Annotated in this window: 152 protein-coding genes, 4 tRNA genes and 1 pseudogene (1 of these 157 only partly in view); 91 read left to right on the top strand and 66 right to left on the bottom strand. The window is 31.0% G+C overall.

All coding sequences use genetic code 11. From position 1 onward, the window contains the following. From AC27L2_RS01325 to AC27L2_RS01300, 6 genes are all read left to right on the top strand, one after another. On the top strand, positions 1-116 hold a 116-nt coding region (locus tag AC27L2_RS01325; RefSeq protein ID WP_487209853.1), incomplete at its 5' end, for a tyrosine-type recombinase/integrase. Positions 117-120: 4 nt separating this feature from the next. Then, complete coding sequence (locus tag AC27L2_RS01320) at positions 121-1,323, top strand: hypothetical protein (protein ID WP_487209848.1); 1,203 nt, start codon at positions 121-123, stop codon at positions 1,321-1,323. 3 nt (positions 1,324-1,326) lie between these two features. Then, positions 1,327-3,189: an ABC transporter ATP-binding protein gene (locus tag AC27L2_RS01315; protein WP_487209847.1), complete on the top strand. Its 1,863-nt coding sequence runs from the start codon at positions 1,327-1,329 to the stop codon at positions 3,187-3,189. Positions 3,190-3,206: 17 nt separating this feature from the next. Beyond that, positions 3,207-3,965 carry a glycosyltransferase family 2 protein gene (locus AC27L2_RS01310; RefSeq protein WP_487209846.1) on the top strand — a complete coding sequence of 253 codons (759 nt, stop codon included), beginning with the start codon at positions 3,207-3,209 and terminating at the stop codon, positions 3,963-3,965. A gap of 4 nt (positions 3,966-3,969) precedes the next feature. Then, complete coding sequence (locus AC27L2_RS01305) at positions 3,970-4,851, top strand: NAD(+)/NADH kinase (protein ID WP_487209845.1); 882 nt, start codon at positions 3,970-3,972, stop codon at positions 4,849-4,851. Continuing rightward, a complete protein-coding gene (locus tag AC27L2_RS01300) occupies positions 4,826-5,377 on the top strand; it encodes a thioredoxin family protein (RefSeq protein ID WP_487209844.1) in 552 nt (183 codons plus the stop codon). The genes AC27L2_RS01305 and AC27L2_RS01300 overlap by 26 nt, the downstream gene beginning before the upstream one ends. A gap of 58 nt (positions 5,378-5,435) precedes the next feature. Here AC27L2_RS01300 and AC27L2_RS01295 read toward each other — a convergent pair whose 3' ends face one another. The 20 genes from AC27L2_RS01295 to apbC form a co-directional block, all read right to left on the bottom strand. Then, on the bottom strand, positions 5,436-6,614 hold the full coding sequence (locus AC27L2_RS01295; RefSeq protein ID WP_487209843.1) for a KamA family radical SAM protein: 1,179 nt from the start codon (positions 6,612-6,614) through the stop codon (positions 5,436-5,438). 17 nt (positions 6,615-6,631) lie between these two features. Then, positions 6,632-7,102: a GNAT family N-acetyltransferase gene (locus AC27L2_RS01290; protein WP_487209842.1), complete on the bottom strand. Its 471-nt coding sequence runs from the start codon at positions 7,100-7,102 to the stop codon at positions 6,632-6,634. Next, complete coding sequence (locus tag AC27L2_RS01285; protein ID WP_487209841.1) at positions 7,080-8,138, bottom strand: D-alanine--D-alanine ligase family protein; 1,059 nt, start codon at positions 8,136-8,138, stop codon at positions 7,080-7,082. The genes AC27L2_RS01290 and AC27L2_RS01285 overlap by 23 nt, the downstream gene beginning before the upstream one ends. Beyond that, positions 8,135-9,226 (bottom strand): D-alanine--D-alanine ligase family protein, encoded by a 1,092-nt coding sequence (locus tag AC27L2_RS01280; protein WP_487209840.1) that lies wholly within the window; start codon positions 9,224-9,226, stop codon positions 8,135-8,137. The genes AC27L2_RS01285 and AC27L2_RS01280 overlap by 4 nt, the downstream gene beginning before the upstream one ends. Positions 9,227-9,319: 93 nt before the next feature. Next, positions 9,320-11,497 carry an ATP-dependent DNA helicase RecG gene (gene recG, locus AC27L2_RS01275; protein WP_487209839.1) on the bottom strand — a complete coding sequence of 726 codons (2,178 nt, stop codon included), beginning with the start codon at positions 11,495-11,497 and terminating at the stop codon, positions 9,320-9,322. Between the two features lie 77 nt (positions 11,498-11,574). Next, a complete protein-coding gene (locus tag AC27L2_RS01270; RefSeq protein WP_487209838.1) occupies positions 11,575-12,576 on the bottom strand; it encodes an NAD(P)H-dependent glycerol-3-phosphate dehydrogenase in 1,002 nt (333 codons plus the stop codon). Continuing rightward, positions 12,576-13,256, bottom strand: coding sequence for a glycerol-3-phosphate 1-O-acyltransferase PlsY (plsY, locus tag AC27L2_RS01265; RefSeq protein ID WP_487209837.1), 681 nt, complete (start codon positions 13,254-13,256; stop codon positions 12,576-12,578). The genes AC27L2_RS01270 and plsY overlap by 1 nt, the downstream gene beginning before the upstream one ends. A gap of 54 nt (positions 13,257-13,310) precedes the next feature. Further along, entirely contained in the window at positions 13,311-14,006 is a 696-nt protein-coding gene (gene ispD / locus AC27L2_RS01260; protein ID WP_487209836.1) for a 2-C-methyl-D-erythritol 4-phosphate cytidylyltransferase, read from the bottom strand. A 73-nt stretch (positions 14,007-14,079) separates the two neighbouring features. Further along, on the bottom strand, positions 14,080-15,117 hold the full coding sequence (gene queA, locus AC27L2_RS01255; RefSeq protein ID WP_487209835.1) for a tRNA preQ1(34) S-adenosylmethionine ribosyltransferase-isomerase QueA: 1,038 nt from the start codon (positions 15,115-15,117) through the stop codon (positions 14,080-14,082). A 77-nt stretch (positions 15,118-15,194) separates the two neighbouring features. Beyond that, complete coding sequence (ppdK, locus tag AC27L2_RS01250; RefSeq protein WP_487209834.1) at positions 15,195-17,981, bottom strand: pyruvate, phosphate dikinase; 2,787 nt, start codon at positions 17,979-17,981, stop codon at positions 15,195-15,197. An 18-nt stretch (positions 17,982-17,999) separates the two neighbouring features. After that, positions 18,000-19,079, bottom strand: a complete 1,080-nt coding sequence (gene lpxK / locus AC27L2_RS01245; protein ID WP_487209833.1) for a tetraacyldisaccharide 4'-kinase — start codon at positions 19,077-19,079, stop codon at positions 18,000-18,002. After that, on the bottom strand, positions 19,067-19,732 hold the full coding sequence (locus AC27L2_RS01240) for a lysophospholipid acyltransferase family protein (RefSeq protein ID WP_487209832.1): 666 nt from the start codon (positions 19,730-19,732) through the stop codon (positions 19,067-19,069). The genes lpxK and AC27L2_RS01240 overlap by 13 nt, the downstream gene beginning before the upstream one ends. Further along, the gene (lpxB, locus tag AC27L2_RS01235) at positions 19,719-20,843 is read right to left on the bottom strand and encodes a lipid-A-disaccharide synthase (RefSeq protein ID WP_487209831.1); all 1,125 of its coding nucleotides are present in this window, start codon (positions 20,841-20,843) and stop codon (positions 19,719-19,721) included. The genes AC27L2_RS01240 and lpxB overlap by 14 nt, the downstream gene beginning before the upstream one ends. 11 nt (positions 20,844-20,854) lie before the next feature. Continuing rightward, entirely contained in the window at positions 20,855-21,439 is a 585-nt protein-coding gene (locus AC27L2_RS01230; RefSeq protein WP_487209830.1) for a methyltransferase family protein, read from the bottom strand. A gap of 6 nt (positions 21,440-21,445) precedes the next feature. Continuing rightward, on the bottom strand, positions 21,446-22,168 hold the full coding sequence (locus AC27L2_RS01225; RefSeq protein ID WP_487209829.1) for an MtnX-like HAD-IB family phosphatase: 723 nt from the start codon (positions 22,166-22,168) through the stop codon (positions 21,446-21,448). A 5-nt stretch (positions 22,169-22,173) separates the two neighbouring features. Then, a complete protein-coding gene (gene smc / locus AC27L2_RS01220) occupies positions 22,174-25,767 on the bottom strand; it encodes a chromosome segregation protein SMC (RefSeq protein ID WP_487209828.1) in 3,594 nt (1,197 codons plus the stop codon). Between the two features lie 11 nt (positions 25,768-25,778). Continuing rightward, a complete protein-coding gene (locus AC27L2_RS01215; protein WP_487209827.1) occupies positions 25,779-28,334 on the bottom strand; it encodes a glycoside hydrolase family 2 protein in 2,556 nt (851 codons plus the stop codon). 86 nt (positions 28,335-28,420) lie between these two features. Further along, the gene (gene tpiA, locus AC27L2_RS01210) at positions 28,421-29,179 is read right to left on the bottom strand and encodes a triose-phosphate isomerase (protein ID WP_487209826.1); all 759 of its coding nucleotides are present in this window, start codon (positions 29,177-29,179) and stop codon (positions 28,421-28,423) included. Positions 29,180-29,214: 35 nt separating this feature from the next. Then, the gene (locus tag AC27L2_RS01205; protein ID WP_487209825.1) at positions 29,215-29,466 is read right to left on the bottom strand and encodes a NifU family protein; all 252 of its coding nucleotides are present in this window, start codon (positions 29,464-29,466) and stop codon (positions 29,215-29,217) included. Between the two features lie 15 nt (positions 29,467-29,481). Further along, positions 29,482-30,576: an iron-sulfur cluster carrier protein ApbC gene (apbC, locus tag AC27L2_RS01200; RefSeq protein WP_487209824.1), complete on the bottom strand. Its 1,095-nt coding sequence runs from the start codon at positions 30,574-30,576 to the stop codon at positions 29,482-29,484. A 209-nt stretch (positions 30,577-30,785) separates the two neighbouring features. Here apbC and AC27L2_RS01195 point away from each other — a divergent pair, with 209 nt between their 5' ends. The 3 genes and pseudogenes from AC27L2_RS01195 (at position 30,786) to feoB (ending at position 34,688) form a co-directional block, all read left to right on the top strand. Continuing rightward, positions 30,786-31,454, top strand: coding sequence for a metal-dependent transcriptional regulator (locus AC27L2_RS01195; RefSeq protein ID WP_487209823.1), 669 nt, complete (start codon positions 30,786-30,788; stop codon positions 31,452-31,454). Positions 31,455-31,458: 4 nt separating this feature from the next. Then, positions 31,459-32,460 carry a metal-dependent transcriptional regulator gene (locus AC27L2_RS01190; RefSeq protein ID WP_487209822.1) on the top strand — a complete coding sequence of 334 codons (1,002 nt, stop codon included), beginning with the start codon at positions 31,459-31,461 and terminating at the stop codon, positions 32,458-32,460. 2 nt (positions 32,461-32,462) lie between these two features. After that, a pseudogene (gene feoB / locus AC27L2_RS01185) lies at positions 32,463-34,688 on the top strand (ferrous iron transport protein B). 71 nt (positions 34,689-34,759) lie between these two features. Here the strand turns inward: feoB and ppk1 are convergent. The 5 genes from ppk1 to AC27L2_RS01160 form a co-directional block, all read right to left on the bottom strand. Continuing rightward, positions 34,760-36,913: a polyphosphate kinase 1 gene (gene ppk1, locus AC27L2_RS01180; protein WP_487209821.1), complete on the bottom strand. Its 2,154-nt coding sequence runs from the start codon at positions 36,911-36,913 to the stop codon at positions 34,760-34,762. 89 nt (positions 36,914-37,002) lie between these two features. Continuing rightward, positions 37,003-37,500 (bottom strand): deoxycytidylate deaminase, encoded by a 498-nt coding sequence (locus AC27L2_RS01175; RefSeq protein WP_487209820.1) that lies wholly within the window; start codon positions 37,498-37,500, stop codon positions 37,003-37,005. 306 nt (positions 37,501-37,806) lie between these two features. Further along, complete coding sequence (locus tag AC27L2_RS01170; protein WP_487209819.1) at positions 37,807-38,976, bottom strand: sensor histidine kinase; 1,170 nt, start codon at positions 38,974-38,976, stop codon at positions 37,807-37,809. 70 nt (positions 38,977-39,046) lie between these two features. Continuing rightward, complete coding sequence (locus AC27L2_RS01165; protein WP_487209818.1) at positions 39,047-40,315, bottom strand: adenylosuccinate synthase; 1,269 nt, start codon at positions 40,313-40,315, stop codon at positions 39,047-39,049. Positions 40,316-40,376: 61 nt separating this feature from the next. Next, a complete protein-coding gene (locus AC27L2_RS01160) occupies positions 40,377-40,721 on the bottom strand; it encodes an STAS domain-containing protein (RefSeq protein ID WP_487209817.1) in 345 nt (114 codons plus the stop codon). A 187-nt stretch (positions 40,722-40,908) separates the two neighbouring features. Here AC27L2_RS01160 and AC27L2_RS01155 point away from each other — a divergent pair, with 187 nt between their 5' ends. The 6 genes from AC27L2_RS01155 to AC27L2_RS01130 all read left to right on the top strand — a co-directional run bounded on the left by AC27L2_RS01155 (position 40,909) and on the right by AC27L2_RS01130 (position 47,245). After that, complete coding sequence (locus AC27L2_RS01155; RefSeq protein ID WP_487209816.1) at positions 40,909-41,490, top strand: RNA polymerase sigma factor; 582 nt, start codon at positions 40,909-40,911, stop codon at positions 41,488-41,490. 1 nt (position 41,491) lies between these two features. Continuing rightward, the gene (locus tag AC27L2_RS01150; RefSeq protein ID WP_487209815.1) at positions 41,492-42,655 is read left to right on the top strand and encodes a hypothetical protein; all 1,164 of its coding nucleotides are present in this window, start codon (positions 41,492-41,494) and stop codon (positions 42,653-42,655) included. A 9-nt stretch (positions 42,656-42,664) separates the two neighbouring features. Then, positions 42,665-44,704, top strand: coding sequence for a GAF domain-containing SpoIIE family protein phosphatase (locus AC27L2_RS01145; RefSeq protein ID WP_487209814.1), 2,040 nt, complete (start codon positions 42,665-42,667; stop codon positions 44,702-44,704). Between the two features lie 65 nt (positions 44,705-44,769). Next, positions 44,770-45,129 (top strand): STAS domain-containing protein, encoded by a 360-nt coding sequence (locus tag AC27L2_RS01140; protein ID WP_487209813.1) that lies wholly within the window; start codon positions 44,770-44,772, stop codon positions 45,127-45,129. Beyond that, on the top strand, positions 45,126-45,563 hold the full coding sequence (locus tag AC27L2_RS01135) for an ATP-binding protein (protein ID WP_487209812.1): 438 nt from the start codon (positions 45,126-45,128) through the stop codon (positions 45,561-45,563). Before AC27L2_RS01140 ends, AC27L2_RS01135 begins: the two co-directional genes overlap by 4 nt. Positions 45,564-45,565: 2 nt before the next feature. Continuing rightward, positions 45,566-47,245 (top strand): SpoIIE family protein phosphatase, encoded by a 1,680-nt coding sequence (locus AC27L2_RS01130; RefSeq protein WP_487209811.1) that lies wholly within the window; start codon positions 45,566-45,568, stop codon positions 47,243-47,245. A gap of 44 nt (positions 47,246-47,289) precedes the next feature. Here AC27L2_RS01130 and secF read toward each other — a convergent pair whose 3' ends face one another. The 10 genes from secF to AC27L2_RS01080 all read right to left on the bottom strand — a co-directional run bounded on the left by secF (position 47,290) and on the right by AC27L2_RS01080 (position 55,135). Further along, positions 47,290-48,429, bottom strand: coding sequence for a protein translocase subunit SecF (gene secF, locus AC27L2_RS01125; protein ID WP_487209810.1), 1,140 nt, complete (start codon positions 48,427-48,429; stop codon positions 47,290-47,292). Positions 48,430-48,448: 19 nt separating this feature from the next. Then, positions 48,449-50,356, bottom strand: coding sequence for a protein translocase subunit SecD (gene secD, locus AC27L2_RS01120; RefSeq protein WP_487209809.1), 1,908 nt, complete (start codon positions 50,354-50,356; stop codon positions 48,449-48,451). Positions 50,357-50,435: 79 nt separating this feature from the next. Continuing rightward, positions 50,436-50,879 carry a 50S ribosomal protein L9 gene (gene rplI / locus AC27L2_RS01115; protein ID WP_487209808.1) on the bottom strand — a complete coding sequence of 148 codons (444 nt, stop codon included), beginning with the start codon at positions 50,877-50,879 and terminating at the stop codon, positions 50,436-50,438. 13 nt (positions 50,880-50,892) lie between these two features. After that, on the bottom strand, positions 50,893-51,105 hold the full coding sequence (rpsR, locus tag AC27L2_RS01110) for a 30S ribosomal protein S18 (protein WP_353678018.1): 213 nt from the start codon (positions 51,103-51,105) through the stop codon (positions 50,893-50,895). Between the two features lie 13 nt (positions 51,106-51,118). Further along, a complete protein-coding gene (locus AC27L2_RS01105) occupies positions 51,119-51,598 on the bottom strand; it encodes a single-stranded DNA-binding protein (RefSeq protein ID WP_487209807.1) in 480 nt (159 codons plus the stop codon). Positions 51,599-51,625: 27 nt separating this feature from the next. Then, positions 51,626-52,015, bottom strand: a complete 390-nt coding sequence (gene rpsF / locus AC27L2_RS01100; protein WP_487209806.1) for a 30S ribosomal protein S6 — start codon at positions 52,013-52,015, stop codon at positions 51,626-51,628. 169 nt (positions 52,016-52,184) lie between these two features. Then, positions 52,185-52,760, bottom strand: coding sequence for an aminoacyl-tRNA hydrolase (gene pth / locus AC27L2_RS01095; RefSeq protein ID WP_487209805.1), 576 nt, complete (start codon positions 52,758-52,760; stop codon positions 52,185-52,187). Between the two features lie 7 nt (positions 52,761-52,767). Then, positions 52,768-53,406, bottom strand: a complete 639-nt coding sequence (locus AC27L2_RS01090; RefSeq protein WP_487209804.1) for a 50S ribosomal protein L25 — start codon at positions 53,404-53,406, stop codon at positions 52,768-52,770. A gap of 26 nt (positions 53,407-53,432) precedes the next feature. After that, entirely contained in the window at positions 53,433-54,377 is a 945-nt protein-coding gene (locus AC27L2_RS01085; protein ID WP_487209803.1) for a ribose-phosphate diphosphokinase, read from the bottom strand. Between the two features lie 83 nt (positions 54,378-54,460). Continuing rightward, positions 54,461-55,135 carry a hypothetical protein gene (locus tag AC27L2_RS01080; RefSeq protein ID WP_487209802.1) on the bottom strand — a complete coding sequence of 225 codons (675 nt, stop codon included), beginning with the start codon at positions 55,133-55,135 and terminating at the stop codon, positions 54,461-54,463. A gap of 126 nt (positions 55,136-55,261) precedes the next feature. Here AC27L2_RS01080 and AC27L2_RS01075 point away from each other — a divergent pair, with 126 nt between their 5' ends. After that, positions 55,262-55,492, top strand: coding sequence for an FmdB family zinc ribbon protein (locus tag AC27L2_RS01075; protein WP_487209801.1), 231 nt, complete (start codon positions 55,262-55,264; stop codon positions 55,490-55,492). Between the two features lie 35 nt (positions 55,493-55,527). Here the strand turns inward: AC27L2_RS01075 and AC27L2_RS01070 are convergent, their stop codons facing one another. From AC27L2_RS01070 to uppS, 14 genes are all read right to left on the bottom strand, one after another. Continuing rightward, complete coding sequence (locus tag AC27L2_RS01070; RefSeq protein ID WP_487209800.1) at positions 55,528-58,731, bottom strand: peptidase MA family metallohydrolase; 3,204 nt, start codon at positions 58,729-58,731, stop codon at positions 55,528-55,530. 33 nt (positions 58,732-58,764) lie between these two features. After that, the gene (rnr, locus tag AC27L2_RS01065; protein ID WP_487209799.1) at positions 58,765-60,861 is read right to left on the bottom strand and encodes a ribonuclease R; all 2,097 of its coding nucleotides are present in this window, start codon (positions 60,859-60,861) and stop codon (positions 58,765-58,767) included. Next, positions 60,861-65,345, bottom strand: a complete 4,485-nt coding sequence (locus AC27L2_RS01060; protein ID WP_487209798.1) for a hypothetical protein — start codon at positions 65,343-65,345, stop codon at positions 60,861-60,863. Before AC27L2_RS01060 ends, rnr begins: the two co-directional genes overlap by 1 nt. Beyond that, a complete protein-coding gene (rfaE2, locus tag AC27L2_RS01055) occupies positions 65,342-65,821 on the bottom strand; it encodes a D-glycero-beta-D-manno-heptose 1-phosphate adenylyltransferase (protein ID WP_487209797.1) in 480 nt (159 codons plus the stop codon). Before rfaE2 ends, AC27L2_RS01060 begins: the two co-directional genes overlap by 4 nt. Continuing rightward, positions 65,818-66,816, bottom strand: coding sequence for a D-glycero-beta-D-manno-heptose-7-phosphate kinase (gene rfaE1 / locus AC27L2_RS01050; protein ID WP_487209796.1), 999 nt, complete (start codon positions 66,814-66,816; stop codon positions 65,818-65,820). Before rfaE1 ends, rfaE2 begins: the two co-directional genes overlap by 4 nt. A gap of 6 nt (positions 66,817-66,822) precedes the next feature. Beyond that, positions 66,823-67,884, bottom strand: coding sequence for a ligand-binding sensor domain-containing protein (locus AC27L2_RS01045; RefSeq protein ID WP_487209795.1), 1,062 nt, complete (start codon positions 67,882-67,884; stop codon positions 66,823-66,825). Between the two features lie 75 nt (positions 67,885-67,959). Continuing rightward, positions 67,960-68,715 carry a lipoate--protein ligase family protein gene (locus AC27L2_RS01040; RefSeq protein ID WP_487209794.1) on the bottom strand — a complete coding sequence of 252 codons (756 nt, stop codon included), beginning with the start codon at positions 68,713-68,715 and terminating at the stop codon, positions 67,960-67,962. Further along, positions 68,712-69,488, bottom strand: a complete 777-nt coding sequence (gene lpxA, locus AC27L2_RS01035; RefSeq protein WP_487209793.1) for an acyl-ACP--UDP-N-acetylglucosamine O-acyltransferase — start codon at positions 69,486-69,488, stop codon at positions 68,712-68,714. Before lpxA ends, AC27L2_RS01040 begins: the two co-directional genes overlap by 4 nt. Positions 69,489-69,499: 11 nt before the next feature. Further along, a complete protein-coding gene (locus AC27L2_RS01030; RefSeq protein WP_487209792.1) occupies positions 69,500-70,912 on the bottom strand; it encodes a bifunctional UDP-3-O-[3-hydroxymyristoyl] N-acetylglucosamine deacetylase/3-hydroxyacyl-ACP dehydratase in 1,413 nt (470 codons plus the stop codon). After that, positions 70,912-71,973, bottom strand: a complete 1,062-nt coding sequence (lpxD, locus tag AC27L2_RS01025) for a UDP-3-O-(3-hydroxymyristoyl)glucosamine N-acyltransferase (RefSeq protein WP_487209791.1) — start codon at positions 71,971-71,973, stop codon at positions 70,912-70,914. The genes AC27L2_RS01030 and lpxD overlap by 1 nt, the downstream gene beginning before the upstream one ends. A gap of 6 nt (positions 71,974-71,979) precedes the next feature. Beyond that, complete coding sequence (locus AC27L2_RS01020) at positions 71,980-72,480, bottom strand: OmpH/Skp family outer membrane protein (protein ID WP_487209790.1); 501 nt, start codon at positions 72,478-72,480, stop codon at positions 71,980-71,982. Positions 72,481-72,495: 15 nt separating this feature from the next. Then, on the bottom strand, positions 72,496-73,044 hold the full coding sequence (locus AC27L2_RS01015) for an OmpH/Skp family outer membrane protein (protein WP_487209789.1): 549 nt from the start codon (positions 73,042-73,044) through the stop codon (positions 72,496-72,498). Between the two features lie 24 nt (positions 73,045-73,068). After that, positions 73,069-75,561: an outer membrane protein assembly factor BamA gene (gene bamA / locus AC27L2_RS01010; protein ID WP_487209788.1), complete on the bottom strand. Its 2,493-nt coding sequence runs from the start codon at positions 75,559-75,561 to the stop codon at positions 73,069-73,071. Between the two features lies 1 nt (position 75,562). Next, positions 75,563-76,351, bottom strand: a complete 789-nt coding sequence (gene uppS / locus AC27L2_RS01005; protein ID WP_487209787.1) for an undecaprenyl pyrophosphate synthase — start codon at positions 76,349-76,351, stop codon at positions 75,563-75,565. A gap of 277 nt (positions 76,352-76,628) precedes the next feature. Between uppS and uxuA the strand changes: the two genes are divergently transcribed. After that, complete coding sequence (gene uxuA / locus AC27L2_RS01000) at positions 76,629-77,822, top strand: mannonate dehydratase (protein WP_487209786.1); 1,194 nt, start codon at positions 76,629-76,631, stop codon at positions 77,820-77,822. Between the two features lie 100 nt (positions 77,823-77,922). Further along, positions 77,923-79,221, top strand: coding sequence for an alpha-L-fucosidase (locus AC27L2_RS00995; RefSeq protein ID WP_487209785.1), 1,299 nt, complete (start codon positions 77,923-77,925; stop codon positions 79,219-79,221). Between the two features lie 189 nt (positions 79,222-79,410). On the opposite strand, the gene AC27L2_RS00990 is transcribed toward AC27L2_RS00995, so the two are convergent. After that, positions 79,411-80,484: a T9SS type A sorting domain-containing protein gene (locus AC27L2_RS00990; protein WP_487209784.1), complete on the bottom strand. Its 1,074-nt coding sequence runs from the start codon at positions 80,482-80,484 to the stop codon at positions 79,411-79,413. A 749-nt stretch (positions 80,485-81,233) separates the two neighbouring features. Between AC27L2_RS00990 and AC27L2_RS00985 the strand changes: the two genes are divergently transcribed. From AC27L2_RS00985 to AC27L2_RS00915, 15 genes are all read left to right on the top strand, one after another. After that, positions 81,234-82,268: a LacI family DNA-binding transcriptional regulator gene (locus AC27L2_RS00985; protein ID WP_487209783.1), complete on the top strand. Its 1,035-nt coding sequence runs from the start codon at positions 81,234-81,236 to the stop codon at positions 82,266-82,268. A 318-nt stretch (positions 82,269-82,586) separates the two neighbouring features. Beyond that, positions 82,587-83,978 carry an MFS transporter gene (locus AC27L2_RS00980; RefSeq protein WP_487209782.1) on the top strand — a complete coding sequence of 464 codons (1,392 nt, stop codon included), beginning with the start codon at positions 82,587-82,589 and terminating at the stop codon, positions 83,976-83,978. A gap of 29 nt (positions 83,979-84,007) precedes the next feature. After that, a complete protein-coding gene (locus AC27L2_RS00975; protein WP_487209781.1) occupies positions 84,008-84,868 on the top strand; it encodes a T9SS type A sorting domain-containing protein in 861 nt (286 codons plus the stop codon). Between the two features lie 95 nt (positions 84,869-84,963). Continuing rightward, a complete protein-coding gene (locus AC27L2_RS00970; protein WP_487209780.1) occupies positions 84,964-86,241 on the top strand; it encodes a family 8 glycosyl hydrolase in 1,278 nt (425 codons plus the stop codon). A gap of 12 nt (positions 86,242-86,253) precedes the next feature. Next, a complete protein-coding gene (locus AC27L2_RS00965; RefSeq protein ID WP_487209779.1) occupies positions 86,254-89,145 on the top strand; it encodes a glycosyl hydrolase 115 family protein in 2,892 nt (963 codons plus the stop codon). A gap of 357 nt (positions 89,146-89,502) precedes the next feature. Further along, on the top strand, positions 89,503-91,200 hold the full coding sequence (locus tag AC27L2_RS00960) for a glycoside hydrolase family 43 protein (RefSeq protein ID WP_487209778.1): 1,698 nt from the start codon (positions 89,503-89,505) through the stop codon (positions 91,198-91,200). A gap of 11 nt (positions 91,201-91,211) precedes the next feature. Continuing rightward, entirely contained in the window at positions 91,212-94,442 is a 3,231-nt protein-coding gene (locus AC27L2_RS00955; protein WP_487209777.1) for an endo-1,4-beta-xylanase, read from the top strand. A gap of 28 nt (positions 94,443-94,470) precedes the next feature. Continuing rightward, on the top strand, positions 94,471-95,139 hold the full coding sequence (locus tag AC27L2_RS00950; RefSeq protein WP_487209776.1) for a cobalamin B12-binding domain-containing protein: 669 nt from the start codon (positions 94,471-94,473) through the stop codon (positions 95,137-95,139). Positions 95,140-95,358: 219 nt separating this feature from the next. Further along, a complete protein-coding gene (locus AC27L2_RS00945; protein WP_487209775.1) occupies positions 95,359-96,246 on the top strand; it encodes a homocysteine S-methyltransferase family protein in 888 nt (295 codons plus the stop codon). Next, complete coding sequence (locus AC27L2_RS00940; RefSeq protein ID WP_487209774.1) at positions 96,243-96,971, top strand: vitamin B12 dependent-methionine synthase activation domain-containing protein; 729 nt, start codon at positions 96,243-96,245, stop codon at positions 96,969-96,971. The genes AC27L2_RS00945 and AC27L2_RS00940 overlap by 4 nt, the downstream gene beginning before the upstream one ends. A gap of 329 nt (positions 96,972-97,300) precedes the next feature. After that, a complete protein-coding gene (locus AC27L2_RS00935; protein WP_487209773.1) occupies positions 97,301-98,329 on the top strand; it encodes a uroporphyrinogen decarboxylase family protein in 1,029 nt (342 codons plus the stop codon). A gap of 126 nt (positions 98,330-98,455) precedes the next feature. Further along, the gene (locus AC27L2_RS00930; RefSeq protein WP_487209772.1) at positions 98,456-99,628 is read left to right on the top strand and encodes an SMP-30/gluconolactonase/LRE family protein; all 1,173 of its coding nucleotides are present in this window, start codon (positions 98,456-98,458) and stop codon (positions 99,626-99,628) included. Further along, positions 99,625-101,736 carry a glycoside hydrolase family 65 protein gene (locus AC27L2_RS00925; RefSeq protein ID WP_487209771.1) on the top strand — a complete coding sequence of 704 codons (2,112 nt, stop codon included), beginning with the start codon at positions 99,625-99,627 and terminating at the stop codon, positions 101,734-101,736. Before AC27L2_RS00930 ends, AC27L2_RS00925 begins: the two co-directional genes overlap by 4 nt. Positions 101,737-101,826: 90 nt before the next feature. Next, entirely contained in the window at positions 101,827-103,218 is a 1,392-nt protein-coding gene (locus tag AC27L2_RS00920) for a DUF362 domain-containing protein (protein WP_487209770.1), read from the top strand. 21 nt (positions 103,219-103,239) lie between these two features. After that, the gene (locus tag AC27L2_RS00915) at positions 103,240-104,259 is read left to right on the top strand and encodes a uroporphyrinogen decarboxylase family protein (RefSeq protein ID WP_487209769.1); all 1,020 of its coding nucleotides are present in this window, start codon (positions 103,240-103,242) and stop codon (positions 104,257-104,259) included. Positions 104,260-104,434: 175 nt separating this feature from the next. On the opposite strand, the gene AC27L2_RS00910 is transcribed toward AC27L2_RS00915, so the two are convergent. The 4 genes from AC27L2_RS00910 to AC27L2_RS00895 are packed head-to-tail and all read right to left on the bottom strand — an operon-like array spanning position 104,435 to position 108,412. After that, positions 104,435-106,528: a glycoside hydrolase family 31 protein gene (locus tag AC27L2_RS00910; RefSeq protein WP_487209768.1), complete on the bottom strand. Its 2,094-nt coding sequence runs from the start codon at positions 106,526-106,528 to the stop codon at positions 104,435-104,437. A 32-nt stretch (positions 106,529-106,560) separates the two neighbouring features. After that, a complete protein-coding gene (locus tag AC27L2_RS00905) occupies positions 106,561-107,031 on the bottom strand; it encodes a nucleoside-triphosphatase (protein ID WP_487209767.1) in 471 nt (156 codons plus the stop codon). After that, positions 106,994-108,085, bottom strand: a complete 1,092-nt coding sequence (locus AC27L2_RS00900; protein ID WP_487209766.1) for a hypothetical protein — start codon at positions 108,083-108,085, stop codon at positions 106,994-106,996. Before AC27L2_RS00900 ends, AC27L2_RS00905 begins: the two co-directional genes overlap by 38 nt. A 3-nt stretch (positions 108,086-108,088) precedes the next feature. Then, positions 108,089-108,412, bottom strand: coding sequence for a carboxymuconolactone decarboxylase family protein (locus AC27L2_RS00895; protein ID WP_487209765.1), 324 nt, complete (start codon positions 108,410-108,412; stop codon positions 108,089-108,091). Positions 108,413-108,584: 172 nt separating this feature from the next. Here AC27L2_RS00895 and galE point away from each other — a divergent pair, with 172 nt between their 5' ends. The 3 genes from galE to AC27L2_RS00880 are packed head-to-tail and all read left to right on the top strand — an operon-like array spanning position 108,585 to position 111,487. After that, positions 108,585-109,559 carry a UDP-glucose 4-epimerase GalE gene (galE, locus tag AC27L2_RS00890; protein WP_487209764.1) on the top strand — a complete coding sequence of 325 codons (975 nt, stop codon included), beginning with the start codon at positions 108,585-108,587 and terminating at the stop codon, positions 109,557-109,559. Between the two features lie 9 nt (positions 109,560-109,568). Then, on the top strand, positions 109,569-110,141 hold the full coding sequence (gene rfbC / locus AC27L2_RS00885) for a dTDP-4-dehydrorhamnose 3,5-epimerase (RefSeq protein ID WP_487209763.1): 573 nt from the start codon (positions 109,569-109,571) through the stop codon (positions 110,139-110,141). 17 nt (positions 110,142-110,158) lie between these two features. Further along, complete coding sequence (locus tag AC27L2_RS00880; protein ID WP_487209762.1) at positions 110,159-111,487, top strand: UDP-glucose dehydrogenase family protein; 1,329 nt, start codon at positions 110,159-110,161, stop codon at positions 111,485-111,487. A gap of 245 nt (positions 111,488-111,732) precedes the next feature. On the opposite strand, the gene bshA is transcribed toward AC27L2_RS00880, so the two are convergent. Further along, positions 111,733-112,860, bottom strand: a complete 1,128-nt coding sequence (gene bshA, locus AC27L2_RS00875; RefSeq protein ID WP_487209761.1) for an N-acetyl-alpha-D-glucosaminyl L-malate synthase BshA — start codon at positions 112,858-112,860, stop codon at positions 111,733-111,735. Positions 112,861-112,947: 87 nt separating this feature from the next. On the opposite strand from bshA, the gene AC27L2_RS00870 reads away from it, so the two are divergent. The 3 genes from AC27L2_RS00870 (at position 112,948) to mgtE (ending at position 116,287) form a co-directional block, all read left to right on the top strand. Continuing rightward, positions 112,948-113,823: a carbohydrate kinase family protein gene (locus AC27L2_RS00870; protein WP_487209760.1), complete on the top strand. Its 876-nt coding sequence runs from the start codon at positions 112,948-112,950 to the stop codon at positions 113,821-113,823. Next, the gene (rfbD, locus tag AC27L2_RS00865) at positions 113,810-114,724 is read left to right on the top strand and encodes a dTDP-4-dehydrorhamnose reductase (protein WP_487209759.1); all 915 of its coding nucleotides are present in this window, start codon (positions 113,810-113,812) and stop codon (positions 114,722-114,724) included. Before AC27L2_RS00870 ends, rfbD begins: the two co-directional genes overlap by 14 nt. Positions 114,725-114,904: 180 nt before the next feature. Then, positions 114,905-116,287 (top strand): magnesium transporter, encoded by a 1,383-nt coding sequence (gene mgtE, locus AC27L2_RS00860; RefSeq protein WP_487209758.1) that lies wholly within the window; start codon positions 114,905-114,907, stop codon positions 116,285-116,287. 4 nt (positions 116,288-116,291) lie between these two features. Here the strand turns inward: mgtE and AC27L2_RS00855 are convergent, their stop codons facing one another. After that, on the bottom strand, positions 116,292-116,567 hold the full coding sequence (locus AC27L2_RS00855; RefSeq protein WP_487209757.1) for a hypothetical protein: 276 nt from the start codon (positions 116,565-116,567) through the stop codon (positions 116,292-116,294). 190 nt (positions 116,568-116,757) lie between these two features. Between AC27L2_RS00855 and metG the strand changes: the two genes are divergently transcribed. The 21 genes from metG to AC27L2_RS00750 all read left to right on the top strand — a co-directional run bounded on the left by metG (position 116,758) and on the right by AC27L2_RS00750 (position 138,676). Next, a complete protein-coding gene (gene metG / locus AC27L2_RS00850) occupies positions 116,758-118,797 on the top strand; it encodes a methionine--tRNA ligase (RefSeq protein WP_487209756.1) in 2,040 nt (679 codons plus the stop codon). A gap of 111 nt (positions 118,798-118,908) precedes the next feature. Beyond that, a complete protein-coding gene (locus AC27L2_RS00845) occupies positions 118,909-119,859 on the top strand; it encodes a DNA-methyltransferase (protein ID WP_487209755.1) in 951 nt (316 codons plus the stop codon). A 123-nt stretch (positions 119,860-119,982) separates the two neighbouring features. Then, positions 119,983-121,965: a peptidylprolyl isomerase gene (locus AC27L2_RS00840; protein ID WP_487209754.1), complete on the top strand. Its 1,983-nt coding sequence runs from the start codon at positions 119,983-119,985 to the stop codon at positions 121,963-121,965. Further along, complete coding sequence (locus AC27L2_RS00835; protein ID WP_487209753.1) at positions 121,934-122,761, top strand: peptidyl-prolyl cis-trans isomerase; 828 nt, start codon at positions 121,934-121,936, stop codon at positions 122,759-122,761. The genes AC27L2_RS00840 and AC27L2_RS00835 overlap by 32 nt, the downstream gene beginning before the upstream one ends. Positions 122,762-122,766: 5 nt before the next feature. Next, complete coding sequence (locus tag AC27L2_RS00830) at positions 122,767-124,032, top strand: peptidylprolyl isomerase (protein ID WP_487209752.1); 1,266 nt, start codon at positions 122,767-122,769, stop codon at positions 124,030-124,032. A 22-nt stretch (positions 124,033-124,054) separates the two neighbouring features. Then, positions 124,055-125,047 carry an AAA family ATPase gene (locus AC27L2_RS00825; RefSeq protein WP_487209852.1) on the top strand — a complete coding sequence of 331 codons (993 nt, stop codon included), beginning with the start codon at positions 124,055-124,057 and terminating at the stop codon, positions 125,045-125,047. Between the two features lie 122 nt (positions 125,048-125,169). After that, positions 125,170-125,337, top strand: a complete 168-nt coding sequence (gene lysW / locus AC27L2_RS00820; RefSeq protein ID WP_353677941.1) for a lysine biosynthesis protein LysW — start codon at positions 125,170-125,172, stop codon at positions 125,335-125,337. Next, positions 125,338-126,492 (top strand): homocitrate synthase/isopropylmalate synthase family protein, encoded by a 1,155-nt coding sequence (locus AC27L2_RS00815; protein WP_487209751.1) that lies wholly within the window; start codon positions 125,338-125,340, stop codon positions 126,490-126,492. 41 nt (positions 126,493-126,533) lie between these two features. Next, positions 126,534-127,379, top strand: a complete 846-nt coding sequence (lysX, locus tag AC27L2_RS00810; RefSeq protein WP_487209750.1) for a lysine biosynthesis protein LysX — start codon at positions 126,534-126,536, stop codon at positions 127,377-127,379. Next, positions 127,380-128,426 carry an N-acetyl-gamma-glutamyl-phosphate reductase gene (gene argC, locus AC27L2_RS00805; RefSeq protein WP_487209749.1) on the top strand — a complete coding sequence of 349 codons (1,047 nt, stop codon included), beginning with the start codon at positions 127,380-127,382 and terminating at the stop codon, positions 128,424-128,426. It begins immediately after the preceding gene. A gap of 61 nt (positions 128,427-128,487) precedes the next feature. Continuing rightward, the gene (locus tag AC27L2_RS00800) at positions 128,488-129,132 is read left to right on the top strand and encodes a class II glutamine amidotransferase (protein ID WP_487209748.1); all 645 of its coding nucleotides are present in this window, start codon (positions 128,488-128,490) and stop codon (positions 129,130-129,132) included. Then, on the top strand, positions 129,123-129,914 hold the full coding sequence (locus AC27L2_RS00795; protein WP_487209747.1) for a [LysW]-aminoadipate kinase: 792 nt from the start codon (positions 129,123-129,125) through the stop codon (positions 129,912-129,914). The genes AC27L2_RS00800 and AC27L2_RS00795 overlap by 10 nt, the downstream gene beginning before the upstream one ends. Positions 129,915-129,929: 15 nt before the next feature. After that, on the top strand, positions 129,930-131,084 hold the full coding sequence (locus tag AC27L2_RS00790; RefSeq protein ID WP_487209746.1) for an aspartate aminotransferase family protein: 1,155 nt from the start codon (positions 129,930-129,932) through the stop codon (positions 131,082-131,084). Between the two features lie 201 nt (positions 131,085-131,285). Further along, on the top strand, positions 131,286-131,654 hold the full coding sequence (locus AC27L2_RS00785) for an NADH-quinone oxidoreductase subunit A (protein ID WP_487209745.1): 369 nt from the start codon (positions 131,286-131,288) through the stop codon (positions 131,652-131,654). Next, positions 131,645-132,157 carry an NADH-quinone oxidoreductase subunit B gene (locus tag AC27L2_RS00780; protein ID WP_487209744.1) on the top strand — a complete coding sequence of 171 codons (513 nt, stop codon included), beginning with the start codon at positions 131,645-131,647 and terminating at the stop codon, positions 132,155-132,157. The genes AC27L2_RS00785 and AC27L2_RS00780 overlap by 10 nt, the downstream gene beginning before the upstream one ends. A gap of 3 nt (positions 132,158-132,160) precedes the next feature. Further along, positions 132,161-132,655 (top strand): NADH-quinone oxidoreductase subunit C, encoded by a 495-nt coding sequence (locus AC27L2_RS00775; protein WP_487209743.1) that lies wholly within the window; start codon positions 132,161-132,163, stop codon positions 132,653-132,655. 9 nt (positions 132,656-132,664) lie between these two features. After that, complete coding sequence (nuoD, locus tag AC27L2_RS00770) at positions 132,665-133,912, top strand: NADH dehydrogenase (quinone) subunit D (RefSeq protein ID WP_487209742.1); 1,248 nt, start codon at positions 132,665-132,667, stop codon at positions 133,910-133,912. A 46-nt stretch (positions 133,913-133,958) separates the two neighbouring features. Then, positions 133,959-134,438: an NADH-quinone oxidoreductase subunit NuoE gene (gene nuoE / locus AC27L2_RS00765; RefSeq protein ID WP_487209741.1), complete on the top strand. Its 480-nt coding sequence runs from the start codon at positions 133,959-133,961 to the stop codon at positions 134,436-134,438. Between the two features lie 8 nt (positions 134,439-134,446). Next, a complete protein-coding gene (nuoF, locus tag AC27L2_RS00760; protein ID WP_487209740.1) occupies positions 134,447-135,757 on the top strand; it encodes an NADH-quinone oxidoreductase subunit NuoF in 1,311 nt (436 codons plus the stop codon). 2 nt (positions 135,758-135,759) lie between these two features. Further along, entirely contained in the window at positions 135,760-136,314 is a 555-nt protein-coding gene (locus tag AC27L2_RS00755) for a flavodoxin family protein (protein ID WP_487209739.1), read from the top strand. Between the two features lie 106 nt (positions 136,315-136,420). Then, positions 136,421-138,676 carry a methyl-accepting chemotaxis protein gene (locus tag AC27L2_RS00750; protein WP_487209738.1) on the top strand — a complete coding sequence of 752 codons (2,256 nt, stop codon included), beginning with the start codon at positions 136,421-136,423 and terminating at the stop codon, positions 138,674-138,676. A gap of 48 nt (positions 138,677-138,724) precedes the next feature. Here the strand turns inward: AC27L2_RS00750 and AC27L2_RS00745 are convergent, their stop codons facing one another. Genes AC27L2_RS00745 through AC27L2_RS00725 form a run of 5 tightly spaced genes read right to left on the bottom strand, consistent with a single transcriptional unit; the run spans position 138,725 to position 143,978 of the window. Continuing rightward, the gene (locus AC27L2_RS00745; protein WP_487209737.1) at positions 138,725-140,515 is read right to left on the bottom strand and encodes a M28 family peptidase; all 1,791 of its coding nucleotides are present in this window, start codon (positions 140,513-140,515) and stop codon (positions 138,725-138,727) included. A 29-nt stretch (positions 140,516-140,544) separates the two neighbouring features. Further along, positions 140,545-141,264 carry an MBL fold metallo-hydrolase gene (locus tag AC27L2_RS00740; protein ID WP_487209736.1) on the bottom strand — a complete coding sequence of 240 codons (720 nt, stop codon included), beginning with the start codon at positions 141,262-141,264 and terminating at the stop codon, positions 140,545-140,547. A 4-nt stretch (positions 141,265-141,268) separates the two neighbouring features. Continuing rightward, a complete protein-coding gene (locus tag AC27L2_RS00735) occupies positions 141,269-143,296 on the bottom strand; it encodes a FeoB small GTPase domain-containing protein (protein WP_487209735.1) in 2,028 nt (675 codons plus the stop codon). A gap of 3 nt (positions 143,297-143,299) precedes the next feature. Next, complete coding sequence (locus AC27L2_RS00730; protein WP_487209734.1) at positions 143,300-143,527, bottom strand: FeoA family protein; 228 nt, start codon at positions 143,525-143,527, stop codon at positions 143,300-143,302. Then, positions 143,508-143,978 carry a Fur family transcriptional regulator gene (locus AC27L2_RS00725; protein WP_487209733.1) on the bottom strand — a complete coding sequence of 157 codons (471 nt, stop codon included), beginning with the start codon at positions 143,976-143,978 and terminating at the stop codon, positions 143,508-143,510. The genes AC27L2_RS00730 and AC27L2_RS00725 overlap by 20 nt, the downstream gene beginning before the upstream one ends. Before the next feature lie 235 nt (positions 143,979-144,213). On the opposite strand from AC27L2_RS00725, the gene AC27L2_RS00720 reads away from it, so the two are divergent. Genes AC27L2_RS00720 through AC27L2_RS00695 form a run of 6 tightly spaced genes read left to right on the top strand, consistent with a single transcriptional unit; the run spans position 144,214 to position 147,084 of the window. Next, on the top strand, positions 144,214-144,417 hold the full coding sequence (locus AC27L2_RS00720; protein ID WP_487209732.1) for a dodecin family protein: 204 nt from the start codon (positions 144,214-144,216) through the stop codon (positions 144,415-144,417). Between the two features lie 14 nt (positions 144,418-144,431). Then, positions 144,432-144,914 (top strand): peroxiredoxin, encoded by a 483-nt coding sequence (locus AC27L2_RS00715; protein WP_487209731.1) that lies wholly within the window; start codon positions 144,432-144,434, stop codon positions 144,912-144,914. A 14-nt stretch (positions 144,915-144,928) separates the two neighbouring features. Continuing rightward, positions 144,929-145,390 carry a thioredoxin-dependent thiol peroxidase gene (gene bcp, locus AC27L2_RS00710; protein WP_487209730.1) on the top strand — a complete coding sequence of 154 codons (462 nt, stop codon included), beginning with the start codon at positions 144,929-144,931 and terminating at the stop codon, positions 145,388-145,390. A 2-nt stretch (positions 145,391-145,392) separates the two neighbouring features. Further along, entirely contained in the window at positions 145,393-145,800 is a 408-nt protein-coding gene (locus tag AC27L2_RS00705; protein WP_487209729.1) for a 6-carboxytetrahydropterin synthase, read from the top strand. Position 145,801: 1 nt separating this feature from the next. Then, positions 145,802-146,368: a GTP cyclohydrolase I FolE gene (gene folE, locus AC27L2_RS00700; RefSeq protein ID WP_487209728.1), complete on the top strand. Its 567-nt coding sequence runs from the start codon at positions 145,802-145,804 to the stop codon at positions 146,366-146,368. After that, positions 146,368-147,084 (top strand): SDR family oxidoreductase, encoded by a 717-nt coding sequence (locus tag AC27L2_RS00695; protein ID WP_487209727.1) that lies wholly within the window; start codon positions 146,368-146,370, stop codon positions 147,082-147,084. Before folE ends, AC27L2_RS00695 begins: the two co-directional genes overlap by 1 nt. Before the next feature lie 26 nt (positions 147,085-147,110). Here AC27L2_RS00695 and AC27L2_RS00690 read toward each other — a convergent pair whose 3' ends face one another. Beyond that, positions 147,111-147,686 carry a Spy/CpxP family protein refolding chaperone gene (locus AC27L2_RS00690; protein WP_487209726.1) on the bottom strand — a complete coding sequence of 192 codons (576 nt, stop codon included), beginning with the start codon at positions 147,684-147,686 and terminating at the stop codon, positions 147,111-147,113. 163 nt (positions 147,687-147,849) lie between these two features. Between AC27L2_RS00690 and AC27L2_RS00685 the strand changes: the two genes are divergently transcribed. The 11 genes from AC27L2_RS00685 to AC27L2_RS00635 all read left to right on the top strand — a co-directional run bounded on the left by AC27L2_RS00685 (position 147,850) and on the right by AC27L2_RS00635 (position 158,787). Beyond that, on the top strand, positions 147,850-148,398 hold the full coding sequence (locus AC27L2_RS00685; protein ID WP_487209725.1) for an RNA polymerase sigma factor: 549 nt from the start codon (positions 147,850-147,852) through the stop codon (positions 148,396-148,398). Continuing rightward, complete coding sequence (locus AC27L2_RS00680; protein WP_487209724.1) at positions 148,385-148,978, top strand: hypothetical protein; 594 nt, start codon at positions 148,385-148,387, stop codon at positions 148,976-148,978. Before AC27L2_RS00685 ends, AC27L2_RS00680 begins: the two co-directional genes overlap by 14 nt. Before the next feature lie 8 nt (positions 148,979-148,986). Next, positions 148,987-149,466: a hypothetical protein gene (locus tag AC27L2_RS00675; RefSeq protein ID WP_487209723.1), complete on the top strand. Its 480-nt coding sequence runs from the start codon at positions 148,987-148,989 to the stop codon at positions 149,464-149,466. A 74-nt stretch (positions 149,467-149,540) separates the two neighbouring features. Further along, positions 149,541-149,624: transfer RNA gene (locus AC27L2_RS00670), tRNA-Leu, on the top strand. 27 nt (positions 149,625-149,651) lie between these two features. Next, positions 149,652-150,413 carry a tetratricopeptide repeat protein gene (locus tag AC27L2_RS00665; RefSeq protein ID WP_487209722.1) on the top strand — a complete coding sequence of 254 codons (762 nt, stop codon included), beginning with the start codon at positions 149,652-149,654 and terminating at the stop codon, positions 150,411-150,413. Between the two features lie 118 nt (positions 150,414-150,531). Then, the gene (locus AC27L2_RS00660; RefSeq protein WP_487209721.1) at positions 150,532-153,504 is read left to right on the top strand and encodes a tetratricopeptide repeat protein; all 2,973 of its coding nucleotides are present in this window, start codon (positions 150,532-150,534) and stop codon (positions 153,502-153,504) included. After that, the gene (locus AC27L2_RS00655; protein ID WP_487209720.1) at positions 153,501-155,084 is read left to right on the top strand and encodes a TonB-dependent receptor; all 1,584 of its coding nucleotides are present in this window, start codon (positions 153,501-153,503) and stop codon (positions 155,082-155,084) included. The genes AC27L2_RS00660 and AC27L2_RS00655 overlap by 4 nt, the downstream gene beginning before the upstream one ends. Then, a complete protein-coding gene (locus AC27L2_RS00650; protein ID WP_487209719.1) occupies positions 155,065-157,020 on the top strand; it encodes an SPOR domain-containing protein in 1,956 nt (651 codons plus the stop codon). The genes AC27L2_RS00655 and AC27L2_RS00650 overlap by 20 nt, the downstream gene beginning before the upstream one ends. A gap of 18 nt (positions 157,021-157,038) precedes the next feature. Next, positions 157,039-157,692 carry a MotA/TolQ/ExbB proton channel family protein gene (locus AC27L2_RS00645; RefSeq protein ID WP_487209718.1) on the top strand — a complete coding sequence of 218 codons (654 nt, stop codon included), beginning with the start codon at positions 157,039-157,041 and terminating at the stop codon, positions 157,690-157,692. Positions 157,693-157,702: 10 nt separating this feature from the next. After that, positions 157,703-158,107: an ExbD/TolR family protein gene (locus AC27L2_RS00640; protein ID WP_487209717.1), complete on the top strand. Its 405-nt coding sequence runs from the start codon at positions 157,703-157,705 to the stop codon at positions 158,105-158,107. 2 nt (positions 158,108-158,109) lie between these two features. After that, entirely contained in the window at positions 158,110-158,787 is a 678-nt protein-coding gene (locus tag AC27L2_RS00635; RefSeq protein ID WP_487209716.1) for an energy transducer TonB, read from the top strand. Here the strand turns inward: AC27L2_RS00635 and AC27L2_RS00630 are convergent. Genes AC27L2_RS00630 through AC27L2_RS00615 form a run of 4 tightly spaced genes read right to left on the bottom strand, consistent with a single transcriptional unit; the run spans position 158,762 to position 160,928 of the window. Next, positions 158,762-159,061, bottom strand: a complete 300-nt coding sequence (locus AC27L2_RS00630; RefSeq protein WP_487209715.1) for a hypothetical protein — start codon at positions 159,059-159,061, stop codon at positions 158,762-158,764. The genes AC27L2_RS00635 and AC27L2_RS00630 overlap by 26 nt on opposite strands. A gap of 2 nt (positions 159,062-159,063) precedes the next feature. Then, positions 159,064-159,567, bottom strand: a complete 504-nt coding sequence (locus AC27L2_RS00625) for a hypothetical protein (protein WP_487209714.1) — start codon at positions 159,565-159,567, stop codon at positions 159,064-159,066. Further along, a complete protein-coding gene (locus AC27L2_RS00620) occupies positions 159,564-160,022 on the bottom strand; it encodes a DUF2085 domain-containing protein (RefSeq protein WP_487209713.1) in 459 nt (152 codons plus the stop codon). Before AC27L2_RS00620 ends, AC27L2_RS00625 begins: the two co-directional genes overlap by 4 nt. A 3-nt stretch (positions 160,023-160,025) precedes the next feature. After that, complete coding sequence (locus AC27L2_RS00615) at positions 160,026-160,928, bottom strand: NHL repeat-containing protein (protein ID WP_487209712.1); 903 nt, start codon at positions 160,926-160,928, stop codon at positions 160,026-160,028. A gap of 167 nt (positions 160,929-161,095) precedes the next feature. On the opposite strand from AC27L2_RS00615, the gene AC27L2_RS00610 reads away from it, so the two are divergent. The 14 genes from AC27L2_RS00610 to AC27L2_RS00545 all read left to right on the top strand — a co-directional run. Next, complete coding sequence (locus AC27L2_RS00610) at positions 161,096-164,782, top strand: hypothetical protein (protein WP_487209711.1); 3,687 nt, start codon at positions 161,096-161,098, stop codon at positions 164,780-164,782. Positions 164,783-164,860: 78 nt separating this feature from the next. Continuing rightward, positions 164,861-164,933: transfer RNA gene (locus AC27L2_RS00605), tRNA-Gln, on the top strand. Between the two features lie 78 nt (positions 164,934-165,011). Then, positions 165,012-165,959: an aldo/keto reductase gene (locus tag AC27L2_RS00600; protein WP_487209710.1), complete on the top strand. Its 948-nt coding sequence runs from the start codon at positions 165,012-165,014 to the stop codon at positions 165,957-165,959. 46 nt (positions 165,960-166,005) lie between these two features. Then, positions 166,006-166,101, top strand: a tRNA-Glu gene (locus AC27L2_RS00595). 25 nt (positions 166,102-166,126) lie between these two features. Further along, a complete protein-coding gene (locus AC27L2_RS00590; protein WP_487209709.1) occupies positions 166,127-166,369 on the top strand; it encodes a GIY-YIG nuclease family protein in 243 nt (80 codons plus the stop codon). Positions 166,370-166,373: 4 nt separating this feature from the next. After that, positions 166,374-166,447: transfer RNA gene (locus tag AC27L2_RS00585), tRNA-Glu, on the top strand. Positions 166,448-166,827: 380 nt separating this feature from the next. Then, positions 166,828-167,160, top strand: coding sequence for a (2Fe-2S) ferredoxin domain-containing protein (locus AC27L2_RS00580; RefSeq protein ID WP_487209708.1), 333 nt, complete (start codon positions 166,828-166,830; stop codon positions 167,158-167,160). Beyond that, positions 167,150-167,797, top strand: coding sequence for an endonuclease III (gene nth, locus AC27L2_RS00575; protein ID WP_487209707.1), 648 nt, complete (start codon positions 167,150-167,152; stop codon positions 167,795-167,797). Before AC27L2_RS00580 ends, nth begins: the two co-directional genes overlap by 11 nt. Before the next feature lie 18 nt (positions 167,798-167,815). Further along, a complete protein-coding gene (locus tag AC27L2_RS00570; protein WP_487209706.1) occupies positions 167,816-168,385 on the top strand; it encodes an HDIG domain-containing metalloprotein in 570 nt (189 codons plus the stop codon). Between the two features lie 146 nt (positions 168,386-168,531). Beyond that, positions 168,532-172,467 carry a type IX secretion system sortase PorU gene (porU, locus tag AC27L2_RS00565; protein ID WP_487209705.1) on the top strand — a complete coding sequence of 1,312 codons (3,936 nt, stop codon included), beginning with the start codon at positions 168,532-168,534 and terminating at the stop codon, positions 172,465-172,467. 62 nt (positions 172,468-172,529) lie between these two features. After that, complete coding sequence (porV, locus tag AC27L2_RS00560; RefSeq protein WP_487209704.1) at positions 172,530-173,720, top strand: type IX secretion system outer membrane channel protein PorV; 1,191 nt, start codon at positions 172,530-172,532, stop codon at positions 173,718-173,720. Between the two features lie 6 nt (positions 173,721-173,726). After that, a complete protein-coding gene (locus AC27L2_RS00555; RefSeq protein ID WP_487209703.1) occupies positions 173,727-176,729 on the top strand; it encodes a T9SS-dependent M6-like inactivated metalloprotease in 3,003 nt (1,000 codons plus the stop codon). An 18-nt stretch (positions 176,730-176,747) separates the two neighbouring features. Next, entirely contained in the window at positions 176,748-179,813 is a 3,066-nt protein-coding gene (locus AC27L2_RS00550) for a TolB family protein (protein WP_487209702.1), read from the top strand. A 13-nt stretch (positions 179,814-179,826) separates the two neighbouring features. After that, a protein-coding gene (locus AC27L2_RS00545; protein WP_487209701.1) for a hypothetical protein crosses the window boundary here: on the top strand, positions 179,827-180,635 show its 5' portion. 43 nt of this gene lie beyond the right edge of the window; 809 of the gene's 852 nt are visible here — the first part of the coding sequence; the start codon lies at positions 179,827-179,829; the stop codon falls past the right edge of the window.

Here is a 180,635-nt window from a genome sequence, read left to right as displayed (position 1 = left end):
TAAGAGCAGTTCAGGAAATGCTGGGACATGCAGATATTTCAACAACTCAAATCTATACTCACATAGATAGAGAATATATTAAACAGGTTCATCGAGACCATCATCCGCGTGGTTAATAAATTGAAATCACACATAAAAAATATTTTAATTTTATTTTCATTATTAATTTTATTAAGCTGCACTAAAACAAAAATTAATGATGAATTAAATTACTCATACTCTATATGTCTTGCGGAATTCTCATCCCTTAGCGATGCCTACAATTATAGAGATAAATTAAACAAAGATTTATCAGATAGCATTACAATAAAAAATTTATCATCTAAGAGGTATCTGATTCTATATGGCAATTATACTAATTCATTCAATGCGGGAAAGAGAGCATATCAACTTCTCAATGACTATTCGATTAAAAATTATAAAATTTTTCACAATGATGATTTTGTTAATGACCAATTTGCAAATATTTTATTTGTTGCAAATTATTCTGGAAGACCATCACTTTATAATTTTAATTTAATTACAAAACAAATAAAACCATTATGGAGCCGCTGGGGAAGAAAAGTACTAACAATCAATCATTTTCAAAATAGAAGCAAAGCTTTTGTTACTACAGCATTAAGTTACAAAAAACTTGGGGCTTTCCCTGATATTAAAGATGTTCGATTGTACTTATTTGATTTAGAAACAAATAAAATTGACGAGGTCTATTATTTTGGCGATGCAATTCAATTATACACTTATTGGGAAACTCAAGATACTTTCAAAGTTAATCTGACATTTTCTGATTCAATAAAACCAGAAATCATTATTCAAAATATTTTTTCATTTGATAGTAATGGACAACTTACAGAAATAAAGAAAAGAGAATTTCAAATATTAAAAGATGGTTTTCCAAAACCACCGGTATTAAAGCTTGCTGTAATTTCTCCAAAAGGAAAATATCAAATAAGAAATATTAAAGAAAATGGAAAAAGTTATATTTATCTTCGGGATGTAACTAAAAATTCAGAAATTCTTCTTTATGAATATGAAGGAGTAATAAAAAATATAATCTGGAATGATGACGAAAAATTTTGTTTTATGATTATAAGATTAAATAAAACAAATCAAAGTGAATTATTAATAATTGATGCAAATGTTATGCAGGTTAAAAAAAATTATTATGGTCCTGAAGACCAGAATTTATTAGTTCATGGAAACTTCCTATTTTTTGATGAACAAAATAACGGGATTAGACAAATAGGAATTTATAATTTGAATAATGATGCAATTTATCATCGAATTCAATTTTATGACGGTTGCGGAATAAATAATTTGTGAGTTATGAAAACATATTTGAGAATTATAAGTTATATCAAGCCATTCTGGAAATATCTTGCTGCTTCAATAATTTTTACAATTTTTTCAGCATTGCTTGATGGTGCATCAATTTATTTGTCAATACCCTTGCTTGATACACTTTTCCAGCAAAAAGGTGTAGGCTCAGGAAATTCAGTTCAAAATCTTAATGTAATTCAGAACAAAACAGACAACTGGATTTCTCAATTTATTAATGAATTAACATCGAGTTTCAAAGAATTTATTTTTAGTGGTTCTACATCTGAAATATTATTCAAAATTTGTTTCTTAATCGTAATTGCATTTTTAGGCAAAAATCTTTTTGGATATCTGCAGGCATATTTTCTTGCTCATGTTGAACAAGGAATGATTCGCAATTTAAGAAATGAAGCTTATCAGCATCTGCATAAACTTCCAATGAGTTTTTTTAAGAATGAAAGAACAGGTAATTTAATCTCAAGAATAATGAATGATGTAAATGCAGTTAACTCGAGTGTATCTGCAGTCTTTCTAAATTTAATCAGAGAACCTCTTAAAATAATTGTATTTCTTGGTATCGCAATTGCAATCAGCTGGCGGTTGACTTTATTCTCACTTGTAGTTCTTCCATTTTCTTTGGTAATAATTAGTTACATTGGATTAATTTTAAGAAAGCAGAGTGGTTTATTGCAAGCAAAGATGGCAGATTTGACTAATCGGCTTCATGAAACTATTACTGGTGTTAAAATCGTAAAGGCATTTGGAATGGAAGAATATGAGAACAAGAAATTTTTTAATGAAACACAAAACTTTTTTAAGCTTTCTCTTAGAATTACACGCATAAGAAACATTGCAAGTCCAACTACAGAATTTTTGAGTGTAATTGTCGGAGTAGTAATTATTTATTTTGGAGCACAACTTGTTCTGGTAGAAAAGTCAATTACTGCAAGTCAATTTATTGGATTTTTATTTGCAATATTTCAACTAATGCCGCCAATAAAAGAACTCAGCAGCGTTAACAATCGTATTCAGGAATCAAGTGCTGCTGCAGATAGAATTTTTGAAATACTTGATACTGAACCAAATATTAAAAATGTTGAAAACCCAATTTCGATTAATGACTTTAATGACTCAATTGAGTTTGAACATGTTTATTTCAAGTATGATGATTCCGATGATTATGTTTTAAAGGATATAAACTTTAAAGTGGAAAAAGGAAAGATAATTGCACTTGTTGGAAGCAGCGGTTCAGGTAAAACTACACTTGTCGATTTAATCCCAAGATTTTATGACCCAACAGAAGGCAGAATTTTACTTGATGGAATTGATATAAAAAATATTCGTTTAGAAGATTTAAGAAAACTAATGGGAATTGTTACTCAAGAAACGGTTCTATTTAATGAATCTGTTAGAAATAACATTGCCTATGGTTTGACTGATTGTTCAGATGAAAAAATTATTGAAGCAGCAAAAGCTGCAAATGCACATAATTTCATAATGGAACTTCCGCAAAAATATGACACAATTATTGGCGAGAAAGGAACAAAACTTTCAGGTGGACAGCGTCAACGAATTGCAATTGCAAGAGCATTACTGAAAAATCCTCCAATAATGATTCTTGATGAAGCAACATCTGCACTTGATAATGAGTCAGAGGTTCTCGTTCAGGAAGCAATTGAAAGACTTATGCAGGATAGAACTGTTTTTGTCATTGCTCACAGGCTAAGCACAATAAGGAATGCAGATAGAATTCTTGTAATTGAAAGAGGAAAAATTGTGCAGGATGGAAAACATCAAGATTTGATTTATGAAGAAGATGGCATTTATAAAAAATTATATGAGCTTCAATTCAAAGACATTAATTCATAAAAAATTTAGAAGTGAAAGTGAAATTATCATCAATAATAATTGCAAAAGACGAAGAAAAAAACATTAAAAGATGCATTGAAAGCCAGCAAAATATTATTGATGATATTATTGTAATGATAGATTCTCGTACAACAGATAAAACATTTCAAATTGCTTCTTCATTTCCCAATGTAAAATGTGAAATTGTTGAATGGAAAGGTTATGCACAAACAAAAAACTATGCACTTACCAAGACAAATCATGACTGGGTTTTGTGGATTGATGCTGATGAAGAAATAACAAAAGAACTTGCTGAAGAATTACATGCATTTAAGAATTCAAATCCATATTATGATTCATATTATATTCCACGACGTGCTTATTTCCTGGGCAAATGGATTAAACATTGCGGCTGGTATCCTGATTATGTGTTAAGATTGTTCAACAAAAAAAATGCACATTTTAATAACAAAGCAGTTCATGAAAATCTAATTGTTGATGGTAAATCTGGTTATTTCAAAAATCCATTAAATCATTACACAGACCCATCAATAGAACATTATTTGAATAAATTGAATATCTATACATCACTTGCTGCAGAAGAAATTATCTCTAACAATAAAAAAGTTACATTAATTGATATTTTGTTTAGACCAATTTTTCTTTTTTTCAAAATGTATATTTTGAAACTTGGCTTTTTGGATGGATTGCATGGATTAATTTTATCAATATTTTCTTCATTTTATGTTTTTACAAAATATTGTAAAGCATGGGAAATTAAAATAAATAAATGGTAAAGAAATGATACTCGGCATAATACCAAATGTTACTAAATCGGAAATATTGAAAGTGGTTGATACAATTGTTGAAGAACTTCGGGAAAACAATCTCAAGTTTTTTATTTGTGATTCATTATTGAAAAAGAAAAATGAATTCACTCCAAGATTGAATGACTGTAAATATGTTTCATTAAATGAATTGATTAATGTATCGGACATGGTAATTTCGATTGGTGGTGATGGAACAATGTTAAATACAGCTTATGAAATTAGAAATACAGGTAAACCAATTATCGGTGTGAATCTGGGTAAGTTAGGATTTCTTGCAGAATTTGATATAGAAAGTTTCAAAGAATTTATACCAGAATTAATTTCAAATGATTACACTATTGAAGAAAGAATAGCATTAATAGGTACCATTAATAACAAAGAGGAATTTTTTGCAGTGAATGATATAGTTATAGATAAAGGTTCTTGGCCCAAGATGATTGAATTATCTATTGAAATAGATAATGAATATGTATCAACATTTTCTGCTGATGGAATTATTATTGCAACGCCAACAGGTTCGACTGGTTATTCACTCTCAACAGGGGGTCCAATCATTACTCCAAAGTCAAATGTTATTACATTAAGTCCAATTGCACCTCATACTTTAACTATGAGACCCCTTGTAATATCGAGTGAACAAAAGATTGCTATAAAAGCACAATCATTGTACGGAACGGTTCACATTAGTTGTGATGGTCAGCGTTCAAATGTTTATGATTCACCTGCGGAAGTAATAATTGAAAAAAGCAAAACTAAAATACAACTCGTCCATTCCAAAAGAAAAAGTTATTTTGAAATATTAAGAAACAAATTATTCTGGGGGTTAGATGTGCGCAAATTCAATAACAAATAATTTTTTGAGAACAATCATTCTTCTGTTGCTTATCAGCTTAAAAATAATTTATGCACAGGAAAAATGTAATTTGCTGATTGATGAAAAAACTGGCAGTCCAATGTTAACCGGTTTGGTTGATAAGAAAGTATTTTTGGATTCAAGTGAATATAAACCTTTTTCGAACTGGTTTAGAAAAGAGTATGAAAGTTATAATGCAGATAGCACAGTCGTTGATTCATTAAAAAATCTAAATTTAGAAAACATCACTATTGATGTAATAATGGGGACCTGGTGCAGCGACAGTAGAAGAGAAATCCCAAGATTAATCAAAATTTTAGATGCAATAAAATTTAGCTCAAAAAACTTAAAAATAATTTGTGTCGATAGAAATAAAAACGCTGGTGAAATTGATTTGAGTAATTATGATATTAAACTTATTCCTACCGTTGTAATAAAAAGAAATGAAAAAGAAATTGGAAGAATAGTAGAAACACCTGCAGTATCTGTGGAAAAAGATTTATTAAATATTATAAATCAAAATTGAATCATACTTAATTAAAGAAAATCAAGGGGTGTCTGTTTTTTTTAGACAGCCCCTTTTACTAATTCTCGCTTGTCTCTAATTGTGGAATTTCAATTGTAGTTATGTTTTTATAGTTCTTTGGTTTCTTTGTATTTCCATTTTTCTTATTAGAAATTTCAATAGGAATATGTGAATCTTCTTTTAATTCTGTTTTCTCATGCTTTGCTTCACGATAAATATAAATTTCATTTTTATAATTTCTCATCACAATTTTATCTTCATCTCGATGTAAAATGTATTGAGGCAGAACTGGGATTTTACCTCCACCACCAGGAGCGTCAATCACAAAATGTGGAATTGCTAAGCCGCTAATATTTCCACGAAGTTTATACATTATTTCCAATCCTTTATCAAGAGTTGTGCGAAAATGATTGGCTCCTCTTGTTTCATCTGCCATGAATAAATAATAAGGTCTGACTCTAATTTTAAGAAGTTTTAAAAATAATTCTTTGAGAACTTCTGCATCATCATTTACGCCTTTCATTAATACTGCTTGATTATTAACTGGAATTCCTGCATCAACAAGCATTTCACATGCTTTTGTACTTTCTGGAGTAATTTCCCATGGATGATTGAAATGAGTGTTAACATAAATTGGATGATATTTTTTCAGCATCTCTACAAGTTTTGGAGTTATTCTATGAGGCAGAACACATGGCATACGTGTTCCAAGTCTAATAATTTCTATATGAGGTATTTGTCTTAATCGCTTTAATATTTTTTCGAGCATTGTATCGGTAAGCATCAATGGGTCGCCGCCAGACATAATTACATCTCTAATCTCTGTATGTTTTTCAAGATACTTAAATGCAGATTCAAGTTGTTTCATTGATATTTTTTCGGAGTTTCCTACTTTTCTTTTTCTTGTGCAGAATCGGCAATACATACCACATTGACTTGTTGTGAGGAACAATGCTCTATCAGGATAACGATGAGTAATATTTGGTACAGGGCTCATTGCATCTTCTTGCAGCGGGTCTTCATAGCCAGATATATCTTCCAGTTCTTTTACATCCGGAACACATTGAAGCCAGATTGGATCTCCCGGATATCTAATTAAGCTTAGATAATATGGATTAATCCTTGCCTGGAAGAATCCATCAAGTTCTTCGGCTACTTTTCTGTCTAAGTTGAATTTTTCAACAAGCTGGTCGACCGAGTGAATACTGTCCCTTATCATTTGCTGCCAGAGTTCCATAATGATTGCCCTTTAATTTATTTTAAGTATTTACCAAATATTATGAGATTATCGTTTATTGTATAAAAATCTTTTATTTCAGCCAGAACCGAATAGTTATTTCTCAAATAAAAATTTCTTGTTGCAAAGTAACTTTCTTTTGATGAAGTCTCTGCTAAAATCCATCTGCCTTTTCTTTCTTTAACAAATTCTTCTGCATGCATCAACAATTGTTTCCCTATTCCTTTATTCTGCTTTTTTGGATTTACTACAATCCAGTATAAATCATAAACGCCATCAGTCAAAGCTCTTTTTCCAATACAATAATATCCATCAATTTCATTTCCATTTTCGTACACATAAATGTTATAGTATTCATGTTCAGGATTTGAAAGAACTTCATCAATTAATTCAACTGCAACTTTTTTTTCTTCTTCATTAAAATTATCTGTACAATTAATAATTTCAATTAACTTGTTTCTGTCATTATATTGCAGCTTGCGTATCATAATTTTGTCTTTGTAATGCTAATTCAGTTATTTTGTATAAAACTTCTTCGTAACTGATACCAGCTGCAGCAGCAGACCTTATAAATCCAGCATCTGGTGAAATATCCGGATTCGGATTTACTTCTATTACATATGGAATATTTTCTATGCTTAGTCTTATATCAACTCTGGCATAATCTCTGCACTCTAAAGCCTCAAATGCTTTCAATGCAATTTGTTCAATTTCAGATTTTACTTTTTCTTCAAGTTCAGCAGGGCATTTTGGAACAGTATTTTTGTAATAAGTACTTTCAGGGGACCACTTAGCTTCGTATGTAATTATTTTGGGCAAATTTTCTGGAAGACCATCAAAACAAATTTCTGAAATTGGAAGTATCTGATTTCCAAGAATTGCTACATTTAATTCTCTTCCCTCAATGTATTCTTCGATTAATACTTCTTGATTATAATTTTCAAAAAGATATTCAAGTTGTTGTTTTAATTCTTTTGAATTATTTATAACTGAGTATTCAGAAATACCAATGCTTGCATCTTCTCGGACAAGTTTTGTTATAACTGGAAATTTACATTTTAATTCAGATGATTTTGGGAATTGATTTACTTCAGCAATAAAATATCGGGGTGTTCTAATTCCATGCGACTTTAATATTTGTTTGGTTCGAACTTTGTTTAAGCAGTTTCCAAGGCATAGTGAATTATTTCCTGTAAATGGAATGCCCAGCAATTCATATAAACCTGCAATATAACTTTCAAGATTTGAATTGCCCTCAACAGATTCAACAAAATTTACAATTACATCAGGAGAATAATATAAAATTTTTTTGAGGGACGACTTGATATCACTGTTTACGGCAAGTGTGTTGACTTCAAGAAATTTTTTACTAAGTATTTTCTTAATATTTGAAATCTGTTTTAAGAAATCTCTTTCGGATAAATCGATATTATCATTTTCACTATTTGGTTCTTTGCCTAAATAATTTTTATAGTAACGAACTGGTTCATTATAACAGATTAATATTTTCCGTTCAATGTTCATACTAAATTATATCTTTTAGCTGCTGTGAATAAAACTTTATTAATCATTTCTGCATAAGAAAGTCCAGCTGCACGTGCAGCTTTTGGAAAACAAGAATTATCATCAGGGTCAGGAAGAATTCCTGGTAAAGGATTAATTTCAAGTACATTTGGCTCGCCGTTGCTATCGAGTCTAATATCAATTCTGCTCCAATCTCTGCATCTTAATATTCTGTAGGATTTGAGAGCTACATATTTAATTTTTTCTTCAAGATTATTATCAATTTTTGCTGGACAAGAAAAAATTTTCAAAGGATTATCACGAGTATCCACAATCCATTTCGCCTCGTATGAATAAATTGGCATTAAACCTTCAGGCAGTTCATCAAAATTAATTTCAACAATTGGAAGAACTTCTACATCAGAATTATTCCCGATTATTGCAACTGTAAATTCTCTTCCCGGCAAATATTCTTCAATAATAAACGGCTGTTTATAAATTTCAAAATTGTATTCTAATCTTTCTTTTAATTCATCAAGGCTGTTCACAAAAGATGAATTAAATATACCTTTACTTGAACCTTCTCCAACTGGTTTTATAATAACAGGAAAATTAAGATTGAAGTTTCTTAAATCATTTAGAGTTTCTGCATACAAAAATCTTGCGGTTGGAATTTTATGATAAGAAAGAATTTCTTTTGTTCGAGCTTTGTCTAAGCATGTTGCAAGCGTTAATGGGTCAGAACCAGTATAAGGAATTTGAAGCATATCCAACATTGCTGGTATTTGTGCCTCTCTGCTTATGCCATTTGCACCTTCAGCAATATTAAAAACAATGTCTGGTCTATACTTTCTAAATTTTTCATAAGCATCTTCATTTGCTTCAATCATAATAACTTCGTTAAAGAGCTCAAGTGCATCTTTAACAGCATTAATTGTTTCAAGTGTATCCCACTCAGCATATTTATCGAATAAAATTTCTTTTGTGTTCTTTTGAAGAGAGAGAGATTTGCCTTCGAAAGAATTTTCTTCTTCCGGTTTTAAATTATATGTAAGTGCTACTTTGAACTTCCTATTTAGTAAAAAAGAACTAATACAAAATCCTTCCAATTGTTTGTTACCAATATACTCATTTAAAATTTTTTTTCAAGAAGTTTATTGCAAAAAAAATTTTTTGTGATGAAAAAAAATTTTTGTGAAGTGTTAAGCTATTTGAGAAAGAAAAAGATTGTGTTGATAATTTTCTTTTAAAACTTTTTTGATGATAAAATTTTTTTCTAATGATAAATGTGGATCGTTATTAATAATGTTGAATGCAGTTTCTTTAGCATCATAAAGAATTTCTGAATCTTCAATTATGTCAGAATATTTTAATTCAGGTAATCCACTTTGCTTTGTTCCAAAAATATCTCCAGGACCTCTAAGCTTTAAATCAATTTCCGATAACTCAAATCCATTGTTTAATTTTACCATTGAATTTAATCTTATAATTGTTTTGTTCTTTTCTATTTGTGCTGGTGATAAATAATCAAAGTTAAAGTCGAATTGATTTGTTCGAACAGCAAATTCATCTTTTGTTATTAAAATGCAGTAAGCTTGTTTATCACTTCTTCCAACTCTTCCACGAAGTTGATGTAATTGAGATAAACCAAATCTAAAAGCATCATTAATAACAATAATATTAGCATCAGGTATATCAATACCAACTTCAATTACAGTTGTTGATACCAGCACATCATATTTTTTAGCAGCAAAATCGAGCATTACTTTTTCTTTTTCCTGCCACTTCATTCTGCCATGAATAAGCCCAATATTCAAATCTTTCAAATAATTTTCTTTTAAGCTGTTGTAGTAAGATTCTGCAGCTTTAAGCTCAGATTTTTCTGATTCTTCAATTAATGGATAAACAAGATAAGTTTGATATCCTTCTTTTGCTTTATCTCTAATGAATTTATAAACATCTGGTAATTTGCTTTCACCGCGTAATACTGTTTTAACAGGTTTTCTGTTTGCAGGCATTTCATCAATTGTTGAAACATCAAGGTCTCCATATAATGTGAGAGATAATGTTCGCGGGATAGGCGTTGCAGTCATAATTAAAACATCTGGATTCAATCCTTTCTTAATTAATTCTGACCTTTGCATAACACCAAATCGATGTTGTTCATCAATAACAACAAGACCAACTTTATGGAAATCAACATTCTCTTCAATTAATGCATGTGTGCCGATTATAATTTGAGCTGTTCCATTTTTAATTTCGTTGAGAATTTGTTCGCGTTCAGATTTTTTTTGCCCTCCAATCAATAAATTTACTTTTATGTTCATTCCTTCAAGCATCTTTGTAATATTTTTATAATGCTGGTCTGCTAATATTTCTGTTGGTGCCATAAGAATTGCCTGACATCCATTAGTTACAACTATTAACATAGCAATTAAAGCTACTATTGTTTTCCCGCTTCCTACATCTCCCTGAAGCAAACGGTTCATAGGTTTATCACTTTCAAGGTCTTTTCTTATTTCATGTAAAACTTTCAGCTGTGCTTTGGTTAACTGGAAGGGGAGAGAATTTAAAAATTTTTTAATTGGTTCAGGCTTCACTTTAATAAGAAAATTTTTTCTTTTGCTTCCAATTAATTTTTTTCTTAATGCAACAAGACATTCAAAGTAAAATAGTTCCTCAAATTTCAAACGCTTTTTGGCTGCAAGCAGTGATTTGCTATCGATTGGAAAATGCATGTTTTTTACAGCTAAGTTAAGAGGAAGAATTTTTTTTTCTTCAATAAGATATTGCGGAAGAGTTTCTTCAATACTATCAGAATATTTTTCTACTGCTTGATGAATAATTTTTCTTAAACTAAAATCGCCAAGGTTACTGTCTCTTAATTCTTTTGGAACTTTGTAAAATGGAATAATTTTTCCGGTATGCAAAAATTCTGTTGATTCATTTTTCGAAATTCTATCAAAATCAGGATGAACAAATTGAAGATGACCATATTTTGTTAAAACAGGTTTTGATGAAATTGCAAAATAATCACCTTCACTAAAAACATCCTCAAAATATCTTATCCCTTGAAACCAAACACACTCAAATATTCCTGTTGAATCTTTCATTCTAACTTTGAAAATACTTTTTTTCCCATAGCGGATTGTTTCTTTATCAATCACTTCACCTAATATTGTTACTTCTCCTTGATAACCATCTCGAATGTATTGAATAACTTTTATGGAATTTAATATTGTTGAACGGTCAAGATATTTTGAAGGGAAATAAAAAAGTAAATCGCGAATGGTATTAATTCCAATTTTAGAAAATGCTTCAGCTCGTTTTGGTCCAACAGATTTTAAGTATTGAACAGATGTATCAAGATTTTCTGGCATGTGATAAAATTTTTTTGAGAAAATATAATAAATAAAGAAAAGAATTGTTTATTAAAGAAGAAGCAAAATGAAAATAATTACTCGTCTTCTGCTTTCATTTCACGAGTCATTAATTCGTATGTAGCTTTGATTGGGTCCAGGTCTTCGTAAAGAATTTTGTAGACTGCAGTGCAAATTGGTGTTTCAATTTTATGTTTGATTGAAAGTTGATGCACAGAACGGCTTGTTTCCACTCCTTCTGCTACCATCTGCATTGATTTTAGAACATCTTTTAATTTTTTCCCCATTCCAATTTGTTCACCAACATATCTATTTCTGCTGTGTTTACTCATACAAGTTACAATTAAGTCTCCCATACCTGAAAGTCCAGAGAATGTTTCCGGTCTTGCGCCAAGTGCAATTCCAAGTCTGGATATTTCAGCAATGCCTCGGGTCATGATTGCAGCTTTAGTGTTGTCTCCAAATTTCGCACCGTCAACAATTCCGGCACCAATTGCAATCACATTTTTTAATGCACCACCATATTCAACTCCAAGAATATCTGTTGATGAATAAACTCTGAAGTATGAAGTTATAAATGTAGATTGAATTTGTTTTGCTGTATCTCTGTCAGAAGATGCTGCAACCACGGCAGTTGGAATTTTTCTACTCACTTCTTCTGCATGACTTGGTCCGGAAAGAACACCAATTTGTGAAGGAGATATTTTTTTTATTTCATCAAGAATAATTTGAGATACTGTTTTAAGTGAGTCTTTTTCTATTCCTTTAGCAACATTAACGAAAGTTGTATTTCTGAAATTGAAATCTTTCATCTTAACCAAAACACTACGGATGTATTGAGTGGGAATTGCAAGTACAATAAAATGTTTGTTTTCGCAGCTTTCTTCGAGAGAGTGTGTAATTTTAATTTCTTTAGGAATTTTTATTCCGGGTAAATAAATTTTGTTTTCTCTTGTTTTGTCAAGAACTTTAGCGTAGTGACTTTTGTATTCCCACAAAGTAACATCGTGACCATTATAGAATAACAAAATTGCTAAGGTTGTGCCCCAGCCACCTGCACCTAAAACTGAAATTCTCATTACACGTTATTTTTTGATTTGCCCGATTTTGAAAATGAAATTCGATGCTCTCTTCCTTTTAAAAGACGGTCAATGTTTTTTCGATGTGTATAAATTACCAGCAGTGATAATGCAATTATGAAAGGCAGGATTGTATTATAACCAGGTATATGAACGCCAAAAATATTTTCTCTTACTATTAAAATTATTGGTACAGATACTGCTGCTGTAAGAGAACCAAGAGAAACATAACGAGATAGATAAACCACAATCAAAAAGATTCCTAATGCAAAAAGCATGTCAACAGTAATTATTGTAATTAAAAATCCAAGTGCAGTTGCAATTCCTTTACCACCCTTAAATCCGGCAAATACAGTCCATATGTGACCAATTACAGCAGCTACACCACAAAATATTTGAATAAGAGTAAAATCATCAAAAGGAGTGATATTGTTAAATGGAATATTGTCAAGATACATTCTTGCAATTATTACAACTGCTACAGCACCTTTGAGTGCGTCAAGAATTATTGTAAGTAAACCCCATTTCCAGCCAAGTACTCTGAATACATTGGTACCACCAGCATTTTTGCTGCCATAGTTTCTTATATCAATTCCTTTTACAAGTCTGCTTATAATGATACTTGTTGGAATAGAACCAACTAAATATGAAAGAATTATTACAAATACTAAGTTTAACATATTACCTAAAAATTTTTGTGTTGAAAGTTAGATAAAAACTAATAGATAAACAATTCAAAAGTTAATAACGTTCATGTTTTGTGAAATTGAAGAAAAAAGTATTAAGTCATCTTTAGTTGTAATCTTAAAATTAAATGCAGAACCTTCAACAATTTTAATTTTGTAACCTGCATTCTTTACAATCATAGATTCATCGGTTCCAATGAAATTTTCTTTTTCTGCTTTTTTCATTGAGTCATAAAAAATTTTGTACTGGAAAATTTGAGGAGTTTGAACATAGTAAATTTCTTTTCTGTCAATATAATCTTCTACGAGTTCATTACCTTTAATCAAAGTATCTTTTGCTTTAATTGCAGCGATTGCACTTCCATAATTAATTGCTGTTTTAATTGTATTTTCTAAAACAGAAGTGGGAAGCAATGGTCTTACTGCATCATGAACAACAATCAAATCATTATCATCAGCAATAATTGATTTAACAGCATTGAATACAGAATACTGTCTTTCATTTCCACCCTCCACGATTCGAGTAATTTTTGTAAAAGAATATCTTGATTTAATTTGGTTTAATAATTCAAAATAATCTTTCTGAGAAGCTATAATAATTTCATCAATTAATTTGCATTTTTGAAATATTTCAATCGTATAGGCAATTATTTCTTTCCCATTGATTTGGAGATATTGTTTTGGAATTTCTGAATTAATTCTTGCGCCTTTTCCGCCGGCTGGTATAACTGCAAAAATTTTCATTTCTTTTATTGATTAATTAATAAAAAAAATCCCGGGTTTGAACTGTGATGTTTAAATCCCGGGATTCAGAAAATTAAAGAATAAGCATCGCATCGCCGTAGCTTAAAAATCTATATCCTTCTTTAAGAGCTTTTTTGTATGCTTTCATAATAAAGTCGTAACCTGCAAAAGCAGCAACAAGCATAAGTAAAGTAGATTCAGGTGCATGAAAATTCGTAATAAGCTTTTTTGTTATCTTAAAATCATATGGCGGGAAAATAAATTTATCCGTCCAGCCTGCATTAGGTTTCGAGAACCCGTCAGCAGTAACACTGCTTTCCAATGCACGACATGTGCTGGTTCCAACAACAAAAACATTTTTCTTTTCCCGCAATGCAGTGTTAATTACATTAGCAGTTTCTTCAGGAATTTCATAATATTCAGAATCCATCCGATGTTTTGTTAAATCTTCTACTTCTACTGGTCTAAATGTGCCAAGACCAATATGAAGAATTACAGGAACGAATTTAATTCCTTTCTTTTCAATTTTTTTAACAAGCTGAGGTGTAAAATGTAATCCTGCAGTTGGAGCAGCTACTGAACCATCAACCTCAGCAAAAATTGTTTGATAGTTTTCTCTGTCTTCTTCAGTTGGTTCACGTTTAATATATGGAGGAAGGGGAGTGGTTCCAATTTTTTCTATAGCTTTGTAAATATCACCGGCATCTTCATTAAATCGAACTGTTCTGCCGCGCGATGTTGTATTATCAATAACTTCACACCAGAGATTATCATTAAAGTAGATTCGATTACCAATTCTTACTTTTCTTGCTGGGTCTACAATTACATCCCAGATATTTTCTTCTTTGTTAAGTTCTCTTAGAACAAATACTTCAATTTTTGCGTTGGTTCTTTCTTTTTTTCCAATTAATCTTGCCTGCATAACTTTTGTCTTGTTGACAACAACAACATCACCTTTTTCCATATAATCAATTATATCAGAGAAAATTTTATTCTCTATCTCTCCTGTAGCTCTGTTTAAAACCATTAATTTAGCTTTATCGCGCGGAGAAACAGGAAACTTAGCTATTGCAGTTTTAGGCAAATTATATTTGAAATCCGATAGCTTCATTTACTCTCCTCTTTACTCCTTTTGTTTATTAAAATTTGTGCAGCGCAGAAATTAACTCTGCGCCGCACTATAGTTAATTATTTCTTTTTTGATTTTGCTGATTTTTTTACAGTTTTTTTAGAAGCTTTAGCAGCATTCTTTTCTTTAACAACTGCTTGAGCTGCTGCCAAGCGTGCAATTGGTACTCTAAATGGTGAACAGCTTACATAATCTAATCCAATTTGATGGCAGAATTCTACTGATTTTGGTTCACCACCATGTTCACCACAAATTCCAATTTTTAAATCAGGACGAGTTGCTCTTCCACCTTGAACTGCAATTTTCATTAGTGTACCAATTCCTTCTTGATCAATTGATTGGAATGGGTCTTCTGGAAGAATTTTCTTTTCAAGATAATCTGGCAAGAAGCCGCCAATATCATCTCTTGAAAATCCAAATCCCATTTGTGTTAAGTCGTTTGTTCCAAATGAGAAGAATTGAGCATATTCAGCAATTTTGTTTGCAGTCAATGCGGCTCTTGGAATTTCAATCATTGTTCCAGTTAAGTGTGGAATTTTCTTTAATCCAAATTTTTCACAAACTTCAGCATGAACTTTATTAATAATATCGTATTGATGTTTGAGTTCTTTAACATCACATACAACTGGAATCATAATTTCTGGGAATGGCTTTTTGCCTTCTTTAATTAATTCTGCAGCTGCCTCAAAAATTGCTCTAACTTGCATTTCTGTAATTTCAGGATATGTTATTCCAAGACGAACACCGCGATGTCCCATCATAGGATTATTTTCATGTAATGAATCAGCGCGTGCGTTCAATTCATCAAGAGTAATTCCAAGACTTTCAGCTAATTTAGCTCTTTCATCTTGACGGTTTGGAACGAATTCATGTAAAGGTGGATCGAGTGTTCTTATTGTAACTCCAAATCCATCCATTGCCTCGAGTGTTCCTTTGATATCATTTTTGACATATGGGAATAATTCATCGAGAGCTTTTCTTCTTTCTTCTTCAGTTTTAGATACAATCATTTTACGAAGAATGAAAAGCGGTTGTTCGGAATCTTTGCCATAGAACATGTGTTCGGTTCTGAACAAACCTATACCTTCGGCACCAAATGCTCTTGCTTTAGTTGCATCTTCTGGAGTATCTGCATTAGTTCTAACTTTTAATTTTCTAACTTGGTCACATAATTTCATGAATGCCTGGAAATCAGGATTTTCTTCTGCAGCTTTAACCATTGGAAGTTCACCAAGATATACAACACCTTTCGAACCATTGAGTGTAAGCCAATCACCTTCCTTAACGGTATGTTCACCAACTGTAAAATATTTTTCTTGATAATTAATTTTGATTGAACCTGCACCAACTATACAGCATTTGCCCCAGCCGCGTGCAACAAGAGCAGCATGTGAAGTCATTCCACCGCGCGCAGTTAAAATTGCCTGTGCAGCTCGCATTCCTTCGATATCTTCAGGATTTGTTTCTTCTCTTACAAGAATTACTTTCTTGCCTTGTTTTACCCATTCAACTGCATCAGTAGCAGAGAAGACAACTTGACCACTTGCACCACCAGGTCCTGCAGGTAAACCCTTAGCTATTGCGGTTGCATTCAATTCTGCTTTCGGGTCAATAATTGGATGCAGCAATTCATCTAATTGTGATGGATTTACTCTTAAAATTGCTTCTTCTTTTGTAATTAATTTTTCTTTATACATATCAAGTGCTATCTTGACTGCAGCTGGTCCATTTCTCTTACCTACACGGCACTGAAGCATGTAAAGCTTTCCTTCCTGAATTGTAAATTCGATATCAAGCATATCACGATAATGTCTTTCAAGAATTTTCTGAATTCTGTTCAGTTCCTTGTATGTTTCAGGCATTGCTTTTTCAAGTGATGGGAGATGTGCATTATGTTCAGATTTACCAATTTCATTGATTGGATTTGGTGTTCTTATACCAGCAACTACATCTTCTCCTTGTGCATTTGGAAGCCATTCACCATAGAAATATTTTTCACCAGTTGCTGGATTTCTTGTAAATGCAACACCAGTAGCCGAAGTATCGCCCATATTTCCAAATACCATTGATTGAACATTTACTGCAGTTCCCCAATCATCTGGAATACCTTCAAATCTTCTGTAAGCAACAGCTCGTTTTCCCATCCAGCTCTGGAATACAGCTCCAATTGCACCCCATAATTGTTCCATTGGGTCTTCAGGGAAAGGTTTGCCAAGAACTTCAAGAACTTTTGCTTTATAAATTTCTACTAATTCTTTTAAGTCATCAGCAGTCAATTCAGTATCGCTCTTATAACCTTTAGCTTCTTTCATTTTATGAAGCTCGGCTTCTAATTGTTGACGAACACCTTTACCTTCTTCAGGTTCAATTCCGGCTGCTTTTTCCATTACAACATCGGAATACATTTGAATGAGGCGGCGGTGTGAGTCGTAAACAAAACGAGGATTATTTGTTTTCTTGATTAATCCTTCTCTTGTTTCGTTATTTAATCCAACATTCAAGATTGTTTCCATCATTCCTGGCATAGAAGCACGAGCACCAGAACGAACTGAAACAAGAAGCGGATTATTTTTGTCGCCAAATTTAGCACCCATTTCTTTTTCTACTTTTGCGAGTGCTTCTTTTACCTGCTTTTCTAATTCTTTTGGATATTTTTTATTGTTTTTGTAATAAGCAGTACAAACTTCGGTTGTAATAGTGAAACCAGCAGGAACTGGCAAACCGATGTTTACCATTTCTGCGAGGTTTGCACCTTTACCACCTAAAAGTTCTTTCATATCTGCTCTGCCTTCGGCTTTTTTGCCGCCGAAATAATAAACATACTTAGGCGTTTTTGATTTTGCCATTGCATTACCTCCAATTAATTAAGTTAACGATTCTTTTGTTATAGTGTCTTTTTTGTTTATTGTGTTAAGAATTATTTCTTCAAATTGTTCCTGATTTTCAAGCTTCAACTCAATTTTCAAATAATAAATATCAATATCATCTAAATCCTTGGAAAACTTTGTTAGCTTCACTGCATCTTTCTGCGTTGTTAAAACTGAATATGCATTTGTATCATAAAATTTTTTCCGTATGCTTTGAATTTCTTTTAATGTATAATTTTTATGGTCAGGGAAAATCATTTTATTTGTAATATCAATTTGATTATTCTCAAGCACACTCAAAAATGAATATGGTTTTGCTATTCCACAAACAACAAGACTTTTTTGACCTCTGAATTCTTCAAGCGAAAATTCTTTGTGAGTTTTAACATCATAAATTCCACTGGCAATATAATATCCATAAAAGATTTTTTTGTTGTCGAAATATTTTAAAAGTTTTGATGGAATTTCTGTCTTTTCTGCAAATTTCCTATTTATAATTACAACATCTGCTCTTGAAACAGAATCAAATGGTTCACGCATCATCCCAAGAGGCAAAAGTCTTTGCTCGCTTTGGTTAACTTTGTTTAAAAATCTTTGGTCGAATATTAATATATCAAGGTCACGATACAACCATCTATGCTGAAATGCATCATCCAAAATTATAACATTAACAGATGAATCTTTTATCAATCTATTTGCTCCTTCAACTCTTCTTTCAGAAACGGCAGTTGGTAAATTGGTTTCAGATGAAATTAAATACATTTCGTCACCACATTCATCCACAGTTGTTCTTATTTTTTTTCCATCAGAAACAAATAAATATCCATGAGTTCTTCTTCTATAACCTCTGCTTAAAATTCCAGCATTGATTTTATATTTTTTCATTAAATCAGCAAGAAAAATTACTGTTGGTGTTTTTCCAGAACCTCCAACTGTTAAATTTCCAACTGAAATCACAACTGCATTAACCTTTTTTATTTTGAAAATTCTTTTATCAAACAAGTAATTTCTAAGTTTAACAACAAATGCATAAACAAATGTCAACGGCGATAATATTATTCTTATTAGCTTAAGCAAAGTCTTAATGCATCCTTTTGTAAATTATTTAATTTATCTTCACAATCTAAAATAAACTTTGATGTTTCTTCATAAGTTAAATTAGCATCTACATAAATCGGTTCTGAATATATTACGCATATACGACTAAAAGGCAAAGGCACTTCAAATCTATCCCAGCTTTTCAAATTAATTTTTTTATTACATGCAATTCCAATTAAGAATAAAGGAACACCGGTTTTTTTTGCAGCAACAACTGCTCCAGCTTTCATTTTGTAAATTGGTCCAGTTGGACCATCAGGTGTAATTGCAAGTGAGTAATTTTGTTTTAATAATTCAACCATGTCTTCCATTGCTTGATTTCCGCCAATGTGACTTGAACCACGAACAACTTTGTAACCCCACTTTTCAAGAACATGAGCTAATAAATCACCATCTTTGCTTTTGCTTACAAGAGCAGCACAATTAGATTTTTTATGCAAGAACCATCCAGTTATCATAAATCCATGCCAGAAAGCAGCAATGAAATTTTGTTCACCTGAAATTAATTTTTCGGAATTCGCACTTTTATGAATTTTTATTTTACAAGTTTTTAAAAGAACATTTATTGCAATATCGGCTATATAAAATCCAATCTTCCTTAAAATTCTTTTTTGAAAATTACTTAGCTTCATTCATTACAGAGTAAATTAATTTAGCAGCTTTTTCTGATGCACCTGATTCACCTAATTTTGATTTAAGCATCATTAATTTTTTTTTCAGCTCGTAATATTTTGTTTTATCAGATAAAATCCGAAAAGATTTTTCGTAAATATTATCTGCTTTCAAATCAGATTGAATTAATTCTTCTACAAGTTTTTCTTCGAGTAAAATATTTACCATCGCTATGCTGTCTAATTGAACAACCAGACGACCAAGCCAGTATGTTAGAAAATTTGTTGCATAAACAACAATAAAAGGTAATTGAAAAATTCCTGCTTCAAGTGTAGAAGTTCCAGATTTTATTATGCCAAAATAAGAATATTTGAAAAGATCATAAGTATGACCTTTTATGATTTTATAATTTTTATAATTGCTCAAATTATTAAATATATTTTCGTTGATATTATCTGCACAAGCTACAACAATTTGAAGATTAAAAATATCTGCAAGTCGGTTTGCAGCTTTAATTGTTTCCGGGAAAATTTTTTTTATCTCGTGTTTTCTGCTGCCAGGCAGTAATAGAAGTATTTCCTTTCCTTTAACTAAACCAAATTTTTCATAAAGTTCTTCTTTGGTAATAAAATTATAATTTTCAATATGTTCAATTAATGGATGTCCAACATACACAGCATCAATGCCGTAATCTTTATATAATCTTTCTTCGAATGGGAAAACAACAATCATCTTATCTACATATTTTTTAATTTTTTTAATTCTTTTTTTCCCCCAAGCCCAAATTTGCGGGGAGATGTAATAAATAATTTTTCTTCCAAGTTTTTTAAGTTTCTTTGCAAGTTCAAGATTAAATCCTGGATAATCAATTAGAATTACGGTTTCTATATTTTTTTTAATTGTTGTATTGATTAATTTTTTTTGAACCTTCTTAATAAAAGGTAAATGCCTGATTATTTCAACTAGTCCAAGAAAAGCCATTTTTTTAATATGAAAAAGAGCATTCATTCCGGCATCAATCATTCTATCGCCGCCAATCCCAAGAATCTCTATCGATGGCTCAATATTTTTTAATTTTTTTATTAAAGCAGCTCCGTGTAAATCTCCGGAGGATTCTCCTGCTATTATCATCAATTTCTTATTCAATTTGTTACCACATAAAGAATTATTAATAATAAAATTGTAAGAGAAATTGCCTGCAAAGTTCTTCTTTCCGATTTTAAGCCAGCCTTTAAATTAAAAGGCGGTTGTTCAATATCTGGATTTTTATATTTCAAAAAAGTTGGAATCCATCTTGGAACAGAGTTATAATAATCTTCGTAATGTTTGCCAAATTTATTTTTCAAATAAGTTTCTTCTTCTTTAATTATTGTTTGATACTGCCAGATGAAAAATAAAATTGCAATAATTAACAAGTAGGGATAAAGTGCCATTGACATTACACCAATACCAGTATAAATTAAAATGTTCCCGAAATACAATGGATTTCGAACATGAGCAAATGGTCCTGATATAACAAGATAAGTTCCACCGACATTCCCTGTAGTTCTTGTTTCACTTCCAGCATATGAAACTCCCCATAGTCTGAAAAATTCTCCAATTAATACAATTATGAAACCAGTAATCATACTAACAATTGTTGCTTTTTGAAAAATAAGCATCAGAATTAGAAAAGGTATTGGTGTATAGCTTCTGTACTTGAATATTTTTTTAGCAAAGTTGTTCACGGTAATTTATCCTTGTATATATACTTCTTTTCTTTTTAGTTCAGCTTGATATCTTTTCTTTAATCTTTTTTTTTGTTTTAATTCTTCGAGCTTTTTTATTACATCATTAAAATCTGAATAGGGGAAATAAGTAATTCTATTAATCTCACAGTATTTCAATAAAGATTTTTTTGCAAAAATAAAATCACAATATTGAGCAGGGCATACATCAGAATATCCATCGCCAATGTAAATGCTGTATTCATCATCGCCGCTGAAATTAAGAACATGATTTCTTTTGCAGTTAGCGCATCTTTTACATTCTTCATCAGTGTAAGGAAAAATTGGAATTAGATTTCCATCTTTATCAAAATTCAATTTGTTCGAATAAACTTCGAGATGAGATAAATTTTCTTTGGATAAAATTTTGTTGATGTAATAATCAAGCCCGTCGCTTAATATTCTTACTTCATAATTATTTTTATTGCAGTAATCAAGAAAAATTTTGAAGCTGTTGTCAATTTCAGATGATAACAGGAATTCATCAAATTTTTCTAAATCAAGATTATTTACTGTTTTGCAAAGCAATTCCCAAGATTGACGGGCATTAATTTTTTCATTAATCCAATCGTTCACAATTTCCTTTGCTCTTTGAGCATCACCAAATTTCAAAAACATAACTTCGCCAATATCTTCTTTAGTTATTGTCCCGTCGAAGTCAACAAATATTTTAAAGTTTTTGTCGTTCATAATTTTTAGTCTTGATATTCAGGTATTTCTTCGAATCTAACACCAACAAGTTTTGAAATTCCTTCTTCCTGCATTGTTACGCCGTACATGGTTTCGGCAGCTTCCATAGTTCTTTTATTGTGAGTTACAATTATAAATTGAGTATCCTTGCTGAATTCTTTCAACAATTTTGTAAATCTATCGATATTTGCATCATCAAGCGGTGCATCAACTTCATCAAGTATACAAAATGGACTTGGTTTAACAAGATAAATTGCAAAAAGTAATGCAGTAGCAGTTAAAGTCTTTTCACCTCCTGAAAGAAGTTCAATTGAAGTTGGGCGTTTCCCTTTTGGTTTTGCTATTATTTCAATTTTTGCTTCGAGTGGGTCTACATTTTCTTCTAATGTTAAATCTGCTTCGTCTTCAGGATTAAAAAGTGTTTGAAAAATTTTTATAAAGTTTTTTCTTATCTGCTCAAAAGTATCAAGGAAAAGTTTTTGAGCAGTTTCATTTATCTCATGAATAGTTTTGATTAAATCTTTTTCTGATTCAATCAAATCATCGCGCTGCTGATGTAGAAAATCCAATCTCTTCTTTTCTTCTTCATATTCAGAATAAGCAAGCAGATTTACAGGACCAAGATTTTTAAGCTTTTCCTTCAATCGATGAACTTCTTCAGCTGTCTCATCATAGTTAAATGTTTCCAAATCATCAAATTGTTTAAGCTCAATATCTATAGAATAATTTTCTTTAATGTGTTGTGAAATGCTTTCGAGTTTATAGTTAATTTCATTTTCTTTGATTTCAAGTGAATGAATTTTATCAGAAATTTCCTGGCGCTGATTTCTTAATTCTCTTAGCTGATTTTCATATTTGGTGGCTTCTGCTTTTATACTTTGAAGCTCGCTCTCAATTTTATTTTCTTCTGCAGTCAAAATATCTTTCTGTGAAGAAATTTTTTCGAGTTCATTTTTGAGATTATCTATGTAAGTTTTTAGTGATTCTCTTTCAGATTTATTTTTTGATAAATCATTTTCTCTTTTTTCAATTCCTTTATGTGTGTTAACAATTTCGTTTTCATAATGACTTATTGTATTGGAAATATTTCTTATTCTTCCTTTGATTCTTTCCAGCTCAAGCTTTTGTTCATTAAATGAATTAATCATCGAAGAATATTCTTCTTCAAAAGATTGAACTGATTTTTCAAATTCATGAATTCTGCTGTCAAGATTCTCTCGATTTTCATAAAGAAGCTTGAGTAAATTGTTTATTTCTTCAAGCTGATTATCTAAAGAATTTGATTTCTCTGCCAGTTCCTGAATTTCTTTTCTTGATGCTTCAATTTCCTCATCAGATTTTTTCTTTTCATATTCAAGCTGAGAAATTTGTTTTTCGATATTGGCAATATCATTGGCAATCAATTTTTCTTTGTCGCTTAAGTTTTTTAAATCTATTGAGGCAATTTTTTCTTCTATTTTAGAAATATCTGATTTTATTTCTTCAAGTCTTGATTCTTGTAAAGGATATTCATTCTTAAGATTTTCGAGAAGTTGTTTTCTTCCAAAAATTGTTTCATCTTGTCTTGGCAGTGAACCAGCTTCGATTACTCCATTGCTTTGAATTATATCACCTTCAAGTGTCACAAAACTAAACTCTGGATATTTCTTGAATAAAGATAGTGCACTTTCAAAATCATTAATTATTGCAATAGAAGAAAGAATTTGTTCGAAGTATGATTTCCATTGTGTGGTTGTTTCTACAAAATCTTTTGTCCATCCGACAAAAGATTTTTCTTTCTCAATCTTTTTAATTTTTTTCTTCAAAGTGAAATGATTGATTTTATCTAATAAGGAAGTTTTTTTATTGAAATTACTCTTCAGCAAAATGAACGAAGCTTTTCCAAGGTCATTTTTCTTCAAGTAACTGATAGCAGTTTGAAGTTCATCAATATTGTCTATAATTAAATTATTCAGTGCAGATTTTAAAGCAGCTTCGAGAGCAAATCGATATTGTTCTTTTGTGTTGCCGATATCGGCAAAAATAATTTTTTCTTTTTCTGTCCAGCTTTTGTTTTCAAGAAGAACTTTGGAACCGCTTGAAAGTCCTTCAAGGTTTGTGATAAGAGCCTGAAGGAAATTGATTTTTTCTTTTAAGCCGGCTAATAATGTTTTCTGTTCAATCTCTTTTTCTTTCAGTGAATTTAATTTTTTCTCCAGTTCTTCTTTTTCTTTTTGATAAAGAGTTAATTGTAAACCAGCTTCGTTTAATTTTTTTTCTGCTTCTGCTTTTTCATTAGTAAGTTCTTCAATATATCCTACAGTTTTAGCAATTCTGTTAGTGATGTTTAAAATTTTCTGATTAAGTTTTTCAATTTGTTCATTATGATTTTTGATTTCTTTTTTGAGTGTGTTGGAATAATTTTCTTTATCGGATATTTCCTTCAATAATGAATATCTCTCTTCATTAAGCTGTTTTAATGAATGTCTCTTTTCTTCAAGCAATGCTCTTTTTTCAGAAATTATTTTTTCATATTCGCTTGCTTTAAGATTTTTTTCATTTAGAATGTTATTAAGTTCTTCTAATTCTTTTTCGGAATGTTTTTTAGCTTCTGAATATTTTTCAATATTACTTTTTAACTCTTCAATTTCTTTTTCAATTCTAACCTGATTGTTAGAAAGAGAATTTAATTTCTCTTCAGAAACTGAAAAAGATTTTTGTAATTGATAAAGCTGATTTGAATATTCTGAAATTTCTAATCTTTTCTTGTTTAACGCAGATTCAATAGAATTAATTTGATTGCGGTAAAAAATTAATTCGTTCTCGATTTTTCTAATTTCTTTATCTGTTTCATCTTTTTGAGAGATTAACGAAGAAATTTCATTAGAAAGATTTTGTTTTTTCTCGTGATATAAAGCAAATTCTCTTTCAGCTAAATTTAGTTCTTTATCGCGAAGAACGGATTGAATTTGAGTGTATTGGTCAGCTCGTTTAGCCTGTCGTTCTAAAGAACGGACTGTTTTTTCAACTTCAGAAACAATATCATTAACGCGTGTTAAATCTGCTTTTATGTCATCTAATTTTTTTAATGATAGTCTTCTTCTGAGTTTGTATTTATTTACACCAGCAGCTTCTTCAAATAATCTTCTTCGTTCGTCGGCTTTGCTGCTTAAAATTGTTTCAATCATTTTTAATTCAATTACTGAATAAGCATTTGTTCCAATTCCAGTATCCATGAATAAATTAGTTATGTCTTTTAAGCGGCAAATATTTTTATTGAGCAAATATTCACTTTCTCCTGAGCGAAAAATTCTTCTTGTTATTGTAACTTCAGAATATTCTGTTGGCAAGATTCCTTTGTCGTTAACAAGGGTTAAAGAAACTTCTGCCATTCCCATGGGCTTTTTTTCGCGGGTTCCATTGAAAATTACATTTTCCATTTTATCGCTTCGAAGTGTGGTTGTTTTTTGTTCACCCAACACCCATCGAATGGCATCAACAATATTGGTTTTGCCGCATCCATTTGGACCAACTATTCCAGTAATACCGCGATTAAAATTTATTACAGTTCTATTTGCAAACGACTTAAAACCAAATATTTCTAATTTGGATAGAAACAATTCTTACTCCTCTAATGCAATATTAAGTTGTATTGTTCAAGAGAATTTTTAATAAAATAAATTGTTGAGTCTGTTAATTGATAATAAAGAATTGTTATGCCTGCAATAACAATGATAATTGAAATTCCATAGAAATATACTTTACCAGGAGTTACTTCAAACAAAACATAAATACCTTTGAAAATTCTTTGTAATATCCAGAGCATCATGAAAATAGTAAATGCTAGTATATAAATATTGAATTCATTCATTGCTAAGATTCGATAGAGAATTAATTCAACAGGAAGAATTAAAATAAATGGGAAAAAAGACCAAATAACACTAAAGTATATACTTGAGAAGTCAACTTTTGTTTTAATGAAAAAGGAGAAAATTTTTATAATGAAGCTTATAACAAAAATTTTCAAAAAGAATGAAACGAACAAATAAAGAAAACATTCTTCTGGATGCCATGCAAGATAGCTAATAGAATTTAACAGCCATTTATCGCCGAATGAAAGTAAAAGTTTTTCTAAAAGAATATTGGTTCTTAGATAATAAAGAAGAATAGTAAACAGTAAAGACATTGAGCCAATTTCGATGAACATTAGAATTATAGTAAAAACACTTGATAAAATTCTGTGGTCCCTTAAATCGGCAAAGAAATTATAAGGTCTAAATAATGCTCTTGTGCAATCTTCTTTGAATTTTTTTCTTGAATTAATTAAGACAGCAAAAATCAATGATAATCCAAGTGCAATGAAAATGAAAAATAATTTATTCTCACTTTTAGCAACACCAATTGGGATTGTAACTTTTTGTTTGTTGTTTTGTAATGCTTCAACTACTCGATATGGCAGAGTGTTAACTTTGCTGCTGTTATCTAATAAACCAAGCTTGTAATAATTGTTGCTACCGCCGTAAAGTGAATGGTAATTCCCAGAATAATTAAAAATGCTATTTATAAAGTATCCACTGAATTTTGTTTTATTGATAGTTTCAATAAATTTTTCAAAATATTTTGCCTGTGCTTCGGAAGAATTTTTGACAAGATAACCTGAAGAGCTTCCAATATAATTTGGATAATTGACTTCGCATATAAAATATTTACTCGAAATGCTGCTTAATTCTTCTTCAAGCTGCATAATATTTTCGGGAGGATAAGAATATAGTTCGATACCAAGCAAATTTACATCAAACTGATTACTGGAAGGAATTCCAACAAATGAGGCATAAGTAAAAATTTTTTTATCAATGCTTTCTGATAATTTATTTATAAAATTTTTTGCTGCAAGTGAATTTGGTAAATAGGAACTGCCTAAACCAAAAATTATTGAGTTTGAAAATTTTCTGTATTCACTTACTAAATCTTTTAATTTGTTTTGTGCCCTTGTTTGAAATTCTTTTTCAGATAATATTTCATCAGGAACAGAATTTAATGGTAGTTCAACTAAAGCTATAAGACCTAACTGCTGACAGTATTTTAATGCATATGGATTTGGATAAGCTTTTGCAAATCTGACAGCATTAAATCCAGAATTTTTTATTAGCATTAAATCATTTCTAATTTTTTCGAAAGCAGTAATTTTATCCAGTTCAGCTTCGTTTAGATAATATGTTGTTCCTCTAAAAGTAAATGGTAAGTTACTCAAAGTTAGATTATCATCATGCTTCAAATTGAAAATCCCGACTTCTCGATTTACTTCATCAATTAATTGATTGCCTGAATATAAACTGACATTAAATGTATAGAGATTTGGATTTTCTGGAGACCATAAAACAGGATTTTGGATTGAGAATGATAATTGTCTTTTAATTTCTGCTCTCTCATTAATAATAAAACTGAATTTTTCAATAACTCCAGAAAAATTTTTTGGTTTTACATTAATATCAACCCTGAGTTCATTCTTATTATCAATTGATGGATTAATTAATCGAAGATTTTTTATAACAAAATCTGCATTAATATTAACAGCATTTTGTTTTTCCGGGAATGAAAAAGAAAAATTGACTTCTGATAAATATGTGTTTGGTATGAATTCTAAAAAGACATCTCTTAAAATTCCCGAAGAGATTTTTGGGAATAGAAATCCGGGTTTTAACGGGATAGTAGTTTCATTATCGTAATAAGAAATAACTTTTAAGGTAATTAAATTTTCTGCATCAGGTTTTATAACATCCTTAGGAAGCTCTATCTCAAATGGAATTTCAGCACCATATTTTTTTACGATAGTGAATTTATTTACTGAAATTTCAACAGAATTAAAAATGCCACAGAAGCAGATTTTAATAGTATTTTTTTGATATTCATCTTTTGAAATAAAAAATTTTTTTTCAAAAATCAGGGATTCTGTGCCTTCAAACGAGCAGGGGAGTGATGTAGAAATTTTTTTTGATGGGTTATCCTCTGTAAAAACTTTCCAATTATCATTAAAAAGAATGAATTTTCTTGTGCTGGAAATATCATAATAACTTGAATCTTTAACAGTTTCCGAAAGAAGAGATTTAATCTTAATTTCAGAAAAGGAGTTTGTGTTAAAAATTATAAAACTAAAAAGCAGAGGTAAAATTTTTGATTTTATATTCATTTTTTCAGAATGTTGTAAAATAAACCTTCAAATATATAAAAAATGAGAGGGCATATCAATTTGGTAGGGAATCATAAAAAAGTCCGCTATTGAGCGGACTCTATAATTTTTATAAATGAATCTGCTTTCAAACAGGCGCCGCCAACCAGAGCTCCATCGATGTCAGGTTGTGACATTAAATCTTTTGAATTTTCTGGCTTAACACTTCCACCATATTGAATTATTAAATTTTCAGCAAATTCTTTAGAATAAATTTGTGCAATCAATTCTCTTATAAATTTGTGAACCTCTTCAGCTTGTTCAGGAGTTGCATTTCTGCCTGTTCCTATTGCCCAAACTGGTTCGTATGCAATAATTAAATTTTTCAATTCTTGTTCTGTTAAATCAGCTAATCCTTCTCGTATTTGAGTTTCAACTACATTGAATGTTTCTCCTTTTTCTCTTTCTTCAAGTGTTTCTCCAATACAAAAAATTGGTTTCAAACCATTAGCAACTGCAGATTTAATTTTTTTGTTAATTAGCTGATTTGATTCATGGAATATTGTTCTTCTTTCAGAGTGTCCAAGTATAACATATTCACAACCAACACTTTTAAGCATTAATGGAGAAATTTCACCTGTAAAAGCTCCGCTCGTTTCAAAATACATATTTTGTGCACCTAACTTGATAGGAGTATCTTTGATTAGAACATTTGCGGTTTCAAGAGAAGTAAATGGGGGACAAATTATAACTTCAACATTGAGATTTTTTTGATTTAATCCTTTTTTGATTTCATTAATTAAATTAACTGAAGAATTGATGTCATTATTCATTTTCCAGTTACCGGCAACAACTTTTTTTCGCATTTTTACTCTCTAATTTATTTATTAAATAAGAATAATCAACTTACAGCTTCAACTCTGCGAATGCCAGGGACTTCGCGAATAAGTGCTCTTTCTACTCCTGCTCTTAATGTCATTTGAGACATTGGGCAGTCAATACATGCGCCTGTTAATTTAACTTCAACAATGCCATCTGGTGTAACCTTCACTAATTCAACATCACCGCCGTCTGCTTTAAGGTAAGGTCGAATTGTTTCCAGAGCTTTTTCAACCTTTTCTTTTAGAGTATCATTTTTGAGTGTATCACTCATATTTACCTCAATTAATTAATTTCCTAAAACTATTTCAATTTTAGGAGTATTTTCAGAAAAATTATTTATGCTAATCTGTGCAGCAAGATTCTTACTAATTTCAAAGATTTTTTTTGCTTCTTCAGATTCTGGGTCAGAATAGACTATAGGTTGGCCCGAATCGCCGCCAATACGGATATTTGGATTAATTGGAATTTGGCCAAGCAAAGGAACAGAAAGTTCTTTTGATAATTTTTCTCCTCCGCCGTTGCCAAAAATATCATATCTTTTACCAGTATCCGGTGCTATGAAATAACTCATGTTTTCAACAATTCCAAATATAGGAACATTTACACGCTGAAACATTCTCATTGCTTTTTTAACATCAATGAGTGATACATCTTGAGGAGTTGTAACAACTATAGCTCCAGTTAAAGGAATTGTTTGAACTAATGTTAGTTGAATATCACCTGTCCCTGGAGGCAGATCAAAGATTAAATAATCAAGCTCCCCCCAGTTAACATCCGACATAAATTGTTTAATAGCACCGCTTGCCATTGGTCCACGCCAGATTACAGGAGAATCTTCATCTATTAAAAATCCAATCGAGATAACTTTTATTCCATAACTTTCAAGAGGAATCATTTTCCCAGTTAATGTATCCTGATAAATCTGAGGCTTATTTTTAATTCCCAGCATCAAAGGAATGCTTGGACCATAAATATCAGCATCAATTAAACCAACTTTGGCACCCAATTTTGATAAAGCAACAGCAATATTTACTGCAACAGTGCTTTTGCCAACCCCTCCTTTGCCGCTTGCCACTGCAACTGTATTTTTAACTCCTGGCAAAATTGAGTCTTTATTTGTCATTTTTGATTGAACATTTGAACTCATGTTCACAGTTACTTTTTCAACCGAAGGGAAAGCTTTTTTAATTTCATCGATACAGTCTTGTTTAATTTTATCTTTTAATGGGCAGGCAGGAGTTGTAAGCTGTATGTCTATGTAAATTTCAGAATTATTTATTTTGATATCTTTGACCATGTTCAGACTTACAATATCTCGATGCAAATCCGGGTCAATTACATTTCTTAATGCATTTTTGATATTATCAATGTTCAAATTCATATTTACTCCATAATTTAAACACAAAAATAATAATTTCTTTAGTTACTACCTATTGAACATTAAAAATTTCAGTATGGTTCATGTATTAATTATAGATACAAAAATTATTTTGAAATTCTCTAAATAATTTGTTTAAGTGAAAAAAATAGTTTAATAAGCTTGATTATATATTTAAGTATACTTAACTTTAAAATAAAAAATGCTTAGTTATGTCAACAATATCAAAAGAAAATTATTTAAAATTGATTTACACACATAGCATTGAAGGCGAAAGCGCTGCCACTTCCAAAATTGCAGAAAGATTATCAATATCTAATTCTGCAATAAGTGATATGGCAAAAAAACTTGCTGGCGAAGGATTAATCTCTTATACAAAATACAAAGGAATGCGACTTACTAAAGAAGGAAAGAAAGCAGCATTAAAAGTGATAAGAAAACACAGGCTGTGGGAGATGTTTTTGCTTGAAGTGCTTAAAATTCCATGGAGTGAAGTTCATGATGAAGCCGAAAAACTTGAACATTATACCTCGGATTATTTGATTGATAAAATTGATGAATATCTTGGATTTCCAGAATTGGACCCTCATGGACATCCTATCCCTCGAAAAGATGGAACGATGCCTAAAATTCCTAAATTAATTTCTATGAATTCCTGCGAGATTGGAAAAATTTATGAACTTGCTCAAGTGGACGACACAGATGGAAGACTGATAAAATATTTGACTAAAATTGGCTTGATGCTAAATACACCTTTTGAAGTTTCAGATATTGTTTCTTTCGATAAATCTATGATAATCAAGTTTAGTGGAAAAACTGTTACAGTGAGTGAAAAGATTGCAAAAAATTTAATGGTTAGATTTGTTAAAAATGCGAGGTGAGTTCATGAAAATTTTTTTATTTCTCATAATAATATTCGTAGTAATAATTCTTCTTTATCGAAAAAAGATTATTGAAAGATTTGTAAAAATCAAAAAGCAAAAGGAAAAAATCTTAATTGAAGATACATTAAAACAACTTTATGACGGTGAATATAATTCTTATCTCTGCACAATTGATAGTATTGGTAAAAGTTTATCACTTAAAAGAGATGATGCAAAAAAGTTGATTGATAGGCTTGAAGAACTGAATTTAATTGAAAGTAATGAAGGAATAATTTCATTAACAGAAAGTGGAAGAGATAATGCACTTAAAATTATACGAATTCATAGATTGCTTGAAAGATATTTTGCAGAAAAAACAAGTATAGATGGAACGCAGTGGCATAAATTAGCAGAAGAAAAAGAACATGAAATAGAAATTGAAGAAGCAAACAAAATTGCAGTCGAACTTGGGAATCCTTTAATTGATCCTCACGGAGACCCAATTCCAACCGAAAAAGGAATTATTCATAAAGAAAAAAGTAAATTTCTTAATGAAATGAGAGAAGGTGCACTTGCTCAAATTATTCACATTGAAGATGAGCCCAAAGAAATTTATGCGGCATTAAATTCTTATCGAATTTTTCCAGATATGCAGCTGCAGGTAATTAGAAATTCTGGTGATAAAGTATTAATCAAAACCGAGGGACGAGAAATTTTATTATCCTTAACAGAAGCAAAAAATATTAGTGTTAAAGAAATTGAAGAAAAAGTTTTTGTTAAAGAATCAATTAAACCATTATCAACACTTAGAGTAGGAGAGACAGCAATTATTTCTAGTTTATCAAGAGCTTTGAGAGGACAGCAAAGAAGAAGATTGCTGGATTTAGGAATTGTGCCAGGTACAAAAATTAAGGCAGTCCTTGAAAGCATTGGAAGAGACCCTGTAGCATATGAAGTTAGAGGAACATTAATAGCATTACGCAAAAATCAATCTGATTATATTTTTATTAAAGAGGTAAATTAAAAATGGAAAATGAATTAAGTAAAAATTGCGCTAATTGTCCTGCTCATAATTTAAGTCATTTGATAAGACTTGGTATTGATATGACTGACTTTGACTATGTTGTTGCATTAGCTGGAAATCCAAATACTGGGAAAAGTACTGTCTTTAATAATCTAACAGGATTAAAACAGCATACAGGAAATTGGCCTGGCAAAACTGTAAGCAGAGCAGAAGGCGGTTTTATTTATGCCAATAAGCGATTTAAAATTGTTGATTTGCCCGGAACTTATTCTTTGCTTTCTACAAGTACTGATGAAGAAATTGCAAGAGATTTTATTTTATTTGGTCAACCTGATGTAACTGTAATTGTAGTTGATTCTACAAGATTGGAAAGAAATCTTAATCTTGTTCTTCAAGTTTTGGAAATTACAGATAGAGCAATTTTATGTCTTAATCTGATTGATGAAGCAGAACGACACGGTATCAAGATTGATGATAGACAATTATCAAGGAAATTGGGAATTCCTGTTGTTCCCACAGCAGCAAGAGAAAAAATTGGAATTTCTGAGTTATTAAAAATGATTTATGAAGTTGCAACAGGAAGTTATGTTTGCAGACCATTCAGAGTAACTCATGGTTTTAACAAACTTACACATGCTGTAGAAGAACTTGATAAAAAACTTCAAGAATTATTTCCTAATCTTAATAATACAAGATGGATTGCATTGCGTTTACTTGAAGGAGACCAGAGAATTATTGATGCTGTTCGTTCGGGCGAAATAGGAACAATTAAATTAGCAGAAAATGTTTCTGTATAAATATGGAGAATATTCTTTATGGATAGAGAAAATTTAATTGAAACAGCAAACAAGCTAAGATGGCATCTTGGAGATGGCTTGCATGATTTAATAATTGAGTCAATTTATAAAAATGCAGAAGAAATTGCTCAAAGTGTTGTAATTAAAAAAGGGGAAAAACAAAAATTCGATTTAGATAGATTTATAGACAAAATTGTAACAAGCAAATGGACTGGTTTTCCAATTATGTTTTTACTTCTTGCGTTAGTATTTTGGCTTACCATTGTAGGAGCAAATTATCCTTCAAAATTAATTTCATTTTTGCTTGTTGATACAATTCATCCATTCTTAAAAGGGATTGCATTTGATTTACATTTTCCGTGGTGGCTCAGCGGTGTTTTAATTGATGGAGCTTATCTTGCTATGGCATGGGTTGTAAGTGTTATGCTTCCGCCAATGGCTATATTCTTTCCATTATTTACATTTCTTGAAGATTTTGGTTATCTGCCAAGAGTAGCATTTAATATGGATAGTCTTTACAAAAAAGTAGGAGCTCATGGAAAACAGGCTTTAACAATGTCTATGGGATTTGGCTGCAATGCTGCTGGTGTAATTGCAACAAGAATTATCGATAGTCCGCGTGAAAGATTAATAGCAATAATCACAAATAATTTTTCTTTATGCAATGGAAGATGGCCTACACAAATTTTAATTGCATCAATTTTTATTGGGAGCTTAGTGCCGCCATATTTAGCAGGATTAATCTCCGCAGCTGCTGTTGTAGGCATTGCAATAATAGGAATTGCTTTTAGTTTGATTGTTTCATGGTTATTATCAAGAACATTATTAAAAGGAGAAGCCTCAGCTTTTAGTCTAGAATTGCCTCCTTATCGTCCACCAAAAATTTTACAGATTCTTTATACATCCCTAATTGATAGAACAATATTTGTATTATGGAGAGCAGTAGTTTTTGCTTTGCCGGCTGGAGCGCTCATCTGGCTAGTTGCTAATATTAATGTTAATCAAATTAGTCTGGCTGAACATTTTATTAATTGGATTAATCCAGCTGCTGTTTTTATTGGATTAAATGGAGTAATTATTCTTGCATATATAATAGCAATTCCTGCCAACGAAATTGTGATTCCAACAGTTTTGATGCTTACAGTGTTAACAACAAAAATATCAGGGGTAGGTGCTGGTGCTGGTGTTATGTTTGAACTTGAAAATATTTCTGATGTTGCTGCCTTGTTACATGCAGGAGGATGGACAACTTTAACAGGCATTAATTTGATGCTCTTTAGTTTACTTCATAATCCATGTTCCACAACTATTTTTACTATTTATAAAGAAACAAATAGTGTGAAGTGGGCTTTAATTTCAACTTTTCTTCCAATTATTCTGGGAATTTCGGTTTGTTTTATTGTTTCAAGAATCTGGTTTTTATTTGGATAAGATTTTTTAATTGTAACAGATAATTAATTTGTATATGAATGATTTTAATATTTGATATTCTTTCTTGAAATCTATAAACTTTTCCTGATGCTTTTAACATTATTGATTTCATGAGTAATTGTTTTTTTGGAATTAGAAATAGCAAGCTGCATCATGTATTCCTGATGGTCTAAGATCGGTTCATTATAAACTGGATGATTAAAAACATATTTCCCTGTTGGAAGCAAAACTCTTGCTTTCACATTATCTCTCATGCAGGTTTCTAAGATGTGTTCTTTAAGAAATGCTTTGTGGTCGGGGTCTTTAATTGGAAATGTAATTTCAATTCTCCGGTCTAAATTTCTTTGCATTAAATCAGCACTGCTTAAATAAATTTCTTCTTTGCCATTGTTATAGAAGTAATAAATTCTGCTGTGTTCTAAGAATCTTCCTACAATACTGATTACTCTAATATTTTCACTTAAATTAGGAACCTGAGGAATTAAACAACAAATACCTCTTACTATTAAATCAATTTTAACTCCGTTGCGGGATGCTTCGTATAATGCTGCAATCAAAATTGGGTCAACAAGTGAATTGAGTTTGAATATTAAATGTCCTTTCCCTCCAGCTTTTACATTTTTTATTTCTCTTTCAATTAATTCGAGAAATGTTTGTCTTTTGTTGATTGGAGCGACTGATAATTTTCTATATTCCTTTTGTTCTGAATATCCTGTAAGATAATTAAAAATTTCAGATACATCTGCACATATTTCTTCATCAGTTGTAAAGAGTCCAATGTCCGTATAAATTTTTGCTGTTTCGATATTGTAGTTTCCTGTTGATAAATGAACATACCTTTTAACGCCCTCAGCTTCCTTGCGAACAACAAGTGTCATTTTAGCATGGGTTTTCAATCCAACCAAACCATAAACAACATGAACGCCGGCTTTTTCAAGTTCTCGTGCCCAGTAAATATTATTTTCTTCATCAAATCTTGCTTTTAATTCAACTAAAACTGCAACCTGCTTTTTTCTTTCTGCTGCTTCTATTAAATATTTTACAATTGGTGAATTTTGTCCAACTCTGTATAAAGTTTGTTTTATTGCAAGAACATCAGGGTCACGAGAAGCTTCTTTAATAAAATCAACAACTGGAGTAAATGATTCATACGGATGATTGATCAAAATATCTTTTTTGCTAATGAGAGAAAAAATATTTTCTTCTTCATCAAATATTACAGGTGTTACTGGGTAAAAAGGTTTGTCCTTTAAATGAGGCATAGATAAATCATAAAGTTGAATTACATCACTTAATCCTAAAGTGCCATCAATAATATGCAAGTCATCGCGAGTGATTTCTAGATTTTCAATCAATGTATCAATCATATAATCCGGCATTTGTTTTTCAACTTCAAGCCGAACAACAGAACCAAATTTTCTTTGACGAATATTTTCTTCGATTAACTGAAGCAAGTCGTCGGCTTCATCTTCCTGAATTTCAAGGTCGGTGTTTCTTGTAATTCTGAATCTGTAAGCTTCAAGAACTTCGAGTCCAGGAAAGAGCATGTTTAGATTTGATTTTATTAAATCACCAATCCATACAAATTTAATAGCTCCATTTGAATTGCATGACTTAGTTTTAATTATTTTATCTATTCTTAAAAGACGAGGTAAAATATTTGGCACTTTGACTCTTGCAAAATGTTTTTCCCCTTTTTGGTTTTTAATTAAGATTGCAAAACTTAAGCTTAGATTTGAAATGTAGGGGAAAGGTCTTCCAGGGTCAAAAGCTAAAGGAGTTAATACTGGATAAATTTCTTTTATGAAATAATTGTTTAATCCTTCCTTTTCTTCTTTGGTTAACTCATCGATATTGCAAATAAAAATTTTATTTTTTCTTAGTTCAGGAATTATATAATTATTCCAGTAATCATAAATTTGATTTAACATTGGCTTAAGTGTATTTTCAATTTGCCTTAGTTGTTCAATAGGAGTTAAACCGTCAATTGATGCTTCGTAAACATTTGCCCTTATCTGTTCTTTAAGTCCAGAAACACGAATCATATAAAATTCATCAAGGTTTGAAAAGAAAATCGAAATGAATTTAATTTTTTCTAATAAAGGAAGATGTGGGTTCAGAGCTTCTTCAAGAACTCTTCTATTAAATTCCAACCAGCTTAGTTCTCGATTAAAAAAATATTGCGGTTTTAAATATCTCTGCAGATTCTCTTTTGTTATTTTCATAGATAAATAAAATTTTAAATTGAATATACTGCTTTTTGAGTTTATTTACTCTTAAGTTATTCTCTCAATTCATAAGATTCTTTAGAAGTTTATTTACCTATTTTTTTTGCCGAAGTATAATTTTCTAAATCATAATTGATTTCTTTCCCAGGCATGGGTAATCTTTTTATGTTTACTTTAGCTCTGGCAAAAAATTCTTCAGCAAGTGTATCGTGATAATCAGAAAATATTACAATCTCTTTGATACCAGCAGCAATAAGAGCTTTTGCACAGTTTGTGCAGGGCATATTGGTTATGTATGCAGTTGCACCTTGTGTGCTCACCCCATGTAAAGCACATTGAAGAAGTGCATTCATTTCAGCATGAATTGTTCTTACGCAATGATTATCAACAATCATGCAGCCTACATCCTCGCAGTGGTCATCTCCCGGAATTGAACCATTATATCCAGTTGATAAAATTTGTTTGTCTTTTACAATTACACAGCCACAATGCATACGTGGACAGGTTGCTCGTTCCGAGACAAGCATTGCAACTTTAAGAAAATATTCATCCCATGATGGTCTTTTCTTTTGAGAATTTGACATTTTATGTCTCCACTAAAGATAATTGGATTATTAATCTATAAAAATAATATCTCATAAGATAAAAAAAAAACTGGTATGGCTGAGGGCGACACCATACCAGTTCGATATGCTTCTATTAGGAGGGTTATCGACACTCAGGAACGAGGGCAATTCCTTCGTGTCGAGGGATATTTCTATTGCAAATATAAATAATCGTTTTCAAAATGCAAAGGAAAAATTTTTCTCTTTAAAAATAATTTAAAGAGTTTATAATTTTTTATTAAATCAAATTTTAAAAAACTAATTGATTTATCGACATTCTTCATATTATCTTTTTAATAAAATTTTGAAAGTAGTTCCTTTATTGACTACTGATTCCTTAACAAAAATTTTCCCTTTGTGATATTCTTCAATAATTCTTTTTGAAAGGCTTAAGCCCAAACCCCAGCCTCTTCTTTTTGTTGAATAGCCTGGCTTAAATATTTCTTTTCTTTTGTTATGCTCTATACCTTTGCCTGTATCAGATACTTCAATGCTGACATATTTTTTTGAAGATGAAATATTAAATTCTATTTTACCTTCTTTATTTTCAATTGCATCAAGGGCATTCTTAATTAAATTCTCTATGACCCATTCAAATAATTCTGCATTGATTTTGGCTTTTGATTCTTTATTACCTTTGATTGAAATTGTTACATTTTTGCCAAGCTGAGGAATTCGTCTTTCAAAATAATGAATAATTTTCTGGATAATTTCATAGGGAGATTCTTCTTTTAATTCAGGTTGAGAACCTATTTTCGAAAATCGTGTGACAATTTTATTTAATCTGTTCAAGTCATTTTTAATTTCTTCAGCAACATCAAGAACTTTATCGGGATTTTCAAAATTCATTTTTAATATTTCATGCCAGCCTAAGAGACTCGAGATAGGTGTTCCTAATTGATGTGCAGTTTCTTTCGACATTCCAACCCAGATGCTGCTTTGTTCATTTTTCCTGATGTAATTGAAACTTGAGTATGCAATCAGCAGAAAAAATATTGCAAATAATATCTGTAAGTAAGGATAGTACTTTAATTTTTCGATTATGTCAGAATCACCGTAATAAATGTATTGAATTACTTTCCCATCCGGAGTTTTAACACTAATTGGTGTATGGTATCTTGATAATTTTTCTAATTTATCTTTTAGTATTTTTTTAATTTGTTTTTGAGACAAACCTTTTTTAATATCAATATTTTTATAGCCAATTCCTGCTTCTGTGGAAATTATTTCATTATTCTCATCAGTTAAAATTAATGGAAAATCAATTCTTTGAATTACATTTTGAAATATGAATGTTAAATCTGTTTCGGGTGAAGATGGGCTGGTAATGTATTCAAGACTTTTTGCATATAACTCAACAATTTCTTTTTCTCTTTTTTGTAATTTATTGACAAGATTTTGAGTATAGAACCAGGTTCCTAATGCTATGAGAGTACCAATAAGAAGCAGCATCATTTTTAACTTCAAGGCAAAAGAGCCTCTGAAGATTTTCATAGAAAGATAATTTTTAGTGAAAAATAATTAATTAGAGTTCAATAGTTTGCTGGCGACTTGGTCCAACTGAAATTATGCTTATTTCGAAACCACTTTGCTCAGAAATAAAACTCAAGTAATCTTTAGCCTCGCTTGGAAGTTCATCGTAATATTTTATGTTGGATATATTCTTTTTCCAGCCAGGCAAAGTTTCATAAATTGGTTTTACTTTCATCAGTTGATTTACATCCGTTGGAAATGTTTTTAATCTTTTCCCATTTATTTCATAACCTATACAAACTTTTATTTCATCGAGATAACTAAGAACATCAAGTTTAGTAATTGCTGCTCTTTCAATTCCATTTATCATTCTCGAATAATTTAACAAAAAAGCATCGAACCAGCCGCATCTACGAGGTCTTCCAGTTGTGGCGCCATATTCTGCTCCGGCTTTTCTTAATTGTTCTCCTTCTTCATCTGTAAGTTCTGTAGGAAATGGTCCCAATCCGACTCTGGTTGTATATGCTTTTACAATTCCAATTACTGACATTATTTTTGTTGGTGGAATTCCTGTTCCTGTGCATGCACCTCCAGATGTAGGATTTGAAGAAGTAACATAAGGATATGTCCCAAAGTCTACATCAAGCAGAGTACCCTGTGCGCCTTCAAGCAAAATTGATTTGCCTTCTGAAATTGCATTATTTAGATATGTTGGAACATCTGTGATATACTGATCAATTTTTTTATCGAATTCAAGATATTCTTTAATAATTTCATTTACATCCAATTCTTCATGATTGTAAACTTTCTTGAGCAGATTGTTTTTTTCTTCTAAGTTAAATTTTATTTTTTCTTCGAGTACAGTTTTATCTAAAAGGTCAACAATCTTAATTCCTTTTCTTGCATATTTATCTATGTAACAGGGACCAATACCTCTTCCTGTTGTTCCAATTCTTGCATTGCCACTTTCGCTGATTGAATCAAGGAGTTTATGATACGGCATTATAAGGTGAGCATTATGACTAATAAATAATCTTCCTTTAATACTTATGCCGTTACTCTCGAGAAGTTCTATTTCTTCAAGTAAAGCTTTGGGGTCAATTACCACTCCATTGCCAATAACACATATAACATTTTCTCTTAGAATACCTGAAGGAATAAGATGGAGAATGTATTGCTTATCACCTATTTGCACTGTATGTCCAGCATTTGCACCACCTTGATATCTTACAACTATATCATATCGTTCAGAAAGTAAATCGACAATTTTACCTTTACCTTCGTCTCCCCATTGACTTCCCACGACAATGGTAACACTCATCATTTACTCCTGTTAAATTAATAAGAAGGGAAAAACTCCGGAATAATTCCGGAGTTTATAATTAATTACTACTAAAGCTTTTTACTGCTTCGTCAACAGATGAATAATGTTCAAATATTGTGATTAATTTTGTTATTACTAAAAGACTTTCAATTTTTTCTGTAGCATTAGCTAATTTTAATGAACCGCCACCGTTCTTCATTGTTGTATATCCGCTTATTAACATACCCAAGCCTGAACTATTCATAAATTTACATTCAGCTAAATCAATAACAACATTTTTTTTGCCTTCTTCCAAAAGTTTGTGTAAAAGGTCACTGAATTCTTGAGCTTCTGGTCCGCCCATTACGTTTCCTTTGAGCTCAATTACAACGGCTCCGTATTTTTCATAGGTTTTTATTTTCATAATTTCTCCCGAAAATTATTTGTTTCCTTATTTATATTCCTTTGGGTATAATGATTAACAAATATTTATATTGGCAGTTAAGTTATGGAATCTTATTGTAAAAATAAAATAATTTTATATACCATGATAGAGCTTGAAAAAATTTTTTTATCAATAAAACATTATTTCTTAATTACCGTCTAAAACAATGGCTCTGGAAGAAAAATCTAAAATACTTGAAGTTCAGGACGAAGATTTTGCTTTAATTAAAAATTTCATTGATGGAGATGAATCTGTATTTAGAACACTAGTTATTAAGCACAGAGATAAAGTGCGCAATTTGGTCTTTATTACTCTTGGTGATGCTGAAAATGTTGATGATATTTCTCAAGAAGTTTTTATAAGTGTATATCACAAGTTAAAGGAGTTCAGATTTGAATCTAAATTTACAACTTGGTTATATAGAATAACAATTAATAAATGCAGAGATTTTTTAAGGAAGAAAAAAGTTCGCAGCATATTTGTTCCTCTTGGAGATTCTGATAGAGAATATCCAACAGGACCATTTTCTGAAAATGTTGATCTTCCACAACTTGTTAGAAAAGCAATTGATAAATTGCCAGAGAAATTAAAAGTGCCTTTAATTCTTAGAGATATTGAAGGATTAAGTTACAAAGAAATAGCTGAACAACTTGGAACAGAAGTAGGTGTTATTAAATCAAGAATATTTAGAGCTCGTGAAAGTTTGAGAATTATTCTTGAACCATTTCAAAAAGAATGGAATCTTTGATGTGAAAAATTCAATAGGAAATATTGAAAAAAATTTTCTTAGAAAATATTTACCAGTTCTTCCGTTTATTATTCTTACAATTTTTTTGATGTTTGTTTTTTATCATAACAAAGGTACTATGAGTGGATTAATTGAAAAAGGGAAAAAAGATTTAGTTTCGTTTTATATGGAAAACCTAAAACCAATATTCTCCAGCTCTCAAATTACAAATGAAGACATATTTAACTTTGCTTTATATAAAACAATACCAATTGATAAGCAAAATAATAAAGTGCTTATAGTTTCTGATGAAAAAAATAATCAACAAGTTCTTGAAATTAAAAAACTACCATTCAACAAAAACACAGAAAATTATAACAAGTTTATTGAGTATTTGGGATTAAATGAAGATGAAAAAGAAAAAGTTGATTCAATTCTTAATTCTTATAAAAAAGAAATTTCTTTATCAATTTTAATGAACGACAAAACAATAGCAGTTAATCCTAAACTTGCAGAACTTCAGAATATAATTACAGCTGATTTGATAAATTACCTTATAAAAATAAATCACTACGCAGCCGCTAAGATTTATAAATTAAATATTCCTAAGAATATTAATTTTCAAAAAATAATTTCTCTTGCAAAAAAGAATCCTGATAATCAATATATTTTTATTACTCCTGATACAATATTTAAAAAGTCTTTTACAATTGATACAAACAAAATAAGATTAGATTTGAATGGATATATCGAACCACCTGCAATTGATAAGAAGCTGAAGAAAATAAATATTGAATTATCCATTGATAATAGAAATAAAAAAATTCCAAAATACTTTTCTATAGAGGACACAAATAATATTAAGATAAATATCCCGATTGAATTAAATGAAATTATCCCTGCAATAAGTGAAAGCATTAGAGTAAATGTGCTAAGTAGCTTGAAGATGGAACAAAAAAAATATAATGAATTGCAGAAGCATGAATTGAAAGATAGAATTCAGCTGAATTTTGAAAATCCTCTTGAATTTGTAAGTAAAGCTCTTGAAATAGCTGCAAAGCAGAAAGATTGGGAAGAATTTGGCAAAAAAATGGATTCGCTTGGCAGGCAGTTAGAAAAGAAATATTCTGATTCAGTTTATGAAGCAAAAAAGAAATATAAAAAATCTGTCAAGTATAAAAATTGATTTTATGAAATGAATACAAATAATTTTAGAACAACATTAGCCAGAAGATTAGAAAACACAATTATAATTTCGATTTTACTTGTAATCTTTAATCTGATATTTCCAATCCATACTTCATTGATTCTTTTTATAATAAACGAAGTGCTGGTCTTTGGTGTTCTTTACTTTTTATTTCATTACATGAATTCAATCGTTGAAACAAAGAAAGAAGCCCCACTTTCTTTAATTCTAAATTCCGGAATCCTTGCAGCTTTAATTTTCTTCATCATTTCAGTTACAAATTCTTTATTCGGCAAAAATATTCAGGAAAATTATCATACGGATGTTTTTAATTCTTTAATTTCAATTGTAATCGACTTTGTTTTTATTGCTTCTGTAATCTATATATTTTCGACATTCAGAACACTCTTTTTCCTTCGGCAGATTAAAGACCAGTCATTGCATTTCAATACAATGATAATTTTCTTTGCAATAACTTTTTTCTCGGATTTATCCCAGGTTGATTCTTCACTCGATTTTATTCATGATGCATTTTATGTCGTTTCAATTGTTTTAATATGCTTGAATTCATTAAAAGTATCTTGGATTGCATTTCTTTCAAAAAAGCAAAAAACCTATTTATTGATAATCTCGGTTGTATTATCAATTCTGTTTGGACTTAATTATTCTTTATTAAATGAAAACACAACTGCTAAAATTTTTCTTTCAAATTTTTCATCAGGTTTTGTCTCTATTTACAGTTTAATTATGATTTATGGAATGATATACTTTGGAATCATACTCTTTACAACATTATTTCACATGCCGACTGCTGAAGCTTTTGACAGAAAATCTGAAGAAGTTTCTTCTTTAATGGATTTAACAAAATTAATAACGCAAGTTTTTGATTTCAAAGAATTAGCAGATACTGTTACTTCGATAACAACTAAAGTTTGTAATTCATATGCAGCGTGGCTTGTTACCAAAAATGACGGTGATTACGAATTGAACTCTGTGAAAAATATTGCTTATGTTGATGCAGATAGATTAACAAAAAAATTTTTACAGAAAAAAGAACCTTTAACAAATGTTAACATACTTGACAGCAGTTTTCTTAACGAAAGCAATGACAATTTAAATTACAAATCAATTGCAATAGCACCACTTAAGGTTCATGGAGCTATTAATGGTTATCTATTTGCTGCAAGACGGCATGAAGTAAATTTTGATGAAGAAGACAAACGTTCTATTCAAGCATTTGCAGATTATGCAGCTGTAGCTCTTGAAAATGCTAAATTGATTGCAGAATCAATTGAAAAAGAACGACTTGAAAAAGAACTCGATGTTGCAAGAGATATACAAAGAAAAATTTTACCAAATAAAATTCCAGAATCTGAACAATTAAAAATTTCTGCAATGTTTATTCCAGCTTTTGAAGTTGGAGGAGATTATTATGACTTTTTTGAATTGAACGACAACAAATTAGGTTTTGTTGTTGCTGATGTTTCGGGTAAAGGCATTACTGCTGCATTCATAATGGCTGAGATAAAAGGCATTTTTGAATCGCTGGCGAAATTAATTACATCGCCAACAGAATTGCTGATAAAAATTAATGAAGTGCTTAAAAATAGTTTGAACCGCAAAAGTTTTGTTACAGCAGTTTATGGAATTGTGGATATAAAAAATGGAATTCTTAATTTTGTAAGGGCAGGTCATCCTCCTGTAATCTATTGCTCTGAAGGAAAAATTGAAAGACTGCTTCCATCAGGTCTTGGATTGGGCTTGGATTATTCAAATGGTTTTGCAAACTCATTGAAAGAAATGCAAATTAATCTCAAAGATGGTGATATTATTGCATTTTATTCTGATGGAATTCCAGAAGCAAAAAATGCTGAATACAAAGATTATGGTTATGAAAGATTAGAAAAGATAATTCAAAAAAATTGTGACAAAACTTTAGATGAGATTTCGAATGAGATTATCAAAGATTTGACAATATTCTCAAAAGATAATACACAGCACGATGATATTACACTTGTTTTGTTCAGATGGTATTCAAGTAAAAACTAATTATTTTAATCAATGTAAATACAAAAATCTTGATAAAACAAATCAAGAAAAAATTGGAGTGATGAATGGCAGATTTTAATGTAAATCTCCGTCGTTTTGAATCAGTAAGTATTATTGATGTTAAGGGCTATCTTGATGCTCATACAGCACCGGAATTAGAAAATGTTTTCAATAAACTTCTTGAAGAAAAAAATTTCCGTGTGGTTGTTAACTTCAACGAGCTGAATTACATAAGCAGTGCAGGTCTTGGAGTATTCATGGCATACATTGAAACAATGCGTCAAAACAACGGTGATATTAAATTTTCCAATCTAAAAGAAAATGTTTACAACATTTTTGATTTACTTGGATTTCCTTTATTGTATGAATTTTATAAAGATGAAAAAGAAGCTATTAACAAGTTTATCGAACAGGAAAAATCTTGAACCAGTTGAATAAAAAATTTGAAAAAGTACTAATAGTTAATAGTACTACAGAAAATCTTTCCAAAGTAAGAGAATTTACGCGGAAGGCAGCAGAGGAGTGTAAATTTTCTGAAGACACAATTGAAAAAATTGTCCTTGCAGTTGACGAAGCCTGCACCAATATTATCAAACATGCTTATAATTATTCTCCTGATGGTATAATCAATCTTTCAATAAATGTTCATGATGATAAGTTCATTGTAACAATAATTGATAATGGTAATCATTTTAATCCTGAACTTGTGCCAGAACCCAATATTCAGGAATACTACAAACAAAAGAAAATTGGTGGCTTGGGAATGTACTTAATGAAAAAACTTATGGATGAAGTTAAATATTCTACTCTTGATGATAATCGCAACCAGGTAATTTTAGTTAAATATATTGAACATTAGGCATGCAAAAATTTGATAACAATGCAGCCTTAAGAAATCTATCTGCACTTGTTGATTTCAGCAATCTCGTTAATTCAAGTCTTGACCTTGATTTTGCATTGAACAACATACTACTTACATGTCTTGGAAAATTTCATACATCAAAAGGTTTAATTGCTTTATTAAATGATGATAATGTTCTGCAAGTAAAAGCCTTCAAAGGAATAAGCAAAGAAGCTATTGATACATTCCCTTCGATTAAATTGGAAGAAATTTCTTCAAGCAAAGAATTTAATGAGTTTCTTTTGCAAAATAATTTTGAAGTTGTTCAGACAATAAAATCTTCTCAGGGAATAAAAGGATTAATTTTATTAGGAAGAAAATTAACAAACCAGAAATATGAAGAAGATGATATTGAATTCTTAAAAACAATATTAAATGTCGGAGCAACTGCTATAGAAAATTCTTTAATTGTAAACAAACTGAAAAATGTTAATCGAGAACTTGATGCAAAAGTCAATCAATTGAGTTCACTATTTGATTTAAGCAAAGAATTCAGCGGCATTCTCGAACCTGAGGCAATTGGGAGATTACTTGTCTACACATTAATTGGTCATATGCTTGTTTCAGATTATGCAATTATTATTTGTGATAGAAAAAATTTTTCTTTTTTAGAAAATAGTTTTAATGAAAATTTATTGAATGATGCATTAAGACAATGCGATATAAACTTATTTGACAAACCAATTCTTAAACAAAATTTTCAAAAGGAATATAAAACTCTGTTTAATTTGGGAGTTGAATTGATTGTCCCAATGCAAATTAAGAATGAAACCAAAGGCTTGATATTACTTGGAAAAAGGAAAAATAATCTTCCATACTCAAAGTCCGATGTTGAATTTATTTATTCGCTCGGAAGTCTTGCAATTATTTCAATTGAAAATGCAAGATTGTTTAAGGAGATGCTTGAAAAGCAAAGAATGGAAAGAGATTTAGAAACTGCACGAAGTATTCAAAAAAATCTTTTGCCCAAAACAATTCCTTCATTGCCGAATTTAAGTTTGGCAGCTTACAATGTTTCTGCAAGAATTGTTGGAGGAGACTATTATGATATTGTTAAACTTGATGATGAAAAAATTTTAATTGCTATTGCAGATGTATCGGGCAAAGGTGTTCCTGCTTCACTTTTAATGGCTAATTTGCAGGCATTCCTAAAATCAATTTGCAAACAAAAACTTCCTCTTGACGAAGCTACAAATTTGATTAATGATCTTGTAGCAGAGAATACAACAATGGGCAGTTTCATTACATTTTTCTGGTGTCTGTTTGACAATACCAACAAACAATTGACTTATGTTAATGCTGGGCATAATCCTCCTTTGCTTTTGAGAGAAGGGAAGATTCATAAATTAAAAAAGGGAGGGATGGTACTTGGGTTTTTGCCAACCACAATTCCATACATTTCTGAAACTATAAAACTTAACAGTGGAGATGTTATTGTTTTATTTACTGATGGAATTACAGAAGCAATGAATAAAAATTTGGATGAATACTCAGATGAACGATTGGAAAATTTGGTTTTGGAAAATTCCCATTTACAGCCAGAAGAAATTTTAGAAAAAATAAAAGAAAGCGTGAATGAATTTATTGATGGGGCAGAGCAAAGCGATGATATTACCTGCTTGGTAATGAAAGTTAAATAAATTGAAGAGACACCTGATTGGTGTCTCTTCTAAAAAGGAGGGAATTAAAATTCAATTTTGGTTTTTGTTCTATTAGCCACTTCAAGAACAAATGCGCTTGCAATAAAGATTGATGAATATGTTCCAGTTATCATACCGATAAATAGTGCAAATGCAAAACCTCTTAAAACCTCGCCGCCAAAAATTAAGAGAACAACAATTGTTAATAAAGTTGTAAAGACAGTTATCAAAGTTCTGCTCATAGTTTTGTTAATTGCATGATTCATGTTTTCTTCGAGCGGCAAAGATTTATGAAGTTTCATTTGTTCTCTTACTCTGTCAAAGACAATTACAGTATCGTTAATTGAATAACCAACCAATGTAAGAAAAGCAGCAACAACACTAACTGTTATTTCAAGATTGAATCCAGGTATTACTCCATATAAAATTGCAAACAATCCAAGTGTGATTAAAATATCGTGGAACAAAGCAATAACAGCACCTAGAGCAAAAGCAAATTTAAATCTGAAACCAAGATAAATAAGAATTACAACCAGAGAGAGCATAACTGCTATTACTGCATCAGTCTTTAATTCTTTACCAACTTTTGGCCCAACCTTATCTTCTTTTAAAACATTGAAAGGATTATCAACAAATTTTTCAGAGAGATTTTCTTTAATCCAGTCAGCAATTCCAAGTCGTACTACAACAGCAGTGTTTGTTGGTTCTTCTGAAACTTTAGCAGTTTGGAATCCAGCATCAAATAATCGGTTGTTAATAATTTCTGCAGTTTGAGGGTCAGAAAAATTGTATGTAATAGAATTTGAAGTAGAATCAATTACTTTTTTTTCTACGCCTGGTAAAGTGTTTTCAATGATAGATTCAATTTTTGATTTAACTTTTGGAATAACATTCGAAGGAATTTCCTGTAATTCTGTTCTTAATAAAATTCCAGTAGAGCCGCCAAAAGTTTTAACTTCGACATTTCCTAAACCAATTTTATCAACTTCACTTCTAATTTTTGCAATGTCAATCGGTTTTTCAAATTGAATTGCTACTTCAGTGCCGCCTTTAAAATCGATTCCAAATTGAAGACCTCTTATTAAAATATTGAGTAAACCAATTAATAGAACAACTGAAGAAACAACATAAAATGTTGTTCTTTTACTCATGAAGTTAATATTTAGATTATCGAATAAGCGCATCTATTTAATTTCTCCTTTATTAACCTACATTAATTTTATAACCTTTGGAAATCATGTAATCAAAAATCATTCGAACAAGAACAAGTGCAGAGAATAAACTTGTAAGAATTCCAATCATAAGTGTTAAAGCAAAACCTTGAACAGGACCACTTCCAAATTGATAGAGTATGATACCTGTAAAGAATGTTGTAATGTTCGAGTCAAGAATTGCCGATAGAGAATTTTTAAATCCTGCATCAACGGCAGCTCGGTCGGTTTTTCCAGTTGCTAATTCTTCTCTTATTCTTTCATAAATAATAACATTGGCATCAACAGCCATTCCCATTGTTAAAACTATACCAGCGATACCTGGCAATGTTAACGTAGCCTGAAAACCAGCAAGCACACCAAGAATTAATAATACAGTGACAACAAGACCTAAATCTGCAATTGTTCCTGCTTTTTTATAATAGAATGCCATGAATAAAGCTACAAGCAAGTAACCAAATAAAACAGAATTAGAACCTTGTTTAATTGAATCCTGACCGAGTGAAGGTCCAACACTTCTTTGTTCGATAATGTCAACAGGCGCTGGAAGTGCACCAGCTTTTAATACAATTTCAAGAAGTTTTGCTTCGTCGAGATTTGGGATGCCACTTATTTGAGAATTTCCGGAAGGAATTTTATTCTGAATTACAGGAGCAGAATAAACAACTCCGTCGAGAACAATAGCACATCTTTTGCCAATATTTGAACCTGTGATTCTTGCCCATTCACGTGCACCTTCTGAATTCATTTGCATTGTAACAATAGGAGCAGAGGTTGTAGGGTCAATGTTCGATTGAGCATCTACAATAACTCCACCTGTTAGTTCGGGGTTTTTATTTAACATGTATAATCGATAATACTTAGAACCATCAGGACCAACTTCTGGCTTTGCATCATATACAAATTCAATATTATCAGGAATTACTTTTTTAACTTCAGGTCGTTCAAGATATGCATTTAATTTTTGTCTATCTGATTCTTTTACAAATGCATCAGGAATTCTTCCTTGAGGGTCAATTAATCTTGCAATTGCAAAGAATGGATGTTCTTTTGCAAATTGTTCTTCTGTTAAATTCTGTTGTTTTGAAGTATCAGCTTTAGCAGTTTTTGTTGTATCTGCTGTTAGAGAATCACCCTTAAGAGATGCAGCAAGTACTTCATCAATGCGCTTCATAATTGGAATTGCAAATTCAGGGTCTTTAACCAATTTGAATTCAAGCAAAGCTCTTCCCTGAAGAAGTCTTTTAGCTTCTTCTTCTCTTGCAATACCAGGAAGTTCTATAACAATTCTTCTTGAACCCTGTTTTTGAATGTTTGGCTCGGATACACCATACTGGTCAACTCTATTGCGAATAATTTCGATAGCTCGTGTAACTGCATCAGCTTCCTGTTCTAAAAGTCTTGAAATAATTTTATCATCATCTTCTCTGATTGTGCCGAAGTATCTGCTTAAACGAATTCCTTTTTCTTTCATTTTACGAGCAAGAATTGAAACAACATTTTCATTTGAAAGTCTAGATTCTTTTTCTGCTTCATTTAATATTTGATTGAACTGGTCATCAGGTTCTTTAGCTAATTTTTCAAGAAGCTTTGCAGTATTGACTTCCATTACGAGATACATGCCGCCCTGTAAGTCGAGACCAAGTTTAACTCTTTTTTCTCGAGCAGCTCTGTAATCCGGATTATTCGATAAGATACTGTCTCTTTTGTTGTTAATAAACTCTTTAATTTGAATTGCTGGTAAATTAGGATTGCTCTTCTTAAGACTGTCTTCAAGATAAGTTAATTGTTGAGTAACTTTTCTATTATTTTGAAAATCTTTATAGGTAGGTATTAAAAGGTAGACAGAAAGAGCAATGGCTCCTAAAACCAGGAATAGTCTAAATCTTATCTCTTTCATTCCAAATCTTAATTTTAGTTAATGAATTAGTTAGTTGGAACCAAGACAATAAAAAGCCGGCTTTGAACCGGCTTTTTATTTATTCTCTTACAACCCATGTTTTAACAGTTGCTGTAACATTCGGATGAAGTTTAATTGAAACACTGTAAATACCAAGCGATTTAATTGGCTCGGTAATTTCAATTTTGCGTTTATCCAAATCATAGCCTTTTTCTTTCAGAGCGTCGGCAATCATTTGATTAGTAACAGTTCCGAAGATTTTATCTTCCTCGCCAACTTTAACTGGAATTGTAACAGATACTTTTTCAAGTTCAGCTGCAAGAGCTTGAGCAGCTTCAAGTTCTTTTGCTTCTTTTTTAAGTATCTGTTTTTTTTCTTCTTCCAGAGCACGGATGTTTCCTTTGGTTGCCTGGTAAGCAATCTGGCGAGGAATAAGATAATTTCTTGCGTAACCATCTTTAACTGTTACAATATCACCAACTTTTCCAAGCTGTTCAAAGTTTTTTCTTAGTATTACTTTCATTACCGTCTCCTTTTTACTTAACTGCTTCTGCAACATAAGGCAGAATTGCTAAATGACGAGCTCTTTTGATAGCTCTTACTAATTCGCGGTGCTGTTTAGCACTTAGACCGGTAATACGGCGGGGAATTATCTTCCCCTGATCCGTAATAAATTTCTGTAGTTGTTTAGCATCTTTGTAATCAATATAACCTTCGATTACTCGTTTTATTTTTTTTGTTGTTTTCATTTTCTTCTCTTAATTATTGATTGTCTTTCATCAAATCAGATTCTTCATCAGTTAAGAATTTGTCGAATGAATTATCTTCATAATCAGAATCATCACTTTCAGAGACGATATCATTGTTGTTCGCCTCTCCGTTGCCTTGCGATTTATTAAATTTGTTTAAGAATTGAATTCTCTTTGCTTTGATTTCAACAATAGTTCTGTTTTTGCCATCTTCAGTTTTGAAAGTTCTGCTTTGAAGTTCGCCGTCAATTAAAACAGCACTGCCTTTTTTAAGGCGGTCGCGGCAGCTATCTGCCAATTTGTTCCATGCAACTACTCCAACATAGCATACATCCTCCTGCCATTGATTGTTGCTGTCTTTGTATCTTCTGTTTGCAGCAATGTGAAAATTAACAACAGGAGTGTTGTTTGATGTTTGTCTGAAGACAGGATCTTTTGTTAAGTTTCCTGCTACTATTACACTGTTTAGTTCTGGCATCTTTAATTCAGCCATCGTAACCTCCATGCTTAACTTAGTTTGTTATTCGGTACTTTCGTTATTTGTGTTTATATCTTCTTCTGAAGATTGCTCTTCAGTTTGAGAAGATTCTTTTTGTTTTTTAATTGCTTCTAAAGCAAACTTGTCAAGTGCTATTGTTAAATAGCGAATGACATTTTCATCCAGTCTTAAACTTCTTTCTAAAGTGCTGATTAGATTTGTTGGAGCATTAAAGCGGAATATAACATAATAACCGCTTTTTGCTTTCTGGATAGGATAAGCTAAACGCTTACGACCCCATCTGTCAATATCAAATATTTCTCCACCATGTGTGGTAATTACTTCTTGCAACCTTGAAATGGTTGCTTCAATTTGCTCATCTTCAAGTGCTGCATTTATTATCACAACACTCTCGTAACTTTTGACACGCATTATGTTTCACCTCCCTTTGGACTTTATGGCTCCTTCTTTTATTATATCGAAGGAACAGGGTTATAAATTATTGAATTAGGTTCCAAAAATAAAACTATTTTCTAAGTCGTGCAATAACTATTCTTAATTGATTTACAAATTAATTAAAATATAAATTTCTTGAAAACTTCTAATTTTTTCTTTGGGAATTAATTTTACTAAAATAATCCGACATCAATTTATATCCTCCTTGAATGAAATTTTCAATCAGTTCGATTGAAAATTTGAGACTATCCTTTATTGATGATAATTCTTCATCACTAAATTTACTTAGAACATATTCAGCAAGTTCACCTTCAAATTTATTACCAATTCCAAAACGAAGACGGGGGAATTGATTCGATTCTAAGTGATAAATAATTGATTTAAGTCCATTATGGCCCCCATCGCTTCCAGATTTTCTTAATCTAATTTTGCCTAATTCTAAATTCACATCATCAACTACTATTAACATATTTTCTAAAGGAATATTGATTTTAGAAAGAAATTCAGAAACTGCAATGCCGCTCAAGTTCATGTATGTTGTTGGTTTAACCAAAAAAAATGTGGAAGACCCTATTGAACCTTCCACATATTGATAATTTTCTTTTTTCTTGAAATGAAGATTTTTTTTTGAAGCAATTTTATCGAGAATAAGAAAGCCAATATTATGTCTTGTCAATTCGTATTTTTTGCCTGGATTTCCCAAGCCTACAATCAAATACAAGACTTAATTATTCCTCTTCTTCAACTTTTCCTTTTGCAATTACTTCGGGTTCTTTTGGAGCTTCTTCACCTTCAGCTGGAGCTGTTGGTTCAGCAGCAGCTCTTGGCAGAATTACAGAAGCTATAATTACATCATCGTGATGTAAGATTTTAATGTTTTCTAATTTCAAATCTTTGACATGTATAGATTCTCCAATGCCAAGATTTGTAATGTCAACTACGATATGTTCTGGGATATTTGTCGGCAGACATTCAATTTTTAATCTGTGCATTTGATGCTGCAGCAATCCGCCTTCCTTAATTCCTTTTGCAGTTCCTTGAAGAACAACAGGAACTTCGATTTCAATTTTTTCATCAAGTGAAATACCCATAAAATCGCAGTGAATAATTCTATCTGTTACAGGGTCAAATTGAACATCTTTCAAAACAGATTTTCTTGGTTCAGAATCATCAATTGTAAGATTAACAATGTGAGTCTCTGAAGTATAAACAAGTGGTCTTAAAGATAATTCCGGCAAATAAATTGGAATTGGTTCTAAACCCTTTGTGTAAAATATACCGGGAACATTGCCTTCTTTTCTTAATTTATTAACCACACTTTTTGTTGATATGGTTCTTCTTTTTGCTTTGATACTTATTTCTGACATGGTAATTTACTCCTGAATTATACTTACTAAATTTTATCTTTATCTATATCGAACAGCGAACTTATAGATTGATTTCTATTGCATCTAATAATTGCTTCTGCTAAAAGGGCAGAGGCAGATTTAACAATTATCTTTTTTGATTTTTGTTTCAATGGTATACTGTCTGTTACATATAATTTTGTAATTGGAGAATTATCAATTTTTTCTACTGCATCACCAGAAAGTAATGGATGAGTTATAGCTCCATAAACTTCTTTCGCACCACTTTCTAATAATTTTTCTACTGCTTTAACAATTGTGCCGCCAGTATCAATTAAATCATCCACAATTAAAACATTCTTGCCTTTTACATCCCCAATTAAATTCATTTCTGCGACTTCATTATGTCTGGCTCTTTTTTTATCAATTACTACCAATCCTGCATTTAATCTGTTCGCATAAGAACGTGCTAATTTAATGCCGCCGACATCAGGAGAAGCAACAACAAGATTTTTAATTTTACCTTTGAATAAAGGTGTAAAAATTGGTGATGCATATAAATGGTCAAACGGAATATCAAAGAAACCTTGAATTTGCGCCGCATGCAAATCCATTGTTATAACTCTATCTGCACCAGCCACAGTAATTAAGTTAGCCACAAGTTTAGCAGAAATTGAAACACGCGGCTGATCTTTTCTATCCTGCCTTGCATATCCAAAATATGGAAGAACAGCTGTTACACGCTTTGCCGATGCTCTTTTTGCAGCATCAAGCATTATCAATAATTCCATTAAATTTTCTGCTGGTGGTTGTGTCGGCTGAACAATGTAAACATCTTGTCCGCGGACATTATCTATGAATTTCGTCCAGATTTCACCATCACTAAATCTTTTTATAAAAACATTTCCTTCTGGTAAATTCAAATACTTACAGATTTTCTTTGTCAATTCAGGATTTGCACTACCAGAGAAAATTAATGGTTCTGTTTCCAATTTAATTTTTAGCTATGTATTCTTAAAAATTGCTGCCAAATATAAGTAAATCAATAAGGTTAGTCAAACTTCACATTTTGGATTTATCTTACTCGTTTATTAAATAAGAAAGCTATTACAACAACAAGCACAAATAATGCAGCAATATATATCCACAATGGAGTTTCTTTCAGTTTGAATGGACGATAAGTTGCAGTTATGTATTTGCCTGTTCCTATTTCATCAAGTGTGTATTTCCATGTGAGTTTATTTCGTGATACTTCAGTTGCATTGTGGCTTAAGATTTGTCCAGGCAAATAGTAAATAAATGTCATAGAAAAATTTTTGCTTTCAAATCCAAAGCCAGTTGCAATTGGTTTTATGAATTGTGAAAATATTTTTGTGTTCTTTTCACCATCTTTAATTGAAAGTTTTGAATCCTTAAAAACTGGAGTGGCATTCAACGAATCGAGACTATTGAATTCAAGCTCAACTTTTGCATGTATTGTGCTGTCTTCGTAATCTTTGTAGACTTCAACATTTGTAATAGAGCTATATTGTGAACTGAATTCTTTATAAACCGAATCACGATTGAATAAGCCAAGCTGTTCTACAATTATTGAATCTCTGGGGTTAGTCCATTTCATCCAGTAATGAATAAACATATTTCCGCTGCCGTCTTTTTTGATTGTTGTAACCTGCATATAATTCAAGCAGCCGCTTAGTATTAAGCTTAATAGAAAAATCAAAAGTAGGAAGTGTGATTTATTTTTTTTCATATCTTCAGAAAATTTGTTAGTTAAATATGCAAAAAAAGAATTAAATAGCATGCGTGTTTTTATCATAAACTATCTTTATTTTTACAAGTTAAAATTTTGTTTTTTGTGAAAAAATGGAGGTAAATGATGCCAACTTATGATTACAAATGTCTTGACTGTGGTTATATTTTTGAAGAATTTCAAAATATGACAGATGAGCCACTTACTGAATGTCCAAAATGTAAAGGCAAATTAAAAAGGTTGATTGGTTCTGGTGCTGGTCCAATATTCAAAGGTTCGGGTTTTTATCATACTGATTATAAAATGAAATCCAACAATAATTCTTCAAATAAAAATAACAGTTCGGATAAGAAATAATTGTAATGGGTGCATTATAAGAGCACCCATTTTTCTTAAAAATCCATACCAATTGAAATATAATATCGCGGTTTAGAAAATCTATCAAGATTCCATTTCCATGCTACATCGATTTTCCATAAAAATAACATGTAGATTCTGAAGCCAACTCCTGTTCCTATCAATAAATCCTGAGTTACAATGCTGTTATCCTGATTTCTTCCGAAGAGTTTTAACTTCTGTGTGTTATCCCATGCAGAACCTGCATCAAGGAAAGCAACTCCAAGAATATTTTGGAATAAAAGCGGAAGTGGACCAGTGACTAAATATCGAATTAATGGAAGACGAAATTCCATATTAAGAAGTGAATATTTAGTTCCAATTTTTTCTGCATAGTCATAACCTCTAAGAGGCATAGCAGGGGATAGAAATGCAAAGTCTGATGCATTTTGAATTGGAATATCTTCTGTTGCAAAATTTCTATTAATCCAGTTTTCAGTTCCTCCAAGGAAAAATCTTTGAGGATTTCCTCCGCCTGAATATCCGCCTGATAATCTAAATGCAAAAGAGTTATCGAAGAAGAAACGGAAGTAAGCTCTGTAATCAAGATTAAGTGAATAAAAACTTTGTTGCCTTCTTGATAATCCAGGGTCGCCAAATACTGTGAAAGCATATCTTGTTCCTTCAATTGGAGAAGTGTATCCTTCGAGTGTGTTATCATGAACAAAGCTTAATGCAGGAACCAGATAGGTTGATTTATCAATCGGTTCGAAAATGTTATCAAGATTTTCTGCCGTTACACTCATTAAACTTAATGAGCCGTCAAGTCTGTAAAATCTATTAAATGGATAACTTGCCGAAGCAACTACACCAAAATTTCTGAAACGATACAAATCGTAACCAAAGAATGAAGTTCTATATAAAAATCTTGCAGTATGAAATGCTTCGATTCCTAAATCAATTCTTTTTTCAAGATAATAATAAGCCAGGCCATAATCGCTGTTTTTGATGTCAATTTGTAAACTTGTTATTCCAATCAGTCTATGATTTCCAAGAACATCACTGAAAGCAAGAATTGTTGTTCCCTGCAAGCCATAAAGCGTGCTGTAACCGGCATTGGCATAAATTAAATCTGGAGAGAAATTTACTTTGTAACGATTAACAAGAAAATTTCCATGTGAATCTAATTTTTCTGTAAAAAGTTGTTTGCGTCTTTCAATTCTTGCACTGTCGCTTTCTTCATTTGTAGCACCAAAAATATATCTGCTGTAATCCATTTTAGAAGAATCTTTTTTAACTTCAGTTTTTGCTATGTATGAGCCTACAAATATTTTTCTTTCTTTAATTTGTGTAGAATCTGTTTTTTCCTGAGCAAAAGATTTTGTTGTGTCAATTTTTGTTGTATCTTTTTCTTGTGCAAAAAGAACTGCAGTTTCATCTTTCTTTGTTTGCAGTAATGTCATGTATTTTGTTGGCTGCAACGAATCTCCGATTGCGTGCATTTCAAAAGGATTGTTCAGCATAAAAATATTGTAACCAAGTTTATATAAAGCAGTAAATACTAATTTCTTTCCATCATATGAAATTGATGGTTGACTAATTTCGCTTAAAGAATTAGTAATTGGCACTGCTTTTTCATTTAATAATGATGCTGCATCAGAACTATCAGCTTTTGCAATTGATTTTTTATAAATGTTGTTTATTCCATTTTTGTCGGAGATGAATAAAATTTCTTTCCCATCAGGAGAAACTTCTGGATATCGTTCGTTGCTAAATTGCCAGTCAGTTAATCTTTTAATTTCTTTTGTTTCTATGTTTATCATGTAGAGGTCTAATTGCTTGTAATTGTGATTGCTCATCATAAAATCAAGAGGTAACATTGATGGGCTTACATAATTTTCTCTATCTGATGCAAAAATTATTTTTTTAGAATCAGGAGTCCACACAGGGTCTGTATCACTGAAAATATCATTTGTAAGATTAGTTAATTCATTGGTTTTCAAGTTGTAAATGTAAATATCAGATTGGGATGAATTGTGAGCAACGAATGTTAATTTATCTCCATCTCTTGACCAATCAACTGATTCAATTCCATCGAACTTAAAAGGCAAATCATAACTTTTTTCTGTATTTGTATTGATGATTGTGATTACATCATATCCTTCTTTTTTTGTGGAAAGGGCAATTCTAATATTATCTGGCGACCATGCAATAGAAGGATGAAGAACAGTCAATTCTTCAAAATCTGTTGTCTTTCCACTCTCAACAACTTTTTTGATAATCTTTCCTGTTAATGCATCCATGATGTAAACATCAAGATAAATATCTCTGTCTGAAATAAAAGCAATTTTATCTCCTTGCGGTGAAATTGATGGACTTGTGTTATAAAAGCCGTATGATTTTTTGTTGTCCGTTAATCTTTTGGCAAATTCATCAGGGTCCTGATATTTTGCAATATCGGGCCAATATTCTTTTTTCAAACTTTTTTTCCATCGTTCATTTAGTTCATCCAAATCAATTCCAATTGAAGATTTCAATGCAGATTCAAGAGAGCCGAGCCCCTGAATTTTATTTATTAGTTCACCTAATTTTTGTCTTCCGTATGTATCAGCAAGGTATTTAAAAACAGATTGACCTCCACGGTAACCAAGATAACCGCTTAGTTGATTTATATCAGGCAATGACTCGCTAATGATAGCATTTCGAATAAACATATCGGTATAAGTTTCCCAGCCCTGCGAAAAATATTCTGCACTTCCTTCCATAAACCAGTGTGGAAGTTGAAGTGTAATTCCTTTAGAAATTACATTTTGAATTGAACCTCCGAAATACATATCCTGCATTACAGCATGAACAAGTTCATGATGAATTACATGACGAAATTTTTCATAGGAACCTTCGAATGGGAAAACTACTCGGTTCTTAAAAGGTTCTGTAAAACCGCCTACACCTTGACCAAGGTATTCATCAGTAATATTGGTTTCCTGAAAATCATTGTGAGAATTATAAACAACAAGAGTAATTCTGTTATTAATTTCATAATTGAAATCTTGCTGAAGTTTTTTTAGAGCATCTTCAGCTACAGCTGCAGTAAACTCTGCAATTTTTTCTCCGCCATTAGAAAAATAAATATCGAAATGTTTGGTTTGGATGTAAAACCAATCATGATTTTTATATTGAACTCTGTTTTGTCCAAATTGAGCAAAGATATTGCAGGTTGTTATAAATATTGCTGCAAGTAAAAAGATGAACTTTTTCATACTTTACCTCGCCATTAATAACGAACAGAATTATTAATTAATCAGCTTGAAATCGATTTCTCGTTTTTCTTCATCAACTCTAATTAATTTTACATTAACTTTATCACCCAGACGAATTCTTCTTCCTGTTGATTTTCCAGTTATAGAATAATTTTTTTCATCAAAGATGTAATAATCATCATCCATATCACGATAACGAATTAAACCTTCAGCAAGATTTTGACTTAGTTCCACAAAAATTCCAAAATTTGTTATACCAGATACAACACCGTGAAATTCCTGTCCCACTTTACTTTTGAGGTATTCAATTTGTTTCAATTTTACAGATAATCTTTCTGCATTAATTGCAGTTCGTTCTCTTTCAGAAGCATGTTCGCAAATTTTCTCCAAATCTTCAATGTTATATTTTTTCTCCAACTTGTTTTGAAGATAATTATAAATCAGGTTATGAACTATTAAATCTGGAAATCTTCTAATTGGGGATGTAAAGTGTGTGTAGTACTTAAATCCAAGTCCATAATGACCAATATTTTTTGTTGAATAAATTGCTTTTGCCATAGAACGAATTGCAACTTCATTTACAACAGCTTCTTCTTCAGTTCCTTTTACACTATCAAGAAGTTTTTGAAATTCTTTTGATTTATTTGAACTGTTCGGGTCGAATGAGTAACCAAGAGAGCGTACAAACCTTGCAAATTCTATAATTTTTTCTTTATCAGGCTGGTCATGAACGCGATAGACAAATGGATAAACTTCTTCTCCTTTTTTCGACTGAACATGTGTTGCAATTATTTGATTTGCCATAAGCATAAGTTCTTCAATTAAATTATGACTTTCACCAATTTGTTTAATGCTTATATCTACAGGTTTTCCATTTTTATCCAGTTTAAAGACAACTTCAGGAGTAAAAAAGTTTATACTTCCTTTTTTAATTCTTTTTTCTCTCAGCACTTTTGCAATTTTATTTAGCATTGCAATCTGTTCATAAAATTCACCTTCTCCATTATCAATTATTTTTTGAACTTCTTCATAAGTAAATCTTCGTTTGCTGTTAATTATTGATTTATGAATTTCATAATTAACAATTTTTCCTGTTGATGTAACTTCTGCTATTACCGAAAAAGTTAATCTGTCTTTTCCGGGCACAAGCGAACAAATTTGATTTGATAATTTTTCGGGAAGCATTGGAATAACTTTCCCAACAAGATAAACACTTGTTCCTCTCTTAAGAGCTTCTTTGTATGTTGCAGAATTTTCTCGAACATAATGACTTACATCTGCAATATGAACACCAAGTAGAAAATTTCCATTTTGAAGTTTTTCTACTGAAACTGCATCATCAAAATCTTTTGCATCTTCGGGGTCAATTGTAAAAATGATTTTATCTCGTAAGTCAATTCTTTTTTTGATTTCAGATTCTGGAATTTCTTCTGTGATTTTTTCAACTTCTTTTAATACAGAATTTGGGAATTTATAAGGAAGTTCAAATTCACGAGCTATTGATGCAATTTCAACATCGAAAGAACCTGCTTTGCCAAGAACTTCAATAATTTTTCCTTCTGGATTTAAATTTGGAGAAAGCCATTGAATGTTCCCGACAACAACTTTATCACCGGGTTTTGCACCTCCAAGATTTTTTGAAGAAATATAAATATCACGATGAATTTTTTTATCATCAGGTATTACAAAATAAAATGAATTACTTTTTTGAAGTGTCCCTACAATTTCTTTTCTGCTTCGTTCAACAATGCTTACAATTGTTCCTTCAATGTTTTTGCCTCTCTGTCGTTCAAGAAGTTTTACTTCAACTATATCACCATCAAAAGCTGTATTGAGATTTTTGCCTGCAATGAAAACATCACTGATATTTTGATTATTCAAAATGACAAAGCCGTAATCACCATCAGAAATTATTTGAACAGTGCCAATTAATTTTTCGCTTCCGTATTTGCTTAATTGATAACGCTTGCCGGATTTTTCGAGGAATCCTTCTTCGGTAAGTTTGTGGAGATAATATTTTAATTCGGCATATTCATAGCTGTCGAATATTTGGAGTCGCTCGGCAAGTTCTTTTGATTTAATTTTGAGAGAAGGATTGTTTTTGAAAAATGATTTAATTTTTTTCTTCATTAGAATACAAACCTATATTTAAGTGCTAATTCATTTATTTTTTCGTCAAAACTATATTTTTGAACTACAGGGTCTTTTCTTTCAACTCTTATCAGAAAATTCGGATTAAATGGATATTCAATTTTTATGTTCGCTTTGTTAATGTTTTGAAAGACTTCGGTAGTACCTCCAATACTGTATCGAAGATTCTGAATTCTTCCTGAGAAACTGAATTTTGTATGTTCTCCAATTCTGCTAATTTGAATATTGTTAACTAAATCACCAACAGCGGAGTTCACAAAACTTGTAAGCATTGAACCAAGAAATGATGTTGCAGAATTTTGAACATCTGTGATTAAACCAGCAGTTTCTGCTCTATCCTGTGCAGTTAAGTCATCTTTGAATTTTCCAAGAAGTATGAATGAAAAAGCATCAGAATAATCATAACGTGTATCTTTAATGTTGTTTTGAATATTTCTTGTTCCAACATAAACTCCAATACTTTCGGGATTATTAGCAAGATTTTTTCCTATTTCAGAAAGCAAGCCTTTAATTTTAATTTTTACAGCAACTTCTTGAGGTGCTGCATTAATTTCTCTTGGATTAATATAATCACTTGTATAGGTTGCAATGATATCAAGATACGGGTCTGTAATATTGCTTTCGAATCTAATTATACCTTCTGCGTCAAATGTTTTGAAGAATTCTAATTTAGAACCCTGCATTAATTGAAATGAGCCCTGTGCTCTTGTTGTTCCTTCAATGAATTCATATTTTAATTCACCAGTTATCTCAACAAATAATTTTTGATTTGCTGCCTGTGATAAGATAAACGTCATTTGAGCTGTATTATCTACTTTAATTCCAATTTCATAATCAAACTTAAGTTCTTTTTCTTTCAAATTCTCATTTTGCTTTTTGAGATTTTTTTCTGCCTCAAGTATTTCATTGAATCGTAATAATTCTTTATCAATTTTTGTTGAATCAATGACATATGTAATATTAAAGTTGCTTCCAGAATTTTGATAATTATCACTGCTTACCATGTAAATTAAATTAGTCTGCTTGAGCAAAACATTTCCTTTGAAGAATAATCGGTTGTCTTTCCATGTAAGAAGCCAGTCAGGATTTGATTCAACAACAAGGTCGCCGTAGAGATATGGACTTGTCTGTCTCGATAATTCACTTAACAGTGCAAGTTTTCCAGATAAGTTAATTGCCATATCTTTTATAGAAAATCCATCATAAAGAATATTTCCATAACCAGAAATTTTTCCGTTGTAACGAGTTCCTCCTGCATTGGCAAGAACTAAACTGTCAACAGAAATTTTTTCTTTCTCGAATTTAAGTTTGATTCCGCATTCATAATTTAGATTGTTGTTAAGCGATTTGAAATGCCCATTAATCAAATTCATATAACCGGAAAATTTAGGTTTATTGAGACTGCCGGTTACATTGATATCCGCAATTAAATTTCCACGCTGTTCAATTATGTTTGGTAAGAGATTTCCAAGAGAACTTATGTTGAAATTTTCTGATTTAATTTTTATTCCCATTTCTTCATTTGGAATAATTCTATCTTCAACGGATTCAAAACTTAAGTTGACAGGAATGCTCCCAATTATTGTTAGGAGAGGATTGTTATAATTATAAGTTGAATCAAGATATTTAATGGTTGTCAAGATTTTTTTGTTTTCATAATTCAGCGTGCCGGTAAGATTACCCAATTTCTTTTTTGAATATGAAATATCGTTAACATTAATTTTTGTTGATATTCTTGGATTTTTGAATTCACCATTAACAAGTATGTTTATATCGCAGTCAGCTTTAAGAAAAGGATTAATTGAACCTAATAAATAATTGCTCAAAATTTTTCCAGAGATGTTATTGAAATTCAATTGCAAATTTTGTTTGCCAGTTGATTCAATGATTCCTTTTGCAGTTATGGAAGAAGTATCGTGTGTTAGAACAAAGTTATTAATTTTAAAATAGTCCGGATTGAAAAGAACTTTTATTGTATCTTTATTTTTCCATTTGATGTTTTGGAAATCTACTGATAAATCACTTAACAAAATTTGTTGTTCTACAGGAGTTATTAGAATAATTCCTTCTGCATTTGTTTTAATTATATTTTCAATTTCTGCAGTAGCATTTAGAAATAATTTGCTTTGATTGAAAACTACATCTGCTTCAATATTTTCAATGCTTCCGCCTGAATAAAATCTTTTCCCTGTAAGAGATAATGTTCCAAATAATTTTTCGAAAGAAAAGTAATTATTGTTTCGGGTGAAATTTATGTCGGTTTCTAAATCAGAAATATAAATTGTTTCATCTTTCTGCATTAAAACAAAGTAGTCAATATTGATTGATGAATTAATTGAAAAATTAGATGATTGATTGTTTACATTTCCTTTACCGGTTCCAACTATATCGAGTCTTTTATTGCCAAGCAGCGAAGCAATTAAACTAAAATCCTTCAACTTGAAATTGAAATCGAAAGACAAATCTTTTTTGGCAACTTCAGGAAGATTGATTTGAAGTGTGTCAACCTTGCTTTCTTTTGAAATAACAGCAAGGGGATTTAATTGATTTAATTTATCAGAAATAATTTTAGAAATTGTCTTTGATTCATAAGAAAGCAATTCAATTGCTTGACTTAAAGAAAAATCACCTTCAATATTAAAATCAACAAAGTCTGAAACTATGTTAATTGTTCTGTGCACATTTTGTTTTTTTAATGTTACATCAATGCTTGAATATTTTATGTCAGTCTCTCTAAATTTTGATGAATCGATACCAAAAGAAAAAGTGCCAATAATTTTATCAGGGTCGATATGTTGACCTTCTGCACTGAAGTAAAAATTAAGATTACTTTTGTCATTTTCGTTTTTTGTGAATTCGGATAAATCAAGATTTTTTAAGCTTCCTATTATGCTGTAGATTGGAATTGTATCATTTGCAAAGTCGATGCTTCCTAAAAATATTGCTTCTGTGGATTTTGAGTTTCCTTCGATATCGAGATTGATATTTTTATTCTGCGCTTTTGCAGTTGCAATAAATTTATCAATATGAACATCATTTACAAAAGAATTTTCTGCTGAAAATTTGAAATCGCTTAACAACTCAGCGGGCTTTGTTCCTTTTCCAGTTAAATATCCTGAAGAATTAAGTATTGTTTTAAAGCCAAGTAATGGTTCTAAATTTATATCGTTTGTTTTAAATTTTATGTCGTAAACAATTGGGTTTTTCTTCAGATTTAATGAACAGTCAAAAGCAAGATTTCCATCTTCTATGTTTCCAGCAAATTTTGCTTTGAAATTAGTTGGTTCGCCTTTAAATTCAATATTAACAGAAGATACAGAAAGCTTTGCAAATTCAGGAAGTTTCAAATTAGGTAGGAGCGCAATTACATCTTTGTAATTAATATCTGTGTCTACAATTTTAGCATCAATAAATAATTTTTCAGGTCTATTGAGATTAAGCATTCGGCCATTAATTTCGAAATGAGAGTCTTTGTAATCCAGAACAAGTTTTTGAATGTTGAAATCTCCAAATTTCCCTTTTGCATATAATTTTAATGATGGATTTCCTTTTAAAATTTCTGTGCTTTTGATAAAAGATGATAAATCAGCAAAGTTGAATGAATCTATATTTAATTCAATAGTTACAGGACAATTTTTAAAATCATCCAGTTCAACATTCCCGAAGAGATTTAAGCTGTCGAGTCGAACATTCAGTTTGATATTGCTGCTATCTGTTTCTAAAGCAAAATTTGTAACCGCCGCAAAATTTTTTGTAACTGCAAAATTTCCTGAAATATTTTTCAATGTAAATCGATTAAGATTTGGTTTGAAAGAAAATTCTTTCAGCAGTAATAAATAATCTGAGTTTTTAATGTCGATAAAAGCCTGTGCAGACAAATTTAAATTTCTAATTTGGATATCATCATAATTAATTGTGCTGTAAAATTTATTGGATTTAATGTTGTCATAAGTTTGTTTTACGATGTTTATGTTTTTTAATTGTAAATCGTTAACCTGTATGTAAAATGGGAAAGTTGATTTTGTTGTGTCTTCAGGTTTTGGCTTAATTAGTTTTTGATAATTCCATGTTCCATCTTCATTTTGGAGCAAATTTATTTTGGCATCTTCAAGAGAAATTTTTCTCACATAGATTTTTTTCAATATTAATTGAAGCGGACTTACTTTAACCTCGATTTTATTTGCATAAAGAAGTGTATCGTTGTTAATCTTGACTGAAGTGTTTCTTAAGAAAAGGGAAGTCAGAATTGTTCCATCAATTTTTTCGATATTTAATTTTCCATTGATTTCATTATTTACCAGTTCAATTACTTTTTTTCTAAAAAGTTCTCGAAAAGTTCTTGTTTGAGAAAAGCCAATAAAAAGAATTAATAAAAATATTACCCCAAGAAATATTCCTATGAAAGCATTAATAATTTTTCTGGATAGAGAACGTTTAGTTTTTGTCTTTTTAATTTCAGTCATTCTTTGAATTTCTCGAGTATCGTATTAATTATATTTGTTGTTGATTGAAAATTAACGAACTCAATTGTTTCTACTTTTCCGCCTGATGCTTCAACAATATCACTGCCAACAATTTTATCTTTTGACCAATCAGCTCCTTTAACGAGAACATCGGGCACTAATTTTTTAATTAATTCATAAGGAGTTTCTTCATCAAAGATTGTTACAAAATCAACTGCTTTCAAATTAGAAATAATGAATGCTCTTTCATTTTGTGGAACAATTGGTCGTTTGTTCCCTTTGATTTTTTTCATTGATGAATCTGAATTAACAGCAACAATTAAAACATCTCCAAGAGATTTTGCTTTGTTAAGATAATCAACATGACCTGCATGAAGTATATCAAAACAGCCGTTTGTGAAAACAACAATTTTATTTTGTTTTTTTAGTTCATTTCTTATTTCAATAAGTTCGTTAAGTTCTTTTATTCTGTTCATACTTTCAACTCTTCAATTACTTCATTGAATAATTTATCAATTGAAATTGGCACAATTCCAACTTCTTCGCAAACAAGACCTCCTGCAAAATTGGCAAGATAAGCAGCATCATAAATATCTGCACCTGCAGCCAGAGCAATAGTCAATGTTGAAATTACAGTATCTCCTGCGCCGGAAACATCTGCAACTTTTCTTGCTTTTGTTGGAATCTTTCTTTCTGACTTTCCATTTTCAAAAAGCGCTACACCTTCTTCTCCAAGTGTCAAAAGAACATATTTTGCTTTTAGTTTTTCCATCAGAGTGTTTCCAGCATTTGTAACGTCTTCTTGGGTTTTAATTTTTATTCCGAGTACATCTTCCGTTTCTTTTCGGTTTGGCTTAAATACAGTTACATTTTTATAAGAAAAGAAGTTGTTGAACTTTGGGTCAACAGTAATAATTTTTTTTGATTCATTGGCAAGGGAAATAATCTCTTCAATTAATCGAGATGTAAGAACACCTTTATTATAATCTTCAAGTATAATTGCATCAATTTTTTTTATGTTCTTTTTTAGCACATCAATTATTTTGTTTTCAATTTTTGAATTAATGGGAGTTAAATCTTCTTTATCAATTCTAACAACATGCTGATTGTGAGCTATCACTCTTGTCTTTGTTGTAGTTGGTCGATCTTTGTCAACAATTATGAAAGAATCATTAATTTTTAATTCTGCCATTAAAGAGCGCAAAACTTTTCCATTATAATCATTTCCAATTACACCGATTGGCAAGGGAATTCCTCCAAGTGTTAAAATATTATGAGCAACATTCATAGCTCCGCCAAATCTTGAAAATTCATTATCGACTGCAACAACAGGGACGGGAGCTTCTGGTGAGATTCTGCTTACTTCGCCCCAGTAATAACAATCGAGCATCATATCACCAACTACAGCAATTTTTTTGTTGTAAAATTTTTTCTTTAAAGCATTCAGTTTTTTTATGGTTGTGTCGAGCATAATTTTTTATCTCCATTGTGCAAGTTGATTGAAGAAATTTATTTTGATTAAACCATTTTCTGTTCCAAGCCAAAGATATGTTCCATCAAAAAAAATTTTGTTTACAGTTTTAGGAATTCTCTCGTCATTTATAGGAATTACTTTGTTATTAATTCTGTTAATCAATACAATTCCTCTTCCATATGTTTCTTTTGTTTCTTTACCAAATTGATAAAGTGAAGCCCAAATGTAATTACCTGTTCTTTCAAGGTCGTAAACTCCATTGCCTGTTAATCCTCTGTAATTATCAAATCGAATCCATTCATTTTTCCTGTTAAATTTGAATAATCCTCCAACATTAAATTGTGGTCGTTCTGCTGTAATAAATTCATCAAGGCCAATCCACACAAAATTTCTTTCAAGCAAAATTGAAGAAATTGAAACCTGTTCACCTTCTCCATTAAAATAGTTGTATTTGTTATCGTAAAAAGTAATTGCATTTGCATCATTCAAATCTTTCGATTTATCATACTTGTGCAAACCAGCTTCGGTTCCAAACCAAACTATGCTGTCGCCATCAATTTGTATTGTTTTTATTGTGTTAGTTTTTTCGTTATTACCAATAGTTAAGTTGTAATCAATGAATCTTCTGCTTTTCAAATCATATTTTGTAAGGTATTGGAATCTTCCAATCCATACAACATTTTCAAATTTATCGTAAGCAATAGAGCGAATCCAATTAGCAAGTTGACCACCAAGTGCAAATTTTCTTTTTGTCCAGCTGTTCCTTTTTTTATCATAAATAAATAAGCCATCAATCGAGCCAGCCCAAACAAAATCTTGATTTGCAGTTATGCAATAAAAATAATCATGCTGTAAATTTCCTACTGAAGTAGAAAATTGCTGCCACTTATTTTGAGTTGGATTATACTTGAAAATTCCATTTCCATTTGTTGCTATCCAGATATCTTTTCCATCGCTGCAGATATCAGTAACAGCAGAGCCTTTTAAGTAGAATTCAAAATCATCATTTGATTGTGAATATATCAATGAACTAAGCAATAAAAGTAAGACAAGAGTATTTTTCATGGCAAATAGTTTTCGATAATTTTCAACTGGAAAAATAACATTAAGATTCTTTTGATGGAAATATAATTGAAGTAATTATTTAAGAACGGGAAAATTAATTTCACTTTTTTCGAATTCTATATTCCATACTTTTTTGAATCCATCAATTAAACATTCAGAAAGTTTTTGATAGTCGACATGTTTTTGCAGAATAGTTTCAATCTCTATTGTTTTTTGAATAATTTCATTTTCGATAATTGATTTGGTTTTATCATCAACATTAATGTAATCAACAAGTTTTCTGTGATATTTTCCGCAAAGTATAGAACCATGCTGAAGAATTGCATTATTTAATTTTCTTTGTGCACTACCGATTAATTTTCTTCCATTAAATTTCACTTCATTTTTTGCTGTGCTTCCAAAACATAAAATTCCTGATGGTTCATTCAACAATTTTGAAAAATTAGGTTGAAGATTTTCTAATTCAAGATTAGAAAATATGGGATGATATAATTTTAATCCCTCAATCAATGATAAAGAAATTTTTTGATAAACTTCTTTTGCACTTTGGATTTTAGAAAATGGAAGAATAACAGAATAAGTAATTTCTTCTGCATGAAGAATTGCTCTGCCGCCAGTTGGTCTTTTTACAACATCAATTCCATCATTAGATGCTTTTTCAAGATTGATATCTTCAAATTTTTGATGTGCACCGAGAGAGATACAATATGGTTTCCATCTGTAAAGTCTAAAATATGCTTTGTCATCAGAGCAGATTTGTGCAAGTTGGAAATCGAAATCCATATTAAATTTGCCGGTTGATTCGCCGGTATCAATAAAAAACCATTTCATCTTCTAACAACGCCGCGTTCAGAGGATTCAATAAATTCAATTACATTTTTTACAAGTGGATGTTCTGAAAATTTTTCTTTGATAATTTTTAATGCTTCAGTATGATTTAATCCTGAGTTGTAAAAAATTCTATATGTTTCTTTTAATGTATTAATGTCTTCAGTAGAAAAATTTCTTCTTCTCAAACCAACAATGTTTAAACCCATAAATCTTGCTGGATATCCGCTAACAAGAGAGTAGGGAGGAATATCAGTTCCAACCATTCCACCGCCGCCAACCATAGCATGTTGACCAATTTTACAAAATTGATGAACCGCTCCTTGACCACCAATTATTACAACATCTTCAATTGTAACATGTCCTGCAATTTGAGTCGCATTAGAGATTATAACTTTGTTACCGATATGGCAGTCATGTGCAACATGTGTATATGCCATAAGCAAGCAATTATTTCCGATAACAGTTTTTCCTGTTGCTGCAGTTCCTTTGTGAAGTGTAGCGAATTCACGGATTACTGTGTCATCTCCAATAAATAAATAAGTTTGTTCGTTTGCATATTTTAAGTCCTGCGGCAAATTTGAAATTGATGCGCCTTGAAAAATTTTAACACGGTTTCCAATTCTTGCACCATCATAGATTCCAACAAAAGGACCAATTTTGCAGTCATCCCCAATTTCGACATCATCGTGGATGACTGCATAAGGACCGATTTCTATGTTATTACCTAATTTAGCTTTAGGACTTACAATTGCGGTTGGATGAATATTGTTCATAACAGTAAAAATTAATTTTGAGGTTTATTTTCTTTATCCACTATTGCACCCATAAATTCTGCTTCGGCAACAAGATTGCCATCAACATAAGCAGCACCTTTTATGGAGAAATATTTTGTTTTTTTAGAAATAATTTCTGCTTCAAGAATAAGCTGATCACCCGGGACTACAGGCTTTCTGAATTTAGCATTGTTAATACTCATAAAGTAAACAAGATGATTTGCGGGGTCAATAAACGAATTTAAAACTAAAATACCACTTACTTGAGCCATCGCTTCTATAATTAAAACTCCGGGCATAATTGGTTGACCAGGGAAGTGGCCTGGGAAAAATGGTTCGTTAATTGTAACACACTTAACACCGACTACTTTTTTATCTAATTCTAAATCAATTATTTTATCAACAAGAAGGAATGGATATCTGTGAGGAAGAATTCTTTGAATAGCATTTGCATCAAAAACAACGCCTTCTTTTTTTACAAGCTGATATTTTTTAACAAGTTTTTTCTGTTGATATAAACTTCTAATCTTTTTAGCAAATTCTACATTTGCTTTGTGGCCTGGTCGGGCAGCAAGAATTTGTGCTTTAATGGGAACGCCAATTAATGCTAAGTCGCCCATCATATCGAGCAATTTATGTCTAACAGGTTCGTTTTTGAAACGTAATTGATTGTTACTCAAAAATCCTTCGTGAGTAATTGATATATCTTCTGGAAGATTTAATTTTTCTTTTAATCTTTTTAATCTTTCGTCGTCGATATCATGGTCAACAATAACAACTGCATTATCGATGCTGCCGCCTTTGATTAGTCCTTGGTCTGCAAGCATTTCAACTTCGCTTAAAAAGCAAAATGTTCTTGCAGGAGCAAATTCTGTAATAAATTCTTTTTCTAAATTAAATAATCCAGTATGTTGGCTTCCTAAAGCAGGATTTGCATAATCAACCATAATAGTAATTCTATAATCATTTAATGGAAGAGCAACAATGTCAATTTTCTTTTCTTCGTCATGATACATCACAGTTTGGTCGATAACAAGATAATCTTTTGGACTATTTTGTGTAACAAATCCAGCTTCAAGAAGTTTTTCAACAAAAGGCATTGCACTTCCATCACCAACAGGAGGTTCAATGCCATCTATTTCAATTATAATATTGTCTATTTGAAGACCTACAATTGCAGCAAGAACATGCTCAACTGTATGAACTTTGGCATCGCCAATGCCAAGTGTGGTGCCGCGTGATAAATCAACAACATAATCAACATTAGCGGGGATTTCAGGGCTTCCGCCCAAATCTACTCTTATGAATTTTATTCCATAATTTTCGGGTGCAGGTTTAAATGTAATTGTGCACGATGTACCTGTATGTAAACCAGTGCCTGATAAAGAGACTGGTTTTGCAATGGTTCTTTGTAATTCTAACATTAGTTTTCCTTCTTTCCTGTTAGTTCAAAAATTTTACTTTCCAAAAATGCAATTTTTTCTTCTAATTTTTTAATTCTTTCTAAATACTGAGGCAAATTTCTTATGTGTGCTTCTAATCTTAATTGAGTTGACATTTCTTCGGCGGGTGTGCCTCTATATTTCCCGGGTTTTTTTATTGATTTCGAAACTCCTGCTTGGGCACCAATTATAGTTCCATCTGCAATTTCAATATGTCCAACAAATCCTGATTGACCTGCAATCATGCAATGCTTTCCAATTTTTGTGCTGCCAGATATTCCAGCTTGAGCTGCAATTGCAGTGTGTTCTCCTATCACAACATTGTGCGCTACCTGAACAAGATTATCAATCTTTACACCTTTTTTAATTAATGTAGAACCAAGTGCTGCACGGTCAACAGAAACATTTGAACCGATTTCAACATCATCTTCTATAACTACATTGCCAATTTGTGGTACTTTTACATATTCGCCTTTTTCATTTAGAACATATCCAAATCCATCAGAACCAATGCATGTATTTGAATGAATGATTACATTATTTCCCACTACACAATTTTCTCTAATTGTAACATTAGGATAAATTAATGTATTTGAACCTATTTTAACATTTTCCATTAATACAGTGTTATGAAAAATAAATGTGTTATCTCCAATTTCACAATTTTCGGAGATGACAACATTTTTACCAATTGCTACATTTTTACCGAGTTTTGCAGATGGATGAATTGATGCAGTAGAATCAATTCCAGATAAATTTAATTTTGGTTTCAAAAAAGTAGTTATGATTTTTTGAAATGCAACATTTGGATTCTGAACTTCAATGTAACTTATATCATTTCTTGTTTTTTTGAATTCTGGGCTTATGATTACAGCAGAAGCTTTTGTGGTTTCAAGATATTTTTCGTAAGCAGGGAGATAAAGAAAAGTTAAATCGCCTTCTTTTGCTTCTTCAATTTTTGCAATGCCGGAAATTTCAATATTGGGATTTCCGATAACAATACCGCCGACAAAGTCGGCGGCATCTTTTAATTTAATTTTCATAAAAACTCACTTTAATTTTTCAAGAACAAGATTTGTGACATCGTATTCTTCTTTGGCATAGAGAAACATTATATCGCCGCTTCTATCAAATATAAAATCATAATTATTTTCTTTTGCAACTTCTTGAATTGCATTAAAAATTCTATTGAGGATTGGTTTATTTAATTCTTCCTGTTTTTGAAACAATTCGCCTCGAACACCAAATTTTTCCTGTCTGAATTTTGAAATCTGATCTTCCATTTGAACAAGTTCTTTTTCAATTTCAACTCGTCTTTGTTCGCTTAAAATTAATTTTCTTTTTTCATAATCATCATACTTTGCTTTCCAATCCTTTTCCATTTTATTTAATTCTTCCTGCCATTCTTTAATTATAGCATCTAATTTTTTTTGTGCATCTTGATATTCTGGAAGCTGCTTCATTATTGCATCACTATCAACATAACCAATTTTTAATTGTGCATAAGAAACCGAAGCAATAAGAAAACAAATTAATAAGAAATTTTTCATTTTATAATTCCGTTTTTATTTTCCTCTTTTCAGACGGTCGAGAACCTTGAATGTTATGTCGAAAGAAGGGTCAGCGTAAAGAACAACAACTTCACCTGCTTTGTCGAGCACATAATGCATCCCTTCTTCCTTTGCTACACTTTCAATTGCTTTGAAAATTTTTTGTTTGACAGGAGCCATTAATTGGTCCTGCTTTACGAAATATTCGCCATTTGGCTGACTGAATTTTTGTTCTCTAAATTGCTGAAGTCTTTGTTCTTTTTCGATGATTTTTTGCTGAGCTTCGCGTTGTTTTTCTTGTGTCATTGTTTGAGCTTGTTTTTGATAATCAGCATAAGCATTCTGAAGTTCAGTTGCCATACTGTCTGCCTGTTTTCTCCATTGAGATACAAGTGCTTCAAGGTCACTCTTTGCTTTAATAGCTTCTGGAAATTGAGCTAATATAATTTCTGAATCAACATAGCCCACTTTTAATTGAATTGGTTGCTGAGATTGTGTTTGTGTTTGTTGAGTTTGTGCAAATATTGAAACTGCTGCAAAAATGATTAATATTACTTTTTTCACGATAACCTCTTATTTAATTAATTATTAAAAACCTTTTCCAAACTGGAAGTGGAACAACCATTGTGGATTTTTGCCATCCACACTTCTTCTATCAAATCCATAACCATAATCAAAGCCAAGTAATCCAATTGGATTTATTAAAACTCTTGCACCTACACCAACTGAACGCTTTAAGTCAAATAAATTTGCTTGTTTGATATCGAAAAATACATTACCTGCTTCCGCAAATGCAAGTAAATAAATAGGAATTGGTTCTAAAGCCAGTGCAGTTCTAAATTCAAATGTATATTTTACCATTACACGACTTCCAATTACATTGCCTCCTGCATCAACTATTCCTAAACTTCTATCCTCATATCCACGCAAGGGGACTGTTGCTATTATCATTCCATTTCCACCCATATAGTAAAAATCAAATGGATTGATTTTTTTGAAATCTCCAAGATTGTGAATATATCCAAGATTTGTATTTGCATAAAGAACAATTCTATTTGTATTGAATAGAGGTTTATACCATTCTGTTGATAAATCAATTTTGTAGTAATCAACATTTCCTGGAAGAAGTGGACCACCAGATAATTCAGCATTCAATGCAAATTTGGAGCCTCGTGAAGGGAAAATTGGATTATCGATATCTGTTCTTGTAATTGCTGTTCCAATTGTATATTGTCTTGTTAAGCCTTCAATGTAGAAACCACCACCATCAATAATATCATTGTATTGAAATCTGAAAGAACCTTGAACATAGAAAAAGTCATCGGGCCAAGTTAATCTTCTTCCAAGTCTGAAAGAAATTCCTGATTGACGCATGTCGTAAACATATCGTTGTCTTGTATCAAATAAATCAAATCCAATTGAAGTTGGTGTATCCATAAGCCAAGGTTCTGTAAATCCAAGTGAGAAAGTTCTATAATAATTTCCAACTCCAAATTGCCAGTTGAAGTTAAGGATTTGTCCTCCTCCCATTTGGAATGGTTCAGTAATTGAGAAGTTTGTCAAAGTAAAACCAATTGCACCGCTGAAACCAAAAGCTCCACTGTAACCAACAGAAGCATTTAAGTAGTCACTTGATTTTTCTTCGACTTTGTAAATTAAATTGACTGTGCTGTCGTTAACAGGTCGGTAATCAATTCCATTTTTATAAAGACTTTCCGAATTAAAATACTGAAGATTTGCAAGTTGCTGAAGACTTCTTAAAATTAATCCTCGGCTGAAATAAAAGCCTGGGATAGTATAAAGTTCTCTTCTTATAACTTTGTCTTTGGTTTTTGTATTTCCCTGAATATCAACTTTTCCAATCTTAAATCGATTTCCTTCATTAATTCTAATAATTATATCAATTGAATCTGGTGCTACTTTTTGTTCTTTTGCATCAATTGAAAAACCTAAGTAGCCGTTATCCTGATAAAGAGAGGACACATCAGATTGCTTTTCGTTATAATGTAAATTCTGATTGAATCTTTCATAATCGAAAACATCACCTTTTTTGAAACCAAGGCGTTCAGTTAAAACTTCATCTGGATAAACTGTGTTACCTTCCCAGATAATATTTCTAACTTTGTATTGATTTCCTTCATAAACATCAATAATTAAATCAAGATATTTTTTATCTTCAGAAAATATCAATGTATCTTTTAAAATAACAAAATCTCTGTAGCCGTTTTTTTGATAGAACTTTGTTAAAAGCTCTTTATCTTTTTCGAACTTATCTTTTTTGAAATTTGCCGATGACCAAAACTTCCACCATTTTTTTTCTTTTGTATCATCAAACTGGCTTTTTAATTTACCATCATCAAATGCAGTGTTACCATTAAAGACGATGCTTCTGATTTTTACTTCGTTACCTTCGTTGATATCCAGAACAACAAGAACTCTTTCTTTAATTCTATCTATTGAGTTAAATGAAACTGCTTTTTTCAGCTCATATTTAGTTTGATATTCTTCAGAAAAGTTTTTTTCGTTTCTCCATGTTACAGTAATTTCGTCTTTTGAAGTATCTGCTTTAAAAAAGATATAATACTTTGGAGTTATTTTGGCATTGAGGAAGCCTTCGTCAATGTAAAGTTCTTTTATCTTTTGAATTATTCTTGCAACTTCCTGAGGTTTAAGAGTTTGTCCTCTGACAATTGTAATTTTTTTATTGATATTGTCTGTGCTTACTTCGTCGTTGCCTTTAATTACAAATTGTTCGAGCCGTGGATATTCTTTTACTTTTATTTGTAGAAAAATTCCATCATCAATTTTTTTCTCAATGAGAATTTGAACATCCTGAAATATTCCTAAATTCCAGAGCCTTTGAATTGCATTGTTTGTTTGGTCGCTTGGTATAGAAATTTCATCTCCGACCTTCAAACCAGTGTTTGCAATTATTGTATTTGCATCTGCAGTTTTATTTCCAACTACATTGATTCCGAGAATTTTGTAAGTTGATTTTTGGTATTGCGGATAAATGATTGATGATAATAAAAAAAGGCTGATAAAATAAACTGAGAATTTTTTGAAATTAAGTTCTGGCATTTTAATTCTTCTTGATGTTCTTTGATATTTGTTCACTTACTAAACCAAATCTTCTTTCTCTTTTTTGATAGTCTCTTATTGCATCTAGTAGTTGTTTACATCTAAAGTCGGGCCATAAAGTATCAGTTACATAAATTTCCGAATATGCAATTTGCCATAAAAGAAAATTACTGATTCTGAATTCACCACCACTTCTGATTAATAAATCGGGATTAGGTAAACCAGCAGTAGTGAGATTTTTTGAAATTAATTCTTCATTAATTGCATCGATAGAAATTTTTCCTGTAAGAACCTGTGCGCTTATATTCTTAACTGCTTCTACAAGTTCCCATCTGCCGCCGTAACTAAGAGCAAGGTTTAAGATCATCTTGGAGTTGTTTGCTGTTTTTGCAATTGCATTATCAAGTTCTTTTTGAACTATTTCAGGGAGAGAACTTTTATCTCCAATTGTTGTCAATCTAATGTTGTTTTTATTTAATTCATCTGTTTCTTTTTTCAAACTTTTCACAATCAGTTTCATTAATGTAGATACTTCTTCTTTTGGTCTTTTCCAGTTTTCAGTAGAAAAAGTATAAAGTGTAAGAACATCTACTCCAAGTCCTACACATGTTTCAACAATTATACGAACAGTTTCAACACCTCGCTGGTGTCCGGCAACTCGGGGTAAATTTCTTTTTTTAGCCCATCTGCCATTCCCGTCCATTATAATTGCAATATGTTTAGGAATATTTCCTTTAGCTTTTACTTCTTCTATAGCTCTTTTTTCTTTTTCTGTTAATCTTACTTTCAATTTATTTTTCTTTTTACCCCCTAATTTAGGCTCGAAAAAATAGTCTCCCATGCTGTAAATGTCAAGGAAAGTAAAAGAAAGTTGCACTAATAAAATTTCTGCAAATTATATCTGGAATAATTTTTTTGAAAAAAGTTATCTATTAATTACTATTAAAATTTTCGAGAAGTTTGAATTACAAAAAAGAATTTTATTAATTATAAATTCATTTTTATTAAATGAATGAATTATTTATTTCTTTATAATGTTATCAAAATAAAAATAATTAGAGGATTATATGGGATTTGAAAAAACATGGAGATGGTTTGGTCCCAACGACCCTGTATCATTGAAAGAAATTAAACAAACAGGTGCAACAGGAATTGTTACAGCACTTCATCAGATTCCAATTGGAGAAGTGTGGACTGAAGAAGAAATCCTAAAGAGAAAAAATATTATTGAGTCCGAAGGTTTAACATGGTCTGTTGTGGAAAGTGTTCCAGTTCATGAAGATATAAAAAAAAGAAAAGGTAATTATAAGTTATACATTGATAATTATAAAAAAACTATTAGAAATTTGGGCAAATGCGGCATTGATACTGTATGTTATAATTTTATGCCTGTGCTTGATTGGTCACGTACAGATTTAGAAACTGTTTTTGAAGATGGTTCAATCACAACAAAATTTGAGACAAAGGCTTTTGCTGCTTTTGACTTATTTATTTTAAAACGGAATGGCGCAGAAAAAGATTACACAAGCGACCAAATCAAACAAGCAGAAATCTATTTCAAAAATTTGAATGATAAACAAAAAGAAAAATTGATTAACACAATATTATTTGGACTACCTGGTTCATGGGAAGCTTATTCACTCGAAGATTTTAAAAAAGCTTTAAATGAATACTCTGATATTAATGATGAAGTATTAAGAAATAACCTCATTGAATTTATTAAAGAAATAATTCCTGTTGCTGAAGAATCAAATGTATTTATGGTTATTCATCCAGATGACCCGCCGCGCTCTTTGCTTGGATTGCCAAGAATTGTAAGTTCAAAAAGTAGTATTGAAAAAATATTAAATGCTGTTAATTCATATCACAACGGATTAACATTATGCACTGGTTCTCTCGGTGCAGGTATTCATAATGATGTAGTTGATATTGCAAAAAGTTTTGCTCATAGAATTAATTTCCTTCATTTAAGAAATGTTACCAGAAATGCTGACGGAGATTTTATGGAAGCAGACCATTTGAATGGCGATATTAATCTTTATGATATCATGAAAATTCTTCTCTATGAACAAAAAAGAAGAATTAATGAAGGAAGAAAAGATGTTAGAATGCCTATGCGTCCAGACCATGGCAGACTTATGATTCCAGACCAAAACAAAAAAGGAATTTATCCCGGCTATTCTCTTTTTGGAAGAATGAGAGCACTTGCAGAATTAAGAGGATTAGAACTTGGTATTATCTATTCAGAAAAATTATTTTAACATGTAATTTGTTCGACAAAATTTTTCTTGTAATAATGACTTTACACTTAATTGATTATTGCATGGTTAATTCCTTAAATTGCAAAAAAAATTAAAAGCCATGAAACGAATTATATTATTTTTCTTATTAGTGCCATTCAATTTTATTATCTCTCAATATAATTACATTCCTTCTGAAGAAAATTTGAAAAATAGAAACTGGTTTCAAGATGCTAAGTTTGGAATGTTTATTCACTGGGGAATTTATAGTGTGCTTGGTGACGGTGAATGGGTAATGCAGATTAAAAAAATTGATAAAAAAACTTATGAGCGTGTAGCAGAATTTTTTAATCCAATTGATTTCAACCCGCAGGAGTGGGTTTCGATTGCTAAGAAAGCTGGAATGAAATACATAACAATTACTACAAGGCATCATGACGGCTTTTCAATGTTTTATACAAAACAATCTGATTGGAATATTGTTGACAGAACTCCATATAAAAAAGATATAATTAAAATGTTATCCGAAGAATGTGAAAAGCAAGGGATTAAATTATTCTTCTATTATTCTCTTGTTGATTGGTACCACAATGATTACTTTCCTCGAGGTTCAACAGGACAATATTCAAACAGACCAGACAGCGGCAACTGGAATAATTATATTAATTTTATGAAAGGACAACTAAAAGAACTTTTAACAAATTATGGAAAAGTTGGAGGTATTTGGTTCGATGGATTATGGGATAAAAAAGGTGCAGATTGGAAGTTAGATGAAATTTACAAACTGATACATGAACTTCAGCCTGGTTGTTTGATTGGCAACAATCATCATCTTAGTCCAATTGAAGGAGAAGACTTTCAGATGTTTGAAAAAGATTTACCCGGACAAAACACTGCAGGATTCAGTGCTCAATCAAAAATTGGAAATCTTCCTCTTGAAACCTGTGAAACTATGAATAATTCATGGGGCTTTAATCTTCTGGATAAAAATTATAAATCTGTTAAAGAATTAATTCAATATCTTGTTAAAGCAGCAGGGAACAATGCAAACTTTTTACTTAATGTGGGACCAATGCCAAATGGTAAAATTCAACCTGAATTTGTTTCAAGGCTCGAAGAAATAGGGAATTGGTTGAATAAATTTGGTGAATCAATTTATGGAACAAGAGGTGGACCCATTCCTCAAAAATCATGGGGTGTAACAACTCAAAAAGGGAATAAAGTTTTTATTCATTTATTGAAATATGAAAATAATAATCTCCTATTGCCAAACTTTGGTAAAAAAATAAAATCGATTTCTTTATTTGATGGAACAAGTCTTAATTACAAACAAGATTCTTTTGGAATTACAATTGAAATTCCGGAGAATAAAATTGATACGATTGATACAATTATTGTTGCTGAACTTCTTGAAAATTAAGTTAGTCGTATAAAAAAACTTTTAGATTTTAGTTATACTTGAGAATAAAATTTCAATTGAGAATACAACTCACAAAATTGGGGCTGACTTAAAAAGTTTTTCAATTTAAGTTATCTGAAAATTTTAATATCTGAGTTTTATAACTCTCTTTTCAAAAAGATTACTTTTTATGTCAGCCCCTGATTAAAATTATCTTAGCAAAATCATCTTTCTTGTTATTGCTTGGTTATTAGCTTCTAATTTATAAAAGTAGATTCCACTTGGTAAATTATTAGCATGGAAAGAAACAACATATAATCCAGGACTTTTTTCGCTGTCAACAAGAGTTGCAATTTTATTGCCGAGTAAATCATAAATAGATAGTCTCACGCGAGTCTTTTTATCTATTGAATATGAAATTTTTGTACTCGGATTGAATGGGTTAGGATAATTTTGCATAAGAGAAAGATTATATGGCAAGAATAAATTTTCTTCTACTTTGGTTATGGGAGATGAAACATCATGCCATGAGGTACCAAGACGAATTTCATCAACTGCCATTGTCATTCCAACACCTTCGCCCCCAAAATGAACTACAACTCTATTGAAACCATTTGGAAGTTTCCAGTTACCTCTTGCATCGGCAATGCTTGTGTCAGGTTCGCCTCCATTTGGGTCAGGACTTACCCAAAGATGAACTCTTGCAGTTGAATCTCCTGACATTTGGATTCGTGCAACAAGCCACTGAGGTCCATCTTTTGTCATATATGGCGAATGACCTTCATCATTGTAAGTTGCAATACCAACCCAATCATTTCCCCATTCATGACCAATACCAGCTAATTCTTTGGTGCTATCATAAACACTTACTAATGCCCATCCATTATCAGTAAATCTTTCAAGTTGATATGCACAGCTCATCCAATAAACTGTACCTGCTTTCTGTGGCCATCTTTGAGCTAAGTAACGTCCATATCTTTGATAACCCCATGCAACTGCATTTGCTCCTTTAATGTGATAACCTGTGTTATGAATTGGGAAATTAATTAAATCATTATAAGCAAAGCCAGTATCTGTAACAACAAATACATTATAATTGATTGCCCAGGATGAGTCAAAAAGTACCCAAGGACCACCCCATCCATTCTCAGCTTTACCTTGATTATCGAGGTAAGTGCCTTTAGGATATTCGAATGATTCTCGTACAGATGTTTGTGCATTTGCTTGGGTGTAAGTTAATAAAATTAATACAGCAAATAATGGTAAATTCTTAAATAAATTCATAGGTGCCTCCATTTTAAGTTGGAAAAATTATTTTTTATTCGCAAACATTCCCGCAAACCTTTGCATTAATTGTTATAATATTTTCAAATGAATTTTAATGAAATCAATTTACATACCTGTTTTTAAGTATAAGAATTTGTATCCCAAAATAATTCATTAGTTATCATTTATATACTTTTGATAAAAATAAATTCTTGATATCTAATCAAAATGATAAAAAATGTCTTTAGAAACTTCAGAATTAAAATTTGAGTTAGTATTAATTATGGCCATTTGTTAGTTCTATCGATTAAATGGAAATTTAATTAGCTAATCCATATCTATATGAATTTTATATTAAGTGTGCTTAAGTTTTTTTAAATGACATATAAAAAAAGAAATATTAATCATGAAAATATTTATTTATAGAAAAACATCTTTGTCCCTCGTAAGTGCAAAAAACATTAAATATTGTATTAGCATAAGATGAACAATGATATAAAATTATTTATAAAAATAATTCATGCTTAATACAAACTTCCAAATATTTTTTTTATAAAAAAATAATTTTTTTAAGGTCATGATTTAATCAGAAATTTTATTTAATAATAGTTTGTATTGATTTATAAATTCTTTTGAATAAACAATTAAATCACACTTTGAAAATTTATTTATTCAAACGATTGATTTTCCAGGAATAATAAAATATTTTTGCAAATTGAAAATACATTAAACCGTTTTAATTTTTCAATTTTATTCAGGAACAAGAAATGAAAAGAATCACAATAGTTGATGTAGCAAAAAAAGCAGGTGTATCAAAGGGAACAGTTTCGGCAGTAATTAATGGTAAAAACACTGTAAAACCAGAGACACGAGAGCATATTCTTAAAATAATGAAAGAATTGAATTTTAGACCTAAAGGTATTGCAAGAAATCTTAAAAATGGAAATCAGGATAAGAGTATTGGAATTATAATTAAAGATATTAATTACCCATTTTATACTGCTATTGCATCTGGTGTTAAAGAATATGCAAATAGCAAAGGTTATTCTGTAATAATTACAAGCTCAGAAAACAATCATGAAAGTGAAAAGAAGTTTTCTCATTTATTTTCAACTAAAGATATAAAAGGCGCAATTATTGCTCCAATCGTAGAAGGGACAGCTGAAATTGAACATCTATTTAATCTAAGAATGTTAAACTTCCCGTTCGTACTTCTTGAAGATGTAAAGGGAATTCAAGCAAATGTAGTTGCAATAGATAATTTAAAAGCAATTAAGAAAGCTGTGAAATATTTGATGGATAGCGGTCATACAAAAATTGTTCATTTTGCTGGACCACCACATTCATCTCATACACAAGAAAGAATAGAAGGCTTTCGTCATGCTTTTAGTGAAAGCACCCTTGTTTTTCATCCTGATATGATTGTTCCAGTAGGAAGTGATTATGATGAAAGCTATAAAAAAACTATTGAGTATTTCAAGAAACGCAAAAAAGAAGATTATCCTACAGCTATAGTTTGTTTTAATGATTTACAGGCACTTTCTGTTATGCTCGCACTTAAAGATCTGAATATTCGTGTGCCAGATGATATTTCAATTATCGGCAATGATGATATTTTCTATGCAAAAATTTATCCTGTTCCTTTAACAACAATTCGAGCCCCTCAAAGAGAAATAGGGAAAAAAGCAGCTGAAATTTTAATACGCAATATTGAATCTTCTACTTTATTGCCGGTTGAAAAAGTTGTATTAGAAACAGAATTGATAATTAGAGAATCAACAAAAGTATTAAAGCATAATTGATTTCTCTTTAATCTAAATTCTAAAACTATCTTTTGTAATGTTCATTTCTTGAACAGTTATAATTTTTACATCTAAAAATTGTGTCCTATCTACACTTACTTTTCTTAATTCTTGTTGACATTTTCAAAAAATGTTTCTTATATTTAATCGGTTCAATAAATGTTGAACTGATAAAAGAAAAAAATATTTTTTTATTAAAACTTCTTTAGAACATAAATTTAATTAAGCTATAAATTAATGTATAAGAATTGCATTCATAATTAGCATCATTAATTCTTTTTTATTTAAAAGATTTCTTAACAATTACTGAGGTTAAAAGTGCAAACAGCTCAAGAAAAACTCTCTTTAAAAGAAAAAATTGGTTACAGTTTGGGAGATACTGCTTCCAATTTGTATTTCCAAACGTTCATGCTTTTCTTAATGTACTTTTATACTGATGTATTTGGACTTCCTGCTGCAGCTGTTGGAACTATGTTTTTGATTACAAGAATCTGGGATACTGTCAATGACCCGATTATGGGGACAATTGCAGACAGGACAAATACAAGATGGGGTAAATTCAGACCTTATTTGATTTGGGTCTCCATTCCTTTTGGAATTATGGGAGTTCTCACATTTACAACTCCTAACTTTGATGTAACAGGAAAATTAATTTATGCTTATGTCACCTATAATTTATTAATGATGGCATATACTGCCATTAATGTACCATATTCTGCTCTTATGGGAGTAATCACACCTAACTCGCTTGAAAGAACAGAAATTTCTTCTTTCAGATTTGTTGCTGCATTTGTTGGAGGATTAATTGTTCAGGCATCTACAATGTCACTTGTAAAATACTTTGGAAAGGGGAATGAAGCACTTGGATGGCAATGGGCTATGGGATGTCTTTCTATTCTTGCTGTTATTTTATTTTTAATTACTTTCTTAACAACAAAAGAAAGGGTTTATCCTCCTAAAGAACAAAAAAGTAATTTTAAGCAGGATATAAAAGATTTAATTCATAATAAACCATGGCTATTAATTGCTGGGGCAACAGTTTTTCAATTGTTATATGTTGTTATTCGTAATTCATCAATAATGTATTATTTCAAATATTATGTGAAAGACCAGCAATTAAATATTTTATTCTGGAAAGGGGATGTTTCTTTTGATGTTTTGGCTTCTTCATTTATGCTTACAGGAACAATTGTTACAATCTTAGGTGCAATTCTTACAAAATGGTTTGCAAAAAAATTTGATAAGAAAAATACTTACGCAGGGGCACTAATAATAAGCTCACTTTTTTGTGCTGTATTTTATATTCTGAAACCGCAGGATGTTTTAATAACTTTTATTTTGAATCTTTTCATTTCATTTGCACTTGGACCAGTTTCTGTTCTTCAATGGGCAATGTATACTGATACTGCTGATTATTCTGAATGGAAAAATGGAAGAAGAGCTACAGGTTTGTTAATGGCTGCATCACTTTTCTCGTTAAAACTTGGTCTAACTCTTGGCGGTGCTATTGTAGGCTGGCTTTTAGCTTATTATGGATTTGAAGCAAATAAGGATCAAGCTTTGGAAACTATTAATGGAATTAAATTGCTTATGAGTTTTTATCCAGCTATAGCTGGTTTATTAGGTGGTTTATTAATGACTATATATCCTCTTAATAATAAAATGATGGAAAAAATTGAAATTGAACTTGCTGCAAGAAGAGTAAATTAAATTTACTTTATAAATTTTGCGGAGGGAAAATGACGAAAAGTAAAATCTACTTCAATGCATTCATTGTTTTACTTTTTGCTTTTAACAAATTTATTGCACAACCTATAAATCCTAATGGTAGTTTTGAAGAAGCTCCATATGGTCCAGCTGTAGGAACAGATATAACAGGCTGGAGTTTACTTTCTAATGGTGGAGGAAAAGCATATTTCGAAGTTGTCGATAGCCCAGTTTATGATGGAATAAAAGCATTAAAAATTATTATTGATACACTGGGTTCTAATCCATGGGATATTCAGGTTGTTAATGAACCATTTACAGTTAAGCCAAATACCAAATACAGATATTCAGTAATGGCTAAAGCAGAACAAACTGGACCGGTTGTTAATTTTACAGTAGGCGAACCAGTAACTTACAGAGAGTGGGGCAGAGCTCATCAAAAAGTATTAACAACAGAATGGCAGCAAATTACATTTGACTTTACAACTCCAGCTGGAGTAACAGAGGGAAGAGCCCCAATTCATTTAAGCGAGAGTATGAATAAAACATTTCTGCCAGTTACAATTTACATTGATGATTTGCGAATTACTGATTTAACAGTAGATGTTGAAAATGAAAACCTGAAACCTGTAGTTTATGAACTATATCAAAATTACCCGAATCCATTTAATCCAGTTACTACAATTGAGTTTTCATTGCCTGTAAGCGGAAAAATTCGTCTTGCTCTTTATGATGTTCTTGGAAGAGAGGTAAAAGAAATTGCATCTGGTATTTTTGATGCAGGAAAACATAAGGTAAAACTCGATGCCTCAAATTTAAGCTCAGGAGTTTATTATTATAAATTGGAAGCAAATGATTTTGTTAGCGTGAAGAAATTAATTCTTATGAAATAATTTTCTTATCCAGTTATGGGGAACTTGGTTTTAAATAAATGGTGCCTCCATTATCAAGTTCCCCATTTTTGTTTATTAATATCATTGAGGTAATAATGAAATTACGAATATTTATTTTTGTGTTGCTTTGCCTTTCATCAATACAAAGTAAAGTTTTTCCAAGTGAAATTTTTAATTCAGATAAACAGAAATCAGAAGGTGCTTTTTATACAAAAAATTATCCTAACTTATTTGCTGAACTGTTAGGGAAAAAGGAAGAGGAAATTAAGTTAAAAATTGATAATGCATTTCAAAAATTATTTTATGGGGATGATAATACAGAACGAGTCTATTATCCTGTTGGTTCAGATATGGCATATATTAAAGATATATGGAATGATGATGTCAGAACAGAAGGGATGTCATATGGAATGATGATTGCAGTTCAATTAGATAAAAAAGAAGAATTTGACAGACTCTGGAAATGGGCAAAAAAATTTATGCAGCATAAACATGGTCAGCGAGAAAATTATTTTGCATGGCATTGTAAAGATAATGGTGAAATACTTGATTCAAATTCAGCATCTGATGGAGAAGAGTGGTTTGTAACAGCATTACTTTTTGCTTCAGCAAGATGGGGAAATGGAGAAGGAATTTTTAATTATAAAGCTGAAGCACAAAAAATTCTAAATGCAATGCTCTCGAAAACTGATTCTTCTGACAAAAGAAATGTTGTTACAAATATGTTTAATAAAAAAGTAAAACAGGTAGTCTTTGTTCCCGCAGGCGAAGCTGATGATTTTACAGACCCATCTTATCATCTTCCACATTTTTATGAAATCTGGGCTTTGATGAGTGATACAAATAAGCAATTCTGGTGCGAGGCAGCAAAAGTAAGCAGAGAATTTTTCAAAAAAACTGTTCATCCCAAAACTGGCTTAGCCCCTGATTATGCTAATTTTGATGGAACTCCAGTTGATCCATGGCATGGCGGTCACAATAATTTTCAATACGATGCATGGCGAGTTGCAATGAATGTTGCTGTTGATTACATCTGGTTCAAAAAAGATCAATGGGCAGTTGAACAATCAAATCGGTTATTAAATTTTTTCTATTCAGTTGGAATTAAAGATTATCCTAATCTCTACACTTTGGATGGCAGACCACTTTCAAATGAAAGAAGTGCAGGATTAATTGCAATGAATGCTGTTGCTGCACTTGCTGCTTCTGATAAAATTCGAAAAGAATTTGTTGAAGAACTATGGAATCTTCCTGTTCCAAGTGGTCGCGGAAGATATTATGATGGAATGCTCTACATTCTCGCATTACTTCAAGTAAGTGGAAATTTCAAAATTTATTTGCCGGAAATGATTCATAAAAATTATTGTGAATAACAGAGAAGAATTATGAAAACTAAAATTTTTTTTGCGGCTATTTCATTTTTAATACTCAATGAATTTTTATTTTCACAAAGTGATAATTATGTATCAACAACAAAAGGCAAAGATTATTTTACACTTTGTGAAAATGGGAAATCTGCTCCTATAATTTACAGTTCAAATGATTTCCCAGGTGTAATTCGAGTTCTTCATCAAATTCAAAATGATATTCAAAATGTTACTGGTGCCAAACCAGAATTAATATGCGACAATATCATTAACAACAAAGAAATAATCATTGCAGGAACTATTGGTAAAAATCCTTTTCTTGATAAATTAATTGAAGAAAAAATTATTGATGTAAATGAATTAAAAGGGAAATGGGAAAAGTTTATCATTCAAGTAGCAGATGGGAAAATTTTTAATGCAGAAAAAATTTTAATAATTGCAGGAAGCGATAAAAGAGGCACAATTTATGGACTCTATGATTTAGCAGAAAAGCTTGGAGTATCACCATGGTATTGGTGGGCAGATGTTCCAATACAAAAAAAATCAAAAGTTTACATTAAGCCGGGATTATATACATTTGGAGAACCAAAAGTTAAATACAGAGGAATTTTTATTAATGATGAAGCTCCAGCTCTTACAGGTTGGGCTTACGAAAAATTTGGTGGGTTCAACAATAAATTTTATGAAAAAGTTTTTGAGTTAATTCTTCGATTGAAAGGAAATTTCCTCTGGCCTGCAATGTGGGGTAAATCATTTTTTGTTGATGATACTCTTAATCCAAAACTTGCAGATGAATATGGAATTGTAATCAGCACATCACATCATGAACCAATGATGCGTGCTCATGTTGAATGGTCAAAATTTGGAAAAGGTCCATGGAATTATGAAAAGAATGATTCAGTTTTAAGAGAATTTTGGCGCGAAGGTATTAAAAGAATGGGTTCGCATGAAAGTATTGTTACAATTGGAATGCGCGGCGATGGTGATGAACCAATGAGTGAAGAATCAAACATAGCTTTACTTGAAAGAATTGTAAAAGACCAAAGAAAAATTCTTGAAGAAGTAACAGGAAAAAAAGCAGAAGAAATTCCACAGGTTTGGGCTTTGTATAAAGAAGTTCAGGATTATTATGAAAAAGGAATGAAAGTTCCTGATGATGTAACTCTTCTTTTGTGTGATGACAACTGGGGAAATATTCGTAAACTCCCCTCATTAAATGAAAAACCACGCAAAGGAGGTTATGGAATTTATTATCATTATGATTATGTCGGTGGTCCAAGAAATTACAAATGGCTTAATACAAATCAAATCGAAAGAGTTTGGGAACAAATGCATTTAGCTTATGAATATGGTGCAAGACAAATCTGGGTTGTTAATGTAGGCGATATTAAACCAATGGAATTTCCAATTAGCTTTTTTCTAGATTATGCATGGAACCCAGAAAATATTCCACTTGAAAAACTACCTGCATATTCACAAGAATGGGCAGAAAAACAATTTGGCAAAAAGTATTCAAAAGAGATTGCAGAAATTCTTGATAAGTATACAAAATATAATTCGAGAAGAAAACCAGAATTATTATCACCAGAAACTTACAGTCTTGTGAATTATAGAGAATTCGAAAAAGTTGTAAATGATTACAACGAGTTATTGCTAAAAGCAAAAAATATTTATCAAAAACTTCCTGCAATTTATAAAGATGCTTATTATCAACTTGTGCTTCATCCTGTAGAAGCATGTTCAAATCTGAATGAACTTTATTATGTGGTTGCAAAGAATAGATTGTATGCTAAACAGGGAAGAGCTTTAACAAATAGTTTTGCAGATTATGCTGAAAGACTTTTCGAAAAAGATTCTTTGATTACGATTAAATATCATAAACTGAAAAATGGCAAGTGGAATCACATGATGTCCCAAACTCATATTGGATATACTTACTGGCAGCAGCCCGATAAAAATTCAATGCCGGAGGTCAAAAGAATTAACTTGTTAGAAATCGCAGATATGGGAGTTGCAATTGAAGGTTCAGAAAATTGGTATCCTTCAATTAATGAAGAAGCAAACCTGCCCGAGTTTGATGTTTTTAATAAACAATCTTATTATCTGGAAATATTTAACAGAGGCAAACAACCTTTTAAATATTCTATTAAAACAAATGATAAGTATTTGAAAATAGATAAACCAAATGGTCAAATCACAACTGAAAGAAGAATTTGGATTTCTGTTGACTGGAACAAAGCACCAATAGGAAAAAGCAAATCAAAAATTTTTGTTGAGGGGACAGGAAAAAAAGTTACAATAAATGTTCTGATTAATAATCCATCAGAACCTAAAGTTGAAAATGAACATCTTTTTGTAGAAAGCAATGGTTATATTTCAATTGAAGCAGAACATTTTTCTAAAGCAGTCAATTCAAATAATGTGAATTGGGTTGTCATTCCAAATTTAGGAAGAACATCTTCTGCTGTTACAATCTTTCCAGTTACTTCTCCTTCACAAAAATTGAGTAAAAATAGTCCACACTTAGAATATAATGTTTATCTTTTTTCAAGTGGTGAATTGAAAGTGAATTTATATTTTTCTCCAACAATGAATTTTACTCATAATCGTGAAGGCATTCGATATGCAGTATCATTCGATGATGATGAACCTCAAATTTTTAACATGACTTCAAACCCAAATCCCCCTGATTTGAATAGAGACCCTGTCTGGAATAAATGGGTTGCAGATAATATTAACATACAAACTTCAGTTCACAATATTAAAAATCCAGGAAAACATGTATTAAAATTCTGGATGATAGACCCAGGAATTGTTTTGCAAAAAATTGTAATTGATGCTGGTGGAGTTAAGCAGAGTTACTTAGGTCCACCAGAAAGTTTTAATGCAAAATTAATTAATGCAAATTAAGCAGTGAAGATAAATTAGATTTTTTGGTCGTCAACCAATTGGAGGACTCCATTAGAATTACAGAAAAAACTTCATGTCGTTCTGAGCGAAGCGAAGAAACAAAAAAACAATAATAAAAAACTTCGAGTCATTATGAATACGCCAGAGGCAGACGAAGAATTTCAAAAAATAATAGGGTGGTAATTATTTTCTTTACAGTTTCTCAGGCGAACTTCTCGAATCGGTGAAGAAAATCAATGATATTAAAAAGATATTCAATTATCATGAAAATTTTTTGAGTGGTTTTTAGAATAAAATTCAGAGTTTGATGAATAATCTTAAATGTGTTTTAATATAAGATTAATTATGGATTTACCTATGAAAAAATTTTTTTTATCAGTCTATGTTTTCACAATTTTTAACTTTTTACTGTTTGCTCAAGAAAAATTACAATTTGCAAATCCAATACTTGCCGGGTTTTATCCAGACCCGAGCATTTGCAGAGTAGGCGATGATTATTATCTTGTTAACTCAACATTTGCTTATTTCCCAAGTATTCCTGTCTTTCAAAGTAAAGATTTAGTTAATTGGAAATTAATTGGTCATGTTCTTGATAGACCTGAACAGGCAAATTTAAATGGGCTTGGGGTTTCAAGAGGAATTTTTGCACCTGCCATTCGATATCATGATGGAATTTTTTATGTAACATGTACACTTGTAGATGCAGGAGGAAATTTTGTAGTAACTGCAAAAGACCCAAAAGGTCCATGGTCAAATCCAGTGTGGATTCCAGAAATTAATGGAATTGACCCTTCGTTGTTTTTTGATGATGATGGCAAAGCATATATCATTTACAATAGCGTTGCCCCGGATAATAAACCTTTGTATGATGGGCACAGAACAATTAGAATTTATGAGTTCGATATAAAAAATCTTAAAGTTATTGGCGAAGAAAGAATTCTTATAAACGGCGGAACAGATATTTCAAAAAAGCCAATCTGGATTGAAGGTCCTCACATTTTTAAAAAAGATGGTTTTTATTATTTAATTTGTGCTGAAGGTGGTACAGCAGAGCAACATTCGGAAGTTGTGTTTAGAAGCAAAAATGTTTTTGGTCCTTATGAATCTTATAAAAACAATCCAATACTTACTCAAAGGCATTTGAATCCTGAAAGAAATTTTCCAATAACTTCAACTGGACATGCAGATTTTGTTGAAACACAAACTGGTGAGTGGTGGGCTGTATTTTTAGGATGCCGTCCATACAAACCTTATTCAGAAAATTTTTATAATACAGGAAGAGAAACATTTTTAGCTCCAGTAAAATGGATAGACGGCTGGCCCATTATTAATCCTGACTATGAAGAAGTGCAGTATTTTTATCCATATCCTCTAAAGCCAAATCCAAAATTTGCTGTAAGAAAATATGGTGGAAATTTTAAAATTCATGATGATTTTAATTCATCAGAATTATCAAAAGACTGGATTTTTTTAAGAACACCATTAGAAAAATGGTATCAATTGGAAAAAGGGAAATTGAGAATAAAACTTAAACCTGAAACCTGTGTAGGAAAATCAAATCCAGCTTTTATTGGTCACAGGCAGCAGCATCAAAATTGTTCTGCATTAATTAATATGAACTTCATTCCTAAATCGGAATTTGAAAAATCTGGTATTATAATTTTCCAAAATGAAAATCATTTTTACTTTTTATGCAAGTCAATTAAAAATGGTTTGCCTGTAGTTCAGCTCTTTAAATCAACGAATTCAGAAGATATGGAATTGTTAGAAGAAAAATTTTTAAGTCAAAAAGAGATGAATAAAAATCTCATACTAAAAATAAAAGCAGAAGGGAAAGATTATTCTTTTTATTATGGGTTTAATAAAAATAATCTCAAGCTTTTAAGAGAGAATGTTGATGGAACATTTTTAAGTACAAGAGTTGCAGGTGGTTTTGTAGGAGCTGTATTTGGACTTTATGCAACTTCACTTGGAAATACAAGTAATTCAAATGCATACTTTGATTGGTTTGATTACACTGGCAATGATGAAATTTATAACTTAACCAAGAAATAATGGAGTTAAAAATGAAACAGAAAAAATTTTTAAGCTCGCTTTTTCTTTTAATAATTTTTATGAATATAAACTTAATTGCGCAGCCGCTGGCATTTGGTAAAGAAAAATTTTTAGGAAATGTTTTTGGATTTTCAGGAGTTCCACTAAAATTTGATGATTACTGGAATCAAATTACTCCCGAGAACAGTACTAAATGGGGCTCGGTTGAATCTGCTCGTGATTACTATAACTGGGGTCGTGTTGATGAAATTTATAATTATGCTAAACAAAGAGGTTATCCTTTCAAATTTCATACGTTGGTTTGGGGACAGCAGTATCCCAACTGGATTACATCTTTAAGTCTCGAAGAACAACGTGAAGAAGTTGAAGAATGGATTCGTCTTGTAGGAGAAAGATATCCGGATATTGATATGGTTGATGTTGTAAATGAACCATTGCCAAATCACGCACCAGCACCATACAAAGATGCACTGGGCGGTGCAGGTAAAACCGGCTGGGATTGGGTCATTCAAGCTTTTGAATGGGCAAGAAAATATATTCCAAAAGCAAAATTAATTCTTAATGATTACAACATAATAAATGACAGTTACAACACAAATCAATTGCTCAACATTGTTAATCTTCTGAAACAAAGAAATTTAATTGATGGAATTGGCATTCAAGGTCATCGATTCGAATTAGAAAGTGCTTCAATCAATACATTGAAAAGTAATCTCGATAAATTAGCTGCAACTGGATTGCCAATTTATATTTCTGAATTTGACCTTGGAAATCTTGGTGATTCTGGAAATCCTGATGATGCTAAACAACTTGAACTTTATCAAAAAATTTTTCCAATACTTTGGGAACACCCTGGCATAAAAGGAATTACATTTTGGGGATATATTGAAGGACAAATCTGGCAAAAGACATGCTTTCTTATAAAATCAGATGGAACTGAAAGACCAGCAATAAAATGGCTGCGACAATATCTTACTTCTAAAAATAGTTTTAGAAGTGTAGACAATGGAAATTGGGAAGATTTGAACACATGGGAAGAATATGATGGAACAACATGGATAAAGCCTGCAACAAAATCTCCAGATGCTTCTGGAGATTTAATTATCATTCAAAATGGTCATACTGTAACATTAAACAGCAAAGATACTGTTGACCAGATGTCAATTGCTCAAGGTGGAAAACTAATAATTGCAAAAGGATCAGAATTAAAAATTAATGATGGAAATGGAGTTGATTTATCAGTTGGTGGCATAATTGAAAATTATGGAACAATTAAACAGGATTCCACTGCAACAATAAGTTTTCAGGATGGAAGTAAATATTATCATAAACAAGATGGAGGCGAAATTCCAATTTCACTTTGGGCTTCTGGTTCAACAATTGAATTTGATAGTATAAAAACTATATCTCCCAAAAATGCTAATCAAAATTTTTATCATTTTGTGTGGAATTGTCCTGACCAATCATTACCAATCTTTTTAAAATGGGATGGAAATACAATAGGGGGGAATGTTAATATATTAAATACAGGCACAAGCAAGTTACTGCTATGCGACCCTTTATTTTATAGTAAAATTAAAGTAACAATAATGGGAGATATAAATCTAAGCGGTGGAGAATTAGCAGCACAAATTCCAATAATGAATACGTCGAATGTTATAATTGAATTGAATGGTAATCTTAATGTTACAGGTGGAAAATTTTTTATAAATCCGGATGTGATAGAAGTTATAGTTACAAATTCATTTGATAATCAAGGAATGCCTGTTCAATCAACAGATTATTTTGGAACAATCTGGAAAATTAATCAGGGCAATGTTTCAATAAAAAACGCAATTGTAGGAAATTATGATAGAGGGAAAATTGAATTTGCAAGACAAAATGGAATTCAATCATTAACTCTTGAAAATGTTCAATTTGATAAAGGCGGATTGCCTGTAGAAGTAGATAGTAGTGTTACCTTAAATATTGGAACAAGTGAATTAAAAGGAGAAGGCAGCTTCTTATTGAATAAAGGAGCTGTGCTTCAAACAGCTCATAGTTCAGGTTTGGATGGTTCAATTAATATAAGTGGCGAAAAAATTTTGAGCACCGAAGCAGGTTATATTTTTAATGGAACAAATGCTCAGGTAACAGGAACTTCAATTCCAGATTCTGTAAGTTCATTAATTATTGATAATAATCTTGGATTGACATTATCAAAGACAGTCAAAGTAAATAATCTGCTTGAAATAAAAAAAGGGCAATTGCTTCTTGGAGGAAATAAATTAATTTATGGTAAGGAGGCAACTTTAAAATACAGCGGAAGTGTGGCACAAATTACAAGAGATGAAGAATTTCCGGAAATCAATGGTCCAAAAAATATTTTGATTACAAATTTAAATGCTGGAGTTACATTACATGCATCAAGAAAAATTGAAGGCAGATTAGAAATGCAAGGCAAATTAAAGCTGGGAGATAACAATCTCGAAGTAGCAGAAGCAACAAGTGGGGGAACATCGAGGTATGTAATAACTGATGGCATCGGCGAACTTAGAATATCAGTTGGAAATTCAGAAGTTTTGTTCCCAGTTGGAACTCCAACTTCGTATGCTCCTGTATGGATTGAAAATAAAGGGACAAAAGATTTAATTGGGGTTAATGTAAAAGATGATAAAATACCAGCTGCTGCAGGCGGAAGAGTTTTAGCTAAATGGTTTATAAACGAAGCTGTGCCTGGAGGAGGAAATTATGCACTTAAATTCGGTTGGCTTATTACTCTTGAAGATTCTCAATTTAGACAAGATAGAAATGCAAATGCATATATTTTTAATCTTCAAGATACAACCGAAGCTGGCAGCGGATTTTATGAACGAGAACTTTCAAGACAACCTTACACTATTAAAAGAGGCGGCATTGATAAATTAGGAATTTTTGCAGTAGGAAAATTTAAAACCATAACTGATATTTCTGAAGATGATATTGTTCAAAATAATTTATATTTGAGTCAGAATTATCCCAATCCATTTAATCCAGTTACAACAATCAAATTTACAATTCCAAATTCTTTTAATAATCATAAAACAACATTGAAAATTTTTGATATACTTGGAAACGAAATTGAAACATTAATTGATGAAGTTAAATCACCAGGAACTTATGAAGTCAAATTTGATGCATCAAAATATTCAAGCGGAATATATTTCTATAAACTTCAATGCGACAATTTTGTGCAGGTCAAAAAGATGACATTAATAAAATAAATTTCATAAAATAAAATGGTTAATTGATATGGAAGAATTAATTAATCGAATTACACTTTGCATTGAAAGAGGAAAAGTTAATTTAGCTTCTCCATATCCTCCAGATTTAAAAGGACAGGAAGGAGCAGATGAATTAACAATCAAAGCTCTTGAAGCAGGGTTGCAGCCCAATGATATTCTTAATGCATGCAACGAAGGCATGAAGAGAATTGGTGATAAATTTAGTCGTAACGAAGTTTTTGTACCTGAATTATTGATGGCTGCAAAAGCAATGCAGGCTGTTATGAATCATCTCAAACCTTATTTTCAAAAAGGCATTGTTGAAAAGAAAGGAAAATTTATTATTGGAACTGTTGCAGGTGATTTGCATGATATCGGAAAAAATCTTGTCAGCATGGTTGTCGAAGGAAATGGTTATGATGTGATTGATTTAGGTGTTGATGTTAAATCAACAAAATTTCTTGATGCAATAAAACAAAATCCTGGTTCTGCAGTTGGGTTGAGTGCTTTACTTACTACAACAATGCAAAATATGGCTGTTACTGTTAAAGAAATTAAACAACATTTTCCTGATGTTAAAGTAATTGTAGGCGGTGCACCATTGACAGAAGAAGCAGCAGAAAAAATGGGGGCAGATGCTTATGGCCCTAATCCTCAAAGTGCTGTAGACTTTCTGGAAAGATTAAAAATAAATTGATGAAAAAGCAGATTAAATAATAAGTCATATTCTTGTTAATAGCTCTTGCTCTTTACAAAAAATTGTTTCGACTGCATTTGGCAGACTTCATAAGTAAGAAAAATAACATAATTATACTGAACTATGTGAAGAATCTTAATTCGTGTTCTTAGTTTTTGTTTTAAAACTGTAAGAAAGAAAAGATAGAATAACACAAGATGATAAAAAAGGAAATAGTTTATGAAATCATTAATTGATGTTGTATCAAAAGGGAAAATTTTAATTTCTGATGGAGCTTGGGGAACATTTCTTCAGAGCAAGGGACTTCAACCAGGTGAATGTCCAGAGCTCTGGAATGTAACTCATGAGGAAGATGTATTTGCAATTGCTAAAAGTTACATTGATGCTGGTGCAGATATGATTTTAACAAACAGCTTTGGAGGAAGCCCAACTAAATTAAAACATTATGGATTGGAAAACAGAGCAGCAGAATTAAATTTTAAAGCTGCTCAAATTTCAAGAAGAGCAGCAGGCGATAATCATTTTGTTCTTGGGTCAATGGGTCCAACTGGAGTTTTATTGATGATGGGAGAAGTTTCTGAATCAGAACTTTATGAGGGCTTTGCAATTCAATCAAAAGCATTGAAAGAAGGCGGAGTTGATGCAATTCTTATTGAAACTATGTCCGACCTTGATGAAGCAAGAATTGCAGTCAAAGCTGCAAAAGAATCTACCAATCTTGATGTAATCTGCACATTTACTTTTGAAAAAACTTTAACTGGCGATTATAAAACAATGATGGGTGTAACTCCTTCTTTGATGGCATCAGTTATCAAAGAAGCTGGTGCAGATATTATTGGGACAAATTGTGGCAACGGATTCGACCAAATGATAGAAATAGTAAAAGAAATTAGAAACGTTGATTCTTCAATCCCAATACTTGTTCATGCAAATGCAGGCAAACCAATTTATAAAGATGGAATTACAATTTTTCCTGAATCTCCAGAATATATGGCATCTAAAGTACAGCTTTTAATTGAAAGTGGTGCAAATATTATTGGCGGATGCTGTGGAACTACTCCTGCACATATTTCAGCAATTGCTAATGTTATCAGGAATCTTGAATGATTATTGAAAGAGAAATAGACAATAATACTTTCGAACTTTTGATAAATCCAGAATTAATTACTATTAAGAAAAATCAAATTGTTGATATTCTTGGTTACAATAATTTGCCAGAACATTTTGACAAATTTCTCGATGAAATTATTTATGAATCGAAAAAGAAATTACAAATAAGAGCAGGATATAAAATTCTTGATTATGAATCTTCAGAAAGTAAAGATGGAATAATCATCTCAAATATTTTTTTTAAAACTGAAAAAATTGTTAAATCACAATTAAACAAGATTGAAAAAGTTGCAATATTTGTTTCAACTATCGGAAGGGAAATAGAAAATTGGATTAAAGAATTAAATGAAAAGGGGGAAATTCTTTTAAGCTATCTGGCTGATATTACTGCATCAGAAGAAGTTGAAAACGTAACTGATATTTTGCATGACTACCTGAAAGAAAAAATGAAAACACTGGGGCTGAAAGTTACTAATCGATATAGTCCTGGTTATTGTAATTGGTCTGTTTCTGAACAGCATAAACTTTTTTCCCTTTTGCCCAAAAATTTTTGTGAAATAAAATTAACAGATTCTGCTTTGATGATTCCAATGAAATCAATAAGCGGAATAATTGGCATTGGTAAAAATGCACAATGGAAAGAATACTTATGCGATAAATGCGGAGTCAAAGATTGCACTTATAGAATTAAAATGAAATTCAAGAAAAAATTAATGACTTAAAATATATACTTACTTTTATTGTAATAAAGAATCTCTTTGAAATTGTAATTGTGGAATTTAGATTCTTCCTCTCGCTTTGCGGACTCAGAATAACAGGAAGAACAATTGAGTCATTTTGATCAAAGCGAAGAATCTCTTTTTGAAATAAAAAATTTCTTTGAAATAAAGAATTGGTTTTTGGATTCCTTACATTGATTTGATATGAATTTTTAATTATAACAGTTTTCTTTATTGGCTTGGGAATAAAATTCAATTATATGTTTGTTGTATATTAGTTGATGATATAAATGATTAATAAAAAATAGATATAAGAAATTAGGAGAAAAAAAATGACAGACCAACAATGGGAAATATTAAAAAGAGTAATTAATGGAGAAATTATTAGGCCCTTGCCTATGGCATTTATTATTGATAGTCCATGGTTGCCCAATTGGTATGGAATTAAAATTATTGAATACTTTTCGAGTGAAGAACTCTGGTTCAAAGCAAATTTAAAAGCCATTAACAATTTTCCTGATGTAATGTTTTTGCCAGGATTCTGGTCTGAATTCGGAATGTGCACAGAGCCTTCTGCATTTGGTGTTAAATGCACTTTTCCGCCTGATGAGTTTCCTTTCGCACACAAAATAATTCGTTCAGCAGATGATATTGATTTAATCGAAAAGCCTAATCCAGCTACAGATGGTTTATTGCCATTTATGTTAAACAGATTAAAAATTATGCAGCCAAGAATTGAAGATGCAGGACACAAAATTCGTTTTGCTGTTGCTCGTGGTCCTCTAAATATTGCAAGTTATTTAATGGGCTCAACCGAATTTCTTACAACAATGATGATGCAGCCTGATAAAGCTCATCTTCTTTTAAGAAAAATTACTGATTATTTGAAAGACTGGCTTCATCTTCAAATGGAAACTTTTCCAACTATAGATGGAATCTTTTTGCTTGATGATATAATTGGTTTCATGGGTGAAAATGAATTTAGAGAATTTGGACTTCCTTATTTCAAAGAATTATTCAATGAAGATGTGTCTGTTAAATTCTTGCATAATGATGCGCCGTGTAAAGTATCGGCTCCATTTCTTCCTGAAATGGGAATTAATCTTTTTAATATGGGCTTCGATGTTACATTGAATGAATTGAAAGAACTTACTCAAAATAAAATTACACTTGTTGGAAATATTCCTCCAAGAGATGTACTTGCCAATGGAACTCAAGATGATGTTAAGAAAGCTACTGAGGATTTAATTAATTCGCTTAATGATTATTCAAGAGTAATAATATCTTGTGGTGGAGGAATGCCTCCAGGTGTTTCAACAGATAATATTCTTACATTTATAGAGACAGTAAAAAATTATTGAACCGTTTGAAAATCAAAAATTTTTTCAAACGAAAGCAGATAAGTTCTAAAATAATTTTTTATGATTAACAGTAATGGAATCGTTATATGAATTCAATTATAATTTTTAACAAATAATGAAGGCATTATGAAAATGAAATCATTACAATTTTTTTTGAGTTTGTTGTTAATAATTCAATCTCATAAAATTTTTAGTCAAACAATTAATTCCAAAGGAATTATAGTTGAAAAAATTGCAGATGGATTTCAATTTGTAGAAGGACCTGTCTGGAAAGATGATGCATTATTATTCAGTGACATTCCGGCAAATACAGTTTATCGTTGGAAACCTGATTCGGGTGTTTCGATATTCTTAAAACCATCAGGAAATTCAAATGGACTTGCACTGGATAAAAATGGAAATTTGCTGCTGGCTCAGCATGGATTGCGTCAGATTGCAAGATTAGAAAAAAATGGAACACTAACTTCTCTTGCAACGCATTTTGAAGGGAAGAGATTAAATAGTCCTAATGATATTGCTGTAAAATCTGATGGTTCAATTTTCTTTACTGATCCGCCTTATGGAATTAATTCAAATCAGGAAGAACTTCACTTTTATGGAATTTATAGAATTAGTCCTTCCGGCAATTTACAATTACTTGATAAAACTTTGTTCAGACCCAATGGAATTGCATTTTCACCAGATGAAAAAAAATTATATGTGAGCGATTCAGAAGCTCGTGTAATTTACGTATGGGATGTGGTGAATGATTCTGTTATTGCTAACAAAAAAAGATTTGCATTTATACCTCCTCAAGGTTATGCAGATGGAATGAAAGTAGATAAATTTGGATTCATCTTCGAAGCAGGACCAATTGGAATTTGGGTTTTTAATCCAAATGGAAGTGTTGTCGATACAATCCCAATTCCGGGACAAACAACTAATTGCTGTTTTGGTGAAGATGGTAAAACTTTGTTTGTAACTTCAGGAACTGCAGTCTACAGAGTAAAAAATATTTATACAGACATTAAAGAAAAAAACTTTGATGAAAAGAAATCTTTTCAGCTTAATTACAACTATCCAAATCCATTTAATTCCGAAACGATTATTTCTTATTCCATTAATGAACCAGCACATGTGAAATTGATTTTGTATGATGAACTTGGGCGAGAAATAGATACTCTAATTAATGAATATCAAACTGCCAACACTTATCAAATTTCTTTGAATGCAGAAAATTTATCGAGCGGGATTTACTTTTATCAAATATCTGCAGGGAATAAATTCTCTGAAACTAAAAAGATGGTATTGATTAGATGAAATTGAACAAATTCATATTCATAATTTTGATTTTGTTTTCTGAAGTTGTTTCAGGACAAAATAAGATTGATAGATATGCCGTTGTCCATCGGCATATTCCAGTAATTACAAAAGCTGATTCACTTTCTCCATATACTGTAGGCAATGGTAAATTCGCTTTTACAACAGACTTTACGGGCTTGCAATCTTTTCCTGAATTTTATGAAAATGGAATTCCATTATGCACAATGAGTGAATGGGGATGGCATTCAATCCCAAATGAAAATTATAAACTGGAAGATACTTTTGAATATTATGATTATTATGGAAGAAAAATTCCTTTTGCATCTAATCAGAATTCTAAAGCAGGTGAATGGTTAAGAGCTAATCCGCATCGATTAAATTTAGCAAGAATTGGTTTGAAAATTTTTAATCCGGATTTTTCCGAAGTTAAAATCTCTCAGATAAAAAATATTCATCAGGAAGAAGATATTTGGGAAGGAATTATTAAAAGTTCATTCGAAGTAAACAATAAAAAATTTTTTATAGAAACTATTTCTCATCCTCAATTAGATTTAATTGCTGTAAGAATAAAATCTGATTTTCTTAAAGAAAACAAAACATCAATTGAATTTGCTTTCCCTTATGGTTCAACTAAGTGGGGAAAAAATGCATCTGACTGGGAAAGCGAAGAAAAACATAATTCTGAAATAATCGTGAGTGATTCAAAAAGTGCATTAATTAAAAGAACCTTAGATTCAACAATTTATTATGTCTTAATAAAATGGAATAATGCTCAATTAGTACGAAAATCTAAACATAATTTTTTATTGAATATTAATTCCAAAGATGCATTTGAGTTTACAGTTCTCTTTTCTCAAAAAATTAATAATGAAAAATTGCCGGATGTTTTTGAAACAATAAATGCTTCAAAAAAATATTGGAGAAATTTCTGGGAAACTGGAGGCGCAATTGATTTTTCTGAGTGCACCGATTCACGTTCTTTTGAATTGGAAAGGAGAATAATTTTATCAAGATATTTAACTGCAATTCAATGTGGGGGAATTTATCCTCCTCAAGAAACTGGATTAACATTCAATAGCTGGTATGGAAAATTTCATCTTGAAATGGCGTGGTGGCATTTAGTTCATTTTGTATTGTGGGGCAAACCCGAATTCCTCGAAAGTAAATTAGAATGGTATCAAAAAATTTTACCTCTTGCTCAAAAGACAGCACAACTTCAAGGATTTAATGGCGTTCGCTGGCACAAAATGGTTTCAATTGATGGAAGGGAAAGTCCATCTAAAGTTGGTGTATTTTTAATTTGGCAACAGCCTCATATAATTTATTTTGCAGAACTTTTATACAAGTATTATAAAAACGATTCAATACTTCATAAGTATAAAAATCTTGTTTTTGAAACTGCTGAATTTCTTTCTTCTTTTGCCCATTGGGATGAAAAAAATAATAGATATGTTTTAGGACCTCCATTAATTCCTGCACAGGAAATTTATAAACCAAATGAAAGCATTAATCCAGCTTTTGAATTATCATATTGGTTATTTGGATTAAAAACTGCTCAAATGTGGAGGGAAAGATTAGGATTAAAACAAAATGAAAAATGGCAGCATGTGATAGAACATTTATCAAAACTGCCAGTCAAAGATGGATTATATCAAAATGCAGAAAATGCTATGAATACTTTTGAAGATAAATTTAATAGAAATGACCATCCAACTTTATTAGCTTCGTATGGGATGTTGCCAAATGAAAATGTTGACAAAGAAATTATGCGTAACACACTCAAAAAAGTTCTGGAAACTTGGAATTGGAATGAAACATGGGGCTGGGATTATCCAATGATTGCAATGACAGCAGCAAGAATTGGTGAACCAGAATTGGCTGTTGATGCCTTGATGATGAATGTTCAAAAAAATTCTTATCTGGTCAACGGTCATAATTATCAAGATGAAAGACTTCCAATTTATCTTCCAGGCAATGGAGGATTGCTGACAGCAATTGCAATGATGGCTGCGGGTTGGGAAGGAGCACCAAAAATTTTTGCCCCAGGTTTTCCAAAAAATGGCAAATGGAAAATTAAAGTTGAAGGTATTGTGTCCTTGTTATGATGAAAGCAAAAACTATTAAATGAAAGTTGATTGTGAAAATAAACAAAGAAGTTTTAAGAAAAATTATTTATTAAACAAAGGAACTTAAAAATGAAAAATCAAAAAGGTTTTACAAGAAGAGAATTTATTAAATCAGTAGGAATTGCATCGACAGGTTTGATGTTGGCTCCATCCATTTTATCGAAAAATTCATTTGCAAAATCAATTTTTTCTCCTAATGAATTCAAAGCAAAAGTTGCTGTAACAAAAGCTAATAGTTATGATAGAAATTATGTTAAACAAAAAGTTCAATATTTGTTTGAGCAGATTGATGGAATTAAAGATTTATTTTATAATGGAAAACGAGTTGCAATTAAAATTAATCTAACAGGTGGTTCGGGTTCCTCTTTCAGTTCAAAGCTGAAGGGATATTCTATTCAAGAGGCAATGTGGACTCATCCCGAAGTAATGCGCGCAGCAATTGAATTGATTATTGATTCTGGTGTAAATCCAAAAGATATTTTTATTGTTGAAGCTCTTTGGGATGATGCTTCGTTCAACAATTTTGGATATAAGGAAATTAAAGATAATCTTGGAGTTAATTTTATTGATTTAAATAAACCTGACCCTTATCCTGCTTTTATTGAAAAATCTGTTGGTGAAAATAATTTCTTTTATAAGTCGTTCAAGTTCAATCAAATACTTAATGAGGTTGATTTATTTGTATCAATTCCAAAATTAAAACATCATTACGAAGCAGGTTTTACAGGTGCAATTAAAAATCATGTTGGAATTGTTCCAAAACAATTATATGTGCTTCCAAATGATAATGGTCGAAGAGGTGCATTGCATCAAGAAGGAGGTCCTTCAAATACTCATCTGCCAAAATCAATAAGTGATTTGTATTTAGCTTGTCCAATTCATCTTTCAATTATTGATGGAATTAAAAATGCAATTGGCGGCGAAGGTGTATGGAATCCAACATTTCAACCAGCGCAATATAATGTTTTAATTGCAGGGAAAGATGCAGTGGCTGTTGATAGTGTTGGAGCTTCAATTATGGGGCGTAATCCATCAAATCCAAAATTGGTTCTGCCTTCAGGCAGTGAATGCGATAATTATCTTTATATGTTAAATCAAAAAGGAATGGGAATTAATAATATTAATGAAATTGAAATTGTTGGGGATGGAAAAGATTTGATAACTTCTGTAGAACATGAAATCAATCTTCCGTTATTAACCGAATATCAATTAATGCCGAATTTCCCAAATCCATTTAATCCTTCAACAAGAATAGGATTTTATTTACCGAAAAATGATTTCGTTAATCTGAAAGTTTATGATATTGCTGGACGTGAAATCGAAACAATTATTGATAAAGAAATTTCTGCTGGATATCATGAAGTTGTATTTGATGCAAAGAATCTTTCATCAGGAATTTATATTTATAGAATTTTAACACACAATTTCACAGATGCAAAGAAAATGATTTTACAAAAGTGATAACAAAATTTTGAAATGAATATGAAAGAAAAAATTCTTTTGCAATATCTTCAGAAAGCTAATCAAGAAAAGAAAAGATTGGTTGCACCGCTTGTTGGATTCCCTGGATTAAAACTTATTAATTCCACAATAAAACTTGCTCAGCAAAATTATTATGAACATTTCAAAGTAATCAAAGCCAATGTTGATACATTTAACCCAGATGCAGTATTCACATTGATGGATTTATCTGTTGAAGCAAATGCACTTGGAAGATATACAATTTTCCCAATTAATGAATCTGCTACCGTTGTTACTGATGAAATTAAATATGATGATTTAATAAAATTGCGGAATATAGATATACGTTATGATACAAGATTACTTGGATATGTTGAGACAGTTAAATTGATGAATATTTTGCTGCCAGAAGAAATTTTAAAAGGAGCTTATGTAACAGGTCCTTATACTTTAGCAGGACTTTTATTGGGAGCTACGAATGCAGCTCTTTATTCTATAACTAATCCTGAGTTCCTTACAGAAGTTTGTGATGTTGTAATAGAAAAGATTTTAGATTATACAAGACTTTTAATCTCAGCAGGTGCACAAATTATTTGTGTACTTGAGCCAAGTGCAGTTATGTTAAGTCCTGATAACTTCGATAAATTTTCGAAGAGTTATGTTAGTAAAATTTGCAAGTTATGTCAAGATACTAATGTATCGGTTGTGTATCATGTTTGTGGGAATTCCATGCATTTGATTGGAAAAATGTGCGAAGCAAATGTAAATGCATTAAGCATTGATTCAAAAGAAGCTGGAGTAGATATTGTATCAATAGCTGAGAAAATTCCTGAAGATGTTATTGTAATTGGAAATATTTGTCCAACCGGAAAAATTTTAACTGGCTCATCAGAAGAAGTTATGAAAGAAGTAACTGATTTACTTGACGTAATGAAAGATTATCCTAATTTTATTTTAAGCACGGGTTGCGATTTACCTCAAGAGGTGCCAATCGAAAATATAAAAACATTTATGAAAGCAGGAAGAACTTTTCGATTTTAGAAAAGTAATTTTATTTTAATGATATAGAAAGCAAATTCTAATTCAAAAAATTTTTTTGCAAATCAATCTTTCAATTCTGAAATCATTGAACTATGCAATATTGTTCTATGAGGAATGCTTCCAACAATTTTGTAATCCTGCAATCTTTCAATCTTGTAATCTTGCAATCCACAAATCACCACTTTTCCACTTCCTGTAATTTTTTCAAATCAGGTTTGTTCTTCACAATATTTAAAGATTCTTCATAAAGTTTATTCAAATCACCGAGATTAATTTTTGAACCTTTTTTGATAAAGATTGGAATTTTATGAAGAGGTGTATTTACTTCAATGAATTGTCCGCCTTTATAAATTTTTTCTGGAGACCATGCATCAATCCAATCTTCTCCAGCAGGCAAATAAACTTTTTGTGATGTTTGATTCTTTTGCCAAATTGCAGAAACAAGAATATCCGAACCGTACAAATATGTTTGCCATTCATTCCATGATTCTTTTTGTTCTGGATAAATTAGAAATAAAGGTCGTACAATTGGCATTCCAGTTTTATGTGATTCTTTAGCTAATGAATACAAATAGTCAGCTAATTTTTCATGAAGTTTTGAATATAATCTCCAAACAGCTAAAAGTTCGACATCATAATGTGGTTCTTTTTTCATATCCCACAAACCGCGGTCTTCCGTTGGTCCAACTTCCATAATTGGACTGAAGCAGCTGAATGCAAGCCATCGAGCCAATACTTCACGGTCTAAATCGCCCTGCCAGTATCCGCCTGTATCCGAACCCCATATTGGAAATCCAATTATTGAAGCTCTTTGCTGAGCAATTATGGCACATCTTAATCCTTCTGGTGGTGATGCAATATCGCCGCCCCAGAATGCACTATATTTTGTACTTCCTGTGTATCCCGCTCTTGGGAACAAAACAAAATCATACCCATAAAATTTTTTTATTATGTCATGAGTTGCTTTGACATATTGAACAACATAATCATTACGATTTTCTCTTGCAGTTTTTCCATTAAAAACTTTGATATCTCTTGTTTCAGGAACAATCTCTTCTCCACGGTCAAGTTTGAAACCTTTGACACCTTGTTTTAGAACTTTTGAAAGACCTTTTTCTTGCCACCATTTAACTGCATCTGGGTTTGTAAAATCAATCAATACTCTTGGAGTATTAATTTTAGCCGGAAGTTCGTAACCATTTACTTTTGCTTCTTCTGCCATTTTACCACGAACCCATGGTGCAATCCACAATAAAAATTTTATATTCTTTTTCTCGAGCCATTTAATCATTTTCTCTGCATTTGGGAAACGATTTTCGTCCCATTCAAAATCTTCATAACCTTCTTCACCTTTTGCCCATGGTCTGTCAACCCAGTAAACTCCAAAAGGAATATCGAGTGCTTTCATCATTAAAATATCTTCTACGAGCATGCTGTTGTATGGTGCAGTTACTTCTGTGCTGTCGTAATATTTTTTCAGATTAGTATGATTATCTCTCCATCTATATGGCAGAAATGCCCACTTGGGAGGAAGAATTGGAGGACCAACATTAAGTGTATGAGCCTTTACAATTGCTGCTGGATTTTTTGATGTATAAATTATAAAGCTTAACGATTGCCCTTCGAATTCTATTTGAACAAAATTTTCGGCTTCTTTGCAAAAGTCATAATATCCAGGCCAGGTTCCCTCAACAAATAATCCATAACCTCTTGATGAAATATAGAATGGCGTATAAAGTGAGAGTGTCGGTTTAATTATCATTTCTACAGATTGTCCTCTCAAATTTAGGGCTTCTTGAATTCCTTCTTTCCAAGATTCTTTTTGATTTCCATCAACTACTCGTTCAAATAAACCTGTGAAATATTCATCTTCAGTCGCATCTAAGTTAAATCCCCATTTTATTATGTCATCATTTTTATCTGCATTGAACTGAATCTTAAAATTGTTTTTTTCTTTTTTTAATGTAATTGTGATTAAATGATTATCAATTTTCCATGTAGCTTTAATTGAATTTTTACTTTCAATTATTTTTTCAGGGCTTCCTCTTAAATATTTTTTCCCTTCAGATGTTTCAAAGAAAATACTGCCTTTATCAAGTTTATCAATCGGACTGAATTTTAAATTTGATTTTAGTTCCTTACTTATCAATTCAATTACAACATCATTATTAATGCCTAAATTGTAAATTCTATAAAAGTTATTTTGATTTTTGCCGAAGATTAAATTTGGTGTTAAGATTAACAAAAAGAGTACAAATGTTTTTTTCATTTTTATTCTTGTGAATTTTTTCTTTTGCAAAATTAAAAAGAATTGTATTGTAACTTCATAGTTTCATAATTGTCAATTTTATAATAATCAAGAACTTGTTGAAGCAGTGATTCTCGAACAACAAAAATTAATTTTTCATTTAAAGTTGATGATAAAAGTTTTTTTACAGATGAGTGCAGACCTTCTCCATTGAGTTCGAGTAAGCCAATTTCATCAACAACTATCCATTCTAAATTTTTTCCAATACAATTAATTAATTTTTCGTTTGCCCAGTTAAAAGCTTCTAATCTAAATTTATATCTTCCTACTTTAATAGAATTGACATCATCCTCACTTTCCAATTGAAATAGAGTTCTTGATGAGATATGATAGAAAAAGCGTTTTTCTTCAATTACAGGTTGAAGAATTCCATCAATATTTTTTTGAGATGCTGTCCAGCTCATTAAACTTGTTGTTTTGCCGGATTTACTCAATCCAGTTATGATATAAATCCTGTTCTTCATTAATTTCTGCAGAAAGTAATAATGCAATAGTATCAGAGAAAAATTTTACTAATCTAAAAACTCCAAGATAACCCTGCGACATAAACCATGTGTAGTTAATAAGTCTTTTTATGCTTGGGAAGAGAACAATAATTTTATTAATCTCAGGTGCATGGTCGAATTTATTTTTTTCGAGGAATTTGCTTAGCCTTCTTTCTATAAAAGGTGAAACAAACACAAACCATATGAAAGTAATTAACATAGAACGAATTAACATCATTAGAATTTCGATTGCTTTGTAGGGTCCAAGTTCTTTTGAGTAAAAAGATAAAATCATATACACAATAGAAAATATTATGATTACAATTCCACTTGGTTTTTTCCACCATCTCTTTTTCTTTTTGTTTTTCAGATTTAATTTGAATGCATCCATTTTATAATAAAAAGATGAATAAAGCGGATAAACTAAATCAGTTCTGTTTTCTATCCATTCTGGGATTTTAACTACTTTTGACCCAACATAAATTCCAGCTATCATGTGAATGCTGATGTAGAGCATAATTGAGAAAATGCTCAAGCTGAAAGGATAAAAATATTTTTCAACACCTATTTGATTGAAAATAAAATGAGTAAAAGAATCAATTGCTTCCCAGAATGTAACTCCAAATAGAATTGTTAAAACAAGAACTCTTTGAACTGCAGAAAATGTTTCTGAGAAAAATCCAAGAAGTATGCTGCTCAATTTTATGTTTTTAATGTATTTAAAAAATACATAACCCATTAATCCCTGTAATGCAACAGCGAAGTAAGAACTTAATGAACTGTAGGGAGTAACGACTGCTTTAACAAGAATAACAAGCAAAGTTGAACGAAGTATTTCTGATTTATTTTCTGAATATCTGCCGATTAATGAAATGAAAACTGTTGCTGCACCACTTAAAAGCATTCCAGAGAATGGAACTTTTAGTATTGCGAGCATGCCTCCAAATACAGCTTCGCTGAAAGCCCATAGTGCGGTAAATCTTTTTGTATCAATATAAAGTTTATAATGAAAACGAAGTGTAGTTTCTTCCAATAATTATTTTCCTCCTTTTTTGTCTAATAAATCATCAATCCAGCTTAATGCTGCCATTGCGGCTGGGAATCCAATTGTAGGAATTGCAAGCATTGCAGTTTGCCGAATTTCTTCTTTTTTAATTTTTGCTTTTAAAGCTTTGCGAACCTGAGCATGCACAGCTCCTTCCATTCTTGCACCAATTGAAATTGCCAGTTTAATTAATATTCGTGTTTTTTCATCAAGAGGACCGGATTCATGAACAGCAGCACCTAAATTTTCATAGGCTACTGCAATATCTGGAAATTCTTTCAGGAATCTTTCAAATCGTTTGGGAAGCTTTGCCATTTTCTATCCCTCACTTTTTTATTATGAAAATTAATGCTATAACTTGGTTTGTTCAATAAAAATTTTTCGAAAGTGAAATTTTTTTAAGAAAGTCATTTTAAGAAATTTCTTCTGATAGTTTATTTACAAAATTTTTATTTCGTATTTTTACAAAAAAAATTTTGATAAAATTATGAAGATACTCGTTACTGGCGGTGCAGGTTACATTGGTTCTCATTTCGTAAAATTATTATGTGAATATAATCATGAACCAATTGTGATAGATAATTTATTTCGTGGACATAAAGAAGCTGTACCTCCTAATGTTCCACTTGAAATTGTTGATTTGCTTGAATATGAAAAATTATTAGAAGTAATCAAAAAACATAAACCTGAAGCTGTAGTTCACTTTGCAGCTTTAGCTTATGTCGGCGAATCTGTTGAAAACCCTGAGCTTTATTATATGAATAATGTTGTTGGAAGTTATAATTTAATTAAAGCAGTAGTTAATTGTGACATTAAAAAATTTGTTTTCTCTTCAACTTGTTCGATTTATGGAAATCCATTGATGATTCCAATTTCAGAAAAAGAATCTTCAAAACCTATAAATCCATATGCAAACACAAAACTTATGATTGAAACGATGTTAAAAGATTTTGATACAGCTTATGGATTAAAGTATGTTGCATTAAGATATTTCAATGCTGCAGGGGCGCATTTAAGTGGTGAAATTGGGGAAAGTCATAATCCAGAAACTCATTTAATTCCTCTTGTTCTTTATACTGCATTACAAAAAAGAGAAAAGTTATTTGTCTATGGAAATGATTATGATACTCAAGATGGAACATGTATTCGTGATTATATCCATGTAATGGATTTGGCTGATGCACATCTCAAAGCTCTGGAATATTTGAACAGTGGTAAGGAATCTACAATAATTAATTTGGGGACAGGTACTGGAAATTCTGTTTTAGAAATAATTAAAAAATCCGAGCAAATTACTGGAAAGAAAATTCCATATGAAATTACATCAAGAAGAGCGGGCGACCCTGCAGTTCTTGTTGCAGATAATAAAAAAGCTAAAGAACTTTTAGGCTGGTCGCCAAAATACACGATTGAAGAAATTCTTGAATCTGCTTGGCGATGGCATCTTAATCCTAAATTTTGAGAGGATAAATTGACAGCTGAAAAAACTTTCATCGATGGTTTATTAATTATTAAACCTGATGTTTACTTTGACGACAGAGGTTTTTTCTTTGAATCATTTAATCAAAAAAAATATTCAGAGCTTGGCATTAATTATAATTTTGTTCAGGATAATATTTCAAAATCAAAAAAGGGAACAATTCGCGGGCTTCATTATCAGATTCAAAATTTTGCTCAAGGCAAATTGTGTTTTGTAATAAAAGGAAAAGTTTTAGATGTTGCTGTTGATATACGTTTTGGTTCGCCAACTTTTGGAAAATATTTTTCCTGTGAACTGAGCGACGAAAATAAATTTCAGCTGTGGATACCACCCGGATTTGCACATGGTTTTTCTGTTTTATCTGATGAAGCAATTTTTTGTTATAAATGCACTCAATTTTATAATAAGGATTTTGAAAGAGGGATTTTATATAACGATTCTGATTTGAACATCAACTGGAATGTTGAAAATCCTATTGTTTCTGAAAAAGATTTATCATTAAAAAGATTTAAGGATATCGGCAAAGATTTTTTATTTAATTCTGACAAACAACAAGTAAAATAAATTAGAGGGAAAAATCAATGGAACTTTCTGTAATTGGAACTGGCTATGTTGGATTAGTCAGTGGAACATGTTTCGCAGAAATGGGGAACAGAGTAATTTGTGTTGATAATAATCAAGAAAAACTGGAGAAACTAAAAAATAATATCTTACCAATTTATGAACCAGGTTTAGAAATTCTATTTCATCGAAATATTGAAAAACAAAGATTAATTTTTACAGATGATTTAAGAAGAGCTGTTCTTGAATCTGAAGTAATATTTTTATGTTTGCCAACGCCACAGGATGATGATGGTTCAGCCGATTTGAAATATGTTTTTGGAGTTGCTGAAGAGATTGGTAAGATTTTGAAAGAAGAAAATTCAGAAGACTTTAAGATTATTGTCAACAAAAGCACAGTTCCAGTTGGTACTTCTAATGAAGTAACAAAAATTTTACAAAAATATGGACTGAAAAATTTTGAAGTAGTTTCAAATCCAGAATTTTTGCGAGAAGGTTTTGCTGTAGATGATTTTATGAAACCTGATAGAATTGTAATTGGTGCAAGAAGCCAAAAAGTTTTTGAAAAACTTCATGAACTTTATGAACCATTTGTTCGTCAGGGTAATCCAATTTATGATATGGACCCTGAGAGTGCAGAAGTTACAAAGTATGCTGCAAATTCATATTTAGCAATGAGAATTACTTTCATGAATGAAATAGCTAATTTCTGCGAAGCTGTAGGAGCAAATGTAGATTTAGTTCGTAAAGCAATGGGTGCCGATTCAAGAATCGGAAAAAGATTTCTTTTCCCTGGTATTGGTTATGGTGGTTCGTGTTTTCCTAAAGATGTGAAAGCGTTAATAAAAACTTCGGAAGAAAAAGGTTCTCCAATAAAAATTTTGAAAGTTGTTGACGAAGTAAATAATAATCAAAAACTAATTCTTGTTAAAAAAATTCTAAGTCATTTTAATAATGATATCAAAGGAAAAACTTTTGGTGTGTGGGGACTTGCATTCAAACCAAATACAGATGATATGCGCGAAGCCCCATCAATTGCAATAATTAAAAAGCTTGTAGAACTAGGCGCAAAAGTAAAAGGTTATGACCCTGCTGCAGCTGAAAATGCTAAATATTATCTCGGCAATATTCTTGAATATTTAGATGAACAATATAAAGTATTAGAAAATGCTGATGCTCTTCTTATATTAACTGAATGGAATGAATTTAGAAATCCAGATTTTGATAAAATAAAATCCATGCTTAAATCAAAACTTATTTTTGATGGAAGAAATATTTTCGACCTGAATAAAATGATTGATATGGGTTTTACATATTACAGCATAGGAAGAAGACCAGTTGGTGTATGATTTTGCAACCTGAGCTGGCTAATTTAAAAAATAGAAAACAGATGACACTGTTATAAATCGATTTTTAAAGATTATTTGATTGGAAAATTATTTTTTTGGTCAGCTTTTGTAAATAATATTTCATTAAAATTGTAACACGAAACAAAGTTTCTTACTTATTTACTTAAACTAAAACGTCACTAATTATTTGCTTAGTGTAAGGAAATTACACAGATTAAATAATTATTGTATATCATCTATAATTTTTATGAATTAAGAATTTTTTCGTAGTATTCGATATACTTTGGAACAATTAAATTCTTGTCGAAATATTTAACTGCTCTCTCTCTTGAATTCCTTGAAAATATAGCATATTTCTTTTCATTAGTTAGTAAATCAATAACATATTTTGCCATTCGGTCAATGTCACCAATTTCTGCAATATAACCAGTTTCATTATGAATTATTAATTCAGGTAAGCCGCCTACAGAAGAACTTACAACTGGAATTCCACAAGCCATTGCTTCGAGAGCAGATAATCCAAAACTTTCTGATTGTGAGGGCATTAAGAAAATGTCTGCAGCATTTAAGATTTCCGGCAATCCATCTTGCTTTCCCAAAAATATTACATCTTTTTGTAAATCCAATTCTCTTGCAAGCCTCTCGCATTCTGACCTGTCAGGTCCATCGCCAACAAGAACTAATTTTGCCGGCAATTCTTTTTTTACTTTTTGAAGTATTCTTATTGTGTCAGGAACTCTTTTAACTGTTCTGAAATTTGATGTGTGAATTAAAATTTTTTCTCCCTGAGAGGCTAATTTTTCTCGATAAGGTTTATTGTCGAATGGTTTATACTTTTCTGTATCAATGAAATTGTAAATAACTTCAATTTCTTTGTTGATATTGAAATTTATCAAAGTTTTCTCTTTTAAGAATCTTGATACAGCAGTTACTCCATCACTTTCTTCAATACTGAATTTTACGAGCGGCATAAATGAAGGTTCAAGACCCATAAGTGTAATGTCAGTTCCGTGAAGTGTAGTTATAAACTTTATATCTTTATTTACTTTTTTACGGATTTGTTTGGCAAGATAAGCACTTACAGCATGAGGAATTGCATAATGAACATGCATCAAATCTAATTGCTCGTATTCAATTACTTCAAGCATCTTGCTTGTTAATGAAAGCCCATATAATGAATGTTCAAACAATGGGTAGCTTGCTATTTCAACTTCATGGAAAAAAACATTTTCAACAAAGTGAGTTAATCTGTGCGGAATTGCATAACTAATAAAATGAACCTGGTGCCCTAACGAAGCAAGAGCAAGTCCAAGTTCAGTTGCTACTACTCCACTTCCTCCATATGTTGGGTAACATGTAATTCCTATTTTCATTTTTTGTAACCTTTTTATTCAATCTTACTTATTTTTGAATAAAACATGAAATTATTAATCTTTAGTTCATAATATATCAATTTTAATATGAATATTTTATTAATCGGACATTCAATTATCGACCATATAGAAATTGCTGGTAGAGAAATAATTAAACCCGGTGGAATTTTTTATTCTGCAGCAGGAATGTTGTATGTGAAAAATGAAAATGATAAAATCTTCTTACTAACTGGAATGAATAAAGATGTATTAAAATATTTTGAAAAATTATATTCCAAATGTTCGCTTGATTATCTCATTCATCTTAATGATATGCCGGAAGTATTTCTAAAAATTTATGAAGATAAAGAACGAGATGAGTTTTATAAAAACATATCTTCTTCGTTGACAATTAATAAAATTAATGATTGGTTAATATTTGATGGAATTTTAATAAACATGATTACCGGCTTTGATATTTCAATTGAACAGTTAAAGTTTATTCGCAAAAATTTTTCTGGCTTAATTTACTTTGATGTTCATACATTATCTCGTGGAGTTGATGAAAATTTGAAACGAGAATTCAGACAAATTCCTGATGTGGAAAATTGGCTTTCAAGTATTGATATAATTCAATGCAACGAAAGTGAACTGAAAACAATTTTTAATTACAGTGATGAAAAAATTATAATTGAAAATGTTTTGAAATGTGGTCCCAAAATTTTAATTCTTACAAAAGGAAATAATGGTGCAGAAGTTTTTTTCGTGGAAGATGAAAATGTTAAGAGTTTGTATGTCCCTGCAGAAAAAGTTGTGGCAAAAAATAAAATTGGTTGCGGGGATATTTTTGGCTCAGTCTTCTTTTATACATATCTTAGCACTAAAGACTTATTAATTTCTTTAAGAACTGCAAATAAAATTGCTGCAAAATCTGTTTCATCAAACAATATTGAAGAATGGCTGAGTGAATATGTTAAGTGGTAACTTAATTAGAACAAGAATTCTTATAATTGGGTCAAATGGAATGTTGGGACAAAGGCTTGCAGAATATTTTTCCAGCACAAATAATTATGAATTAATGTGCGCATCTGCAGAACCAGAATCTTTTGTTCAAGGGGTTGATTATAAAAATGTAGATATTACGAAAAAGAATGAAGTAAGAAAACTTATACTAAATTTTTTCCCAGATTTTGTAATTAATGCTGCTGGTTATACTAATGTTGACAAAGCAGAGAATGAAAGAGAATTAGCCTGGAAAATTAATGTTAATGGTGTTGAAAATATTGCTCTTTATTCATGGACAATCGATGCGCACATGATTCATATATCTACTGATTATATTTTTGACGGCAAAAAAGGACCTTACTCAGAAAACGATAAACCATGTCCCATCAGTTATTATGGGAGAACAAAATTAGCAGGTGAAAATTCAATTAGAACAAGCGGTGTTCGCTACACAATAATCAGAACAAATGTTTTATATGGCCCTGCAAAATATGGCAGACCCGATTTTGTTAAATGGGTTATTAATTCCCTTCGTTCAGGGCAGGAAATAAAAATTGTAACTGACCAGTATAACAACCCAACGTATATTGATGACCTTGTTGATGCAATTCATAAAATTATTTTATTCAAGAAAGAAGGAATTTATAATATTGCCGGAAAAGAAATTATTTCACGATATGATTTCACATTAAAGATTGCAGATTACTTTGACTTAAATAAAAAATTAATAAAACCAGTTTTAACAAAAGACTTAAATCAAGCGGCACCCCGCCCGCTAAAATCAGGCTTGATAATTTTGAAAGCAATGGTTGAACTTGATTACAAGCCGCATGAATACGAAGAATCATTCGAACTTATGAAAAAGGAACTGAACTTGTAATTATTTCAGAAAAAAATAGCGATAAGAAATAATTAATAAATCGAATAACAAATCTCATTCAATAAAGAAAATTTTTTTTGGGAAATTTTTTAAGTTTATTGAGAATTCAACATTAAATAGTAAATTTGCAAATCTAATTTAATCAATCCTTTTACATCATCCTCAAAAAGGAGGTGCCTGATGCTGAGCATGCTAATCAGCCCTGAAATCAAAGAATTAATCCAAAATAAACAATTCCTTGAGCTTAAGGAAATTTTAATTGATTGGACTCCAACAGACATAGCAGATTTAATTTTAACACTAAGTGAAGATGAAAGAGTTCTGCTTTTTCGACTACTTCCCAAAGAATTAGCTGCAGATGTTTTTGAATATCTGGATTATGACACACAGGTAGAACTAATTCACTCAATGGGTCATGAAAAAATATCAGAGCTGCTGAATGAGATGTCGCCTGATGACCGAACCGCACTTTTTGAGGAAATGCCTCCAAATGTTGTAAAGCAGTTATTAAATTATCTTTCCTTTGATGAAAGAAAAATTGCTCAACAGTTATTAGGCTATCCTGAAAATAGTATCGGGCGTTTAATGACGCCTGATTATATTGCCATTAAAGAATATTGGACTGTTCAGGATACACTGGATTATATTCGAAAATATGGTCAGGATAAAGAAACTTTGAATATTCTTTTTGTTGTAGATGAATATGGAAAACTTATTGATGATATTAGAATTAGAGATATTTTGCTTGCATCACCAGATACAAAGATTAGAGATTTAATGGATGGAAATTTTGTTTCATTAAAAGTAAATGATGATCAGGAATCTGCAATTGAAATTTTTAAAAAGTATGATAGAACTGCTTTACCTGTTACAGATAGTTCTGGTGTGTTGGTTGGAATTGTAACTGTTGATGATGTTCTTGATATAGCAGAAGAAGAAACTACAGAAGACATTCAGAAGATTGCAGCAGTTCAGGCATTCGAAGAACCTTATCCTCACACATCAATATTTCAAATGATAAAAAAGAGAGCAGGCTGGCTAAGTATTTTATTCATAAGTGAAATGTTTACTGCCACAGCAATGGGCTATTTTGAAAATGAAATTAGTCAGGCTGTTGTTCTTGCTTTGTTTGTTCCACTTATAATTTCGAGTGGCGGCAATTCTGGTTCGCAAGCATCTACTTTGATTATTCGTTCTCTTGCATTAAATGAACTTTCTCTTAAAGATTGGTTCTTTGTCTTTAGAAGAGAAATACTAACAGGATTATTACTTGGTGTAATTTTAGCAATATTAGGATTTCTAAGAATTTCTATATGGCAGCTTGTCAGCGGTGTTTATGGAGAACACTGGCTTTTAATTGGGATGACCGTTGCTACTGCTTTGATTGGTGTGGTTTGCTGGGGCAGTCTTATGGGTTCAATGCTTCCTTTTATTCTCAAAAAACTTGGATTTGACCCAGCTACATCTTCAGCTCCATTTGTAGCAACTCTTGTTGATGTTACTGGAATTATAATTTATTTCTCTGTAGCTCATATGATGCTGGAAGGAACATTGCTCAAATAAAAAATTATTCAAAACTTTTTCTCCAGCTTCGCATTAAAAAACCAGTGATAATCAAAGCTACACCAATTAATGCAATCTTTATATAAGATTCTGAATAATAATAAAAACCTCCAATTGCAACTGGAACATTTTGTAATTCTGAAGTAGTAAAACCTTCGCCTCTTGCAATTTCTACTTTATATTGAAAATGAAGCAAAGCATAACTTAAAATTACACCACCCTGAACAAAGCAAACAATATCTACTAATGCAAATATTATTGTTGACATTAATTTTTTCATTTAATTATCCCTCATCTGTTTTGGAAATTTTTTTATGCAAAAAATATTAAAATTCTTTTTCTAATTAATAAAAAATAATTGCTGGAGTAAGAATTTATTTTGACTAACTTCAATTTTAAAAACAATTAAGTATTCCAATTTAGAATTTTCTTATATTTGTCAACAATTATTAATAAAAAGTGAGTAAAACTTGGCTAAAGAAAAAGTTCTTGTAACATCTGCACTCCCTTATGCAAATGGCAATATTCATCTTGGACATTTAAGCGGAGCTTATTTGCCTGCAGATATCTATGTGAGATACAAAAGACTTAACGGCGACGATGTAATTTATATTTGCGGTTCTGATGAACACGGAGTTCCAATTACAATCACAGCAGATAAAGAAAAAGTTCATCCAAAAGTTATTATTGACAGATACCATGAACTCAATAAAAAAGCTTTTGAAAAATTTGGAATGAGTTTCGACATTTATTCAAGAACAAGTCTTCCAATCCATCATAAAACTGGTCAAGAATTTTTTAAATGTTATTATGATAATGGATTGTTGATAGAAAAAAAATCAATGCAGTTTTATGATGAAAAAGTTAAAATGTTTTTGCCAGATAGATATGTAGAAGGAACCTGCCCCCGCTGTGGGTATGAAGAAGCAAGAAGTGATGAATGTGAAAAATGTGGTTCTCTTTATGAACCTTCTGAATTAAAAAATCCAAAGAGCAAAATAAGCGGCGAAACCCCTGTTCTCAAAGAAACTTCTCACTGGTATTTCCCGTTAGGTAAATTTCAAGAACGACTTGAAAAATATATTGATGAAATGAATCAAAAATATGGATGGAAAGAAAATGTGCTCCAATATTGTAAAGGCTGGTTCAGTGAAGGTTTAAGAGACAGAGCAGTAACAAGAGATTTGGATTGGGGAATTAAAGTTCCGCTCCCAAATGCCGAAGGTAAAGTTCTTTATGTTTGGTTCGAAGCTGTGCTTGGATACATTTCTGCAACCAAAGAACTTTCTGAAAAAAGAAATGACCCTGAATTATGGAGAAGATATTGGCAGGATTCAAACACAAAGTATATTGCATTTATTGGAAAAGATAATGTTGTTTTTCATACAATTATTTTTCCTGCAATGTTGATGGCATGGAACGATTTTAATGAAGATAAATTTATACTTCCTCAAAATGTTCCAGCAAATGAATTTTTGAATTTCGAAGGGAAAAAATTTTCAAAATCACGAGGCTGGGGAATTGATGTAATTGACTTTCTGGAAATATTTCCTCCCGACCCGCTTCGTTATACTCTTGCAGCTAATCTTCCTGAAAATAAAGATACAGATTTTTACTGGAAAGAATTTCAAGCAAGAAATAACGGCGAACTTGCTGATATTCTTGGTAATTTCATCAATAGAACTTTTACATTTGCATTCAAACACTTTGAAGGAAAAGTTCCTAAACTTGGAACATTAGAGCAAATTGATGAAAACATGATTGAACTTTTGAAATCATATCCTCAAAAAGTTGGAAATCTTATTGAACATTTTAAAATCAAAGATGCGGTCTTCGAAATGATGAATCTTGCTCGAGCTGCAAATAAATATTTTAATGATTCTGAACCATGGAATACAATCAAGCAAAATAAAGAAAGATGTGCAACTACAATTAACATTTGCTTAAATACAATTTATACTCTCGCAGAAATTTTTGAGCCTGTTATTCCATTTACTTCATCAAAAATATTTAACATGCTGAATGCAGAAAAATGTGAATGGAATGAATCAGGAAAATTAAATTTAACAGAGGGACATAAACTTAATCCTCCAGAAATTTTGTTTAATAAAATTGAAGATAAAATAATAGAAGAACAGATTAATAAACTTGGAGCAGTTGAAACCGAAGTTCAAAAAGATGAAGAGATAACCATTGAAGAATTTAAACGCATTAAACTCAAGGTTGCAAAAATTATTGAAGCAGAAAAGGTTAAGAAAAGCGATAAACTTCTTAAGCTTCAACTTGATTTGGGCAATGAGAAAAGACAAGTTGTGGCAGGAATAGCAAAAAGCTATGAACCAGAGGATTTAATCGGGAAAAATGTTTTGATTGTTGCCAACTTAAAACCAGCAAAATTATTTGGTTTGGATTCCCAGGGAATGATACTCGCTGTTGATTCAAATGAAGAAGGAAAGGTTAAGATAATAGAAATCGATGGTTCAGTTGCACCAGGTACAACCGCAAGATGAGTTTAAGGCAGCTTGTTTAGAATTATTAATTAACTCTTGCTCATGCCAAATTATATGAATATAATTTGCTGTTATTTAATTTCTTTTTGAACTAATCTGATATTCTCATTTATGAAGAATAAAAAAGCTGCACCAAGAAATAGAACAATTTTATTAACAGATAATGAATTAAAAAAATATTCAAAAAAATTAATTAAGCTTAAAAACAAAATTGAAGTAAAGGATATATTGAATAAAACAATTTGCCAAGATTTATTTACAGCTCTTGATTATCTCCCAGAATCTTTTGTTGATTTACTCTTTATCGACCCGCCGTATAATCTTAATAAATCATTTAATAATCTTAAATTCAAAGAGCAGTCAATATTTGACTATTCAAATTGGATTGAAGAATTTATAATAAAATTAAAACGAACATTAAAACCAACTGCAACAATTTATTTTTGCGGCGACTGGCATACTTCAATATCAATTCCACTTGCATTGGAAAAACATTTTATAATTCGAAATAGAATAACCTGGGAAAGAGAAAAAGGGAGAGGTTCAAAATCCAACTGGAAAAATAGTTCTGAAGATATTTGGTTCTGTACAGTATCAAATAAATATACATTTAATATTGATGCTGTCAAGTTGATGAGAAAAGTAATTGCTCCTTACACAGATGAGAATGGAAATCCAAAAGACTGGCTGAAATCTCCCAAAGGAAATTATAGATTAACTCATCCATCAAATATTTGGACAGATATTTCAGTGCCGTTCTGGTCTATGCCTGAAAATACAATTCATCCGACTCAAAAGCCGGAAAAATTAATTGCAAAACTTATTTTAGCAAGCACGAATAAAAATGATATTGTGCTTGACCCATTTTTAGGTTCAGGAACTACTTCGGTTGTTGCAAAAAAATTAGGAAGAAATTATGTCGGAATTGAAATAGATAAATATTATGCTGCACTGGCTGAAAAAAGATTGCATCTTGCTGATAAAGACAAAAAAATTCAGGGTTTTGAATTTGGTGTATTCTGGGAAAGAAATACTAAACCTTTTCCTCTGCATTCTGATTAGCAAGTCAAAAAGTGAATGATTATTAAAATAAAATATTTTTCCAAATTAAAATTATGAAAGAAACTTTTTTGAGAATGAATCATTAAAACAACCAAAATAAATTTATTGTGGAGGAATTTAGCTATGCATATTAAAAAATTGTTTTTATTGATGCCCGTAATTATGTTCTTATTTACTTCCTGTGCTGTTGAACATTCCAAAATTGTTGTTGCTGAATTTGGCAAGAATAAAATTTACATGGACGAATTTGAAAAAGCATATGCTAAAAATTCCGGTGATGTTGAAAAAGCTAAACAAGATTCGATTAGTAATTATAAAAAATTTTTAGACCTTTATGTTAATTACAGAATGAAACTCCGCGATGCATTTGTGAGAGGTTATTATTCCGATGAAGATATGCAAAAAGAACTGAATGATTATAAAACAAGCATTGGAACTACATTTTATCTCAATGATGAATTAATTAAACCAGGAATTAAACAACTTTATGAAAGAAGAAAATATGAATATCATGTCGCTCATATAATGCTTAGACCTGATTCTTCAATGAATGAACAGCAAATAATTCAATTCGGAAATGAATTAATCAAAAGAATTAATAATGGAGAAGACTTTGAAAAACTCGCTAAAGAATATTCTAAAGACCCATATTCAAAAGATAAAGGCGGGGATGTTGGTTATGTTACTGCTGGTGATATTGTAGTTCCAGAAATTGAAGATGCAATTTATTCTACTGAACCAGGTAAAATTTGTCCACAATTATTAAAATCAAATTTTTCTTATCACATCATCAAAGTTCTTGAAAAAAATCCAAGAAGATATATGATTCGTGCTCAACATATTCTTGCAAGCTCAAGAGATTCTCTCGGTAATGTAGATACATTAAAAGCATATCAAAAAATTTTAGAAGTTCAGAAAAAACTTCAGGAAGGGGCAGACTTCGGTGAGCTTGCAAAAGAATACTCTGATGATAAATACAGTGCAAGAAACAAAGGAGACTTAGGATATTTTCAACGTCATCGAATGGTCCCAGAATTTGAATATGCAGCATTCAAATTGAAAGTGGGAGAAATTTCTCCAATTGTTAAAACTTCTTATGGTTATCACATTATTAAACTAACAGAAGAAAAACCAATTCCAAGTTTTGATGAAAGCAAAGATGAATTAGAAAAGATGTATAGAAATTTCCGTTATAAAAAAGATTTAGCAAATCTGAAACAAAATTTAATCAAACAAGCTAAACTGGAAATTAAAAAAGATTTGTTCGACAGAATTGTTTCATACGCAGATTCATTAAAAAGTATTAATGACTATCCGCAAAGTGTAATACATTACGAATTAGGCATGGGAGTGATTTTCAATTTGAATAATAATAAAGTATTGTGCGATTCTTTATTCAATTTCATGAAAAATAAAGGAGATTATATTTTTAGAAAGATTAGTGCAGATATGTTAAACGAAGCAATTGAAGATTATGCTGGTGAATTATTAATAAGAGAAAAAGCAATGCAATATGATAAAGTCAATCCAGAATTTGCTTCTTTAATCAAAGACTATGAAAATGGAATTTATCTTTTCAAAATTCTTGAAGAAGAAGTCTGGTCTAAAGTGAAAGTCGATAGTGTAATGGCTATGAATTATTATGAAAAGAATAAAGAAAATTTTAGATGGAAAGACAGAGTTGCTTTCAAAGAAATAAGTGTTAATTCTGATTCTCTTGCACAAGTAATTTACAATGAAGCAAAGAACGGAGCAGATTTTGATTCTTTAATGGCTAAGTATAATAAAAAATCATCTGCACGTGGTAACACTAAAAATGAATTATTAGAGATTGGAGATAATGGACTTGCTGACGAAGCAAATAAACTTGCAAACATTGGTGATATTTCTGAACCATTCAAAAATGGAAATAACTGGGTAATATTAAAACTTACAAAGCGAGAGCCGGCACGCTTAAAAACATTTGCTGAAGTTCGAAATGAAATTATGGGAATCCTTCAAGAACTTGAAAGCAAACGACTCGAAGAATCTTATATTAACAGATTAAAAAATTTATATCATCCAAAATATTATTATGATGAACTTAGCAAAGCATTTAAGCAATAAATTACATTTAGCTTTTTTCTTTCTGTTGCTTTTATTTGGATGTTCAAAGGAAGAAAAAAAATCAAATGAAATTGTAAGAATTAAAGATGCTGTTCTTACGGAAGAAGATTTAAAAATTGCATTGGGTGAAAAATCGAACAGTGCAAAAATTCGTGAACAATTTATTAATGAATGGATTGAAAGAGAAGTTTTGTATCAAAAAGCAATTGAAGAAGGAATAATCAAGGATAAAGAATTTAATTCAATTTTAGAAAGGTCAAAAAAAGAACTGGCAGCTGCATTTCTTATAAATAAAATATTATCTGAAAATTCTAATTCACCAGATGAAGATGAGCTTAGAAATTATTATGAACTAATGAAAGATGATTTTCGTCTTGCAGATGATTTATATCGCATTAACATCATATACTTTAATAACTTTGATGATGCTGTAAAATTTAGAACAATTTTGATTGAAAGCGGATGGAATAAAGCATTAAATGCATTTGCAAATACTTCTTCAATTATAAGTTCTGAAACTGATAATTTGTATTATGGTTATCAGCTGCAACCGGCAATTCTATCAAGAATGGTTTCATTTATGATGCCAGGAGAAATTAGTGTTGTAATTGAAACAGAGAAAAATAAATTTGCTGTTATGCAACTCGAAGAAAAATTTAATAAAGGAATTATTCCACCATTTGAAGTGATTAAAGAAAAAGTAAAAGAAAGATATCAGGTTATAAAAAATAAAGAGTTTATTCAGAATTATATTGAAGAATTAATTTCTGATTATGATGTTGAAATAAAAAGGTAATTAACATGAAAAAAATTTTTTTGTTGTTTTTGATATGCACTTCTGTTTATTCACAGCAGGTGCTCGATAAAATTGTTGCTGTTGTTGACAATGAAATAATTTTAAAATCTGAACTTGATTTCCGAGCAAATTATGAAGCAGCACAAAGAAATATGACTGCACCAGATTCTGTTATGCTCCGAAATGTATTGATGCAGATGATTGAAGAAAAACTTTTGTATGCACAAGCCGAACTTGATTCCATCGTTGTTTCGGATGATCAAGTTAAAAGTCAGCTCGATTATCAGATTAATTATTTTATTCAGCAATATGGCTCTCAAGAAAAATTAGAACAAGTTTACGGAATGCCAGTTGAAAAAATAAAAAGAGTTTTAAGAGATGATACAAGAAAAAATCTTATGGCTCAAATGCTGCAGCAAAAAAAATTTGGGGATGTTCAGGTATCAAGAAAAGAAGTAGAAGATTTTTTTGATATGTATAAAGATTCACTAGGTATAGTGCCAGAGAAATATGAAATTGCTCATATATTTCAGAATCCTAAAACTGGAGAACGAGCAAGAAAAAAAGCACTCGACCTTGCAAAAACACTTCTTGATTCTTTGAAAAAAGGAGCGGACTTTGCAGAACTTGCAAAAAAATATTCTGATGACCCGGGCAGTGCTGCACAAGGCGGAGATCTTGGCTTTGTAAAACGCGGTGTCTTCTATCCCGAATTTGAAGCAGCTGCTTTTTCACTGGCTCCTAATCAATTATCAGGTATTGTTGAATCTCCTGTTGGTTTTCACATAATCCAGATGCTCGAAAGAAGAGGTGAATCGATTCATACCCGTCACATTTTAATTAAAATGAAATCTGATGATGAATCAGACTTGAAAGCAATAGAATTCTTAAATGAAATAAGAGACAGCATCATATCAGGCAAAAATACATTTGATTACTATGCAAAAAAATACAGCGATGATAAAGAAAGTGCAAAGTTTGGTGGTGTTCTCGGCACTTTCGAAGCTAATCAGTTAGATAAATCTATAGTTGACCAGATTTATAAAATGAAAGAAGGAGATATCAGCTTTCCTAAAAGAATGGAACTTGATAGAAATACTTATGGATATCACATAGTGAAATTGATAAAACGAATTCCACAACACAAAGCTAATCTCGAACTTGATTATAACGAAATTAAAAGACTTGCAGAATATTACAAGAAACAGAAACTATATAAACAATGGATGGATGAAATTAAAGAAAAAATTTATTGGGAAATTAGATTATAAATAAACTAAAAGGACTAAAGTGATTAACAAAAATCTAAATGATATCGAAATAGTTGAAGAACTATCCAAAGCTGTTAAAGAGATTAAAAAAGAAATTTCAAAAGTTATTGTTGGTCAGGAAGAAATAATTAATAATTTGATAGTAAGTCTATTGTCGAGAGGACATTGCCTTTTGGTTGGAGTTCCCGGCTTAGCAAAAACTCTTTTAATTAAAACACTTTCAGAAGTGCTCGATTTAAAATTCAGTCGTATTCAATTTACTCCTGATTTAATGCCAAGTGATATAACCGGAACTGAGATTATTGAAGAAGATGCGATAACAAAAAAGAGAGATTTCAGGTTTGTCAAAGGTCCAATTTTTGCAAATATTATTCTTGCAGATGAAATAAATCGAACACCTCCAAAAACACAATCAGCTCTTCTTGAAGCAATGCAGGAGCATAAAGTTACAGCTGCAGGAGTTACATATAAACTTGAAGAACCTTTTTTTGTTCTTGCAACACAAAATCCAATTGAACAAGAAGGAACATATCCTTTGCCCGAAGCACAGCTAGACAGATTTATGTTTAATCTCTGGCTCGACTATCCTGCTTTTGATGAAGAAATAAAAATTATAAAACAAACAACAAGTAATTATAAACCTCAATTAAATAAAATACTTAATGCCGATGATATAATTTTCTTTCAGGATTTTATAACAAGAGTTCCTGTTGCAGATAATGTAATTGAATATGCAGTTAAGTTTGTTAAATCAACACGCCCTGTTGATGGCACAAATAAATTTATTAAAGATTGGATAAGCTGGGGTGCTGGTCCGCGCGCATCTCAATATTTAATACTTGCTGCAAAAACAAAAGCAGTTATGGAAGGAAGATTTACTCCTTCAATTGATGATGTTAGAACATTTCTAATTCCTGTTTTGCGTCATCGCATAATCCCAAATTTCTCTGCTCAAGCCGAAGGAATAGATTCAGTAGAAATTATTAAAAGACTCGATTCAGACGAAAAATTATAAAAAATTTTTATTTATAATTATGCATTATTATGCATAAAATTAAAAAAATGATTTTTTGAACAATCATTTTATTGCAAAGCCGCAAAATATTTTTTATCTTCGCAAAAAATTTTTGGAGTAATATGAAAGCAGAATGCCCTGTTTGTGGTGCAATGATTGAATTAAAGGAAGGGACTGTAGTTGGAGAATTGCTCGAATGTCCCGATTGTGGAACCGAACTTGAAGTTGTTTCTCTCAACCCACCAACATTAAACGAAGCACCTCAAGAAGAAGAAGATTGGGGAGAATAATTGGTCTGGGTTTTAGATTCAACTTTAAGAGAAGGGGAACAAACCCCAGGTGTTTATTTTGATAAGCACATCAAACTTGCAATAGCAAATTTGCTCGATGAAATCGGCATCGATATTATCGAAGCCGGTCATCCAATGGTTACGCCTGAAATTCATGCAGCTGTAAAAGCTATTGCACAAAAAAATTATAAAGCAGTAGTTGGTGCTCATTCAAGATCATTAAAACAAGATGTTGATTTGGCACTTGAATGTGGAGTTGGCTTTATTGGAGTTTTCTATTGTGTTTCAGATGAAAGATTAAATACTGTTTTTAAGAAAGACCTCGACAGCGCAATTCAACAAATTACCGATATTATTAAATATGCTAAAAGCCAAAAACCTGATTTATTAATTCGTTACACTCCTGAAGATACTGTAAGGTCACAATTTGAAAATGTTGTTAAAGCTTCTGTTGCTGCTATCGAATCAGGTGCAGATATTATTAGTGTTGCTGATACTACTGGCTTTATGATTCCAGGTAAAAGAAGCATGTATGATTATATATCAAGATTAAAAGAAGAATTTGATAAGAGAAATTTACATCCCAAAGTTGCTGTGCATTGCCATAATGATAGAGGCTTGGCACTTGCAAATGCACTTGATGCTTATCGTGCTGGAGCTGATATAATTGATGCAACAACTCTTGGTTTGGGAGAAAGAGCAGGTTTAGTTGATTTAGCTCAATTGCTGGTAGTTTTAACAGTTGACTTTGGAGAAAATAGATGGAATCTTCCTAAACTTCTCGATTTATATGATTTAGTTAGCAAACACTCCGGAGTTCCTATACCAGCTAATTTCCCAATTACTGGCAAGAATGCATTTACTCATTGTGCAGGTGTTCATACTCATGCAGCATCTATCAATCCTATGCATTATGAAAGCTTAAATCCTGCTGTTGTGGGCAGAGAAAGAAGTTTTGCATTAGACCACATGTCTGGCATTGCTTCTCTAAGATATGCACTGAATTTAATTGGTGAAAATGAACTTGATGAACAAACTCAATATGATATTTTGCAGGAAGTAAAATCTGTAGGGCAAAGAGGACGCACAGTTGACCTTGCCGAACTTAAACACATCGTAGATGCAGTTAAACATCATCAAACCTATAAACGCTGAAAAATTTCAGCTCTTATTTATTTAATTGGGAGAATATAAAAATGAAAATCGGATTACTTCATTCATTGATAAGAAAAGATGAAAAATTTCTAATTGACGAATTTAATGCAGTCAAAGGTGTTGAACTGGTTATGATTGATGACCGTGAGATAACATTTAATCTCGGTAAAGATCATTTTGATTTAGATGTTGTTGTTGAAAGATGCATTAACCACTCACGAGCTCTTCACAGCTTGCGACTTTTCGAATCTGCAGGAATAAAATGTGTTAACACATATCAAGTTGCCACAATTTGTGGCGATAAATTATTGACATCAGTTGCTCTGGCAGAACATAATGTTCCTCAGCCAGAAGTTAGAGTTGCATTTACTGAAGAATCCGCTCTCAAAGCAATCGAAGAAATGGGTTATCCAGTAGTTCTTAAACCAGCTGTAGGTTCTTGGGGAAGATTGCTTTCAAAAATTAATGACCGCGACGCTGCAGAAGCAGTTCTTGAACATAAAACTATTTTGGGTTCTTATCATCATTCTATTTTCTATATTCAAAAATATGTTGAGAAAAAGGGAAGAGATATTCGCAGCTTTGTAGTTGGCGATGAATGTATTGCTGCAATTTATAGAACCTCTCCGCACTGGATTACAAATACTGCAAGAGGTGGAATTGCTTCTAACTGTCCAGTAACTGATGAATTGAGGGATATATCTTTGCGCGCTGCTAAAGCTGTAGGTGGCGGAATTGTTGCTATCGATATTTTCGAAACGGAAAATGGTCTTATGGTAAATGAAGTTAATTATACAATGGAATATAAAAACAGTATTGTTACAACTGGTGTAAACATTCCTAAAAAAATGGTTGAATATATTTTGAGAGTTGCCGAGGAGAAATAAATGGAAAAAATTAAAGTCTCTATAGTTGGTGCTTCAGGTTATACCGGCGGTGAACTGCTTAGATTATTATTATTCCATCCCTTTGTTGAAGTTAAACAAGTTACTTCAGAAAGTAATACAGGGAAGTTCGTTCATAAAATTCATCCAAATTTAAGAAAAGTTACAGCACTAAAATTTAATTCCATTAATGAACTTGAAGAATGTGATTTATTATTTCTCTGTCTCCCTCATAACAGCTCGCAAAATAAAATTGATACATTTAAAAAAATTGCACCAAGAATAATTGATTTAAGCGCAGATTTTAGATTAAAAGATTCTGCAGAATATGAAAAATGGTATGGTCATCAACATGCCCGCCCAGATTTATTAAATGAATTTGTTTATGGCATTCCAGAACTTCATCGTGAAGAAATGAAAAAATCTAATTTCATTTCGAGTGCTGGATGTAATGCTACAGCAAGCATTCTTGGATTATATCCATTATTTAAAAATGGACTTGTTGAAGAAGATAGAACAGTAATTGAAGTTAAAGTTGGTTCAAGCGAAGGTGGAAACAAAGTTAATGAAGGCTCACATCATCCAGAAAGGAGTGGAGTTGTTAGGTCTTACATGCCAACTCAACACAGACATACTGCAGAAATTTTACAGGAATTATCTTTTGGTAAAAAAATTCAAGTTCATTTTTCTGCTACTGCAATTGACATTGTAAGAGGATTGCTTGCAACATGTCATGTATTTTTAAAAGAAAATTTAACTGAAAAAGATATTTGGAAAATTTATCGCGAAGCTTATGGAAATGAACCATTTATTCGAATTGTGAAAGAAAGCGAAGGAATTTATAGATATCCTGAACCAAAATTGTTGATTGGGACAAACTACTGCGATATTGGCTTTAAAAAAGATGAGTTCTCAAATCGTCTTGTTGTAATAAGTGCAATTGATAATTTAATGAAAGGTGCTGCAGGTCAAGCTGTTCAAGCATTTAATATCATGTTCGGATTTGATGAGAAAACGGGCTTGGAATTTCCAGGACTTCATCCAATTTAATTTTTTCTTCATTATTTACGATACTTAAGAAAAATTTTTTAATCCAGTTGAGTTATTAAAAATGTGCCGATTGTTATATGTGAATTCTAAATACGAATTTGATGCAAAAGATTATTTATTGAAATTTGCAGAGATATCAAAAAAAAGTAAGGAGTATCAGGGACACGGCTGGGGCTGTGCTTACTTGCAAAATGATAAGTGGAATTTTTATAAAAACATAAAACCAATTTGGGAAGATAATCTTGAGCAATTCGGTTTGACAAAAAGATTGATTGCACATGCACGCAGTGCCTTTCGCGACGAAGGAATATCTGTTGAAAACAATATGCCCTTTTATGATGACAATTATATTTTCATTTTTAATGGAGAACTTCGTGGTGTAAAAATCAAAGAAGATGGAAGAATTGGTGCAGAAAAAATTTTTAATTACATAAAAAGATTTGATAAGGGAAGCATTAAAGATGCTATTAAAAAAGGAACCGAAATAATAATTAAAAAGTCGTCTTATGTTCGTGCGATGAATTTTATAATTGCAGATAAAGAAAATGCTTATCTTTATTCTTTCTTTAATGAAGATGAAAATTATTTTACTATGCATAAAAAAGTTTCAGAAGATTTAATAATGATTTGCTCTGACAAATTTGCTGATGAAGATAATTGGCAGCCTATTCCAAATAATTCATTTATGGAGTTCAAATGTATTTAATTAAAATTGGCGGTGGAAAGGAAATTAATCTGAAAGGAATAATTTCAGACCTTTCAACAATTAAAGAAAAGTTTATTATTGTTCACGGCGCTAATGCATTAAGGGACGAGCTTGCACAAAAATTAAATTATCAGAAAAAAGTTGTTACTTCACTGTCAGGCTACGATTCTGTTTTGAGTAACGAAGAAACAATTGATTTAATGATGATGGCTTATGCAGGTTTGAAGAATAAAAGAATTGTTGAAATTTGTCAGCAACATGGTATTAATGCAGTAGGTTTATCAGGTCTTGATGGGAAAGTAATTGTTGGAAAAAGAAACAGCGGAATAAAAGTAAGAGAGGGCGGCAAAACTCTTTTGCTGAGAGATTTTTCTGGGAAGCCAAAATCAGTAAATAAACATTTACTTAATTTATTGCTTGATAATGGTTACACACCAGTTTTGTGTGTGCCATTAATTGATGAAAATAATTTTGCAATTAACTCAGAAAATGATGATATAATTGCACTTTTGCAAACTGAATTCAATGCAGAGAAAATTATTTCTTTAATAGAAGCCCCAGGCTTTCTTCTTGATAAAAATGATGCATCATCACTCGTTTCCAAAATCTCGAAAGAAGAACTTGAAGCAATGGAACAAAAAGTAGAAGGAAGAATGAAAAGAAAAATTCTTGCACTTCGAAAATTATTTGAATCAGGAAATACCACCGTTATAATTTCTGATGGAAGAACCGAGCATCCAATAATCGATGCTCTAAATGGAAAAGGAACAATAATTTCATAGAAAAGAGGTTTCAAAATGATTGATTACAAAGCACTCCAACAGCAATATGAAATTGAAGTTTACCCAATGCGAGATGTTGTTTTTGTAAAAGGGAAAGGTGCTCGTCTTTGGGATGACCAGGGAAATGAATACATTGATATGGCAGCAGGAATTAGTGTAGCAAATGTTGGTCATTGCAACGATAAAGTTGCAGAAGCAATTTCGCAGCAGGCTTCCACACTTATTACATGTGCAAATACTTTTTATAACGATAAAAAAGCTCTATTTCTTGAAAAACTTTTCAGCATTGCACCAAAAAATCTTAAAAAAGCATTTCTTACAAATTCAGGAACCGAAGCTATAGAAGGTGCAATTAAATTTGCACGATTTACAACAAAGAAAACAAAATTCATTGCAGCAATGAAAGGCTTTCATGGAAGAACAATGGGAGCTTTAAGCGCAACTTACAAAAGTGAATATCGTGAAGGTTTTGAACCACTGGTTCCTGGTTTTACATTTGTTCCATATAATAATTTTGAAAAACTTGCTGCAGCAGTTGATGATGATACAGCTGGAATAATCCTTGAGTTAGTGCAGGGCGAAGGAGGAATTAATATTGGCAAAAAAGAATTTTTCCAGAATGTTCGAAAATTGTGTGATGAAAAAGGAATCATCTTAATTATTGATGAAATTCAAACTGGATTTTGCAGAACAGGAAAAATGTTTGCTATAGAACATTATGATATTGAAGCAGATATAATGACACTTGCAAAATCAATTGCAGGTGGTTTTCCAATGGGCGCTGTTCTTTGTTCAGATAAAATTAAAATGGAAAGAAGCAAACATGGTTCAACTTTTGGCGGTAATCCTCTTGCATGTGCCGCTGGTATTGCTGCAATTGATTTTATGATTGAGAATAAATTATGGGAACAAGCAGAACAGAAGGGAAATTACTTCAAAGAAAAATTAAGTAAATATGCATTATCCAAAGTCCGAGAAATTCGTCAAATTGGTTTAATGATTGGAATCGAGTTGAAGGATAAATCTCAGCCAGTTATTGTTGAATTACTAAAGAAAGGAATTGTAACTCTTCCAGGTGGAACCACAGTTTTAAGATTACTTCCACCATTAGTGATAAGTTATGAAGAACTTGATATTGCAATAGAAAAAATAGCTGAAGCACTTGTGTAAATAAGATGTTTTGAATAAATCCGAATACAAGTTTTGTCCTAATTCATAAATCAATATTAAATTAATCCTCATCTTTCATAAATTAAGATGATGAAATAAAACAGCTCTTTTTAATTTATATATCACTTCTTAATATCTGCTTTTGCATTATAAATTGAATTAGGTTATTTTTCACTTATAAAAAAGTAAAAAATTTTATTTATGATACTTGATTATATTCCAGTAATACTTGTATTAATTTTTTCTGTAATTGTAAGTGGAGCGATAATTCTCTCCTCAAGAATTTTTGGTCCTTATCGTCCCAACAAAGTTAAATTGATGCCGTATGAAAGCGGTAAAAATCCTGTTGGCACAACACACGAAAGAATCTCTGTTAAGTATTATCTTGTTGCAATGTTATTCATAATATTTGATATCGAAGTTATTTATGTTTATCCATGGGCTGTTCAATTTAAATCACTTTTTAATCAATATGGAATTTTTGCATTTTTCCCGATGTTTGTCTTTTTAGTAGTTCTTGAAATAGGATTTTTATACATCCTCATGAAAGGGGGATTAAAATGGGATTAGAAGCAAAATTATATAAAGATGGTTTTATTACCACAACCTTAGATGCAGTTATAGCATGGGCAAGAAAGAGTTCTGTTTGGCCCATGCCAATGGGAATTTCCTGCTGCGCAATTGAGTTAATTGCAGCTGCAGACCCGAAATATGATTTAGCTCGTTTTGGTTCAGAAGTAATGCGCTTTACCCCACGACAGTGTGATTTAATGATTGTTGCTGGAACAGTAACTTATAAAATGGCTCAGGTAGTAAGAAGAATTTATGACCAGATGCCAGAACCAAAATGGGTAATTGCAATGGGTGCATGTACATCATCAGGTGGAATGTATCGTTCATACAATGTGGTTCAAGGAATTGACCAATTTTTGCCAGTTGATGTTTATACTGCAGGCTGCCCGCCTCGTCCAGAAAATTTGATTAATGCAGTTATGACTATCCAACAAAAAATTGCTAAAACAAAAGCAAGAGATTTTCAGGATAAACCTCTTTTAGAAAATATTGATAAATAAATTATGGAATTCAAAGAATTAATCATCCAGAAAGTAAAAGAAAAATTTGAAAATTCAATTGAAGAAATTAATCAGTTTCGCGGCGATTTATCTATCACGATTAATAAAGATAAAATTGTTGAGCTTGCAAAACTTTTGAAGGAAGATGCTGACCTTCATTTTGAAACCTGTATCGATGTTACAGCAATTGATTGGGCAAAACGCAAAAACAGATTCACAGTTGTCTATCATGTTTATTCTTATCAAAATAATTTTACTCTAAGACTAAAAGCTAATATCGATGACGAACCCCCACAAATTGATTCAGTTACATCTGTCTGGAAAAGTGCTAATTGGTATGAAAGAGAAACTTATGATATGTATGGAATTATTTTTATAAATCATCCTGATTTAAGAAGAATTTATATGCCCGAAGGATTTGAATATCATCCTCTTAGAAAAGATTTTCCAGTATTAGGCATACCAGGTTCATTACCATTACCAGATAAAATTGAATAACTGCTCATTATGGAAAAGAAAAATATCTACACAGATGAAAAATTATTAAAAAAATTACTTGAGGATAGAGATATCACCATTGAAGATGCTCTAGAAAATGAAATGGTGATTAACATGGGTCCTCAGCATCCTGCTACTCATGGTGTGTTAAGATTAGTTTTACGACTTGATGGGGAAACAGTTCTTGGAGTCGTTCCAGAATTAGGTTATCTGCACAGAGGTTATGAAAAGATGGCTGAAGAAATGACTTACATTGAATATATTCCTCATACAGACCGTCTTGATTACACTGCTACAATGTGCAATAATGTTGCTTATGTTTTAGCAGTAGAAAAACTTCTTGGAATTGAAGCTCCTAAAAGAGCACAGTATATCAGAATGATGGTTGCAGAACTTTCTCGTATTGCAGCTCACATGATTGCAATAGGAACTTATGCTATGGATGTTGGGGCAGTTACAATGGTAATGTGGACATTCAGAGAACGAGAAAAAATTCAAAACATTTTTGACAGATTGGCTGGAGCTCGTTTTACTACAAGCTATACAAGAATTGGTGGTGTTGCTAATGATGCTGATGATGTTACATTAAAAATGGTTCGCGATTTTCTTGACCAGCATCATTCAGCTCTTGATGAAATGGATAAACTTCTTTTGAAAAATAAAATTTTTATAAATCGACTCGAAGGAGTTGGAATTCTTCCAAAAGAAGAAGCTATTGCACTTGGTGTAACAGGACCAAATCTTAGAGCCTCCGGTGTTGAATATGATGTGCGACGAGCCAAGCCTTATCTTTTTTATAATGAAATTGATTTTAATATCCCTACTCAAACAGAAGGTGATTGCTTAGCTCGATATTATCAAAGAGGCGAAGAAGTAAGAGAAAGTGTGAAAATCCTTTATCAAATTCTTGATAAAATGCCGCAGGGAGAAGTTCTTGCTAATGTACCTAAACATGTTCTTCCTCTTAAAACAGAAATTTATACAAAAATGGAAGAACTTATTCATGATTTTATGTTAATTAATTATGGAATTAATCCTCCAGTAGGCGATGTATTTTTCTCTGCAGAAAATCCAAAAGGTGAACTTGGATTTTATATTGTAAGCAATGGAACTGGATATCCTTGGAAATTAAAAATTCGTTCTCCTTCGTTTTGCAATCTTCAGGCGCTGCCAGTTGTTTGCAAAGGAGCTATGATTTCTGATGTGATTGCAATTATTGGAAGTTTAGACCCAGTAATGGGAGAAGCAGATAAATAAAAATTTTCTTGAAATGTTATTGATTAATGAAATTTAAGAGTTAAAAATGAGTTTCAAATTCACAGAAGAAAATCTTAAAAGAATTGAAGAAGCAAGAAAAAAATATCCTACATCTCTTGCTGCAGTAATGCCCACAATTTACATCGCTCAGGAACAAAATGGATATATTACAAATGAAGTAATGGAAGAAGTTGCAAATGTTCTTGGAATCGGCAAAGTAGATGTTTTAAGTGTTGTAACTTTTTATACAATGTATCATACAAAACCAATTGGGAAATATCATATTCAGGTTTGTACAAATGTTTCGTGCATGCTTCGTGGAGCTTATGAAATTTGGGATTTAATTAAAAGTAAACTTGGAATTGACCATATGGAAGTAACACCGGATGGAAAATTTTCTCTTGAAGAAGTTGAATGTATGGGAGCTTGCGGTTATGCTCCAATGATTGCAATTAACGAAGATTATTATGAAAATTTAACTAAAGAAAAAGTAGAAGAAATCTTGAATACACTTTCAAAAGAATGAGTCAAAGGATGGAAAGAATAGTTCTACCTGAAATACCAAATTTAGATGATATCGAAGTTTATCTTTCTAATGGTGGGTTCGAAGCTGCTAAAAAAGCATTTTCACAATCACCAGATGATATAATTGACCAGGTGAAAAAATCAGGATTAAGAGGTCGAGGCGGTGCTGCATTCTTAACAGGTTTGAAATGGAGCTTTATGCCCAAGACCACAGATAAGCCCAAATATCTCTGCATCAATGGTGATGAAAGTGAACCCGGTTCATTCAAGGACAGACAAATTTTTGAATACAATCCTTTTCAATTGATTGAAGGGTCAATTATAACATGCTATGCAATTGGAGCTCAAACTGCATATTTATACATTCGTGGTGAATACCACAAATGGATTAAGTTGATGCAAAAAGCAATTGATACAGCTTATGAAAGAGGTTTTCTCGGCGAAAAGATGAAATCTACTTTTGCAACAGATTTCTATTGCAATCTTTACATTCATAAAGGGGCAGGAGCTTATATTTGTGGTGAAGAATCTGCTCTCATGAATTCAATTGAAGGCTTGAGAGGTTATCCGAGAGTCAAACCGCCTTTCCCTGCACAACGCGGATTATGGGGTTGCCCAACAACAATTAATAATGTAGAAACTATAACAAATGTTCCTCCAATAATATTAAAAGGATGGGAATGGTTTTCAAAAATTGGAGCACCAAAACATCCAGGAACACTTTTGTATGGTGTAAGCGGTCATGTAAATAAGCCTGGTGTTTATGAATTGCCCACTGGAATTTTGTTGACAGATTTAATTTACAATTATGCTGGTGGAGTTATTGGCAATAAAAAAATTAAATGCGTTATTCCTGGTGGAACATCAATGCCGCCATTGAGAGGAGACCAGCTTGAAGGTGTAAGAATGGATGCAGAATCTTTGAAAGCAGCTGGTTCTGCAATTGGAACTGCTGGCGTAATTGTTATGGATGAAGATACAGATTTATTGAAAGTTTTGCTTAGAATTGCTCACTTTTATCATCATGAAAGTTGTGGTCAATGCACACCATGCCGTGAAGGAACTGGCTGGATGGAAAAAATTCTTCATAGAATTGCTGAAGGGAATGGAACATCAAAAGACCTTGATTTATTGATTAGTGTAGCTAATAATATTGAAGGAAATACAATTTGTGCATTAGGTGATGCTGCTGCATGGCCTGTCAAATTTATGATTGAACGATTTCGTGATGAGTTTGAAAAATATGTTAAGCCTGATATTAAAATTCCTGTTCCAAATAAAGTTCATTCAATGAGATTTACAAAATTTCCACTTTCATAACTATGGGAAAGATTTTAGTCCTTTATTATTCTCAAGAAGGACATACTAAAAAGATGGCTGAATTTGTTGCTGAGGGTGCTAAAGAAATTCCTAATATAGAAGTTCGCTTAAAATCAATTTATGAGGCTGATAGAGAAGATATTTTTTGGTGCGATGGATTAGCTCTTGGATCACCAACTTATCTTGGAACTGTTGCATCTGAAATGAAAAAATTTTGGGAAAATTTATTACCTGATTGGCAAAAAATTGATGGCAAAATTGGTTGTGCATTCAGTTCTCAAGGTGGATGGGGCGGCGGTGCAGAATTAACATGTCAAACTCTTTTGAATATCATGATTAATTATGGCTTTCTTGTTTTTGGAGTAACTGATTATTCCGGCAAACAATTTACAGCTCATTACGGAGCTACTCAAGCAGGCGAACCAAGACAAGAAAAAGAAATTGAATCATGCAAACGTCTTGGGAAAAGATTAGCTGAATGGGTTGCTGTTTTTGTTGACGGAAGAAAAGATTTGCATCCTCTGAACAATTTGTATAAAAGAAATCCCTGGGATTAATCCTTCTAAATTACTAGTCAAAATTTTTTAGTGAATCTATTCAAAAATTTATTTCCCCTTCGATAATAGAGATAGAATTAGTGTTTTTTGTTTAATTGGAGGAATTATGTTAAAAAAATTTTATGACCTTAAAACTATTAACAAAATAATTATACTGTTTGTGTTTGTTGTGATAATAACTGGAATCAATGCTTTCCTTGCTTACAGAAATTTAGGTGAAGAAGAAATTGTAGTGAAAAAATTGGGTTACAATTTTTTACCTGCTGTTCAGTCCTTAATAACACTTTATCAAGCTGAAACTTCTGTGCTCTCTGCGGAAAGAGGTTTATTAAATCCCGATTTGAAAGATGAAAAAGTTCGGCAGTCAATTTATGAATCAATTCCCGCAGCATTTAAAAGAGCAGAAGATGCGTGGAAAGTTTATGAATCATTAGAAAAAGATGAAAGAGAAAATCAAATATGGCAAAAGTTTGTAAATGACTGGAACACTTGGAAGCAAGCTCATGAAGAAGTTATAAACTTGCAAAGGAAGATTGATAAATTAGAATCAGAAAATTTAGATAAAGAAAAAAATAATGAATTGCTTGAGTTAAGAAAAAAATGTAATGAGCTGTCAATTGAAGCTTTGAAAAAATTTGATACAGCAAAAATGAATTTAAAAGAACTTGTAAGCATTTATGACGAAAAAACTTCTCAATACAATCAAGCAAGTCTAAATGAAATAGCTGATGCAAAAACGAAGACTATAATTTTTATCTTGATATCAACCATTGTAGTTTTCTCTTTTGTCCCTGTAATAAGAAAAACTATTGTTGACCCCATTGTATCTCTTGATTCAAATGCCAGAGAAATAATAAGAGGAAATTATGATGTAATTCTTAAGCATAAAGACAGAAAAGATGAAATTGGTCATCTCAATTTATCTTTTGATGTAATGATAAATAAAATTAAAGATGAAATTGCACGAGCAACAAGTTTTCAAACCGGTGTTAATGGCGCTTTCTTTATTGTTGATAAAGATTTAACAATAAGATTTATTAATCAAGCAGCGTGCGATTTGGTTGGATTTGAAAGAAGCATTGAGGATATAATTGGCAAAATGAAAGTTAAAGAAGTATTCGGAACAGATTCTGTAAGCAGAAGAGCAGTAGAAGGAATTTTCTTGAAGGGTGAAAAAATTTCTTTGAAGAATAGAAAAGGTGAAGATATTCCAATTCTTGTTCAATCAGGACCAATTTATAACAGCAAAAAAGAAATTGACGGCAGTTTTGTATTCTTTACAGATTTAAGAGAAATAGAAGAAAAAAATAAAGAATATTTGAAAGAACAAATTAAACCAATTGTAGAAATTGTTGAGCGTTTAGCCAATGGAGATTTTACAGAAGAATTGGAATTAAAAAATGATGATGTTTTATATGAATTAGGCTTAAAGATAAATAAAATGATTAGAGAATTAAGAAGCGTACTTGAAAATGTAAAAGAAGCAATTCAGTCTACAGCAAGTGCTGCAGAACAAATTTCATCTTCATCAGAAGAAATGGCTGCTGGTGCTCAAGAACAAAATATTCAAGTAAGCGAAGTATCCCGTTCAATTGAACATATGACAAGAGCAATAATTGAAATGTCAAAAAATATTACAGAAGTTGCACAGATGTCGCAAAAATCAAGTCAGGCGGCAAAACAAGGAGCAGAAAAAACAAATGAAACAAAAGCAGGTATGAATAAAATTGTTCAGGCTTCACAAGAAACTGCAGAAATAATTGCTTCACTTACGAACAAAACTGACCAAATTGGTGAAATAACAAAAGTAATTGATGATATTGCAAATCAAACCAATTTACTTGCATTGAATGCTGCTATCGAAGCAGCAAGAGCCGGCGAACAGGGACGCGGTTTTGCTGTGGTTGCCGATGAAGTTCGAAAACTTGCTGAAAGAACAACTAAGGCTACAAAAGAAATTGCAGAAACTATTAAATCAATTCAATTAGAAGTCAAGGAAGCTGATAAATCGATGGCTAATGCTAAATCTTCAGTATATGATGGAATGAAATTAACTGAAGAAATTGACATGACACTTCAGGAAATTTATAAATCTGCAAAATCTGTTTCTGATTTAATTGATAATATTGTTGCAGCAAGTCAGGAACAATCAATTTCTGCTGATGAAATAAGCAAGAATATTGAAAATATAGCAAGCGTTACAGAACAAAGCACAACAAGCACAGGACAAATTGCAAGCGCTGCAAATAATCTTGCAAGATTAACTTCTAATCTTGAAGATTTATTCAGCAAATTTAATGTAGGAGGAAAAACATTATCTTATTCCAGAGAAAAATACATGCTTGAAAGAGCAAGTGCATAAAATGTGAAACATACCTTAAAAGAGCAGATTTTCTTTTAAGGTATGTTTTTATTTTTCTATTAATTCTACTTCAAAAGTTAATTCTTTTTCTTCGCGTAGAACTGTTACATTAACTTTATCACCGGGTTTATAATTTGATATAGCATACATGAAATCATAAATATTGCCTATTTTTTTATCACCAAACTTTATGATTATATCACCGCTCTTTAATCCAGCTTTTTCTGCTGGTCCACCTTCAGTAACCCCAGAAATTTTGTAGCCTTCACCATTATAACCAAATTCCGGAATTGTTCCTGCAGTAACTCTTGAACGAGTTGATGTTCTGTTTACAGGTTCAGAAACTTTTACAAAATCAGGTTTTGTGTTTGAATTTTGAATTTCATCTGCGATATCAAATACAAAATTTAAAACTTCTGTTTCACCCTCATAATTAATTTTATCCGCATCATCAGATGGTTTGTGATAATCAGAATGTATTCCAGTGAAGAAAAATAAAACAGGAATATTTTTATTAAGGAATGCTTGATGGTCGCTGCCTCCAGATCCCGCATCACTTAAGTTTAACTGTAAATTATATTTATTTTTTTCGTTAAGCAGCTCTTTCCATTTTGAAGATGTTCCAGCGCCAATGATTGTAAGTTTTTTTTCTGCGTCCAATCTGCCAACCATATCCAAATTTAACATTGCAATAATATTTTCTCGAGGAACAGGCAAATTATTAGTAAAAAAAGTTGAACCAAGAATTCCTAATTCTTCTCCAGAGAAAGCAATGAAAATTATACTTCTTCTAATCGAATTTTTTATTGAACTAAATTTTTCTGCAAGCTCAAGCAATCCTGATGTTCCAGAAGCATTATCATCTGCACCATTATGAATTTGTTTATCTTTCCCTTTGTATAATGAAGATGATAATAATTGATCAATTCCGAGATGGTCATAATGAGCACCAATAATGAGATATTCATTTTTTAGATTAGGGTCGTTGCCTTCAATATAACCTGCAACATTTCTTGCTTTATTTTCAATTTCTTTAACATCTGTATTGATAGAGATAACTATATCATCAAACTCGATTGAGTGTGGCTTTTTTTCATTATCAATTTTTTTCTGAATTTCAGAAAGATTCAAACCTCTTTGCTCAAAAATTTTTTTAATGATTTCTCTTTTCACTTGAATGATAGGAAAGTTTTTAATTCCAGGTGCACCATCATATCTCAACTGGATTAATTCATCTTCTTCTTTTTCTTGATTTATAAAAACAATTGCAGCTGCTCCTTTTTCCTTTGCAATTGCAGCTTTGAATCTCATTGAAGAATATTTATCAAATTCAGATTTTGTGCTGTCATGTTCTGGATGTGACCTTAAGACCAAAACAATTTTCCCATTGACATTAATTTTTTCATAATCATCGTAATTTAATTCTGATGCTGAAATTCCGTATCCTGCAAAGATTATGTTTGATTCTGCTTTGCCATTTCCTGAAAATGGAGCAGTAATAAAATCTTTTTTCGAAATTAATTTTTTTGAATAACCTGATGCTTTTATTTGAACTGAATTTTTACCAGTTAATTCTATTTTTTCAATGAATGGGAATTCTTGAAAGTATGAATTATTAAAAAGCGGTTTTAATCCGAAAGATGCAAACTGCTCTTTAATATAATTTCCTGCTTTTCTTTCTTCGTTGCTGCCAGTAAATCTTCCTTTCATTTCATCTGATGCAAGGTAAAAGAGATGAGCTTTCAAATCTTTTGCAGTAATTTCAGGTTCAATCCATTTTTTTTGTGCGGATGCAGTTGCAGCAATTATTAATAAAATGAAGTAAAAATATTTTTTCATGGTCAGCTCAAATTTAATGGTATGCAAATTTATATAGGAACATGAACAAGGAAAAATTCTTTTGCAGTTTTCCCAATTTTTGATGCTTGTTCAATAGTCATATGAAGTTCAGATGATGATTCATCATGAGCACCAGCTTCGATAATTGCTAAGTCAGAACCCTTTGCCATTTTAACAAGATTTTCGCAATATGCTGTATCCCCTCCATAGCAGATTGTTTTGGTATCATAAAAGAATTTATAGCCAAGCGAAGGAACTTCAATGAATTCGCCGTCTGGACTTACTTCTCTATGATTAACTTTGAATGGTTTTATTCTAACTGAATTTTTTGTGAATTGTTTTTCGTTGATAATTGGTTTAAGAAAAATTTCATAAGAAAGTTCTTTCCCATAAACTTCTTTGAAAGCTTTGTAGATGCTTTCAATTTCCACACAGCCCTGAGGATAATAAATTGAAAGAGGAAGTCTTCTTCTTAATACAGATAAATAAGTTAAAAGAGACCAAACACCTCCAACATGGTCGTGATGACCATGACTGATAAAAATATCAGAAACTCTTAGAATAGTTTCTGCTCCAACATCTTGAGTTAAATCTCTTAAAATTCCATCGCCTGGGTCAATTATAAAAGTTGTTTTGCTTGTGGTTAAAAGAATTCCAGTAGAAACATTGGGAATGGAACTATAAATTTTTATAAAGAAATCATCTTTACGCCAGATAAGTGGATATTTATGCAAATCTTTTTGTTTCATAAAATTAAATTATAATTTGTGCAACAATTCCACCAATTAAAAAAGCTGTTATCCATGTCCCAATCCAAATTGAAAGACCTTCTTTTAAGCCTCTTTCTTTTAACATCACTACAAAAGATGCAATGCATGGAACGAAAAGTGTAATTGTTATTATTGCAACTGTTATTTGCATTGTAGTTAATTTCAAATCGAATAATCCAGCAGCACCAAAATCTCTTCTTACCATACCCATAACAAAAGCATTAGCAGCTTCTTTTGGTAATTTAAGCCAGTAAGTTGTAATTGGAGCCAGCAAATCCTGCCAAATAAAAAGTAAACCTGTAATTTCCATTAAACCCACACCTAAAGCCCCTACAAAAAACCAGAACCCGGCTTCTTTCATAAATCCTATGCTGCGATAAAATGTTTTTTTCAAAACATTATTGAGTTTAGGAAATCTCATAATTGGCAGGTCAATTAATAGTGGTGAACTTTCTCCGGGGAGTAATTTATTTAAAATGGTAGAAAGTATGATTAATACACTTCCAATTACTGAAACATAAATTAAAAGTGGAGTAATGCCAGCCCCGCTGAGTAAAACCGTAATAACTGCCAGTTGAGCAGAACAAGGAATCACAAATTGGAGTATTGCAGTAACAATTGATTTTTCTCGCTCGCTCCCAAGAAGTCTTGTTGTAATATTAGCCATAGTTATACAGCCGAATCCAAGTATAATCGGTATTACAGCTTTGCCATTAAGACCAATACGATTGAAAGTTCTATCCAGCATTGTAGCAAGGCGTGGTAAATATCCGCTGTCTTCTAACAAAGCCATAACAAAGTAAAAGCTTACAACAAGAGGGAATAATAAAAACAGGAGGTAGGTGGTAGTCATTGTTATGACACCAAATTCTCCAAATAAAAGTCTTAGAATAGGATTGTAAAAATGAAAATTAATTTCTATAAAATCTTTATTAGAAAAATTTTTGAATTCGTTTCGAAGATTAATATTATTTTTCATTCCATCAGAAAAGTAGAAATTTTTTGTATCTATAACTTTTCCTTCTTCATTCAATAAGTTTACAGTTATTTGACAATTAGAATAATCTGCAATGAGTGATTTAAGATTGTATTCAAAATATTTTTTGCCGAGAGTATTTTCTGTAAAATTGACTACTCGTTGAGAAACTAAATCTCCAACAAAGAAATAGACTAAAATTAGCATTACAAAAAGAATTGGGATGCCAGTTTTGGGATTTAATGACATTCTTCCAATTAAATTAAATATTTCTCCTTTTCTGGTATCTTCAAATTCTACCTGGTCACAAATATCATTAACTCTGTTTCTTCTGTTGATATAAATTTTTTCTCTTGAATCTGGATTTCCATTTGGGATATTGTATTTAAGTGCAGTTTCTTCATCGCCTTCAAGAATTAAAAGTGCTTCTGATTGAGGAATTGATTTTTCCATTAACTGCTGAAGAAGTGCATAAAGCTCAAGTTGTTGATTTCCAACTCTTGCATTTTCAATTGCATAATCAATTTTATCAAATCCATATTTTGATACAGCAGAAGTCTCGATAACTTCTACACCAAGCAATTCAGATAAAAGTTTTGTGTTTATTCTAATTTTTCTTTTCTTGAGTTCATCAGAAAAATTTAGCAATACAGAAACTTTTTTCCCCATATCAATTAATTGAAGTGTAAGAAAAAGGTCTCTTTCAAGATGAAGTGCATTGACAACATTTAAAACAATATCTGAAGATAAAATTATTTCTTTTGCAACTCTTTCTTCGTCGTTGAATGAAGAAACTCCATATATTCCCGGTGTATCAAAAATTTCTTTGTCTTTATATAAGCATTTATTAATCGAAATAGTTGTTCCAGGATAATTGGAAACATCAACATACATACCGCTCAAATAATTAAATATGCAAGATTTTCCAACATTTGGATTGCCTACGAGAACTACTTTTTCTTTTAATGATAATTGAGAAATTTTATTCTCGGTTAAATCTATTGAATGCGGATTTTGAAAATTGTCATGTCTCATAATTTATTGAAGAATTATTTTTATTTTTTTTGCTAAGTCGCTGCCAATTGCAATTTCCTGCCTGTTTTTTTGAATTACAATTGTTCCTCCAGGTAATCTTTCAGAACATAAAACAGAATCACCTTCGGAAATGCCAAGACGAATAAATTGTGCTTTATATTGTCCTGATGGTAATTTTAAAATTGTTACTCTATTTCCTTTTTTTGCTTTATCAAGTGTCATCTTTATCATTATCCTTAATTTTGCAGTTGGGATTAGTACACTTTCCAAAAATATTAAATGAATGACCTGATGGTTCAAATCCAAGTTTTTCTGAAATTTCTTTTACAATAATTTCAATGGCTGGCTCAGAAAATTCTTTAATTGCACCGCAATTTGTGCATATTAAATGGTCATGACTTTTCTTTCCATATTTTGCTTCGTATCTTGTTTTGTTCTCACCGAAATTTCTTTTTGCAAGTAAATCGCAGGCTGCAAGCAGTTCGAGTGTATTGTAAACAGTAGCTCTCGAAATATTCGAGTTGTTATTTTTCATTTTCAAATACAATTCATCAGCTCCAAAATGGCCGTCATATTCGAGAGCATAGTCAAGAACCTCGAACCTTTCAGGTGTTATGCGGTGGTTCTCTTTTTTTAAGTATCTTCTAAATTCTTCGTGAGCTGCATTTAAATCTAAGTTCATTTTCTATATAATTTAGATTAAGTCTACATAAAAATATTAACCATTTCCTAAAAAAGCAAATATCTTTATCTTTTTTGTTAAATTTGATTAGAAATAATCAAATGAAGATATTCTAAAATTATTTGAAATGTAATTTTGTTTAATAAAAGGAACTATGGAATTATTATTTCTGTTGTGTTTATTGAAAATTATTTTATTCATAAATTGAACTTTTTATAAATAAAGGAGAGTTAATATGTCTAAGAATTTTGAATTAATTGAGAGAGTTGGAATCTCTCAAGAAAGTATAAGCGATGCAATTAAATCAGTTGTAGAAGAAGCAAATAAAGAAAAGAAAGTTGCCTGGTTCGAAGTAATTGAACAAAGAGGAAGATTAACTTCTGATGGTAAAATTGAATTTCAGGTAAAAGTAAAAATTGGAAGAAAAATTAACGAATAAAAAAGGAGGAAAATATGTCACTCAAAGTTGGAGATACAGCCCCAGATTTCACATTAAAAAATGCAAATAACGAAACATTTACCTTATCAAGTTACAGAGGGAAGAAAAATGTTGTCATTTTATTTTTCCCTGCAGTTGGTACTTCTGTATGTGAAAAAGAATTATGCTCTACAAGAGACAGCATGAAGGATTATGAAAATCTTGATGCTCAGGTTTTAGCAATAAGTGTTGATGGACCTTTTGCACAAAAATTATGGGCAGATAAGCATCAATTTAATTTTCCATTACTCAGTGATTTTAATAAAGAAGTTTGCCAATTGTATGGTGCATATTATGATGTATGGCTGCCAGATAAATTTAATTTGAAAGGCGTGGCAAAAAGATCAGCATTTGTTGTAGATAAAAATGGCATAATTCAATATGCAGAAGTTCTTGAGAATGCAGGTGAAGAACCAAATTACGAAGCAATTAAAGAAACATTGAAAAAGTTATCATAAGTAATGAGGATTCTATGCTTGAAGTAGGCAAAAAAGCACCAAGCTTTACATTGCCAGACATCAACGGCAAAAAAGTATCATTGAAAAATTTTTTAGGAAGTAAAGTAATTCTTTATTTTTATCCTAAAGACATGACAAGCGGCTGCACAAAAGAAGCATGTGATTTCAGAGATAATTTCCCTAATTTTAGTAAGTTAAAAATTCAGGTAATAGGAATTAGCCCAGATTCTGTTGAATCACATAAAAAATTTGCTGAAAAATATAATTTGCCTTTTATCTTGCTGAGTGATGAAAAGAAAGAAGTAGTTCAAAAATATGGTGTATGGAAAGAAAAATCTTTGTATGGAAAAAAGTATATGGGAGTAGAAAGAACAACTTTTATTATCGATGAAAATGGAAAGATAATGCATATTTTCCCTAAGGTAAAAGTTAATGGTCATGTTGAAGAAATATTAAAAGTACTAAAATCAAATTGAATATGATTTATGTAACCCGCAGAGAAGTCTTTAGCGCTTCCCATAGAATTTACAATCCAAATTTATCTGATGAAGAAAATTTTAAAATCTATGGGAAGTGCAGTAATCCTAATGGACATGGACACAATTATACAATTGAAGTTACTATTGCTGGTGAGATTAATAGTGATACAGGTTATCTGATTGATTTAACACAATTAAAAAAAATAATTCGTGAAAATGTTATTGATAAACTTGACCACAAAAATTTAAATATGGATGTTGAATTTCTTAAAGATAAAATTCCTACTGCAGAGAATATTTTAATTGGAATATGGAATCAATTAGCAGATAAAATTCCTGCTGGTAAGTTATATTCTATAAAATTATATGAAACAGAAAATAATTATGTAGAATATCGAGGAGAATAAATTGAATCACGAAAAAGTTGAAGAAAGTGTTAGAATAATTCTTACAGAATTAGGAGAAGATATTAATCGTCCAGGCTTATTAAAAACACCTCATCGAGTTGCAAAAGCATATGAGTTTTTAACTCAAGGTTATAGAAAAAATATTGATGATGTATTAAATGGAGCAATCTTCGAAGAAAAATATGATGAGATGGTAATTGTTAAAGATATTGATTTTTATAGCATGTGCGAACATCATCTTCTTCCTTTTTTTGGTAAAGTTCATATTGCATATATCCCCGATGGAAAAATTGTTGGATTAAGTAAGTTGCCTCGTATTGTTGATGTTTTTGCAAGACGGCTTCAAGTGCAAGAACGAATGACTCAGGAAATTGCTGATACACTTGATAAATATCTTGCACCTCGCGGTGTTGCTGTTGTAATAGAAGCATATCATATGTGTATGATGATGAGAGGAGTTCAAAAGCAGAATTCAATTACTACAACAAGTGCAATGCACGGAGTTTTTTCTGAAGATACAAGAACACGCTCTGAATTCTTAAACTTAATAGCTCAAAAAAGAATTTAATGGATAAACTTAAACATGCAGTCTGGATAACAGGTGCAAGTTCAGGTATTGGTAAAGAACTAGTACTTGAATTTGCACGAAATGATGAACTTGTAATTGCCTCTTCAAGAAGAGTAAATCTAATTGAAAATTATAAAAAAGAACTCGACGGGAAAGAATCTAATGTAATTCCAGTTAAGCTTGATATAACAAATTTAAAATCAATTGAAGATTTTTATAAAGATTACTCGAAAGATTTTTTTATTGCTGCACTGATTAATAATGCAGGAGTTACATCATTCAAATCTGCTCAAGAAGATTCACTCGAAGAGATTAAAGAAATTATCGAAGTAAACTTGCTTGGTGCAATTTATTCAATTAAAAAAGTTTTACCGAAGATGATAGAAATGAATTATGGAACAATTATAAATATCCTTTCTGTTGTAACTCAAAAAGTTTTTTTAGGAAGCAGTGCTTATTCAGCTTCAAAAGCGGGACTATTAGCTTACACAAATTCATTAAGAGAAGAAATTAGAAAAAATAATATTCGAATAATCAACATAATTCCAGGAGCAACTAAAACACCAATTTGGGATAGTTCTGTTCTGGAAAAATATTCTCATAGAATGATGTCGCCTGAAGATTTAGCTAAGCTTGTTTATTATGTTTATTCTATAAAATCAAATTTGGTTACAGAAGAAATTGTCATTAGACCTCTTGAAGGGGATTTAGAATAAAAACCCCGCTGCTGCGGGGTTAGTTTTTAACGACAGCCTTTCATTTTTTGTCTTCCTAAAATTTTGTTTTTTATGATTACATGTTTACCAAAGCCAAGCCCACTCCCCCAATGTTTTGCCCAAAGCTCCTTTTGTTCATTATTCAAAATTTTATAAACAGCAAGCCAGTGGTTAATGGATGCAATCCTCATTTCAGAAAGAATTTTATTATTTGTTTGAACTAAGTCTAATAATTTTTTTTCATCAATTTTGTTCTGAAGCATCATGTTTTTAATATCAAGTCTGTTCTTTTGAAGTTGAGCTCTCATATCAATCATTTTTTTCTGAAATTCACTCTGCAAATCATTAAACTGTTTCTTTTGCTCATCTGTTAAATTTAGTTTTTCAAAAAGTCTATCACGTATTATTCTTTTCTGAATCTGAATACCAGGCATTTGCTCTTCAAAGAATTGATTGCCTTGAATAGGATTATCAATAAATTCTTCTTCCATTTCAATTTCTTCGTCATCAAGATTATCATCTGTTAAAAACACTGGTTGAGCATGTGTTAGTATTCCGAACAAAAACATTAAGATGATTGAGAGATAAGTTACTTTTTTCATTGCTGAATCTCCTTTATTGTTTATTTGGTTTTCGCAATTTTGACATCTGTTTTTTATATGTGGTTTAATTTATTTTTTCTGCTGTAAGAAACTTTTTGAGGTAGTTACTTTTTAAACCACTGCAAAAAAATATTTGTCTACACTTTTGAATTAAAGAGTATAAATGAATTTAGAAAACGATTTTGAATTAGTTCGAAAATTTAATGCAGGCGATGAAACTGCATTTAATGAAATTGTTAAAAAATATCAAAAGAAAATTTACTGGCATGCAAGACAAATGCTTGGGGACCATTTAGATGCTGATGAAGTTACACAGGAAGTTTTGATAGTATTGTATAAAAAATTAAAGACATTTAATTTCAGGTCGTCTCTTTTTACATGGATTTATAGAATTGTTACAACAAGAAGTTTGAATCAAATAAAAAGAAATCAATTAAAAAGATTCATTTCATTTGAAAATGCAAATGAAACTGAACTTGCAGAAAAAAGAGATATAATTGATGACATTGTTAATAAAGAAAAATTGGAAAGATTAAATAAAATATTACAGAAGATACCGCCAAAACAAAGACAGGTTTTTATACTAAGAAATTTTGAACAACTTTCTTATGAAGAAATTTCTAAGATTACAGGAAAAAGTATCGGCGGATTAAAAGCGAATTATTTCCATGCATTAAAAAAAATATTGGAGTATGCTAATGAAAAGGAATGAAGAATTGATATTGAAGTATTTATCGGATTTGATGAATAAGGAAGAAAAAGCAGAATTTGAAAATAAACTAAAATCATCTGATGAGTTAAGAAAGGATTTTGAAAAAACTCTATCTCTTATAAATCAGTTTTCAGAAATAGAAAAAATCCAGGTTGATGAAAGATATTTTGCTTCGCTTTTACCAAAAGTATATGAAAAGATTTTTGCTCGTAAGAGTTTTTCATTTATAAGGAAAGCAGCTTATGTTCTGCCTGTTATCATTGTTTTTTTGTTAATCATAATTGCATATCCTTCTTCGTCGCCAACATTTGAAGAGAAACTTCAAACATATACGAATGAATTAGTAAATTATTATAGTAATGATGAAGCAACATTAGATGAATTTACCCCTGAACAAATTATGACTGTACAAAATGGAGAAAATTATGATGCAACATTTCTTGAAGATTCAGAACTTCCAAAAGAATATATCAATAAATATATACCAGCAATTTTTGAAGAATCTCAGGTTATCGATAAATTACCAGAAGAAGATCTTTCTGCTGTTTATACCAAGTTAAGCAAGTTTAATTTAAAATAGGTGAAACAATGAAAAAATTAATTTCAGTAATCATCATAAGCTTTATATTTTCTTTAATTGGTTATGCTCAAGAAAGAGATAGGGTGCCAGATAAAAGATTTGATGACAGAAAAGCTTTAAAGAAAATTGAGCAATTAGAAAAATCAAAATTGATTGAGTTATTGAATTTGGATGAAGAAACATCAATTAGATTTTTTGCAAGAAGGAATGAACATCAAAAAAAGATTAGAGAAATTTTTGATGAAAGAGAAGAAATAGTACAGGAATTGAAAAAAAATCTTGATGGGAAAAGAAATGATGAATATTATAAAGAACAAGTAAGTAAATTATTAGAACTGGAAAACAGAATGTGCAGTGAACGACAAAATTATTATAAATCACTTTCAGATATACTTCAACCGCAGCAAATAGCAAAACTTGCTGTATTTGAATTTATGTTTAGAAGAGAATTAACACATTCAATATTTAGGAAGATGCCAAAAGATTAGAGAAAAAAAATTATATGCAAAAAAGATGATATTGCATTTTTTTATTATGGAGTATATCTTGCAACACAAATTTTGCGGAAGTGGTGAAATTGGTATACACGCTACTTTGAGGGGGTAGTGCCCGTAAGGGCGTGCGGGTTCGAGTCCCGCCTTCCGCACAAAACAATATAAAAGGAAAATTGGCAATGAATAAAAAATCAATTTTAATATTCCCACTTTTAATTTTATTATTTGTATCATTAGTCCATGCACAAGAAATGCCTCCCGAAGCAGCAAAAGCTTATAATGAGGGGAACCAATATCTTAAATCAGGCAACTACGATGAAGCAGTAAAAAAGTATTATGAAGCTCTGAAAACTTCAAAAGATTATAGAATATATTATCAATTAGGAGTTACACTTAAAAAACAAAATAAATTAGCAGAAGCCGAAGCTGCTTTCAAATCTTCCGTTGAAAATAATCCTAACTTTGATATTGCATACAATGGTCTTGGCGGTACTTATTTTCAAGAAGGGAAATATCAAGAAGCAATAGAGAGTTTTAAAAAGTTAGAACAGCTTACAACTCAAAAAACAATGAAAGAGCAGGCTCAACAAAATATTGCCCGCTCTTATGTAAAATTAGCTGAAGCAAATAAGAAAGATGGAAATTATCAGAAAGCAATAGAAAATTTGAATGAAGCTATTAAGTATTATAAACTTGATGCTGCTTATGTTTTACTTGCAACAACTTATTATGAAAATGGTGATTATGATAAAGCTATCGAAGCTGCCGACCAAGTTATTAATATGAAAACATCTAACCTGAAAGGTGCAGCTTATTATTACAAGGCTATGGCATTTAAACAGAAAAATGATATAACTAAAGCTAAAGAAAATTTTGAACTTGCCAAGAAAGACCCGCAGTATAAAAAATTGGTCGAATATGAATTAAAACTTCTAAGATGAAATTGAGCCCTCGTTAAGAGGGCTTTTTAATATTATCAATCCAATTAATATTATATTTGAAATCAATACTTTTAGAACAATTTTTTACAGAATAAATTTTATATCAAGAACCACAAATATGAAAAAGTTAATATTATACTTATTTCTTTTGCTTCCATTTCTGGAAATTATGGCTCAATATGATGATGACTTATTTAATCAAGGATTTAGGTACTATAATCAGAAAGAATATGCAACTGCTTATAAGATTTTTGAAAAATTATTTTTAGATAATAATATAGTAGGAACTAAAAAATCTCTTTCAAAATATTATGCTGCAGATTGTCTTTTTAATATAAAACAGTTTGATGCATCTGCAATATTGTTTGAATCTTTTGTCAACGAAAATATTTTTTCTAATCTGCGTGAATCAGCATTATATAAACTTGGAGAATTATATTATCATTTAGGAAGTTATAGAAAATGCCGAGAAAGGTTATTGACTTTAACGGAAGCTTATCCTCAAACTTTATTCAAAGGTTCAGCATATTACTGGATTGCAGAAGCTTATGCAGCAGAAAAAAGATACATTGAAGCAGAAGAATATTTTCAAAAGGCAATTGAAAATAAAGAAAGCAATGATTTCATTGTCAACACTTATTACTCTTTTGGTCAGTTGTATGAAAAAATTGGCAACTTTAGCGAAGCAGTAAAATATTATGATGAACTACTTGCATATTATAAAGAAAGTCAGCTTGCTCCATATGCCCAATTAAGAATTGGGATTTCTTACTTTAATCAAAAAGAATATGATAGCGCTGTACTTGAATTGTCAAATCCATTAATTAAAAACTTGCCTCCAAAAGAAATTATTTATGCAAAGTATTATCTTGCAAATTCATATTCACGACTCAAAGATTATCAAAATTCCCTCGCATTATTGGAAGAGTTGTCTAAAGAAGAATTATCAGTAGAATTAAAAAGAATAATTACATATAACATTGCCTGGACAAAATTTCAGTTAAATGATTACGAAGGAGCATATAAATTTTTTAATGAATTATCAGAACCTGAAGTTGATTCACTTTCTGTATATGCATTTTACTGGAGTGGTGAGTGTAAACGTTATGCAGGTGATATTAAAACTGCAGATGAAATCTATAGAAAGTTTCTTGAAAAATATCCTCAACATTCTTTAGCTGCACGAGCACAATTGGGCAAAGGAACAGTTTATTATACTTCAAATCAATCAAAAGAAGCAGAAGCTTCTTTGATTAATGCTACAATCCATGGTGATGTTTTGACAAAAGGGAAAGCATTTACTCTACTTGGTGAAATGAAATTAAACAGTAATAACTATTCTGATGCACGAAATTATTTTTCTTCTGCACTAAAATTTATTTCAAATGACGTTCAATTGAGTAATCGCGCTAAACTTGGACTTGCAATCAGTGAATTTTATCTGAACAATTTTGGTTCCTCTTTGCAGTATCTTCAAGAACTATCTTCCAAATACAATGATTTTGAAAGTGATAAAGTTAATTTTTATCTGGCAGAAAATTATTTTTCAAGAAAAGAATATGCAGCTGCTCTAAAACATTATAATAAAATTAATTCTTCAAATGAATTAATTATAAAACAAACTTTACTTGGAAAGGCATATTCATATTTTAATCTGAAAGATTTTTCAAATGCTGTTTATTTCTTTAATGATTATGTTCATAAATATAGAAATGACAAGAATCTTAATGAGATTAAACTACGACTTGCAGATAGCTACTATGCTCTGAAAAATTTTGATAAAGCAAGTGTTATCTACAAGGATTTATTTTCGGGAGATAAATCTTTTCTTCAAAATGAACAGGCTTATTATCAATATTGTCAATCTTTATATAAAGCTGGCAAAACTGCCGAAGCTATCAGAGAATTTGCCAATCTTCAAAAAAAATTTCCAAATTCTAAATATGCTGATGCATCACAATATGTAATTGGATGGATATATTTTCAACAAGGGGATTTTCAATCTGCTATTAACAATTATCTAAATCTTATAAAAAGATTTCCGCAATCAGATTTAATTCCTGTAGCTTATTATTCAATTGGCGATTCTTATTATAACATAGGTAATTATGATTCTGCAATTGTCTTTTATAATAAAGTTCTTGAAGAATATCCAAACACACAATATGTAATTGATGCGGTTAACGGAATTCAATATGCTTACATTGCTAAAGATCAACCTGCTCTGGCAATTAATGCTATTGATGAATTTATTAAACAAAATCCTAAGTTAAAATTAAGCGACCAGATTTATTTTAAGAAAGGAGATATCTATTACAGTCTTGATGATTATTCTAATGCAATTAATGCATATAAAGAATTTATTCAATATTATCCAAAGAGTGAATTGATTCCAAATGCATACTTCTGGATAGGTAAAAGTTTTGCAAATCTAAAAAAAGAAAATGATGCAATAGAAAATTTCAATAAGGTCTTAGAAATTTCAAAAAAATCCGATATAGGAATTTCGGCTGCAATTGAATTGGCTAATCTTTATTCTAATAAAAAACAATATACACTGGCAATCCAAGTATTGAATTCATCAATTGATGCTGCGCCAACTTCAAATAGAGTTCCCGAGCTTTTGTATTTAAGAGGAATGGCAGAAGTTAAAGACAACAATCTGAAAGCTGCTTATTCAACTTTTGAGCAAATTATAACTTATTATGAAGGAAATATTTTTGCTGCGAAGTCAAAAGTTGAACTCGGAATACTCGAAATTGAAAAAGGTAATTATGAAAATGCAATTCAGTTATTAAAAGAAGCAGCAGAAAATAGAATTGATGACATTGGTGCACAAGCTCAATATTATTATGGACTTGCATTGTTTAATCAGAATAAAATTAATGAAGCAATTTCTGCTTTTGTAAGAGTCAGGTCTATCTTTGCTGCTTATGATGAATGGTATACAAAATCACTTCTTAGACTTGGCGATTGTTATGTTAAATTAAATGATAAAAAACTTGCTCGTGAAATGTATAGAGCCGTTCTTATCAGACATCCTAAAGGTGAATATGCAATTGAAGCCAACAAAAAATTAAAACAGCTATGAAAAAATTTTTTATTACACTTTTTATTTTTAACATTACATTGTTTGCACAAACGGAACAAAAAAATGTTGAACTTCCAGATTTTGTTATTACTGGAAGGCAGCGAATTGATGTGCAGACCGTTGAAAAGAGGAAACCTGATTTAATCGGAATTATTTCTGAAGAGTTTTTAATGCCACGCTATTCGCCTGAAGAATTGCCGTTGTTAATTTCTGCTGCTCCAAAAACAATTATACCTTCAGTGGATGATTTGAATAATTCATTTTTTGGAAATCTTTATGTGGGTTTAGGAAAATATACTTATCCTGCTGGAGAACTTCATCTTAATAAATCTATTGATTATTATTTGCTTCATGCTGATGTGTGGGGTTCAAATCTTAAAGAATATATACCTTATTCTGGTTACAATTCTTCAGGAGTAAATATTGAGAACAATTTATTTGTAAGCACCAAATCTGATATTTTGCCAGGCAGCGAAATAAAATTGAACGGAAAATATTTTAGAGATTCTTATAAATTTTTTGGTTCAAATTCACCAGATTCTTTAAGAGAAAATTTTAGAACCTCCGGCAATTTTTCTTTTTCAAATAATTATAATAAATGGATTAATTCAGGAATCAATTTTCAGTTAAATTTATTAACCATTAAAAATGGTCTTAAAGAAAAATTATTATCAAGTTCAGGTTATTTCGAAGCGAAAATGTCCAAGTTAATTTTGGGCACTAAAGCTTTATACAAAAAACAATTTCTTGAAAATAATTTAAGTGGCATTGATAATTATAGCTATTATGAACTTCAAGCTTACTCAAAATTATATTCACTAAAAAATGTTGTATTGAATTTTGGAATCAATTATTCAAAGAACAATGATAATTTCTTAACACCTTTTGCATCTGCAGAAGTAAAATTATCAGAAGGATTGATATTCAAAACTGATTTTATTCCCCACACAGAATTTTATTCAATTTCTGATTTACTTGATAAAAATATTTATATGAAAAATGATTCCCTTGACAATGTTTTTATGAAAATTCCTCTCGACTTTAGTTTGTCCCTAAAATATGATTATGAAAATTTATTATCATTGAAGTTGTGGAGTGCTTACAAAAAAATTAATAATTATCCATACTTTGAAGACAGAATAAGAAAAGGTTTCTTTAATGTTTATGCAGCTGAAGATGTCAAATCTTATTCTGTTGGGACAAATGTTTTATTGAAATCTTCATACTATGGTTTCTTAGATTTTAGTTTTATGATGAATCAAGTTAAAGATTATAATGATAATTACATTCCTTACAATCCAATTTATCAGATGAATATTTCTTATGGATATGATTTTTATTTTGGTTTAGGAATAAAAATCAAATACAAATTTTATAAGGATTATTATGCAGATATTAAGAATAATAAATTGATGACTGACTATAATGATTTATCAGTCGAATTGATATATGCAATATTTAAAAGCTTATCTTTAAGAGCAGACTTTCATAATATTTTTAATAGAAGTAATTTTGTATTTGATGGATATCAAGGAAAACCTTTTGATATAATTTTGGGAATTGAATATCGTTGGCAATAACATTGAAAAAGAAAAGATGACAAAAAGTGATTTGCAAACAAAAGTTGCAGAGGTATTGGGTGTTTCTGTTTCCGAAAAGGAATTAGCATACGATATTTTAATTTCCAGAATCGCTGATTTATTAGCTCCTGATTTAACAATAAAAATTCCAGGCTTAGGTTTTTTCCAATTAAAAAAGACACAAACTGACGAAATTCCTTCTGAGATTATCTTTTCAACTTTGGATGAAGTAATTAGCGGCGAACCAAAACATCTTTTTTTGAGCCTTGAATTACCTGAACAAAAAAAAGTTGAATTAACTGCTAAAGATGATGAAAGCGGTGAAGATATTTTTAGTATTGGCGTGGGTAAACCTTATCTTCCAATTTCAGATAAATTAGAAGACAAATCCGAAGCTTCTTATATAATTTTAAGAAAATCGATAGAAGAAAGAGTTAATGAATTACTTTCCGAAGCCGAGCATCTCCCAAATTTTAATTTGATGGATGAATTCAATAAAATTTTAGAAGAACAAAAAGATGAGTCGGCTCAGCAAAAATTATCTGAATTAACATCAGATTTGGAATTTGAAAAAAATATTCCTGTCGATAATGAAGATTTGATTGCAGATAATATTGCAAAAACCCTAATCGAAGAAGAAAAATTTGATGACTCAATTAATTATGAAAATCTTAGTTCTTCTGAGTTAACACCAACAGATTTACTCGAGGATTATAAGCCTGAAGAAAAATTGGATTCAGATAAGAGCGAAGAACTGAAAGTCGAAGAAGAAGAGAAAGAAGAAAAAGAAATTGAAATTGAACTTGGAAAACACAGAAAAGATAATGAACCAGAAAGTATTGATGATGATTCGTGGATTCGTTCTGAAATAAATATAGAAGATAAAAATTTAGAAACAGAGCAGGATGATTTTGAACAGAAAAAAGAAGAAGAAAGTTATCTCGGACTTAAGAAAAAAATTCCCGAAAAGATTGAGTGGAACTGGGGAGATGAATTAAGAGAAGAACTTGAATCATACAACACAGATTTTGACTATAGAAATGAATTGGAAGATAACCATGATTTTTATGAAGATGAATTAAGTCAAAGAAATAAGAAAGTTGATGATATTTTAAAAACCACAAAACCTCTTTCTTCAAAATTATTTGATGAATTAGAAAAGACAATTAAAAAAGAAATTGAAGAGACAACAAAGGAACTAACTTATTCTGAGAATCAATATAATAGAAAAAAGTATGAGTTTGTCGAAGCAGATGAAAATCAATACGAAAGAAAAAAATATTCAAGTACTCACACTTATGATGATGAAAGAAAATATATTTCACAGGAATATGGTTATAAAAATGAAGAAAAGTTTTTTGGAAAATCTTTTTTGCTTCTGTTCTTTTCTTTTGTTGTAATTACAGGATTGATAGTTTATCTTCTTTTGCCGAATAAAAAATTGGAAACTAAGAATCCTAATCTTAGCGAAGGACCAGTAATTGATACAACACAAAATCGTGAACAGGTAATTGCATCTTTACCGCAGGAACAAACTATTCTTCCAGAAGAGAGTGATTTCCCGAGAGTCCCAGTTTTACCTTCGGCAAAAAAATCTGAACAAAAAATAGAAGAGCCAATAAAAGAAATTCCAAAATCTTCAGATGAAACAATTATAAAACCCTCAGACGAAACATTATACAGAAACATTTTGAATGATACGCGTGTAAACAGGACAATTTATTTTGATGGCAAGACATATAATGTTCAAGTTTCATCATGGAGAAATAAACTTAAAGCAGAACAAGAAGTAAAAAGATTAAGAAAAGAAGGTTACGATGCTTTTGTATTGATTGCAAATCTTCCTGAAAAAGGAGGCATTTGGTATCGAGTAAGAATTGGTTCTTTCAAAACTCTTGATGAAGCAAAAGAATTTTCTTCTAAAAATAATTTCTAACAAAAACGGAAGGTTAATATGGATTTACTTTCTATTTTCATGAAAGGCGGATGGATAATGTATTTTATCCTGATATGTTCAATAATTGCTCTTGCAGTAATTATTGAAAAGTTTATAGTATTAAGAAAAGCTAAAGTTAATGTTCCGGCATTCTTAGTTAAAATTAGAGCTATGCTTAAAAAGAAAGATATTGAAGCAGCAATAAATTTTTGTTTGCAGGAAAGAACTCCTGTTTCAAATATTGTAAGAAAAGGTTTGAAGAAATTTCGATTTGGTCATCAAAGAGTTGTTGAGGCAATTGAAAGCGCTGGAAGACAGGAAATTGGCAAACTTGAAAAAGGTCTCTCAATTTTAGCTACAATTTCTGGTATTGCACCATTGCTTGGATTTTTAGGAACTGTAACAGGTATGATTGGTGCATTCATGAAAATTCAAGAACTTCAAGGTTCTGCAAATCCTGCAGATTTAGCAGGCGGAATCTGGGAAGCATTAATCACAACTGCATTTGGTTTGATTGTTGGAATTCCTGCTTTGGCATTCTATAACTATTTTGTTAGTGCAATTAATAAATTAGTGATGGATATTGAACTGATTACAAATGATATTATCGATTTGCTTGATGATACATCAAAGCAGCCTGCTTATGATGACGAAGAAGAAATTAGTTTATAGGAGAAAAAAAATGAAATTTGAAACCACAAATAAACCATTAAGCATATTTGCTTATTCATCACTTACTGACATTGTAATGCTTCTTTTGATTTTTTTCCTGTTGACATCACAATTTGTAATTCAAACTGGAGTGAAGGTAAAATTGCCAGGAGCAAAAAACAATGAACAGGCAGCTCCATCAAAAATGATTGTCACAATTACAGAACAAGGAAGAATATTTCTTGGCAATGAAGAAATTGGAATTGATAAACTTGCAGGCAAACTCGAATTAAATAAACAAAAAACAAACGAAAATAATTTGATTATCCGTGCAGATAAATCTGTTAAAATTGATTTAATAATTAAAGTAATCGATGCTGCTAAAGGAATTGGAATAGATAGATTTACAATAGAAACAGAAAAAGAAAATTTTTAACTATGAAAAAAAATCCAAGAAATATTTCTTATTTAATTTCAATCACTATTCATGCAATCATAATTATTGTTTTTGCTTTTATTAATTTATCTGTAGGACTTGAAGAAGAAGATTATGTAACAATTGGATTTGGAAGCGGAATGAGTGCAGGAAGCATTGGTCCTTTAGGAAATGATATAGAAACACAGCAACCAAAACCAAAACAAGAAATGGTCAAAAAAGAAGACCAGCAAAAAGTTGAACTGCCTAAAGCAAAAACTTTTGACGAGGAAAATTTAATTGCAAAAACTGATAAAAAAAATCAAAAAGAATTAAATACAGAAAAGATTAAGCCATTGAATTCAAATCAGCAAAAAGCAAGAGGAACAGAAGATGCAGGTGAAGGTATTGGCGGTTTTGGATTTGAACTTGATTTTGGCGGTAAAGGAATTCGAAAAATTTATAGCTATACTTTGCCAGAATATCCCGAAGGTGTTTCTAAAGAAATTGATGTTAAACTTAAATTTACAATTCTGCCTGATGGAACAGTTGGAAAAATATTTCCTTTGATTAAAGCTGATGCAAGATTGGAAATGGCAGCAATTAATTCATTGCGACAATGGAGATTTGAACCTCTGCCTCCAAATGCAAAACAGGTAGAACAAACTGCTATTATTACATTCCCTTATCGTCTTCAGTAGATTTTTCTTCTCGATAATAAAAACGATAAAAAAAGAATTCAGCAATTGAAAGAAGTGTTAAAGAAATTGTATCGGCATCAAAATAAATTCCAAGTCCTTTGCTGTCAAAAAATATTTTTACAATGGTTGTAGAAATTGACCATCCTACTGAAAAAAGTATTATGATTAATGCAACATTTATTATACCTGCACTTAAAGATTCTTCCTGCCATTTTTTTGTGAATATTACTGTTATAAAAATTAGATGAGCCGCAAAAATTAATGCTGATATCATTTTTACTCTTCACTTATTTTGCTGTTTATTATTTGTGCACCAATTAATCCACCAACAATGCCAAAAATTGTATCAACTAAAAAATTATTAATAATTACTGAAAATGTATAAAGAATTGAAAATCCATGTTCAATTATATCGTTGCGAACAATTTGAAATAAATTAATTACTTCATTTCGAATTTCTTCGCTTAATGGAAAATTGTTAATCATTTTCTGAAGTTCAGGAAACATTGCAACAATATCATTATTCCTTGTGATAAAAGTAATGAGTATATCGAATAAAGAACCAAATAATGCAGCATAAATACCTGTCATTAATCCAATCATTAAAGCATGTTTCATTGTAGTTTTTGAAGTGGATTTGTTAGCTTTTCTATCAAGCACAATTGCAATGAAAGAAGCTGCAGGAATAATTAAGCAGCACGAAAAACTTTTGACAAGTGGAACAACCTGCAAAACTCCTGCACCAAAACCACAAACAAATGATGATATATATTTTTTCATTTGTCTAATTGAATTTCGTGGAAAAGATTTATCAAGCTTTTGTAAAAATATAAAAATAGAACTGAACCAAAAAATAATCCTGTAAAAAATGCAAGAGTTTTTGAATAAGTGTAAATATTCATTGATGTGAGAAAAACATCAATCATTAATGGTATTGTTGAAATAGAAAGTAATTTTAGATTTATCTTTATTTCTTTTTTAATGAAAAGACTAAAAATCGATACAAGTAAAATTCCAGAATAAATTCCCACACATCTTGAACAAACAAATGTATGACCACAATTAAATTCAATTATTTTTTCTGAATTTTGATGACAAACTAATGAGTAAGTTTTTTTAATGAATGGCAAAATGATAATTGATTTAGGATAAAGTTTTGTAAAACATTCGAAAAAAATTCCTGCATACCAGATTGAAATTAAAACAAAGATGAAGATTTTGATTCTAAGTTTCAAATTTTATTCAGATATGATTTTATAAATCAAAATTGTTTTTGGAGTTAGTAAAAATAATTTCTGGTTGAATATGAAACAGTCTGAAATTATATCATCAATTTTAGGGTCAAAATTTTTGAATTCGGTTATTTGAGAATTATTCATTGATAAAGAAAAATAAATCATTTTTTGTGTGCAAATTGTAATTCCAGAAAATGTTGAATTAATATTAATCAATTCTTCTTGAAATTTTATTTTGGAAATGTTGTTGCCGAACAAATCATAAATCAGAAGGAAGTTATTATCTATTACTAAAATTTTATTATCAGTAATTGTAAATGCTCTAGGGTTCTGTAAAGCAAAGTCCCCAAATTCTCTGCTCCCAATCTCAGCAAGGAATTTCCCTGTTGAAGTGAATTTTAAAATTCTTGAATTGTCGGAATCAATTAGAAAAATATCTCCTTGATTTGAAACTGCCGTTCCAGTTGGATAACGAAATTTATATGAGTCATTATCAATTGAATTAGCTGATAGGGAAGAAATGTAATTTAAGTCTTTGTCGAATATTTGAATTCTGTCATTAAATTTATCTGCTACATAGACATTTAATGTTGTAGCAGTTACATCTTTTGGGAAGTCGAAAGAATTATTGTCGAATCCATATCCACCAAAAGTTTTTAATGTATTTCCGAGAGTATCTAACTTTATTATTTCATTTTCAGCTGCATCTGTAACATAAATATATCCCGAAGGATTAATGCTGAAAGCATAAGCTGAATTAAATAAACCAATTTGATTTTGATATAAAAAAGTTTGTGCAATAATTTTTTTATTCGTGAAAGAAAAAACAATCAAAAGTAAAATTGACATGTAAGATATTAATCTTCTTTTGGTCAAAATGTTTTTCATTGCAGGAAAGAATTTCATTCGTATTGATTTTATTATTAAAGAATTAAGTCAAAAATTCGATTATGAATTATAAAAAAATACTTTTGCTTACAGGCACAATTTATGTAAGATTTTACTTAATTAAAATAAGTTTATTTATTAAATTTGTTTCAAACATAAGGCTATAAATTGTTGCCGGGGGAGAAATGAAAAAATCATTATTAATACTTGCATCAGTTATTTTATTGCTTTCTTCATGCAAATTAAAAGAAGAAAGTGATATTACAGGAACTGGAGGCGAAGGAATTTCAACTCAATTAAAATTATTATCCCCTAATGGTGGCGAAACTATTGTAGAAGGTAGCTCTTTTGATATTAAATGGAGCGGAAAAACTACTTCGCTTATTAAAATTTTATATTCATTCGATAATGGATTAAGCTGGAACTTAATTGCAGACAGTTTGCAAAACTTAGGTGTGTATGCATGGTTCCCTGTTCCGAGCACTATTTCAACTCAATGCAAAATAAGAATTGCATCAGTTGATGGCTCAACTTCTGATGAAAGTGATGATGTGTTCAGCATAATTAGAAGTACAAATGAAAGCTTAAAAATTACATCACCAAATGGTGGAGAAGAATGGGAAGCTGGTTCTTCAAAACAAATAAAATGGTTTAGCACTGGAATAGATTCTGTAATAATTGAATATACAACTGATAATGGAAATCATTGGAATTATATAACTACAGATAGAAAAAACACAGGAATTTATTACTGGGAACCAATTCCAAATACTCCATCAACTTTAGCAAAAGTTAGAATTAAAGATGCTAAAGATGGAATACCTTCAGCAGAAAGTGAAAAACCTTTTAATATTCTGCCTGAACCAAAGATTACAGTCACCATTCCTAATGGAAAAGAAATTTGGCTTGCAGGTTCTTCTCAAAAAATTGAATGGATTTCAGAAAATGTTGAAAATGTAAAAATTGCTTACACTACTAATAATGGTTATAACTGGAATACAATTATCGAGTCATATCCAAGTGTAGGTTTTTATGAATGGAAAGAGGTTCCAAATGTTAATTCAAAATTGTGCAAAGTTAGAGTATATGATGCAAAAGATGGAGAGCCATGGGATGTTTCAGATGAACCATTTGAAATAACAAACCAAATAAGTCAATCAATAAAAATTATTAGCCCTAATGGAGGTGAAAGCTGGCAGGCTGGAACTTCACAAAATATTACATGGTCTTCAGTTGGAATTACTAAAGTAAAAATAGAATATTCTTCTAATAATGGCTTAACATGGAATGAAATAATTAATAATTTACCAAACTCAGGTGCTTATGAATGGAATGTCCCAAATACTTTGTCAACACAATGTCTTGTTAGAATAAGTGATGCAGAAGATGGCAACCCTGTTTCACAAAGTGAAAAAGTATTTAAAATTATTCCTAAACCTGAAATTAAAGTTTTATATCCAAACGGTGGTGAATCATGGACAGCTGGAGTGTTAGATACAATTAGATGGCAATCAATCGGAGTTGAAAATGTAACAATTATGTTTACAGCAAATAATGGAATTACATGGGATAAGCTCGTTGAAAAAGCTCCATCAAATGGGAAATATGCTGCAAGTTTTACTTCGCCATCCAATCAATATAAAATAAGAATTTTTGATTACGACAGAGGTTCTCCAATAGATGAAAGTGATGGAACATTTACAGTATTGCCTGAACCAAACATTACAGTATTAACACCTAACGGCGGAGAAGAATGGTATGCAGGGTCAAGTGATAACATTAAATGGATATCAACAAATATTGAATATGTGAAAATTGAATATACAACAAATAATGGTGCAGTCTGGAATACAATTGTTGATAGGACTGAAAGTGATGGAGTATACAGCTGGAATCAGATACCAAATGTAAGTTCATTATTGTGCAAAATAAGAATTAGTGATGCTGATGATGGAATTCCTGCAGATGTTTCGGATGATGTTTTTACAATTATCAATAAAGGGAATCAATTAATAAGGGTAACAAGTCCAAACGGCGGAGAAAAATTAACTGCCGGCTCTTCATTTAACATAACATGGGATGCAGCAGGAATTACAAATGTAAAAATTGAATATACAACAAATAATGGAATTTCCTGGAATACAATTGTAAACAGCACACCAAGCACGGGATTTTATAATTGGGCAATAGTGCCGAGCACTGCTTCTACAAATTGTAAAATTAGAATTAGTGATGCACAGGATGGATATCCATCCGATGAAAGTGACAACTTCTTCTCAATTGAACCTGAGCCAAGAATAAAAGTATTGGAACCTAACGGAGGTGAAAGCTGGAATTATGGAACACCAGAAGAAATTAGATGGGAATCAGAAAATATTAAAAATGTTAAGATAGAATACACAACAGATGGAGGAGGCAGCTGGACAACAATTGTTAATAGTATCCCAAGTATAGGTTCATATATCTGGAATGATATTCCAAACATTAATTCTAATCAATGTAAAATAAAAATTAGTGATGCAGAAGATGGTTTACCTTACGATTTATCTGATAACAACTTCCAGATTTCAAATCAGGTTATTCAAACTATCAGAATTATATCTCCAAATGGTGGAGAAAAATGGCAGTCAGGTACTTCAAAAAACATTACATGGGATTCTAAGGGAATTAACAATGTTGACATTGATTACACAATTAATAATGGATTAACATGGATTCCAATTGCAAAGAATATTCCAAGTTCTGGTTCTTATGAGTGGAATCCAATTCCAACAGTTAATTCAACACAATGTAAAGTAAGAGTAAGAGATGCCGCAGATGGTGAACCATCTGATGAAAGTAATGCTACATTTACAATTCAGCCGAGTCAATCTATTGAAGTAATATATCCTTATTCAGGTGTTGAGTTGCTTTCAGGAGAAAAATTCAAAATCCAGTGGAGGTCAACTGGAATTGAATATGTAAAGATTGAATTCAATCCTTATAATTCAACAAATAAATCTGATTGGGTAGTTCTTGTTGATAGTGTTTCAGGAACTGATGAAGGTAATGGAATTCGTTCATATGAAGCAAGTTTTTCTGTTGTATCTGATAATTATGTAATTCGAATAAGTGATGCAGTCGATGGAACTCCAATGGATTATTCTGATGGTGTATTCAAAGTTAAACCTGCACCAACAATTAATGTAATAGTTCCAAATGGCGGCGAGCAATGGTTAGCAACCAAATCTAATGTATCAACAACAGATTATCAAAATTATCATCCTTATGAAATTAGATGGAATGCAAATAACATTCAGAAAGTTAAGATTGAATGGTCAACAAATGGTGGAGGAAGTTGGCATACAGTACCTGGTGCAGAAAGCACAGAGAATGATGGTATTTTCATCTGGGCACCGGGTCATAAAGATTTAATTCGACCCGATAGTTCAGACAATTGTAAAATTAGAATTTCTTCAGCTGACCCTGGTGTAACTGCAATTGATGAATCTGATGGCTATTTTTCAATTCATTCAAGCAAAAAGATTAGAATTGAATATCCAAATGGTGGACAATATTTCTATTTAACAGCTGATGAAATGCAGAATCCTAAACCTTCGAACCATTGGCCATTGTTGATTAAGTGGACAAGTTATGCAATCTCTGGAAATGTTAATATTTATTACAGCATTCAAAATGGTGCCGAAGGAACATGGAAACCTATAGTAACAAATTATCCTTCTACAGGTGCATACGGTTGGGACTTTATTTTTGGAACTGTTAAAGAATTATTGCCCTCATCGTTATTAAGAATTAAAATTGTAGATTCATCAGATTCAAGTGTATGGGATATTAATGATAATCCAATAAATCTTAACATAATTGGAAATTAATTTTGAAAAATAATTGATTAAATAATTGTCAGGTTGAAATTATATGAATGATTTTTGTTAATTTTGCTTAGTGATTTTTGCCCCGTGGTGTAATTGGCAACACGTCTGACTCTGGATCAGAAGACTTCAGGTTCGAGCCCTGACGGGGCAGCTAAAAGTTTAAGTTCTTTATGAATCCTTTCATTTATCTTCATTTAACAAATCTTATTTTTTAATAAAAGGAGTTGATATGCAAACACGTCAATTAGGTAAGAATGGACCTTTTATTACTTCAATTGGTTTTGGTGCTTGGGCTATTGGAGGACCTTGGCAATATGGCTGGGGAAAAGTTGATGATGATGAATCTATAAAAGCAATTCACACAGCAATAGATAACGGAATAAACTGGATTGATACTGCAGCAGTTTATGGCTTTGGACATTCTGAAGAAATAGTAGGAAAAGCTTTAAAAGTGATTCGTCACAAAGTTTTTATTGCTACAAAATGCGGAATGCTAAATGATGGGAAAGGAAATGCTGTAGTTAATTTAAAACCAGAAAGTATTAGAAAAGAAATTGAAGAAAGTCTACGACGACTTCAAACTGATTACATTGATTTATATCAATTTCATTGGCCCGACCCGAATACACCTGTTGAAGATTCATGGGGGACAATGGTAGAATTACAACAAGAAGGGAAAGTAAGATATATTGGAGTATGCAATTTTGATGTCCCGCTCTTAGAAAAATGTATGAAGATTGCAAGAGTTCAATCACTTCAACCTCCTTACAGTTTATTAAGAAGAGACATTGAAAAAGAAATCCTTCCGTATTGTCTGCAAAACGATATTGGAGTTATAGTTTATAGTCCAATGCAAGCTGGATTATTAACTGGAAAGTTTGATATAAATAAAATTGCTGAAGATGATTGGAGAAGAAAAAACAGAATGTTTCAAGAACCATTTTTATCAAAAGCTTTGGAGTTTGTCGATAAGCTAAGACCAATTGCTGAAAGGTCAAATAAATCTGTTGGTAATTTAGCAGTAGCTTGGGTATTAAAAAATAAAGCTGTAACTGCAGCAATTGTTGGAGCAAGAAATAGTCAACAGGTTCTCGAAAATATTCAAGCTGATAATTATGTTTTAACAGATGATGAAATGAATGAGATTTCAAAACTTTTACAAGAAATGGGTTTATAATTTGATATTGCTTAATTGTAATTCTATTTTTGCTTAAGTTCTTAATGGCGCATTCGTCTAGTGGTTTAGGACGCCGCCCTCTCAAGGCGGAGATCACGGGTTCTCCCGAAGGGATTCCTTTGGAAGAATCCCGTATGCGCTACTAAAAAGTAATAGAAAGAGAATATATGTATTATGCATACATATTAAAAAGCAAAAAAGATGGAACATATTACTATGGTTCAACGAGTGATATTGAGAGCAGATTAAGAGATCATAATTCAGGGAAAGTAAGATATACTAAAGGACATCTACCATATGAAATACATTATTATGAAAAATATGATACGAGGATCGAAGCTGTAAGGAGAGAAAGGTTTTTTAAGACAATAGAAAGTTACCGATGGTTGAAAGAAAGAGGAATAATATAAAAATGGCGCATTCGTCTAGTGGTTTAGGACGCCGCCCTCTCAAGGCGGAGATCACGGGTTCGAATCCCGTATGCGCTACAGAATTTAAATAATTTTCAAGGCGGAGATCACAGGTTCTCCCGAAGGGATTCCTTTGGAAGAATCCCGTATGCGCTACTAATCTAAAAATTATTTTTGGATAGAAATTATAGCTTCTTTTGAAAAGATTGCTTTGAAAAATATAGTAAGCTAATTGATTTTAATCATTTGTAAAGATTAAAAACACTATTTCATCTAAATGCTGATTCCGTATGAGAAATAATTTTTTTGATTTTAACATTTATTTGAAGATTATCATTTTTATGAAAAATTGTATTTTGTTATGAATCTCGTATTCAAAAGTTAATTGATAAATTAATTCTTGTTGCTTTGTAAAGAAAATTACATCAGAATATTTTCTAATTCTTGAGTTAAAAATATTGGCAAGATTCGAAAAACATATCTTCATTTGTGAAAATAGAAGAGATAACAATGATCCGCGAGGATGCTGTGCAAATAAAAATTCTATTGCTGTTCGAGAACTTTTTAAAAGAAGATTAAAAGAATTAGATATGAACTCGAAAATAAGAGCAAATTCTTCAGGGTGTCTTGATGCATGTAAATTTGGTCCTGTAATTGTAGTTTACCCTGAACAAATTTGGTATGGCAATGTAACAATTGATGATGTCGAAGAGATAATTCAGAATCATATTTTAAATAACAAACCTGTTGAAAGATTATTAATCAAAGAAAAAAAATTTAATGAGCAATAATTTAGAAGAAGAAAAAAAACGAATAAAAAAAATTATTGAATTACTATTAAAAGAATATCCAAACGCTAAAACCGCACTAAATTATTCAAATCCATTTCAATTGTTAATCGCAACAATTCTTTCTGCACAGTGCACAGATGAAAGAGTAAATTTAGTTACCAAAGATTTATTTAAGAAATACAAAAAGCCCCAGGATTTTTTAAATGTTCCCCCGGAAGAAATTGAAAAAGATATTTATTCAACTGGATTTTATAAACAAAAAACAAAAAGTATTATAAAATGTTGTTCTGCACTTGTTGAAAAATATAATGGTAAAGTGCCAGATAATTTTGATGAACTTGTAAAATTGCCGGGAGTAGGAAGAAAAACTGCATCAGTGGTAGCAGGCAATGCTTTTAATATTCCCTCAATTGCAGTTGATACTCATGTGACAAGATTAACCAATCTTCTTGGATTTGTTGATACAAGTGACCCTGTTAAAATTGAGTTTAAGCTGAAAGAATTACTTCCTGAAAAATATTGGATTGTATCTTCAAATCTTTTAATTAATCATGGAAGAAAAGTTTGCATAGCACGCCGTCCCAAGTGTTCGGAATGTATAATTTGCAAATATTGTCCATCATGTAAAATATCATAAATTAAAAAAGAGTTTACTATGAATAATGATTTAATGCACAATCGAAGTTACTGCCTTGATTTATTAAAACAGTATACTAAAAGTGAAAATCTTTTAAAACATGCTTATGCAGTAGAATCATGTGTTCGTGCATATGCAGAAAAATTTGGTGAAGATATTGAATACTGGGGAAATGTTGCTCTTCTTCATGATTTTGATTATGAACAATTTCCTACTGCAGAAGAACATCCATACAAAGGCGCAGAAATTTTGAAACGATTAGGATTCGAACAGGAATTTATTGATGCAATTTTATCTCATGCTGATTATACAAACGTCCCAAGAGATACTTTGTTGAAAAAAGTTTTGTTCGCTTGTGATGAATTAGCCGGATTTTTAACTGCAGTTGCATATGTAAGACCATCAAAAACAATTGATGAAGTTGAAGTCAAATCTGTTATTAAAAAGATGAAAGATAAAGCTTTTGCAAGAGCTGTAAGCAGAGAGGATATTATTAAAGGTGCACAGGACTTAGGAATTCCTCTCGAAGAACACATTCAGTTTTGTATTGATGCAATGAGAAAAAATAAAGAACTGCTCGGACTTTGATTATTCATGAATTCAAATTATTAGCTTGACAAGTTACATTCATTTTGTCTAAATTTGACACCAAATTTATGGAGATATATTATAGAGAGTTTCTTTACTATTCTTGAACTAAAAATTGGTAAGAGTTAATTAATAAGATAGTTCTGATGAAAACAAAATTCTCTATAATATTTCTCCTTTTTATTTTAAATGCAGTTATCAATGCTCAGGATATAAAGGTTCTCTCCTCGAATTCTAATTCAATTGTATTTGAATATTCTCCAATTATTTTGGATACCTCTTTCATATATCTGAATGGAGAAAAGTTTTTCACTCTTACAATCCCAAATACTTACATAGATTTTATTTCAAAAGAAGAAAGTCCAAAATTACCTGTTCGCGAAGTAAATATTGGTGTGCCTTCAGAATTTGGAAACACAATTCAAATTATTTCTTCTGAATACGAAGAATTTCCAGGAATTTACCTCCCTAAAAATTTATCAGAAAGAGATTCTATAATTTACTTCTCCAATATAAATTCTTTAGATAACGACTTGGTAACATTTGGAGATTATGGATTAGTTAGAAATCTCCCTGTTCAATCAGTAAAAATTTATCCCGTGCATGTTGATTATCAGAATAAAATTACGAGGGTTTATAAAAAAATTATTATTAATGTTAACTTTGGCAGAATCCTGGAAAAGTATGAATTGATTAAAGAAGATTTTCTTAGTAATGTAATTCTAAATTGGGAATTTGCTAAGAATTGGGGAATTCCAGAGACAAAATTATTTAAAATCTCTAAGGCAGTTCTTTCAAGTGGAACATGGTATAGATTCGAAATCCCTGAAGAAGGAATTTATAAAATTGACAGAAGTTTCCTTCAAAGTTTAGGGATTGATGTAAATACTATTGATCCAAGAACAATTCAGATTTTTAGCATCTGTGGCTATGCTCTTCCAGAAAATTATTTAACACAGAGTAACATTGGCTTAAAAGAAGTTGCAATTTATATCTCAGGTGAAAGTGACGGCAAGTTTGATCAATCCGACTACATTTTATTTTATGGAAGAAATACAGAAGCTTGGGAATATGATTCATCTGTAAAAAAAATTGTTAGAGTAAAACATCCTTACACAAAGAAAAGTTATTACTGGTTGACTTTTGGAAAGACTAATGGCAAAAGAGTTTCTATAAAATCTTCTTTGAATTTGCCTAATGTTTCTCAACAGCAATATACATTTGCATACAAAAGTAACGATAAGGACAGCATAAAAGTTGGACCATCTGGAAGAGAATATTATGGAGATGAATTCAGTGGCACAAGAAACAGCAGAAATTACATAACAACATTAACTGGAATTCTGCCAAATTCAAGAGTGAATTATAATTTTAGATTAATCAATACTTCTACTTCAATTGTGAATTATTCTATAAGCGAGAGCAACAAATTAATTTACAGTGGTTCAATTTCAAGAATATATGATTATTATTACGGAAGAGCAGATTATGGCACTGTTTATTATGATGGGAATCTTACAGATGAAAGAAGCAATTTGAAAATTTCCATAAATACTCTATCAGCAGGCGTTAAAGTTTATCTTGATTATTTTGAAATTGAATACAAAAGAAAATTAGAAGCCGCAGGCGATTATTTATTATTCTTTTCTAAAGATACTACAGGAGTAGTCGAATACAAGATAACAAATTTTTCAAACAGTAATATTTTTGTGTTTGATGTAACAGACAGCTGGGATGTAAAATTAATTGATGGTGCTTCGATAAGCGGAGGAGAAATAAAATTTCAATCTAGTGAAGAAAAAAATAAGGTATCTAAATATATAGCTGTAAATCCAAATGCATTTAAAACACCACAAAACGGAACAAGCATAAATGTTACAAACATTACTGAAAATATTTCTGGTAGCGAAATGATAATCATCTCCAATAAATTCTTCCGCAATCAAGTTGAACGATATGCTAATTACAGAGCTAATCAATCACCATACAAATTATCAACTTCAATTTTTTATGTTGATGATATTATGAATGAGTTTTCTGGAGGTTTGCTTGATCCAACATCCATTAGAAATTTTCTAAAGTATGCTTATGATAATTGGCAGACTAAACCTTTTTATGTTCTTTTATTCGGGGATGGAGATTATGATTATCTAAATACAATTAAAGAAAACATAGATAAAAATTTTGTCCCTACATATCAAACTCAAGAATCTTTAGATGAGATTGCTTCTTACGTAATGGATGATTACTATGCAAGAGTTTCAGGTTTTGATAAAAAAGCTGATTTAGCAATTGGAAGATTGTGTGTTCAATCAGAAACAGATGCAGAAGCTGTTGTGAATAAAATTATTGAATATGAAAATAATCTTGAAAAAAGTATCTGGCGTTCAACGATTACATTGGTTGCAGATGATGGTCCCCAAGCTGTTGGGAAGGATGATGGAGATATGCATACAAGACAATCAGAATATTTATCCTTAGTGAAAATTCCAACATATTTTACACAGAATAAAATTTATTTAGCTGCTTATCCAACAGTATATACTGGATTAGGAAGAAGAAAGCCGGATGTAAATAAAGCAATCATAAGTGCAATTAATAATGGTACATTAATTTTAAACTGGATTGGTCATGGCAATCCAAATACTTGGGCACATGAATATGTTTTTGAAAAAGCATCAACAATTCCTCAATTGAAAAATCAAAATTATTTTTTCCTTACAGCTGCTACATGCGACTTTGGCAAATTTGATGACCCTGATGAACAGAGTTCAACGGAAATTATGATTAATATGCTAAACAGTGGAGCAATTGGAGCTTTTACAGCTGCTCGTGTAGTTTATGCAGATGCTAATGCTGAAATTAACAATACTTTTTATAGTTATTTATTTAGTCGTGAAAATGATAATTTGCCAATGTGCATAGGTAAAGCTTTTTATTTAACAAAAAATATTAGAACTCAGCAAAATGATGAAAAATTTCATCTCTTTTGTGACCCTGCTTTAAGATTAGATGAACCAATTTTATCAGCTTCTATCGATTCCATTAACGGGAACACTCTTAATTCATCTGTTCAGATTAATGCACTTGGCGAAGTAAAAATTAATGGAACAGTGAAAGATTCTCGTAATTCAAAACTAAATTTTAATGGAGAAGCTATCATTAGTGTTTTTGACTCTGATAAACTTGTAGAATTCAAAGAAATGAAATATACTGTAACAATGCCGGGAGGATTAATCTACAGAGGCAGAACTACTGTTAATGATGGAAAATTTCAAACTGAATTTGTAGTCCCAAAAGATATTTCTTATGAAAATAAAAATGGAAAGATTACTGCATACATTTTTAATGATGAAACAGATGGAATTGGTTATACAGGAGATATAATTGTAGGAGGAACAAATCCAAATGCTGTAAATGACGGCAAAGGTCCAGAAATCCAAATCTTCTTTGATAATGAATCTTTTGAAAATTCTTATTTAGTAAATCCTGATTTTACATTGATAGTCAAACTAAAAGATCAAACTGGAATTAATACAACTGGTGCAGGTATTGGCCATAAATTAGAAGGTATTCTCAATGATGATGAAAATAATGCTATCGATTTTACAAATTATTTTGTTGGAGATTTAAATTCGGCAGGCAAATCGGGCGTAATAAAATATAAATTTGCTTCATTTCAACCGGGTGATTACAAGATAACAATAAAAGCATGGGATGTTTTCAACAATTTTTCTTCAGAAGATGCATACTTTACAGTTGTTTCGCCTGATGTTGGATTAAGTATCAGAAATGTTTATAATTTCCCAAATCCATTTTCATCATCTACAACTTTTACTTTTCAGCATAATATTGCTTCGGAAATAAATGTTAAAGTGAAAATTTATACAGTTGCAGGAAGATTAATTAAAGAAATAGAAGAAAGAAACATTCTCGATAAATTTGTAAAAATTGATTGGGATGGAAGAGACTACGATGGCAATTCAGTTGCAAATGGAACTTATCTTTATAAAATTTTAGTTGAATCTTCTGATGGGAAATTAAAAGATAGTACACTTGGTAAAATTGCAGTTATTAGATAAGATAAATTTTATATTTTTTGAATAAACAAAAACTTTTTAATTAATTTAATCAGGAGGAACATATGAAAAGAATAATGATGATTATGATGCTGATATTTATGTTATTAGGCATAGAGAAGATTAGTGCACAAGGCGAAGCAGCACTGCCATTTTTATTGATTGCACCAGATTCAAGAGCAGGTGGCATAGGTGAATCGGGAACCGGACTTGCAGACAACTCAGCTGCAATTTTCTGGAACCCTGCTGGTATTGCTTTCCTTACAGGTTCAGAAGTCAGCTTTACTCATAGTAACTGGCTTCCAGAATTTCATCTCGATTTATTTTATGACTATGCAACTTATCGACAATATATAGAAGATATAAGCGGAAGTATTACTGCAAGTGTTACATATATGAACTATGGAGAATTTGTTCGAACATTATCAAATTCACCGGAGCCTGTAGGAACATTCAGGTCTTATGATGCTGCTTTGACTGTTGGTTATGCAACAAAATTGAGCAACGATTGGGGCTTGGGATTTAATTTTAGATTAATCCACAGTCGTCTTGCAGATAAACCAACAGAACAAGAACAAGGGAAAGGAGTTGCTACAACTGTGAGTTTTGATATCGGTGCAATGTGGAGACCCGAAAAATTTAATTTGCCTTTTATTGGTAATATGGGAAATAGATTTAGTCTTGGCATGAACTTGAGTAATTTAGGTCCAAAAATTTATTATATCGATCAAGCTCAGGCAGACCCTATTCCAACAAACTTTCGACTTGGTATTGCTACAAGATTATTTCAGGATGATTTTAATTCTTTAACATTGACTCTTGATTTTAGTAAACTTCTTGTAGATAAAGGCGAAGCTTTTAGAGGTCAGGTTGATTCAACTGTTACTGTTAAGAAAAAAAGAAAAGAATTTTATCAAGCAATCTTTACTGCTTGGGCAGATCAGCCAATTGGTGAAGAAATTCGTGACATTAATACTTCTGCAGGAATTGAATACTGGTATGGTCAACCCGGCGATTTTATGTTTGCCTTAAGAGCAGGATTTTTCTACGAAGACCCAGCTTTTGGAAACAGAAAATTTGTTACACTTGGTGCAGGTATTCGTTATGATATGTATGGCTTTGATTTTAGTTACCTAACTACAGATGTATTCAAAAACGGCGAAAATCATCCTCTCAATAATACCTTGAGATTTACTTTACTTATTGGCTGGGGAGCTGTTCCTCAAAAACAATTAGGATTTCCTCGCGGAATTTAATTTCTTATGAAAAAAATAATTTTATTTTTACTTTTATCAGGATTGAGCATTTTATATGCTCAATCCTTAAATCTGAGAGTGTTTCACAAACTTGATGAACCAAAAATTTTTAATTCTTCAGACACTCTGAAAATTCTTGCAGTGCTTGTTGAATTTAAAGAAGATAATGACCCAAATACTTTTGGCAATGGAAAGTTTGGTTCAATTTATTCTAAAAATTATGGTGATACAATTTTAGACCCTTACCCTCATGATGTTAAATATTTCGAAAATCATCTTGAGTTTGCTAAAAATTATTTCAGAAAAGTTTCTAATGGCAAATTAAATATTGCTTACACTGTTCTGCCCAAAGTAATAACAGTTTCTCAAATTATGAGAAATTATTCACCGCCGCCTTCTAAACCTGATGATTTATCAAATATTGCTAAGTTCGCAAAAGAAGTTTGGCACATTGCTGATTCAATTTACACTGATATTGATTTCTCAAAATATAATCTTTTCACAATTTTTCATGCTGGTGTTGGGAATGCATACTATCCAAATGGAAGATTGGGATTAGAAAGAGATTTGCCTTCAGTTTATTTAAGCGAAAATTCTTTGAAGTCAATTTTTGGAAATGATTTCGATGGTTTTAAAACAAAAAATTTTTCAATTAAGAATACAATTATTTTACCTACAACAGAATCAAAAGAAATTGATTCATTTGGAGAAAAAATTCTTTATCAAATGTCAATTAATGGATTAATTGTTGGAAACATTGCAAGCTATCTTGGATTGCCGGATCTATTTAATACAGAAACTGGTGTTACTGCAATCGATAGATTTGGTTTGATGGATGGTAATGCACTTTTTGCTTTCAATGGCACTTTCCCGCCTGAACCTTCTGCATGGGAAAAAATTTATCTCGGCTGGATTCAACCAGTTGTAATTGATAAGATTGGTAAAAAAATTAATATTGTTGCAAAACTTGCAGCTCAAATGAATGATACTGTTGTTGTAAAAGTTCCGATTAATTCTTCTGAATATTATTTAATTGAAAACCGACAGCGTGATGTAAAAAAAGATGGAGTAACTATTACATATAAAATCGGCAACGAAACCCGCACATTCCATGTAGATAAAGATAAACCAAGATTTAATTTTAGTAATGCCGATACATTAGCTGGAGTAATTACAGATGTAGATGAATTTGATTGGGCAGTTCCCGGAAATGGAATTGTAATCTGGCATATTGATGATAATATTATTAAAGAAAAAATTGCACTTAACAAAATAAATGCTGATATAAAGAACAAAGGTGTTGATGTTGAAGAAGCAGATGGTATTCAGGATATTGGTGAACACTTTACTTCTGTGCTTGGTGATTTTTATGGAATTGGAAGCGAAGAAGATTTTTGGTTTAAAGGAAACAAAGCTAAACTTTATAAAAATAAGTTTGGTCCTGATACAAAGCCAGATACAAAATCAAACAAAGGTGCTAATAGTTTAATTACAATTGAAAATTTTTCTGAATCAGACAATAAAATGTCGTTTGAAATAAAATTTGGAGAGAATTTCATTAAACCTATTTCATCAAATTTTTATGACTTCAAAAAAACTGAGATGCTTAGTATTCCTTCGGAAAATTATAATTCATTTTATATACTTGATGATAATAATCTGATAATAATTAATCGAAATCAATCTAAAATAAAATCTTACAACAATTTCAGTAATAAAAAAATTGCATCTGTGAATTATAACGGCAGTGATTTTATTTTTGGTGCTGTTGGAAATAAAATAAATTATTTAATTCAAAATCATTTTGAAGAATATTCTGGCAGCATTGATTTGTCATTTAAGATTACCTCCCCAATTGTAATTTCGAATGATAACAATAAATTATTTGCTTATGCAGGAACAGAAAACGGCAACATTGTAAAAATCAACATTGAATCTTTGAAGAATGATAGTGCTAATAAATATGATATTATAAAAATTGCTGATGAAGATGTAATTCAAATTTGTAAACCATACAACGGCAGTTATTTTTCTATTGTCACATCTTCATCATTTTATGATAATGAGAATTACAAATTAACCTTGCCTCATAAACCATTGAGAGCTGCATTGCTTTATAATAATTCTGCTTCAATTTTTACAAATGTAATTCTTACAGAAGGTAATTTCTTTTATGTAGTTGAAAAAGGAAGAGTAGTCAAAGAATTTAAGATTAATACTGAAAATCAAATAAATTCATTTTCTTTATTTGCAGATGTTGAAAGTGGAGAAGGTAAAATTTTATTGAACAATGGGAGAAAATTAGAAGCTTATAATCTCAATGGAACACTTCTGGAAAATTTCCCGATTCTTGAACCAGCCGGAGGAAATTTTATTTCTCTTCCTTTAACTGCAGATTTAAATGGTGATAGAGTAATTGATATAATTACTGCTTCTGACAGAGGGAATCTTTATGCATTTGATTCAAACACTGGAAAGGTTTTAGAATATTTTCCAATTACAATTGGAACAGAATTAATTTTAGCTCCTGCATTGTTTAATTATCTGCCCGAATCGATGTCACCTGTTTCAATCCAGGCTTTGATGATGATTGACAAAAATAATTATTTGCATCAATGGACAATTGGAGTAAAAAGTAATGATGCAAACTGGCAAAGTGAATTTTCTAATTCGATGAACAATTCATCTATTTCTTTTTCTAAAGTTTCGATTAATGATAAAAGATTTTTCCCTGAAGAAAAAGTTTATAATTGGCCCAACCCGGTTTATAACGACGAAACATTTATTCGTTTTTTTGTTTCGGAAAATTCTGAAATTAAAATAAGAATTTTCGACCTTGCAGGTGAATTGGTAGATGAATTAAGCGGTTATGCAAACGGCGGCTATGATAACGAAATTAAATGGAATGTAAAAAATGTTCAAAGTGGTGTTTACTTTGCTAATGTTGAAGCAAAATCTGAATCAGGGAAATTTGCAAATAAAGTAATTAAAATTGCTGTTATCAAATAAACATATCCAGATTCTCAAATGAAAAAATACATATCAATTTTTTTCTTGATTCCAATTTTAGTTCATGCTCAATTTAATGAATATGAGCCTGATTATGAATGGCTTACTATAAAAGGTGAACATGTTTATGTTCATTATCATCCTGAAGCCGAAAGAACTGCTCGAACAGTATTAAAAATTGCAGAAGAAGTTTGGGGACCAATAACTTCTCTTTATGAATATGAACCTGAGACGGTTCATTTTGTAATTAAGGATATTGATGATTATTCCAATGGTGCTACTTACTTTTTCGACAACAAAATTGAAATCTGGGCTTCTGCTCTTGATTTTGATTTGAGAGGAACACATAACTGGCTTCGTAATGTAATCTCGCATGAATTTACTCACATGGTTCAAATTCAATCATCAATGAAATTAAACAGAAGATTTCCTGCATTTTATTTTCAATTTATGAATTATGAAAAAAAGAGAAGACCGGATATACTCTATGGTTTCCCTAATTTTATTGCTTCTTATCCAATTGCATCTGTAAATGTACCTGCATGGTTTGCAGAAGGAACAGCTCAATACATGCGTAAAGAATTTGGTTATGATGATTGGGATACTCACCGCGATATGATTTTGCGATGTTATGCTTTAAGCAATAAAATGTTAACATGGAATCAAATGGGAGTATTTGATAAAACGAGTTTGGGAAATGAATCAGTTTATAATGCAGGTTTTGCTCTCACTCGTTATATCTCACAAAAATATGGTGAAGATAAATTGCAAAAAATTTCTCGTAAACTTGGCAAGCTTTCTAATTTTACAATTGATGCTGCTATCAAAGATGTAATTGGAATAACAGGCAAAGAATTATATGATGAATGGAAAACTTTTCTTAAGAATGATTACGAAAAAAGAATTAAAGATGTTCTTGAAAATCGTGTTGAAGGTGAATTAATTGCCCAAAAAGGATTTGGAAATTTTTACCCAGTTTTTTATGACAGCAGCAAAATTCTTTACATATCGAATAAAGAAAATGACTACTTTGGAATTTCCTCGATTTTCCTGCTTGATTTGAAAACAAAACAAGAAAAGCTGCTTGTTCCGCTTGTTCGTTCAACAATTGCAAGAATTCCTGGAGAAGATAAAATTGTTTATGCAAAATTGAGTGATGATAATCCAAGATGGAATAACATTCATGATTTATATGTCTATGATTTGAAAACTGAAAAAAGCAAAAGAATTACATTTGGATTAAGAGCAAATAATCCTGATGTATCACCTGATGGCAAGAAGATAGTTTTCTTATTTCAAAAAGATGGAACAACAAATGTTGGAATCGTAAATATTGATGGAACAGAATTTCGACAATTAACTTTTTTCAACAGCGGCGAACAAGTTTATAATCCAAAATTTTCTCCTGATGGAAGTTATGTAGTATTTGGTTATTCATTAAAAAATACAAGAGAGATTGCAAGAGTAAATACTGATGGAAGTAACTTCTCTATTTTAATCAGTAATGGTTACGATAATCGAGATGCAGTTTTTGACCATGAGGGAAATTTAATTTATTCATCTGATGAAACAGGAATTTTTAATTTGTATAAAATTAATCTTGATACGAAAGAAAAAGTTAGATTAACAAATGTTTTAGGAGGAGCATTTCAACCAACAGTAGATTTTAATGGAAATATAATTTATTCAGGATATACTGCTGATGGTTTTAAACTTTTTTACCTATCAAAACAAGAACAAAATAAAGTTAATAATTCGAAAAAATACATCTGGAGAAATAATCCACCGCTTTCGGAAGATAAACCAAAGGGAGATTTAGTTAATTTTAACTTATCACATCTAATAAATTATGACGACACCAATGTGCATAATTTTAATGCAGAAAAATATAAAGGTTATTTTTCACGTGTTAGCATTATTCCTTTTATTCGTTATGATAACTATACAACATCAAACTATGCAATTGACAGAATTAAACCCGGAGTTTATCTTGCTTCGAGTGATTACTTGAATCGATTCAGCTTTTTTGCTGGCGGAGCAATTAATAAACGATTTGAGAGAGATTTGTTTTTATCTTTTGAATATCGAGATAAGTTGCCGATACTTTATAAATTAGGCTTAAGACCAGAAGCAGGAGTAGAGATTTACAGCATAAGCAGAAAAGCTAACACTTTAATTTTATTCGACTCGCTTGATACATCATTTAATACAACAACTGATGTAACTTACAATTTGTTTGAAACTGATTTCTACCTTCGTCATAAAATTTTTACAGAAGGAAATAATTTAGAATTCAGATTTGTATTAAGCAGTTACACTGCAACACTTGGCAGTTTTATCTTCCCAAATACAAACATTTTATATCCAACTACAAACGATACATATTTTATTGGAAGAGATTTTCAGATTAAATATACACATGATGGAATTAGACCAACCGTTGATTCAGATATTAATCCAGTTGGAAGAAAAATTGAATTAAAATATGATTATGAATTCAATCGATATAATCCAGATGGAGAATATACAGTAGAAGATGGAATGCTGAAACCAAAGTATAAGAATTTCAATTTTCACAGAATTGAAATAAACTGGAAAGAATTTATTGAAATAAAGAAAGACCATACTTTAACAACACAATTTAGAGCAGCTTCAATATTAGGACCAACTGTGCCAGACTTTTTTGATTTTTATCTTGGCGGTTTAATTGGAATGAAAAGTTATCCATTTTATTCAGTCAGCGGAAATGAATTGGGTTGGATTAATTTAACATATCGATTCCCTTTAATAAAAAATATTGATACAAGAATTGGACATCTTTACATTGATAAAATTTATATGTCTGTCTATGGAGATTTTGGCAATGCATGGAATGGTAAAATTCCATCATTAAAAGATTTCAAAAAAGGAGCTGGCATCGAGCTGAGAATCAAAATGAATTCATTTTATATATTCCCAACAAGTTTATTTTTTAATGCAGCTTATGCGTTCGATAAATTTTCAAGAAAGATTATGAATGAAAATGTGACTTATGGTAAAGAGTGGAATTTTTACGGCGGTATTTTATTTGACTTCAATTTTTAAAGAAGAGGTAAAAATGAAAAGATTAATTTTAATAATGTTATTAAGTACATCAATCATTTTCTCTCAGCAGGAAAGTTTATCGGGAGTTTTAAAAATTGATTCTAAAATTTCATTTGTAAATTCATTAAAACAGGATTTAAAAACTGAGAATAACAATCCAAATAAAAAATCTCCTTTGCTTGGAGCTGTGCTTTCATTTGCTGTTCCAGGGGCAGGTCAATTTTATTCCAAGAGTTATATTAAAAGCGCAATTTTTGTTGCAATAGAAGCTGCTGCAATTACTGTTGGATTAATTTACAATAAAAAGGGGGACGACCAAACAGATTTTTTTCAGAGATTTGCAAATGAACATTGGGATGTTAAAAGATATGCTTTGTGGACAATTACCAATGCAGTTAAAATAAATCCTCAAGTTAACACAAATGATTTTAAAGTTTTTAATTCAGATGGTTCAGTAAACTGGAAAGAACTTAATCGCCTTGAAAATGCAATAGGTGGTTATTATTCTCATCATCTTGCACCATTTGGCGACCAGCAATATTATGAAATGATTGGCAAATATCCTCAATTTAATGTTGGATGGGATGATTTTGGGGATGAACATACTCCTTTCAATTATGGCGACCCACTTACTCCAAATTTTATTTATTACTCTCGTGAACGCGGAAAAGCAAATGATTTTTATAACATTGCATATAAAGCAGTTCTAATAATAATTACCAATCACATTATAAGTGCTGTTGATGCAGCATGGAGCACAAGCAGATATAATAAAAATTTGCAAATATCTGCTCAACTAAAAAAAGATGAAATTGGTTTTAG

This window comes from Rosettibacter sp. KY25 (genome assembly GCF_057554405.1).
Note: the sequence above shows the minus strand (reverse complement) of the source record. Positions and strands in the feature narration are given on the sequence as shown.

Coding starts and splice junctions, on each gene's coding strand:
- ppdK (WP_487209834.1), bottom strand. CDS start 17,981: ATGGCAAAATCAAAAACGCCTAAGTATGTTTATTATTTCGGCGGCAAA.
- AC27L2_RS00950 (WP_487209776.1), top strand. CDS start 94,471: ATGGAAGAATTAATTAATCGAATTACACTTTGCATTGAAAGAGGAAAA.
- AC27L2_RS00615 (WP_487209712.1), bottom strand. CDS start 160,928: ATGAAATTCTTTCCTGCAATGAAAAACATTTTGACCAAAAGAAGATTA.
- rfbD (WP_487209759.1), top strand. CDS start 113,810: ATGTTAAGTGGTAACTTAATTAGAACAAGAATTCTTATAATTGGGTCA.
- AC27L2_RS00970 (WP_487209780.1), top strand. CDS start 84,964: ATGAAATTACGAATATTTATTTTTGTGTTGCTTTGCCTTTCATCAATA.
- AC27L2_RS01145 (WP_487209814.1), top strand. CDS start 42,665: ATGAATACAAATAATTTTAGAACAACATTAGCCAGAAGATTAGAAAAC.
- AC27L2_RS00735 (WP_487209735.1), bottom strand. CDS start 143,296: ATGAGACATGACAATTTTCAAAATCCGCATTCAATAGATTTAACCGAG.
- AC27L2_RS01060 (WP_487209798.1), bottom strand. CDS start 65,345: ATGACTGAAATTAAAAAGACAAAAACTAAACGTTCTCTATCCAGAAAA.
- AC27L2_RS01225 (WP_487209829.1), bottom strand. CDS start 22,168: ATGAACGACAAAAACTTTAAAATATTTGTTGACTTCGACGGGACAATA.
- AC27L2_RS00800 (WP_487209748.1), top strand. CDS start 128,488: ATGTGCCGATTGTTATATGTGAATTCTAAATACGAATTTGATGCAAAA.
- AC27L2_RS00655 (WP_487209720.1), top strand. CDS start 153,501: ATGAAAAAATTTTTTATTACACTTTTTATTTTTAACATTACATTGTTT.
- AC27L2_RS00940 (WP_487209774.1), top strand. CDS start 96,243: ATGATTATTGAAAGAGAAATAGACAATAATACTTTCGAACTTTTGATA.
- AC27L2_RS01130 (WP_487209811.1), top strand. CDS start 45,566: ATGCAAAAATTTGATAACAATGCAGCCTTAAGAAATCTATCTGCACTT.
- AC27L2_RS01165 (WP_487209818.1), bottom strand. CDS start 40,315: ATGAGTGTTACCATTGTCGTGGGAAGTCAATGGGGAGACGAAGGTAAA.
- AC27L2_RS00720 (WP_487209732.1), top strand. CDS start 144,214: ATGTCTAAGAATTTTGAATTAATTGAGAGAGTTGGAATCTCTCAAGAA.
- secF (WP_487209810.1), bottom strand. CDS start 48,429: ATGCGCTTATTCGATAATCTAAATATTAACTTCATGAGTAAAAGAACA.
- AC27L2_RS01290 (WP_487209842.1), bottom strand. CDS start 7,102: ATGATACGCAAGCTGCAATATAATGACAGAAACAAGTTAATTGAAATT.
- AC27L2_RS00835 (WP_487209753.1), top strand. CDS start 121,934: ATGATGAACTTAGCAAAGCATTTAAGCAATAAATTACATTTAGCTTTT.
- AC27L2_RS01270 (WP_487209838.1), bottom strand. CDS start 12,576: ATGAGAATTTCAGTTTTAGGTGCAGGTGGCTGGGGCACAACCTTAGCA.
- AC27L2_RS00680 (WP_487209724.1), top strand. CDS start 148,385: ATGAAAAGGAATGAAGAATTGATATTGAAGTATTTATCGGATTTGATG.
- porU (WP_487209705.1), top strand. CDS start 168,532: ATGAAAACAAAATTCTCTATAATATTTCTCCTTTTTATTTTAAATGCA.
- AC27L2_RS01080 (WP_487209802.1), bottom strand. CDS start 55,135: ATGAAAAAAAATAAATCACACTTCCTACTTTTGATTTTTCTATTAAGC.
- lpxD (WP_487209791.1), bottom strand. CDS start 71,973: ATGAAAATTAAATTAAAAGATGCCGCCGACTTTGTCGGCGGTATTGTT.
- AC27L2_RS00590 (WP_487209709.1), top strand. CDS start 166,127: ATGTATTATGCATACATATTAAAAAGCAAAAAAGATGGAACATATTAC.
- AC27L2_RS00895 (WP_487209765.1), bottom strand. CDS start 108,412: ATGGCAAAGCTTCCCAAACGATTTGAAAGATTCCTGAAAGAATTTCCA.
- mgtE (WP_487209758.1), top strand. CDS start 114,905: ATGCTGAGCATGCTAATCAGCCCTGAAATCAAAGAATTAATCCAAAAT.
- AC27L2_RS00555 (WP_487209703.1), top strand. CDS start 173,727: ATGAAAAAAATAATTTTATTTTTACTTTTATCAGGATTGAGCATTTTA.
- AC27L2_RS00920 (WP_487209770.1), top strand. CDS start 101,827: ATGAAAAATCAAAAAGGTTTTACAAGAAGAGAATTTATTAAATCAGTA.
- AC27L2_RS01140 (WP_487209813.1), top strand. CDS start 44,770: ATGGCAGATTTTAATGTAAATCTCCGTCGTTTTGAATCAGTAAGTATT.
- AC27L2_RS01195 (WP_487209823.1), top strand. CDS start 30,786: ATGTCAACAATATCAAAAGAAAATTATTTAAAATTGATTTACACACAT.
- AC27L2_RS00685 (WP_487209725.1), top strand. CDS start 147,850: ATGAATTTAGAAAACGATTTTGAATTAGTTCGAAAATTTAATGCAGGC.
- AC27L2_RS01190 (WP_487209822.1), top strand. CDS start 31,459: ATGAAAATTTTTTTATTTCTCATAATAATATTCGTAGTAATAATTCTT.
- AC27L2_RS00725 (WP_487209733.1), bottom strand. CDS start 143,978: ATGAACTTAGATTTAAATGCAGCTCACGAAGAATTTAGAAGATACTTA.
- AC27L2_RS00740 (WP_487209736.1), bottom strand. CDS start 141,264: ATGAAACAAAAAGATTTGCATAAATATCCACTTATCTGGCGTAAAGAT.
- AC27L2_RS00640 (WP_487209717.1), top strand. CDS start 157,703: ATGAAATTTGAAACCACAAATAAACCATTAAGCATATTTGCTTATTCA.
- AC27L2_RS00610 (WP_487209711.1), top strand. CDS start 161,096: ATGAAAAAATCATTATTAATACTTGCATCAGTTATTTTATTGCTTTCT.
- AC27L2_RS00830 (WP_487209752.1), top strand. CDS start 122,767: ATGAAAAAAATTTTTTTGTTGTTTTTGATATGCACTTCTGTTTATTCA.
- AC27L2_RS00550 (WP_487209702.1), top strand. CDS start 176,748: ATGAAAAAATACATATCAATTTTTTTCTTGATTCCAATTTTAGTTCAT.
- rfaE1 (WP_487209796.1), bottom strand. CDS start 66,816: ATGCTCGACACAACCATAAAAAAACTGAATGCTTTAAAGAAAAAATTT.
- AC27L2_RS01045 (WP_487209795.1), bottom strand. CDS start 67,884: ATGAAAAATACTCTTGTCTTACTTTTATTGCTTAGTTCATTGATATAT.
- nth (WP_487209707.1), top strand. CDS start 167,150: ATGAGCAATAATTTAGAAGAAGAAAAAAAACGAATAAAAAAAATTATT.
- AC27L2_RS01215 (WP_487209827.1), bottom strand. CDS start 28,334: ATGAATATAAAATCAAAAATTTTACCTCTGCTTTTTAGTTTTATAATT.
- rpsR (WP_353678018.1), bottom strand. CDS start 51,105: ATGAAAACAACAAAAAAAATAAAACGAGTAATCGAAGGTTATATTGAT.
- AC27L2_RS00570 (WP_487209706.1), top strand. CDS start 167,816: ATGAATAATGATTTAATGCACAATCGAAGTTACTGCCTTGATTTATTA.
- AC27L2_RS00985 (WP_487209783.1), top strand. CDS start 81,234: ATGAAAAGAATCACAATAGTTGATGTAGCAAAAAAAGCAGGTGTATCA.
- AC27L2_RS00645 (WP_487209718.1), top strand. CDS start 157,039: ATGGATTTACTTTCTATTTTCATGAAAGGCGGATGGATAATGTATTTT.
- AC27L2_RS00925 (WP_487209771.1), top strand. CDS start 99,625: ATGAAATTGAACAAATTCATATTCATAATTTTGATTTTGTTTTCTGAA.
- AC27L2_RS00715 (WP_487209731.1), top strand. CDS start 144,432: ATGTCACTCAAAGTTGGAGATACAGCCCCAGATTTCACATTAAAAAAT.
- AC27L2_RS00600 (WP_487209710.1), top strand. CDS start 165,012: ATGCAAACACGTCAATTAGGTAAGAATGGACCTTTTATTACTTCAATT.
- AC27L2_RS00995 (WP_487209785.1), top strand. CDS start 77,923: ATGAAACGAATTATATTATTTTTCTTATTAGTGCCATTCAATTTTATT.
- AC27L2_RS00905 (WP_487209767.1), bottom strand. CDS start 107,031: ATGAAGAACAGGATTTATATCATAACTGGATTGAGTAAATCCGGCAAA.
- AC27L2_RS01205 (WP_487209825.1), bottom strand. CDS start 29,466: ATGAGTGATACACTCAAAAATGATACTCTAAAAGAAAAGGTTGAAAAA.
- AC27L2_RS00750 (WP_487209738.1), top strand. CDS start 136,421: ATGTTAAAAAAATTTTATGACCTTAAAACTATTAACAAAATAATTATA.
- bamA (WP_487209788.1), bottom strand. CDS start 75,561: ATGCCAGAACTTAATTTCAAAAAATTCTCAGTTTATTTTATCAGCCTT.
- bcp (WP_487209730.1), top strand. CDS start 144,929: ATGCTTGAAGTAGGCAAAAAAGCACCAAGCTTTACATTGCCAGACATC.
- AC27L2_RS01295 (WP_487209843.1), bottom strand. CDS start 6,614: ATGGAACTCTGGCAGCAAATGATAAGGGACAGTATTCACTCGGTCGAC.
- lysW (WP_353677941.1), top strand. CDS start 125,170: ATGAAAGCAGAATGCCCTGTTTGTGGTGCAATGATTGAATTAAAGGAA.
- secD (WP_487209809.1), bottom strand. CDS start 50,356: ATGAAAGAGATAAGATTTAGACTATTCCTGGTTTTAGGAGCCATTGCT.
- AC27L2_RS00910 (WP_487209768.1), bottom strand. CDS start 106,528: ATGAAAAAAACATTTGTACTCTTTTTGTTAATCTTAACACCAAATTTA.
- AC27L2_RS00625 (WP_487209714.1), bottom strand. CDS start 159,567: ATGAAAAAATATATATCATCATTTGTTTGTGGTTTTGGTGCAGGAGTT.
- AC27L2_RS00960 (WP_487209778.1), top strand. CDS start 89,503: ATGAAAAAATTTTTTTTATCAGTCTATGTTTTCACAATTTTTAACTTT.
- AC27L2_RS01040 (WP_487209794.1), bottom strand. CDS start 68,715: ATGAAATGGTTTTTTATTGATACCGGCGAATCAACCGGCAAATTTAAT.
- AC27L2_RS00880 (WP_487209762.1), top strand. CDS start 110,159: ATGGAACTTTCTGTAATTGGAACTGGCTATGTTGGATTAGTCAGTGGA.
- AC27L2_RS00730 (WP_487209734.1), bottom strand. CDS start 143,527: ATGATAAAGATGACACTTGATAAAGCAAAAAAAGGAAATAGAGTAACA.
- AC27L2_RS00755 (WP_487209739.1), top strand. CDS start 135,760: ATGGGAAAGATTTTAGTCCTTTATTATTCTCAAGAAGGACATACTAAA.
- AC27L2_RS00795 (WP_487209747.1), top strand. CDS start 129,123: ATGTATTTAATTAAAATTGGCGGTGGAAAGGAAATTAATCTGAAAGGA.
- AC27L2_RS00945 (WP_487209775.1), top strand. CDS start 95,359: ATGAAATCATTAATTGATGTTGTATCAAAAGGGAAAATTTTAATTTCT.
- AC27L2_RS00870 (WP_487209760.1), top strand. CDS start 112,948: ATGAATATTTTATTAATCGGACATTCAATTATCGACCATATAGAAATT.
- plsY (WP_487209837.1), bottom strand. CDS start 13,256: ATGTTAAACTTAGTATTTGTAATAATTCTTTCATATTTAGTTGGTTCT.
- AC27L2_RS00630 (WP_487209715.1), bottom strand. CDS start 159,061: ATGATATCAGCATTAATTTTTGCGGCTCATCTAATTTTTATAACAGTA.
- AC27L2_RS00775 (WP_487209743.1), top strand. CDS start 132,161: ATGGAATTCAAAGAATTAATCATCCAGAAAGTAAAAGAAAAATTTGAA.
- bshA (WP_487209761.1), bottom strand. CDS start 112,860: ATGAAAATAGGAATTACATGTTACCCAACATATGGAGGAAGTGGAGTA.
- AC27L2_RS00935 (WP_487209773.1), top strand. CDS start 97,301: ATGACAGACCAACAATGGGAAATATTAAAAAGAGTAATTAATGGAGAA.
- AC27L2_RS00965 (WP_487209779.1), top strand. CDS start 86,254: ATGAAAACTAAAATTTTTTTTGCGGCTATTTCATTTTTAATACTCAAT.
- argC (WP_487209749.1), top strand. CDS start 127,380: ATGGAAAAAATTAAAGTCTCTATAGTTGGTGCTTCAGGTTATACCGGC.
- AC27L2_RS00695 (WP_487209727.1), top strand. CDS start 146,368: ATGGATAAACTTAAACATGCAGTCTGGATAACAGGTGCAAGTTCAGGT.
- galE (WP_487209764.1), top strand. CDS start 108,585: ATGAAGATACTCGTTACTGGCGGTGCAGGTTACATTGGTTCTCATTTC.
- AC27L2_RS01285 (WP_487209841.1), bottom strand. CDS start 8,138: ATGAACATTGAACGGAAAATATTAATCTGTTATAATGAACCAGTTCGT.
- AC27L2_RS00915 (WP_487209769.1), top strand. CDS start 103,240: ATGAAAGAAAAAATTCTTTTGCAATATCTTCAGAAAGCTAATCAAGAA.
- AC27L2_RS00635 (WP_487209716.1), top strand. CDS start 158,110: ATGAAAAAAAATCCAAGAAATATTTCTTATTTAATTTCAATCACTATT.
- lysX (WP_487209750.1), top strand. CDS start 126,534: ATGAAAATCGGATTACTTCATTCATTGATAAGAAAAGATGAAAAATTT.
- AC27L2_RS01315 (WP_487209847.1), top strand. CDS start 1,327: ATGAAAACATATTTGAGAATTATAAGTTATATCAAGCCATTCTGGAAA.
- ppk1 (WP_487209821.1), bottom strand. CDS start 36,913: ATGAAAATAACAAAAGAGAATCTGCAGAGATATTTAAAACCGCAATAT.
- AC27L2_RS00790 (WP_487209746.1), top strand. CDS start 129,930: ATGATTGATTACAAAGCACTCCAACAGCAATATGAAATTGAAGTTTAC.
- AC27L2_RS00990 (WP_487209784.1), bottom strand. CDS start 80,484: ATGAATTTATTTAAGAATTTACCATTATTTGCTGTATTAATTTTATTA.
- ispD (WP_487209836.1), bottom strand. CDS start 14,006: ATGAAAATTTTTGCAGTTATACCAGCCGGCGGAAAAGGCGCAAGAATT.
- tpiA (WP_487209826.1), bottom strand. CDS start 29,179: ATGCGAAAAAAAGTTGTTGCCGGTAACTGGAAAATGAATAATGACATC.
- queA (WP_487209835.1), bottom strand. CDS start 15,117: ATGAAGCTATCGGATTTCAAATATAATTTGCCTAAAACTGCAATAGCT.
- AC27L2_RS01020 (WP_487209790.1), bottom strand. CDS start 72,480: ATGAAAAATTTCTTATTAATTTGTTTTCTTATTGCTTCGGTTTCTTAT.
- AC27L2_RS00930 (WP_487209772.1), top strand. CDS start 98,456: ATGAAAATGAAATCATTACAATTTTTTTTGAGTTTGTTGTTAATAATT.
- AC27L2_RS00690 (WP_487209726.1), bottom strand. CDS start 147,686: ATGAAAAAAGTAACTTATCTCTCAATCATCTTAATGTTTTTGTTCGGA.
- rpsF (WP_487209806.1), bottom strand. CDS start 52,015: ATGCGTGTCAAAAGTTACGAGAGTGTTGTGATAATAAATGCAGCACTT.
- AC27L2_RS00705 (WP_487209729.1), top strand. CDS start 145,393: ATGATTTATGTAACCCGCAGAGAAGTCTTTAGCGCTTCCCATAGAATT.
- AC27L2_RS00785 (WP_487209745.1), top strand. CDS start 131,286: ATGATACTTGATTATATTCCAGTAATACTTGTATTAATTTTTTCTGTA.
- AC27L2_RS01175 (WP_487209820.1), bottom strand. CDS start 37,500: ATGTCAAATTCTCAAAAGAAAAGACCATCATGGGATGAATATTTTCTT.
- AC27L2_RS01170 (WP_487209819.1), bottom strand. CDS start 38,976: ATGATGCTGCTTCTTATTGGTACTCTCATAGCATTAGGAACCTGGTTC.
- AC27L2_RS01070 (WP_487209800.1), bottom strand. CDS start 58,731: ATGAAAAAGTTCATCTTTTTACTTGCAGCAATATTTATAACAACCTGC.
- AC27L2_RS00660 (WP_487209721.1), top strand. CDS start 150,532: ATGAAAAAGTTAATATTATACTTATTTCTTTTGCTTCCATTTCTGGAA.
- AC27L2_RS00780 (WP_487209744.1), top strand. CDS start 131,645: ATGGGATTAGAAGCAAAATTATATAAAGATGGTTTTATTACCACAACC.
- AC27L2_RS01305 (WP_487209845.1), top strand. CDS start 3,970: ATGATACTCGGCATAATACCAAATGTTACTAAATCGGAAATATTGAAA.
- AC27L2_RS00855 (WP_487209757.1), bottom strand. CDS start 116,567: ATGAAAAAATTAATGTCAACAATAATATTTGCATTAGTAGATATTGTT.
- lpxB (WP_487209831.1), bottom strand. CDS start 20,843: ATGATAATAGCAGGAGAATCCTCCGGAGATTTACACGGAGCTGCTTTA.
- AC27L2_RS00675 (WP_487209723.1), top strand. CDS start 148,987: ATGAAAAAATTAATTTCAGTAATCATCATAAGCTTTATATTTTCTTTA.
- AC27L2_RS01155 (WP_487209816.1), top strand. CDS start 40,909: ATGGCTCTGGAAGAAAAATCTAAAATACTTGAAGTTCAGGACGAAGAT.
- AC27L2_RS01090 (WP_487209804.1), bottom strand. CDS start 53,406: ATGTCAGAAATAAGTATCAAAGCAAAAAGAAGAACCATATCAACAAAA.
- AC27L2_RS01030 (WP_487209792.1), bottom strand. CDS start 70,912: ATGTTAGAATTACAAAGAACCATTGCAAAACCAGTCTCTTTATCAGGC.
- AC27L2_RS01300 (WP_487209844.1), top strand. CDS start 4,826: ATGTGCGCAAATTCAATAACAAATAATTTTTTGAGAACAATCATTCTT.
- recG (WP_487209839.1), bottom strand. CDS start 11,497: ATGCCAGAAAATCTTGATACATCTGTTCAATACTTAAAATCTGTTGGA.
- nuoF (WP_487209740.1), top strand. CDS start 134,447: ATGGAAAGAATAGTTCTACCTGAAATACCAAATTTAGATGATATCGAA.
- rnr (WP_487209799.1), bottom strand. CDS start 60,861: ATGAAGAAAAAAATTAAATCATTTTTCAAAAACAATCCTTCTCTCAAA.
- AC27L2_RS00975 (WP_487209781.1), top strand. CDS start 84,008: ATGACGAAAAGTAAAATCTACTTCAATGCATTCATTGTTTTACTTTTT.
- AC27L2_RS01240 (WP_487209832.1), bottom strand. CDS start 19,732: ATGAAGCTAAGTAATTTTCAAAAAAGAATTTTAAGGAAGATTGGATTT.
- AC27L2_RS00840 (WP_487209754.1), top strand. CDS start 119,983: ATGCATATTAAAAAATTGTTTTTATTGATGCCCGTAATTATGTTCTTA.
- AC27L2_RS00845 (WP_487209755.1), top strand. CDS start 118,909: ATGAAGAATAAAAAAGCTGCACCAAGAAATAGAACAATTTTATTAACA.
- rplI (WP_487209808.1), bottom strand. CDS start 50,879: ATGAAAGTAATACTAAGAAAAAACTTTGAACAGCTTGGAAAAGTTGGT.
- uxuA (WP_487209786.1), top strand. CDS start 76,629: ATGGGATTTGAAAAAACATGGAGATGGTTTGGTCCCAACGACCCTGTA.
- apbC (WP_487209824.1), bottom strand. CDS start 30,576: ATGAATTTGAACATTGATAATATCAAAAATGCATTAAGAAATGTAATT.
- nuoD (WP_487209742.1), top strand. CDS start 132,665: ATGGAAAAGAAAAATATCTACACAGATGAAAAATTATTAAAAAAATTA.
- AC27L2_RS00955 (WP_487209777.1), top strand. CDS start 91,212: ATGAAACAGAAAAAATTTTTAAGCTCGCTTTTTCTTTTAATAATTTTT.
- lpxA (WP_487209793.1), bottom strand. CDS start 69,488: ATGAACAATATTCATCCAACCGCAATTGTAAGTCCTAAAGCTAAATTA.
- AC27L2_RS00665 (WP_487209722.1), top strand. CDS start 149,652: ATGAATAAAAAATCAATTTTAATATTCCCACTTTTAATTTTATTATTT.
- rfaE2 (WP_487209797.1), bottom strand. CDS start 65,821: ATGAACAGAATAAAAGAACTTAACGAACTTATTGAAATAAGAAATGAA.
- AC27L2_RS00745 (WP_487209737.1), bottom strand. CDS start 140,515: ATGAAAAAATATTTTTACTTCATTTTATTAATAATTGCTGCAACTGCA.
- nuoE (WP_487209741.1), top strand. CDS start 133,959: ATGAGTTTCAAATTCACAGAAGAAAATCTTAAAAGAATTGAAGAAGCA.
- AC27L2_RS01075 (WP_487209801.1), top strand. CDS start 55,262: ATGCCAACTTATGATTACAAATGTCTTGACTGTGGTTATATTTTTGAA.
- AC27L2_RS01105 (WP_487209807.1), bottom strand. CDS start 51,598: ATGGCTGAATTAAAGATGCCAGAACTAAACAGTGTAATAGTAGCAGGA.
- porV (WP_487209704.1), top strand. CDS start 172,530: ATGAAAAGAATAATGATGATTATGATGCTGATATTTATGTTATTAGGC.
- AC27L2_RS01160 (WP_487209817.1), bottom strand. CDS start 40,721: ATGAAAATAAAAACCTATGAAAAATACGGAGCCGTTGTAATTGAGCTC.